The organism is Candidatus Chlorohelix allophototropha (assembly GCF_030389965.1).
Taxonomy (GTDB): domain Bacteria; phylum Chloroflexota; class Chloroflexia; order Chloroheliales; family Chloroheliaceae; genus Chlorohelix; species Chlorohelix allophototropha.
On sequence record NZ_CP128399.1, the window covers coordinates 1,556,621 to 1,787,306 of the forward strand.

Annotated in this window: 228 protein-coding genes, 4 tRNA genes, 1 pseudogene, 2 riboswitches and 1 other annotated feature (2 of these 236 cut by a window edge); of the genes and pseudogenes, 144 read left to right on the plus strand and 89 right to left on the minus strand. The window is 47.1% G+C overall.

The features are described from left to right. Both OZ401_RS06540 and OZ401_RS06545 read left to right on the plus strand, forming a co-directional pair. A protein-coding gene (locus OZ401_RS06540) for a hypothetical protein (protein ID WP_341467421.1) crosses the window boundary here: on the plus strand, positions 1-36 show its end. It extends 417 nt beyond the left edge of the window; the window shows 36 of its 453 coding nt (coding positions 418-453); its start codon lies off the left edge, out of view; the stop codon is at positions 34-36. Positions 37-199: 163 nt separating this feature from the next. Then, positions 200-916 carry a Bax inhibitor-1/YccA family protein gene (locus tag OZ401_RS06545; RefSeq protein WP_341467422.1) on the plus strand — a complete coding sequence of 239 codons (717 nt, stop codon included), beginning with the start codon at positions 200-202 and terminating at the stop codon, positions 914-916. A gap of 62 nt (positions 917-978) precedes the next feature. On the opposite strand, the gene OZ401_RS06550 is transcribed toward OZ401_RS06545, so the two are convergent. After that, positions 979-2,316 carry a hypothetical protein gene (locus tag OZ401_RS06550; RefSeq protein ID WP_341467423.1) on the minus strand — a complete coding sequence of 446 codons (1,338 nt, stop codon included), beginning with the start codon at positions 2,314-2,316 and terminating at the stop codon, positions 979-981. 270 nt (positions 2,317-2,586) lie between these two features. Between OZ401_RS06550 and OZ401_RS06555 the strand changes: the two genes are divergently transcribed. Further along, positions 2,587-3,816, plus strand: a complete 1,230-nt coding sequence (locus OZ401_RS06555; RefSeq protein ID WP_341467424.1) for a hypothetical protein — start codon at positions 2,587-2,589, stop codon at positions 3,814-3,816. A gap of 49 nt (positions 3,817-3,865) precedes the next feature. Here the strand turns inward: OZ401_RS06555 and OZ401_RS06560 are convergent, their stop codons facing one another. Genes OZ401_RS06560 through epsC form a run of 4 tightly spaced genes read right to left on the minus strand, consistent with a single transcriptional unit; the run spans position 3,866 to position 7,105 of the window. Further along, positions 3,866-4,090 carry a hypothetical protein gene (locus OZ401_RS06560; RefSeq protein WP_341467425.1) on the minus strand — a complete coding sequence of 75 codons (225 nt, stop codon included), beginning with the start codon at positions 4,088-4,090 and terminating at the stop codon, positions 3,866-3,868. After that, the gene (rlmB, locus tag OZ401_RS06565; protein ID WP_341467426.1) at positions 4,087-4,842 is read right to left on the minus strand and encodes a 23S rRNA (guanosine(2251)-2'-O)-methyltransferase RlmB; all 756 of its coding nucleotides are present in this window, start codon (positions 4,840-4,842) and stop codon (positions 4,087-4,089) included. The genes OZ401_RS06560 and rlmB overlap by 4 nt, the downstream gene beginning before the upstream one ends. 3 nt (positions 4,843-4,845) lie before the next feature. Further along, positions 4,846-6,273, minus strand: a complete 1,428-nt coding sequence (cysS, locus tag OZ401_RS06570; RefSeq protein WP_341467427.1) for a cysteine--tRNA ligase — start codon at positions 6,271-6,273, stop codon at positions 4,846-4,848. Beyond that, complete coding sequence (gene epsC, locus OZ401_RS06575) at positions 6,254-7,105, minus strand: serine O-acetyltransferase EpsC (protein WP_341469857.1); 852 nt, start codon at positions 7,103-7,105, stop codon at positions 6,254-6,256. The genes cysS and epsC overlap by 20 nt, the downstream gene beginning before the upstream one ends. 115 nt (positions 7,106-7,220) lie before the next feature. Here epsC and OZ401_RS06580 point away from each other — a divergent pair, with 115 nt between their 5' ends. Next, entirely contained in the window at positions 7,221-7,403 is a 183-nt protein-coding gene (locus tag OZ401_RS06580; RefSeq protein ID WP_341467428.1) for a hypothetical protein, read from the plus strand. Positions 7,404-7,419: 16 nt separating this feature from the next. Here the strand turns inward: OZ401_RS06580 and OZ401_RS06585 are convergent, their stop codons facing one another. The 3 genes from OZ401_RS06585 to OZ401_RS06595 all read right to left on the minus strand — a co-directional run bounded on the left by OZ401_RS06585 (position 7,420) and on the right by OZ401_RS06595 (position 9,564). Further along, entirely contained in the window at positions 7,420-7,758 is a 339-nt protein-coding gene (locus OZ401_RS06585; RefSeq protein ID WP_341467429.1) for an FmdB family zinc ribbon protein, read from the minus strand. Between the two features lie 377 nt (positions 7,759-8,135). Further along, complete coding sequence (locus tag OZ401_RS06590; protein WP_341467430.1) at positions 8,136-8,936, minus strand: hypothetical protein; 801 nt, start codon at positions 8,934-8,936, stop codon at positions 8,136-8,138. A 121-nt stretch (positions 8,937-9,057) separates the two neighbouring features. Next, positions 9,058-9,564 carry a CvpA family protein gene (locus OZ401_RS06595; protein ID WP_341467431.1) on the minus strand — a complete coding sequence of 169 codons (507 nt, stop codon included), beginning with the start codon at positions 9,562-9,564 and terminating at the stop codon, positions 9,058-9,060. Positions 9,565-9,734: 170 nt separating this feature from the next. Between OZ401_RS06595 and OZ401_RS06600 the strand changes: the two genes are divergently transcribed. Next, on the plus strand, positions 9,735-10,568 hold the full coding sequence (locus OZ401_RS06600) for a hypothetical protein (RefSeq protein WP_341467432.1): 834 nt from the start codon (positions 9,735-9,737) through the stop codon (positions 10,566-10,568). Between the two features lie 5 nt (positions 10,569-10,573). Here the strand turns inward: OZ401_RS06600 and OZ401_RS06605 are convergent, their stop codons facing one another. Further along, positions 10,574-11,551 (minus strand): SCO1664 family protein, encoded by a 978-nt coding sequence (locus OZ401_RS06605; RefSeq protein WP_341467433.1) that lies wholly within the window; start codon positions 11,549-11,551, stop codon positions 10,574-10,576. Positions 11,552-11,679: 128 nt separating this feature from the next. On the opposite strand from OZ401_RS06605, the gene OZ401_RS06610 reads away from it, so the two are divergent. The 4 genes from OZ401_RS06610 to OZ401_RS06625 all read left to right on the plus strand — a co-directional run bounded on the left by OZ401_RS06610 (position 11,680) and on the right by OZ401_RS06625 (position 15,526). After that, entirely contained in the window at positions 11,680-12,543 is an 864-nt protein-coding gene (locus OZ401_RS06610) for an alpha/beta fold hydrolase (RefSeq protein WP_341467434.1), read from the plus strand. A gap of 389 nt (positions 12,544-12,932) precedes the next feature. Next, positions 12,933-13,157, plus strand: a complete 225-nt coding sequence (locus OZ401_RS06615; protein ID WP_341467435.1) for a hypothetical protein — start codon at positions 12,933-12,935, stop codon at positions 13,155-13,157. A gap of 39 nt (positions 13,158-13,196) precedes the next feature. Further along, positions 13,197-14,030, plus strand: a complete 834-nt coding sequence (locus OZ401_RS06620; RefSeq protein ID WP_341467436.1) for an alpha/beta hydrolase family protein — start codon at positions 13,197-13,199, stop codon at positions 14,028-14,030. A gap of 95 nt (positions 14,031-14,125) precedes the next feature. Next, a complete protein-coding gene (locus OZ401_RS06625; protein WP_341467437.1) occupies positions 14,126-15,526 on the plus strand; it encodes an SGNH/GDSL hydrolase family protein in 1,401 nt (466 codons plus the stop codon). A gap of 57 nt (positions 15,527-15,583) precedes the next feature. On the opposite strand, the gene OZ401_RS06630 is transcribed toward OZ401_RS06625, so the two are convergent. The 3 genes from OZ401_RS06630 to OZ401_RS06640 all read right to left on the minus strand — a co-directional run bounded on the left by OZ401_RS06630 (position 15,584) and on the right by OZ401_RS06640 (position 17,606). Then, positions 15,584-16,177: a response regulator gene (locus tag OZ401_RS06630; protein ID WP_341467438.1), complete on the minus strand. Its 594-nt coding sequence runs from the start codon at positions 16,175-16,177 to the stop codon at positions 15,584-15,586. Next, the gene (locus OZ401_RS06635) at positions 16,158-16,433 is read right to left on the minus strand and encodes a PAS domain S-box protein (protein WP_341467439.1); all 276 of its coding nucleotides are present in this window, start codon (positions 16,431-16,433) and stop codon (positions 16,158-16,160) included. The genes OZ401_RS06630 and OZ401_RS06635 overlap by 20 nt, the downstream gene beginning before the upstream one ends. 537 nt (positions 16,434-16,970) lie before the next feature. Then, positions 16,971-17,606 (minus strand): NADPH-dependent F420 reductase, encoded by a 636-nt coding sequence (locus OZ401_RS06640; protein ID WP_341467440.1) that lies wholly within the window; start codon positions 17,604-17,606, stop codon positions 16,971-16,973. Between the two features lie 127 nt (positions 17,607-17,733). Here OZ401_RS06640 and OZ401_RS06645 point away from each other — a divergent pair, with 127 nt between their 5' ends. The 3 genes from OZ401_RS06645 (at position 17,734) to OZ401_RS06655 (ending at position 20,112) form a co-directional block, all read left to right on the plus strand. After that, positions 17,734-18,324 (plus strand): TetR/AcrR family transcriptional regulator, encoded by a 591-nt coding sequence (locus OZ401_RS06645; protein ID WP_341467441.1) that lies wholly within the window; start codon positions 17,734-17,736, stop codon positions 18,322-18,324. Positions 18,325-18,516: 192 nt separating this feature from the next. Then, positions 18,517-19,371 (plus strand): SDR family oxidoreductase, encoded by an 855-nt coding sequence (locus tag OZ401_RS06650; RefSeq protein WP_341467442.1) that lies wholly within the window; start codon positions 18,517-18,519, stop codon positions 19,369-19,371. Positions 19,372-19,626: 255 nt separating this feature from the next. Continuing rightward, a complete protein-coding gene (locus OZ401_RS06655) occupies positions 19,627-20,112 on the plus strand; it encodes a CoA-binding protein (protein ID WP_341467443.1) in 486 nt (161 codons plus the stop codon). Between the two features lie 66 nt (positions 20,113-20,178). On the opposite strand, the gene OZ401_RS06660 is transcribed toward OZ401_RS06655, so the two are convergent. After that, positions 20,179-21,672 carry a hypothetical protein gene (locus tag OZ401_RS06660; RefSeq protein ID WP_341467444.1) on the minus strand — a complete coding sequence of 498 codons (1,494 nt, stop codon included), beginning with the start codon at positions 21,670-21,672 and terminating at the stop codon, positions 20,179-20,181. Positions 21,673-21,995: 323 nt separating this feature from the next. Beyond that, the gene (locus OZ401_RS06665; protein ID WP_341467445.1) at positions 21,996-23,216 is read right to left on the minus strand and encodes an acyl-CoA dehydrogenase family protein; all 1,221 of its coding nucleotides are present in this window, start codon (positions 23,214-23,216) and stop codon (positions 21,996-21,998) included. A 251-nt stretch (positions 23,217-23,467) separates the two neighbouring features. Here OZ401_RS06665 and surE point away from each other — a divergent pair, with 251 nt between their 5' ends. From surE to OZ401_RS06680, 3 genes are all read left to right on the plus strand, one after another. Further along, positions 23,468-24,235, plus strand: coding sequence for a 5'/3'-nucleotidase SurE (surE, locus tag OZ401_RS06670; protein ID WP_341467446.1), 768 nt, complete (start codon positions 23,468-23,470; stop codon positions 24,233-24,235). A 15-nt stretch (positions 24,236-24,250) separates the two neighbouring features. After that, positions 24,251-25,033 (plus strand): enoyl-CoA hydratase/isomerase family protein, encoded by a 783-nt coding sequence (locus OZ401_RS06675; protein WP_341467447.1) that lies wholly within the window; start codon positions 24,251-24,253, stop codon positions 25,031-25,033. A 386-nt stretch (positions 25,034-25,419) separates the two neighbouring features. Next, positions 25,420-26,796, plus strand: a complete 1,377-nt coding sequence (locus OZ401_RS06680; protein WP_341467448.1) for a tetratricopeptide repeat protein — start codon at positions 25,420-25,422, stop codon at positions 26,794-26,796. Between the two features lie 82 nt (positions 26,797-26,878). Here the strand turns inward: OZ401_RS06680 and OZ401_RS06685 are convergent, their stop codons facing one another. Continuing rightward, on the minus strand, positions 26,879-28,453 hold the full coding sequence (locus tag OZ401_RS06685; protein ID WP_341467449.1) for an AMP-dependent synthetase/ligase: 1,575 nt from the start codon (positions 28,451-28,453) through the stop codon (positions 26,879-26,881). A 352-nt stretch (positions 28,454-28,805) separates the two neighbouring features. On the opposite strand from OZ401_RS06685, the gene OZ401_RS06690 reads away from it, so the two are divergent. From OZ401_RS06690 to OZ401_RS06700, 3 genes are all read left to right on the plus strand, one after another. Then, a complete protein-coding gene (locus tag OZ401_RS06690; protein ID WP_341467450.1) occupies positions 28,806-29,183 on the plus strand; it encodes a hypothetical protein in 378 nt (125 codons plus the stop codon). Between the two features lie 75 nt (positions 29,184-29,258). Beyond that, a complete protein-coding gene (locus tag OZ401_RS06695) occupies positions 29,259-29,456 on the plus strand; it encodes a Trm112 family protein (RefSeq protein WP_341467451.1) in 198 nt (65 codons plus the stop codon). After that, positions 29,456-30,682, plus strand: coding sequence for a glycosyltransferase family 4 protein (locus OZ401_RS06700; protein WP_341467452.1), 1,227 nt, complete (start codon positions 29,456-29,458; stop codon positions 30,680-30,682). Before OZ401_RS06695 ends, OZ401_RS06700 begins: the two co-directional genes overlap by 1 nt. A 49-nt stretch (positions 30,683-30,731) precedes the next feature. Here OZ401_RS06700 and hpf read toward each other — a convergent pair whose 3' ends face one another. From hpf to OZ401_RS06720, 4 genes are all read right to left on the minus strand, one after another. Continuing rightward, complete coding sequence (gene hpf, locus OZ401_RS06705; protein ID WP_341467453.1) at positions 30,732-31,286, minus strand: ribosome hibernation-promoting factor, HPF/YfiA family; 555 nt, start codon at positions 31,284-31,286, stop codon at positions 30,732-30,734. Positions 31,287-31,442: 156 nt separating this feature from the next. Continuing rightward, the gene (locus tag OZ401_RS06710; protein WP_341467454.1) at positions 31,443-31,952 is read right to left on the minus strand and encodes a pyridoxamine 5'-phosphate oxidase family protein; all 510 of its coding nucleotides are present in this window, start codon (positions 31,950-31,952) and stop codon (positions 31,443-31,445) included. Between the two features lie 18 nt (positions 31,953-31,970). Next, entirely contained in the window at positions 31,971-34,097 is a 2,127-nt protein-coding gene (locus OZ401_RS06715; protein ID WP_341467455.1) for an alpha-galactosidase, read from the minus strand. 152 nt (positions 34,098-34,249) lie between these two features. Further along, the gene (locus tag OZ401_RS06720) at positions 34,250-34,597 is read right to left on the minus strand and encodes a hypothetical protein (protein WP_341467456.1); all 348 of its coding nucleotides are present in this window, start codon (positions 34,595-34,597) and stop codon (positions 34,250-34,252) included. A 298-nt stretch (positions 34,598-34,895) separates the two neighbouring features. Between OZ401_RS06720 and OZ401_RS06725 the strand changes: the two genes are divergently transcribed. From OZ401_RS06725 to OZ401_RS06735, 3 genes are all read left to right on the plus strand, one after another. Then, a complete protein-coding gene (locus OZ401_RS06725) occupies positions 34,896-35,633 on the plus strand; it encodes a hypothetical protein (RefSeq protein ID WP_341467457.1) in 738 nt (245 codons plus the stop codon). 130 nt (positions 35,634-35,763) lie between these two features. Continuing rightward, the gene (locus OZ401_RS06730; RefSeq protein ID WP_341467458.1) at positions 35,764-37,266 is read left to right on the plus strand and encodes a hypothetical protein; all 1,503 of its coding nucleotides are present in this window, start codon (positions 35,764-35,766) and stop codon (positions 37,264-37,266) included. 16 nt (positions 37,267-37,282) lie between these two features. After that, complete coding sequence (locus tag OZ401_RS06735; RefSeq protein WP_341467459.1) at positions 37,283-38,593, plus strand: branched-chain amino acid ABC transporter substrate-binding protein; 1,311 nt, start codon at positions 37,283-37,285, stop codon at positions 38,591-38,593. Positions 38,594-38,660: 67 nt separating this feature from the next. On the opposite strand, the gene OZ401_RS06740 is transcribed toward OZ401_RS06735, so the two are convergent. Then, positions 38,661-39,890, minus strand: a complete 1,230-nt coding sequence (locus OZ401_RS06740) for an ROK family transcriptional regulator (RefSeq protein ID WP_341467460.1) — start codon at positions 39,888-39,890, stop codon at positions 38,661-38,663. Between the two features lie 545 nt (positions 39,891-40,435). On the opposite strand from OZ401_RS06740, the gene OZ401_RS06745 reads away from it, so the two are divergent. The 4 genes from OZ401_RS06745 (at position 40,436) to OZ401_RS06760 (ending at position 45,275) form a co-directional block, all read left to right on the plus strand. After that, complete coding sequence (locus OZ401_RS06745; RefSeq protein WP_341467461.1) at positions 40,436-41,641, plus strand: sugar ABC transporter substrate-binding protein; 1,206 nt, start codon at positions 40,436-40,438, stop codon at positions 41,639-41,641. A gap of 355 nt (positions 41,642-41,996) precedes the next feature. Further along, positions 41,997-42,794 carry an ATP-binding cassette domain-containing protein gene (locus tag OZ401_RS06750; protein ID WP_341467462.1) on the plus strand — a complete coding sequence of 266 codons (798 nt, stop codon included), beginning with the start codon at positions 41,997-41,999 and terminating at the stop codon, positions 42,792-42,794. A 2-nt stretch (positions 42,795-42,796) separates the two neighbouring features. Next, positions 42,797-44,029, plus strand: a complete 1,233-nt coding sequence (locus OZ401_RS06755) for a sugar ABC transporter permease (protein ID WP_341467463.1) — start codon at positions 42,797-42,799, stop codon at positions 44,027-44,029. A 220-nt stretch (positions 44,030-44,249) separates the two neighbouring features. Then, a complete protein-coding gene (locus OZ401_RS06760) occupies positions 44,250-45,275 on the plus strand; it encodes a tagatose 1,6-diphosphate aldolase (protein WP_341467464.1) in 1,026 nt (341 codons plus the stop codon). 64 nt (positions 45,276-45,339) lie between these two features. Here the strand turns inward: OZ401_RS06760 and OZ401_RS06765 are convergent, their stop codons facing one another. Next, a complete protein-coding gene (locus tag OZ401_RS06765) occupies positions 45,340-46,563 on the minus strand; it encodes a cation diffusion facilitator family transporter (protein ID WP_341467465.1) in 1,224 nt (407 codons plus the stop codon). A gap of 207 nt (positions 46,564-46,770) precedes the next feature. On the opposite strand from OZ401_RS06765, the gene OZ401_RS06770 reads away from it, so the two are divergent. Together OZ401_RS06770 and OZ401_RS06775 are read left to right on the plus strand one after the other, a co-directional pair. Next, a complete protein-coding gene (locus tag OZ401_RS06770; protein WP_341467466.1) occupies positions 46,771-46,980 on the plus strand; it encodes a hypothetical protein in 210 nt (69 codons plus the stop codon). A 122-nt stretch (positions 46,981-47,102) separates the two neighbouring features. Beyond that, positions 47,103-47,324: an MbtH family protein gene (locus tag OZ401_RS06775; protein WP_341467467.1), complete on the plus strand. Its 222-nt coding sequence runs from the start codon at positions 47,103-47,105 to the stop codon at positions 47,322-47,324. Between the two features lie 62 nt (positions 47,325-47,386). On the opposite strand, the gene OZ401_RS06780 is transcribed toward OZ401_RS06775, so the two are convergent. The 6 genes from OZ401_RS06780 to OZ401_RS06805 form a co-directional block, all read right to left on the minus strand. Next, complete coding sequence (locus OZ401_RS06780) at positions 47,387-47,923, minus strand: peroxiredoxin (protein WP_341467469.1); 537 nt, start codon at positions 47,921-47,923, stop codon at positions 47,387-47,389. Positions 47,924-48,052: 129 nt separating this feature from the next. Then, positions 48,053-48,730 carry a DUF1345 domain-containing protein gene (locus OZ401_RS06785; protein ID WP_341467470.1) on the minus strand — a complete coding sequence of 226 codons (678 nt, stop codon included), beginning with the start codon at positions 48,728-48,730 and terminating at the stop codon, positions 48,053-48,055. Positions 48,731-48,970: 240 nt separating this feature from the next. Continuing rightward, positions 48,971-49,309 (minus strand): Nif11-like leader peptide family natural product precursor, encoded by a 339-nt coding sequence (locus tag OZ401_RS06790; protein WP_341467471.1) that lies wholly within the window; start codon positions 49,307-49,309, stop codon positions 48,971-48,973. Between the two features lie 351 nt (positions 49,310-49,660). Continuing rightward, on the minus strand, positions 49,661-51,610 hold the full coding sequence (locus tag OZ401_RS06795) for a RiPP maturation radical SAM C-methyltransferase (protein ID WP_341467472.1): 1,950 nt from the start codon (positions 51,608-51,610) through the stop codon (positions 49,661-49,663). A gap of 88 nt (positions 51,611-51,698) precedes the next feature. After that, on the minus strand, positions 51,699-52,577 hold the full coding sequence (locus tag OZ401_RS06800; protein ID WP_341467473.1) for a DMT family transporter: 879 nt from the start codon (positions 52,575-52,577) through the stop codon (positions 51,699-51,701). A gap of 135 nt (positions 52,578-52,712) precedes the next feature. Beyond that, on the minus strand, positions 52,713-53,330 hold the full coding sequence (locus OZ401_RS06805) for an acetate uptake transporter (RefSeq protein ID WP_341467474.1): 618 nt from the start codon (positions 53,328-53,330) through the stop codon (positions 52,713-52,715). A 617-nt stretch (positions 53,331-53,947) separates the two neighbouring features. On the opposite strand from OZ401_RS06805, the gene OZ401_RS06810 reads away from it, so the two are divergent. The 8 genes from OZ401_RS06810 to OZ401_RS06845 all read left to right on the plus strand — a co-directional run bounded on the left by OZ401_RS06810 (position 53,948) and on the right by OZ401_RS06845 (position 61,221). After that, positions 53,948-54,349, plus strand: coding sequence for a helix-turn-helix domain-containing protein (locus OZ401_RS06810; protein ID WP_341467475.1), 402 nt, complete (start codon positions 53,948-53,950; stop codon positions 54,347-54,349). A gap of 162 nt (positions 54,350-54,511) precedes the next feature. Next, entirely contained in the window at positions 54,512-55,414 is a 903-nt protein-coding gene (locus OZ401_RS06815; protein ID WP_341467476.1) for a class I SAM-dependent methyltransferase, read from the plus strand. A gap of 83 nt (positions 55,415-55,497) precedes the next feature. Further along, positions 55,498-57,051 carry an ABC transporter ATP-binding protein gene (locus OZ401_RS06820; RefSeq protein ID WP_341467477.1) on the plus strand — a complete coding sequence of 518 codons (1,554 nt, stop codon included), beginning with the start codon at positions 55,498-55,500 and terminating at the stop codon, positions 57,049-57,051. After that, a complete protein-coding gene (locus OZ401_RS06825; protein WP_341467478.1) occupies positions 57,041-57,976 on the plus strand; it encodes a DMT family transporter in 936 nt (311 codons plus the stop codon). The genes OZ401_RS06820 and OZ401_RS06825 overlap by 11 nt, the downstream gene beginning before the upstream one ends. A 103-nt stretch (positions 57,977-58,079) precedes the next feature. Further along, positions 58,080-58,901: a GGDEF domain-containing response regulator gene (locus tag OZ401_RS06830; protein ID WP_341467479.1), complete on the plus strand. Its 822-nt coding sequence runs from the start codon at positions 58,080-58,082 to the stop codon at positions 58,899-58,901. A gap of 140 nt (positions 58,902-59,041) precedes the next feature. Beyond that, positions 59,042-60,178 carry a recombinase RecA gene (recA, locus tag OZ401_RS06835; protein WP_341467480.1) on the plus strand — a complete coding sequence of 379 codons (1,137 nt, stop codon included), beginning with the start codon at positions 59,042-59,044 and terminating at the stop codon, positions 60,176-60,178. Between the two features lie 78 nt (positions 60,179-60,256). Then, complete coding sequence (locus OZ401_RS06840; protein ID WP_341467481.1) at positions 60,257-60,997, plus strand: regulatory protein RecX; 741 nt, start codon at positions 60,257-60,259, stop codon at positions 60,995-60,997. Between the two features lie 17 nt (positions 60,998-61,014). Further along, complete coding sequence (locus OZ401_RS06845) at positions 61,015-61,221, plus strand: hypothetical protein (protein ID WP_341467482.1); 207 nt, start codon at positions 61,015-61,017, stop codon at positions 61,219-61,221. Positions 61,222-61,266: 45 nt separating this feature from the next. On the opposite strand, the gene OZ401_RS06850 is transcribed toward OZ401_RS06845, so the two are convergent. Then, entirely contained in the window at positions 61,267-61,761 is a 495-nt protein-coding gene (locus tag OZ401_RS06850; protein WP_341467483.1) for a hypothetical protein, read from the minus strand. Positions 61,762-61,967: 206 nt separating this feature from the next. Between OZ401_RS06850 and OZ401_RS06855 the strand changes: the two genes are divergently transcribed. From OZ401_RS06855 to OZ401_RS06870, 4 genes are all read left to right on the plus strand, one after another. After that, positions 61,968-62,531, plus strand: coding sequence for an RNA polymerase sigma factor (locus OZ401_RS06855; RefSeq protein WP_341467484.1), 564 nt, complete (start codon positions 61,968-61,970; stop codon positions 62,529-62,531). A gap of 1 nt (position 62,532) precedes the next feature. Beyond that, positions 62,533-63,498 (plus strand): hypothetical protein, encoded by a 966-nt coding sequence (locus tag OZ401_RS06860; RefSeq protein WP_341467485.1) that lies wholly within the window; start codon positions 62,533-62,535, stop codon positions 63,496-63,498. 121 nt (positions 63,499-63,619) lie between these two features. Then, a complete protein-coding gene (locus OZ401_RS06865) occupies positions 63,620-63,886 on the plus strand; it encodes a hypothetical protein (protein WP_341467486.1) in 267 nt (88 codons plus the stop codon). Between the two features lie 75 nt (positions 63,887-63,961). Next, a complete protein-coding gene (locus OZ401_RS06870) occupies positions 63,962-64,954 on the plus strand; it encodes a zinc-dependent alcohol dehydrogenase family protein (protein WP_341467487.1) in 993 nt (330 codons plus the stop codon). 50 nt (positions 64,955-65,004) lie between these two features. Here OZ401_RS06870 and OZ401_RS06875 read toward each other — a convergent pair whose 3' ends face one another. The 4 genes from OZ401_RS06875 to OZ401_RS06890 are packed head-to-tail and all read right to left on the minus strand — an operon-like array spanning position 65,005 to position 67,542. Then, entirely contained in the window at positions 65,005-65,553 is a 549-nt protein-coding gene (locus OZ401_RS06875) for a DUF6174 domain-containing protein (RefSeq protein WP_341467488.1), read from the minus strand. Positions 65,554-65,560: 7 nt separating this feature from the next. Continuing rightward, positions 65,561-66,577: an Ldh family oxidoreductase gene (locus OZ401_RS06880; RefSeq protein WP_341467489.1), complete on the minus strand. Its 1,017-nt coding sequence runs from the start codon at positions 66,575-66,577 to the stop codon at positions 65,561-65,563. Positions 66,578-66,579: 2 nt separating this feature from the next. Further along, on the minus strand, positions 66,580-67,056 hold the full coding sequence (locus OZ401_RS06885) for a WbuC family cupin fold metalloprotein (RefSeq protein WP_341467490.1): 477 nt from the start codon (positions 67,054-67,056) through the stop codon (positions 66,580-66,582). Positions 67,057-67,065: 9 nt separating this feature from the next. Next, positions 67,066-67,542: a phosphoribosyltransferase gene (locus OZ401_RS06890; RefSeq protein WP_341467491.1), complete on the minus strand. Its 477-nt coding sequence runs from the start codon at positions 67,540-67,542 to the stop codon at positions 67,066-67,068. A 161-nt stretch (positions 67,543-67,703) separates the two neighbouring features. Between OZ401_RS06890 and OZ401_RS06895 the strand changes: the two genes are divergently transcribed. The 5 genes from OZ401_RS06895 (at position 67,704) to OZ401_RS06915 (ending at position 71,824) form a co-directional block, all read left to right on the plus strand. Then, on the plus strand, positions 67,704-68,405 hold the full coding sequence (locus OZ401_RS06895; protein ID WP_341467492.1) for a TetR/AcrR family transcriptional regulator: 702 nt from the start codon (positions 67,704-67,706) through the stop codon (positions 68,403-68,405). Between the two features lie 27 nt (positions 68,406-68,432). Continuing rightward, positions 68,433-68,939 (plus strand): DUF4188 domain-containing protein, encoded by a 507-nt coding sequence (locus OZ401_RS06900; protein WP_341467493.1) that lies wholly within the window; start codon positions 68,433-68,435, stop codon positions 68,937-68,939. A gap of 31 nt (positions 68,940-68,970) precedes the next feature. Beyond that, complete coding sequence (locus OZ401_RS06905) at positions 68,971-69,921, plus strand: NAD-dependent epimerase/dehydratase family protein (RefSeq protein WP_341467494.1); 951 nt, start codon at positions 68,971-68,973, stop codon at positions 69,919-69,921. Positions 69,922-70,227: 306 nt separating this feature from the next. Further along, on the plus strand, positions 70,228-70,689 hold the full coding sequence (locus OZ401_RS06910; RefSeq protein WP_341467495.1) for a MarR family winged helix-turn-helix transcriptional regulator: 462 nt from the start codon (positions 70,228-70,230) through the stop codon (positions 70,687-70,689). Positions 70,690-70,702: 13 nt separating this feature from the next. After that, positions 70,703-71,824: a DUF6544 family protein gene (locus OZ401_RS06915; RefSeq protein ID WP_341467496.1), complete on the plus strand. Its 1,122-nt coding sequence runs from the start codon at positions 70,703-70,705 to the stop codon at positions 71,822-71,824. 220 nt (positions 71,825-72,044) lie between these two features. On the opposite strand, the gene OZ401_RS06920 is transcribed toward OZ401_RS06915, so the two are convergent. The 6 genes from OZ401_RS06920 to rpsU form a co-directional block, all read right to left on the minus strand. Next, on the minus strand, positions 72,045-73,433 hold the full coding sequence (locus OZ401_RS06920; RefSeq protein ID WP_341469858.1) for a cystathionine beta-synthase: 1,389 nt from the start codon (positions 73,431-73,433) through the stop codon (positions 72,045-72,047). A 193-nt stretch (positions 73,434-73,626) separates the two neighbouring features. Further along, positions 73,627-74,364 (minus strand): alpha/beta hydrolase, encoded by a 738-nt coding sequence (locus tag OZ401_RS06925; RefSeq protein WP_341467497.1) that lies wholly within the window; start codon positions 74,362-74,364, stop codon positions 73,627-73,629. A gap of 10 nt (positions 74,365-74,374) precedes the next feature. Continuing rightward, the gene (locus OZ401_RS06930) at positions 74,375-75,715 is read right to left on the minus strand and encodes a glycosyltransferase family 39 protein (RefSeq protein WP_341467498.1); all 1,341 of its coding nucleotides are present in this window, start codon (positions 75,713-75,715) and stop codon (positions 74,375-74,377) included. After that, positions 75,712-78,057, minus strand: coding sequence for an ArnT family glycosyltransferase (locus OZ401_RS06935; RefSeq protein WP_341467499.1), 2,346 nt, complete (start codon positions 78,055-78,057; stop codon positions 75,712-75,714). The genes OZ401_RS06930 and OZ401_RS06935 overlap by 4 nt, the downstream gene beginning before the upstream one ends. A gap of 115 nt (positions 78,058-78,172) precedes the next feature. Continuing rightward, positions 78,173-78,244 (minus strand) — tRNA-Asn (locus OZ401_RS06940). Between the two features lie 111 nt (positions 78,245-78,355). Then, complete coding sequence (rpsU, locus tag OZ401_RS06945) at positions 78,356-78,544, minus strand: 30S ribosomal protein S21 (protein WP_341467500.1); 189 nt, start codon at positions 78,542-78,544, stop codon at positions 78,356-78,358. Positions 78,545-78,729: 185 nt separating this feature from the next. Between rpsU and OZ401_RS06950 the strand changes: the two genes are divergently transcribed. The 6 genes from OZ401_RS06950 (at position 78,730) to OZ401_RS06975 (ending at position 81,953) form a co-directional block, all read left to right on the plus strand. Then, on the plus strand, positions 78,730-79,830 hold the full coding sequence (locus OZ401_RS06950; RefSeq protein WP_341467501.1) for a 3-deoxy-7-phosphoheptulonate synthase: 1,101 nt from the start codon (positions 78,730-78,732) through the stop codon (positions 79,828-79,830). Between the two features lie 106 nt (positions 79,831-79,936). Beyond that, positions 79,937-80,008 (plus strand) — tRNA-Thr (locus OZ401_RS06955). Between the two features lie 38 nt (positions 80,009-80,046). Next, positions 80,047-80,134 (plus strand) — tRNA-Tyr (locus OZ401_RS06960). Positions 80,135-80,165: 31 nt separating this feature from the next. Next, positions 80,166-80,238, plus strand: a tRNA-Thr gene (locus OZ401_RS06965). 43 nt (positions 80,239-80,281) lie between these two features. Then, positions 80,282-81,487, plus strand: a complete 1,206-nt coding sequence (gene tuf, locus OZ401_RS06970; protein WP_341467502.1) for an elongation factor Tu — start codon at positions 80,282-80,284, stop codon at positions 81,485-81,487. A gap of 85 nt (positions 81,488-81,572) precedes the next feature. Next, a complete protein-coding gene (locus tag OZ401_RS06975) occupies positions 81,573-81,953 on the plus strand; it encodes a methylglyoxal synthase (RefSeq protein ID WP_341467503.1) in 381 nt (126 codons plus the stop codon). A 78-nt stretch (positions 81,954-82,031) separates the two neighbouring features. Here the strand turns inward: OZ401_RS06975 and OZ401_RS06980 are convergent, their stop codons facing one another. After that, entirely contained in the window at positions 82,032-82,514 is a 483-nt protein-coding gene (locus tag OZ401_RS06980; RefSeq protein ID WP_341467504.1) for an Hsp20/alpha crystallin family protein, read from the minus strand. 200 nt (positions 82,515-82,714) lie between these two features. Here OZ401_RS06980 and OZ401_RS06985 point away from each other — a divergent pair, with 200 nt between their 5' ends. Next, the gene (locus OZ401_RS06985) at positions 82,715-83,671 is read left to right on the plus strand and encodes a tetratricopeptide repeat protein (RefSeq protein WP_341467505.1); all 957 of its coding nucleotides are present in this window, start codon (positions 82,715-82,717) and stop codon (positions 83,669-83,671) included. 72 nt (positions 83,672-83,743) lie between these two features. Here the strand turns inward: OZ401_RS06985 and rffA are convergent, their stop codons facing one another. The 3 genes from rffA to OZ401_RS07000 all read right to left on the minus strand — a co-directional run bounded on the left by rffA (position 83,744) and on the right by OZ401_RS07000 (position 87,813). After that, entirely contained in the window at positions 83,744-84,892 is a 1,149-nt protein-coding gene (gene rffA, locus OZ401_RS06990) for a dTDP-4-amino-4,6-dideoxygalactose transaminase (protein ID WP_341467506.1), read from the minus strand. A gap of 67 nt (positions 84,893-84,959) precedes the next feature. Next, positions 84,960-86,168 (minus strand): glycosyltransferase, encoded by a 1,209-nt coding sequence (locus tag OZ401_RS06995; RefSeq protein WP_341467507.1) that lies wholly within the window; start codon positions 86,166-86,168, stop codon positions 84,960-84,962. Between the two features lie 184 nt (positions 86,169-86,352). Beyond that, positions 86,353-87,813: a leucyl aminopeptidase gene (locus OZ401_RS07000; RefSeq protein ID WP_341467508.1), complete on the minus strand. Its 1,461-nt coding sequence runs from the start codon at positions 87,811-87,813 to the stop codon at positions 86,353-86,355. A gap of 366 nt (positions 87,814-88,179) precedes the next feature. Here OZ401_RS07000 and rpsL point away from each other — a divergent pair, with 366 nt between their 5' ends. The 37 genes and pseudogenes from rpsL to rpsI all read left to right on the plus strand — a co-directional run bounded on the left by rpsL (position 88,180) and on the right by rpsI (position 110,781). After that, positions 88,180-88,641, plus strand: a complete 462-nt coding sequence (rpsL, locus tag OZ401_RS07005) for a 30S ribosomal protein S12 (RefSeq protein WP_341467509.1) — start codon at positions 88,180-88,182, stop codon at positions 88,639-88,641. A 149-nt stretch (positions 88,642-88,790) separates the two neighbouring features. Further along, entirely contained in the window at positions 88,791-89,261 is a 471-nt protein-coding gene (gene rpsG, locus OZ401_RS07010; protein ID WP_341467510.1) for a 30S ribosomal protein S7, read from the plus strand. A 39-nt stretch (positions 89,262-89,300) separates the two neighbouring features. Beyond that, positions 89,301-91,379 carry an elongation factor G gene (fusA, locus tag OZ401_RS07015; RefSeq protein WP_341467511.1) on the plus strand — a complete coding sequence of 693 codons (2,079 nt, stop codon included), beginning with the start codon at positions 89,301-89,303 and terminating at the stop codon, positions 91,377-91,379. A 122-nt stretch (positions 91,380-91,501) separates the two neighbouring features. Next, positions 91,502-92,707: an elongation factor Tu gene (tuf, locus tag OZ401_RS07020; RefSeq protein ID WP_341467502.1), complete on the plus strand. Its 1,206-nt coding sequence runs from the start codon at positions 91,502-91,504 to the stop codon at positions 92,705-92,707. 89 nt (positions 92,708-92,796) lie between these two features. Next, positions 92,797-93,105: a 30S ribosomal protein S10 gene (rpsJ, locus tag OZ401_RS07025; RefSeq protein WP_341467512.1), complete on the plus strand. Its 309-nt coding sequence runs from the start codon at positions 92,797-92,799 to the stop codon at positions 93,103-93,105. Positions 93,106-93,180: 75 nt separating this feature from the next. After that, the gene (rplC, locus tag OZ401_RS07030; protein ID WP_341467513.1) at positions 93,181-93,846 is read left to right on the plus strand and encodes a 50S ribosomal protein L3; all 666 of its coding nucleotides are present in this window, start codon (positions 93,181-93,183) and stop codon (positions 93,844-93,846) included. Positions 93,847-93,856: 10 nt separating this feature from the next. Continuing rightward, positions 93,857-94,504 carry a 50S ribosomal protein L4 gene (gene rplD, locus OZ401_RS07035; protein WP_341467514.1) on the plus strand — a complete coding sequence of 216 codons (648 nt, stop codon included), beginning with the start codon at positions 93,857-93,859 and terminating at the stop codon, positions 94,502-94,504. Between the two features lie 20 nt (positions 94,505-94,524). Beyond that, the gene (gene rplW, locus OZ401_RS07040) at positions 94,525-94,809 is read left to right on the plus strand and encodes a 50S ribosomal protein L23 (protein ID WP_341467515.1); all 285 of its coding nucleotides are present in this window, start codon (positions 94,525-94,527) and stop codon (positions 94,807-94,809) included. A gap of 2 nt (positions 94,810-94,811) precedes the next feature. Next, complete coding sequence (gene rplB / locus OZ401_RS07045) at positions 94,812-95,639, plus strand: 50S ribosomal protein L2 (RefSeq protein WP_341467516.1); 828 nt, start codon at positions 94,812-94,814, stop codon at positions 95,637-95,639. A gap of 77 nt (positions 95,640-95,716) precedes the next feature. Then, entirely contained in the window at positions 95,717-95,998 is a 282-nt protein-coding gene (gene rpsS / locus OZ401_RS07050) for a 30S ribosomal protein S19 (protein ID WP_341467517.1), read from the plus strand. A gap of 8 nt (positions 95,999-96,006) precedes the next feature. Beyond that, on the plus strand, positions 96,007-96,348 hold the full coding sequence (gene rplV, locus OZ401_RS07055; protein WP_341467518.1) for a 50S ribosomal protein L22: 342 nt from the start codon (positions 96,007-96,009) through the stop codon (positions 96,346-96,348). After that, on the plus strand, positions 96,349-97,026 hold the full coding sequence (gene rpsC, locus OZ401_RS07060) for a 30S ribosomal protein S3 (protein ID WP_341467519.1): 678 nt from the start codon (positions 96,349-96,351) through the stop codon (positions 97,024-97,026). It begins immediately after the preceding gene. A gap of 6 nt (positions 97,027-97,032) precedes the next feature. After that, the gene (rplP, locus tag OZ401_RS07065) at positions 97,033-97,521 is read left to right on the plus strand and encodes a 50S ribosomal protein L16 (RefSeq protein ID WP_341467520.1); all 489 of its coding nucleotides are present in this window, start codon (positions 97,033-97,035) and stop codon (positions 97,519-97,521) included. Positions 97,522-97,528: 7 nt separating this feature from the next. Then, positions 97,529-97,735 (plus strand): 50S ribosomal protein L29, encoded by a 207-nt coding sequence (gene rpmC, locus OZ401_RS07070; RefSeq protein ID WP_341467521.1) that lies wholly within the window; start codon positions 97,529-97,531, stop codon positions 97,733-97,735. Positions 97,736-97,765: 30 nt separating this feature from the next. Continuing rightward, entirely contained in the window at positions 97,766-98,077 is a 312-nt protein-coding gene (gene rpsQ / locus OZ401_RS07075; RefSeq protein WP_341467522.1) for a 30S ribosomal protein S17, read from the plus strand. Then, positions 98,074-98,445, plus strand: a complete 372-nt coding sequence (gene rplN / locus OZ401_RS07080; protein ID WP_341467523.1) for a 50S ribosomal protein L14 — start codon at positions 98,074-98,076, stop codon at positions 98,443-98,445. The genes rpsQ and rplN overlap by 4 nt, the downstream gene beginning before the upstream one ends. Positions 98,446-98,476: 31 nt before the next feature. Next, entirely contained in the window at positions 98,477-98,827 is a 351-nt protein-coding gene (gene rplX / locus OZ401_RS07085; protein WP_341467524.1) for a 50S ribosomal protein L24, read from the plus strand. 274 nt (positions 98,828-99,101) lie between these two features. Continuing rightward, positions 99,102-99,662, plus strand: a complete 561-nt coding sequence (rplE, locus tag OZ401_RS07090) for a 50S ribosomal protein L5 (RefSeq protein ID WP_341469859.1) — start codon at positions 99,102-99,104, stop codon at positions 99,660-99,662. 20 nt (positions 99,663-99,682) lie between these two features. Beyond that, positions 99,683-99,868 (plus strand): type Z 30S ribosomal protein S14, encoded by a 186-nt coding sequence (locus OZ401_RS07095; protein ID WP_341467525.1) that lies wholly within the window; start codon positions 99,683-99,685, stop codon positions 99,866-99,868. Between the two features lie 80 nt (positions 99,869-99,948). After that, positions 99,949-100,362: a 30S ribosomal protein S8 gene (gene rpsH, locus OZ401_RS07100; RefSeq protein ID WP_341467526.1), complete on the plus strand. Its 414-nt coding sequence runs from the start codon at positions 99,949-99,951 to the stop codon at positions 100,360-100,362. Positions 100,363-100,382: 20 nt separating this feature from the next. Then, the gene (rplF, locus tag OZ401_RS07105) at positions 100,383-100,934 is read left to right on the plus strand and encodes a 50S ribosomal protein L6 (RefSeq protein WP_341467527.1); all 552 of its coding nucleotides are present in this window, start codon (positions 100,383-100,385) and stop codon (positions 100,932-100,934) included. Between the two features lie 59 nt (positions 100,935-100,993). Next, entirely contained in the window at positions 100,994-101,365 is a 372-nt protein-coding gene (gene rplR / locus OZ401_RS07110; RefSeq protein ID WP_341467528.1) for a 50S ribosomal protein L18, read from the plus strand. A 15-nt stretch (positions 101,366-101,380) separates the two neighbouring features. Beyond that, positions 101,381-101,857: pseudogene (rpsE, locus tag OZ401_RS07115) on the plus strand (30S ribosomal protein S5); the annotation flags it as partial. A gap of 394 nt (positions 101,858-102,251) precedes the next feature. Further along, entirely contained in the window at positions 102,252-102,467 is a 216-nt protein-coding gene (gene rpmD / locus OZ401_RS07120; RefSeq protein ID WP_341467529.1) for a 50S ribosomal protein L30, read from the plus strand. Between the two features lie 18 nt (positions 102,468-102,485). Next, a complete protein-coding gene (gene rplO, locus OZ401_RS07125; RefSeq protein ID WP_341467530.1) occupies positions 102,486-102,971 on the plus strand; it encodes a 50S ribosomal protein L15 in 486 nt (161 codons plus the stop codon). A 134-nt stretch (positions 102,972-103,105) separates the two neighbouring features. Then, positions 103,106-104,470 carry a preprotein translocase subunit SecY gene (gene secY, locus OZ401_RS07130; RefSeq protein WP_341467531.1) on the plus strand — a complete coding sequence of 455 codons (1,365 nt, stop codon included), beginning with the start codon at positions 103,106-103,108 and terminating at the stop codon, positions 104,468-104,470. Positions 104,471-104,660: 190 nt separating this feature from the next. Further along, entirely contained in the window at positions 104,661-105,347 is a 687-nt protein-coding gene (locus OZ401_RS07135) for an adenylate kinase (protein ID WP_341467532.1), read from the plus strand. Between the two features lie 130 nt (positions 105,348-105,477). Beyond that, positions 105,478-105,699 carry a translation initiation factor IF-1 gene (gene infA, locus OZ401_RS07140; protein WP_341467533.1) on the plus strand — a complete coding sequence of 74 codons (222 nt, stop codon included), beginning with the start codon at positions 105,478-105,480 and terminating at the stop codon, positions 105,697-105,699. A gap of 188 nt (positions 105,700-105,887) precedes the next feature. Beyond that, positions 105,888-106,001 (plus strand): 50S ribosomal protein L36, encoded by a 114-nt coding sequence (rpmJ, locus tag OZ401_RS07145; protein ID WP_341467534.1) that lies wholly within the window; start codon positions 105,888-105,890, stop codon positions 105,999-106,001. 24 nt (positions 106,002-106,025) lie between these two features. Beyond that, positions 106,026-106,406 (plus strand): 30S ribosomal protein S13, encoded by a 381-nt coding sequence (rpsM, locus tag OZ401_RS07150; RefSeq protein WP_341467535.1) that lies wholly within the window; start codon positions 106,026-106,028, stop codon positions 106,404-106,406. A 58-nt stretch (positions 106,407-106,464) separates the two neighbouring features. After that, positions 106,465-106,872, plus strand: coding sequence for a 30S ribosomal protein S11 (gene rpsK / locus OZ401_RS07155; protein ID WP_341467536.1), 408 nt, complete (start codon positions 106,465-106,467; stop codon positions 106,870-106,872). A 43-nt stretch (positions 106,873-106,915) separates the two neighbouring features. Beyond that, entirely contained in the window at positions 106,916-107,545 is a 630-nt protein-coding gene (gene rpsD / locus OZ401_RS07160) for a 30S ribosomal protein S4 (protein ID WP_341467537.1), read from the plus strand. 74 nt (positions 107,546-107,619) lie between these two features. Further along, positions 107,620-108,669 (plus strand): DNA-directed RNA polymerase subunit alpha, encoded by a 1,050-nt coding sequence (locus OZ401_RS07165; protein ID WP_341467538.1) that lies wholly within the window; start codon positions 107,620-107,622, stop codon positions 108,667-108,669. A 32-nt stretch (positions 108,670-108,701) separates the two neighbouring features. Continuing rightward, entirely contained in the window at positions 108,702-109,058 is a 357-nt protein-coding gene (gene rplQ, locus OZ401_RS07170; RefSeq protein ID WP_341467540.1) for a 50S ribosomal protein L17, read from the plus strand. Between the two features lie 27 nt (positions 109,059-109,085). Continuing rightward, positions 109,086-109,859, plus strand: coding sequence for a tRNA pseudouridine(38-40) synthase TruA (truA, locus tag OZ401_RS07175; RefSeq protein ID WP_341467541.1), 774 nt, complete (start codon positions 109,086-109,088; stop codon positions 109,857-109,859). Positions 109,860-109,890: 31 nt separating this feature from the next. Then, entirely contained in the window at positions 109,891-110,340 is a 450-nt protein-coding gene (gene rplM, locus OZ401_RS07180) for a 50S ribosomal protein L13 (RefSeq protein WP_341467542.1), read from the plus strand. Positions 110,341-110,376: 36 nt separating this feature from the next. Continuing rightward, positions 110,377-110,781, plus strand: a complete 405-nt coding sequence (rpsI, locus tag OZ401_RS07185) for a 30S ribosomal protein S9 (protein ID WP_425607599.1) — start codon at positions 110,377-110,379, stop codon at positions 110,779-110,781. A gap of 163 nt (positions 110,782-110,944) precedes the next feature. Here the strand turns inward: rpsI and OZ401_RS07190 are convergent, their stop codons facing one another. Then, complete coding sequence (locus tag OZ401_RS07190; protein WP_341467543.1) at positions 110,945-111,772, minus strand: dienelactone hydrolase family protein; 828 nt, start codon at positions 111,770-111,772, stop codon at positions 110,945-110,947. A gap of 386 nt (positions 111,773-112,158) precedes the next feature. On the opposite strand from OZ401_RS07190, the gene OZ401_RS07195 reads away from it, so the two are divergent. Then, positions 112,159-112,497 carry a hypothetical protein gene (locus OZ401_RS07195; RefSeq protein ID WP_341467544.1) on the plus strand — a complete coding sequence of 113 codons (339 nt, stop codon included), beginning with the start codon at positions 112,159-112,161 and terminating at the stop codon, positions 112,495-112,497. 39 nt (positions 112,498-112,536) lie between these two features. Next, entirely contained in the window at positions 112,537-114,180 is a 1,644-nt protein-coding gene (locus OZ401_RS07200; RefSeq protein WP_341467545.1) for an ArnT family glycosyltransferase, read from the plus strand. A gap of 8 nt (positions 114,181-114,188) precedes the next feature. Here the strand turns inward: OZ401_RS07200 and OZ401_RS07205 are convergent, their stop codons facing one another. The 6 genes from OZ401_RS07205 to OZ401_RS07230 form a co-directional block, all read right to left on the minus strand. Next, on the minus strand, positions 114,189-116,021 hold the full coding sequence (locus OZ401_RS07205) for an ABC transporter substrate-binding protein (RefSeq protein ID WP_341467546.1): 1,833 nt from the start codon (positions 116,019-116,021) through the stop codon (positions 114,189-114,191). 5 nt (positions 116,022-116,026) lie between these two features. Continuing rightward, a complete protein-coding gene (locus OZ401_RS07210) occupies positions 116,027-116,341 on the minus strand; it encodes a DUF503 domain-containing protein (protein WP_341467547.1) in 315 nt (104 codons plus the stop codon). A 15-nt stretch (positions 116,342-116,356) separates the two neighbouring features. After that, on the minus strand, positions 116,357-117,220 hold the full coding sequence (locus OZ401_RS07215) for a carbohydrate ABC transporter permease (RefSeq protein ID WP_341467548.1): 864 nt from the start codon (positions 117,218-117,220) through the stop codon (positions 116,357-116,359). Beyond that, positions 117,210-118,193, minus strand: a complete 984-nt coding sequence (locus OZ401_RS07220) for a carbohydrate ABC transporter permease (RefSeq protein ID WP_341467549.1) — start codon at positions 118,191-118,193, stop codon at positions 117,210-117,212. Before OZ401_RS07220 ends, OZ401_RS07215 begins: the two co-directional genes overlap by 11 nt. A gap of 119 nt (positions 118,194-118,312) precedes the next feature. Next, entirely contained in the window at positions 118,313-119,755 is a 1,443-nt protein-coding gene (locus OZ401_RS07225) for an ABC transporter substrate-binding protein (RefSeq protein WP_341467550.1), read from the minus strand. Positions 119,756-119,916: 161 nt separating this feature from the next. Beyond that, the gene (locus tag OZ401_RS07230; RefSeq protein WP_341467551.1) at positions 119,917-120,768 is read right to left on the minus strand and encodes an NUDIX hydrolase; all 852 of its coding nucleotides are present in this window, start codon (positions 120,766-120,768) and stop codon (positions 119,917-119,919) included. Positions 120,769-121,041: 273 nt separating this feature from the next. Here OZ401_RS07230 and OZ401_RS25880 point away from each other — a divergent pair, with 273 nt between their 5' ends. Next, positions 121,042-121,158 (plus strand): hypothetical protein, encoded by a 117-nt coding sequence (locus tag OZ401_RS25880; RefSeq protein WP_425607611.1) that lies wholly within the window; start codon positions 121,042-121,044, stop codon positions 121,156-121,158. A gap of 221 nt (positions 121,159-121,379) precedes the next feature. After that, complete coding sequence (locus OZ401_RS07235) at positions 121,380-123,053, plus strand: subtype B tannase (RefSeq protein WP_341467552.1); 1,674 nt, start codon at positions 121,380-121,382, stop codon at positions 123,051-123,053. Between the two features lie 303 nt (positions 123,054-123,356). Here OZ401_RS07235 and OZ401_RS07240 read toward each other — a convergent pair whose 3' ends face one another. The 6 genes from OZ401_RS07240 to smc all read right to left on the minus strand — a co-directional run bounded on the left by OZ401_RS07240 (position 123,357) and on the right by smc (position 130,985). Next, a complete protein-coding gene (locus tag OZ401_RS07240) occupies positions 123,357-124,262 on the minus strand; it encodes an RluA family pseudouridine synthase (RefSeq protein WP_425607612.1) in 906 nt (301 codons plus the stop codon). 116 nt (positions 124,263-124,378) lie between these two features. Beyond that, positions 124,379-124,939, minus strand: coding sequence for a signal peptidase II (lspA, locus tag OZ401_RS07245; RefSeq protein ID WP_341467554.1), 561 nt, complete (start codon positions 124,937-124,939; stop codon positions 124,379-124,381). 6 nt (positions 124,940-124,945) lie between these two features. Next, a complete protein-coding gene (locus tag OZ401_RS07250; protein WP_341467555.1) occupies positions 124,946-125,293 on the minus strand; it encodes a TraR/DksA family transcriptional regulator in 348 nt (115 codons plus the stop codon). Positions 125,294-125,412: 119 nt separating this feature from the next. Then, entirely contained in the window at positions 125,413-126,600 is a 1,188-nt protein-coding gene (locus OZ401_RS07255; RefSeq protein ID WP_341467556.1) for a cysteine desulfurase family protein, read from the minus strand. Positions 126,601-126,605: 5 nt separating this feature from the next. Then, positions 126,606-127,160, minus strand: a complete 555-nt coding sequence (locus OZ401_RS07260) for a dihydrofolate reductase family protein (RefSeq protein WP_341467557.1) — start codon at positions 127,158-127,160, stop codon at positions 126,606-126,608. Between the two features lie 147 nt (positions 127,161-127,307). Continuing rightward, positions 127,308-130,985, minus strand: coding sequence for a chromosome segregation protein SMC (gene smc / locus OZ401_RS07265; protein WP_341467558.1), 3,678 nt, complete (start codon positions 130,983-130,985; stop codon positions 127,308-127,310). Positions 130,986-131,329: 344 nt separating this feature from the next. On the opposite strand from smc, the gene OZ401_RS07270 reads away from it, so the two are divergent. The 3 genes from OZ401_RS07270 to OZ401_RS07280 all read left to right on the plus strand — a co-directional run bounded on the left by OZ401_RS07270 (position 131,330) and on the right by OZ401_RS07280 (position 134,274). Then, on the plus strand, positions 131,330-132,544 hold the full coding sequence (locus OZ401_RS07270; protein WP_341467559.1) for an acyl-CoA dehydrogenase family protein: 1,215 nt from the start codon (positions 131,330-131,332) through the stop codon (positions 132,542-132,544). A gap of 138 nt (positions 132,545-132,682) precedes the next feature. Continuing rightward, the gene (locus OZ401_RS07275; protein ID WP_341467560.1) at positions 132,683-133,351 is read left to right on the plus strand and encodes a GNAT family N-acetyltransferase; all 669 of its coding nucleotides are present in this window, start codon (positions 132,683-132,685) and stop codon (positions 133,349-133,351) included. Then, complete coding sequence (locus OZ401_RS07280; protein WP_341467561.1) at positions 133,351-134,274, plus strand: tetratricopeptide repeat protein; 924 nt, start codon at positions 133,351-133,353, stop codon at positions 134,272-134,274. Before OZ401_RS07275 ends, OZ401_RS07280 begins: the two co-directional genes overlap by 1 nt. A gap of 2 nt (positions 134,275-134,276) precedes the next feature. Here OZ401_RS07280 and OZ401_RS07285 read toward each other — a convergent pair whose 3' ends face one another. The 8 genes from OZ401_RS07285 to OZ401_RS07320 all read right to left on the minus strand — a co-directional run bounded on the left by OZ401_RS07285 (position 134,277) and on the right by OZ401_RS07320 (position 143,985). Next, a complete protein-coding gene (locus OZ401_RS07285; protein WP_341467562.1) occupies positions 134,277-134,486 on the minus strand; it encodes a hypothetical protein in 210 nt (69 codons plus the stop codon). Between the two features lie 48 nt (positions 134,487-134,534). Next, positions 134,535-135,083, minus strand: coding sequence for a GNAT family N-acetyltransferase (locus OZ401_RS07290; protein WP_341467563.1), 549 nt, complete (start codon positions 135,081-135,083; stop codon positions 134,535-134,537). Between the two features lies 1 nt (position 135,084). Beyond that, complete coding sequence (locus OZ401_RS07295) at positions 135,085-136,038, minus strand: cobalamin biosynthesis protein (RefSeq protein ID WP_341467564.1); 954 nt, start codon at positions 136,036-136,038, stop codon at positions 135,085-135,087. 3 nt (positions 136,039-136,041) lie between these two features. Then, on the minus strand, positions 136,042-136,764 hold the full coding sequence (locus OZ401_RS07300; protein WP_341467565.1) for a lysophospholipid acyltransferase family protein: 723 nt from the start codon (positions 136,762-136,764) through the stop codon (positions 136,042-136,044). Position 136,765: 1 nt separating this feature from the next. Then, positions 136,766-137,896, minus strand: a complete 1,131-nt coding sequence (locus OZ401_RS07305; RefSeq protein WP_341467566.1) for a homoserine dehydrogenase family protein — start codon at positions 137,894-137,896, stop codon at positions 136,766-136,768. Between the two features lie 95 nt (positions 137,897-137,991). Then, positions 137,992-139,839, minus strand: a complete 1,848-nt coding sequence (locus tag OZ401_RS07310) for a S9 family peptidase (protein ID WP_341467567.1) — start codon at positions 139,837-139,839, stop codon at positions 137,992-137,994. Between the two features lie 221 nt (positions 139,840-140,060). Further along, complete coding sequence (locus OZ401_RS07315; RefSeq protein ID WP_341467568.1) at positions 140,061-141,236, minus strand: TolB-like translocation protein; 1,176 nt, start codon at positions 141,234-141,236, stop codon at positions 140,061-140,063. A gap of 79 nt (positions 141,237-141,315) precedes the next feature. Next, positions 141,316-143,985: a valine--tRNA ligase gene (locus tag OZ401_RS07320; protein ID WP_341467569.1), complete on the minus strand. Its 2,670-nt coding sequence runs from the start codon at positions 143,983-143,985 to the stop codon at positions 141,316-141,318. A gap of 102 nt (positions 143,986-144,087) precedes the next feature. Next, positions 144,088-144,322: a binding site (T-box leader), on the minus strand. A 344-nt stretch (positions 144,323-144,666) separates the two neighbouring features. Between OZ401_RS07320 and OZ401_RS07325 the strand changes: the two genes are divergently transcribed. Genes OZ401_RS07325 through OZ401_RS07355 form a run of 7 tightly spaced genes read left to right on the plus strand, consistent with a single transcriptional unit; the run spans position 144,667 to position 150,109 of the window. Beyond that, positions 144,667-145,914, plus strand: a complete 1,248-nt coding sequence (locus OZ401_RS07325) for an acetyl-CoA hydrolase/transferase family protein (RefSeq protein ID WP_341467570.1) — start codon at positions 144,667-144,669, stop codon at positions 145,912-145,914. 11 nt (positions 145,915-145,925) lie between these two features. Further along, complete coding sequence (locus OZ401_RS07330) at positions 145,926-146,414, plus strand: 6-pyruvoyl trahydropterin synthase family protein (RefSeq protein WP_341467571.1); 489 nt, start codon at positions 145,926-145,928, stop codon at positions 146,412-146,414. A gap of 51 nt (positions 146,415-146,465) precedes the next feature. After that, complete coding sequence (locus OZ401_RS07335; protein WP_341467572.1) at positions 146,466-146,834, plus strand: response regulator; 369 nt, start codon at positions 146,466-146,468, stop codon at positions 146,832-146,834. Positions 146,835-146,866: 32 nt separating this feature from the next. After that, positions 146,867-147,772 (plus strand): hypothetical protein, encoded by a 906-nt coding sequence (locus tag OZ401_RS07340; protein ID WP_341467573.1) that lies wholly within the window; start codon positions 146,867-146,869, stop codon positions 147,770-147,772. 10 nt (positions 147,773-147,782) lie between these two features. Then, positions 147,783-148,508, plus strand: coding sequence for a hypothetical protein (locus tag OZ401_RS07345; protein WP_341467574.1), 726 nt, complete (start codon positions 147,783-147,785; stop codon positions 148,506-148,508). A 52-nt stretch (positions 148,509-148,560) separates the two neighbouring features. Beyond that, entirely contained in the window at positions 148,561-148,974 is a 414-nt protein-coding gene (locus OZ401_RS07350; RefSeq protein ID WP_341467575.1) for a thioesterase family protein, read from the plus strand. 28 nt (positions 148,975-149,002) lie between these two features. Next, entirely contained in the window at positions 149,003-150,109 is a 1,107-nt protein-coding gene (locus OZ401_RS07355; protein ID WP_341467576.1) for an aminotransferase-like domain-containing protein, read from the plus strand. Between the two features lie 68 nt (positions 150,110-150,177). Here the strand turns inward: OZ401_RS07355 and OZ401_RS07360 are convergent, their stop codons facing one another. Further along, positions 150,178-151,449: an adenylosuccinate synthase gene (locus tag OZ401_RS07360; protein ID WP_341467577.1), complete on the minus strand. Its 1,272-nt coding sequence runs from the start codon at positions 151,447-151,449 to the stop codon at positions 150,178-150,180. 261 nt (positions 151,450-151,710) lie between these two features. Continuing rightward, a complete protein-coding gene (locus OZ401_RS07365) occupies positions 151,711-152,139 on the minus strand; it encodes an ester cyclase (protein WP_341467578.1) in 429 nt (142 codons plus the stop codon). A 403-nt stretch (positions 152,140-152,542) separates the two neighbouring features. Here OZ401_RS07365 and ftsY point away from each other — a divergent pair, with 403 nt between their 5' ends. The 14 genes from ftsY (at position 152,543) to OZ401_RS07435 (ending at position 167,051) form a co-directional block, all read left to right on the plus strand. Then, a complete protein-coding gene (ftsY, locus tag OZ401_RS07370; protein ID WP_341467579.1) occupies positions 152,543-153,661 on the plus strand; it encodes a signal recognition particle-docking protein FtsY in 1,119 nt (372 codons plus the stop codon). A gap of 44 nt (positions 153,662-153,705) precedes the next feature. Then, complete coding sequence (ffh, locus tag OZ401_RS07375; RefSeq protein ID WP_341467580.1) at positions 153,706-155,175, plus strand: signal recognition particle protein; 1,470 nt, start codon at positions 153,706-153,708, stop codon at positions 155,173-155,175. A 94-nt stretch (positions 155,176-155,269) separates the two neighbouring features. Then, positions 155,270-156,184, plus strand: coding sequence for an AAA family ATPase (locus OZ401_RS07380; protein WP_341469861.1), 915 nt, complete (start codon positions 155,270-155,272; stop codon positions 156,182-156,184). Positions 156,185-156,248: 64 nt separating this feature from the next. Next, positions 156,249-156,515, plus strand: a complete 267-nt coding sequence (locus OZ401_RS07385; RefSeq protein WP_341467581.1) for a hypothetical protein — start codon at positions 156,249-156,251, stop codon at positions 156,513-156,515. Positions 156,516-156,543: 28 nt separating this feature from the next. Beyond that, positions 156,544-157,869 (plus strand): vWA domain-containing protein, encoded by a 1,326-nt coding sequence (locus OZ401_RS07390; protein ID WP_341467582.1) that lies wholly within the window; start codon positions 156,544-156,546, stop codon positions 157,867-157,869. A 10-nt stretch (positions 157,870-157,879) separates the two neighbouring features. After that, positions 157,880-158,851, plus strand: a complete 972-nt coding sequence (locus OZ401_RS07395) for a phosphoribosylaminoimidazolesuccinocarboxamide synthase (protein ID WP_341467583.1) — start codon at positions 157,880-157,882, stop codon at positions 158,849-158,851. A 31-nt stretch (positions 158,852-158,882) separates the two neighbouring features. Next, positions 158,883-159,551 carry a formyltransferase family protein gene (locus tag OZ401_RS07400; protein ID WP_341467584.1) on the plus strand — a complete coding sequence of 223 codons (669 nt, stop codon included), beginning with the start codon at positions 158,883-158,885 and terminating at the stop codon, positions 159,549-159,551. Between the two features lie 298 nt (positions 159,552-159,849). Beyond that, on the plus strand, positions 159,850-160,539 hold the full coding sequence (locus OZ401_RS07405) for a hypothetical protein (protein ID WP_341467585.1): 690 nt from the start codon (positions 159,850-159,852) through the stop codon (positions 160,537-160,539). Then, a complete protein-coding gene (locus OZ401_RS07410) occupies positions 160,540-161,658 on the plus strand; it encodes an aminopeptidase (RefSeq protein WP_341467586.1) in 1,119 nt (372 codons plus the stop codon). 46 nt (positions 161,659-161,704) lie between these two features. Continuing rightward, on the plus strand, positions 161,705-162,910 hold the full coding sequence (locus tag OZ401_RS07415; protein WP_341467587.1) for a C39 family peptidase: 1,206 nt from the start codon (positions 161,705-161,707) through the stop codon (positions 162,908-162,910). A gap of 2 nt (positions 162,911-162,912) precedes the next feature. Then, complete coding sequence (locus OZ401_RS07420; protein WP_341467588.1) at positions 162,913-163,359, plus strand: DUF2231 domain-containing protein; 447 nt, start codon at positions 162,913-162,915, stop codon at positions 163,357-163,359. Positions 163,360-163,473: 114 nt separating this feature from the next. Further along, on the plus strand, positions 163,474-164,952 hold the full coding sequence (gatB, locus tag OZ401_RS07425; RefSeq protein ID WP_341467589.1) for an Asp-tRNA(Asn)/Glu-tRNA(Gln) amidotransferase subunit GatB: 1,479 nt from the start codon (positions 163,474-163,476) through the stop codon (positions 164,950-164,952). A gap of 78 nt (positions 164,953-165,030) precedes the next feature. Further along, the gene (locus OZ401_RS07430; RefSeq protein ID WP_341467590.1) at positions 165,031-166,296 is read left to right on the plus strand and encodes a Glu/Leu/Phe/Val family dehydrogenase; all 1,266 of its coding nucleotides are present in this window, start codon (positions 165,031-165,033) and stop codon (positions 166,294-166,296) included. A 137-nt stretch (positions 166,297-166,433) separates the two neighbouring features. Beyond that, the gene (locus tag OZ401_RS07435; protein WP_341467591.1) at positions 166,434-167,051 is read left to right on the plus strand and encodes an alpha-ketoglutarate-dependent dioxygenase AlkB family protein; all 618 of its coding nucleotides are present in this window, start codon (positions 166,434-166,436) and stop codon (positions 167,049-167,051) included. A gap of 4 nt (positions 167,052-167,055) precedes the next feature. On the opposite strand, the gene OZ401_RS07440 is transcribed toward OZ401_RS07435, so the two are convergent. From OZ401_RS07440 to bchN, 5 genes are all read right to left on the minus strand, one after another. Further along, a complete protein-coding gene (locus tag OZ401_RS07440) occupies positions 167,056-167,715 on the minus strand; it encodes a response regulator (protein WP_341467592.1) in 660 nt (219 codons plus the stop codon). 24 nt (positions 167,716-167,739) lie between these two features. Beyond that, entirely contained in the window at positions 167,740-168,831 is a 1,092-nt protein-coding gene (locus OZ401_RS07445) for a HAMP domain-containing sensor histidine kinase (protein WP_341467593.1), read from the minus strand. Positions 168,832-168,982: 151 nt separating this feature from the next. After that, a complete protein-coding gene (gene bchL, locus OZ401_RS07450; RefSeq protein ID WP_341467594.1) occupies positions 168,983-169,804 on the minus strand; it encodes a ferredoxin:protochlorophyllide reductase (ATP-dependent) iron-sulfur ATP-binding protein in 822 nt (273 codons plus the stop codon). Between the two features lie 95 nt (positions 169,805-169,899). After that, positions 169,900-171,579 (minus strand): ferredoxin:protochlorophyllide reductase (ATP-dependent) subunit B, encoded by a 1,680-nt coding sequence (locus tag OZ401_RS07455; protein ID WP_341467595.1) that lies wholly within the window; start codon positions 171,577-171,579, stop codon positions 169,900-169,902. Between the two features lie 2 nt (positions 171,580-171,581). Further along, complete coding sequence (bchN, locus tag OZ401_RS07460) at positions 171,582-172,862, minus strand: ferredoxin:protochlorophyllide reductase (ATP-dependent) subunit N (RefSeq protein WP_341467596.1); 1,281 nt, start codon at positions 172,860-172,862, stop codon at positions 171,582-171,584. A gap of 334 nt (positions 172,863-173,196) precedes the next feature. Between bchN and OZ401_RS07465 the strand changes: the two genes are divergently transcribed. Beyond that, the gene (locus tag OZ401_RS07465; protein WP_341467597.1) at positions 173,197-173,580 is read left to right on the plus strand and encodes a hypothetical protein; all 384 of its coding nucleotides are present in this window, start codon (positions 173,197-173,199) and stop codon (positions 173,578-173,580) included. A 91-nt stretch (positions 173,581-173,671) separates the two neighbouring features. Here the strand turns inward: OZ401_RS07465 and OZ401_RS07470 are convergent, their stop codons facing one another. The 3 genes from OZ401_RS07470 to OZ401_RS07480 are packed head-to-tail and all read right to left on the minus strand — an operon-like array spanning position 173,672 to position 176,294. Next, positions 173,672-174,730, minus strand: a complete 1,059-nt coding sequence (locus tag OZ401_RS07470) for an ABC transporter substrate-binding protein (RefSeq protein WP_341467598.1) — start codon at positions 174,728-174,730, stop codon at positions 173,672-173,674. A 45-nt stretch (positions 174,731-174,775) separates the two neighbouring features. After that, entirely contained in the window at positions 174,776-175,546 is a 771-nt protein-coding gene (locus tag OZ401_RS07475; RefSeq protein WP_341467599.1) for an ABC transporter permease, read from the minus strand. Continuing rightward, complete coding sequence (locus OZ401_RS07480; protein WP_341467600.1) at positions 175,539-176,294, minus strand: ABC transporter ATP-binding protein; 756 nt, start codon at positions 176,292-176,294, stop codon at positions 175,539-175,541. Before OZ401_RS07480 ends, OZ401_RS07475 begins: the two co-directional genes overlap by 8 nt. Before the next feature lie 101 nt (positions 176,295-176,395). Further along, positions 176,396-176,509: riboswitch (TPP riboswitch) on the minus strand. Positions 176,510-176,664: 155 nt separating this feature from the next. After that, positions 176,665-176,772, plus strand: a riboswitch (SAM riboswitch). Between the two features lie 122 nt (positions 176,773-176,894). Between OZ401_RS07480 and mtnA the strand changes: the two genes are divergently transcribed. From mtnA to metK, 4 genes are all read left to right on the plus strand, one after another. Then, positions 176,895-177,947, plus strand: a complete 1,053-nt coding sequence (mtnA, locus tag OZ401_RS07485) for an S-methyl-5-thioribose-1-phosphate isomerase (RefSeq protein WP_341469862.1) — start codon at positions 176,895-176,897, stop codon at positions 177,945-177,947. A gap of 329 nt (positions 177,948-178,276) precedes the next feature. Then, entirely contained in the window at positions 178,277-179,248 is a 972-nt protein-coding gene (locus tag OZ401_RS07490; protein ID WP_341467601.1) for a carbohydrate kinase family protein, read from the plus strand. A 75-nt stretch (positions 179,249-179,323) separates the two neighbouring features. Then, on the plus strand, positions 179,324-180,586 hold the full coding sequence (gene ahcY, locus OZ401_RS07495) for an adenosylhomocysteinase (protein WP_341467602.1): 1,263 nt from the start codon (positions 179,324-179,326) through the stop codon (positions 180,584-180,586). A gap of 36 nt (positions 180,587-180,622) precedes the next feature. Further along, positions 180,623-181,837 (plus strand): methionine adenosyltransferase, encoded by a 1,215-nt coding sequence (gene metK, locus OZ401_RS07500; RefSeq protein ID WP_341469863.1) that lies wholly within the window; start codon positions 180,623-180,625, stop codon positions 181,835-181,837. An 80-nt stretch (positions 181,838-181,917) separates the two neighbouring features. On the opposite strand, the gene OZ401_RS07505 is transcribed toward metK, so the two are convergent. Further along, positions 181,918-182,691 carry a class I SAM-dependent methyltransferase gene (locus OZ401_RS07505; protein WP_341467603.1) on the minus strand — a complete coding sequence of 258 codons (774 nt, stop codon included), beginning with the start codon at positions 182,689-182,691 and terminating at the stop codon, positions 181,918-181,920. A 238-nt stretch (positions 182,692-182,929) separates the two neighbouring features. On the opposite strand from OZ401_RS07505, the gene OZ401_RS07510 reads away from it, so the two are divergent. Next, positions 182,930-183,301 carry a hypothetical protein gene (locus OZ401_RS07510; RefSeq protein WP_341467604.1) on the plus strand — a complete coding sequence of 124 codons (372 nt, stop codon included), beginning with the start codon at positions 182,930-182,932 and terminating at the stop codon, positions 183,299-183,301. Here OZ401_RS07510 and OZ401_RS07515 read toward each other — a convergent pair. Further along, positions 183,298-184,161, minus strand: coding sequence for a metallophosphoesterase family protein (locus OZ401_RS07515; RefSeq protein ID WP_341467605.1), 864 nt, complete (start codon positions 184,159-184,161; stop codon positions 183,298-183,300). The two genes, OZ401_RS07510 and OZ401_RS07515, sit on opposite strands and share 4 nt — an antisense overlap. 7 nt (positions 184,162-184,168) lie before the next feature. Further along, a complete protein-coding gene (locus OZ401_RS07520; RefSeq protein ID WP_341467606.1) occupies positions 184,169-186,025 on the minus strand; it encodes an ArnT family glycosyltransferase in 1,857 nt (618 codons plus the stop codon). Between the two features lie 315 nt (positions 186,026-186,340). Between OZ401_RS07520 and OZ401_RS07525 the strand changes: the two genes are divergently transcribed. Genes OZ401_RS07525 through OZ401_RS07540 form a run of 4 tightly spaced genes read left to right on the plus strand, consistent with a single transcriptional unit; the run spans position 186,341 to position 191,684 of the window. After that, positions 186,341-187,504, plus strand: a complete 1,164-nt coding sequence (locus OZ401_RS07525; protein ID WP_341467607.1) for an FtsW/RodA/SpoVE family cell cycle protein — start codon at positions 186,341-186,343, stop codon at positions 187,502-187,504. A gap of 45 nt (positions 187,505-187,549) precedes the next feature. Next, positions 187,550-189,508 (plus strand): alkaline phosphatase family protein, encoded by a 1,959-nt coding sequence (locus OZ401_RS07530; RefSeq protein WP_341467608.1) that lies wholly within the window; start codon positions 187,550-187,552, stop codon positions 189,506-189,508. Between the two features lie 23 nt (positions 189,509-189,531). Continuing rightward, entirely contained in the window at positions 189,532-190,305 is a 774-nt protein-coding gene (locus OZ401_RS07535) for an HpcH/HpaI aldolase family protein (protein ID WP_341467609.1), read from the plus strand. Positions 190,306-190,343: 38 nt separating this feature from the next. Continuing rightward, on the plus strand, positions 190,344-191,684 hold the full coding sequence (locus OZ401_RS07540) for an ATP-binding protein (RefSeq protein WP_341467610.1): 1,341 nt from the start codon (positions 190,344-190,346) through the stop codon (positions 191,682-191,684). 55 nt (positions 191,685-191,739) lie between these two features. On the opposite strand, the gene OZ401_RS07545 is transcribed toward OZ401_RS07540, so the two are convergent. Genes OZ401_RS07545 through OZ401_RS07560 form a run of 4 tightly spaced genes read right to left on the minus strand, consistent with a single transcriptional unit; the run spans position 191,740 to position 196,002 of the window. Beyond that, entirely contained in the window at positions 191,740-193,911 is a 2,172-nt protein-coding gene (locus OZ401_RS07545) for a heterodisulfide reductase-related iron-sulfur binding cluster (protein WP_341467611.1), read from the minus strand. A gap of 45 nt (positions 193,912-193,956) precedes the next feature. Next, entirely contained in the window at positions 193,957-194,187 is a 231-nt protein-coding gene (locus OZ401_RS07550; protein ID WP_341467612.1) for a DUF4177 domain-containing protein, read from the minus strand. 55 nt (positions 194,188-194,242) lie between these two features. Further along, complete coding sequence (locus OZ401_RS07555; protein WP_341467613.1) at positions 194,243-195,208, minus strand: electron transfer flavoprotein subunit alpha/FixB family protein; 966 nt, start codon at positions 195,206-195,208, stop codon at positions 194,243-194,245. Between the two features lie 14 nt (positions 195,209-195,222). Continuing rightward, complete coding sequence (locus tag OZ401_RS07560; protein ID WP_341467614.1) at positions 195,223-196,002, minus strand: electron transfer flavoprotein subunit beta/FixA family protein; 780 nt, start codon at positions 196,000-196,002, stop codon at positions 195,223-195,225. 438 nt (positions 196,003-196,440) lie between these two features. Between OZ401_RS07560 and purQ the strand changes: the two genes are divergently transcribed. Genes purQ through OZ401_RS07575 form a run of 3 tightly spaced genes read left to right on the plus strand, consistent with a single transcriptional unit; the run spans position 196,441 to position 198,319 of the window. Beyond that, a complete protein-coding gene (gene purQ / locus OZ401_RS07565; RefSeq protein WP_341467615.1) occupies positions 196,441-197,220 on the plus strand; it encodes a phosphoribosylformylglycinamidine synthase I in 780 nt (259 codons plus the stop codon). 44 nt (positions 197,221-197,264) lie between these two features. After that, the gene (locus tag OZ401_RS07570) at positions 197,265-197,576 is read left to right on the plus strand and encodes an XdhC family protein (protein WP_341467616.1); all 312 of its coding nucleotides are present in this window, start codon (positions 197,265-197,267) and stop codon (positions 197,574-197,576) included. Between the two features lie 5 nt (positions 197,577-197,581). Next, a complete protein-coding gene (locus OZ401_RS07575; protein WP_341467617.1) occupies positions 197,582-198,319 on the plus strand; it encodes an XdhC family protein in 738 nt (245 codons plus the stop codon). 72 nt (positions 198,320-198,391) lie between these two features. Here the strand turns inward: OZ401_RS07575 and OZ401_RS07580 are convergent, their stop codons facing one another. The 3 genes from OZ401_RS07580 to OZ401_RS07590 all read right to left on the minus strand — a co-directional run bounded on the left by OZ401_RS07580 (position 198,392) and on the right by OZ401_RS07590 (position 201,182). Further along, the gene (locus OZ401_RS07580; RefSeq protein WP_341467618.1) at positions 198,392-198,727 is read right to left on the minus strand and encodes an STAS domain-containing protein; all 336 of its coding nucleotides are present in this window, start codon (positions 198,725-198,727) and stop codon (positions 198,392-198,394) included. A gap of 3 nt (positions 198,728-198,730) precedes the next feature. Beyond that, positions 198,731-199,666, minus strand: coding sequence for a hypothetical protein (locus tag OZ401_RS07585; RefSeq protein WP_341467619.1), 936 nt, complete (start codon positions 199,664-199,666; stop codon positions 198,731-198,733). 61 nt (positions 199,667-199,727) lie between these two features. Then, positions 199,728-201,182, minus strand: a complete 1,455-nt coding sequence (locus OZ401_RS07590) for a hypothetical protein (protein ID WP_341467620.1) — start codon at positions 201,180-201,182, stop codon at positions 199,728-199,730. A 157-nt stretch (positions 201,183-201,339) separates the two neighbouring features. Here OZ401_RS07590 and OZ401_RS07595 point away from each other — a divergent pair, with 157 nt between their 5' ends. Next, positions 201,340-201,978: a deoxynucleoside kinase gene (locus OZ401_RS07595; RefSeq protein ID WP_341467621.1), complete on the plus strand. Its 639-nt coding sequence runs from the start codon at positions 201,340-201,342 to the stop codon at positions 201,976-201,978. Between the two features lie 861 nt (positions 201,979-202,839). Further along, the gene (locus OZ401_RS07600; protein ID WP_341467622.1) at positions 202,840-205,917 is read left to right on the plus strand and encodes a PAS domain S-box protein; all 3,078 of its coding nucleotides are present in this window, start codon (positions 202,840-202,842) and stop codon (positions 205,915-205,917) included. A 94-nt stretch (positions 205,918-206,011) separates the two neighbouring features. Here OZ401_RS07600 and OZ401_RS07605 read toward each other — a convergent pair whose 3' ends face one another. Continuing rightward, complete coding sequence (locus OZ401_RS07605; protein ID WP_341467623.1) at positions 206,012-206,608, minus strand: NAD(P)-dependent oxidoreductase; 597 nt, start codon at positions 206,606-206,608, stop codon at positions 206,012-206,014. A 270-nt stretch (positions 206,609-206,878) separates the two neighbouring features. Here OZ401_RS07605 and OZ401_RS07610 point away from each other — a divergent pair, with 270 nt between their 5' ends. The 9 genes from OZ401_RS07610 to OZ401_RS07650 all read left to right on the plus strand — a co-directional run bounded on the left by OZ401_RS07610 (position 206,879) and on the right by OZ401_RS07650 (position 220,155). Then, positions 206,879-208,471 carry an FAD-binding oxidoreductase gene (locus OZ401_RS07610; RefSeq protein ID WP_341467624.1) on the plus strand — a complete coding sequence of 531 codons (1,593 nt, stop codon included), beginning with the start codon at positions 206,879-206,881 and terminating at the stop codon, positions 208,469-208,471. 12 nt (positions 208,472-208,483) lie between these two features. Then, positions 208,484-210,211 carry a glycerol-3-phosphate dehydrogenase/oxidase gene (locus OZ401_RS07615; protein WP_341467625.1) on the plus strand — a complete coding sequence of 576 codons (1,728 nt, stop codon included), beginning with the start codon at positions 208,484-208,486 and terminating at the stop codon, positions 210,209-210,211. Further along, the gene (locus tag OZ401_RS07620) at positions 210,208-211,755 is read left to right on the plus strand and encodes an FGGY-family carbohydrate kinase (RefSeq protein WP_341467626.1); all 1,548 of its coding nucleotides are present in this window, start codon (positions 210,208-210,210) and stop codon (positions 211,753-211,755) included. Before OZ401_RS07615 ends, OZ401_RS07620 begins: the two co-directional genes overlap by 4 nt. A 322-nt stretch (positions 211,756-212,077) precedes the next feature. Next, positions 212,078-214,195: a proton-conducting transporter transmembrane domain-containing protein gene (locus OZ401_RS07625; protein ID WP_341467627.1), complete on the plus strand. Its 2,118-nt coding sequence runs from the start codon at positions 212,078-212,080 to the stop codon at positions 214,193-214,195. 45 nt (positions 214,196-214,240) lie between these two features. Beyond that, positions 214,241-215,194: a respiratory chain complex I subunit 1 family protein gene (locus tag OZ401_RS07630; protein ID WP_341467628.1), complete on the plus strand. Its 954-nt coding sequence runs from the start codon at positions 214,241-214,243 to the stop codon at positions 215,192-215,194. A gap of 18 nt (positions 215,195-215,212) precedes the next feature. Then, positions 215,213-215,860, plus strand: a complete 648-nt coding sequence (locus tag OZ401_RS07635) for a hypothetical protein (protein ID WP_341467629.1) — start codon at positions 215,213-215,215, stop codon at positions 215,858-215,860. Positions 215,861-215,868: 8 nt separating this feature from the next. Then, complete coding sequence (locus tag OZ401_RS07640; RefSeq protein WP_341467630.1) at positions 215,869-217,572, plus strand: proton-conducting transporter transmembrane domain-containing protein; 1,704 nt, start codon at positions 215,869-215,871, stop codon at positions 217,570-217,572. Then, positions 217,569-219,209, plus strand: coding sequence for a hydrogenase large subunit (locus OZ401_RS07645; RefSeq protein WP_341467631.1), 1,641 nt, complete (start codon positions 217,569-217,571; stop codon positions 219,207-219,209). Before OZ401_RS07640 ends, OZ401_RS07645 begins: the two co-directional genes overlap by 4 nt. 55 nt (positions 219,210-219,264) lie before the next feature. After that, positions 219,265-220,155, plus strand: coding sequence for an NADH-quinone oxidoreductase subunit B family protein (locus tag OZ401_RS07650; RefSeq protein WP_341467632.1), 891 nt, complete (start codon positions 219,265-219,267; stop codon positions 220,153-220,155). 23 nt (positions 220,156-220,178) lie between these two features. Here OZ401_RS07650 and OZ401_RS07655 read toward each other — a convergent pair whose 3' ends face one another. Both OZ401_RS07655 and OZ401_RS07660 read right to left on the minus strand, forming a co-directional pair. Then, positions 220,179-220,595, minus strand: a complete 417-nt coding sequence (locus tag OZ401_RS07655) for a NifB/NifX family molybdenum-iron cluster-binding protein (RefSeq protein WP_341467633.1) — start codon at positions 220,593-220,595, stop codon at positions 220,179-220,181. A 36-nt stretch (positions 220,596-220,631) separates the two neighbouring features. Further along, positions 220,632-221,156 carry a DUF6788 family protein gene (locus tag OZ401_RS07660; protein ID WP_341467634.1) on the minus strand — a complete coding sequence of 175 codons (525 nt, stop codon included), beginning with the start codon at positions 221,154-221,156 and terminating at the stop codon, positions 220,632-220,634. Positions 221,157-221,529: 373 nt separating this feature from the next. Here OZ401_RS07660 and OZ401_RS07665 point away from each other — a divergent pair, with 373 nt between their 5' ends. Continuing rightward, on the plus strand, positions 221,530-221,838 hold the full coding sequence (locus OZ401_RS07665) for a hypothetical protein (RefSeq protein WP_341467635.1): 309 nt from the start codon (positions 221,530-221,532) through the stop codon (positions 221,836-221,838). A 209-nt stretch (positions 221,839-222,047) separates the two neighbouring features. Here the strand turns inward: OZ401_RS07665 and OZ401_RS07670 are convergent, their stop codons facing one another. Continuing rightward, positions 222,048-222,662, minus strand: a complete 615-nt coding sequence (locus tag OZ401_RS07670) for a LysE family translocator (RefSeq protein WP_341467636.1) — start codon at positions 222,660-222,662, stop codon at positions 222,048-222,050. 526 nt (positions 222,663-223,188) lie between these two features. Between OZ401_RS07670 and OZ401_RS07675 the strand changes: the two genes are divergently transcribed. The 3 genes from OZ401_RS07675 to OZ401_RS07685 all read left to right on the plus strand — a co-directional run bounded on the left by OZ401_RS07675 (position 223,189) and on the right by OZ401_RS07685 (position 228,743). Then, positions 223,189-223,821 (plus strand): TetR/AcrR family transcriptional regulator, encoded by a 633-nt coding sequence (locus OZ401_RS07675; RefSeq protein ID WP_341467637.1) that lies wholly within the window; start codon positions 223,189-223,191, stop codon positions 223,819-223,821. Positions 223,822-224,006: 185 nt separating this feature from the next. After that, entirely contained in the window at positions 224,007-226,322 is a 2,316-nt protein-coding gene (locus tag OZ401_RS07680) for an MMPL family transporter (RefSeq protein WP_341467638.1), read from the plus strand. Positions 226,323-226,556: 234 nt separating this feature from the next. After that, entirely contained in the window at positions 226,557-228,743 is a 2,187-nt protein-coding gene (locus tag OZ401_RS07685; protein ID WP_341467639.1) for a glycoside hydrolase family 52 protein, read from the plus strand. Between the two features lie 471 nt (positions 228,744-229,214). Here the strand turns inward: OZ401_RS07685 and OZ401_RS07690 are convergent, their stop codons facing one another. Then, on the minus strand, positions 229,215-229,394 hold the full coding sequence (locus tag OZ401_RS07690; RefSeq protein WP_341467640.1) for a hypothetical protein: 180 nt from the start codon (positions 229,392-229,394) through the stop codon (positions 229,215-229,217). A gap of 207 nt (positions 229,395-229,601) precedes the next feature. Beyond that, on the minus strand, positions 229,602-230,686 hold the 3' portion of the coding sequence (locus OZ401_RS07695; protein WP_341467641.1) for an acyltransferase family protein. Its footprint extends 274 nt past the window's final position; 1,085 of the gene's 1,359 nt are visible here — the last part of the coding sequence; its start codon lies beyond the right edge, outside the window; its stop codon occupies positions 229,602-229,604.

Below are 230,686 nucleotides of genomic sequence, written 5' to 3' on the forward strand. Positions count from 1 at the left end.
GTTGTCAGGCTCACTAACGATACCCTTACCCGTTAAAATTCTAACTTCCCATCGTTTGAAACAAAATAACAGCTTATTACGTAGAAAAAGTGAATTGAACGCAGCAAATTTGGAATATTCTTATGCAATTCCAAGCTATATATTGTTATAATAGAGCTTAATTAATTGCAAGCTAGACTAAAATCAGGAGTTAGAAATCATGTGGAATAACCAAAATAACAACTATCAGCCTTCTTGGCGAGGACAACCCGTATATTCGGGCGCTACTACGCTGGATCGCAGTAGCCTAATCCAGAAGGTAATGTGGTTTACCACTACCTCGATAGTAGCGGCAGCCGGGGGCGTATGGCTTGGCGTGAACGGTTTGCACAGCGCCTACAATATGAGCCGGGGTAGCTCGATTTTATGGATTATTGCTGAAATTGGTTTCATGATCGGTGCAATGGTGCTGCGCGAGAGAACGCCCATCAACTTTATTCTATTATACGGTTTTGCTCTTTCGTCCGGTGTGCTGCTTGCCCCTACTATGCAAATTCTGTCAGATGCGGGCTATAGCGGCATCATCGTGCAAGCTTTACTGGTAACAGGTGCGCTTACCTTTGCCCTTGGCATTTACGCTTGGACAACTAAGCGCGATTTCAGCGGGCTTGCACCATACCTTTTCGTAGCCGTTATCGGGCTACTGATCGTAAGTATGCTGAATATTTTCCTGCATAGTACAATGCTGTACAGCATAATAATGTACGCGGGGGTGATGATTTTCAGCTTCTATCTCATCTTCGATGTGCAGCAAGCTAAGAAGAGCCAGAACACCATCGGTAATGCTATCGCGCTTAGCATCGGGATATATTTGGATATTCTGAACCTGTTCCTCTTTATTCTGCAAATCCTGATGTCGCTACAGGGGCGAGATTAATTCCGAATAGAAGTATTAAAAATAGTTTGAGAGTGGCGGCGCTGCCACTCTTTTTTTGCGGTTTAACTTACTACTTTGCTAATCTTTTGTACTTTACCTTGTGCATCCAGCACCACCACCAACTTTAGCGGTAATGATTCTGCCTGCATTTGAACTTTCACCTTATTTGTCGTATCCGCAAGCACCTCATTAGCCTTGTCATAAGTTTGTTTTGCCTCTACTTTTCCATTAGCAGCAAGCGTCTTAAACTGATCTTGAGTTTTAGAGTCGGCAAACCAGCCATCCATTTCAGGGATACGCTTTTCTACTTCCCCATAAAATTTTATTTGCTCATCATACCAAGTTTTAAGATCCGTTTGTACTTCCTCAATTCGGCTAACTGCAAGTTCCCTGCTCTCCGGCAGTGCGCTTCTTACCTGTGCTGCCAACGCTCTGACACTCAAAGCTGCTAGATAAACCTGAGATTGGCGCTGATAGTCAGCTATACTTTTCTTAAATTCGTTGATTTTGTCATCGCTCCGAAAAACGAATAGCATTTTATCAAGCTTTATTTGTTTGAATGCGTCGTAGGAACGGGCTACTTGCGTATGGTAAAAGCTGATCGTTTGCTGAGACTCACGCTCTACCGCTTCAAGTTGGGTGCGAAAACTTTCCAAGTCGGTTGGCGCAATTTTTCGCTGGTTCATAACCGTCTTGATACCATTTAAGTATTTCAGATTTCCATCTATAATGCTGATTTCTTTGTCATCAAGAAATGATTTGATAGCATCCAGCTTTTTATTAACTACTTCGAATTGCTGATTAATCCCTTCCATAAACTGATCCAGCACTATGCTGCTTACCAGTGTAAATACTAGTACAGAAGGTGCTATTGAGGTTGGTTTGAATGGAGAAAACCCAATATGCCCCACTATCTTACCTGTACTTTTCTCAGTTATTACGCTGCTGACTCCTCCAATTTTATAGTTCATTTGCTCGTAATTACCGTTCCTTAGACCTTTGCAAATAGCTGGCTGGCAGATAACCGAATAGGTATTCTGGATTACGTTTGTAGGATTATTGACCGCAACCAGTGAAGGGGCTCCCTGAAAAAATGTACCCATTCCATCAAGGGTACTTTGATTCATGGGCACTTCCTGCAACTGTTCGTTTACACCTTCATATAAACTGATTTCCATCCAGGGGTTATCTTCTCCACCTACTTGCAACATATTCGGTTTTGGTACAGGTGTCGGGGAAGGCATAGGAGTGTTAGTAGTAACCTGCTCTACTGTATTTCCAGTTATTGGGCTTAGTGAAACAGTCCCGCTATTAACGGTTGCCGATGAACCGCCACAGGCAGACAAAATCAATGTGAGTAGTAAGAGGTAAACTACTACGAATCTTAGGCGTGGTTCCATGACTTGTACATATTCCTTTTCTGGTAAATCGTTTAATACTTGATTTATATCCTACCCCCAATTTTACATGCTATTAGTGCCTTTGACTACTATTATCTAATTTTGTTCGAACATAAAAACTCTATATAATTCCAAATCGTACAAATTCTCCACTTGTCATAATCAGGGTCTTTTCTTTTTACATAACATGTATTAAAATAGCCTGTAGTAATCGTGTTATGTTAATTTCCCGCGTTTTCCGGCTCATACCCAAGGGAGGGGCTTTCCAAAATGCGTCTAAACAATGCTTCGGACAGGAATTTTAGGCTAAACAGGCTGCGTCTATTGGGGGTGGTATTCCTTATACTGCTTACTCTCAATATGACCCTTACCGTAGAGGCAGGTTCTTTTGCGGCACCCGCTTTCGAGAATACTTGGCGTCGCCCCGATTTGCCCGTTTTACAGCAAGCGGTCAAGCGCAGTTTTGTATATGGGGTAGAGAGCTTCTATTCCAGCTACGAACCTTATGATGAATCGCCCAACGGGCAACGCCTCGTGCAATATTTTGATAAAGCCCGTATGGAAATTACCCGTCCTGATTTTGACCAGAATAACCTCTACTATGTTACCAACGGGTTGCTGGTTAAGGAGATGGTGCAGGGGAATTTGCAATTAGGCGACCGCCGTTTCCAGGCGCGCTATCCAGCATACGATATTCCGGTGGCTGGCGACCCGATTAATAATAATGCCGCTACTTACGGCAGTTTTACCGATCTTGCCAGTACACAGGTGAATCGTCCTCAAGAACCACACGTGGGATTGCCGATTACGCAGACCATCAACCGCGTTGGCATAGTCGATAACAACCCGGCGTTAGGCGCGTTGACCACTTACGGTTATTACGAACCGGTGCTTGGTCACAATATCGCGAAGCCTTTCTGGGACTATTTTAATCAGAAGGGGCTAGTTTTTGAAGGGCAAAACCCGGCAGTGGGCTTAGTGCTGAACTGGGTTTATACGGCTGGCTATCCCATCACCGAACCGATGTGGACTGTTTCAACGGTCAACGGCGCTAAACGTGATGTATTGGTGCAGCTTTTCGAGCGCCGTGTACTGACATGGACTCCTTCCAACCCGGATGATTTCAAGGTGGAAATGGGCAACGTTGGTCGCCATTACTACACATGGCGCTACGACCCCAAGTACGATGTGCCAGTAACACCCGCCTCGCGTGCCACTATCAACCCGACCGCCGCTTTCCCGGGCGCAACCTTCGTGGTTAAGAGTGACAGCTTCATTCCGAATGAGGCAATCAAAGTTACGTTGGTAACACCCGATGGCAAAACTAACGCATCATTTGATACTTGGGGCGCTAATACCAAAGGTGAGTTGCTCTACGTTTTTACTACTACTGCTGGAGCTACAAAGGGAGTTTATACCCTTATCTTTGATGGACAGGTGAGCGGCAATCGTTCGATAGTGTACTTCAAGCTCATCGGCATACCCGGCGTAACCGAGTAGGCTGTTACAGAACTTCGCCCCTTTTCTGGTTCGCCGGGAAGGGGCTTTTTTATTGGCGCTTGATTCGCTCGACTAGCTTTAGCACAACATAGGTAATGGTAGCTAGATATAGCGCCAACACTCCTTCAATTAGCAGATGTAGCCAGAAATGAGAATCGGTGAGGTAGGGTGAATATTCTTCACCCGCGATATGGGAGAAGTGCCAAATGAGCGCGCCAGCCAACCCGGTCAGTCCGGCAAAAGCCAGTCGCGCCCTTGAAAGTTGCCGTTTCACTTCTGAGCGCGGCGTTGTCGCAAGATTTCGTAGAGCGCCACCGAACCGGCTACCGCCGCATTGAGCGATTCTACTCTGCCAAGCATCGGTAACTTGATAAAGAAATCGCACTTTTCGCGCACGAGGCGGCTCAAGCCCGCGCCTTCGCTGCCCACCACCAGCCCGATTTTGCCAGTATAATCGGCGCGGTCGTAATCTTGCGCGTCCGGTTCATGCTCCAATCCTGCCACCCACACGCCGGATTCTTTCAACTCGTCTAGCGCACGCGGCAAATTCACCACCTGACAAATATGGAGATGCTCAACCGCACCGCTGCTGGCGTTGCGAACCGCCGGAGTAATCCCGGCAGCGCGCCGTTCAGGGATAATAAGCGCGGTTACGTCCGTTGCTTCGGCGCAACGAATAAGCGTACCCAGATTTTGAGGGTCTTGTAGGTAATCCAATATCAGAAAAAGCGCGTTAGGATTATCGGCAGCTTGCGCCAACACCTCATCAAGATTAGCGTAGCGATAATCTGAGACTTCGGCGGCGATGCCCTGATGGTTGGCGTTGGCAGTGCGCTTGTCCAGTTCAGGGCGGGGTAGTTTCTGCAAAGGAATTTTGCGGGTGGTTGCTTCCTTGAGGGCGAAATCCAACGTTCCGCCCGTTTTGGCTTCCGCGCCGTCAGCAAGATAAAGACGCAAAACTTTAGTGCCGGCTTTGGTACTACGCAATGCTTCGGCGACCGCGTTTCGCCCGTAAATTAATTCCATCGGTTAGCTTTCAAACTTCCAGTTTGTACCGTCCGGGCGGTCTTCCACCTTTACCCCCAACGCCTTGAGTTTGTCGCGAATCTGGTCGGCAAGCTGATATTGTTTGGCAGCTTTCAGAGCGGTGCGGGTTTCCACCAGCAACGAAATGAAAGGAGCAGCTTCCAGCCCACGTTTGGGAGAAGTATCACGGTCTAGGCGCAAACCTAGCACATTGCCGAGTTCCAGCAGAAGGGCACGCGCTTGGTGGAGGCTTTGGGGACTCGCGCCTTGTTCACGTCCCCGATTGAGTTCACGAGTCAGGTCGTATAAGGCGGCAATCGCAATGGCGCTGTTGAAATCGCTGTCCATCGCTTCGGTAAAGTTCGCACGCGCCTGTTCGGCGGCAGCATATAGCGTGGCGGTAGTGGCGGGATTGCCTGCGGTATCGTCAGGTTCGCCCCATTTTTCCACCGGGCTAAAAACGGCTTTCAAGCGTTCCAATCCGCGTTGCGCTGCGACAAAGCTTTCCTCGCTGAAACTCAGCGGGTTACGATAGACCGAACCGAGAATAAAAGCGCGTAAGGTATCGGCATCATAGTTTTCGAGGATATCACCGACGGTTACAAAGTTGCCGAGTGATTTACTCATTTTGTCACTGCCCATTTGCAGCAAGCCGTTGTGCATCCAGTAGCGCACGAAAGGACGTTTTCCGGTAGCGGCTTCGCTCTGGGCGATTTCATTTTCATGGTGTGGGAAAATCAGGTCAGCGCCGCCCCCATGAATATCAATCTGTTCGCCTAGATGCTCAACTGCCATCGCGGTGCATTCGATGTGCCAACCGGGGCGCCCATCACCCCACGGGCTTTCCCAACTTGGTTCTCCCGGTTTGGCGGCTTTCCACAAGGCGAAATCCAGCGCGTTTTCTTTGGCTTCGTCCGGTGCAATGCGTGCGCCTACCTGTAACTCGTCAAGGCTCTGGTGTTTCAACTCGCCGTATTCTGGCTTGGCGTTGACTCGGTAATAGACATCTCCATTGCTGGCGGGATAAGCAAAGCCTTTTTCGATGAGGGTTTGAATTGTCGCAAGGATATTGCCTAACTCATTGGTGGCGCGAGGGTAAATGGTAGCACGTTTTACGTTGAGAGCGTCCATCCATTCCAGAAACTGGTTAATGTACTTTTCGGTCATCGGCTGCCAAGGTACGCCCATTTCAGCAGCGCGTCTGATGATTTTGTCATCAATATCGGTGAAGTTCTGGGCGTGAATCACCTTGTAGCCCTTGAACTCCAGATAACGCCGTACAATATCGTAAACGAGCGCGCTCATGGCATGCCCGATGTGGCTGTTATCGTACACGGTAGGTCCGCACACATACATGCGAACCTCTCCCGGTACGATGGTCTCAAATTGCTCGATTTTACTACTCAGTGTGTTATATACCGTAAGCGACACTAGCCGCTGCCTCCTGTTCTAACAATGTTGGGTCGTAGAAACCCCCTTTAGAGTAGTATGCGCCGTTCTTGCTGTGGTTGCCGAGCAATAATTTGCCAAGCCCCTGTTCGATGCGTTCCAACCGCGCTTCCATAGCCTCCAAACGGTTATCCAGTTGCTCAATATTTTCGTGTTCGTGTTCAACTTCATGCGTTTGTTCGGTATGCTCTGCCAGTAATTGGCGCAAGCGTGCTTCCAGTTCTTCCGCTTTCTCCTGTAGCGCGTCTATCATATCACCTTCTGGGTCGGGCAGGTTTTCTACTCTGCGGTTTTCGTCGTTATGTCCGTTTCGCATCGCTACCACCCGCGCTGGTACACCCACTGCTGTAGTGTAAGGCGGCACATCTTTCAAAACTACCGCGCCGCCGCCGATGCGTGAGCCTTTGCCGAGAGTAATTGCGCCTAGCACTTTTGCGCCTACACCCACCAACACATCATCCTCGACAGTGGGGTGACGTTTGCCGCGCTGTTTGCCCGTGCCACCGAGCGTAACGCCTTGATACAAGGTTATGTTGTTGCCAAGCTCGGCGGTTTCACCGATGACTACGCCCGTACCATGATCTATGAACAACCCCTTGCCGATTGTTGCGCCCGGATGTATATCGATGCCGGTCAGGAAGCGTGAAAATTGGTTAATCAAGCGGGGGAAGAAAGGGACATTCATTTTATAGAGACGATGCGCCAACCTATGAAACAGGATGGCATGTAGGCTTGGATAGAGCAGTGCCTCAAACACATTGCGCGCTGCTGGGTCGCGCTCCATTATCGCTTTTATTTCATCTACAATTCCCATGTCTGGTTTTCTCCTTGCGGGAGTCGTTCCCGCTACTCCACAGCGTATCCATTCTCTTTCCAGAAACAAAAAAGCCCGCCTTTCGGTACGGGACATCGAAGCGCATGCTTGAAAAATGGCAACGCTAACGATGTCCCCAGCTACACAGGCAAGGCTCTCCCTCAACGCTTTGAATTGCAGCGATGGGGCTAAAGGCGATTCTGGTTTCCAGAACGGCGCGCTTTACGCTATTCGGATGTATTGGCGCGAATTTTCGCGACTGCCCAGAAAACATGGTTTTATCAAGTTATCTGACTAAAGGTTTCCTTAAACGGTTAAGCCGCAGATTCGGCTTTGCTGGAACTAGTACTGGTACTTTTGGAATCTGTACTCGTGCTGGTACTGGTATCGGTTTTCGCGCTGGTGGTGGTATCGGTCTTTACGCTGCTGCTGGTACTTTTACTGCTACCAGAATCTTCAGAACCGCTGCCTTTGCGACGATTATCATTAATATACCAGCCAGAACCCTTGAACACAATACCTGCCGGTGTAAATATCTTGCGAAGCTGATCCTGACCGCATTCGGGGCAAGTCTTCAACAGTGGTGCGCTGAAGCTTTGCATCTTTTCAAACCGATGCCCACACTCTTCACATTTGTAGTCGTAAGTAGGCATGAGTCTTCTTCCTCCTGAAAAACAATTTTGTTATAAAGATTTTTCTATATGGGCTGAGCCAAACTAAAAGCCGGCAATTTGCCAGCCATTTGAATTTTACAATAAGCGAAGCTATATGGCAATAAAGCTTGGGGAACGCTTGAGTATAGGTTCAGAGAATCTTGCTGTTATTTGAAGAATGGACATAAACTTAGAGAAAGCCTAAAGGGCATCAATAATTCTAAGTCAAAGTCCATGTAAAATCCTGGTTAAGTCCTATCAAAAGACGGTCGCTACCAAGCGTAGGTGCTGAAATTATCAAGGGCTTGCCGGACATAGCTCACCATATTTTGAGGCAAGCGGTTAAAGTTGAACCATATCCTGGCTATCAAATCCAATTATGGAGCTTTTGCAGGTAACTTACCACAGTCGTCAATTAAAAATCCTACGTGAACACAGGAATAGTCATAATCTTTAAAACCCTTCCAAGTCTGAATATATTCATCCCTTATTGGTATCATTAATTTTAAGTCAGCGAGAGTTGGACCGTAAACATCAAATTCCCCCAAAGTAATATTTTCCTCTAAGACTAAAGGCTTTGTGGCTGTTGTTGCTAAGAGAAAACCTTTGTCAGCGAAAATAAATTCCAGACTATAGGTTTGAACATGATCCATTTGGGTATAGGGTATTATATATTGTAGTTCTCCATAGAATGCAATAGCCTCTTTGAGAGTAAAGTTTGTATAATAATTAGGGTTAATAAATCTAATTTTTTTCTCACCATCAGGGTAGGCTAATAGTGTACCTCCCTTTATATCTGCTCCCCAATTCCAGGTTGCAGCTTTTACTTCTTCTTCCCCTTCTTTTCCCTGAGGCCCAAAAACAGGGGAAAAATAAGTGGCAAATTGAATATTTGTTACACGTGGGATTTTTGAGAGTAGGTTAATTGCCTCATCAAAAGTAGTAATACCAGGGGTAATACCTTCCCAGCAAGGTAAGCGGCAGGGGATGCCTTGTAGCCATCTTTTCTGCAAATCCAGAGTGGTCAAGGTAGCAGTCGGAGAATTAGCAATAGGACTATTGACGGGGCTAGTAGCTTTAGCAGCCGTTAGAGGTGTAGTAGTAGCATCTGAACAGGCTACGAGCGTTAATTGCACCAGTATAAAACCACATAATATTATACTTTTTTGTATTTTCACGCTACCCTCCCAACATCTCTATGCTAAAAACCCCTCCGTTATTTTCGTGGAAGGTTCAGCGGAGGAGGTGCAAGTATTTCACCTATCTTGTTCCAGGGAGAATTCCCGGGTTCAGACTTCGCTATTTGGGCATTTTAAGCCGAATTGTATCTTTTAGCTCGTTGGGAGCAACAAGCAACGCCGCATCGGTCATGGGTTTAACCAGTTGGTTGGAGATAACCGAGGTCTTGAGTTGCTGATTTGTCCAATCCGGCTGGATTAGCAAAACCCCCACTAAGAATACACCTACCGCCAACACGCCCTGTATGAAGCCCAGTACCGCGCCTATGAGGTGATCAAGCCAGCCCAGAAAGAGCAAGCCGACTACAAAATAAAGGATGCTGGCAATTACGCTGGCGGTGAGGCTTAGCACTATCACAATTGCCAGAAACGCCGCCCCCCGCGCCGCTTGCGGGTTATCAATAAAGCCAAAAAAGGATTTGGCGACCTGTTCGCTGAAACTACCCGCCAGAATCAAACCCAGAATCAGTCCACCCAGTGCAATTGCCTGCCGCAATACGCCCCAAGCTGCGCTAACTACCGTAAAAGAGATCAGAATTGCAACTACCACTATGTCAAGAAAGCTCATCTTTTTGCTCCGGCTAATCCTTTACGTCATCTTCTGCTATTATAACTCTTATAGAAGGTAATAGTTTCACTGTTAAAATTAATTTAATTCTGAACTATAGTAAGGTGGGTTATAATTGAATCTAGCTAGATGAATTATTTTTTAAAGTGAAAATTCTAGGAAAAATATAGATGTCACAGGAAGAAGCCCAGCAATTTCCCGATAACGAGATGCTGGCTAACGAGATTCTCGATAGGTTTAGGGGTTTGTACCATCTTTTAAGGTTGAGTGCGCCCAGCGAGGCGGTTTCGCTGGAGTTCCATCGCCAATTTGATTTGATGGGTCATTCTCTGCGCGAGTTATGCGCCCGCGCTATCACCACGCCCGGATTTGAACATCTGGTGAACGGTTTAACCGAACTACAAAAGAGTTTTGCGGTATATTTGCCTTCCGAATCGCTCTTCCACGATTCCCCTGTTGCCGATACAGTTGCGCCAAATGTACTTTCACGTCTGCATCACCGCTCTGAAAGCGACCAACCTCCTTTGAAGGTTATGTTGGCAAGCCTTGAAACGCGCGAGGCGGTATTGGAGGAATTGGGCTTTGCTTCGCTCAGTTTCGACCCGGCGCGCTGGCAGATTGTGGATTTGGGTACACGTGTGCCGATTCTGGTGTTGGCTAACCGCGTGGTGGAAGAAAGACCGAACGTGCTGGTGTTGGTCATGTCCACCGGCAGATTAATACCGGAAACCTTGAAATTTATTGAAGAAGTCAAACCACGCTTGGCAGGGTTGCGGTTGGTGGTGGTTGGCTCGGCGCTTACGCGAGTGGAACACCTGACCTCGCGCCTTAGTGGAGTAGCTTACAGCCCCGACCCTTTACAGGCTGCCGAACTTGCCACGCTTTCGCTAGGACCGCTCACAGGTATGAACAATGTGCCACTGCGGTTGGAGTTGAGCCAATCGGAAGAAGATATGGATAGTCCTATCAAATCCGCCGATAGTAAGCCTGAAACTGAAAAGTAGTGCTTTTAGAAAAAGCCCCATGGAACTTGACGGCGCGAGTTGAGTTGGGGAAAGCGCGGGTTTTGCGCTAGGCTCTCCAACCGCTTGAAAAAGATTTCAACCTCGCTAGGGTCAAGCATCTGGTTTAGTTGCGCCTCTAGCTTTTTGGTTTTCACATGGTTGGTGGCAAGTTCCTGTAAATCCTGCGCAATATCTTCCGGTATGTCCATCCCGGCATAATCCCATACTACGGTGCGAAGCTTCGGCACGCTGTTAAAGCACAGCCCATGATCGATGCCCCAAACGAAGCCGTCCATTCCTAGCAGGAAATGACTGGGTTTGCGGTCGGCGTTGTTGGTAATCAGGTCAAATATAGTAATGCGCTGAATTTCAAATTCATGTTCATCGCGAAAATCGTAAAGATTGCGGCTTTCGTCAGTATCGATGAAAAGCTGCATCGTACCTATCCCATGCGGGCCGTCACGAATAACGGTGGGCGGGATAAACGACCAACCTAACGCACGACAAACCACGTAAGCGGCGCACTCACGTTGATAGAGTGTACCGTTCGGAAAATCCCAAAGAGGCGCTTCGCCGCGCACCGGCTTATAAACCGCTGCGTACTCCTTGCCCGTTTCCGGGTTGCACAGCATCGCCATAAAAGTGTAATTCGAGCCGGTAGGCATCAGTTTTAGCCCCCGTACCTCCGCACTTTCTAGCATCGTCATCGCTTCTTCTTCGGTTTGTTTCAGTCTCCATGCTTTGCTGGCTTCAGGGTTAGGTGGGGTATTGCTGCGCTTTGGTCGCATGCGCGCAATTTTAAAAACCGTACCCTGCGGCAAATACACCGGGTGGACGCTATCATCGCCCTGCGGTTGTTCTTGTTCGTCATTATTACTGCGCTTAACCATACGGTAAACCCTCGCCGCTACTCCATCAGTTCCGGTATGGGCGATTGTATTAAGCTTCGGGCTATGTGTCAATGCTACAGAGATGTAGCTCAACTAATTCGTCTCGTTTTGCCTAATTTGACGGGCTATTTTATACTTCCGCTTGAAGGTGATTTCAGTTCTCGAATCGGACAAATCGCGAGAGCAAGGCAATTAATTTTCAAAGGCGAAAGGACACATATATGAGTGAAAACGTTGTCGCTTCTTCGCAGCATGACATCGAGCTTAACGGTATCAATCTGCACTATGCTACGTGGGGTGAGTTTAGCGTCCCTGAGAAAGCGGTGATACTGGTGCATGGTTTGTCGGCAAACGGGCAAAGCATGGCTGAACTGGGAATAAATTTGGCGCAACAAGGCTATTTCGCGATTGCGCCGGATTTGCGTGGACGTGGTTTAAGTGCGAAACCGCCGCACGGTTACGGTGTTCCTTTCCATGCCAACGACCTTCTTTCGCTATGTGATGCGCTAGAACTTCCAAAGGTGAATCTGGTAGGACATTCGTTAGGGGCAGTTATCAGCCTGTTCACGGGCGCAATACACCCAAAGCGGATTGGTAAAGTGGTGCTAATAGATGCAGGCGGCAAAGTACCGCCGGAGACGGTCAATGCCATTCTTGCGGCGATATTCAGAATCGGGCAGGTTTATCCCTCAATGGCTGAATATCTTGACACTATGTTTCAACACGCTATCTACCCCCGCACCCCTTTCTGGGAAAACTATCTGCGCTACGACTCGGAAGTTTATCCGAATGGCACAGTAAGTTCTCGCGTACCAAGAGCAGCGATTGACGAAGAACTCGGCGCAAACAGCACTTTGAACGGAGAGCTTTTGTTGACTTTTCTCAAACAACCCACCCTAATAGCGCATGCTACTGTGGGTATAGTAGGGCCGGATACGGCGTATGTGCTACCGCGGGATGAAGCCTTGCGTATTAGTGAGCTTATCACCGGAAGTCGGGTAGTGGCAATTCCCGATTCAAACCACTACACCATCGCCACTTCTGAAGTGCTGAAACAGGAAATAGCGGCTTTCCTAGCAGAGTAAGCGAGTAGGGGGTTAAGGTTGTACTACAGTTCGTGCATCCGGGCGGTGGTTTCTTGCCCCATTAACCTCAATTATGCGCTGATAATCTACTATGAGGATTTCGCTCATATATGTAAACTTTCTTTTTTAGGGCTTTCTTTTTTAGGCAAGGGGTTTAAGCCCCTTGTTTGTAATCTAGGCTCATTTTTACTGTTCCAAGCGAATGTTCTATTTTTGAAAATATCAGAGGATATAATTAATTTCTATTATTTTGCGCTACTTTGGGCAAAGTATAGCTGCTACTCCGCTTCAATATTTGCATAGCCCACAATATGATTTCATAAAATTTGTTATAATACTTTAAAGGTAGTATTTGCACTACTCAAAGAGTATAGTTTTAAAAGAGAGTAATGATGCGTACCTACTGGAATACTGACCATTTCCGCCAGAGTCTGATGGTGGTGAACCTTGCCACCAAGGGATTTAACCCGGAAGAACTAAAAGTGTTTTTCTACTACTTTTTTGATACTAGCGCTGACCATTGGACATTGAGCGACAAATACACATGGGCGAAACTGCACGTGGATAATTTCCGCGCCGGTACTCTTGAAATGGACGACGACGAAGTACGCTAATACGGGCGCAGTGTAGCCTCGTATTCATGAATGGAAAATATGAATAGCGAACAAATTCTAGATACCACTCCACCGCCGTCTGACTTTCGTCTTAGCTATGGTACTGATGCAAACAATTTTGGCGATTTACGCCTCCCTTCTACCACCGGTCCGCATCCGGTGGTTATTTTCGTGCATGGCGGCTTTTGGAGAGCGCGTTATGGTTTGGAGTACGCCGGGCATTTATGCGCCGCGCTAACCGCTGCCGGGATCGCTACTTGGAATATTGAATATCGTCGTCTCGGAAACGAGGGTGGCGGCTACCCCGGTACATTGCTGGATGTAGCACGCGCCGCCGATTTCCTACGCGAAATTGCTCCCACCTATAACCTTGATCTGTCGCGGGTAGTGGTAACCGGACATTCGGCGGGGGGACATCTCGCCGCATGGTTGGCAGGTCGGCAACATATTCCGGTTGGAGACGAGCTATATACTCGTAATCCGTTACGTTTCAAAGGAGTAGTGCCGTTGGCAGGCGTGTTGAACCTGCGCCGCGCTTGTGAATTACATCTTAGCGACAATGTAACCGAGCAATTTATGGGCGGTACTCCGGCGGATTATCCTGATCGCTACGCCTTTGCCTCGCCGGAAGAAATGTTGGCGTTGGGTGTGCCGCAGATTATTATTCATGGTACTGAGGATAGTTCTGTACCCTACGAAATCAGCCTCACTTATTACGATACCGCCGTTGCACTAGGGGATGAGGCTACCTTGATTACGTTAGAAGGGGCAGGACATTTTGAAATGGTTGATCCAAACTCGTCGGAGTGGCAGCAGGTATTTGCCGCTATCACCGGGCTGTTAGGTAATAAATCGCAGGATATTGAACCTTAATTTGTGGCGAGGGGTTGAAGTGTTATTCCTTATGTCCGAGGGTTCTAATAATAGCGCCTACATATGAAAATTTTAGCAGATTAGTTTGAAATGCTATGAGAACGAAAATAATTCCACTCATTTCTGTGGTTCTGTTACTGTTAACTACAGTTACTACGCTTTTAACCCCGTCTCAAACTGCGTTGGCGGCTCCGGTTTTCGGCTCTTGCCAATTTCGCCAAATGTGGAATTATAGCGATAAGGTGGTGGATGAGGTTCCCGGGTCGGGGCGCGGTTTTACATGGGGTTCAAACACCTTTGGCGTGTTTACCGAACCTTACTTACAAGCGCCACAGGGCAAGCGTATAGTCCAATATTTTGACAAGAACCGAATGGAATGGAACGGTTCGAGCCTTACCAACGGTTTGCTGACCAAAGAACTGGTGACAGGTCAATTGCAGGTTGGCGATTTTTCTTATAGTCAGCGCGGCTCATCTGAAATCCCGGTGGCAGGCGATAATAACGTGAACAACCCTTCGCCTACATACGCCTCCTTCAAGAATTTAGTAAGCCTTTTCCCCGGTGCGTATTCCGCTCCAAATCAAATTGGAAAACAATTAGTCAATGCGCTGGATCGGAACGGGCAGGTTTATCAGTTGGTAGTGTTGCCTGCCTCACTGACCATTGCTGCTTACGACACTGCCTTGAGTCATAATATCCCCTCGGTTTTCGTGGATTACCAGCATCGCAAAGGTCAGATCTGGAACGGCAAGCGTTTCGTGGAAGGAAACATTTTCACCGATAACCCGGTTGCCAACGTTTTTGGTTTGCCGATTAGCGAAGCATACTGGGTGCGGGCTACTGTTGGCGGCAAAGAGAAGGATGTGTTGGTGCAGTTGTTCGAGCGGCGCGTCCTGACTTACACTCCTTCCAACCCGTCCGAATTTCAGGTTGAGATGGGCAATGTGGGGCAGCACTATGTAAACTGGCGGTATGAGGGTAAGCTAGGTATCATGAGTGAATCCTGCCCTGCTAGTGCAATGCCTGTGGTGGTTTCCAATCCGCGCATTTTTGCGGTTGGCGATTCGGTGATGCTTGGCGCTTCCGCCGCATTAGAGAGTACATTTCCCAATATTGTAATAGATGCAGCGGTTAGTCGTCAGGCTTTTGTAGGGATTAATATTCTCAATACACAGCGCGCTCGTGGCGCTTTGGGAGACGTGGTAGTGGTACATCTCGGCAATAACGGCACTTTTAGTCAAGCTGATTTCGATGACTTGATGGATGTGCTATCGGATGTGGGCGAAGTGGTTATCATAAATAACAAAGTGCCGCGTTCGTGGGAAGATTCGAATAATGCTTTGCTTGCTGCCAATGCCAAACGCTATTCCAATGTAGTGCTGATCAACTGGCATGATTTCGGTTACGCCAACCCCCAATTCTTCTGGGATGACGGTATTCACCTGCGCCCGGATGGGGCAAAAGCCTACGCTCAACTTATTGCAAGTAAGATTTAGACCATAACATTATCGCTTTAGGAAGATTTCGGACAAGGGGTTAATATCCCCTTGTCTTTATCCCTTTTCCTGTACACCACCTATTACTTGCTGTAATTCATCGAGGGTAAAGGGTTTTTTGATTATACCTGTAAAACCATAATCACGATAGGTTGCTATTACTAGGTCATTTGAATAACCACTGGATACAATAGCAGTAACCGCAGGATCAATCTCTCGAAGTCTTGCAATAGTTTCTTTGCCGCCCATTCCCCCCGGAATTGTTAAATCTATGATTACCAGCAAGAAAGGAGTTTCTTTCTCCAGAGCTTCGCGATAGAGCTTTATCGCCTCTCGTCCATCACAGGCTAGTGTAACTGTATAACCTAATCTTTCCAGCGCAAAGCGAAGGGTTTTTTGCACCAGTATTTCATTATCCATAACCAGAGCCGACCATTTTGCAAGCGGTAGGGTTGTTTTCTCTTTTTCTTTGGCTTTTTCGATAAATCGGCTTGCCGGAATAACTACATTAAAGGTTGTACCTTTGTACAACTCCGTATCTACAGTAATTGTTCCGCCGTGTTTCTGGATTATAGAGTAGCAAATTGCTAACCCCAAGCCATAACTCTTTTCTTTGGTACTAAAGTAGGGGTCAAATATTTTGACGAGCATAATCACGATATTGTTCTGGAATAAGCTCAAACATGTTCATGCCTATTAGTTCAGCTTGCTGATAACCGAACATACTCTCAAACCCGATATTGGTATCTATCAAAACGCCCTTTTGATGTATTGCGACACCTTCAAAGGTCGTTTCAAGGAGTATTCGGTATATATTCTCCTTTTTTTCCTGCATCAACTGTCGGTCGTGTTCAACTTGGGTACGATGATACGTGCTTGAAATTATTGCGATAGAAACTATAAACACAAAAGGTATCGGATCTACAAAGATTTGCTCATAAGAGATTTGATGGAAAAGTAAGGGGAAAATCAACAGACCGCTAAAGATAGCGATTAGAAAGCCTATTAGTTCCCGAACTGAGAGCAGTATACTACCGATAAAATTGCCAACAAACGTGATTGGCGAATACGATCGAGTTCTTTGATAGAATCAGAAGGCTTTATAAGCAAAGACCAAATTTGTATGAGTGGATTAATCACGTTTGCGATCATTAGTCTGCGCTATGTACAGATTTTTATTTGTCTTTCTTACTCATTTAGCTTTACCCATATAATTATAAAATATATTAAATACAAAAGGAATAGAATTACTTGATGGACTTATGAACTTTTCATCTCAGTTGAAATGCCTAATAAACGATTTGAATCCAGCTAAGTAGAGGTATGGATTGGTCATCTATGAGAGGTGTGCCAACATTATTTGGCTTGAATGGGTGATAAGGGAAGATGACTAGGGCAGTTCAACGGCACTCAACGTGAAGTTAAACTACCCTTCAATAATTCGTTATTTTCGCACCAGTTTGATGCCGTGCTGCCAGTTCTGGGTTTTGACCATATATTTAATCCAGATCATTGCCAGCGGTTCAAGCAAGCGCGATTCCTCGATGCCGCCCAAATCTACCACGCTCCAGCCGAAATCCTTGAGTAATCCGGTGACGGTTTCTTTAGCGGCGGCATCGTTCCCGGCAATGAACATATCAAGCTGTTCGCCCAACAAGTCGGCTTGTATCATAACAGGGGCGGTGATGATGTTAAAGGCTTTTACCACATGCGCATCCGGTATCTGGCGTTGCACAATCTCGCCCGCCGAATCGCTGAAGCCGATGGCTAACGATGGTCCGGTAGCGCCAAAGTTAAGCGGATTGGTAGCATCTATCACCACTTTGCCCGCGAGGTTTTGTGCACCCGCCAGTTGCAGGGCGTGTTCGAGTCCACCCCAGTTGATCGCCACTACCACCAACTCGCCGAATTTTGCCACTTCCTCGAAAGTTCCGGTTTTGCCGCCGGTTTTAGCCGTCCATTCTTGCAACTTTTCGCTGTTGGGTTCGCGTGAGCCGAGCAATACCGCATGTCCTTTTTTGATAAAGCCCTCGCCTAGGGTTTGCCCGACTACGCCCGACCCGATTATACCGATTTTCATGCTTGCCTCCACTGCTTAAAAATCTTGAAATATATCTATTACTATGCTAAAATGATACAGACCTGTCTGTATTTGACTTAATTATATATACAGGTCTGTATAGTGTCAAGGGGGAAATTGATAAATAATGAAAGAGACGACAAGGGGCGCAGGTACTGCCCGACAACAAATTCTGGATACTGCCAGCGTACTGTTCTATCACAACGGCTTCCGGGCGGTGGGTATTGATACCATCGTAGAGCAATCGGGTGTGGCGAAGATGACGCTTTACCGCTATTTCCCCTCCAAAGACGACCTAATCGTGGCTTATCTAGAGCGTTCAAACCTTAGCTTTTGGGAATGGTTCGAGCAAGCGATTGCTCCGGCAGGGGACGATCCGCGCCGCCAGCTTTACGCTCTTTTTGAAGGGGTTGCTGCGCTATGTGCCAGCCCGCAATGTTTGGGTTGCACTTTCCAGCATGCCGCCGCCGATTTTCCCAGCCTAGACCATCCGGGGCATCGCCTCGCCCTTGCTCACAAACGTCAGGTTTTGGAACGCTTGCGCGAGATGGCAGCCAATGCAGGTGCGTCTGACCCCATCGCTTTGGCAGCGCAGTTGCTGTTACTGATGGATGGGGCGTTCGTGGCGAGCCGCATGTTCGGCAAGGATAGCCACGCTCGTCAGGTGACGCAAGCGGCGGCGCTGCTGCTGGATACGCAATTGCCCTCGCTTCACTGAAATTACACCTGTTTCAACCTGCCAATTCACCCTTAAGCGTTACAATCGCTAACGGCGCGCTAAACGGATTTTGTTCGTTTGGTTGTTTTGTTATGATTTATCGTTAAGCGATCAGGAACTAAACAGTCTCGTTTCTTACATTAACACCATTAAAAAAGTGGTGAGATAGGCTTAAAACAGGAGGGCAATAACATGCTTGAAACAAACTTAGCCGGGAAACAGGCTGTATTGATTACCGGTACTTCCAGCGGTATCGGGCGAGGATGTGCCTTATATCTGGATAAAATGGGTTACAGGGTTTTTGCGGGCGTTCGCAATGATGATGACGCCACCGCAATTAAAAAAGAAGCTTCACCCCTTCTAACTCCCGTGTGTCTGGATGTAACCAGCCCAAGTTCTATCGCTTCCGCCAAACAGTGTATTATGGAGAAAGTCGGTGACACTGGCTTGTATGCGCTTATTAACAACGCGGGAATCAGTTCAAACGGTCCGCTGGAGTATTATCCTCTCGAACAGGTTCGCCAGATGTTTGAGGTAAATTTATTTGGACTACTGGCAGTTACTCAGGCATTTTTGCCGTTAATCAAGCTAGGGCATGGACGAATTATTAATATAAGCTCGGTTTCGGCAATGATGGCTTTTCCCTTCTCAGCGCCCTATTGTGCTTCAAAGTATGCGGTGGAGATTTTTAGCGAGTGCTTGGGGATGGAACTTTCCTCAGTTCCGGTTTCGGTGATTGAACCGGCAAATATTGCTTCTGCTATTTGGGACAAATCGGGACAAACCAATCGGCAAATACTTGAAAGTTTCCCGCCCGAAGCTCAAGCTATTTACGGGGCAGCCATAACCAAACTCAACGAGGCAAATTCCCAGCAGGTTAATAAAACCGACTCGCCGGAACGAATTGCGAAATTAGTCGTGAAGATATTAACTGTAAAGAAACCGGGAGCCCTTTATCGGGAAGGGCGGATGGTAAATCTCTTGCGCTTGTTGCGAATTTTACCGCGCGGTCTACGACACAAAATGATATTATCCCAGCTAAAATAGAAAGTTGGCAGTATTCGGTTTTCGATATTTAGCCTGTCAATAGGAATATTTGCCGGAGATAAGGTGGTTTCCTGCAAGCTTATTAGCCACAATATTTTCTATTGTAGAGGTTGTCTCGGCGCAATTACCTGTCGTTCACTGAAAATACACCTGAATCAACCACGCAGTTTACCCTGAAGCGTTATCATATTTAATGACGCGCTAAATGGATTTTCCCGTTTGGTCGTTTTGTTATGATTTAAGGAGGTTGGTATTATGGCAGTTGCAACAGATCGGAAAGGCTCGCTGGCAGTCATCAACGAATTTCTGGCGTGCAAACGGTTGGCGATAGTGGGTATTTCACGCACCGAAACGGATATTAGTCGCGCCCTGTGGAAAGAGTTTCGTACGCGCGGTTATGAGGTTGTTCCGGTGAACCCTGCCCTTAACGAAATCGAGGCTGAAAAGTGCTACGCTAGCCTACGCGATTTGCCGCAAGCGGTGGATTGGGTGCTGTTAGCTACCGCTCCCGCTGTTTCCGAGCAAGTGGTGCGCGAGTGCGCCGAACTGGGCATCAAGCGAGTGTGGTTTCACAAGGGTAGCGGTGCGGGCGCGGTCAGCGAAAACGCGCTTGAATTTTGCGCCGCGCAGGGCATCGAGACCGTACCGGGACAATGCCCTTTCATGTTCCTACCCGAAACCGCGTTCTTCCACCGTCTGCACGGCTTCGGCAAGAAGCTCACGGGCAAGTATCCCAAATAGTTCAGCCACACAACAGCACACGTTAAAATACGGCAAGGGCGGCGCAATGGTCGCCCTTTTTTCTATTTACTTTTTAACTTCGGCTGGCGCTTCAATCTTCAGACTCGGATTATTATATTCCAGAGCCTCCCAATCCAGATAGCTCTTCCCATCACTATAATCTATCCTAACTTTTAAAGGTAGCATACTCGTTTTATCATATCGAATCACCGCTTTTTGGGTTATTGTAGTAGATGTATCGCCATTATTTGGTAGGGGCGCTTCATAAGACAAAACCCCCACAGTGCGTTCGTTCAATTGCTCATCCGGCAAGATTTTGAGCGTTGGCGAACTACTCTGAGCCAGAGACATGGGATTAGCAAACATCGTAACACCCATTCCCCAACCTTCCGCATCTAGTGAGGATATAATACGCCAGCCGTTGGCTTCATTGTAGTCGTAGTAAACTTTATCAAGCGCTACACCACGAGTAATTTTACCTTCCTGTATCATTTCGGCTGAATACGCTTCAGGATTTCCGCTTGGGAGTACCAAAACCACCGCTTTGAAGTTAATATCATTGTCACTTTGTTTACCGATTAACTTGAAACTGATGGAGCTAAATTTTCCAGTTGTATACAACAGCTTATTGTACAGGGCTATTGCTTCCGGGCTGGAGGTATTTACACCCATCGGAGCTTCGACCTTTAGAGTGGTGCTATTATAATCATAGGCTCTCCACTCGGTAGCACTATTACCAGAGTCTTTGATGAACTCCCTAACCATTTTTACCGGGCGCATATTAGCCTTGTCAAAGTAAAGCCGGGCAAGCTTTAAAGGCTTATAAGTGGTAGTAGTTCTATCAACCAGCACAACTCCAACTTTTATCCCATCTAATTGCTCATCCGGCATACGTTTGACCCCAATATTGCCCATATTTTCAACCTCACTGACTTGGTAGTCCGGCAGATCATAAGAGAGGTTATCCCAGACAGTATCTACCCAACTATTGGTGATTTCAGTCACCCAGCCTTTCCCGTATTCATCTCGATACACTACCCCATCAACCAGAACAGTTCGGCTTGTTGTACTGCCAGTTTTATGTTCCTCATAAAAAGCTTCTGGAGGCGAGGTAATCACTACCGCTTTATAGTAATCACCATTTACCTTACCCTCTGTAAGGTAAGTTGCCTCAACCCTGACCGAGTCAAAATTGCTTGCTGCCTGCCGCAACTTTCGGTAAAGATAGGTTGCCTCCTGCGCTGTTAATACCACTTCGGAGCCGTATGCAGTTGTTAGCTCGTTCATTTCAGAAATAGCAATCGTAGCTTCAGGCGTACCACCCAGATAAGGTTGGTTACCAGTATTGATAATGGGACGTTTAGTGGCTACAGTCGTAGTAGGAGTAGCAGTACTGGTGGTTGTTATAGCGGCGGTAGTTACTGTAGGAACAGTAGTAGATATGGATGTGGTAGGAATGTCAGTAGCAGGTACAACCGTAGCAGTATTATTACCACAAGCTGTCAAAAGCGCACCCAGCGCCAGTAATACGATACAAATACCACTAATCTTGTTTTTCATATAGCCTCCTTTCACTTGGCAATCCCAACATACAATTTTGAGGACTGTATATCATAGGGTTTTTACTGCCAACTACTGTAAGGCTTCCTGCCTTGATACCTGTAAATGAAGGCTTTTAGAAAAGGTATCAAGCAAGATTGCGGTGGTGGAGTGTGTGAGTGACGTAACCATTTCCACCGCAGAGACGGCGAAATAATAAAGGTAGTTTACTCACCCTTACTACTTATATTATACGATGTTGATAAAAGTAGTTTTATGAGGCGAACATTAAAAAAGCGGTTCGTCCCCTCTCATAAGGTTGCACGAACCGCCTTTTATAAAAATTACTCCGCCTTTGCCAGCGAGGCTTGCTTGATGAGCGAACGCGCCAACGCCCGGATGTGAACCTCGTCCGGACCGTCCACCAAATGCATCATGCGTCCGGTAGCCCACATGTGCGCCAACGGCGTATCTTGGCTGATGCCCTCGCCCCCGTACACTTGAATAGCGCGGTTGACCACGTTGGTATGCACTCGCGGCGCGACCACCTTAATCATGGCAATCTGGTTCATAGCAGCTTTCTTGCCGATGGTATCCATCGTCCAAGCGGCTTTGAAGGTTAGCAGACGCGCTTGCTCGATTTCGATGGCGGATTCGGCGATGTAATTCTGGATAACGCCGTGTTCGGCAAGTCGGCTACCGTAGGTGGAACGCTCGGTGGCGCGTTTAATCATCAGTTCCAACGCAAACGAAGCCGCCCCGATAGAGCGCATGCAATGGTGGATACGTCCGGGACCAAGACGTGCCTGCGAAATGGCAAAAGCGGCGTTCTCATCGCCCAGACGGTTGCTGACAGGCACGCGCACATTCTCAAAAACCAGTTCGGCATGCCCGTCATTGTGGGTATAGCCCATCACGCTCAAGTTGCGCAGCACCGTCAGACCGGGAGTATTGCGCGGAACTAGCACCATCGTGTGGCGTTGATGCTTAATCGGGTTGTCCGGGTTCGTTAGCCCCATCACGATGAATATTTGGCAACGCTCACGGCTTGCTCCGGTAGTCCACCACTTGCGCCCGTTCAGCACATACTCATCGCCCTCGCGCTTGATGGTAAATTGCAGGTTGATAGGGTCAGAACTAGAAACGCCCGGTTCGGTCATGGCGTAACCTGAGCGAATTTTGCCTTCCAGCAAAGGCTCAAGCCACTGCTTTTTTTGTTCCTCTGTGCCAAACTGCGCGAAAATCTCCATATTGCCCGTATCGGGCGCATTGCAGTTAAATATCTCCGAAGACCATTCCACCCGCCCCATAATTTCAGCCAGCGGGGCATATTCGAGGTTCGTTAGTCCTGCCCCGTACTCATCATCGGGCAAGAACAGGTTCCACAAGCCCTCGGCGCGTGCTTTCGCTTTTAATTCTTCCAAAATAGGCGGGTAAAAATGGGGGTCGCCCGATTCGGCGATTTGCTGCTCGAAAGTCTCCCGGTTGGGAATGACATACGCATCCATAAACGCCTGCAATTTGCGGCGCAACTCATTCACTTTGTCTGAATACTCAAAATCCATTGCGGTTCACCCTTGAACGACTGCTAAACTTGCCCTGTTGTCGATTAAAAACGCCTGTAGCCCCGGCGCAAAGGGTTGGTGAGGAAAAGGTGATGCAGTACAAATAACTCGTCAATAATACAACAAAATAAACCGCCCTCAAAACCAATTCTCCAATTAGTGATTTCGCCCTGCACGGTTGAATTCGCTTCCCGTGCGTGCTATCATCTCTACCCCTGATGAATAAACATAAACTGTAGAAAGAATCATTAATGCACATATTACTAACCAATGATGATGGTATTGATAGTCCGGGCTTGCGCGCTAACTATGATGCGCTGGTGAAAATCCCCGGTGTACAGGTTTCGGTGATTGCGCCCGACCGCAATTGGAGCGTGAGCGGGCATAATAAAACGATGGATCGCCCCCTGCGAGTACGTGAGGTGAAATGGTGGGGCGGCGAGGGTGTGGCTTTCTCTACCGATGGCACGCCTGCCGACTGTGTGAGCATTGCCAGCCTCGGCTTTCTCGAAACTCCGCCCGATTTGTTGGTCAGTGGCATCAATACCGGACCAAACTTGGGCGATGATGTTACCTACAGTGGCACGGTGGCGGCAGCGATGGAAGCGCATATTGCCGGATTTGCCGCGATTGCCGTTTCGCTGGATGCCTATTCCAACTGGCATTTTGAAACCGCTTCAAATTTCATTGCCGATCTGGTAAGGCGTTTTCAGAGCGGCGCGCTAAAGCTACAACCGGATAACTTCTGGAATATTAACGTACCGAATTTGCTGCCCGAACAAATAAAAGGCGTGACGCTAACCCGGCAAGGGCGGCGCATCTATACCGATGAACTGCACAAGCGCACAGATCCACGTGGCAGCGCTTACTACTGGATTGGGGGAGAGCGTCCAGGTGGCATTCCCGGCGAAGGTACTGATATTGAAGCGATAACGCAGGGCAAAATCTCAATTACCCCTTTGATGCTGGATTTGACCAACTATAAATTGTTGGAAGAAATGCAAGGCTGGGAATTTTAAGAGAGGAGCGGAGCAATGGAGTACCAGAATGTGCTGCTGCAAATCGAAGGGGCGCGCGCCGATGTAATCATCAACCGTCCAGAGCGGCGCAACGCCCTTAATTCTGCCACTATCTCCGAACTGGTGGCAGCATTTGAAGAATGTCGCGATAATCCGGCGGTACGGGTGGTAGTGTTGAGCGGCGTGGGCGACAAGGCATTTTGTGCGGGCGCAGATTTGGCAGAAACTCAGCAAAGCATGAGTGAATACGCTCGTTGGAAAGGGCGCGAACCTTTCGTGTACCTGTGGGAGTTACTAGGCAAACTCGGCAAGCCTATCATCGCACAGGTACAGGGCGCAGCGTTGGCGGGTGGCATGGGTTTGGCGCTCAACTGTGATTTTGTAATTGCGGGAGAGCAAGCGCGTTTTGGTACGCCCGAAATCAACGTGGGCATGTTCCCCATGATGATTTCGGCGATTCTCATTCGCAATCTAGGGCGCAAGAAAGCCATCGACCTGATGCTGACCGGACGACAGATTGACGCACACGAAGCGGAACGCATCGGGGTGGCAACGCGCGTGGTGGCGCAGGTGCAGTTAAAACAGGAAGTGGACACTTTAGCAGCCGAACTGGCAGCAAAAAGCCCTGCTATCATGAAGTTGGGCAAGGACGCGCTCTACAACGCCACCGACTTACCTTTTGAGCAAGCGCTAGATTATTTGAGTTCGATGCTCTCATTGTGCATCCTCACCGAAGACTCCAGAGAAGGATTAACCGCTTTCCTTGAGAAGCGCAAACCCATCTGGAAAGGGCAATAACTGGCAAAGAGCGGCATCCTCGCCGCTCTGTTTAAACCCCCCGCATCTTATAAAACAATAGTTCTACAACTTAATGTGAAATTATTAACGCTAACCAAATTGAGCTTGTACATTATAATTTGACAGAAATGAACCACATATAATTATATCTGTTGCGCTAATTAATTGTGATAGATTCAGCATGGATTGACTATTAGGTTCAAATATATAAATACTATTGTCACAATTATATTTATAAAGATTTATAAAATAGTATAAAAGAAAGCTCTATATTTCTGAAATACTATGGTAATTTTGTAAAATTTGGGTTATTATATTAATCAGCATAGTCGTTTTAGAAACGGCTAATAATTTCAATAGCAGTGTATAATAAAGGGAGTGGGTTTATGGTTGCGGAAAGAAGCCTGAGTATTCTTGAAGGGCTGGCGCCGATAATCGGTTTACGCATTCGCGAGTCACGTACCGATAAAGGGATGAGCCAGAAAGAACTGGTCGGTGAGCGGTTTTCCAAAAGTTACATAAGTTCAATTGAGCGTGGGAAAATTACCCCCTCCCTTAAAGCGCTTGAGTATATTGCTAAACAATTGGGAGTGACCGTTTCTTACCTCCTTACCGGAATACAGCCCGGTCAACTGGCATCAACTATCACTCCGATGGATGACGAGCAAGAATCACCCGCCCGCTGGGATTTGCTGATTACCGAAGCTAAAATTTTAAGAGAGCAGCGCCGCTACGAACAAGCCCGGAACTTGCTTGCTACTAAAGTGCGTATCCGCCAGCTAAACGTTGAGCAACTTAAGAATTATCATTTCACGCTTGCTACTATACTGGTCGATCTGGATAATTCATCGCTGGCTTTGCCCGAACTTGATGCTGCTCGTGAACTGGCTGAAAAAACCGTTGACTTCGAGATGCAGGCGAAGGTACGCCAGCTTACCGGAATCGTTTACATGCTCCAATCCAAGCCCGTGTTGGCAATCGAGCAATTGCGGGCAGCAATTCAATCAGTTGAAAGTGGGCAAATCAAGGACATTCAGTTCCAGTTGAGCATCTATAGTAATCTCGGAATCCTGCACTACCAGCTTGGCGACCTGAAAGAAGCAATTTCGATGTACCGTGAGGCGTTGCGTTTGGCAGAAAACGCCGCCAGTCCCGACAAACTAGCTAATCTTTATGCGGGTCTCGGCGCACTTCATCGCGAAAATGGCAACCTGAACGCTGCCCGTAACTTTGCTAACAAGGCGTTGGCATTATACGAATGTGCCAGCAATCAGCGCGTTCTTGCCCAACTTCGCGCCGGGTTCGGGGTGTTGATGCGAGAAACCGAGCAATTTGATGAAGCCGAAACTCAGTTTGAGGAAGCATTGCGGATTGCTTCATTCCAGCGCAATGAAGAAGCAGTCACTCATGCCCATATGAATCTGAGCGATCTGTTTCTGGAGAAGGGTGAACTGGAGAAAGCGCGGGCGCATAGCGATGCCATGCTTGCTACTATCGACAGTGTGGATATTACCGCTAAAGGTCAGGCATTTGCCAGCCGCGCCGGGTTACTTTCTTCCCAGCAAGATTTAGATAGCGCGATTCGTTTCTTCGAGCAAGCGGTGGAATTGCTAGAACAGGCTAATGCGCGTGATTTGCTTAGTAAAATCTATTTTCGTTACGCCGGAACGCTACGCCAGAAAGGTGATACTGCTCGTGCTGCCGAGATGTACGAACGCGCCTATCGCCAGTTGAATCGCGCCGGTCTAGCAGTCGAACGTTAGAATGAATTGAAAACAAGGGGCGTAAGCCCCTTGCCTGAAACGCTAGTTCTTCTAATAACCTCGCCCCATCTGAGTATTTAATTTATGTTATATTCATAGGCGCATTTTTCAGGGCTTCCAATTCCTTGATAACTTCGCGCTTCTTGATTTTCAACGTGTGAGTCTGTGGAAATTCCGGTTCGTGCCATACGGTAAAGCCCTTGATATATTGGTAAGGGGCAAGCATCTTGTTAGCTTCTTTTACCAACGCTGCCGGATTACCTGTTTCAGGTTCACAAATCAGCACCGCGTGTACTTGCGGTTCGGGCTTCTCAGGGTATGCTACCACCACCGCTTCTTTGATGCCGGGAACTTGCTTTAGCGCATGCTCTACATCTTCAGGATAGACGTTTTTACCGTTGGAGAGTACAATCATATCCTTCTTGCGACCGCGCAGATATAAATAGCCATCTTTATCGAGATATCCCAAATCGCCGGTTCTAAACCAACCCTCTTCGAAAGCGTCACCAGTGGCTTTCTCATTGTGCCAATAGCCGCCTGTAATGTTTGCGCCTCTTAGCAGGATTTCACTATCCTCGTTGAATTTTATCTCTATTCCCGGCAACACTTTCCCAACCGAAGTTGGGTCTTTCTGGTATAGAGGAGTGCCGGTGACAATCGGTGCGGCTTCGGTCAAGCCGTAGCCTTGCAACACCTGAATACCCAACAAATTCCACTTGCGTGCCAGTCCGGGGTCGAGGTATGCGCCCCCGGCTACGAAATAGCGCAAATGTCCGCCCAGCCGTTTGTGTACGGTTTTGAAAACAAGTCGGCGTGCCTTGAGCGGCAAAAACTTTGCTATAGCCAGCATACGCTGCCAAATTTTCTGCCTGCCCTGCTTTTTAACTTCGCGCTCCATCCCGTCCATAAAAAGCTGCAAAACTTGTGGCACTAGAATTATGATAGTTATATGCTGTTGCTGCATTGCGCTAAACAGCGTATTTGGCTGCAAACTGGCAGGATAATAAACGCTTGCGCCTTGATATAGTGGCTGTAAAAGACCAAGCGTTTGCTCCAGCATATGACTTAACGGCAGTAGCGACATAAGGCGATAGTTCGGCAGAAATGGCACAATCCCGTTGGTGGCTTCCACGTTTGAAAGCACATTGCGGTGGGTCAGGATAACCCCTTTAGGGTCTCCGGTTGTGCCGGAAGTAAACATTAGCAAAGCGATGTCATCGGCTTGGGTGGGGCATTGCGGCAAGGGTTTACCTGTATCCGGTAGCTTTTCCAGAGCTTCAAGCAGGGTTGACGGTATATTTGCATTCCAACTTTCCTGAGTCTGCGTTGAGAGTATCGCTAGGGTGGCTTCGGAATGTGCCAACACCTTGTTTACAAAATCCTTGCTGCTGCGAATATCAATAGGAACTAGAATTGCGCCGACCTGATGGCAGGCGAAGTAAGTTGCTACCCACCAAGGGCTATTCGGCGCCCAGATTATAACTCGATCCCGGTTTTTAACACCCTGTTCTGTTAGCCAGTTTGCGATGATTCTGACTTTATCCAACAACTCCTGATAGCTCCACTGCTCTACCTTTGCGCCCTGCCCGGTCAACAGGGCGGGGCGGGCGCTATAACGCTCAACCCTGTTCATTAGAAACGAACTCAACGTTTGCATACTACTAACCTCCCTGTTACATACTTGCGCGAGTTGAAGGGCGTTTCCCCTTTGTTTCGCAAATGGCGCTAATCCTGTAGGTTTACTATTTGGCAGGTACATTGGCAGGAATTTTTTTCAAATTACAGGTGTTCTTTATTTACTTTCAATTTTATTGTATCCCTAAAATAGCTTCCAAAACCAGTATTTTTACTGCCAATTACTGTACTTCTGGTAGCTCTCCCACGAAATAAAGTAGCTGCTAATCTTCAAAAGTTCTTATCTGAGCTTAATCCTCTAAAATAAAGCATAGGTTACAATGTGTCATGAAAAGTTGGGTTAGTTATATATATCCCCTAATAAGGCTAATATTATGGATCTCACTCTTTTGATAATTGTGGTTCTAGCAGTGGCAGCAGTATTTATCGTAGGGCGTATCCTGTTGCCGGTAGATAGTGAGTCGGTGACAACCGATCAAGCGCATAAAATATTTCAGAGTGCGTCTGCACTTGTGACCAACATTATCGTAACCGGGCATCACTACGGGACAACCGCATTGCTGCTTGAGGTGGAAGTATTTCCGCAAAAACAGCAGCCGTTCAAAGCGGAACTGCACGAAGAATTTTCAGCGCCGCAAGCCGCCAAACTTGTTCCGGGCGTAATGATAGAGGTAAAATACGATCCTGCTAACCATTCTAAAGTTCTATTTGTCAAATTTGTCCATTCCAATAACATATACTCCACGCTATAAAACGCCCGCCTGAAAATATGGTAAAATTCTCCCGATAACAGACTAAATTATGCTTTATATACCGGAGGATAAACTATGTCGCAGGATAGCACAAAAGAAAGCCCCATTAGCGAAGATTTGTTGGCAATTCTGGTGTGCCCTCGTAGCAAGAAAAAAGTGGTATTGAGCGAAGATAAAACCAAACTCGTTTGCACCGATAAGTGCGATGACCCGAAATGCCCACGTGAATATCGCATTGAGAACGGTATCCCCGTTATGTTGATCGAGGACTAGTGCATTTCGTCTTTTTGTACCCGCAACTGAAAAACTTAACCGGCGCGCAGCGGCTAATCCTTGAATTGGCAGGGGCAATTGCTGCTACGCCCGGAGACCGCCATCGTGTGACTCTTCTGACCCATACCGTCAGCCCGGCATGTCGTGCTGCCATACCCGCGGGGGTGGGTCTGTGCGAAGGCGGCTTTAACCTCAACCGCACTCCTAACCATTATCTTAATTCGCTGTTGGAATATTTTTCCACGCCTTTTTTGTTGAAACAACTATCGCAGCTTGAACGAGAAAGCGGCGAAAAGATAAGTGCGTTGTGCTTTTTCGGACCGCCAAGTTTACCGGGATTGTGGTGGGGTAAGCATTTGCGCCGCCTAAAAACACCCCTTTTCTATTTTTGTTACGAACCACCCCGCGCTGCCTATACCGATATTAGCGAAGTCAGTCGGGCGTGGGCAGGGCGAGTTAATGGGCTGGTGAAACCGCTCTTTCGGCTGTATCGCCCGGTAGATCGCTATCTGACTCGGCAAGCTTCGGCGGTGTTAGTGAATGGGCGCTACGGGCAGAGCTTGATTCGCGAAACTTACGGCTTACCTTCAATAGTTATCACACACGGGGCAGAGCTACCCCAACCACCAGACCCTATAACAGCCGCTAACCAGATTCGCGCCCGTTTCGGGCTGGCAGGCAAGCGCATTATCCTAACCGTCAACCACCTTCACCCACGCAAACGAGTCAACTTGCAATTGGAGGCGTTGTCACTGTTGCTGCCAAAATATCCTGATGTAGGTTTATTGGTTGTTGGTTCGGGACCGGAAGCGCAAAATCTCAGAGATTTGGCAGCACAGCTTGGTATCGGTGATAGCGTGGTATTTGCCGGATTTGTGTCGGATGAAGAACTTGCCGCCTGTTATGCCGTTGCCTCTGTTTATTTACACTCCGGGCGCGCCGAGAGTTTTGGGTTGTCGGTGCTGGAAGCTAGCGCGGCGGGTTTACCGATAGTGGCAGCGGACGAAGGTGGTCCTCGCGATATTATTGTGGAAGGGCAAACCGGATTTCTAGTACAGGCAAACCCGGCAGCGTTCGCAGCAAAGCTGGAATGGCTGTTAACCCATCCTACCGAGGCGCATGAAATCGGGCGGAAAGGGGCGGTACGAGTGGTGCAGCATTTCACATGGCAACAGGGCGCACAGGATTTCCTCTCTGCTTTATCATCGCTTTCGCCGGAGAAATAAAAACCCCCTACCGAAATTTGCGGCAGGGGGCAAAGACTATCTATAAGAACTATACTTCCGGCTTAAGCAAGCCGTAACCGCCCTCCTTCCGGCGGTAAACCACATTTATCTGCTTGGATTCTGAATCCATATACATGTAGAAATCGTGACCAACATACTCGAGTTCTTCTATCGCCTCCTCGGCTACCATTGGAATGATCGGGAAGGTTTTAACCTTGACCGGAGAGATAAATTCTACTGACGCGCTTGGTTCTTCGGCAGGCTCCAGCGGTGTGGCAACATCACTCAATTTGGTTCTACCACGCCGGGCGACTTGTCGCTCTTTGTAGCGCACCATCTGTCGTTGCATCTTGTCATGCACCTTGTCAAGGGCGGTAGCCAAGTCGCTATCTTGTTCTTCCGCTCGTAGAATTGTGCCGTTTACCCGTAAGGTCAATTCTACGCCCAGCCGTTCAGCCAATTTGTGAGAGTGTTGTGCGGTTAGTTCGACCGTGGCATCGTGTACTGCTTCAAGGTAATGATTAAGTTTGCCCAGCTTAGTTTCGATAAGCTCTCTGCGCTCATCACTGACCTTTACATTTTTACCCCGGATAGTTAGTTCCATAGTCTTCCTCCGTCTAGATAGCTGCTGGAAAATACTCCGTTGTTTATAATTTTGTCAAAACGGAGTTCCCCTTACCCTAATTATACCATTGTCAGCAAGAAGAAAGGTAATGTCATATACAATGTTTTACTAAAATCTTGTTAAAATTTCAGCTTGTTAGGCGAGTTGCCAGCGAGTAGCGCTGTTTACGAAATCCTTTTCTAACCAGCCGAACGCCACTCGCGGGATAAGCTTTAAATATAGGTTAGCCGGGTCGTAAGTGGGTTTGAAGCCGTTGTATTTTTGCCCGTAAGCTTCGGCGAAACGCTCGAACAGTGCCGGGTCGGTGAATTCTTCCACTCTGCCCTCAAAAATTACCACCTCGTCTCCGCTCTCCAAATGTACCACCACTTCCGGGTTTTGCAGCAGGTTGCGCCCTTTCCGAGAAGAGCGCCCGGTGGCAAAATAAAACGCGTCCTCCAACCACAAGCCCCATACCGGCATGGCGTGCGGTTTTCCATCCGGGCGGGTGCTGCCAATCCAGTAGTTATGCGAAAGGGTCATTTTTTCAATGACCCACTCCCATTCCAACAGCTTGACCTCATTCGCTTGATCCAACCCGTAATCAGGCGCGAAACTGGGTCGTCCTGCTATCGGACGGATTATTACTTCTTGCTCATCAGCCATCTATACACCTCATACTACTTATATTTTGTGTAAGGTAATCAACGCGCTGTTCAAGGCGCGTTCTAATTTGGGGACAAGACCACGCCGCATCAACGCTTTGCCGCTCAGCAAGTGTGGTTCGCCTTCCATCAAATCCCCCTCTAATTGGTAAAGCGCCTCCGTTTCCAGTCCGTAAAGACGCAAGCGGTTCAGGAACTTCCAGAAGTGATAGCGTTGCCCGAATGCCAGTATCACTCCTTCGCCTTCGCGTTGGTACTGATAAGCCAGCACCTCCTCTTCGCCTAGCGGGGTAAGGCGGTAGAAATTGCCTTGCTGGATTATTGGGCGTAACTGTTTATATTGTGCTACCAGTGCAGCGGCTTCTGCTAAATCCTGTTCACTCATGCTGTTGAGATCGGTGCCGATTCCCAGCGCGCCCATAAAAGAGGAGTGAAAGCGGTAGCGTATGGGGTAATTCCCCCGATTCCAGTCGGTGGAAGTAACCCAGCAATACATGGTTTTGGGGGGATACACCAGCGAATAACCCTGTTGGATGAGCAAGCGGTCGAGCGGGTCGGTGTTATCGCTCGTCCAAACGTGGTCGAAGTGCGCCAACATCCCCATATCGGCGCGACCCCCACCGCCCGAACAGGCTTCAAACAGCACTTGAGGATGTTTCGCCCGCAATTGTGCCACGATACGGTAGAGCGCATGTACATGGCGCACCGGAATTTCGCTTTGCGCTCCTTCAACCCAGCCCATTTCACTGATCGCGCGATTGTAGTCCCACTTGACATAACGTATATTATGTTCGGAAAGTAGCGCATCTAGCCAACCCAACATCCATAGCTGCACATCTTCGCGGCACAGGTTTAGCATTAGCTGATTGCGCCCGGTGATTGGTTCACGGTTGGGATAGTGATATGCCCATTCCGGGTGCGCTCGGTACAAATCGCTGTCCGGGTTTACCATCTCTGGCTCAACCCACAATCCGAAATCCATCCCAAGCTCGTTTACCTTTGCGATCAGGGGCTTCAAGCCGTTGGGGAATTTAACCGGATTGGGCTGCCAGTCGCCAAGTGCGGCGTGATCGCTATGTCGTTCCCCAAACCAACCGTCATCCACCACAAACACTTCTGCGCCTAGTTTTGCCGCTTTCTCCGCCAGCGAAATTTGGGCTGCCTCGTTTACCTCGAAGAACACCGCCTCCCAACTGTTGTACAGTACCGGGCGTAACTCATGGGCGAATTGCGGCGGTAATAGCTGTTCGCTAACGTAACGGTGCAGGTTGCGGCTCATTTTCCCAAAACCGGCATCGCTATAGCCTAACACCAGCCACGGAGTCTCGAAACTTTCGCTTGCGCCCAACTGCCAAGAAAACTCGAAATCGTTTATACCACCCGCTACTCGCGTTCTTTTTCCGGCAGCGCGTTCTTGCTCTATCACGATTTTCCAGTTTCCGCTCCATTGCAACGCCCCGAAATACACTTCGCCTATGTTCTCCCCCGCGCCTTGCCCGGCGCTATCTACCAAATCTAGCGCGAAAAAGGGGTTGGCAGCATGTCCCGAATAGTTCAGGCGACCTTCCAGCACTTTGCGCCCCGGCGTGATGGCGCATCTTTCCAGCAGCGTTTCGCAAGCCCATGCTCCCGCCAGATGAGTGAGGCGATACTCGCCCCGGTCGAGCGCAAGCGGCAGGCTCGCGCTCAACACTTGTTCCAATGTGAAAGGCGCTTGTCCGGCGTTATAGACCGTGACACGCCGCGCCAGCATGTCGCATTCCGGTATAACCCGGTATTCCAACGTCAGTTCTAGCGTATAGTAAATATCCGCCAACTTGACGCTAAGGCTTTCCCCCTCAATCCGATGCGAAAGGTATTTCAGGCGTATATCGCGAGTGCCATCTGCGAAGGTAACGCGCAATGCCGGTTCATATTCGGCAATACTGTTACGGCATAAATACTCGCTCATATTCTGGTGTAGGGTAGCGTTAAAGCTGGAATGCTGGCGGTCAGGTGGGGCAAGCGGGTAATCCTCAATACGTGGCAATTTTGCACCCCAATAGAGGTGTAGCGGCTGCTCGTTTGGGCTAATTTGAAACAGGTACGCGGTAGTGGCGGTGGTCAGGCAAAACAAGCGGGTTTCTTCAAAATATTGTATAGGCATGGCTCATTCCTCTCCAAAATATTTCTGGTGCTGTATTATAGCGCATGTATTTTTAGAGAGGAAAGATCGAAAATGAAAAAGAGCGGCTCGAAAGCCACTCTCTTAGCGTTTTTCTTCAGACTAGCAAAAGCGAATGATAATCAGCGTAAGAACTACTCGGCTGCTTTATCTTTCTCAAGGCTGCTAACGACAATCTCTTCGAGGTCGTCAGTTACTCTGTCGGTGAAAGACCGGATAGTGTTGAAGAAATCAACCGTGGTCTGCTTGGCAAGCACGCGGGTTTTCTTAGGGAAAAGGGCGAGCGGCGCAGTAATCAGGTTGTATTCCAATCTTACTAGATTGATCACGGTTTTGCCGACATTGAGGTTAGCCAAGTTCACGGTAGGAAGGCTTGGAAGGGTGATACCAAAGAGACTGAGGGAACGACCACCATCTACATCGAGGTCTTCCAAAGCATCAATTTCGGCATCTTTTACTTTTACTTTAATGTCATCCGCCATAGCATTGTCTCCTTCTAGATAAAAATTTGTTGGTTGGAGCAGAAGCGCCTCTATGACGCACTGCGTCATAACTTCATTATAGGGCTACCTGTTCCGGCTGTCAAGATGATTAATCTGCTTTATTTGAAAATTGATATATAAATTTTTTTAAGAGCCAAATCATAAAGAGTGTAGAGTTGTCTTTTGTCGGTGTGACCTGTTTAACATACGCTTGGGTTGTTTAGCGTTATGATTTAGCAAGTGTGCTTGTATTCTCGTAACGTTGTGTCACCTATTCTCAACTTAGGAGTATTGATTTATGGGCAATAATATCGGCATAATTATCGCGCTTTCCGTTGCGCTACCGATTGCTATTATCTTGATTGTATTTATCCCTATTTTACGCCGTAGCATGCGTAGTCGGCAGCTTTTAAATACTGGCATGTCTGCTAACGGTACGATTGTTAAAGTTTGGCAAACCGGGCTATATGTGAATGAGCAACCCGAAATCGGAATGACTATTCAGGTTATGCCGCCAGATCGTCCCCCTTTTCAGGCGGAAGCACGCAAGATTGTGCCGATGATTCAGTTAGCGCAGGTGCAACCGGGGCAAATGGTCGAAGTAAAATATGACCCGAACGATACCAGCAAGGTCGCTTTGAGCGCGATTTTAAGCGGTGGTATGCCGGGTGGTATGGGCGGTATGCAAATGGCTGGTATGCAGATGAACGCACAGATGGCTGCTCTTAGTCAGATTCCACCTGAACTTCAGCAGATTGTGATGCAGCAGAATACCCTCAGCGCTATGCTGTTTCAGAGCGGGCAGCCCGCTACCGCTCGTATTTTGGGCGTGCGCGATTACGGTGCGCCTTTGCCGGACGGCACCTCTCCCAAGATTTTTTCGTTGGAAGTGCAACCGTTTGGACAGCCTCCTTTCCAATCCGAGTCCTTTGCGCTCGTTTCTTACGCTTCACAGGCGAAATATAGCAGCGGTGCAATTATTCAAGTCAAGTTTGACCCCTCTAACTATAGCCGAGTCGCCATCGTTCCCTCCTGAAATGCTTTATAATAGGGGCTAATCTGGAGTAAGTTTGAGAATCGGGCTTTCGCTTAAGATTAAGTGCGGAAGCCCTGAAAACTTTTCCCGCTTTCGTGTTTATTACCCCTCGAATTCAGGAGGACAGAGCTTGGCTGTCATTGCACCTCAGGCATCCGGAGCGCCTGCACCCGTAAAACCAGCCCGGACTGTAAAAAAGCGAAATCGAACACTGCGTCGCCAGATTTTATGGTTTCTGGGAGCTTGTGCGGCGCTGGCAGTTATCGCTTTTCTGGCAGTAATCAGCGCGACCACCGCCCGTATCTCTACTTTCAACGAAATAGCCTCAATTGCAGTGCCTAGTATCAATGCCACCAACGATGCAACTCAGTTGCTTGCGGGTGAAGTTGAGAATACGGGCGAATATATTCTGGCGGATCAAGGCAAAGCTACTAGTTCCGCTCCCGGTGCGTCGGCTCCGGCTACTAACAAACAGTCCATTCTTGCCAAAATCGAAGAGCAACGCGCCGCTTTTGATCTTGCCTTACAGCGCGGCTACAGCGCTCTGAGCAATTACAGCGGTTCGATTAAGCCCGATGCTTCTAAAGCATTGCTCTATATCAGCACTCGCTATGGGCGCTTACAGGATGCATTGGCGCAGGCGCGCGCCCTAACCGATAAAGGCGACCTTACCACTGCCATTCAAGCTTTTCTGAACGGGCAAAATGATAACTACGAGCCGCTTTTTGCCAGTCTCTACTTCCTGCGTAGTGTTCACCAATCGCGCCTTGAAGAAGCCGAAAGCAGCGCGGTCTATTCTGCCGAGTTGCAGCAATATTTGGCGGTGGCGGCTACCATCATTTTTGGAGTCGGGCTGGTAGTAACTAACCTGTGGGTTACCTTCCGGGTGAAGCGTGTATTTGTGCCGCTGCTCAATCTGGCGCTGCTAATCGTGTTGATCTATTCGATTTTCCTATGGTCGGTGCTGTCCAATAGTCGCCGCGACCTGACGCAAGTGGTAGCTACCTATAACCGCACTGCCCTGCTCAGCGATTCCTTGACTTATATTACCGACGCTTCATCAGATCAGGTGCAATGGGTCATCAGCGGCAAGCAATTAGCGGGACAAACCGGGCTTGGTACGGGTGCACGAGACGAGATTTACAATCAAGATTTGAAAACACGGCTAGAGTTGCTGCTATCCTTGCGCGCAAAAGACGGTACGTTATCGGTTGACCCTACGCAATTGGTAGATTGCCCCGCTTCTGCCACTTCACGTGCCAATTATAATTTCGAGGGAAATATTGCTCAGTTGTGCCGCGAATTGCCTGCTTCATATAGCTCCAACAACCTGAACCAGTTTATCAAGGCGTACCGCGATTGGCTGACCATGCAGAGTCGCTTTAGCCCCTTAGTCACCTCTGGCAAAATTGATGAGGCGCTCACGCTTCGTTCTGGCGATGGGGCGAAAGCCTATACCCTCATGGCTGATAGTCTGAACAAGGAACGCAACCTCAATATTCAAGATTACCGCAATCGTAGTCAGCAAGGCACGGACGGTTTGAGTTTCGCCACTCAACTTGCCTGGATTATCTATCCGGCGGCGTTGGCATTAGTGGCGGGTGGTTTGCTGGTTTGGCGCAGGGAATTTTAAGGGAGCGGAGGAATTTATGGCAATGAAAAATCTGAAAAAACTTTCTCTGCTGTTTTTGCTATTACTGGTATTGCCGGGTTGCGGTGCGGCGGTTGGTAACGATATAACCCCCTCGAAGCGAGTTGAGGCTGTGGTTGCGCCTGACGTTGCGGTAAATTACGCGCCTGTCCAGCAAAACAGCGGGACTATTCGCATTTATTCCAGCTTACCTCTTACGGGCAGCAGTAAAGACCAGAGCCTGACTCTGACTAATGCTATGCAAATGGCGTTGGAAGATGTTGGGGGACCTGATAAAACTATTAACGGGTTTAAGATTGACTTTGTAAGCCTCGATGATGCTACCGCGCAACGCGGGCAATGGGACGAAACCACCGAGAAAGCCAATGCTACACAAGCCGCCAATGACCCAGATGCGATGGTATATCTTGGACCTTACAATAGTGGCGCGGCGCAGGTGTCAATTCCGATTCTTAACCGCGCCGGGTTGCCGATTATTAGCCCTTCCAATACCTACCCCGGTTTGACGTTGGCAGTTGACGGTATCACCAAAGCAGGCGAGCCTGATAGCTTTTATCCCACCAAAACCCGCAACTATTTTCGAGTGGTAGCGCGGGACGATTGGCAGGGACCTGCAATTGTGCTGTTCGCCAGCGAAGTGCTAAAGGTAAAACGATTGTATCTGGTCAGCGAACCAGACCTCTTTGTTTACGGCAAGGGGCTAACCGATTCGGTAGAACGAGAAGCTCCCAAACATGGTATCTCTATCGTGGGACGCTCTACCGTTCAGGAACGTGCTGCGGATTATCGCGACCTCGCCCGCAAGATTCGCGATACCAACCCCGATATGGTTTTCTTTGGTGGAACTGCCCAGAACCAACCCGGTCGGTTACTGGCAGATGTGCGTGCTGCCGGAGTGACTGTCCCCTTTATGGGTGGCGATGGTCTCAATAACCCCGCTTTCCTGAAAAGCGCCGGTGTTGCCGGTGAGGTGGAAACCTATAGCTCTATCAGCGGCGTGCCGGAAAACCTATTACCCGCCAAAGGTCAGGATTTTCTTAAACGCTATCGCGCTCGTTTCGGTGCCCCCACCAACTACACCTTGCACGGCTACGAGGTGATGTCGGTGGCGTTGAATGCTATCAAGAAAGCAGGGAAAAAAGATCGGAAGGCGATTCTGGACGCTATTGCCACTACTAAAAACTTTGATGGGGTGTTGGGGCGTTGGAGTTTTGATGCAAACGGCGATACCGACTTAACCGATTTCGCCATCTATCAGATTAAGGACGGGCTTTTCGTTTACCAACGGCAGATCAAGCCGGGCAAATAGACAAGGGGCTTTTAAGTTCCTTGCCTGAAATAAATAGGTTCAAAGTAAAGTAATTTGTAAAAATTTCTCAGGAGGATTGTCCCAATCCTGCCAAACGAGGGGTGTAGATTTCGTGCAACACCAGCGCCGCTGCGCCCACTGCTCCGGCAAATTCGCCAGCCATCGAGAGTTCAACCGTTACCGGCTTTACATTGCGGGTGATTAACCGTTCGTTCAAGGCTTTGTCGACTTCGCTTTGGTAGATGTGGCGTAAAGGGTGCAACTTATTGCCGCCCAAAATCACCAGCCGAATATCCAGCAAGTTTACCAGACTGACGATGCCAGCCGCCAGAATACGCGCCGATTCTTTTACTACTGAGAGCGCCAGTGCATCGCCTTCCAGCGCCGCTTTACTCACTGCCTCAAAATCAATTTTACCCCTGCCTTTGCTCAACAAACTGGGCTTGTTTTCCTCCAGCAGCGCTTTAACTTTTGTGACCATTGCTACGGGGGAGCAATAAGTTTCTAGACAACCCCGATTGCCGCAAAAGCATGGCGGACCCTCAAAGTTTATAGTAATATGCCCGAACTCCCCGGCGTTGGTAGTATCGCCCCGGTAAATCTGATCCTGTAGAAAAATACCCGCGCCGATGCCCGCGCCCATAAAAATGTAGGCGTAATTTGTGGCGTTTTGTGCACCGCCCACCCAATGTTCGCCAATGGCGGCGGCGGTAGCATCGTTATCTACCAGTACACGCAAACCTGTGCGATCTTCTAGCGCTTTTTTCAGGTTTAGTTCTTTCCAATTTTGCCCGAATAAATCCAGCGGTTCATACACAATACCCCGTTCGTGATCCATTGGACCGGGCCAGCCCACTCCTACTCCCAATATTTTATGCTCAGGTATCTGAGAATTTTCGATCATTTCGCCGATGCAGCGTGCTACCATATCAATAATCGCACCGGTTTCATGCGCGGGAACAGTTAGCGGCTGTGAAGAACTCGCCACCACGCTGCCATCCAGCGCCAGCAACGCCAGCGAAATCCCGTCACGATCCATCAATACGCCCACGGCATAGCGCGTTTCAGGATTGATGCGTAACTTAACACGAGGTTTGCGTCCAGAAGGGTCAACGCCCGCTTCAACTACCAACCCTTCTTCCAGAAGGCGGCGCACGATATTAGAAACGGTCTGCGCAGTTAGTCCGGTATCCTCCGCGATTTTAACCCGGCTGATTCCATCACCAATCCGAATCGCTTCTAACACTACCCCTTGATTGTAGTCGCGAATGCGCGGTAGATTTGTACCTCCCGGCATGCTGCCTCCGATTAATCTAATGCGTTTACTATTTACACTTCGTGTTGTACAGGTTATAATCAGTTATTAATTAACCAATCTTGAGAGCAATTTGCCGTATTAATTTTACTTATTTGGTGGGAAAGTTTCTGTCTTATCAAGGATAGAATCTTTTTACAAAATATGCAATAGGTTTCCAATTTAATAAATCAAATTGATTTATAGAAAAAACCTATTGACAAATAAATCAAAATGATTTATGATTTTTCTAGTTAACTATAATTAAGTTAAACAACTACACCTTTCAGCAGACCAATCTCTCGCAAATCGCATAGGTTATAACAAAAGCTGCAATGATAAAATCCCATGTTTTAAGCATGGTTAGCAGTTCAGATTAGTTCAATTCCCAGTTTTTTTGGGAATAAATGAGCGGGTATGACTTTGCCCGGAAATTTAATGACTTTTCCAAATCATCGGCTGAAGTCTGCAAATTTCTGGCTTTGTAATGTGCCCCCGTCCTTAAGAAGCGTAACATTGCTGTTCACTTACCTACCAAGGAGGCAAGGATGAATCTTACCAAGTCCCTGTACAAAAAGTTCGGTCTTGGATTGGCGGTTGTGATGGGTTCTGCCATGATGCTAGGCGCTTGTGGCGACAACACTGCCACTCCTGTCCCGGCTGCTACCACTGCCGCTGCTACCACTGCCGCAGTCGCTACTACTGCTTCTGGCGCTACCGGAGCAAAAGCCGACCTCTCTGCGGCTAAAGGCTGCAAGAACGTTGCAATTCTGCTGCCTGAGACCGATTCTTCATTCCGCTGGGAAGCCTTAGACCGCCCACTGCTTCAGCAGGAAATTGCTGCCGCTATCCCCGGCGCTACCATTCAATATTCCAATGCCAGTAACAATGCTGATACTCAGCAGAACCAAGCTGAAGCTGCACTAACCAAAGGCGCTTGCATTTTGGTAGTAGGCGCAAAAGACGGTGACAAAGCTTCCGCCATCGTGCAGAAAGCTAAAGCCGCCAAAGTGCCGGTTATCGCTTACGACCGCTTGATTCAAGACAATGACCTCGCTTACTACGTCTCCTTCGACAATGTGAAGGTGGGCGAGTTGCAGGGTCAGTGGCTGGCTGACCAATACAAAGCCGGTAACTACGGTCTGAAAAAGGGCGCGAAACTGGCGATGATCAACGGTGGTCAGACCGACAACAACGCGCTGCTTTTCCGCCAAGGCGCTCTCAATAAGCTGAAACCTCTGGTTGACAGCGGCGACTTGACCTTGGTTTACGATCAGTACACCCCGGATTGGGACAATGCCAAAGCCCAAACCTTGATGGAAGGCGTTTTGACTGCTCAGAAGAATGACCTCCAGATCGCTTACGTTGCTAACGACGGTATGGCTAACACTGTTATCGCCGCGCTACGTGCCCAGAAGTTGAACGGTAAAGTACCTGTTACCGGTCAGGATGCTTCTGATGATGGTATCAAGAATATCATCACCGGCGATCAGGGTATGACTGTTTACAAAGCCATCCCGCTAGAAGCCAAAGCGACAGGTCAATTGGTAGCCGCTCTTGCCGCTGGTACAGACCCCGGTAGCATTATAAATGGCAAGACCAAGACCAAAGGTGGCGTAGATGTTCCGTCCGTGCTAGCGGTTCCTGTAACCGTAACTAAAGACAACATCGTCTCCACTGTGTTCAAAGACGGTTTCGTCAAGAAAGAAAATGCCTGCAAAGGTCTTCCCGCTGGTACCGGTGGTATCTGCTAATTCCGGTAAACAAATGCCCCCATTCCCACAAGAGTGGGGGCAATTTTATCCGAGTCTGTTCACACCTATGCCATCCTGAGTAAAACAGCGTGAGTATCCTGATTGCAGGGGTGTTTCATGTCTGCTCCGTGTAGCAAACCAACGTACTACAGAACTTCAGAGATATTTCACCTCATCAGGTTGGCATAATTTCTCAACGTAATGTTGAGGAAAACCAGAGTGTATAAGTCTTAACGCTAAACCATTCATATAAAATATAGTGGTATATTTCGAAAGTAAGCCTGACTGCTTGCAGATTTGTCTATAACCAACCGCCCAGAAACACTCCTCTAGGGGTAGAAGATGAGAAACAGGAATGAGTGAGAAAGTAACTGCTACAACTGCCGGTATGGGGGTACCGCGCTTGCAGCTAAAAGGCATAAATAAAACCTTCGGTGCGGTGCGCGCGCTGATGAATGTAGATTTTGAAGCCTATGCCGGGGAGGTGGTGGGGCTTGTTGGTGACAACGGCGCGGGCAAATCCACCCTCATTAAAGTAATTTCAGGTGTCTATATCCCGGATTCCGGCGACTATTTTATAGAAGGAGAAAGTGTTCATATAACTTCTCCTCAAGATGCCAACCACCATGGGATTGAAACGGTGTACCAAGACCTAGCGCTTTGCGATAATCTCGACGTGGTGGCTAATCTCTGGCTTGGTCGCGAAGAGCTACTGATGGGTACTCTTAATGAAGTAGAGATGGAACGGCTCACCCTTAATGTATTGCGCACACTGGATGTGAAAATCCCTTCGGTGCGAGTGCCGGTTGCGGCACTCTCCGGTGGGCAGCGTCAATCTATCGCTGTTGCCAAGACCATCCTGCGCAAGCCCAAAGTGGTTTTGCTGGATGAGCCTACCGCTGCGCTCGGTGTCGCTCAAACCAAACAGGTTTTGAACCTGATCCGTCGCTTGCGTGAGCAAGGTCTGGCGGTAGTGGTTATCTCCCACAACCTCCATGATGTATTTGAGGTAGTGGATCGGGCGATTGTGATGCGCTTAGGACGGCGCTCTGCCACCTTTGATATTAAGAACACAACCCCTGAAAAAGTGGTGGGAGCAATTACCGGAGCCGAATTCGGTGATATTCCGGCGGGTACGGAGGCAGAGGTATAACTATGAGTAATGAACTCAAAACCGAAAGTGCGGTAGTAGAAAAATTACCCGGTCTTGCCGGAACAGTGCCACCGCCACCGGCGGAAAAATTTAGCATAAAAGCGTTGTTGCGCCAAGATTTAGGTTTTCTACCGGTGCTGTTTACCTTACTGATTATCATAATCTACTTCCAGATTTCTACCAACGGTATCTTCCTCGATCCACGTAATATCTCGAACCTGATTCAACAGGTGGTCTCGGTCGGTATTATTGGTATCGCCGCGATTCTGGTACTGTTACTCGGTGAAATCGACCTAAGCCTTGCGGCGGTTTCACAGGCTTGTGCGGCAGTAACGGCAGTGCTGTCGGTTTATCAAGACTGGAATCCTTGGCTGGCAATTCTCGCTGGCTTGGTGGCGGGCGCTGTTATCGGGTTAGTCAACGGCTTCTTTATCGCAGTGCTGCGCGTCCCCTCCTTCATTGTCACTCTTGCCGGTTCTATTTTCTACGCCGGTATCCTGTTGCTGGTAATGGGTCGCCAAACTACCCTAACGGTGCGCGATCCGGTTATTCGTGACCTCGCTCCTAACTATATGGATACTATCGCCGGTTGGTTGGTTCCTTTAGTTGGTATTGGCTTGTATATCGGGTTTGTCCTTTTGGAACAACGCCGCCGCGCTACAATTGGTTTAAAAACCAAAGCCCCCATACGGTTAGGCATTCAGTTTGGGGTGGCTATAGTAATACCGGTAGGTATTATCTGGCTACTTCAGTCTTATAATGGTGTACCGATTGCCGGTTTAATCTGGATTGGGCTGGTTGTTGCTATCTGGGTATTACTAACTAGAACTACCTATGGGCGACACCTTTATGCGGTGGGTGGTAATAGTGAAGCGGCTCGCCGCGCCGGTATCAATACCACTATGATGAAGCTTTCCATTTTCGCGTTGGCTTCTACGCTGGCGGCGTTCGCTGGAATTATGCTGTTGTCGCGTAGCACCGCTGCTGCCACCCAGATAGACTCTACTTTGTTGTTGCGCGCTATTGCGGCGGCAGTAATCGGGGGGGTTAGTTTGTTCGGTGGACGCGGCTCAATCTGGGCAGTTGTATTGGGCGCGTTGGTAATCGGCAGCCTTGAAAATGGTTTGACTTTGCAAGATCAAGAACAAAGCATAAAGAACGTTGTAGAGGGCACAGTCTTGATCTTGGCGGTAACTGCCGATGCGTTGGCACGGCGTTCTTCCAATCGTCGCTAACCTCAAGAATCTAATCAGCTTCAGGCAAGGGGTTTAAGCCCCTTGCTTTTTTAATACTAACTAAAAATGAACTGAACTTTTGTGCATTTAATACTAATAAATTGGCATTCTTGGTTTCAAAGTGCTAAAATATACGCATGTGAAAGAAGCTTTAACCCAAAAGCTTAATACTCTGCACCAACCACTTGAACTAACCAAATAATTTGTGAAGAGGGGTTTCATGAGTAAAGTAAAAATGACAAAGGGTAAATTTACCCGTATCCAGAATTGCAGTGATAGTAATGGTATCATCGCTGCTGCTGCTATGGATCAGCGCGGTTCGCTGAAAAAGAGCATTGAAAAGGCGCGTGGTACTGCTGTTGCTGACGATGTTCTTACCGAGTTTAAAACTATCGTTACCAAGGTATTAACTCCCTATTCTAGCGCCATCCTGATGGATCCCGAATACGGCTTGCCTTCGCTGGAAGCGCGCGCTCCCGGCACCGGCGTTTTGCTGGCTTATGAAAAAACTGGCTACGATGTTGGTGTAAAGGGTCGCTTGCCCGACCTGTTGCCTGAGTGGAGCGCCCGTCGTTTGCTCGAATCTGGCGCAGATGCGGTCAAAATCCTGCTGTATTACAATCCTTTTGACGATAAGGCTATTAATTCCGTAAAAACCGCTTTTATCGAGCGTATCGGCGCGGAATGTGCGGCAGTAGATGTTCCTTTCTTCCTCGAACCCCTTGCTTATGACGACAATTATGACGAGAAGGGTCTGGAATTTGCCAAGATAAAACCGAAATATGTCACTGCCTATATGGAAGAATTTTCCAAAGACCGCTATGGCGTGGACATTTTGAAGGTAGAAATTCCTTTCAATGTGGAATTTTTGGCGGGTAGCCGAGCCTTCAAAGGTGGCGAAGCCGCTTACGACAAGCAAGCCGCGCTGGGATTCTTCCATTCCTCCGCCGCAGTTGCCAAAAGACCTTTCATTTACCTGAGCGCAGGTGTGGACGATGATGTGTTCCGCGAGAGCCTCGAACTCGCTGCCGAAGCGGGCGTGGGCTATAGCGGTGTGTTGTGTGGACGCGCAACTTGGAAAGAGGGCGTTCCAGTTTTCGGTGAGAAGGGTGGCGCTGCTCTGGAAGAATGGTTGCTAGATCGAGGCGTTAAGAACATCCAGGCGCTCAATGAAGTGCTTGCAAAGGGCGGCAAGCCTTGGTATTCTGCTTACGGTGGACTGGATAATATCGAAGTAGTGGGTTAATTTCCCTGTCATTTGAACAAATTGTGGTGGGTTACTTCTTTAGCTTGAAGTAACCCACCTTTTTTTATTTGCTTGCGTTGTTGGCGCGTAGATGATGTGCGGTTGAGTCGTGGTGGCTATTTGAGCCATCAATATAAGGGTCGACATGTACCACTGCATCTTCCAGTGTGGTTACGCTATGCCACAGACGATGGCGCACTTCCTCACCAATATCATGACTGGCGGAGGTGGTCAATGCCCCGTCCACCTCAATCGAAAGCTCGGCGAAAATCTTATGACCATGCCAGCGCGCCCGTAGATTATCCACCAAACGCACTCCTTCTACCGCTTTTGCCTCGCGCTCGATTTTATCCAGAATGGCGGGATCAATCGCATCCATTACCCGATGGTACATTGCCTTAGCCGAATCTTTCAAAATCAAGATGATTGCACCCGTAATCAACAAACCTACTATCGGGTCTGCCAACGGGAAGCCCAACAAAACGCCCACTGCTCCTGCCAATACCGCGAGGCTGGTTAAACCATCGGCACGCGCATGTTGCCCATCCGCGATTAATGCCGCGCTATTGATTTCGCGTCCAACAGTGATGCGGAAGAATGCCACTGCCTCATTGCCTATAAAGCCGATAATTGCTGCCGCCATCACCCAACCGATATTGGTGATAGGTTGCGGGTTAACTATCCGATCTATTGATTCGTAAAGCGCCACTACTACGCTGATAAAGATTATCAACACCACAAACAGACCAGCAATATCCTCGGCGCGTCCGTAGCCGTAAGTATAGCGACGGTTCGCAGCCCTCCGACCTATCACGAAGGCAATCCACAGCGGAATAGCGGTAAGCGCATCGGCAAAATTGTGAATTGTATCTGCTAACAAACCCGCGCTACCACTTATAATGACTATTACTACCTGAAAAAGAGCGGTTAGTGCCAACCCACCCAACGAGATTTTGATAGCCCAAATGCCGCGCGCGCTTTCCTGCATATAACGCGCCGGACCACCTTCGCCTTCATGCGCGTGGCTGTGTATTAGTCCTCCAAAAATGCGTCCGAAAAAGCCCTTGTTATGGTCGTGGTCATGCCCATGTTCGTGATCATGGTCGTCGTGGTCATGTTCGTGATCATCGTGATTGTGTTCCAGATTCAGCGTATGGGCGCGCGAATGCTCATCTTCGTGGTCATGCTCGTGATCGTCGTGGCTATGTTCGTGATCATCGTGATCATGCTCGTGGGGTTCAACCACTTCGTTTTTCAAACTTGCTAATGTTTTGGGCTTCTCGGACATTTTTTACCTCCATAAATTAACTACACTAATGTTTTATATGATAACATGATTATACAACTATTTGAATACTTGTTCAAATAAACATATAGATATATAAAATGCTGTGATGTATAGCACCCTGACGATGTGAAATGGTTTATAAAAAATAAGCAAGGGGACAGATATTATGTACTTATCAACAATTAGACTTTAAAAAGGAGAAATAAAATGGATAAAGCGCAGAAAACCGAACACGAAGAAGTTCTCTCAGATGAAGCTCTGGATAATGTGAGCGGCGGTAGAGTGAATATTGCATACAAGCCAAACAATTTTGAAATTCAGGACTGTATGTCGCAGTATAACCAAGCGCAACATCTGGCTTCGCGCGTTTTGAAAAATAGAGATGATACCACTAACTCTATAATCGGCAAATTTTAGGCTGCCTTGCGCTGTTTGATTTGCTCCAAGTTCTGGTAAGATATATTCAGCGTGCTACTATCGTTGTTTTGTAGTACCAAAATATATTTTGAATGATTCAAGCTCGAACGAAGGAGTTTACGATGAGTTGGGATGACCGTGAAGATAACACTATATATAAAGTAGTAATGAACCATGAAGAGCAGTATTCAATTTGGCCTGCCTACCGCGAAAATGCTTTAGGCTGGAGCGATGTTGGGAAATCGGGTACTAAACAGGAGTGCCTTGATTATATCAAGGAGGTGTGGACGGATATGCGTCCGCTTTCATTGCTTCAGAAGATGGAAGAACAAACCGAGGGCTGATAAGCCCATAAACAGATATAAATATAAAAGAGGGGCGCTACAAACGCCCCTTTTTGGTTGCTTTAATTAATGGTTTTTTGACCGGGCTTCCAGTTTGCGCCGCAGCGTTCGCCGGTTTGTAGGGCTTCCAGTACGCGCAGGATTTCATCCACATTGCGCCCCACGCTCAGGTTATGTACCACTTCGTATTGCACTGTGCCATCCGGGTCAATCAGGAACAAACCGCGTAACGATACTCCCTGATCCTCAATCAATACGCCGTAATCGCGGCTGACACGTAAGGTTTGGTCGGCGGCGAGCGGATAGTTGATCAAGCCGATGCCGTTGTTAGCTGGCGCGGTTTCAATCCATGCTTTGTGGGTGTATTTGCTATCGGTGCTGACACCTACTACTTCTGCATTAAGGGCTTTGAAATCGGCAATTCTTTCGCTGAAAGCGGTCACCTCAGTAGGGCATACATAGGTAAAATCCATCGGATAGTAGAACAATACCAACCATTTTCCGCGATAATCGGATAGTTTCACATTTTCGTCAAGGGTATCAAGATTTTTGGTGCTGGGCATATTAAAATCGGGCGCTGCTTTACCTACCAGTGACATTTTTATAACCTCCCATAAATATTAACCCCCAATTGGGGATAGTTTTAATTTTTATCTTACAGAGGCTATTATAGCAAATATTAAATCGTTGTCAATAGTAATTAGTAATCATTATTAGTTAAGATTGTGTCAAAGTATATTTACAGCTCTCGAAGCCAACACTGCCAGTACCACTAGCGAAATGGAAGCCTGCGCCATCACCAGTATTTTAGCCTTTGCGCTCAATACCGCCGTATCGGTGGGACTGAAAGCCGTACTGTGGTTGAAGGCTAGAAAGATGTAATCTATAAACATCGGTACCCAGTTATCCCAATCATCCTCATGCATATTCATTTGAGGGAACAGAAAATCTGGGCGTGTGTCGCAGTGGGTGTGACGCGCTACCGGCCCGCCTCGGTCTATTTCCCAGTACCAAACCGAGAACGTCATTACATTCGCGGTCCAAATCAAACCAGCATCTCGCAACAAGTTGGCTGCTTCAATACTTTTGGTTAAAAGCGAGGTGATTAGTAACACCACACTACTGGCAAGTGCTAACGTTACGACTCCGGTAATTATCAAACCGAGGATGCGGGTAAGCCGCTGATGCCCACGCAACCGTGACATAGTGAGTGGAATCATTAACATCACGATAGCCAAGAAGGGCAACCAGTTTGGGCCAATTGACAACCTATCCGAAATTACAAGAAATATTCCACTGGTGAACAGCAGCGCAAGAATTACGGGCCAGCGTCGGATGCTAATCCACTGCTCATGTGGAATAGGCACATGTTTTTTGCCGGGTTTATTCTCAGTAGTTGCGGGCATATTTTATCCCTTTGTGAAAAACAGTTTTATCTACCCTGTTCTATTTAACACAAAACGCGGGAATTTACCAGATTCTTTCGGCTGAATCGGGAAAGAAGGCTATAGATTTCCATTTTCTGGGTGTGTTTGCAATGAGGGGAATGTGGATTTGCAAATAAGAGGGGAATAACCTCAAACTCATCTAGGGCTATGGTTATTCCCCTGCGAGAAACAAAAGCCTATTAGCGTAATAGCGCCGAATTAATGACCGCCAATACCTCCCATACTTCCTGGATTCAGATTGCCGGGGTTTATTGCTGAGTTGCCCCTAATGTTCCTGGAACCCCACGATATTGTAACACTCCCGCCGCCGGCAACTTGGTCGAGTGCCTCATCGGGAAGTTCACCGCTTGCGCCGGGAGCAATACGTGTGGACCCAGCAGCGATGAGTTCTTCGGAAGTGAAGGAATAGCCGTTTTCGGCAGCTAAAGCGACAACAACGTCCGCTGAAATGTTATTACCCAGAGAGACAACCTTGCTTCTCAATGCATCATCCTTGTCCATGTTTTCCAGAAACTCGCTTGCAGCTTGTTCAGACATAATAGGTCTCCTTTCAAGTTGGTATAACGATTGATGTTACAACAATAACTTTAATGCTCTATTAAATTAGGGTTATTGCCCTAGAAAGCTACAATTTGCAGACGATATTAGAAAACGAACAATTATTGTAAAAAAGCGAAGGGACTAAGCGATGTGATTTAAGTTAATAGAATTACTCAAAAAAACGCCAGAAAAGTTGGATATGACTGTTTTGATATAAAGCTTGAAATATTACTATAAGATGTCGAGATTACACCTACAAACCTCTTGTAGTGTAGCAAAGAATCTAGAACTTAAAGGTTAAGAATTTGTAAAAAAACTCTTGGTTGATCAGCTATATTAGGTGTTTGCTTAAGCTTTCTGCCGCAACCCTATCGGAAGAATTTTATCCAGCAGCATGTCAGATGTTTCGGCTACCGGAAGCGCGAGACTTAGGAAAAAACTCCCATCTTGCATCATCAGTCCTTTTTCACAGAATTCCAGCAACTTTGCTCTAACTTGAGAATCTGTTTCTTTAAGGTTCAGGCTCGTTTTCAAGGCTAGAGAAGAATGGGGCTTTTCGCTGCATGCATGATATAGCAGGGCATAGGACTCATCAAAATTATACTCAATTGGGTTGGAGCGGTCTCGCCTGTCAAAAATTTGCAACTCCCCAGAGTTTATGCGAAACCGCAAACTGGGCAATTCCTGCGGATTTTGCCAAGCTGTATTCCACTGTTCCACCTGATTGTTTAATTCCTCATAGGCTTTTAAGGGAAGGGATTGCTCAAACTCGTAATCAAAAAAGTAAGCTATCCGGTTCAGGTCTATGGTTTCGGGATAAGCCAATGCATAACTGGCATCCGGGCGCATGAATCGGGTTGGGAAATTCTCCCGTTCAGTGTAACTGGGGCTAAAACGCTGCAGCCACATCCGGGTTGCTATTGTAGGCGGTTCTAAATGAAACAGCTTTGACATCAGCGCAGCTTGCTGCCGGTAATCTTCCTCCGTCTCTCCGGGGAAGCCCCAGATAATTTGCCATGCCACATGTATCCGGTAGTATTTCGCCCAACGCAGCGTGTTTACATTCTGGATTCCGGTAATCCCTTTCCTCATCAGTTGCAGCACATGGCTGTTAAGGGATTCGATTCCGGGTTGGATTTGATTTATACCCGCATCCTTAAATTTTTTGATTTGACCCCTTGATTGATTGGCTTTTACCTCATAAAATAAATTAAATTTGGTAGGCAATGCAGCAAGTCGGCTCAGGTATGTGTCAGCTTCCTTGTAATCTAGGATACTGTCGGTTGCTCCCAAACAGAAATGGGGGTAACCGGATAACTCAGATAATTCTTCCAGCACCCGATCAATAGATTTCTTGCGATAATCAATTCCCATTCCATTTAACCCGCAGAAGGAGCAATGGCGCTTATGCCCCCACCAACATCCCCGCGAACTTTCAAACGGTAGCGAAATCTCGCCCAAAAATTTATCGGTGAGCAATTCAAGGGCATGGGCGCGTTCAAAATACTCGGTAAAATCGGGGGTGGGCAACTCATCTAGTTCCCGTAGAAGGGGGCGGTTTCTAGGAGTGGTAATTTGCCCGTTGCGTTTGCAGACCACACTTGGAATGTTTGCCGGGTCTTTGCCTTCCTGCAATGCCTGTAAAAATTCTGGGAATGCTTTATCTCCCTCTCCTATCACGGCATAATCTATAAAGTCTAGGGCACGTACTAGTTCAATGCCCATTTCCCCTTCAAAATTCGCCCCTCCAAAAATCAGGGTGATGTTAGGGTAGCGACTTTTTAGGGCGCGCGCGAGGGCAAAGGAGGCACAGTTTTGTTGAAAAGTGGTGGTAAAGCCGACCACTTGGAAATTATGCCAAGCTATATTTTCAACCAACTTCTCGATATAGAGGGGGGCTTCTATGCGCCGAATTTCCACCAACCGCTCCACCGTTATGTTTGCTTCCGCGGTTACTGCGCCAACAATGGCTGAATATATTTCGGGGAAAGTGTCATTCTGGTCAGGGCTGGCATCCCCAAATGCGGCAAGTGAAAACAACCACTCTCCCAATACGGGGATGATGGTTTGACTGAGACAGTAATAAGGCTCTAAACCGATTTGTTTGGCGAAGTCTAGGTTTAAATGAAAGGTGGTGGTTGGAAAGCCGTGTGCTTCTGCAATTGACTTTAGCAAGCCGATTTGCAGCGAAGGTCTTTTAAACTGTGCAAAAGGCATGGTTACCAACGCTACTGAGAGCTTTTTGCTTTCTGCCGATTCTACAACGTTATCTTCAATTTGAGTGAAATCTTGGTTCATATAACCTCCTGAACAGATTCTACAAAGAAAATGCGATTGGTTTGAAAGGTTTAAGCCAACTTTGCCAGAAAAATATTATCTGGCAGCCTCATAAAGATTTCGGTTGCCGGAATTTCAGTTCTGTTACCAGCACTACGCTTGCCAGCACTATCCCAAAGCCAAGTAGCATGCCAAGACTCACCGATTCGTTTAGGAAGAGCATACCCCATACGATGCTAAAAACCGGTACTAGAAAGGTGACGGTGCTGGTGCGAGTCGGACCGACGCTTTGGATGAGCCGGAAGAAAAGCAGATACCCTATTGAGGTGGAGAGAAACGCCAGCCCTAACACGCTCACCACTACTTCCCATGAGGGAAAGGTGGCAGGCACTCCGGTGGCTGCCAGCGGAAGCAGCAGCAGACTCGCCGTTAGCTGTTGCCAAGTGGCAAGCGTTAGTGAGGTAGTATTTCTTAAAGCCAACTTGATGTAAACGCCGGAAATCCCGAAGCAAAGGCTTGCAACCAGCGCAAACACAATTGAGAGGATCACTTCCCCGCTAAGCGGTAAGGGGCTAAGCCCTACCAACACTACTACCCCAATTAATCCCATCAAAAGCCCTGCGCCCCTACGCCAAGATAAAGAGTCTTTCAGCCAGATTGCTGCCACCAATGCAGTAAATAGTGGAGTGGTGGAGTTGATGACTGCGCCATAAGAGGCGGTCAAATGAATTGTGGCGGTGGAGATTAGGGTGAAAGGGATGGCGGAATTGAGCGCACCTACGATAAAAAAGGGAAGAATTCTGCCATCGCTCTTGAAATGCTTACGTGCTACTAGCGCGTATAGAACCAGCGCAATACCCGCTAACCCAACCCGAAGCTCAATCAGAAAGGCAGGGGCGAGTACTGGTGAAGCGATTCTGAGAAAGATGTAAGAAGCACCCCAGATAGCAGCAAGCAGGATTAGTCTCAGGAAATCCGGGAATTTCAATTGGTGGTAACTCCGGTTGACGAATTTTAAGCGCACATGAAGAAAGAACTTGGTTATTATAGCACACCGGATTGCTGTGGAAATTACAAAAGCAAGGGGCTTAAACCCCTTGCCTGATAGTATCCTTGAGGATGGCTAATTGCGTGGACCTAGGGGTAAGAGAATGCGCTTGTACAGCGGGTTTAGTACACCTGCTGCTGATACATACCATGCGCCCGCCGCTGTTGCCAGCCCTACGTAACCGCCCGCCTCACTGGTAATAAAGCCGAGGTCGGCGAGAATGAGCAGCACGAAAGCTATCTCTAGCAAGGTGAACACGGTGAACAGCGCCCAGTTAATGCGGAAAGTTGCTACCCACATGTAGAGGGTAAAGATAGCAAAAGCGATTAGGAATACGCCCACGCCGGTTTTGCCGGACGAGCCGTAGGTTACTATCTTTAGGTTTTCCATAACTTTTAATGCACCCAACGCCAACCAGAACGCGCCATAGGTCGAAAAAGCGGTTGCGCCAAAGGTGTTATTCTTCTTAAATTCCCACATACCCGCCAGCAATTGTGTCAACCCGCCGTAGAATAGAGCCAGCGGTACAAATAATTGTGCTAACTCTGGGGCGGTAATTTTGGCGTTGTTCAGGCTTAAAATGAAGGTGGTGACGGCAAATGCTGCCAATCCCAACGGACCGGGGTCGGCAATTGGGCTTTCAATTACAATAGGGCTGGATTGGGTTTGGGGTTTTTCCATACTCGTAAGCATAAAATATAATAGCTCCTCTCTGAATTCAACTGATCTTGATTATCAAAACTGTTCTCCGTCGAAACGGTGGCAAGGCAAACTCTAATAAGCCGGGGCAAAATCCCGTTGCAAAAAATCCCGATTCTTGATGAAGGCTCCTGGAAAAACTGATTCAGGCGGATCTCAAGATATTTCGTAAGGTTACTGAAGACTTAAGTTTGTAAATTTTATCACAAACAAAACAAATTTGCAAAATATTCGTTCGAGAATACTTCGAAGCTCGATTTGTACAGGCACACCTTTCTTTTCAAATTATTTGGGCTATTATGCTTGCACGCACCCTATTATTCACAACTTATCGTTTTGATTCTAACCGACTTGCATTTTTGAAAGCACAAATTTGTGAGGACTGGAAATAGCGCAAAGCTGTTAAAGTTTAGCTATCTACCTACATTTGTGGATTCTATTACAGCTATTAATTTCACCTCTAAAATTCTAATTAGTACCATTCAATACAGGGTATAGTAGAGTAAAAAGGTATTGAACGAAATTTACAAACGCCTCGAATTCTGCTAAACTTTAGGAAATGCTCTTTGTACTATCAATTCACCTGACATATAGCTACTTTGGAGATTTGTGTGGGAAGAAAACCTAAAGATGATTCTTACGGGAAGAGAAATAGCCAATCTCCTCTTGCTCTTTATCTAGACCGCCTCTGCCGCGAACGCAATATATCCTTAAGAGCCGCAAGCCTTGCAGCAGGGCTTGGCGAAGCTACTCTAGGTAATATTGTGCGCGGATACCGTCATCCTGACCCCGCAACACTGCGGAAGATAGCCATTTACTTTGGGTTGAGTGAAGATGCGTTGTTGGAGATGGCGGGTCATCGTACCACTAATAACAATACTAGTCGTCCGGAAATCAATGACCCTGAACTGCGGGTGTATCTGCTTCCAGACCGCATCAATAATTTGCCGCGCCGTGATTTAAACCTTCTTAAAGATGTCTTACGCCATTTGATGGAAGAAAACAAATCCTGATATAGGGCATATAGACGGTCAGAAAATATATATAATCTGACAGCTATTTAACCTTTTCTTAAGTTGTAAATCTGTTATAATTATCCACATCAAAGCGTGCTGCCATGCAGAATTACGTTGAAGCGAGTACAGCAATTTCAGTTTTGCTGCGGGAAGTTAAGCATGAGTTCTGAAGAAGTTCCTACCCACGTTGAAAAAAACGAAATAAATGCCAGTTTTGTACGTCATACTCCCAGCAGGCATCCCAGCGCCGATAGCGGTAATGTAAGTAATCGGTTAACCGACTTGCCGCGCGATCTGGAACCGATTCGCCATCACTGGGAACAGCGTGGTCGCAAGTATGGCTTGTCCCCAAGCGCAAGTTGGGTAGATGAGACAATGCTGCAACGTGAAGGTTTGGTACTGGCGCGCTATATCAATGATGACGATACGGTGCTGGATGCCGGATGCGCCAATGGCTATACTACCTTGCAACTGGCACGGATGCGCCAGATTCGGATTACCGGCATTGATTATGCGCCCAGTATGATTGAACATGCCAATGTAAACCTCAGTCGGGCAGGGCATATTAAAGGGGCGGCTTTTTTCAAGGTAAACAATTTCCTGAAATTGGATTTTGCCGATAATACTTTTGATAAGGTTTATACCAAACGCACCTTAATCAATCTAGGTAGCCCGATTTATCAAAAGGCGGCGATTTTAGAAGCGCACCGGGTGTTAAAACCGGGCGGACTTTTCATGGTCTCAGAAGTTACAGTACAAAGCTCTGAGAAACTAAATAGATTGCGCCAGAAATTAGGTCTGGAAGCGATGTCCCCACTCTGGCATAACTGTTATCTGGATGAGCCGGAAATTCTACGTTTTATAGAGCCTTATTTCGAAGTTAAACGCATCAAACATTTTAGCAGTACCTACTATGTGCTTACTTGGGCAATTTACCCCTTCTTTGTGCGCAATGGGCAACGTAATTATCGTGGCTTCTTGCATCGCGTCAGCGCACTTCTTCCCCAAATTGGCGATTATGGTCTACAAAAGTTGTACGTGCTGAAAAAGCGAAGTCGGTAATTTAATGTTAGACGGGTAGCAGTAGTTCTGCTAAAATATCTGCAAGTTCGCCGAAATTTTTTACCTGATTGTGAGGATTATAATTGGCTCAGCTTGATCAAAGTGGAGAAGCCCCTGTACTTGAAGTGCGCGGAATTACCAAACGCTTTCCGGGCGTTTTGGCAAATGATAATATAAATTTCAGACTACAGCGGGGCGAGGTTCTGGCTTTTCTGGGTGAAAATGGAGCGGGCAAATCCACTCTGATGAATATTCTGTACGGGCTATACCACCCTGATGAAGGGGAAGTATTACTGAACGGCAAACCGCTAAAATTCAGTGGACCTAACGAGGCAATTCGCGCCGGAATCGGCATGGTACATCAGCATTTTATGTTAGTTCCCACCCTCACCGTCACCGAGAATATTATACTGGGCAACGAAATAGCCAAAGGGGGCGGGCGTTTAGACCTCAAGACGGCTTCTAAAAATATTTCTGAGTTGAGCGCCCGCTACGGCTTAGCTTTAGACCCTAATGTGTTGGTAGGCGATCTGACGGTAGGGATGCAACAACGGGTTGAGATTGTCAAGGCTTTTTACCGCAATGCCAATATCCTTATTCTTGATGAACCCACTTCGGTGCTTACTCCGCAGGAAGCGGATGATCTGGCAAACATTATTCGCAATTTCACCGCGCAGGGCAAATCGGTTATCTTTATCAGCCACAAACTTAGAGAGGTATTGCAAATAGCTGACCGGGTAGTGGTATTACGGGGCGGCAAGGTGGTGGGTAGCGTGGATGATCTTTCCAAAGCGACTGAAGCCAGTTTAGCTTCTTTGATGGTTGGGCGCGAAGTGGTATTACAGGTTAATAAAGGTCCCTCACATCCCGGTGAAGAAGTGCTGGTGGTGCATGATGTGAAAGCGCTGGATGATCGCGGCGTGGCAATTTTGCAAGGTGCAAGCCTTAGTGTTAGAACTGGTGAAATATTGGGAGTAGCCGGAGTTGAGGGGAACGGTCAAATTGAATTGGTGGAAGTGCTGACTCATCTGCGACATGCCACCGGAGGAAGCGCAACTCTAAACGGTATGGATTTGCTACATTCTAGCACTCGCAAAATTACGGAAGCAGGCGTGGGCTATATACCGCAAGATCGGCAACGTTTCGCAATGGTGCTTTCGTTTGGCGTGGATTACAACATGGTGCTGAGTTCGTATTATCGCGAACCTTTCTCAAACGGACTAACTATCAATGAAAAAAAGGTAGATGAATACGCGCTAGAGTTGGTGAAACGGTTTGATGTGCGTACTCCTACGGTACAAACTCCCAGTGGCTCACTTAGCGGGGGCAATCAGCAGAAATGCGTGGTAGGGCGTGAATTCAGTCGCAAGAATAAGTTGATGATTGCGGTACAGCCTACTCGTGGCTTGGATGTCGGCTCAATCGAATTTATCCATAATGGCTTGGTGGAACAGCGCGATGCGGGGGTGGCAGTGTTATTGGTCAGCAGCGAATTGGACGAGGTTATGTCTCTTTCTGACCGCATCGCCGTGATGTACAAAGGACGTGTTGTAGCAATTGTTGAGGCGGATAAGGTAACTCGCGAGGAACTCGGCTTGCTGATGGCGGGTGCGGGAACAACGGCAGGTGCGGTCTAAAATAGCCGTGGCGCATGAAACGGAGGCGCTTGTCCAAGAGGTAGCGCAGCATGGCGAAGCCCAGAAAGAAAAGCGGCTTGGATTAATCTATTCGCTGGTAGCGGTTGGGTTCTTTGGAACCAGCGCAGTGATGGTATTATATGCCAATCCTGTTCCCCCGGTGGAGAAATCCTTCTGGCGACTTATTATCGCTACTCTGTTTATTTTTACTCTGCTCAAAATTACGCATGAGCCACTGGGAATCAAGCGGAAAAGTCTGCCACGTTTCGCGCTTTACGGGCTGATAACCGCCGCACATTTTGTACTTTATATTGCTAGCTTGAGCTTTACCACTGCTGCGCATACACTAACACTGGTTTATACTTCGCCCGCTTTTGTGGCAATTTTCTCAGCCATTTTCCTGAAGGAACATATCAGTAAACGGCGTTGGGGGGGGGTGGCTATAGCAGCGTTGGGAGTGGGGATACTTGCGGGGTTTGAGCCAAAGCTAACGCCTGAAATGCTGCTAGGAGATTCGATGGCGCTGGCTTCGGCAGTTGCCTATGGTTTATACTCAATTGCGGGTAGGCGTGAAAGGAATAACTATTCGCTCTTATCCTACGCTTTTGGGTTGTACGGTTTTGCCATGCTATGGATGTTTCCGGCGGCTTTGCTCAGTTTTTCATTAGGAGAGGGGTTTAAGTTATACTCGTGGGGACCGGCGCTGGCGCTGCTAGGGCTAGGGATTGTGCCGTTAGGCTTAGGTCATACGCTTTACAATGCCGGGTTGCGCCGCTTGAATGCTACCTATGTGAATGTAATTGCGACACAAGAAGTAACGTTGGGGGTATTTTTTGCTTGGGCATTCTACGGTCAGGTTCCATCCATTAGTTCGCTATTTGGAGCCTTAGTTACTCTTTTAGGGGTGTTGGTAGTTCTGATATAGTGTATTGCAAACCGGGCGATTTAATTTATAATATTAGGGACTGATGGGACACTGTTTTATCTTCAAGGAAAACCTGCAAATCATAGAATGAGAGAACATTCCCATGACTAAAATTCTGGTTGTTGACGACGAGCCTTTTATAACCGATATGGTGGAGGCAACCCTTGTAGCGGAAGGCTATGAGGTAAATAAAGCCTATAGTGGCGAAGATGCACTTACCTCTATTCAAACTGACCCACCCGACCTCGTTTTACTTGATTTAATGCTTCCCGGGATGAGTGGCTATGATGTCAGTCGTTTTATGCAGCGCGAAGCTCAGTATAGCCATATACCAATAATCATGGTAACCGCCCGTAGCGCTACTCACGACCGTAGTTCTGGTTATGAAACTGGTGCGGATGATTACATTACCAAGCCTTTTAACCCGGATGAATTGTTGATTCGGGTGCGCGCCCAGTTGCATCATGCCAACCAAACGGATTTTTCTAAGCTAACCGGGCTTCCGGGAAGTCGTGCGGTGCAAATGGCTATTCAGAAGCACACAAAATCAAATAAACCTTGGTCAATCATCTATGCTGATATTGAAAACTTCACTTCTTACAATGAAGTTTATTCTTTTCAGAAAGGCGATCAAGTCCTGCGGAAAATTGCCGGCATTTTGAAGCAAGCAGTGGACGATAAAGGTAACAAGGATGCTTTCGTAGGTTACGCCGGGCGCGATGACTTTGTAATAATCACAACCCCAAACCATACCGATGCTATTATCAAACGTGCTGAAAAGCTGTTCAAGGAAATTGCAGACGATTTTTTCAATTCTGCTGACCGGAAAAACGGCTATTTCTCTTATGTTAATCATGCCGGTTTAAGTTTAAAATTACCCCTGATGTCTCTCTCTTTCGATATAGTGGACAACGGCGGAGATTAAAGAACAATTGACTAATTGGCACAAATGGGCTAAAATCCTGATGTAATAATAGAACAAATCTTCCGATTTGATGCATATTCAGGTTGAACCGTGTCAAATAAAAAGCCTTAACCGGCAGAAAGTGAAAAAGCGAGAAAAATATGGCTAAAGGTAGCTCTAAAAACTCGGTAGAGAAGGAAGAAAAAACAGTTACTGAAAAAGGGACAGATCGCGAGCGCGATAAAGCTATCGATACTGCCATAACTCAAATAGAGCGAGCCTTTGGTAAAGGCTCAATTATGAAAATGGGCGATGCTAGCGCAAAAATGGCGGTTGAGGCTATTTCTTCCGGCTCAATTTCGCTGGATATTGCGCTAGGTGTAGGTGGAATACCGCGCGGACGTATCATCGAAATTTACGGTCCTGAATCTTCTGGTAAAACTACGCTAGCTTATCACATTGTTGCCGAAGCTCAAAAAACGGGTGGAATTGGCGCATATATAGACGTAGAACATGCGGTTGACCCGATTTATGCCGGTAACTGTGGTGTTGACCTTGACAACCTCTATATTTCTCAACCGGACACGGGTGAGCAAGCGTTGGAAATTGCCGAAACCTTGGTACGTAGTGGCGCAATTGATGTGGTAGTGATTGATAGTGTGGCTGCGCTTACTCCTCGCGCCGAAATTGAAGGCGACATGGGCGATTCGCATGTCGGTTTGCAGGCACGTTTGATGTCGCAAGCACTGCGCAAATTGACGGCTGCCGTCAGTAAAAGCAGCACCTGCCTTATCTTTATCAACCAATTACGTAGCAAAATCGGGGTGATGTTTGGCAATCCCGAAACCACTACCGGCGGTAATGCTCTCAAATTCTATGCTTCGGTGCGCTTGGATATTCGCAAGGTGGAAGCGATTAAGAATGGACAGGAAGAAACCGGAAACCACGTGCGGGTTAAGGTAGTAAAAAACAAGGTTGCGCCTCCTTTCCGCAAAGCTGAATTTGATATTATGTTTGGGACTGGTATCAGCAAAGAAGGCGATTTGATTGATGTCGGTGTCCAAATGAACATTATCCGCAAGAGTGGGGCTTTCTTCTATCTTGGCGATGCTCGTCTTGGGCAAGGTCGTGAAAATGCCAAAGAATATCTCAAGCAAAACCCTGATGTAGCGGAAGAGATAGAAAGCCAGATTCGGCAGCAATCTAACCCTGACCGTGCTTTGCCTTCGGGTAATGGCTATGGTGTAGCGGTTATTGAGCCTGAACCGGAAGATGAAGCCGAAGACCTCGAATTTTAAACTGCCTTTGGGTTTTAGGCTACGGGCTTCAACAGCTTGTAGCTTGAAACCCGATTTATTTTATAAAGCCGGAAATACATGTTCAGATCAAATAAACCGCCACAACCACAGTTTCACGGGAGTGGTATTATCACTTCGGTTGATACCCAGAAAACCGACCATGAGCGAGTCAATATATTTCTGGATGGGCAATATGCCTTTAGCCTAACCGCTATATTGGCGGCAGAGCAGCGCCTTATCGCCGGGAAATATCTGGACGCTGAAGCGGTGGCAGAACTACAAAGCGCCGATCTTTACCATCGGGCATTGTCGGCAGCGTTAAATATGCTTTCCCGCCGCGCTCATACCGAGGCGGAAATCCGCAACAAACTTAAGCGTGCTTACCCCGATATCGCTACTTCCACCGTTTCGCGCGTATTGGCTCGTTTGAAAGAGCTAAAATATCTGGATGATGAAGAGTTTGCGCGTATGTGGGTGCAAAGCCGCACTAGTTATGCGCCGCGCGGAAGCTTGTTAATCAAGCGCGAGTTATCGGCTAAGGGGGTAAAAGAGGAACAGATTGATGAAGCAGTCAATGCTGTACTGGCTACTCCGCAAGAAAGCGAGGATGGCGAAGAGCGCACGTTGGAGGAGCAGCAGGCTCTAGAACTGGCGCGGCGCAAGGCACATAGCTTGGCTGGCGAAGATTGGGCAGGCTTTTACCGCAAAATGGGCGGCTTTCTGGCACGGCGTGGTTATAACTTTTCGATAATCAATGAGGTAGTACGGGAAGCTTGGAAAGAACTTAAAGAAGAGTCTCCGGGCGAGGATTTGGAGTAATAGAAGGAAGCGGAACAATGAAGAAAACCTTTACAGCTATGTGTGTTTACGAAGATGGTAGTAAGGATGAAGCGGTGGTGATCGTTACCAGCGAAGGTACGATTTTTCAGGTAGCGTGGGAAATTTCTAACGGCGAGAAAGACCGGGCGGTAATCGAAGCGGAAAGCGCCGAAGAAGCGTTTGCGATCTGGTGTGAGGATAACGGCTTTGTAGCCGTATCCTAAAATATGCCCGCTTGTAAAAAGCAGGCAAACTATCCTTCAGGAAGCTTAACGAGTGCGAAAGAGCTTTTCAAGCCATTGTCCGGCAACCCCCGCCAGATAAATGAGTGTTTCATTATCGCTGTTAGTGAAACCGCCCAACTTATCGTACATACCGAGTCCGGCAACTATTACCTCATTAATCCGCACCGGCGCAAATAAAAGTTGGGGGGTATTTTTTCTGCCCGGTTGCTCATAACCACCCGGTATTTCAAGTCCTGTATCGCGGGTAAATTCCAATAGTTTCAGGATATGCCCTTCCGAGAAATGCGCCTCTGGATAGGAAGCAAGGCACGGTTTTTGCTCAGCTAAGGCGAGAATAGCGAAGGCAGACCGCGCTTTTAGCAACAGGCTGGTTGCTTTCGCCAATTCATAAATAACTTGCTCAGGATTTGTACATCGGTTCAAGCGCCGCGCTATTGCTTTATCAATGTGTTCTAGGCTATTCAGGTTTGTAGCTTGCGGTAACGTTGAATACATGGTTGGGGTAGCGTAATTGTACATATAGCACTCCTGAAACTGATAGCCTAATTAAACCAAAATGAATTGTATAAGTTAATGTTACAGGTTGGATATTACGAGAAACATTAAATCAACACAGTACCTTTTTCTCAATTGTAAGTACTATAAACCGCTGTTAGAGGCTGTAATTTTGACTAATTGCTTTGCGTTATATATAGTGAAAGCAGAGTTAACCGTGAGCAAAAGGAGTGCGGAAAATCTCTGTTGAAGCTGAACTGGTTGCAAAAGCAAAAGCCGGAGAGGTAGCAGCATTTGAGCGGATTGTAATGGAATTTGAACCGAAGCTTTCGCGTTTTATTTACGGGTTAGTAAATGAGCGTGAGCTTTCGGAGGACTTGGTACAGGAGACTTTTGTCTCGGCATACCGCGCCCTGCCTTCCATGCCTGCTGACCTTAAATTATCGGCTTGGTTGTATAAAATAGCTTTAAATAAAGTCAGGAGCGAGAAGCGCAAGAAACGCCCCGTTCCATGGCTTCCATTGCCCTTTTTTGGGCAGAATAATGACGAGGAAGCCCCTGCGCTGGAATTGCCCGACCCTTCGGCTGATACGGCAGAGTCGATAGCAAAGCGCGATGCTATTATCGGGGTCTTGAAAAAGCTTCCGTCCGATCAATCGGCGGCGCTATTGATGGATGCGCAGGGCTTTGATGATGACGAAATTGCAGAAGCGCTAGATTGTAGCACCGGAGCGGTGAGGCAAAAGTTGTTCCGGGCGCGCAAAGCTTTTAAAGCGCTTTATGAGGATAATTAAATTGGCTAAAGAATTTAAGCCACAATTTAATAACGAGGAAGAATTCCACTTTCGTGTGCGTGAGGATATTAATTCTACCCTAGAATCGGTAGAACTGGAATCACGGCGTACCCGGATTATGGCGCAAATCAGACGAGAGCAGTTATCTCGCGTTGCCCCGTTAAAAGTGCGATCCACGGGTTTTCGCTTATCGCCTTATATGGTAGGGGGGTTCGCAACGTTGGTGCTGGCGGTTGGGCTGCTATTCTTCATTGTGCTTTCTAACGAATCCAAAACTTTCAGCACTACGAAGGGCATTGGCGTAGCTCAGCAGTTACCTACTGCTGGTCTCGCCGCTTCTTCTAATGAGAGTAGCGTTAGTGATAGCGCTGTCGGTGCGCCTAAAGCGGCTCTTCCCAATACAACCGCAGCGGCAACGACAATAGCGGCGGTAGCGGCAAGACAACCCACCAATGCGGCAGCAACTACCGTTGTGGCTGCTGCTACTACCGCGGCTGCTACTACTGCGGCGGCAGGTGCGATACCACCACAACCAACAGCCGCACCAAACTTTTTCATACCGAGCGAGTTGTGGTTGCAATATCCCGCTTCTCAGTTTATAACAATAGATAATGAAGTGGAGCTGGCTTATCTACGCAAATTGACAACCACACTTACTGAGAATGACAAGCTAAGAGTTGGATTAATAGAGCCGCTTGGTTTCAACCAATACCGGGCATTGCGTGTTAGCGGGGTAAGCGTCGATTCGGTCGCTCAATATTACCGAACCGCCGCAATCCAGCACACTTTGAAGCTTGAGGCTATATCCGCCAGCGATGCAGGAAATATTTCGTGGCAATGGTTATACTTGAACGGCGCGAATGAGCATTATGGCGTTCTGGTAGTGGCATTCAAAGAGGATGCTCCCAATCCCTTTGGCAATGGCAATATTAATCGTGGTGAAATTCTGATACTTATAGCATCATAAGAATTGGTGCTAAACATTTCAGGCTAGCTAGTTGCTTTTACTAAATATTAACTTTTTTTAATACTGGCTTTTACCAATTTGAGCTAGGATGAAATAAGTCACGTTGAAAAGAGGTGCCGTTATGTCGGATTTCTCTAAATTTATAGTTCAGCTCAAGCAACTGTCAAAATACCAACATGATATTTCGAATTACCTTACCACGGTTTCGATAACCATTGATTTTTGCGATTCGATTCCGGGTTTGAGTGCTGAAGAATTGATGGAGTTGAAAGAACTGGTTTCAAAAACAATTGAGAAGGCAAATCTTAGTAAAACTCTTTTGAGAACCTTGCAAGAAACCGTCGGCAAAGAAGAATTCATGGTCGCTTCGACCGACTCAAATAATTAGTACCATAAATTTGGTTGGTGTATAATCAAGGGCGTTTAAGTGTGTGCGCCTTTTTTGATTCTAGGGAGTGAATCCATGAAAGCCATGATTTTACGCCAACCGAGTGACATTGATACTAAACCTCTGGTATTGGAAGATTTACCCATCCCTGAACCTGCTCCGAATCAGCTTCGCCTTAAAGTGCATGTGTGTGCCTTGTGCCATACCGATTTGCATATTGTAGAGGGCGAAATTGCGCCCCATCTGAGTCCAGTAGTGCCGGGTCATCAGATTGTGGGGGTGGTGGACAAGCTTGGCGAAGGCGCAACCCGTTTCAGTATCGGTCAGCGATTGGGCGTGCCATGGTTGTATCGCACCGACCAGACCTGCTGCTATTGCCAAAAGGGGCTGGAAAATCTGTGTGAACACGGCAAATTCACCGGATATGATGCCAATGGTGGTTATGCCGAATATCATGTGGTGGATGAAGCTTTCGCTTATCCCATTCCCGAACGTTTCAGCGATATTGAAGCCGCTCCGCTGCTTTGCGCCGGAGTAATCGGCTACCGCGCCTTGCGCCTGTCCGAAATCAAACCGGGCGGGAGATTAGGGTTGTACGGATTTGGCGCATCGGCGCATATCTCCCTCCAAATTGTCCAACACTGGGGTTGCGAGGTGTATGTATATACGCGCGGCGAAAACCACAAGCAATTGGCGCGAGAATTAGGCGCAAAATGGGTGGGCGGGGTGGGCGAGGAAACGCCGCCGCTGGATAGCGCGATAATTTTTGCCCCTGCTGGCGGCTTGGTGGTGGAGGCGTTAAAGAGGCTGGATAAGGGCGGCACGCTGGCGTTGGCGGGTATTTACATGACTCCCATTCCGCAGTTTGATTATCCTTTGCTATACGGAGAACGCACCATCCGCAGTGTGGCGAACAGCACCCGCCAAGATGCGCTTGATCTGCTGAGGGTGGCGGCAGAGATTCCGGTACGCACCGAAACGCAGCTTTTCGATTTGGACGGGTTAAATCAGGCGTTGGCAGACCTCAAATACGGCAAGATTAAAGGTTCAGGTGTGGTAAAGATTTAACGGCACATATCCCCAAGCTAGGTATGATGAAAGGGAGCAGGAAGTAGGGGCTAAAATTTCTCGAAAGATTTTACAATTATGTGTCTTTCATCATCGGTAGAGAAAATTAATGTCGGGTCGTAATATATTCTAGACGGGTAACTATAGACCGGGTCAAACTCAATCTCTACTTTGGTTTTCTCGTTGTTTTTTCCATGCCAAGTTCCATTTTGCGGGGCATATTCTTTTGCCAAACCAAAAATCACCGGGATGGTAAATTCTTCAAGATTATAAGGAGGGGGCGGACATACAGGGTTAAGCGCGCCTCGTTTACAGGTAGCAGTATAATCTGTGACAACTCCTCCTCTAACGGTCATATTGTAGGTAAACTCCCAATTCCCACTGTAAAAAGTTAACACGCTGATACGGTAATCGGTGATGCCGTGCGCGTTCCAACGCTGCTCTGCTTCCGTTACTTGCTGCGCTAGTCCTGTATCAGGTCCGGGCGGTATGTTTGACAAGATTAACCAAATAATGAGAAAAGGTAGTGGGGTAAGCAGCAGCGCTACTACCTTTAAGAAATCGCCCAGCCTGATTTTATCTTCATGCCTATAGTACATTTATAAATTAACTCAGCAAAAACTCATAGGTATGGTCTTCAAGCTCGATTTCGCCCTTTGCCAGAATTTCGGCTTTGCGCCGCTGGCTTTCTTCTCCCGGCAAGCGAATCTCGGTAACGCCCGGCGCTTTATCGCTGGCTTTAATATCGTGGATTAGCTGCTCGGCTTGTGCTTCGAACACTTCCTCATCTACGAACAAATCGGGGCGAATTGCCAAATACAGACCATTGAAATGGGCGGGTTGATGAATTATCGGGTCGATTTTGTCATTGCCCGTTTGAGTACCAAGCATCGAGTTGCACATAAGCTCAAACATAAATGCCAAGCCATAGCCTTTATATCCTGCAAAGGGCAACAGGCGCGGGCGGTTGGTGGCATCCATCGTGGCGAAGGGGTCGGTGGTAGGTTTACCTTGTAAATCAACTGCCATGCCTTCTGGCAAAGACTTTTTATCGCGCTGCGCTACTAGAATCTGGTTGAAAGTTCCGGCGCTGGTTGCCATATCCAAAACCACCGGGGGCTTATTCTTGCGCGGAACGCCGATGGTGAGTGGGTTGGTGCTGAGCATGGGTATTATCCCGCCGGGCGGCACAACCACTGAAGGGGCGGTGTTTATCACAATTCCGATTAAACCTGCTTCTGCCATCATTTGGCTGTAATAGCCTAGTAACCCGCTCGCCCCGCCGTTGCGCATGCCCACCAACGCCACACCGTTTAGCTGCGCTTTGGCAATTGCTAGTTTGTTGGCGTAGTGGTGAATGTAATAGGGAAAGTGGAAACCGCCATCCACCAGCGCGGACACGGGTGTTTCGCGCTGTACCGTCAGTTCGGTGCGGCGACTAGCCCCCTCTTGATACTGAATCAAGTTATTGTACAGGTGGCGAAAGCCATGTGTGCGCTTGCCCCAAAGTTCCGCCTCCAGATAAATCGGCGCGGCGATTTCCGCCTCAACCTGCGGCACACCGTTGCGGGTCATTTTGGAGATGCCCAATTCCAACAATTTCTCAATTTTAAGGGTTACCATCTTTAGCCTATTCCAAAATGTTCTTTTAAACGCTGCACCCATGCCAACCCCGCTTCAAAATCATCGGCGGGAGGCGCCCAAACGGCAAAAGTTTTATGGGTTTCCTCTAAATATGGACCTTCCAGCACCTCATACAACACTGTACCGGATTCGAGAGCGGCGAGGCTGTGCCAAGTGCGAGGTGGTACTTCTACCCCAAGCCGGGTTGTTCCTTCTTCCAGCAAAACGCAACCGGTAGGCGTACCGCTTTCATCGAAACTGAACAGGGCGGCGCGTCCTTTCAGAATGATAAACGCCTCGACTTTATCAGGATTCTCATGTTTATGCGGCATTACATAGCTGTCAGGTTCTACCGCATTCAGCATACGCTGTATCGGGTCGGGATGTGCGTGGAAGCGATGGATGGCGCGGCGGCGGGGCGAAACTTGCGCTTGCTGCCGCACCTGCTCAATCAAAGTCTCATTTATGGGAATTAACAAGAAGGGCTATTACCTTTCAGGGTCCCAAGGATACACAATCCAGGCATCTGTCTCTTCCGCATAGAAATCCGGTTTCTCAGTAGGTGGAAATTGGCTGTTGCTTGGCTTGAAGTGCAAAACTGCCACATCTACTTTTGCTCCGGCGCGAAGAAGCCTTTCACGCACCACCATTACCGTTTGTCCGGTATCCCACACATCATCTACTACCAGCACTTTGTGTCCATATACCTGTGAATCTTCTGGGAATTGCAGGAAGATGGGTTCGTCACGCCGCTTTTGTCCTTCATAGAACATAACTGCCGCTACCAGTATGTTGCGGATATTGGTTTTTTCGCTGATTAGGCAAGCCGGAACCATACCCCCGCGAGTTATTACCAGAATGTTGTCGTAGTCATTGGGTAGATCGCGCAAAATCTGGTTTACCATCCGTTGAATATCTGCCCAATTGATGTACTGCTTGCTCAGAATGTTCTCCTTCCTGCTCAATTATTACCGTAACATCGTGAATATTAGCACAGCCCTCAAAGGCGGGCAAATTTTCCAAAATAATCCCATAAACCTCTTGACAATTGATTAACACCACCATATAATATTAACAGCGTTAATAAAACTTACATAGTAAATAAAACTAACACCGTCTATAGAAAATGATTAAACAAAGCCGACGAGAAAAACTGCGAGAAGCGACCCACGAAGAAATTAAGCGGGTGGCGCAACAACAAATGGCAGAGCAAGGCGCGGCAGGCTTGTCTTTGCGGGCGATTGCAGCACAAATGGGTATGTCCGCTCCTGCTCTCTACAACTATTACGCCAGTCGCGATGAACTGGTAACAGCTTTGCTTGTGGATGCTTACACTTCTTTAGCCGAAAAAATAGAGGCTGAAGCCGCGAAGCATCCCGAAGCCGAATACGGGGCGCGTTTTTTGGCAGCTACGCTGGCATATCGCGAATGGGCGTTGGCTAACCCAACCCTTTACGCACTGATTTTTGGCACTCCCATACCGGGTTACAAAGCGCCGAAAGAAATAACTGTGCCTGCCGCTATTCGCTCAACCGCCACCTTTATCATTATTTTGGCACAGGCATGGGGTGCGGGTAAGGTCAAGATACCGGAAGGTTATGCGCTATTGCCAGAAAAGCTGGAACAGCATTTGAAAATATGGGCAGAGAGCATTGGGCTGGATATTTCCACCTCGTTGTTGGCATATAGCCTATCCGGTTGGGGAGTAATCCAAGGACTGGTAACGCTCGAATTGTTCAACCATCTCCAACCCACTACCGGAGACCCCGCAGACCTTTATCTGTTGCAGGCAAAAGCCTACTTGCACCAACTTGGGCTGGAAGTTTGAATTAAGCCTTAATGTAAGGAGTTATAAATGTCAAAGATATTTGCGGGGCGCTATACCGCCGCCTCGGATGAGCCTGTCGTTGTTTTTATGGTCGGAATGCGTATCAACCGCTTCTGGCAAGTCACTAAATGGTTACCAGTTGCCAAAGCGATGACTCCTATGCTCAAGACGCTTTATCAAAACCCGGAGAAGGGTTTTATGGGAGGGCAATTTTTCCTATCTTGGCGAGGGCTAATGCTAGTGCAATACTGGCGTTCTTTTGAAGAACTAGAGGAGTTTGCCCGAAACCCTTCTGACCCACATTTACCAGCTTGGCGACAGTTCAACAAAAATGTAGGTAAGGATGGTTCGGTGGGGATTTGGCACGAAACCTATATAGTGCAACCCGGTAAATATGAATCGGTTTATGGCAATATGCCAAAATTTGGGCTTGCCGCTGTGACAAATCATGTTCCGGCAGTGGGGAATCGTGAGACTGCCCGCCATCGGTTGGGTAGGGAAGCTGTGTCTGTTAACGGTAATGATAATAAATAAGTTAAAACCCAAATATAACGGGAGTAATGAAATGAGTATCACAAATGAATTGCATCTGGTTCTGGGAACCGGACCCCTCGGTAAAGCTACTATGCAGGCGTTGGTGGCACAGGGCAAGCGTGTGAGAATGGTAAACCGCAGCGGAAAAGCCAATGTACCCAATGGTGTTGAAGTCGTGGCAGGGGATGTAACCAAACTCGATAGTGCAAAATCTTTATGCCGTGAGGCTTCGGTAATATATTTATGCGCCCAACCCGCCTATCATCGCTGGCAGGAAGAATTTGAACCTTATATGACTTGTGCAATTGAAGCGGCTTCCGCTTCCGGCGCAAAGCTTATCTTTGGCGATAACCTGTATATGTATGGTGAAGTAGCCGGCGAAATAAACGAAAACCTACCCTATAAAGCTCAAACCAAAAAGGGAAAAGTACGCGCTCAAATCGCTACTACGCTGCTGGAGGCACATCGCGCCGGAAAGGTACGCGCCGCTATTGGTCGCGCTTCCGATTTCTTTGGACCGGAAGTGCTTGATTCGGCATTAGGCAATCGAATCTTTTATCCCGCGTTGGCGGGTAAGTCCGCTGGTGCGGCAGGAGATCTAGATGCGCTGCATACCTATACCTATATCAAGGATTTTGGGGTAGGTCTGGCGACATTGGGTTTGCGGGACGAGGCGTTAGGGCAGGTTTGGCATGTACCTAATTCCGAGACCATCACCACCCGCCAATTCCTTAATCTGGTATTCGAGGAAATCAAACTCCCGCCAAAAATGAGCGGAATAAGTAAAACAATGATGCGGATGGCAGGGTTGTTTATTCCCGGCGCACGCGAGACGGTAGAAATGATGTATGAGTTTGAAAAGCCCTTTGTAGTGGACAGTCGTAAGTTTGAAAACACCTTTGGTATAAAAGCTACTCCGGTGCGTGCGGCAATCCACGAAACAGTGGAATGGTACAAGAGCAATCCCCAGAAGAAGCATTAAAGATATTTGCTACAGGCAAGGGGTTAAAACCTCTTGTCTTTATTTCCTCAATTACCACTCTACACAGCCCTAGTTTCCAGAAAGATAGCAGACAACTCCCGAAAACGACAATGCGCGGCAGAAAAAAGCTCAGAAACCACGCCCAATTGATAAAACTTCTCCTCTAGCATGCTTATCTTGATATAATTCTGAACGGCAAAAACCCAATTTGGTGGGAAGTCTTGACAAAATGAAAATAGGTAATATACTACCTATATAAGAAAGGTAATATATTACCTATATAACAAGAGGCGGTATATTGTAAATATGACAAAGGCACATGAATTCAAACCGGAGATGGCACAATTATTTTTTGATTTTTTTGTTATCGAAAAAGCTTTGGCTAATGTTTTTGATAGCGTTTACGCTGAACAGCAGGTGACGACGAAACAATGGCTAGTTCTTGCGATAGCGTCCAATATAGAAGACCCTTCTATTTCAACTATAGCCAAAATTCTCAGCACTTCACATCAAAATGTGAAAGTAATTGCCCAAAATCTTGAAAAAAATGGCTTCGTGGAACTTGTACCTTCCAAGTCAGACAAACGCACTACGGTAGTACGAACTACCGAAAAACTTGATAGGCTCAATGAAGCTAGGGGCAATAGGGATAATGATAATTTGGTTCTGCTTTTTGACGAGTTTGATCAAACTGAACTGAACAACCTTTTGGGTTATTTGGAGAGATTTAAATTACATTTAGAAAAAGTCAAGGGAGAATTAACTTAAAATTGGAGGTTTTATGCTTAAAATATTTTTCGCTTTCATCGTTATAGTACATGGTCTGATACACTTGATGGGCTTTGTGAAGGCTTTTAATTTTGCGGAAATGAGCCAACTGACACAACCTATTTCTAAAGTATCTGGAATAATCTGGTTGCTAACTACGCTACTGTTTTTGGCTACGCTGGTGTTATTTTTCACCAAATTTGATTATTGGTGGCTAATAGGGGTAGTAGCGCTTGTGCTATCCCAAATATTAATTATTCAAAATTGGGACGATGCAAAGTTTGGCACTGTGGCTAATATTTTAATATTAATTCCGGTTTTCATCGCATCATTGAACGTTCTGCCCACTAGCTTTCAAAACATGTACAAAGCAGCGGTGCAAGAAAGAATCCGCCCTATTTCAGATAATTCGATTGTCAGCGAGAACGACATTGCGCATCTTCCTGCGCCTGTACAGAACTATTTACGCTATACCGGCGTAATCGGAAAGCCCAGAGTCTATAATTTCTGGGCGATAAATTCCGGTAATATGAAACAGTCACCCAAAAGCGATTGGATAACCGTCAAAGCCCAACAGTATGATTTCTTTGATGAGCCTGCCCGCTTGTTCTATATCCAATCCGATTTATTCGGTGTTCCGTTTGATGGCTTGCATGCTTATACTGGTAACAGCGCTACCATGCAGATAAAAGTAGCCTCGTTGCTTCAGGTTGCAGATGCGAAAGGCGCAAAAATGAACCAGAGTGAGAATGTAACCATATTTAACGAAATGTGTATGTTTGCGCCAGCCACGCTTATTGACAAAAACATTAAGTGGGAAGCTCTAGACTCCCTGACAGCAAAGGCTTGGTTTACTCACAACAATATCACTATTAGCGCAACCCTCTATTTCAACGAAAAAGGGGAGTTGATTGATTTTTCCTCGGACGACAGATTTTTGTCACTGGATGGGAAAGATTACGCCAGCTATAGATGGTCAACCCCGGTAAAAGATTACAGAGATTTTGAGGGAAGGAAAGTACCAGTATATGGAGATGCCATCTGGCATATGCCCGAAGGTGATTACACCTATGCCAAGTACCAACTCGAAAACATAGTATTTAACTCTAAAGAATTTACCTTGCTTGCGAATTAAAGATGAAGTTACGTAACTATTCACCCCCTACCCCCTCAAGGGGGAAGAGGAGAGAGGAGCCCAAGGGGACACCCCTTGCCACCCCGCACAGGGGTTGCACCCCTGAGAACCCCGCTCGGATTCCTTTAGCTACATAGGTCTATTTTCTATCTGGCTGAAAGTTACTAATAAATGGGCTTTCGCGACAGGCAAGGGGCTTACGCCCCTTGTCTCTTTTTTTCTACTGATTTTTGCGTTGTTGTGCAATAAATTCTAGCAGGTCGCTACGGCTGATAATGCCTACCGGTTCGCCCTCATGCTCAATTACCAGTGCGGGGGTGGATGGCGTAAAAAGACTGATAATGGCTTCGATCTCTTCGCTTTCATCTACCGTGGGCAAGGGTGTATCCATTATTTGCTCAACGGTTTGGATTACGATTTCAGGATTCTTGAAGATTTTCTCAAGCAGGGTTCTTTCCTGAAGGCTTCCCACGATCACATGCTTACCGGTTAAGCTCAATTCTCCGGTAACGGGCAATTGGCTGATTCCGTGTTGGTGCAGCAGCGAAATCGCTTCCGCCACCGTCTCATCGGCTCGAACGGTAAAGAAAGGTGGCTCGTTTTGTCCGGGTTTATGGCTGTGAATAAGGTCAAATACGCGGGGATGAGAAGGAAAACGCTCGGTAAAGCCCTGATCGTGCATCCAGGCATCATTGTAAATTTTGCTGAGGTAACTGCGTCCACTGTCCGGCAGCAATACTACCACAACCTTTGACTCATCCAGATTTTTAGCGACTTCCAGAGCGCCGACCAACGCTGCACCGCACGAACCGCCCACCAATATGCCTTCTTCACGTACCGCTTTACGCGCCATCAGGAAAGCATCACGGTCACTGACCGTCACCCATTCGTCAATTAGGTTCAGGTCAACCGTACCGGGGATGAAATCCTCGCCGATACCTTCAATCTTGTAAGGACGCGCTACCGACTGGGTATAAAGCGAACCTTCGGGGTCAACTCCAACAATGCGTATTGCCGGGTTTTGTTCTTTCAGGTATTTGGCAACGCCGCTGATAGTGCCGCCCGTCCCTACGCCCGCCACGAAATAATCGATTTTCCCGGCGGTTTGTTGCCAGAGTTCTGGACCGGTGGTTTCGTAATGGGTTTGAGGGTTCATCGGGTTAAAATATTGGTTGGGCTGGAATCCGCCCGGTATCTCGCGTGCCAGCCGATCCGCTACGCTGTAGTAGCTCTCAGGGGATTCGCGTGCTACAGAGGTGGGGGTTATAACCACTTCTGCGCCATAAGCTTTGAGCAGCGAAATTTTCTCTTGGCTCATCTTATCGGGCATTATAAAGATGGCTTTGTAGCCCTTGATGGCGGCAGCAATCGCTAGACCAACCCCAGTGTTGCCGCTGGTCGGTTCAATAATCGTCCCACCCTTCCTCAGCAACCCGCGCTTTTCTGCTTCTTCAATCATGCGAATACCGATGCGGTCTTTCACGCTCCCGCCGGGATTGAGCATTTCAAGTTTGGCAAGTACGGTAGGTTTTAAACCTCTGGTCAGTTTGGGCAAGCGCACCAATGGGGTATTGCCAATTAATTGCAACACATTGTCGTAAGCCTGTATTTCGCCAACGCCAAATTGGTCAGTTTGGCTTGAGGCTTTTATTTCGGTGGTCATATCTTTCCCCTTTAAGCCCAAGAAAATGAGACCTTATTTCCACAGTAAGTAATAGCAGACTCGGATTTTAACCTTATAGCAACCCGGTGTCAATGAATTATCCGATTAAAATGTTGAATAAGTTGATAGAATTAGTGGATTATTCGGGAATATTCACCGGCTTAATTCCAAGCACCTGTGAATGCTGCACTATTGCCTCTTGTACATACTTATCCCAATATTTCCAATCGTGTTTGCCGGGATGCTCGACATATTGATGCGGTAATCCCAACTTTTGCAAATGGGCATGAAATTCGCGATTATCTTTGATTAAGCTATCGAAAGTGCCACAATCAAAGCTGACTACCGGGAAATTCTCGGCAGTTAATTTTGAGGATATCTGGAAAAGATCGAGATCGTCCAGAATGGTTTTGTCCGGTAAGCCCCATTTCTTTAAGCCGTCCGCATTGGGGATGACGCTAGAGTGCGCAAAAACTGAGCTAAATTTATCAGGATACTTCAAGCCCAGTCGCAACGCACCGAAGCCGCCCATCGAAAGTCCACCGATAACCCATTTACCCTTGCGAGTATTGAAAAGGCTATTAACCTGCTCGTACAAATCTTGAATGACCATATCCTCGTAACGAAGTTTGGCATGTAGATTTGCCCACATGTTATTATTTCCGGTGGGCATTACCACCAGTAGCGGTAAATCGCGCACATATTCACTCAGCCTAGATTTTTGCACCCAGGAGGAATGGTTATCGTACATGCCATGTAGCTGTAAAAGAACCGAATAAGGACCAGAGCCTACTCTATCCGGTTCAGGTAGTATAGCGGTGTAATCTATCGAGTGCCCCAGAGCGCGACTCTGAAGTTGTATAGTAGCAATTGTCATATATTTTCCCCTAAAAAATACGTCTGATAAATACTGAACCAAGAATCGCAACCAGCGTCAACCCTAAACTCAGGGCGCTACCTGCCCAGCGATGCTGTTCATCTCTAGCATTAAAGTAGCGCTGGAGAGACTCCCCCGCCACTGCTATTGGTAGTGTGGCGACAATTGCCAGTGCAGGGGTTATTAAGGCGAGGCGTTCAATTTTATAAGAGCCGATGAAATTAAGCAAGATAGCATAGGTTAAAGGGAAGGCTATTAGAATCCGGCTTATCCGCGCCTTTTCACCGCGTAAATAGAAGCTAAGCGCAAAACTAAATCCAGCCAAAACAAATAGCCCTGAGTCATTTTGCAATGCCGTTTTCAGGAATTCTCCGGCTGTTCCTGCCGAGGCGTTGGGAATTGCTGCCAAGCCTTCCAGAAAATATTGCCAGCCAAAAAGCCAGCCGGGACAAAGCACGCTAAATCCGGCAACAAACCCGCCAAGCGCAATGCCGCTGAATTTAAAGCGGGCTGAAACTGTTTTCCCCTGCACTAGCGCAATTGCGAGCAAGGGGAGAAGCAGCAAGATTGCGCCATACGAGGAGGTGGTAGTCGCGCCCACCAATGCCCCTGCCCCAACCAGAAAGAGTAAGTTAGGCTTGTGGTAGGCTCTGGCGATAAAGTAGAGGCTGCTAGCTACCAGCGCTACGCTTAAATTTTGCGAAACCAGCGCCGGGGTAATCTGGTAGGAGAGCCAGCAAGCCGCAAACAATAGGGCAGCAATAACCGCATCTCGCCTAGATTGCCAGAATAGCCCTGCCGCTCCATAGACGGCGAAGATGGCAAATATCCCTAAGCCTAGATTGAGCAGACGCAACAAATCTGCCACAGGTTCAGGGGTAAGACCGGTCGGTGAGGCGATATTTCCCGCGCTGACCTGTTGAGCAAAGTTCAGTTCGGCGGCAACTGCGCCCAAATAAAGATAAAAAGGTGGGTTTACATAACTAAAAGGTTTCCAATCGCTTTCGGCAATGACTCTGATACTGCTTTTGGCAAAATCAAGCTCGGCGTTGGTATAGGCGGGCGCGTTTTTCAAGGTTTGGTAACGCAATATTCCGCCCAACGCCAGCGCCGCTATTAACGCCAAAATAACCCAATTAGCGGAGAGCCAGCCAAATCCACGTTTAAGGCTAAAACTACCCACCGCATACAGCCTGTACGCCCCCGCTAACGCCATTAGTCCAATTGTCATTGCCAACCAGAGTGGGCTTTTGAAGGGTACGAAATAATCCCCGGTTAGCGCCAGCGTGTAAGCCAGCACGCCCAGTCCTACAATCAGTGTATCGAGATAGCGAAGGCGAGTTTGTCTCATTTTACGATTCGCACCTTGCCGATTGTTACGGAGTTGCTGCCGTCTGTTAGAGGCAGCGGGGTAAACTTGCCGTCATTCAGGTACAAGCCTAACACCAAATTATACTCGCCCGGCGCAAGGTTGCCGGGTAGCGGTAGATTGGGGTTATCGGTCAGGATTTCGCCCACTTTCCACTTTGAGGTGGGATATTCCCCTAACAACGGTTGGGTATCGCGGTTTACCACGTTTGTTTCGGGCTTGTCGGTAGGGCGCAAATGCACATAAATTACGTAATCTTTTTGAAGCGGTTGTATGACTTGCCAATAAACGCTCAAGCCGATGATGTCCCCTGCCTTGTAATCGTCCCATTTGTCCTGTGTTCGCGCCTGACCGGGCGGGGGCAAATACAACCCGTTGGCAGAATCGATTTTGCCGGAGTTCACACCTAGCAATTTAAGCTTACCAAAATCGGCGCTAACCGGATGCTGAAGTGCCAGCGTATCAGGCGTTACTCCGGTGCGAATAATGGTATAGGGTGGACCGGGCATATCAATGGTCTTGGTTGGGATTTCTTCGGCAATCAGAGAAGGTTGCAACAGTTCGGAGTAACTCCCCTTATTGCCTAAACTTGTCGCTCGGTCACGGTTTATTGCCACAAACTGGATGCCACGTTCGCGATAATATGACAGCGGGTATTCATCCGCGCCTTTGTCGTCAAAAACCGTAATAGTGTTTGGATATGCGCCCCATTGTTGCTGGCGCATCTCCAACAATTTCAACGCACCGGGACCCGCATTGGTTTTAATCCAATCCTCAGCGCGTTTGAAACTGTAGGGTTGGTCGTTGAAATTATCACCATAAAAGATGGAGTTGAGAGGCAACCACATTACCACTACCACCAATAGACCGGGCAAAACCAGTCTTGCGGAATTTTTAAATAGCTTATTTAGTTTGAACTCAGGCAAGCGCTTGACCAGCCAATCAAATGCCCAGACGATAAACAACGCCGCAAAAATAGCAAAATATACCAACAAGGGCAACATATTCCGGCGGTAAATCAGGCGATAACTATTACTGACCAGCAAGTAGGCGAAAGGAAAGGACAATACCAGCCAATCTGCCCATTTGCGCCGGAATAATAGCAGCAAAATACCGCCCATCCCTAGCAAAAACAGGCTAAAGCTGTCGTCTGATATGACCTGAAGGTTGCCGAGCCAGGCATAATCAGTAGAATAGCCCACCTGCGAGAAACGATATTTGAGGATATTAGCAGCTTGATTATCATCAATGGTGCGAATATGGGCAAAAATCAGGGGGGTGGTTACTAGCAGCACTATACCGATAGAAATTAGGCTTGCCAACAGCTTGCGATTTATATATTGGCGATAAATATTTACTAATATTGAACCGTTTTCGGGAGTAGTTTGGATGAGCCTGAGCAGGTGTGCCACGAACGGGATTACTACTAAAACTGCGCCGTTCCATTTGGTGCTGATAGATAGCCCTACCACTGTCCCGCAAAGGATATAATCTCGCCAACGCCCCTTTTTAACGATATTGCCAGCCGGAAGCAGCAGGGCAATGGCAAGCGTTGCCAGCGGCATATCCACCGCCACATAATGAGAATGCTCAACTGCCAGCGCGGAAAAACAGATAAATCCGGCGGCAAGCAAGGCGGCGCGCCTATCTTGCCAGAGGCTTTTAACCGCATAATAAGCCAGCGGTATAGCAGCCGTTCCGGCTATTGCGCTTAGGGTACGCGCCCAAATATAAGCTTCGGGGGCAGTGGTGATGGCGTAGGTGCGGTCGGGCAGGTCGTTGAGCGAGTGGTAAAGCCCGGTAAAGCTGCCCCACAGATATTGCAGCCCCGCTACCAGCGCGTTTAAATATATAAAAAAGGTGGGGTAGTAAAAATTGGTGGGTTCTAGCGTGCCGGTTTTAATTATTTTGGTGGCGGAATCCACCAGCAAGCTTTCGTCCGCACCCGAAATATACGGCAACCCGCTACGCTGTCCCCAAACTCGCAACCAGAAGCCAAAAAGGGTCAATAGGGCGATTGTGACCCCGTAAAACGAAATACGTTTTTGCAGAAGCCGAATCCAGCCAAACTCGCTCTCTTGCCAATAAGTCGCGATTGTTAGCACAAGCGTTAAAGCCAGTAGCGCCCATACGCCGGATTCGCCTACTAACCAAAGTTTGCCGCGTACCAGTTGCACTGCCAACGCCAACAAAAATAGACCCGCTGCAATGGCAGAAGAAAGGCGTAATAGCTTGCCCGCAGGATTTGTTGAATTGGGTCGGTTGTCTGTAGCGGAGATAGCTTCTTCTCGCTCGGCGACACGATTATCAGGCTTTAGTTCCATCTATGAAAGCGCTACTTTACTGTTTAAGTTAACCATATGAGCGCTTATTTTAGCAGATTTTCAGGGACTTTACTAAAAGGTGGGTGAAGCAGCAGAATTTTATAAAATAAAAAGGCTCCGCAACTAGGATTCGAACCTAGAACCTACCGGTTAACAGCCGGTTGCTCTACCGTTGAGCTATTGCGGAACGGTTTAATTACCGAGGGAATTATATCTATTGTGAGCCTGCTTGTCAAGCTTTACAGGCTATCATTTTTGAGGGGGAAACAAGAACTGCTTTCCCCCTCCCACAAACTTCCTAACCGCGTTGTTGCTTGCGGCGTTGACGTTGTTGGCTCTTTTTCATTTTCTCCCGGCGTTCTACGCCTTTGGAAACGAAGAATCGCTTTCGTTTAAATTCGCTCAGCACGCCGGCTTTCTTAACCTGCTGGGTAAATCTTCGCAGCAAATTCTCAAAGCTTTCGCCATCTTCTTGCACTACTTGCACGCTTTATCACCCCTTCCTGACACAGTATTTATATGGGAAGACTCTTAATATAGAGAGTCATAATTGCAATTTTATTCTCTGGCGAAACGTTCATGTATTATATCACATTCCGCATTTATTTATGCTGTGCTATTATAGTACAAATTTTGTCAAAGAACCATAATTTGGCGTTCAGGAGAATTCAGGTGACCCACGACCACAAACTTTACGAAGAAAAAGTTTATAACATTAACGTAGAATCCTCGGAAATTCTTATATCACCCGCCGAGATAAAAGAAATGTTGCCGCTGACCGCAGTTTCAGAAAGAACCGTGTTGCGGGGTAGGCAGGCTTTAAATAATATATTGGATCGTAAAGACCACCGTATCTTTATGGTGGTGGGACCTTGCTCGATTCATGACCCTAAAGCGGCTGAGGAATATGCTCATCGCTTGTGCAAACTTGCGGCTGAGGTTAGCGACACGATATTTGTGATTATGCGGGTCTATTTCGAAAAGCCGCGTACTACTGTCGGTTGGAAGGGTTTTATCAATGACCCGCAAATGGACGATTCGTTCAAGATGCAAGAAGGGCTGATTTCGGCACGCCGTATCATGCTGCAAATAGCAGAGATGGGTTTGCCCATCGGCACTGAGGCACTAGACCCTATTGCAATCCAGTATTTCTCCGAATTGATTACTTGGGCGGCAATTGGCGCGCGTACTACCGAATCACAAACTCATCGCGAAATGGCAAGCGGTCTTTCTATGCCGGTAGGTTTCAAGAATGGCACTGATGGCAGCGTGCAGGTGGCGATTGATGCGCTGCTCTCCACTTTGCGTCCGCATCACTTTTTGGGGGTGGAACAAAACGGACGGGTAGCAGTATTCGGTACGCGAGGGAATCGCTACGGTCATTTGGTTTTACGCGGCGGGGGTGGTCGCCCGAATTATGACTCGGTAAGTATTTGGATGTGCGAACAGAGCCTTGAAAAAGCCAAACTCCCCTTAAACATCGTGGTAGATTGCAGCCACGCCAACTCGTTTAAAGATCATAATCTGCAACCGTTGGTGGTCAAAAATGTGGTGAACCAGATTCTGGAGGGCAACAAATCTATTGTGGGTATGATGATGGAGAGTCATCTTTTTGAAGGTAGTCAGCCAATCCCTAAAGACCTTTCTATGTTAAAATATGGAGTGTCAGTAACCGATAGTTGTTTGGATTGGGAAGCTACCGAAGAAATAGTTCGATATGCGCACCAAAAATTACGCGATTATCTACCGGGTAGATTTAAGAAAGTCAGATAATCGAATGGACGGCAAATTAGGGCAAATAAAGGGCTAAAAAAATTTGACAAACAGGCATGTCATGTCTATAATATAAAACTGTTTTGAGGGGTAGTACCCGTGACATGCCGACGTAGCTCAACGGCAGAGCAACTGTTTTGTAAACAGTCGGTTGGGGGTTCGATTCCCTTCGTCGGCTTCCTTTAGAAAATTAAATAAGATTTAGCATTTTTACGTGGACAGATGGCCGAGTGGTTAATGGCAACGGACTGTAAATCCGTCGAGCGGAAGCTCTTCACAGGTTCGAATCCTGTTCTGTCCACCATTTTTATTGGTGCTAAATCTATTGACGGTAAGCCCATGTAGCTCAGTCGGTAGAGCACATTCTTGGTAAGAATGAGGTCATCAGTTCGATCCTGATCATGGGCTTCTTATTTTGTCCAATCTTTACAAAGATTAGAGAGGTAAAAAAGTGGCAAAGCAGAAGTTTGAGCGCACAAAACCGCACGTGAACGTAGGAACAATCGGACACGTTGACCACGGCAAAACCACCCTGACCGCCGCAATCACCAAAACCTTGGCGATGCGCGGCAAAGCCAAGTTTCGCGCCTTCGATAGCATCGACAACGCGCCGGAAGAACGCGAACGCGGTATCACCATCGCCATCGCGCACGTGGAGTATGAGACCGACAATCGGCACTATGCTCACGTGGATTGCCCCGGTCACGCCGACTACATCAAAAACATGATCACCGGTGCAGCCCAAATGGACGGCGCAATTCTGGTAGTGAGCGCGCCGGACGGCCCGATGCCGCAGACCCGCGAGCACATCTTGTTGGCACGTCAGGTGCAAGTACCTTCGATGGTAGTTTTCTTGAACAAATGCGACGTAATGGAAGACGAAGAGTTGCTGGAACTGGTGGAGATGGAAGTACGGGAACTGTTGTCGAAGTACAACTTCCCCGGTGATGACATACCGGTGGTACGTGGCAGCGCCTTGAAAGCGTTGGAATGCCAGTCCACAGACTTGAACGCCCCAGAACTGAAGTGCATCTTTGACCTGATGAAAGCAGTAGACGACTACGTACCGACCCCGGTACGTGCGATAGACAAACCGTTTCTGATGCCAATCGAAGACGTCTTCGCGATCAAGGGACGTGGTACGGTAGTAACAGGACGGATCGAACGCGGTACGGTGAAGGTCGGGGAAGAAATCGAGATCGTAGGAATGTCGGAAGAACTGCCGCGCAAGAGCGTAGTAACGGGCGTGGAAATGTTCCAGAAGACGTTGGACAGCGGGCAAGCAGGGGACAACGTAGGCTGCTTGTTACGAGGTATAGAGCGGACGGACGTACAACGCGGGCAAGTGTTGGCGAAACCGGGATCGATCAAGCCACACACCAAGGTGAAAGCGGAAGTGTACGTATTGTCGAAGGAAGAGGGTGGGAGACACACCCCCTTCTTCAACGGGTATCGACCGCAGTTTTACATACGAACAACGGACGTAACGGGATCGATCAAGTTACCGGACGGGATGGAAATGGTAATGCCTGGAGACAACGTGCAGATGACGGTAGAGTTGATCGTACCGGTAGCAATCGAGCTAGGGTTACGGTTTGCGATCCGAGAGGGTGGACGAACGGTAGGAGCGGGTAGCGTTACCAGCATCATCGAATAATCCATCGCAATAAAACTTGTAAAGGAGCGGGCATTTTGTTCGCTCCTTTTCTGTTTCCGTTCAAGTGTTATTGTGGGAGTAAAATATGCGAACTATAGCATTGATAGCACATGACAACATGAAAAGTGAAATCGTAGAGTGGGTGCGAACCTACCGCGAAGAGTTAAGCCATTATAAATTATGCGCAACCGGCACGACCGGGCAGCGCGTGATGGATGCCACTGGGTTGGAAGTAACGCGCTATCTAAGTGGCCCACTAGGTGGTGATGCTCAGATTGGTTCTTTGGTTGCTACCGGAGAAGTACATGCCGTTATTTTTTTCGTAGACCCACTTACCTCAATGCCCCATGACCCTGATATAAGAATGCTCCTCAGGATTTGCAATGTGCATAATGTGCCGCTGGCTACCAATCGCGCTACCGCTGACCTGCTAATTTCTTCAGCGCATTTGATTCCTGAAGGATAGAAATAACTAGATTTAAAACAAAAAAAACCCGGAACAACCGGGTTTGTATTTACGGATTAAATAAGTCGAGATGGAATTCTAGTTTACAGCAACTGTCTGCGGGTTAACGGTCTGAATGGAAATACGTTTTACCTGCGCCTGTTCGGATTTAGGGAGGGTCAGTCGCAATAGTCCATTTTCGTAAACCGCTTCAATTTTTTCTGATTCGATTGCAATCGGCAACTTCACTTGGCGGAAAAACTTGCCCTTACCCAATTCGGAAAGATGCGTCTTGAAGTTGTCGTTTTCACCATGTGGGAAGGCATTTGTATAATCATATTCGCCGCTGATAGTCAGCACTTTGTCTTTGACGTTAAGTTCAATCTCTTTTGGATCGATACCGGGCAATGAAGCCAATAGGTAAAAATTGCCGTTGTCCTCATACACATTCAAAGTAACGCTTTTGGTACTGTACCCGTAACGGTAGGGTGCAGTGGGAGTATTGTCAAAAAGCTCATTAACTATATTATTAAGGGATGCTACTTCGTCAAAGAGCGAAGGGCGAATAATCATTCTGGTCATCTAAAGTTACCTCCAAACTAATAATTATTTTCAAATCTATTGTGTTCGTACTTACATAATGAATTATAGCCTAGTAGTATTAGAGCAAAGTATGACGGGTATAAGAGCAGTGTTTGAAAACAGTTTGAGAAGTGTTAGAGCGCATTGCTGTTGTATAATATGATAGTTGGTTATCATTAATCTTGTAGAGAGGAATCGGCATGAGCGATGAGCAGAAGGCTGAAGGGTTGCCTCAGAAGGTAGAAGGTGAAGTAGTGCCTGCCCAGTTGGATGAGGACTTTGACGAAATATCTGAAGAGGATTTCGAGGATGACGAGGAATTTAGTGATGAAGAGGATTTCGAGGACGATGACGACTTCGAAGAAGAAGAGTTTGATGAAGATGACGACTATGATGATAACGAGGAAGTAGATCTTCAACTTCAGGCACGCCAATTGGCTGATGCGCTTTCCAATAGTGGGCTGCTATCGCAAGTTTCCGCTATGTTTGGTGGCGGTGGTGGTGTTATACCGGGGGAGGCCGCTTTTGCGCGTGGACGCGGTTTACAGACGCTTGGCGACCTTGAGGGCGCTGCTGAGTCCTATCTAGATGCTATTGAGCAAAATCCTCTGCATTTACGGGCTTATACTGCTTTAGGTCAGATTTTGTTGGCGATGGACAAACCCAATGATGCGATTCCTTTCCTCGAAAAAGCTATGGAGCTTGACCCTTATGATGCCGGGAGTTATCTATATCTTGGCTATGCTTATTATGCCAAACAAGATTATGCTGTCTGTGTCGATTATTTTGGGAAAGTTGTCAAATTAGAACCAACACACCATCTTGCGCTGAATAATAAAGGTTTCTGCCAGTATCTTATCGGCGACCTTGAAGGTGCGGCTGTATCTTTCAGTAAGGCAGGGGACGTGGGAAGCGACCGCTCGTACTATAACTTGGGAATGGTGCAATTATTGCGGGGTAAAGAGAAAGAGGGTTGGCAAGCCTATGATGATGCTGCTGATCTAGATCCGTATGGTTCCCAAATTGCTGATCATTTCAGTGATCTGAAAACTGCTATTGACCGTTATCCGAAAGCCGCAAGTTTGGTGGCTGAGGCTCAGCGCAAATTGATTGAGCGCGCCGAATCGATGGGCATAGCTTCGGAAAATGATGGGTAAGTTCCAAAGCCTTAACTATAAAAGTTAACCCTCTTCTGTTTGAGAAGAAGGGGGTTAACTTAGAGCGACTAACTAATTAAAGACCTCGTTCAATTGGGTAAGGATGTACTCAACATCTAGCAGGGAAAGGTGTGCAAACATAGGCAGGCGTAGCAGCGACTCGCTCACATAATCAGTCACCGGCAAATTTGCTACGTTACCATTGAAATAATCCACCATAAAGGGCGAAGAATGTAACGGCACATAGTGGAATGTGCAGCTAATACCGCGTTTCTTCATGGCTGACATTATCTCGTCCCGCCGCCCGTTGTTGATAAGCAAAGCAAAGATATGCCCATTGTTAGTGGCATTTTGATGGAACACTGGTCGTTTGACCAATCCCTTAGCTTCAAGTTCGGCAGTACCGGAATAGTAAGTATTCCAAATAGCTTTGCGGTTTCCGATTAATTCAGCGGTTCTTTCAAGCTGAACCTTGAGTAAAGCCGCTAACATATCGGTCAATACGAAACTGCTACCAAGACTAACCCAAGTATATTTATCAACTTCACCCCGTAGGAAGGCAGCGCGATTGGTGCCCTTCTCACGAATAATTTCGGCTTTGTGGGCAAGCTTGGTATTGTTGGTAAGGAATGCGCCCCCTTCGCCACAACTGATGTTTTTTGTAGCGTGGAAGCTGAAGCAGCCGATATCACCGATGGTACCAAGCGCCCGCCCATTCCAGTTTGCACCTACACCTTGTGCCGCATCCTCGACCACGTAAAGATTATGACGTTTGGCGATGTCCATAATCGCATCCATATCGCAACCTTGCCCGGCATAGTGTACAGGCATAATTACGCGGGTGTTAGGGGTGATGGCAGCTTCAATTTTCGAAGCGTCAATATTGAAGGTATCAGGGTCTATATCGACAAATACCGGAACTGCACCTTGCCGAATAATGACATTGGCGGTAGAAGTAAAAGTGAAACTTGGCAATATGACTTCATCGCCGGGTTTTAACTCAAGGGTCATCATTGCCAATTCCAAAGCGTGGGTGCAACTGGTTGTAAGCAATGCATGTTTGACATTAAACATTTCGCATATCAACTTTTCAGTTTCGCGGCAGAATTTACCATCGCCTCCCAGTGATTTCATCTGTATGGCGCGTTGCACTGCCAAGTATTCTGCTTCACCTACAGTTGGTTCTGAGAATTGAATGGTTCTTTGTATAGTCTCCATCATATTGCTTACCTGCTTGTTTTGCTGATATATTTATTAATGTTCAAGATAATCACCGATTTTGTATTTATTAAACACTTACCGGTATTTTGGCTTGTTCTACTGGAGCATAAGTCTTAATACCCAGAGTTGAGTCGTACAAATCCATCATGTCTTTTATCAAACGATCGAGGCTAAACTCAGCACGCACTCGCGCCAAGGCATTATTAGCGAGTTGATTTGCCAGTACCGGGTTACCAAGTAGTTTTAGGATGCCTTGTGCAAGTGCTTCACCACTTTCAAGTTCTACCAGTAATCCACATTTTTCATTAACTATCGCTTCTTGAAAACTTGGATGGTTGGTAAAAACACAGGGTTTGCCCATTGCCATAAATTCAAGCATCATGAGCGAAAAACCCTCGTGAATTGATGACATCACTGTAATATCCATCGCTTCTACATAGGGAAGGTAGTTAGCTTGGAACCCGGCAAAATGAAAATATTGACCGATACCCAAGCGGGAGACTTGTTCTTTTAGCTCTTTTTCAAGATTACCATTGCCTACAATGACGAAATTAACTGCACCTATTTCTTTAATGACTCTTGCGGCGGCATCGACAAAGTATTTATGCCCCTTTTGTTCTACCAAACGCCCTACAGCCCCAATTAATGGTAATTCGGGATCAAACCCTAACAACTCTTTAGCTCTTCGAGGATTGTGTTTAGGGATAAATTTTTCAAGCTCAATTCCACAATAGGAACGATATACTTTTTGGGGGTCTCGTCCCAGCAAATTAATTTGTTCGTTCCGGTTAGAATTTGAATCGGTAATAATATAATTCGTTACCAGATCAAACGGTTTCATCAAATAACGAGAATATTTTTTAAAATTTGAGGACGGTGGCACATGTTCTGTTCTTAAAATAACTTCTATACCTGCCAGTTTCGCCGCTAGAATAGGTCGCTTGCCACCGTCATAATTCGAAGTCTGAATATGGATAATGTCTATATTGTTTTTCTTAAAAATTTGCGCTAAATTCCACACATCTTTAGCGAAGCTAATGCCTCTCGAATTGCCGGGAAAAGGCGCGACCAGTAATTCTAAGCCGGACTTTTGCACCTCTTCAATGAAGCGTGGAGGGCTAAAGCCCCGATTATATCCTGAGATAACTACACACGGAAGATAGCGAGTGCGGTCAATATGTTTTAATAAATTAAGCACATAAATCTCAACACCACCGAATTCTGTTCCATCGTAAATATAGGCAACTTTTTTGATCTTGTTGTACGACTGTTTCATTGCTATGACCCTGTTTCATTGCTTTTAGGTTTATTGGTGTATCAAGTATTACTACTTAAAATTTAAACCAATCTCTTAACTATATGATTACCTTTGTAATATAGGCTGGTTTCATTTCTGTAATTTCTAATCTATTGAAGGATTGAGGCAAGGGACGGGTGGTAACCCGTCCACTTTAAATTTCTTAGGCGTGGGCTAATACGAAATCGACAAGGCTGCGAATAATGTAACCGCTGGAACCCTTTGCGAGGTAAGGTTTTTCGCCCTCAGTGTAGGCAATTCCAGCAATGTCGATGTGAATCCATGGCAAATCACCGGTAAATTCCTTTAGGAAGGCGGCAGCGGTGCAAGAACCACCAGCCCGACCACCTGTATTCATTATATCGGCGATACTGCTCTTGATTTGTTCGCTATATTCGGGAAAGAGTGGCAATTGCCAAGCTTTTTCCCCTGCTTTCTCGGTGGTGTCGAGAAACTTCCTACTAAACTCATCGTTTGTACCGAATATTCCCGGTGCTGCATATCCCAGCGCAATTACCATTGCCCCGGTCAGGGTTGCCAAATCCACCAGTTTGGTAGCGCCGAGTTGCCGGGCATAAGTCAAACCATCGGCAAGAACAATGCGACCTTCTGCATCGGTATTGATTACTTCGATGGTTTTTCCTTCAAGGCTGCCGATTACATCGCCGGGGCGATAGGCATTGCTACTAGGCATATTTTCGGCGGCTGGTACAATACCAAGCACATTTATTTTTGGTTTGAGTTGTGCCAGAATACGCATTGCGCCGATTACCCACGCGCCGCCGCTCATATCCATTTTCATATCGCCCATGCCATCAGCAGGTTTAATGCTGATACCGCCGCTATCGAATGTAATACCTTTGCCTACCAGACCGAAATAGGGTTCATTCTCACCAGCGCCCTTATATTTGAGGACGATCATGCGAGGTTCGTGGGCGCTGCCCTGACCTACCGCTAGAATGGCTTTGAAACCGCCTTCTTCCAACCTTTTTTTGTCGAGTGCATCAAACTCCAAACCGTAGGTTTCTGCCATCTTGCGGGCTTCTTCTGCCAGCAATTCCGGGTACATATTATTGCCGGGTTCGTGCGCCAGTGAGCGGCTGAAATTAGCGGCTTCGCCAAAAACAACTCCGCGCTCAAGTGCATCTTTGATAACCTTTTGATCGCTTAAAAACACTACGTCTTCTAGAATTTTTTCTTCTTTGCCTTCTCCGGTACGGTAAGTGCCGGGGTCAAAGGTGCTTAAAACAATTCCTTCGGCGTAAACCTGTGCCACCGCCGCCGCATCTAGTTCTCCGAATGGAAGGGCGAAAGCAATTTTTTTAGCGCCTTTTTTACGGAGTTGGCGGGCGGCTGTTCCGGCGAGATTGCGAGCGAAGCTTAGTTTGAAATCGGTTTTTTTCCCTGCCCCGATGACCAGTAATCTATTTGCAGGACCGCCTTCCGGGTAGATTGAATTATCACTATCTAATGGTTTGGCAGCGCTGCCCAATTCCCGAAATTTATTAACCAATTCTTTAGTTTTATCATCAAGTAGCTCTGGCAAGTTGATATCATCACTGAAAATACCCACTACCAGTGCGTCAAAGTCCCCTGATACTTTAGAATCAATTCTAATACGCATTAGTTTCTCCCCTTTTTATGTTGATAGAAGCGTTTAAATGGTACAATAAAAAAAGACTGTATGCAATTGTGTACCCCAATTGTTTAGCAAATACTAAGCCTAAACACATGCAAAAGTTTGTGTTTTAGGCTATAATATATAGGTTGCTCAAGTGCTTTGAATGGTTCCCAAATAGCTCAATAAATTGGGAAGTTTCTAAGTTTGACAAAGACATCCGGCTCATAGTATAATGACCACCCATTGCAACAAAAGGCAATGCTCAACTGCGGGCTACCCCCCGACTATCGGTTGAAAAGATAACATCTAGTTTGGGAGCCTTGTAAGGCTCAGTTTTTTGTGAAGGCGTAAAGCCACGGAGGAACTCAGTTGCCGACGATTAACCAATTGGTGCGCAAAGGGCGCAAACGTATTATAAAAAAGACCAAAGCCCCGGCGCTCCGCTTTAACCTGAATTCGTTAAAACAACGCGTGACTCGCGGGCGAGGCTCTCCCCAGAAGCGTGGTGTATGTACGATAGTACGTACCATGACCCCAAAGAAACCGAACTCAGCGCTTCGTAAAGTAGCTCGTGTGCGTCTTTCCAACGGTATGGAAGTTACCGCTTACATTCCGGGCGAGGGTCACAATTTACAGGAACACTCGGTAGTGTTGATTCGTGGTGGTCGTGTAAAAGACCTCCCCGGTGTGCGTTATCACATTGTACGTGGTGCGTTAGATACACAGGGTGTAAAAGACCGCAAAAAAGCCCGCTCAAAATATGGCACTAAAGTTGCCAAGGGCAAAGGCAAAGGCGCACCAGTTAAGGGCGCACCAGCCAAAAAGAAGTAAAATAAAGAGAATGCTCAATTCGCCCCGTTGATGGGCACAGAGAATATACAAAACTCGGTAGGGTCGTTAATTCAGCGACGTGGTTCGCTAGAAAACGCTACTCTACCAATTTTTGCGCGTAATGCAGGAATTTTTAAGGGAGAAACAGAATGCCGCGAAGAGCTAGAGTTACCCGGCGGGAAATATTGCCCGACCCTGTTTACAAAAGCCGGACAATCCAGAAAATCATCAATAAGATAATGTACGGCGGTAAAAAGGGATTGTCAGAGCGGATCGTGTATACCGCGCTCGAAATTATGGGAACCCAGACCGGGCGCGAACCAATGGAAGTTTTTGAGCAAGCGATGCGAAACGCTACCCCTCGTCTTGAAGTAAAACCAAAACGAGTAGGTGGTGCGACTTTGCAAGTGCCAGTAGATGTCAAAGGTGAACGCGGTACTTCGCTTGCAATACGTTGGATACTAAACTCTGCTAGAAACCGTTCCGGGAAAAGCATGGCTGAGAAACTCGCTGCCGAGTTTTTAGATGCTTCTAATAATACTGGAACAACTATCAAGAAGCGTGAAGACACCCACAAAATGGCTGAGGCTAACAAAGCTTTTGCTCATTATAAGTGGTAGGCGATTAAAGAGTAGTATTAAAGCTTAGGAGGTAATCCTGTGGCAGTTGACGCTGCACTGGAAAGAACCCGTAATATCGGCATTATCGCCCATATTGATGCGGGTAAAACAACTACAACAGAACGTATCTTGTATTACACAGGGCGCGTATATAAAGTCGGCGAAGTGCATGAAGGCGCGGCTACAATGGACTACATGGCTCAGGAACGTGAGCGTGGTATTACCATTACAGCAGCCGCAACTACTTGTTTTTGGGCGGATCACCGCATCAATATAATTGATACCCCCGGTCACGTAGACTTCACCGTTGAGGTGCAGCGCTCTCTGCGTGTACTTGATGGTGGTGTGGTTGTATTTGACGGTGTGGCAGGGGTTGAGCCTCAATCCGAAACCGTGTGGCGGCAAGCTGACCAGTATGGTGTGCCACGTATTTGTTTCGTTAATAAGATGGATCGCACTGGCGCCAGCTTCTATCGCTGCTTCGATATGATTATCGAACGGTTAGGGGCTAATCCGGTGGCAATCCAACTGCCCATCGGTCTCGAACAGAATTTCAAGGGCATTATTGACCTTATTGAGAATAAGGCAATCATTTACACCGATGATATGGGTAAAACCATGGAATCGGCTGAAATTCCCGCCGATATGATTGAAGAAGTCCAAAAGATGCGGGAAAAGATGATTGAGAAGATTGCCGAAACCGATGATGAATTGACCCTCAAGTTTTTGGAGGGTGAGGAAATCACCGTTGACGAATTGCACATTGCTATTCGAAAGGCAACTATTGCCCGTAAACTCGTTCCGGTAATATGTGGGGCGGCTCTACGTAACAAGGGTGTTCAGCCTTTGCTGGATGCAATTGTGAGTTATTTGCCTTCTCCGCTGGACAAAGACGAAATTACTGGTATTAACCCGGATACGGAAGAACCAGAAACCCGCTCTTTGGACAGCAATGCACCTTTCTCTGCGCTAGCTTTCAAGATTGTAGCCGATCCTTACGGGCGGTTAGCCTTCTTCCGGGTATATAGCGGTAAGGTGAAGAGTGGTTCATACATTCTGAACAGCACCAAAGGCAGAAAAGAGCGTGTAGGGCGCATTGTCCGGCTTCACGCAGACAAGCGAGAAGATGTAGAAGAGGTCACAGCCGGTGATATTGCAGCCATCGTAGGTTTGAAGGATACCTTTACCGGTGATACGCTTTGCGATCCTGAAAATCCGATTGTGCTGGAGCGCATCAAGTTCCCTGAACCGGTTATCGAGCTTTCGCTGGAGCCAAAGACCAAAGCCGACCAGGATAAGATGGGCATTGCTCTTTCCAAGCTTGCTGAAGAAGACCCTACTTTCCGGGTGAAAACCGATGAGGAAAGTGGTCAGACCATTATTAGTGGTATGGGCGAGTTGCACCTCGAAATCATCGTTGATCGTATGAAGCGCGAGTTCCGGGTTGAAGCTAATGTAGGTCGTCCGCAGGTAGCTTACCGCGAGACTATTACTAGCAAGACTAAGGCTGAAGGTCGCTTCGTAAGACAATCGGGTGGTAAAGGTCAGTACGGTCATTGCTGGATTGAAGTTGAACCGTCCGAACGCGGAGTTGGGTTTGAGTTCGTCAACAAAATCGTGGGTGGCTCTATTCCGAGAGAATATATTCCGGGTATTGAACACGGTGTTAAAGAAGCCTTGCAGAATGGTATTGTTGCCGGTTATCCGGTAATCGATGTCAAGGTCACTCTCATCGACGGTAGCTATCACGAAGTTGACTCTTCGGTAGATGCCTTCAAGATTGCCGGTTCGATAGCTATCAAAGAAGGTGTACGCAAAGCGCACCCCGCTATCCTTGAGCCGATTATGAAGGTTGAGGTCGTTACCCCTGAAGAGTTCCTCGGTTCAATTCTGGGTGACTTGAACTCACGCCGTGGTCAGATAATGGGTTCTGATACTCGTGGTGGTAATACTCAGGTAATTATGGCGCACGTGCCGCTTTCCGAGATGTTCGGCTACGTTAATGACCTGCGCAGTAGTACTCAGGGTCGTGCCGTATATTCTATGGAGTTTGACCACTACGAGGCATTGCCTAGAACACTGCAAGAAGAATTGGTTGCTAAAGTCCGCGGGCAGTAGTTATTTGAGGCGAGGGTGATATTATTGCCCTTGCCGTATCTTTAGAACTTATCAGTAGTTAGGCTAGAACTTCCGGTTGGTGTTCCGGAAGCGATTTACACAGATTTTAAGGAGGAAAACAGGTGGCAAAGCAGAAGTTTGAGCGCACAAAACCGCACGTGAACGTAGGAACAATCGGACACGTTGACCACGGCAAAACCACCCTAACCGCCGCAATCACCAAAACCTTGGCGATGCGCGGCAAAGCCAAGTTTCGCGCCTTCGATAGCATCGACAACGCGCCGGAAGAACGCGAACGCGGTATCACCATTGCCATCGCGCACGTGGAATATGAGACCGACAATCGGCACTATGCTCACGTGGATTGCCCCGGTCACGCCGACTACATCAAAAACATGATCACCGGTGCAGCCCAAATGGACGGCGCAATTTTGGTAGTGAGCGCGCCAGACGGTCCGATGCCGCAGACCCGCGAGCACATCTTGTTGGCACGTCAGGTGCAAGTACCTTCGATGGTAGTTTTCTTGAACAAATGTGACGTAATGGAAGACGAAGAGTTGCTGGAACTGGTGGAGATGGAAGTACGGGAACTGTTGTCGAAGTACAACTTCCCAGGTGATGACATACCGGTGGTACGTGGCAGCGCCTTGAAAGCACTGGAATGCCAGTCCACAGACTTGAATGCCCCAGAACTGAAGTGCATCTTTGACCTGATGAAGGCAGTAGACGACTACGTACCGACCCCGGTACGTGCGATAGACAAACCGTTTCTGATGCCGATCGAAGACGTATTCGCGATCAAGGGACGTGGCACGGTGGTAACAGGACGGATCGAACGCGGTACGGTGAAGGTCGGGGAAGAAATCGAGATCGTAGGAATGTCGGAAGAACTGCCGCGCAAGAGCGTAGTAACGGGCGTGGAAATGTTCCAGAAGACGTTGGACAGCGGGCAAGCAGGGGACAACGTAGGTTGCTTGTTACGAGGTATAGAGCGGACGGACGTACAACGCGGGCAAGTGTTGGCGAAACCGGGATCGATCAAGCCACACACCAAGGTGAAAGCGGAAGTGTACGTATTGTCGAAGGAAGAGGGTGGGAGACACACCCCCTTCTTCAACGGGTATCGACCGCAGTTTTACATACGAACAACGGACGTAACGGGGTCGATCAAGTTACCGGACGGGATGGAAATGGTAATGCCTGGAGACAACGTGCAGATGACGGTAGAGTTGATCGTACCGGTAGCAATCGAGCTAGGGTTGCGGTTTGCGATCCGAGAGGGTGGACGAACGGTAGGAGCAGGTAGCGTTACCAGCATCATCGAGTAGTTTCACCGAAAAATTCAGGAGTAGGGGGCGGGTAGAAACTCGCCCTCCTGCGGCGCAAAAGTACGCGCCCCTAGGGAGGATTTTAGTAAATGGCTGAACAAAAGATAAGAATACGCCTGAAAGCCTACGACCATAAAATTCTGGATCAGTCGGCGCAGCAGATCGTAGATGCCGCCGAGCGAACCGGGGCAGTGGTAGCGGGTCCCGTTCCTTTACCAACTAGGATTGAGAAGTTTACTGTAACTCGCTCACCTTTTGTTGATAAGGATTCGCAGGAACACTTTGAAGTCAGGACTCATAAGCGCCTGATTGACGTTATCAAGCCCAGCCAAAAGACCATCAATGCGTTAATGCGCTTGAACCTTCCAGCGGGCGTAGAGATCGAAATTAAACTGTAGAGGTTTTTGCAAAGGGCGTATTTCTCTGTCAGGTTGACAGAGTGCAGGCGCTCCAAGTCGTAAGGACAACGAGAAATGGTAAATGCAATACTGGGCAAAAAGCTCGGCATGACCCAGATCTTCAATGAGAAGGGCGAAGCAATCCCGGTAACCGTAGTGCAAGCAGGCCCCTGCAAAGTGGTCGATATACGCACTCAAGATAAGAACGGTTACGAAGCTGTGCAAATCGGCTTCGAAGAGAGCGCTCGTCTGAAAAAACCTCAAAGAGGTCATCAGAAGGAACTCCTTCGCATTGAAGGAGAGGGTATCAGCGCCAAGACCTATGGTCTAAAATTTTTGCGCGAAGTAGAAGCCACTAATCCTATCGCGGATTATAAGGTGGGAGACGAGATCGGTCCGGATGTGTTCAAGGAAAACGAACTAGTGGATGTCACCGGAACCAGCAAAGGCAAGGGTTTCGCCGGTGTGATGAAACGTCACAACTTCCACGGTGGTCCTAAAACTCACGGTCAGAGCGATAGACGACGTGCCCCCGGTAGTATCGGTGCGGGTACAACTCCAGGTCGTGTGGTAAAAGGAATGCGTATGGCGGGACACATGGGTCAGGATCGCGTAACCGTCCACAACCTTAAAGTGGTAAAAATAGATACCGAGAACAGTCTGATTTTAATCAGAGGTGCGGTACCCGGTGCGGATGGCGGCCTGTTGGTTATTCGCAAAGCGGTTAAACCCGTCAAGTAGGAGGACAGCAGTGCAGGCAACAGTTTATAACATCAAAGGCGCCGAGGTAACAACCGTAGAACTAGACGATAATATCTTCGGGATTGAGCCTAACGCCGCGGTTATGCACCAGGCATTAGTGCGCCAGCATGCCAATGCCCGTCAGGGTACAGCAAGCACCAAAACCCGCCAAGAAGTACGGGGTGGTGGTAAAAAGCCCTATCGCCAAAAAGGTACCGGCAACGCCCGTCAGGGTAGCCGCCGAGCGCCGCAATATACTGGTGGTGCGGTAATTTTTGGACCTAGACCACGCAGTTATGAGAAGGATATGCCACGCAAAATGCGTCGTTTGGCAGTTCGCTCAGCACTTTCGGTTAAAGTCATAGAAGACAATTTGCTTTTCATTGATGGCTTTGAAGGGCTTGAACCACGTACCAAATCAATGGCTGAAGCACTTACTGCTTTGAAATTGAACGACCAGAAAGTGCTAATTCTGGTAGCCGAAAGAGATGAAACAGTGTATAGAGCAGCCGGTAACTTGGCAAATGTCAAAACACTGGTGGCAGGCTATCTGAATCTGGACGACATGTTTAAGTACACCAAAGTAATTGTACCGCTGGGTGCATTGGATGTGATAAATCGCATTCTAGGCAGTAGCACAGCAGCAGAACAAGAATAGAGGGCGGCGGAGATAAAGCTATGGATATGTATGGAATTATCAAGCGCCCTCTGATTACCGAACGCGCCAATGATAAGGCCGCAGAGGGCATCTACACATTTGAGGTAGATATTCGCGCTAACAAGGTGCAGATCAAAGACGCAGTTGAAAAGATTTTCAGCGTGGAAGTGATCAGCGTGAACACGATGCACATGCACCGAAAACAGCGCCAGCGCGGGCGCATCCAGGGCTACACCAACACGGGCAAGAAGGCAATCGTGCGCTTGAAGCCCGGCGACAGGATAGAAGTTTTTGAGGTAGCGTAAAAATGCCAATAAAAAAGTTTAAGCCTACATCGCCCGGTAGCCGGGGTCGCGCAATCAGCGATTACTCGGATATTACCAAGCATAAGCCCGAAAAGAAGCTCACAATAATTCTTAAGAGTAAGGCTGGGCGCAATAACCAAGGTCGTATTACAGTTCGCCACCAAGGTGGTGGACACAAACGCCGCTACCGCTTAATAGATTTCAAGCGTGACAAGTTTGGGGTGGCTGCAAAGGTAATAGCAATAGAGTACGATCCAAACCGCTCATGCCGAATTGCATTGCTGCGCTACTCTGACGGTGAGGTGCGCTATATACTTGCACCCCATGGCTTGAAAGTGGGCGATAATGTAAAGAGTGGTCCTGAAGCCGAAATTCGCGTAGGGAACTCCCTACCGCTAAAAAATATACCGCTCGGTACTCAGATCCACAACGTTGAATTGTACGCCGGGCACGGCGGTCAAGTAGTGCGTTCAGCCGGTACGGTGGCGCAACTTATGGCAAAAGAGGGCAAATATGCCACTCTGCGCATGCCGAGTGGTGAATTCCGAATGGTGCGGGTCGAATGTATGGCAACCATCGGACAGGTCGGCAACCTTGACCACGAAAACGAGCGTTGGGCTAAGGCAGGTAAATCTCGCTGGAAGGGCATCCGTCCTACCGTGCGCGGTTCGGTAATGAACCCGAGAGACCATCCCCATGGTGGTGGTGAGGGTCGTGCCCCAGTTGGTTTGAAACATCCCAAGACTCCTTGGGGTAAACCAGCAATGGGTTATCGTACCCGCAACAACAAGCGCACAAACCGCTTTATTGTACGGCGCAGAACTAAGTAGGGTAAGGATTAACCTAATCCCCGTCCCCCCTTTTCCAATAGGGGAAGGGGGGAAACAAGTGATTTGGTGGAGGAAAGATGTCGAGGTCATTAAAAAAGGGACCGTTTATCCAAGAGCGGTTGCTGGCTAAGATAGAAGGATTGAACGCTGCCGGGCAGAAAAAAGTGCTGAAGACTTGGTCGCGAAGTAGCACAATCTTCCCTCAGATGGTAGGACATACCATCGGCGTGTATGATGGTCGTCGCCATGTGCCGGTCTATGTAACCGAAAATATGGTGGGTCACAAGCTGGGCGAATTTTCGCCAACCCGCAATTTCCGGGGTCACGCCGGTGACGAGAAGAAAGCGAAAGGGCGGTAGGTGAGGAAATGGAAGTAAGCGCTACAGTAAAATCCGTTCATCACTCGCCTCGCAAAGTACGCTTGGTGGTGAATCTTATTAGGGGTAAGAAGGTAGATGATGCGCTGGCAATATTAAAGCATTTACCGCAGCATTCGGCACGTGATGTAGCCGCGGTACTGCAAAGCGCCAGAGCTAATGCCGAAAATAACCTTCTTATGTCGCCAGAGAAATTGTATATCAAAGCCATCATGGCGAACGAAGGCTCCCGTCTCAAGCGGATTCATGCCAGAGCGCGTGGGCGCGCTGACCGAGTCGTAAAGCGGTTAAGCCACATTACAGTTACGGTAGAAGAGCGAGAGGAGGAGTAATTGGGACGCAAAGTTAATCCTATCGGCTTCCGGCTGGGCGTAACGAAAGACTGGCAGAGCCGCTGGTTCGCCGAAAAGGAATATACCAACTTACTGCATGAAGATATCAAGCTGCGCAAGATTATTTTCGGTCGTCTAAAGGCTGCGGCTTTGAGCAAAATCGAAATTCAACGCAGTTCGAATAACCTCGAAATCACGTTGCATACTGCCAAGCCCGGCATTGTTATCGGAAAGAGCGGGCAAGCGGTAGATCAGCTTAAGAAAGAAATCGAGGATATGACGGGTAAGAAGGTGAAGCTCAATATCGAAGAGATTCGCCAGCCTGAACTCGATGCCTATCTGGTAGCAGAAAGTATCGCTGAACAGATCGAAAAGCGCGTGAATTACAAACGTGCCATGAAACAATCGGTTACCCGCGCTATGCGCTTGGGTGCTAAAGGCATCAAAATCAAGTGCAGCGGTCGTCTGGCAGGCGCTGAAATGGCGCGAAACGCAATGGAAAAGGATGGGCGAATCCCGCTTCAAACTATCCGTGCCGATATTGATTACGGCTTGGTACACGCTTTTACCACTTACGGACGCATCGGCGTAAAAGTGTGGATTTACAAGGGTGATGTACTACCCGGCCAGATGAAGAAAGTGAACCTAATGCCGGTTCAAGCCAGCGCTGAGGAGTAATTTACCATGTTAATGCCTAAACGAACCAAATACCGCAAGCAGCATCGCGGGAGAATGACAGGCAAAGCAACCCGCGGTAATTTCATAGCCTTCGGCGAGTTTGGCTTGATGGCTCTTGAACCGGGCTGGGTTGACAGCCGCCAAATCGAGGCGACACGCCGTGCCATTACTCGTTATGTGAAGCGCGGTGGTCAAATCTGGATACGTATTTTCCCGGATAAACCGGTAACCGCCAAACCTGCCGAAACCCGCATGGGTAGCGGTAAGGGCGCGCCCGATCATTGGGTGGCAGTAGTTAAACCGGGTAGAGTTTTGTTTGAAATTGGCGGCGTTCGCCGTGAACTGGCGGAAGAGGCTATGCGCCTTGCCGGTCATAAGTTGTCGATACGAACCAAATTCGTAGACCGCCTAACTGCTCCCAAACCCGGCATTGCCGAGAAAGAAGAAGCGGAATTGGTGGATGATAGTGCTGAAGCCGGAGAGGGCGAGGAGTAGTTAAAAAATGAGAATTAATGAACTACGCGCCTTGAATGATGAGCAGCTTGCAGAACAAGTGCGAAATCTGAATATAGAACTCTTTAACCTGCGCTTTCAGTTGGCTGCTTACAAGAATCCCAGCCCGGCGCGTTTTGGTCAGGTTAAGAAGGAAATCGCCCGCATCAAAACCATTCAGCGGGAACGCGAGTTGCATAATCTGGTGGCGCAATAACAGGCTGGTAGTTGAATTTTAAGGAACGAAATGATGGCTGAAAATCTGGAACAAATTAAAGAGACAGCTTCTGCCGCTACCGAGCCGAAAAAAGTGCGTACCGCTAAGGTCGGCAAGGTAGTGAGTACCAAGATGGATAAAACCATCGTGGTGGAAGTGGAATATCTTAAAAAACATAAGTTGTATAAGAAAGCTATTCGTCGTCATACCAAATTTAAGGCGCACGACGAAGAGAACACTGCAAAGTTGGGCGATGTGGTACGAATTGAAGAGTGCCGACCTATCAGCAAGGAAAAACGTTTCCGGCTGGTGGAGATAATCGAAAGAGGAGTTGCCCTGTGATACAGCCTACTACTCGTCTCAAGGTCGCCGACAACACCGGGGCAAAAGAAGTTATGTGTATCCGGGTGATGGGTGGGAGCAGCCGCCGCTATGCGGGTATAGGCGACATTATAGTGTGCGCGATAAAATCGGCTTCACCTGGTGGTCAGGTCAAAAAAGGTCAGGTGGTAACTGCTGTAGTGGTGCGCACTAGAAAAGAATACCGCCGCCCAGATGGCAGCTATATCCGCTTCGATGATAACGCAGCGGTACTTATAAACCCTGCTACCAATAACCCGACTGGAACTCGTATATTCGGACCTGTCGCACGTGAGTTGCGCGAGAAACAATTTATGCGAATAGTCTCCCTGGCGCCGGAAGTATTATAAAGCGTATCGAGGGATAAACGGAGTAACGGAAATGGCAAAAGTGCGCAAGGGTGATACGGTACAGGTGATCACCGGGAAATATAAACAGAAACGAGGCACGGTAAAACGCGTATTGCCTGAAAGTAATAAGGTGATCGTGGAAGGCGTTAACATAGTTAAACGCCATATCAAAGCCCGCTCCCAGATACGTCAAACCGGTATCGTGGAAGTAGAAGCGCCTCTGCAAGTTAGTAATGTAATGCTGGTTTGCCCACGTTGCAATGAAGCAGTACGAATCGGCTTCCGAGAAGAGAACAACGAGAAAGTTCGTTTCTGCAAAAACTCTGCTTGCGGAGCAACTATCCCGGATGCAACTGGGTGGGTCAGACATACTGCCGACTAGGCGGGGAACTAACTTAAAAATTAAACTGGAACAATTAATTAACCCGCACAAAGACCGCTGCCCTTCACTGCCCGGTACGGGTAAGGTGGCAGGTCAACGGGGGCCGACAAGGTTACCCGAATAGGTTTGGAGTGGGAAGGAGCGTACAGTTAAAGTGGCAGATAAAGGCAAAGCAGGGGGTAAGCAACCGCCAAAGGGAGGAAAGCCGCAACAGCAGCAATCCCAGGGGTCAGCTTCCAAAGGAGCACCGAAAGGTGTTACCGTAGAAAAATCAATCGGGCATGCAGCGCAAGTACCAAATCTCAAGACTAAGTATCTCGCTGAGGTTGTACCGGCATTGATGAAGGAATTTAACTTCCAGAATGCAATGCAAGTTCCCAGAGTCAATAAAGTAATAATCAACATGGGTTTGGGTGAAGCCATTGCCAATGCCAAAGCATTGGATGCCGCAGTAAGTGACCTTACCGCGATAGTTGGGCAGAAACCAGTTGTAAACCGCGCCAAGAAAAGCATTGCCGCCTTTAAGTTAAGAGAAGGAATGCCTATCGGCGTAAGCGTGACATTACGTGGGGATCGGATGTACGAGTTCCTCGATCGCCTTATGAATATAGCACTTGCCCGTGTTCGTGACTTTACTGGAGTACCGACCAAGTCATTTGATGGGCACGGAAATTATACTCTGGGTCTGAAGGAACAAATCATCTTCCCGGAGATTGATTACGATAAAGTTGATAAACTGCGCGGTATGGAGGTGACGATTGTTACCTCTGCCACGAACGACGAAGAAGGTCAGAAGCTGCTCGGGCTTCTGGGTATGCCGTTCCGCAGATCATAAGCAGAAGGAAACCGGACAAGATGGCAAAAGAATCAATGGTTGTTAAGTCTCAACGCAAGCCGAAGTTCAAGGTCCAGGGTTATAATCGCTGCAAGATTTGCGGACGTTCCCGCGCCTATATGCGAAAATTCGGGATGTGCCGCATTTGCTTCCGCGAAAACGCTTTGAAAGGCGTTTTACCCGGTGTCAAGAAATCAAGCTGGTAGCGTAAGAGCAAAGACCGCCTCGAGAAACAGTGCCGGGCAGGAAGCCCCGCTGAGAGAAGGCTTTTAAGGGGAGTTTATAGATGAACGTAACCGATCCGATTGCGGACATGTTGACCCGAATCAGGAACGCATCCTCGGCTCGCCACTCGGAAGTAATAATGCCGAGCAGCAAGCTGAAGGTATCTATTGCAAAGATTCTGCAGGATGAAGGCTATGTCCTGAATTTTTCCGAAGAGCAGACTGAAGCAATGAAGTTGCTGAAAATACAATTGAAATACGTCGGCAGTGCCAGTGGCGGCTCCAAGCGAGCAGTTATTACTGGCATAAAGCGCGTCAGCCGTCCCGGTTTGCGCATATACGCCAAGCGTAGCGAAATCCCAAAGGTAATGAATGGCTATGGCATTGCTATAGTTAGTACTCCGCAAGGTGTAATGACCGGGCGACAGGCATGGCGCGCCGGCGTAGGCGGCGAAGTGCTGGCGTACGTCTGGTAGTTAAATAGGAGGACGGAAAAGTGTCGCGTATTGGACGCAAGCCGATAACCCTTCCCAAGGGCGTAGAGGTAAAGATTGAGGAAGGCAACCTCGTTCATGTCAAGGGGCCAAAAGGCGAATTATCCCGCCAACTGGATCCCACGATTGTCTTTGAGCGAAACGATGCCACCATCGAGGTAAAACGTCCGGATGATAGCAACAGAAGTCGCGCTATGCATGGTTTGACCCGTACTTTGCTTGACAACATGATTGTCGGAGTGAGTGCTGGCTACCGTCGTGACCTGGAAATCGCCGGCGTAGGTTACCGTGCTGTTAAAGATGGCAATGACTTGGTGCTATTACTGGGCTTCAGTCATGCTACTAAGTTGCAGCCCCCCGAGGGTATTACATACGTGGTAGAAAGTGCCACTAAAGTCTCGGTGCAGGGCATAGATAAAGAAATTGTAGGCGCTCAAGCCGCTCGTATTAGGGCGCTGCGTCCGCCGGAACCATACAAAGGCAAAGGCATTCGCTTAGCCGGTGAAGTAATTCGCCGCAAGGCTGGTAAAGCCGGTAAAGCTGGTAAGAAATAAGACTACAGGTGCAGGGTATTTGATACTCTGCCCTAATATTAGGGAGCTTGTAAAAGATTATGCGCAGAATTAGACGAGATTTGAGTCCGCGACAGCGGCGGCAGATTCGGGTGCGCAGCAAGATAAGTGGTACACCCGAAAGACCGCGCCTCAACGTCTTCCGTAGCGCCAACCACATCTACGCGCAGGTGATCGATGATTCTATCGGTCATACCCTTGTCTCAGCGAGTACGATGGATAAGGAGGCCCGCCCTGATTTTAAGGACGGTATCAACAAGACTGATGAGGCGAAACTGGTAGGAAAGATTGTAGCAGAGCGCGCCAAAGAGAAAGGCATTACCAAAGTGGTCTTTGACCGTGGCGGTTATCTTTATCACGGGCGTATTAAGGCACTGGCTGACGCCGCCCGCGAAGCCGGTTTGGACTTTTAAGGAGCGCGAATTCAGATGGCAAGAATTGATGCAAGCAAATTGAATTTGGAAGAGCGCGTGGTCCAAATCAACCGCGTGGCTAAAGTGGTAAAAGGTGGTCGCCGCTTCAGCTTTAGCTCTATGGTAGTGGTTGGCGATGGTCAAGGTTTTGTAGGCGCTGGTATCGGTAAAGCCGGTGAAGTGCCGGATAGCATTCGCAAAGGTGCTGAAGATGCTAAGAAGAACCTGATCAGAGTGCCTCTTGAGGGTTCCACCATACCACACGAAATTACCGTGAAGTTCGGCGCTAGCAAAGTAATGCTGCGACCCGCTTCTCCCGGTACTGGTGTGATTGCAGGTGGTGGGGTACGTGCCGTTCTTGAAGCCGCAGGTATCAAAGATATTCTCTCAAAGTCGCTAGGTAACAACAACCCAGTTAACACCGTGCGCGCCACTTTACTGGCACTTTCTCAATTGAAAGTGCGCAATGACGAAGAAATCAAGCGTAGCAAACCGTTCCGTACCTTCGGGCTTGGTCCTACCGATGAGAAGGTGGCAGTACCTGAGCGCAAGTTCGGTATCCTTGTGCCAGTCTCCAGCGGTAGTGATCGTGGGCCTCGCCGTGACAGAAAAGATCGTGATGGCGGTGGTCGTGGTAAACCCGGTGGTGGTGGCGGTCAACGCCGTGATGATCGTCGAGGTGGTGGAAACCGCCCTGCAGGTAGAGGCGCTCCGAGAAGTGAGAATGGGGTTAGACCTGAGTCTGAAGCTCCAAAACCTGAGACGAGTGGCGGCGAGTCTTCCGCTAATTAACAGGAATTTCGTTTTGAGGGGGTAAACATTTTGAATGTTGCCCCTTATAAACCGGAAATTACACTTGAGATAAGTTGTAAGAAATAGGTAAGCGATGGCTGATAATAAAGTGAACAATCAAGCGGAAACTACGGGTAAGACTGTTACCTTTACACTGGTAAGAAGCACTATTCGTTCGCGCGCTGATCACAAGCAAACTATTGCTTCGTTGGGTTTGCACCACTTGCGCCAGTCCAACACGCTGCCGGATAACCCGGCGGTGCGAGGCATGATTAAGTACGTGCGCCATTGGGTGAAGGTCGAAGAGTAGGTTAAGGAGTATAAACTAATGCAACAGCATGACTTAAAACCGGCTCCTGGTAGCACCTCGGCTCCCAAGCGCGTAGGTCGTGGTCACGGTTCTGGTTTGGTAAAAACCAGCGGCTTTGGTCAGAAAGGTCAAAAAGCTCGTACCGGACATCACAAAGTACCGGTCTGGTTTGAAGGCGCACCTTCTAAGGTTAACACCTTTAAGCGTACCGGTTACAAACGTGGTACTGGATTCAACAACCCAAACCGGGTTGAATATGAAGTGGTAAACCTTTCACAATTGGAAGATTGGGAAGGTGGCGAGGTCACAGTTGAAACTTTGATAGCGCGCCGCTACATACGTACTAACAAACCGGTAAAGGTGTTGGGTAGAGGCGAGATTAGCAAAGCTCTGACCGTGAGAGTTCATCGCCTGAGCGAAAGCGCAAAGCAGAAGATAACGGCTGCCGGTGGCAACTATGAGGAATTGACTCCCGCGGAGAGCGGTGAGGAAAACGCCGATTAGGTGATAAAGCATCAGGTTAAAGGATATAAAATTGCTATTAGGCAAAATCTTGTATAATAGCAAAGTTGCCTGTAGCAGACTAAATTCTGCAATCTGATGCTAAACCTAAATCCTGCGGAGGAAAATCACCAACAATGCTAAAAGCTGTTATCAAAGCATTTGGAATACCTGACCTTCGGCGGCGCATATTTTTTACGCTGGGTATTCTCGTAATCTTTAGAGTTATCGCCCACGTACCGCTGCCCGGTATTTCAAGTGAGATTAAATCTAGGCTTACAAACCTGATAAGTGGCGTTGATGCGCCGGCAGGTAGCAGCCAGGGTATCGGTAGTGTGCTGGGCTTCTTGAATATATTTTCGGGTGGTAGTCTCAGTAACTTCTCGATTGTGGCAACCGGGGTATATCCCTATATTACCGCTACAATTATTATGCAGTTGTTACAGCCGATTATACCTGCACTTGAAAACCTTTCAAAAGAAGGTGAGCGAGGGCGCGCTGTAATTAATCGCTGGCAGCATATCATTACTGTGCCGATTGCGGCAGTTACCGCCTACGGTCAAATAGTATTGCTGAAAAGCCAGAATGTAATTACCGGAACGGACGCTCAGAAACTCTCATTATTCGGTGCAAGCTCTGACTTCGGGCTAACCGTTACCGTTGTTATCTCGATGACAGCCGGAACGATGATACTAGTCTGGATGGGTGAGCTAATAACCGAATTTGGTATCGGTCAAGGTGTCTCGGTGCTTATTTTTGGAGGTATCGTCTCGAACCTACCTTCAACCCTTGTGCGTACCAGCCAGACAGGTGTTGCTCAAAACATCATCTCTATACTGATTATAGTAGTTGTAGCTTTACTATCAATTGTAGGGATTGTACTGGTTCAAGAAGGGCAGCGCAAAATACCGGTCAAGTTTCCGCGTCAAACGCAGGGCAACCGGGTTTATGGCGGTCAAAGCACCTATATACCTTTAAAGGTGAACTCAGCCGGTATGATTCCGCTGATTTTTGCCAGTAGTATTATCATATTTCCAACTACAGTGGCGGGCTTCTTCGTTCGTCCCAACCAGCCCGATGATGTGATTAGCCAAGCGGCAAACTGGGTAGTTGTGAACTTTGGTCCTAGCAGTATTCTGTATCAAGTAGTGTATTTTGGAATGGTGGTAGGTTTCACCTATTTCTATACACTCGTGCTCTTTAACCAACAAAATATTACGGAAAGTCTCCGGGACAGAGGTGGCTTCATACCGGGTTACCGACCGGGCAAACCGACCAATGACTTTTTAATGAAGGTTTTGAATCGCATAACTTTGCTGGGCGCTTTGTTCCTAGGCACAATTGCGGTGCTACCCTTCTTGCTGGGCGCTATAGTCCAGTCTCAGGTCAATACATTCTTGAGCAGCACTTCGCTCTTGATTGTGGTAGGTGTAGCTGTAGATACCATGAAACAGCTTGAAGCCCAGTTAACTATGCGCGAATATCAAGGCATACTCCGCTAGTTGTAGTGATCTTGTATAAAGGCCTGATAAAGTAGAGCTATATAAACGATAAACAGAATTTATATGTTCTTCTCTACTTTTCAGTTGTCGCCTTTCTTAAGCCTATGTTATAATAAGTGTAGCATTTCACAAAGTGCGCTTATTTAGGTTAGGCTAGCTTGCAAAGATGGAAGTTTAGGAAGGGAGCCGCATGTATATAATTTTACTTGGAGCACCAGGGGCAGGAAAAGGCACACAAGCCAAATTGTTATCGGAACGATTGGATATAGCACATGTATCCAGTGGAGACTTGTTACGCGATAACATTAAACGCGGTACAGATTTAGGCTTGCAAGCCAAAGGTTTTATGGATCGTGGCGAGTTGGTACCGGATGGAACGGTTATCAATATGATAGTAGAGCATCTGTCAACGCCTAGTTGCGTTCACGGTGCTATGTTGGATGGTTTCCCGCGTACTATCCCGCAAGCCGATGCTTTGAATGTGGCGTTGCAAAATGGCTTTAGGCAGGGCGTGACCGCAGTATTGTACATAAAGGTGGAAAACGAAGAACTGTTAAGCCGCCTTAGTGGTCGCTGGATTTGTAGGTCATGCCAAACTCCCTATCACGAAGTCTACAACGCGCCTCGCGTAAAAGGGGTGTGCGATAGTTGTGGGGGCGAGTTATACCAGCGGGAAGATGATACCCGTGCCACCGCTGAGCGCCGTTTGCAGGTTTATTTTAACCAGACGTTGCCATTGATTGACTACTATAACAAACGCGATTTGCTCATCGAGATAGACGGGCAACGTGAAGTAGAAGAAGTCAATCGAGACCTGATCACTGCTCTAAAGAAAGTGGAACAGCCGGGGGGGGTCACTGAGTCGTTGTTGGCGTAACGACTCATTGCAAGCGTCAGGCATCTGTTAAATAAAGACGATTCCGAGTTGGCGGTCTCTCTGCAAGGTGAGTAGGTGGGCCGCTATTCTTACCTGTAAAAGTAGAAATACATAAAACAGGAAAAAACAGGTGAGCAAGAAAAGAGACGTAATAGAAGTAGAAGGAAGAGTGATTGAAGCCTTACCCAACGCTATGTTCCAGGTAGAACTGGAAAAAGGTCACAAAGTGCTGGCAACGGTAAACGGAAAAATCCGTTTAAACTTCATTCGTATTTTGCCGGGTGATCGCGTTCTGGTAGAGCTATCGCCTTATGACCTAACAAGAGGGCGAATCACCTATCGCTACAAATAACAAAAATAGCAAGGGCACATGGCAACCTCGCTATGATAATAATATTGAAAATGCCATTTTGGGAATTTGCCAAGCCTACACGGGTTGTGGTATAATTTCCACTTGTCTGTATCAATAGGAAAAAATCAAAACGATATAAAGCGCTTTAAATTAGGGTGCTGTAATCGTGAAATTGAGGGAATTGAGCGATGAAGGTACGAGCATCGGTGAAGCCGCGCTGCGAAAAATGCAAAATAATCCGGCGTAAGGGAGTAGTAATGGTGATTTGTTCTACTCCTAAACATAAACAGCGGCAAGGCTAGTAAGATTTCTGGAGGATAGACCGCATGGCGAGAATTGCCGGGGTTGATTTGCCCCGCGATAAAAGAGTTGAAATAGGTCTCACCTATATTTTCGGTATCGGGCTAAAAACGAGTCAGAAAATTCTCGAAACGGCTAATATAAGCCCCGATACTAGGGTTCATACACTTACCGATGATGAAATTCATCGGTTGCGTGAGATAATCGATCGCGAGTACCGTGTAGAAGGTGACTTGCGTCGAGAAGTAAACCTGAATATTAAACGCCTGGTAGAGATTGGTTGCTATCGCGGCAAGCGCCACCGCGCCGGATTACCGGTTCGCGGACAGCGCACCCGTACTAACGCGCGTACTCGCCGTGGTGGACCTCGCCGTACCGTTGCCGGTAAGAAGAAAGCGACGAAGTAATCTAGTTTTAATAGCCAGGTGGGCTTTCCCACTGGTAGGCTGAGCTAAAGGAGCAAGGATGGCTGAGAAAAGTGGCGGTAAAAAGCGCGTTGCCAAGGTAAAACGCCGGGAACGGAAGAATGTTCCGAAGGGGCAGGCGCATATTCAATCTACTTTTAACAATACAATTGTTACTTTGACCGACCCCAAGGGAAATGTATTAGCCTGGGGTAGTGCAGGCGCAAGCGACTTTAAGGGTTCTCGGAAAAGCACCCCTTATGCCGCGCAAGTAGCCGCGGAAGGTGCTGCACGCCGGGCGATGGATCATGGCTTGCGTCAGGTAGAGGTATTTGTGAAAGGTCCGGGCTCCGGGCGTGAAGCCGCAATCCGCTCCTTGCAGGCGAGTGGTATTTCGGTGGTATCTATTACTGATGTCACCCCGATCCCACACAACGGTTGCCGCCCTCCCAAGCGCCGTCGTGTATAAGGTTGATCTGAAGCGTCTAACGAATATAAATTAGTGAGGAATAATGGCTAGATATACTGGTCCGGTCTGCAGGCTCTGCCGGCGCGAGGGTGTAAAGTTAATGCTCAAAGGGGAACGCTGCATGACTCCCAAGTGCGCCTTCGAGAATCGACAGGAAACACCCGGTGTGCACGGTGCAAAACGCCAGCGCAAACTCAGCGATTATGGCACGCAGTTGCGCGAGAAACAAAAGGCACGCCGCATTTATGGAGTGCTGGAAAAGCAATTCCGCAAACACTATGATGAAGCGCGGCGACAAACCGGCGCTACTGGTGAACGATTGCTCCAAATTTTGGAATTGCGAATGGATAACCTGATTTACCGGATGGGGTTTGCCGATTCCCGTAAGCAGGCGCGACAACTGGTTAGACATGGTCATTTTGCTATAAACGGGCACAAAACTGATATACCTTCCTATATTGCCAAAATCGGTGATACGGTTACCCTTGTCGAAAGAAGCAAGGAAAAAACCTATTTCAAGGTTGTGGCGGATAGTATTGGAAAGCATGATGCTCCGTCTTGGCTTACTCTTGACGCTAAGGGTTTAACGGGTCGAGTAGTACGGTTGCCTGAGCATGCCGAGATTGATTCGTTACTTGAGACTAACCTTATAGTTGAATATTATAGCCGCTAGTAGTCAATTGTCGGCAACCGGATTGGATATTATTTAACCCGGTTCCCCAACTAAGGAAGAGGAGGCTGGAGACCTTGTTCGATGTAGCGTTGAAGGTCGAGAATGTGGCTACTGCGGAGAATTACGGCAGGTTTAAAATTGAACCGCTGGAGCCCGGATACGGTATAACCTTGGGTAACGCCTTGCGTCGCATCCTGCTATCATCTATTCCTGGCGCGGCGATTACTTCAATCAAGATAGATGGCGTGTCTCATGAGTTTACATCGCTTCCCAATATCAAGGAAGATGTAACTGAGATTATCTTGAATGCTAAACGTATCCGTTTGCGCAGTTTTAGTGAGCGCCCGGTACGCATGAACCTGTCATTGCGGGGCGAACGGGTCGCTTGTGCTGGCGATATTGAAGCGCCGGGTCAGTTGGTTGAAATTATCAATATTGACCAACCGATTGCTACACTTGATAGCTCAGATGCCCGTTTGGATATGGAACTGACGGTTGAAAGAGGCGTAGGTTATATACCTGCGGAAAACCGTGACAATATGCCTATCGGTGTGATTCCGGTGGATGCAATTTTCACGCCTATACCGCGCGTAAATTATGTGGTCGAACACACCCGTGTTGGTCAGATGACTGATTATGACCGCCTGTTGCTGGAAGTCTGGACCGATGGTTCAATCGAACCGGGCGAGGCACTTAGCCAGGCTGCCACTATCCTGAGGCAACATAGTGAAATTATAGCCAACTTTAACCGCACCGCTGAACCGGAACGGGAACAGTTGCCCGGCGCTGGAACTATTGAACCTAAACTTTATGAAACGCCGATCGAAGACCTGAATTTGTCGGTGCGTACTTATAACTGCTTAAAGCGCAGCAATATTACTAAGGTCGGTCAAATTCTGGCGATGGACGAAAAAGATCTGTTGAGTGTTCGCAATTTCGGGCGGAAATCTTACGACGAGTTGCGAGAACAACTGATTCGACATGGCTTTATGAGTACTGCCACTCCCATTGGACCTTTTTCCGGCACTGGATTGTATGAGGACTCCGATGAAGATGGAGCACTTTTATCTGCTGACGGTGGAGATGGTTTATACGGCGGCAACGGTGGCTTGGACGACGAATAGTTAGAAAAGATATAATCGCGAGGATTTAGATCATGAGACACGGAGTAGCCGGTCGTAAATTTGACCGACCTACAGGGCAACGCCTCTCAATGTTCCGCAATTTGCTGATATCAGTTATTGCTCACGAACGCATTCGGACCACCGAGGCTAAAGCTAAAGAAATCCAGCCTATGATTGAACATCTGGTTAGAATCTCCGTTGAGGATAATATCCCCAATCGCCGTATTGTAACCAGTAAATTGTCCAACTCTGCGGCGGTAAATAAGCTCTTTACAGTTATCGGTCCGCGCTATACTGACCGCAGAGGCGGCTATACCCGTATTATTAAATTGGGTACTCGCTTGGGCGATAATGCGGAGATGGTAATTATAGAGTTCGTACCTGCTTAATCCATATCTGTTCGGTAGGGTTGGTTTGTGCGTAATATCAAGCTTGTTTTGGAATATGACGGCACAAACTTTGCAGGCAGTCAGTTACAAGCTAACGGGCGTACTGTACAGGGTGAGCTTGAAAGGGCAATTGCAGAATTAACCGGATTATCATCCGGGGCGCATTGCCGGGTACAATTGGCAGGAAGAACCGATTCGGGGGTTCATGCGGAAGGGCAGGTTGCTAATTTTAAAACGGATAGCAACCATTCGACTGAAATTTTCAGGAGAGGTTTAAATGCTCTCCTCCCCGTCGATCTGGTGGTTACAATAGCGGAAGAAGTGAGCAAGGATTTCCACGCCCGCTTCAGTGCCACAGAGCGCGAATACCGCTATGAAATACTTAACCGGAGAAGTCGCTCTCCACTAAGTCGGCATTATGTTCACTGGGTTAAAACCCCGCTTGATGTGAACAATATGGCAGAAGCAGGCAAAGTTCTGGTAGGCAGGCATGATTTTGCCAGTTTTGCCGGAGCAGGAATGGGTGTCCCGGACACCGAGAGCGAAGGTAAACCGGGTACAGTACGCGAGTTGCGCCGTCTTGAATGGCGTAGCGGTAAGGGTAGCCTGATTGAGTTCTGGGTTGCTGCTAACGCTTTTTTGCCGCATATGGTGCGGAATATTGTTGGAACTTTGCTGGAAGTGGGCGCAGGAAAAATAAACTTGCGCGAGTTTGAAGAAATCTTTGCGGCATGCGATCGCCGCCGGGCAGGGCCAACCGCCCCACCGAGCGGATTGTATCTTGTATCGGTAAAATATTAACCGAGGTTTTAAAATCAGGAGTTATTCAGGAATGGCTAAGACATACTCGCCCAAAGCAGCTGACATCAAGCGCGAATGGCATATAATCGATGCTAAAGGGCAAACTCTGGGTAGAGTCGCCACCGAGGTTGCTACCTTGTTACGTGGCAAGCATAAAGCTATGTACTCTCCCCATATGGATACTGGTGACTTTGTAGTGGTAATAAATGCCGCAGAAATTGTGGTTTCAGGTAATAAACTGAATGATAAAATTTATTATCATCACACCATGTGGCCTGATGGTTTCCGGCAAGAAAACCTCAGTGACCGCATAAACAGGCACCCAACTTGGCCGCTGTTTGATGCGATCAAGGGGATGATACCCCACAGTAAGCTTGGGCGGGCTATGATCAAGAAGTTGAAGATTTATGCCGGGGCAGAACATCCGCACTCTGCACAGCAGCCTAAAGAATATGAGTTTAAATATCTGAAGGAAAGCTAATCGAGCGTTTGCTCGTAGCTTTGGTTAAGGAGAAAGATGGCTACGCTGAATAAGAACTATTTCTACGGAACCGGGCGACGCAAAACTGCCGTGGCGCGTGTGCGTCTTTATCCCGGCACCGGTCAGATTACGGTAAATAATAAAACTATTGTGGAGCATTTCGGTGCTCGGCAACTCTTTGAAATTATAATTACCCAGCCCTTGCGGGCTACCAACAACTTGGGTCGCTATAATGTTTCGGTCAAGGTTGTCGGTGGCGGAGTAAGCGGTCAAGCTGGAGCGGTGAGGCACGGTATTGCCCGCGCTTTGCTACAGGCTGACGATACCCTGCGCCCAACCCTCAAAAAGAGTGGTTACCTGACTCGCGATCCACGTATGAAGGAGCGCAAGAAACCCGGTCTCAAACGCGCCCGCAAAGCGCCGCAGTACACCAAGCGGTAAAATTTCTCCGCTTCGTTCTACTATTAGAAAATTTTCAGGGAAGAGAGGTTATGCCTCTTCTTCCCTTTTATTTTTCTATGAGTATACAAAAATTAAAGAGCACACCTTTAGGTTGGTGTGCTCTTACTTTAAACCAAGCGGTTTATGAATCTCTACGTTGTCCTTAAATACGTGATCCAGATGTTGCCCTGAACTTTGGCGCTGCCGTCGCGGCACTTTTCAAATTACGGCTCAAGAAAGTGGTTGTAATTTCGAAAGCTTCTTTAGCCGCCGCTGCATTATAAACAGTGGGGCGACTGTCATTGAAAAAGCCGTTGGGTACATTGGGATAGGTCTTCAACTGGTAAATTTTGTTGCGCGAACGAAGCTCATTTTCTAGTGCCCGCACGTCCTGCAGCGAAATGTCTTCTTCCGGCGCTCCGTAGAATGCTAGGTAAGGAGCTTGGATGAAAGGAACATAATTGATAGGAGATTCTGGCTTAACTCGGTTAATCAGATATTTTGAATAAATTAAATCTCCGTAGAAGTTAACCGCTGCTGCGAAGTTCGAGGTTTGTCCTGCTGCCAGCGTGGCTATAGTGCCACCAAAGCCAAATCCAACAATTGCAATACGACCAGGATCGGCATAGCCTTCTCTGGTGACGTATTCAAAACCGCGTGTAATGTCACTGACTGCAATTAAATCGGAAGTTTTCCTACGAATATCTCGGCGTTGCTCATAGGTGGTAGTAGGACCGGGACCATTGTGACCTCTTTCCCCCATACCGCTTTTGTTTGAATAGAAATCGGGAACCAACACCGAATATCCAAGTTTAGCAAAACGAATTGCTACATCCTGAATGTGGTCATCAAGACCAAAAATATCATGCGCAATTATTATACCGGGCAAGGGACCGGGGAAGTTTGGTACTGCCAGAAAAGCGTTGGTTTCCTTGTGACCGGTACGATAGCGCAGAAAAGTTACATCCACGTAATTTTGGCTCGTACTCATAGCGGTTTCCTTCTTTTAACTTAAAAAGCTCTAAACCCTTCGTCTCTCAACTACAAAATTGTGGAGAAAGGCAAACATATCCACAAGATAAACAGTAGTCCTAAAATAACAGAAAGTCAAGATTATATATTGTTGCGGTATGGTTTAGATTAAGCAGAAACCTTCGGAATGTTGATTTTGTAATCTATTTTGTTAGGTAGGCATGCTAAAATAATTTAATATTATAAGAAACGTGGCTATCTAAAGATTCTGTTAATGATTTTAAGGTGGCTGTGGGTATCTATATGGTTGTTGCGAGCAGCACTCAAATTCGGATGCTGAACTTGTAAAGGCGATAGGTAGAAGGTATAATGATAAAGGGAATAACTTTCATGGAGAATTATGAAATGTCTGATATAGTAGCTTTTTCGTTGGATTATATAGAACCTGAACCGGTTGATGATACTCAAGCAAAGTTGTTGAATAATGCCCTTCGCCGCTTTTGTGACGAAGTTGTCATAGACGAAATTTCGGTAGATGAGGAAAAGAATGTCGCTACTCGAAAGGTAGTCTGGAAATACGGTTCGTACCAGTTTCGTGCCAAACTAATAACATTTGATGGGCAGGTTAGCATCGGGCAATTTGATTACTCCCCCAGAAGAGATTGGGCTGAATGGAATCGTCTAACTACTCCGCGTGCATTGGCTGAGAAACTTACCGAGGCAAAAGTAGTTAACCAAAAGTAAATATTTCTAATCGGATATCTGGAATAAATTACTAATCACTTGCTGAAAAACGCACAGAATAATAATTTAAATTCTTCTTCCCGGCGGCTGCCCTTTTATCTGGGCAGCCGTTTTGCGCTTCTATATCTCGTTTTAATCCTGCTTGGCTTCATAGCCTTTGTAATAGCGTTGCTTCCCCGCTTGGAATTTTTTAGCCAACAGGTACAGCGCTGGTTGAATTTCCAATATTTTCAAACCGGCTCAGAAGGCTTGATACTTAACGAGGTCACGCTTATTCGGGGTGGTGGTTCAATTTATGTTCCTCTAAGCGGTGACCAGTTTATCAGCGCGCCCTATCCGCCGCTTTATTACTACTTAGTTAACTGGTTATGGGCATCCGGCACTAACTATTCGACGGGCTTTGCTACCGGGCGCTTTGTATCTTTGCTTTCTGCCTTGCTGGTTGCCATAGGGATTGTACTACTGGTGGTTGCCGAAAATCGCACTTCGGGCGAGCGTGGTTATATGGTCGGTGCAATAGGTGGTACGGTGGGCGGTTTGGTTTTTCTAAGTTTGCCTGCTGTGGCTATTTGGGCGGTCAGGGTACGCGCCGATATGCTGATGACCGCGTTTGGAATAGTGGCGTTGGCATTGGTGGCATGGAAGCCAAGCGGTTGGGGTGCGTTTGTAGCAATACTCCCGCTTACCCTGGCGTTTTATACTAAACAGACTGCTTTGGCTGCTCCCGCTGCCAGTTTAGTTTACATAATATTATGCAATTGGCACAAACGCCGCTTGATTTTCTTTTGGATAGTCGGTTTTGCGGCAGCCTTGGGTATTCCTTTTGTTGTCTTAAATTTTGCTACCGGACTGCAATTATATCGCCGCTTGTTCGAATACCACAATCTGCCTTGGAAGTTCGATAATTTTAAAACCTACTTTGATTTATTTACCAGTGAAACCACCGCTTTGCTGATTACCGCGCTATGTTTGCTGGCGTTGGTGCTTGTTGGTTTGATAATAGATTGGCGCAATCATACTGGTCGCCGCTTTGAAAAAATGATTTATTCTGCCAGAAATATCCCTTTGGTTGGCTGGTATCTACTTTTTTCAGCACCTTTATTGTTGGGAATGGGCGTTTCGGGGGCAGACCATAACCACTTTTTACCGGCTGAGGCAGCTCTTGCCGCTGGCGCCGGTCTCTTGCTGGCACGCTTGTTCGTCGCGCCGCTTGGTTTTGCACCGCGCTTAAAAACAATGATGCGCTGGCTGGCTTTACCTGCAATCGGGTTGCTTATATGGCAGGTGGGGGTGTTCTCTATCCCCTCTCAGCGTTATGAAATTGAGCTGCGCTACCGCCCTGACGAAATTGCTGCGCTTGGTCGTGTCATTAATAATGCTACTGCTAACCCTAACCCTAATATTTTAACCAGTGAAGCAGGCTTTTTTGTGGTAACCGGAAAGCCTACTACCTATAACGATTTGTTTACCCTCTCCGCGCTAACAAAGCAGAATCTATATGATGAATCGCATCTACTACAGCGGGTAAAAAATAAAGAGTTTGGCTTAATTCTCGCAAAAGACGATTTCTTTTCGCCCAGTTTTCGCACCGATGTTTGGTCAAAGGAATTGGCGGATGTGATTCGCCAGAATTATTATTTAAAATTCCGCGACATTTGGTACACTTACGAACCCAAACCCTAGAATCAAAGTTACCTGATATACCAATCGGCGTAGTGGTTGGCAGCAATACCCAACGGGCTTTCGGTTACACCCCCTACAAAGGCAGCAACGCCCGCATAATCTTGATTAGCGTATAGATACAGGTAAGGCAACTCTTTTGCTTCCAATTGCTGAATTTGGTTGAGAAGTTCCATTCGCAAGGTTTTATCCACCACGCTATTCGCATTGCTGTAAAGGCTGATCAATTGCTGGTTGCGGTAACCTCCCGGTGGGTTGTTCCAAATTGTCCCGAATTGCTCTGGGTTAAACGTGTTGGATTTCCAAGCTGAAAGATATAGGTCAAAATCTGCTTTTGGGTCTTGCAGAGTGTTTAGAAAGGTTTGGTATTCGAGTGGTGTTAACTTTACCTTGAAACCCAACTTCTCAAATTGACTTGCGAGGTAGGAGGCAAGCCTCGTCCGAAACTCGCTTTCGTTGTTGTAAATCAGGTTAATTTCTGGCAAGTCTTTCCCGTTAGGATCACCTAATCTATATCCGTTAAGGCGATAACCGGCTGAGAGTAGCAACGCTTGGGCGGATTCGAGGCTATAAACAGGTTTTTCTACATTATCGGTATAGGCAGGGTTGCCGGGTGCTATATCGCTGTAAAGAGGCACAGCGAGATTATCGGCAATGTCTTTCACCATGTCAGCGCGGTTCACGGCACTACTCAAAGCTTTGCGGACGTTCGAATTTTGCCATAGGGAATTCCTGAAATTAAACCCCAGATATTGCCATGTTGGGGAGGCAGGATTCCAGTGATAGGGTACGATCTTAGCCATTTGTTTGACCGTTTCAAAATCGGCGGGTGTGGGCGGTGTGTAAAAATCAATGTCGCCCTTTTGCAACAGTTCGAGTGCATTTTTGGAGTCGGCGCGTAGGAAGGTCAGACTGTTGATGTTTGGCACAGGCGAACAGGCGCTAAGCTCATTTCTTACAAATATGATACGGTCGTCTTTGCGCCATTCTTTCAATTTCCATGCTCCGCTCACTGCCGTTGGTCGATTAATCTCGCGGTTTATCTCCGGTTCTGACCAGCTTTGCCCATCCCAGCGATGTTTAGGGAGCGGTTCTACCAGATTGGCAATTTCCAGCGGGTTTGAGTAGCGGTCGCGCAATTTTACTTGCAAGGTATATTTGTCCGGCGCGAAATAGCTCTCGATTTTCCCGGCATAAAGCGGCAAATCGATCCAGCCTCTGTCAGGGTCGGTAATATACTGGTATGTCCAGATAAAATCATCGGTGGTGATGGGTGCACCGTCACTCCAGCGCATGTTGCGGCGCAACATAAAAGATACGGTTAGCGCCTTATCATCATATTTGAAGGCGCTGGCGGCATAAGATTCCCATTCAAGGGTTTGGGAATTGCGCTTTAGCAGCTTCGCATCGTATAGCAACGAGCGGTATTCCTTGCTAACCGCATCGTTTAAACCGTAAGGGTGCAAAGTAGTAGGGTCGCGGTCACGCGCCGAAACGAGATCACCGCCAATAGCCCGTGATGGTCGGGGAGTTATACTGGGGGCGGGTGTCAGCACAATTGGGGTAGCAGAAGGATTTGGCGAGGGGCTAGGGGTTACACGCGGGTTAAGGGTTGGAGTGGCTGTAGGACGGATACGGGGGTTTGTGGTGGGCGTAGGAATGGCTGTAGGAGTAATCTCCGGTGTGACCGGAGCGGTGGGCGTAGGCGTGTTCAGTACAAAAGCCGGGCGCGGTGTTACAGTTGGTGTAATGGTTGCATCATCTGGGGCACTACTGCAAGCCGTAAGAAGTATTCCCATTATCATAAACAGCAAGCATAAGATGATCGATTTCTGAGTTGACATAACTGCTAAAACACCCTGACAATTTCGGTCTTGTAGTTGCCCAGAATACCATCTTTTAGATTTGCCTCAATCCAGTTGACTGCTTTGGCGATAACCTCATCGGCATGTTTTGCGCTATTGCTAACATACGCTAGACCGATTTCGGCGTAATCCCATTCATCCAAACCGCCTACCTCTGCCACGCTCAGGTGCAACTCACGCTTGGCGCGTTCTATAATGGATTTAATCACATGGCGCTTATCTTTGAGTGATTCACAGTCAGGAATCTCAACTGAAAGCAGACATGTGCCTATATACATGCTGGTATTGTCTTTACCCATGTTCAGGATTATAAACTATTTCATCCCGCTACGCAGGAAGCTATTGATAAACTGTCGCTGGAATATAATAAAAAGTAGCAATAAAGGGGTGACTACAATTAGAGTGCCTGCCCCTATCAAACCGTATTGTGCCCCAGACTCACTTCTCAAGATTTGTCCCAGACCAACCGTTAAAACCCGGTTATCGTCGCTACGAGTAATGATGAGGGGCCACAAGAACTCGTTCCAGTGTGCGCTGACTGAAGCAAGGCTAAAAGCGATATAGCCTGATATAGAGGAAGGGATGTAAACGTGGCGCAATAAACCCAACCAGTTGCAACCGTCAATCCGCGCTGCATCTTCCAATTCGCGTGGAATTTGCCGGAAAGTTTGGCGCATTAGAAAAGTGCCGAAAGCTGACCCGATATAGGGCAGCATCAACGCCAGTTTGGTGTCGTAGAGGTTCAGAAAGCGAACAGTAGCAAAATTTGGTACCAACAATACGGCAGATGGTATCATTATTTGTACCAATATGAGGATAAAGATGAAATCTCGCCCGAAAAAATCGAGGCGGGCGAAGGCGTAACCCGATAGTGTAATAGTAATCAGTTGTAGGGCGAGCAACCCGAATACGAATATAATAGTGGTAAGGTAATATGTACCCCATGGTTGGGAATCAAATGCACTTTGAAACCACTCAAGGCTAAAACCCGAACCAAAGAAAATATTGCCAGTGCCAAGCGTATCCTTTTTGGGGCGCACACTCAAAAGTACAGTCATTATCAAAGGCATTAGCCAGATAATGCTAACCACTATCAAAATAACGTTTGTAATCAGCAAGTTCCAACGTGTTTTCTGGCGGTTCAGGGTAAAGGTTACAGGTGTTGCATCAGTCTTCATAGTTCGCTCTCCGCTCTATAAATATGAAATTGAAGACGGTGAAGACCAATAGTAATGTCAGAAGCAGAATTGTCATGGCATACACATAACCCCGGTCACGCGGTTCATTTAAATGCTGATAGATGAAATAAAGAATCAGGTTGCTGCGGTTAGCCGGATTACCTTCGCCCAGCGCGTAAAGCGGGTCGGCAGTTTGGAATGCGCCTACCCCTGCAATGACCAGTACAAAGAGCGTTGTACCGTTCAAAAGCGGAATAGTAAGGTTAAACATACGCTTGAGTGCACTTGCGCCATCAAGTTGGGCTGCCTCATAAATATCCTGCGGCAGATTCTGTAAACCTGCGAGGTAGAAAATCATGTAAAAGCCGGTTTGTTTCCAGATTACCACCAGCATAATCGAAATAAGCGCCCAATTAGCATCGCGGTTCCAACCCTGTGCAGGCAAACCGATCGCTTTGAGGGTGGTGTTTAGCATACCGAAACTGTCCGCAAAGAAAAAAGCCCAGATACTGGCTGCGCTCAATAGCGGCAATAATACGGGATAAAAAATGCCGGTGCGGTAAATGGAGGTCAGCTTCAATTTTTGGTTCAGCAACAGCGCCAGCAAAAAAGCCAGAATGACACAAACTGGAACAGTTACGGCTACAAATACCAAAGTGTTGACAAATACCCGTTGGAAGTTATCTTCCTGCCCGATGACGGTATTATTGTCGAATAGGTCGAGATAATTCTTTAAGCCTACAAATTCCGCTTCCTGTTGTACAGTGCGGGGAGGCTTAACGGTACTTTGGATGGCAGAGTTGATAGTTGGAATGAAGGTGAACAGGGTTATTAAAGCTAAGGTCGGCAAAATGAGCAGATAGGGGAAAATAGCGCGTCCTAGCGATTTTCGTTTGGCATTTGCTTTAAAGGCAACTGCTATTGAGTCCGTATTTTTGGCTTCTATTAATGCTTGCTTTGATTCTTGTTCCATTAGTTTTATTTCGAGAAGAGTACATTTAAAATGGTAAAAATGCATTTACCTTAGAGGCAAGGGGTTTATGCCCCTTGCCTGAAATCACCTCTAAAACGAAAACCCTTCTCAGCTAAAGGTTAATCTTTGTAGTCAGCCAGAAGCTTATCGGCTTCTTTTTGAGCATCATCCAGCGCTTTAGCAGGGTCTTTATCGCCGGTTACTGCCGATTGTACTGCTTTACCCAGAATTTGCTGTACGGTAGCGCCTTCATGAGTAGCCAGTTCTTTAGCGGCGTATTGCAATTGATCACGGGCTACCGCATATTGAGGTTTATCTGCAACCAGCTTTTTCAATACGTCAGTATCCCATGCAGCTTTGCGCGGTGCAACATAGCCAGTAACAGTAGTCCAGTCCGCCAAACGAGCAGGTTCGGTCAGGAACTTAATGAACTGATAAGCCGCTTTTTGCTTTTCGGGTGAGCTTTTCTTCATAATGTAAAGGTTGCCGCCGCCGGTAGGAGCGCCGTAACCTTTAGAACCAGCAGGTAAGAAAGATACGCCCACATCGAACTTCGCTCCACCTAAGATGGTGGTAAGGCTACCGGTGGTGTGGTAGATCATCGCGGCGTTGCCGGAGATAAAGTCTTTAGGCGTGTCGCTCCAGACTATTACACCCTTTGGCATAGCTTTGTAATCGTTTACAAGGCTTACAAAATTCTTCAAACCCTCGGTAGCGGCAGGGGTGTTAAAGAATACTTTGTTAGCAGCCTCGCCCACTACGTTTTGCCCGTTAGAAATGGCAAAGCCCTGATACAGCCAATAGGGGAAACCATCGGAAGGAATCTTGATACCCCAGCGGCTACCGTCAGCTTTGGTCAATTTCTGAGCCATGTCAGCCATTTCCTTGAAGGTTGTAGGTGGCTTGTTTGGGTCTAATCCAACTTCTTTGAAAAGGTCTTTGTTGTAATAAAGTACCGGGGTACTGCGTTGGAAAGGAATACCCCAAGTTTTGCCGTTGGCTTGGCTATTAGCCATAAAACCGGGATAGAAATCCTTGACCCAAGCATCTCCGGTGGTGTCACCCTTGATTAAATCGTCAAAAGAAACAACCAGCCCATTATCGGCGAGGGTATAAAGGTCAGTGCTGAGCATAATTGCTACATCAGCAGTAGAGCCACCGCCGCCAACTTCGGTCTGGATTTTCTTCAAAACATCGGCATAACCACCCGCATAGACGGTATTGATTTTAATGTTGGGATTAGCCTTAGTAAAATCATCCGCATATTTCTTGAAGGTTTGGGGGATAGGACCATCTACTGCTGTTGGGAAGTAGAAGGTCAGTTCAATTGCTTGTGCGCTTGCCGCAGCAGTAGTAGCCGCCGCAGCGGTGGTAGTAGCTGCGGTAGTCGCGGCAGCCGCCGTAGTGGTAGTGGCCGCCGCTGTAGTCGCTGCTGCGGTAGTGGTAGTAGCGGCCGTTGTGGTAGCGGGTACAGGAGTGGCAGTGTTATCACCGCAGGCAACCATTATAGCAGCCAGCATCAGTAGAGCAACAAAAGCTCCTAAACGTTTAAAGGATTTCAATACTCTCTCTCCTTTCACACAATAAAGACAGCTTGAATACTGTCATTTGGGGTTCTATCATCCAATTTCCAGAGCTATGGTTTTGGAAGATACTTATAAGGGTATCAAGTTCCTATTAATAAATATTTAATCAATGGTTAAAGGGATGTTAAGCACATTATTTACCAACGGTCTGCAATTGCACCGGGTAACTTGAAATCCAGCCCAACCTCGGAGGGGATTGCATCCGGTGAGACGGGAATGACGGTTTTGTTACGGGCAACCTCCAACATATCAGCAATATTATCATGGATGGCAAGTCGGCGCAGATGTAATATCGTTGGGAAAATCAGGTTAAAATCACCCGCTTCGTAGCGCGCGAGAGCGGTTCTTGGGCTAATCCAGAGACCATGCGTTGTTTCCAGATAATCTGACTCGGCAATTTGGTCGGGTTGTGCCAATGTCACGAAAAAGCGCGTATCGTAGCGGATAGGCTCAACAAAAGGGGTTATCCAGTGTGAATAATATACCAAACGGCTGGCATCCAGCAATAAGTTTTCCTGTGTCAGAATATCCCGGAAGCTGATTTCATGGACATGCAATTGATCGCGGTAACGGGCATATTTGTGATGTTCTGCCGAGCCTTCCAAAAGCTCGAACGATTCGCCCGTTTCTTTGTGTATTGCTAGCAATACGCCCGCTTCTTCAAAAAGCTCACGGAAGGTCGTTACAAAAAGACCTTTTTCCTGTGTAGCGGTCAGTGGTGTGCCTTGATCGTAGGCACCTTCGCCCGGTAAATCCCGAAAAAGCGTGCCTTCCGGAGAATCTAACTTGAGCAATGCCAGCGTTTCAGGTTCATAATCATGCGTTTCCAGACCACCGCCCGGAAAAACATAGCGATCGGGCATAAATTTGCTGCGGGAGTGCCTCCGCAACATAAAAACTTCCATCACGTCATCCGGGTTGGCAGTAGGGCGTACCACCATTACGGTTGCGCTAGGTTTGGGTGTCACCGGTTGGCTAGAATTGCTCATAGCTTTATTACCAATTGCTCATATGAAAATTGAAAATGCTCTTGAACTGAAATTTGAGATAAAGGATTATACCATTAAATCAATCTGAACTGTAACAGCCCTGATAGGCTCAGTTGACAAGACTGGTTGAAGTTGTCAAAGCTAACCGACAAAGAGCAGGGCGCGCTACGAGCAACTTTACTGGCTCTTGATTAGGTATAGGGTTTGGCAGCTAATCCTTCTACCCAAGAGGGTTGGAAACGGGCTAAGCCCAAGTAGAGCAAGCCTAAAAAACTGTTGGATTGGCTTGAAAGGCAGCACCAGCAAGTGTTGCTGTTCGCCTATCGTTTTGAGGCGCCACTTGATACCAACTTTGCAGAGCGCGCTATTCGAACGGTGAAAATTTGCTGATAGCACTCCTTGATACTATTAGAGGACAACCTCCGCTTCCCAATCTACTCGCCTGCACTTTTGCGATTGGGAAAATAGCCCGCTAATTAAGAATTTTCTCAGTATTCTCTCAGGATTAGCTAAGCATACTTGGATATACTAATGCCTGTTGGATTGCTCACGAAAATTTTCACGAACACTCATCATTTTATTCAAAATTGTAAAAAAAAGGAAGCCAGTTTATGAGAAAGAATTTCAATTCGGGTACACTCCGAAAATGGCGGTTGTTTCTGTCACTGACGGGGCTTTTTACCCTAGTCCTGACGGCTTGTGGCGACTCCACTAGTACTGCCGTACCCCCCACATCTACGGTAGCCGCCAGTACTACTGCGGCGGCAACCACCGCTCAGACTACCGCAACTTCAACCAAAGCTTCTACCACTGCGGCGGCAACTACTGCGGCATCAACCAACGGCGCTGATCCTTTATTATTTCCTGTGAATAACTTTACTGAGCAAACAGTGACTGTGACTACCTCTACAGGTACGAAGGAGGTTACTTACCGTCTATATCAGCACATCACTTATGTCGCAAAACCTGTAGATGCTAACTATCAGAGCATGGATGTCAAGGTTCCGGTTAAGGTTGATGGAAAGGCTGTAGATGCCACGAACGCTCCTATCTTGTTCGGAAATTCAGTTGGCGGCTATATGTCATCGAGTAACACGAGCAGTGGCACGAACCCGGGTGGTATGGGCGGCACCGGTATGAATGGCGCACCACCTATGGGAAGTAAAGGCGGCGCTCCGGGTGGAAACAGTAGCGGTGTGAGTCGGAATACAGACCTTGCGCTTGCAGCGGGTTATGTGGTGGTAGCTCCCGGCGCACGTGGTCGGGATAATCAAGCAGCAGATGGCACTTACTATGGCAAAGCGCCTGCTGCCATTGTAGATTTGAAGTCCGCCATTCGCTACATTCGCCATAACAAAGGTATCATCCCCGGCAATACAGACTGGATTGTCTCGACCGGCGTTAGTGCGGGTGGCGCTCTTTCCGCGCTTCTTGGCGCTTCCGGTAACAGTCATTTATATGACAGCTATTTCAAGGAGATTGGCGCGGCTGACGAGGATGATACTATTTTTGCTAGCGCGGACTTCTGCCCTATTATGGATCTGGAAAATGCCGATATGGCTTATGAGTGGATGTTCGGAACAATACCGCTTAACGGTAAATTGGTCGACCAGACCCTTTCTCAACAGTTAAAAAATGCCTTTGCTACTTACCAGACATCTCTTAACCTAAAAGGTGCAAATAATTTTGGCACTATCACTGCAGATAACTACGGTAACTATCTTGTGCAGACCTATTTGATTCCTTCGGCAAACAAGTACCTGAGCGCGTTAACTGATGAAAAACGTGCCACATACCTAGCAACTAATAGCTGGATTACATGGTCTAACAATTCGGCTACATTTACCTTTGACGACTATGTCAAACATGTTGGCAGAATGAAGAGCCTCACGGCTTTTGACGCTCTTGACCTGACACAGGCTGAGAACATTTTGTTCGGGAATAAAACTACCAACGCACGTCATTTTACTAATTTCAGCTTGCAACAATCCAGCGGTAACACAACTGCCGAGGTTGCCAGCGACCTGAAAACGGTGGTAAATCTGATGAATCCTATGTATTTCATCTCTCAAAATTCCAGCGGAGTCGCCAAATACTGGTGGATTCGCTACGGTTCCTCTGATAACAATACTGCGCTTAGCGTCATCATCAATCTTGCTACTAGCTTGGAAAATAAGGGCAAGGATGTGAATACCTTACTTTATTGGGACGCAGGACACGGAGCAGATGAAGATCCTGAAGCTTTCATCGCTTGGATTGGTAAGATAACTGGTTTTACTAAATAAGCTTTTGTTGTAATTACTCAGGTAATGGAAACAGGGATAAGAGGGCAACCCAAGAAGGCTTGTTGCAAAACATAAAAGGCACTCTTACCCTGCTTCCGCAGTGTGGAAAAATGTCTGCGGCTGCAACTGAAAAGTTGCTCCCTGCTTTCTTCGAAAATAGGTGGAAACCTTTAGTACACCTTAACCATTCGTAAGTCCAGTTCTGCCTGATTGTTGGTAAAAGACATCTTAAAATCATAGGCAAATTGCTTGTGCTACCTACTTCTTTTCACCCCGTGAACAGAGTTACTACGAGCTAAAAGTTCAGTCGAAATTTTGAGCTTCGAGGAGGGCTTTTTCAAGCTCAGGCGGTAGGGGAGCTTGAAACTCGCGATATTCGCCAGTAGAGGGTAAAGCCAAACCAAGCAAAGCAGCATGCAAAAACTGGCGTTTGAGATTCAGGGTAGGTTTGCGCCTCCCGTAAACCGGATCGCCTGTAACGGGATGCCCCATATAAGCGAAATGGACGCGAATCTGGTGGGTGCGTCCGGTGTGTAAACGCGCCATTAGCAGGGTATGGCGGGCGAAATAAGCGAGCACTTTGTATTCGGTGCGGGCGGGTTTACCGTTACGCACTACCGCCATTTGTTTGCGAGCTTTGGGGTCGCGTCCAATTGGAGCGTCGATAATCCCGGCAGGGGGTTGCACATTTCCTTCGACTAGCACCGTATATTCTTTGAGGGTGCTTTGTTCTTTCATTTGACCGATGAGGCTGTTCAGGGCTTTATCGGTTTTTGCTACTACCAGCAAACCACTGGTGTCCTTATCCAGCCTGTGAACTATGCCAGGACGAATATTGCCGTTGATATTCAGGTTAGGGACATGATAAAGCAAGGCGTTAACCAGCGTGCCGCTGTAGTGGCCCGGTGCGGGGTGTACTACCAGTCCTGCCGGTTTATTGATAACCATAATATCGTCGTCCGAATAAACCACATCAAGTGGGATAGCTTCGGGCGCGAGATGCGCCAACGGGGCGGGTGGCGGCACTATCAAATGAATCAGGTCGGCTTCGCGCAGTTTGTAACCCGATTTGACAATAGTGCCGTTGATCGTCAGGTTTCCTTCTTCTATCAAGCGTTGCACATGCCCACGCGACAGGTCGGGGCGCATATTTGAAACGAGCTTATCCAGTCGCTCACCTTTGTCGGTGGCTGTAACGGTGTAACTCATTTCAGCGGGTAAAGTTGGATCAATAGTGATTGCATCCAGATTCTCGCCAATTAGGTCGATATCCAGATCATCCTGAAATAATTCCAAATCGTCAAGGGACAGGGGTTCGAAAGACATTATATGTTATCGCTCTTTGTAGAATTGTCGCGGTTTTCGCGTAATGACCTGAAGATGGTTACCAGCAAAAGGGTAGCTACTCCAACATTCAGGCTGACATCTGCCACATTAAAATTTTTGAAAATTTCAGCCCAAGGTAGGTTTATCATGTCGGTGACTGCCCCATTTTTAAAAAGGCGATCAGAGAGGTTGCCCACTGCCCCGGCAAGCAGCAAAGCTACACAGAATTGATACCAGCAGTCAGTAGTGCCTCTCGTTACGTACCAGATAATAATTCCGATACTGGCAAGGCTGGCGACCAGCGCAAAAAACCACGGCGAGTTTTGTAGTATGCTGAAAGAAGCCCCGGTGTTTTTTACGTAACGGAAAATTACCAGCCCCCCTAATATTTCCGCCTGATTGCCGCTACCATAGGGACCTAGGTTATTTTCGGTCAACCATTTAGTGAATTGATCGAGAGCGAATATACCCACAGCAAAACCAAAGGGCCAGTAATATCCCAGCCCTCGTTTTTTCTGGGTTTTATTTTCAGTAAGGCTATCGGTTTCGTCTGTAATCAATAACTTTTACTTCTCTTCACCTACAAGTTTACTTGCCCACGGTAACGCCTCTAGCCGCTCAAAGGGTATGGGCTTGCCGGATACGACCGAAAGACCATAAGTGCCGTTCTCGAAACGCAGAAGCGCCTTATCAATTTCATTTAGAAGTGAGCGCACTTCCTCACGTTCTGACATAATACGCTCTTGCTCGGTTACATCCGAGGCAATATCCGCCATTTCGCTAGGCGAACCTTCGGCGGACTGATCTGCGGCGTTTTCACGGGTATCAATCATTAAACGGTCGAGTTCTTCTTCCAAACGTGCTTTTTCAGCCAGCAATGTGGCTTTCAGGGCTGTCAGTTGTGCATTATCCATAGTTAGGTTCTCTTTCCCGCAAATTACAGGTTCATCTTTAGTTAATCTGTTAAAACGCGACACTGCGTAGCCAGTCCTGTAAGTTGTCTAACAAGCGTCTTATTAATATTTTACCACATTCAGGCAAAAGAGCTTTGCTTTAATGCCCGCATACGGCTAACCACTAACGGCAATTTTTCCAGAACGTACTCAATATCCTCATCTGAGGTATCTTTGCCAAGAGTCAGACGTAATGTTCCGGCGGCTGAATTTTCAACTCCACCGATCGCTCGAATAACATGGCTTGGTTCGATGCTGCCCACATTACAGGCAGAACCGTTGCTGGCGGCAATGCCCTGTAAATCAAGCGCTTGTAACAACCCCTCGCTATCGATTCCCTCAAAAGAAACATTAAGATTATTGACTAATCGCCGCGTGGGGTCAAGCGTACCATTTACGGTGGTTCCCGGTATTTGTGACATTATTCCTTGCAATAGCCTGTCGCGCAAACCGACAAGACGCAAGGTTTCTTGCGGTCGTTTTTCTTCGGCAAGCGTCAAGGCTTTTGCCATTCCCACTATACCCGGCACATTTTCTGTTCCGGCGCGGCGTTTGCGTTCCTGACTACCGCCTAGTTGTTGCCATGCCAGTTGTAAGCCCTGTCTGAGATAAAGCAACCCAACCCCTTTTGGTCCGTAAAACTTGTGGGCGGAAAGCGAGAGCATATCCACGCCAAGTTCGCGCACCTTTAACGGTAGCTGTCCAGCTGCTTGTACTGCATCAGTATGAAAAGGCACATTATATTGATGCGCGATTCGGGAAATTTCACCAAGCGGCTGAATTGTGCCGATTTCGTTGTTGGCATACATAACACTGAGCAGGCTTGTTTTGCGGGGTATGATGGCTCTTTGCACTTCGGCAGGGTCAATCAGTCCGTCCTGATTTACGGGAAGAAAGGTTATTTCAAAGCCTTTTTCCTTGAGATATGCGGCAGTGTGCAGTACAGCATGATGTTCAAACGCGCTGACAATAAGATGGTTGCCCAAACCTTTTTTCAGACCATATTCGGCTGCGCCCTTTAACGCCAGATTATCGCTTTCAGTGCCGCCGCCGGTAAAGATAAGTTCGCCCGGTGTACAGCCGAGAATAAGGGCAATTTGCTCCCGCGCTTCGGTGATACGCTGGTTTGCAACACGTCCTTTGTGGTAGAGCGCGCTGGCATTGCCCCAATCTGTGCTAAAAATCGGCAGCATGGCTTCTACTACCGCCGGGTCAACCGGGGTGGTAGCGGCATAATCAAGATAAACTTCTCGTTTATTGCCCGCCATTTTTATTATTTTTCTTCTTTTCTGACGGGCTGGTAGGAAAGTATGATAACGCCTGAACTTAATGTTTTTGTTTCTACAAGGCTCAAGCTCGTATTGATTCCGTCTCTAAAGAGCTTCTTTCCGTTACCCACTACCACAGGATAAATCATCAACCAGTATTCATCAATGAGGTCATGTTCCATCAGGGTTTGAACAAGAGTGGCGCTGCCGAAAACCAATATATTCTGACCGGATTGTTGCTTCAGTTTGGAAACTTCTTCCACGATATTTTCTTTAAGCACCGTTGAATTGTTCCATTCCCCTTTTGTCATAGTGGTGGAAACGACATACTTGGGAAGGCTGTTCATTCTATCCGCATAGCCTTGTTCATCGGTCATAGAGGGCCACGCTTTGGCAAACCCTTCATAAGTCACCCGCCCCAATAGAAGCGCGTCACTGGCAAATAGCTCAGCGAACTTAAACTCTCCTGCTTCTACAGTCCAGAATTGGAAAGACCACTTGTCGGGCGCTTCCATGACTCCATCCAGTGTTAGGAACTCGGATACAACTACTTTTCTCATTTTATTTTTTACTCCCTGTTCAATTCAAAATAGAAAACCCTGCATTAATAACTGTTTTTATCAAATTACTTCCGGCTTTGCAAAAAAACATACAAAGCTGCTAGCAGGAGCGATTTTAAACCGCTCCGCCGGGCTTTGTATTTTACCCTAATTTTTACTAATAAGGGAGGGGTCAGTCGTTGTTTCGGCGCTGCGTAGAGATTTATCGTATTTCTGGCGGAACTTTGAGACTTCATCTATCCTGAGCGAGATTGTTTTGGAGACGCTATCCGAACCCATTGAGATTCCGTAAATTGTGCGTGCCGCTTCGATAGTACCTCGGTTGTGCGTGACTACAATAAATTGGGTGCGTGCTGCCAGAACCTTTAGGGTTTCACAGAAGCGTCGCACATTTGCCTCGTCCAAAGCCGCATCCACCTCATCGAGAATACAGAAAGGTGTAGGGTTTACTTCCAGTAAGGCAAAAAGCAAGGCAACCGCCGTTAAAGCGCGTTCACCCCCGCTCAGTAATACCAGATTTTGCTGTTTTTTACCGGGAGGCTGTGCCACAATTTCTATGCCTGTATCCGCTAGATTATCCGGTGTGGTTAGAAAGAGCTTGGCGCTACCTCCGTTAAAAAGCTGTGCGAAATATTTGCTGAAAGCTTCGGCAACCTTTGTAAAGGTTTCGGAGAAACGTAGTTGGGTAAGCTGATTTAGTTCTTTTATCAGTTCGCGCAGAGAGCGGGTAGCTTCTTCTAAATCCTCAAGCTGGCGGCTTAGGAAGCTGTGACGTGTGCTGGTTTCGTTATATTCCTGCATCGCCAGCGGATTGACTACCCCGATTCGGCGCAAGCGCACACGGCTTTGTTCAATGCGCTCATGTAACTGACGCGCTTCATCCTCGCCTAATTCTAGCAACTCTATCCAATCTGCCGGATTAACCTGTGCCTGTTCGCCCTGCTCGCCCACCATTGATGGGGCGAGATCGGCGTTAGCTTGTACTTGCAAAGTTTCAAGCTCGGCTTCAAGTCGTTGCACTTCCAGCGTAGCCCTACTATGCGATGCTTCAAGTTGTAGCATATGGGTACTCATCTCGCGCCAACGCTTATCGCTTTGTACCTGCTCTAGTTCTAGCGCTTCTAGCTGCCGCTCGTATGGCGCAATTTCGGCGCGTAGGGCTTCCAGTTGTTCGCTTAACTTCGCTAGTTCCCCTTGGGCTGTTTCGAGAGAGTGTTGTAAAGCGTTGTTCTGGTTTTCAAGTTCTTTTATCTGCTCTTCACGCGCTTTTACCTGCCCAATAACCCTATCTCGTTCGGTGCGGGCGAATTGGAGGTTTGACTCGGCGCTCTTGATACGTTGCTCGAAAAGGGCGTTAGCGGTACGCAAAGCGGTTAACTTATCGCGCTCTTTCTGCTCGGCTTCTTTGGCAGAATGCAAAGATTTTTCAAGACTCGCCACTTCTGCCTGTGTTTGTTCGCGTTGTTTGAGCGCGGTTTCTTTTCCGGTATTAATGGTGGTTTCCTGCTCGTCCAGTACGGCGCTTTCTCTTGCCAGATTTTGGCTGGTTTCTTCCCGCACCTTCAACTCGTGCGCTAATCTCTCCGCTTGCCCTGACAGGTTGCTCAACTTCCCCTGCGCTTTCTGGAGGGTGTCGTTCATTTGACGGGTTTCGCGCTCGGTATTGGCAATTTGCTGTTTGCGGGTGGACAATTGCACCTGTAATTTCGAAAGCTCTTGTGCGCCTTCAGCAATTTGTTTTTCAAGGGCGGCAAGTTTGACGGGTAACTCGCGCAACTCGCGCTCGCGCATAAGCATGCCGCTCTCTGCCCGTTCCCTGCCAAGCGTACCACCTGTAACTGCGCCGCCTCCGCGTACCGTTTCGCCACCAAGCGTAACTGCATTCCAGCCTATCGGTAAATCGGGCAGGATGCGGCGTGCAACCTTTAAATCATCTACCACCAGCCACCGCCCTAGTAGCTGTTCATAGACCGAACGATATTTTTCGGCGAAGCGAATCAGTCCGGTGGCAAGTCCGCGCACCCCTTCGGTTCTGAAAATTCTATCTTCGAGCCGACCCGAATTTTGGGATTTGAGACTATCGAGCGGTAAGAAAGTAGCGCGCCCCTGTCCGCCTTCTTTCAGGAAACGGATTGCATCCTCTGCATCTGCCCAACGGTCTACCACGATGTCCTGTAGATGCCCCCCTAATGCGGTTTCAATCGCCAGTTCCAATTCAACCGGAGCTTCTAGCAAATTTGCCGCCAAGCCCAATATTCCCCCCAATGGGTTTTTATTCCGCTTTGTCGCTTGCATCACCGCTTTAACGCCGCTATGCAATCCGGCAAAGCTGTTTTGTAAATCCTGCAATAGATTCAGGCGACTGCGGGTTGAGTCAAGATTGTTGCGTAAATCTTGCGCTTGTCGTTCTTTTAAGCGAATCGCTTCGGTGGTGGAGTTTAGCTCAACCTCTTCGCTTTTTCGCCGAACTGTTAGCGCGTTTACTTCTTTTTCAAAAGCGTTAAGCGAATTTCGGGCAACATCTATTTCCTGCTGTAATTCTTTCTGGCGTGCCAGCGTGTTATCCCGCACCTCGTAATAATGAGCTTGTTGCCGTGCCAGTTCTTCACGCCGTTTGACCTGTTGTGCCGTCTGTTGTTGGAGGCTGTCCAGACGGTTGAGAATCTTTAAAACTTCGTCTCTTTTTTGCGCCCATGCGGTTTCAATACGGCTGGTTCCAAGCGTTTTTTCTTTCAACGCTGTTTCTTGTGTTGCTACTTTGGTATCTGCTTCGCTTATTTCGCTTTTAACCGCTTTGAACTCAAGTTCCAGATTAGCATAGCGGCGAGTGTTTTCTTCAGCCAGCATTCGCAAGCTAACCAGTTCCTGTTGGTGTGAATCGCGCTGGCGACTCAAGCCGTTTAGCTTTTCGCGCTCTACCGCCACCTGTTGCTGAAGTTGCTGGGCGCGTGTGTGGAGTGTACTGCTATCTTGATGTAAGCCCGCAAGCTTAACCCGCAATTCATTTTGCCGAGTGCGGGCGGCGTTGCTTTGTAGCTTAAGCGACTCCATATCGAGGTTACACTTTTCAAGCTCGCTTTGGGCTTGCTGCTCGGTTCGTTTTGCGGCTACCAACGTTCGATTTGTACCACGCCAACGATACCCATACCAGCGTCGGAATAAGGTTTGAAGTTCTTCCTGAAGAGCGTAATATTCTTCGGCAAGACGGGCATGCTTTTCCATGCCTTTCATACGCGGCCCGATTTCTGCCAATAGGTCAGAAATGCGTCGCATGTTCTCCTGAGTTTTGTTCAAGCGTTCTTCGGCTTCAATGCGGCGAGTGTTATAATGTCCGATTGCGGCGGCATCTTCAAAAAGGCTACGGCGCTCTTCGGGTTTCTGGCTCAGGGCAGCATCTACCATACCCTGCGTGATGACGGTATAGTTCGAGGAAATCTGATTTACCACTTCATGTATATCTTTAAGGCGCACCCGCGCTTTGTTGATGTAATATTCGTTCTCGCCGGTGCGGTAAGCGCGTCGGGTGATGATGACTTCGCTGAAATCAATCGGCAACTTGCGTTCGGTATTATCGAAGGTAATAGAGGCTTCGGCAAAACCCATTCCGGGTCTGCCGCTACTGCCCGCGAAAATCACATCTTCGGTTTTTTTGCCCCGCATGAGGCTATAACGCTGTTCCCCTAGAACCCAGCGCACCGCATCTGCAATATTACTTTTCCCGCTTCCGTTGGGACCTACTATGGCGGTGATACCGCTGTCGTAAAAAAACTCGGTTTTATTGGCAAAGGTTTTGAAGCCGTGTAATTGAAGCTTTTTTAAGTACATGGATTACATCTTTCGCTAAAAAGTAGTCTGCTTGTCGGGTGGTTAGACACTTTTCGCGCTTACGCTTTGCGCGTTAGCCGATATTTTACCATGAATCGGCGATATGGTTTTAAGGGTACTGCGTTTTAGCGTATAATGTTTCTTGCTTCCCTTTCTTTAATCTATACGTGGTAATGACTTGCGCTATTCCTCTACACCCTCAATTTTGGCTTTGTTTTGCTAAAGGGGCATGGATTATTTACACATAATTGTGGTAATAGTAGAAGTATGTTGCTGAATTCACCTCAGAAACCAGTTGGGTTATATAAAATAAGCTTGTGAATTTTTGTTGACAGGAGAATGCTATGGATTTTGGATTCAGCCAAAAATCATTAGATTTACAAGAACGCCTGAAAGCGTTCATGAATAAATATGTGTATCCAAACGAAAAAATCCATCATGAGCAAATTAAAGCTTCGGGAAATCCTCACCATCATGCTGAAATTGTTGATGTATTAAAGGAGAAGGCAAAAGAAGAAGGGCTGTGGAATCTCTTTTTGCCTGATACTAACTATGGCGCGGGTTTAACCAATCTCGAATATGCGCCAATGGCAGAGATTATGGGGCGAGTAATATGGGCATCTGAAGTTTTTAATTGTTCTGCGCCCGATACCGGAAATATGGAAATTCTGACACAGTTTGGCACTGAGGAGCAAAAAGAAACTTGGCTTAAGCCTTTGCTGGAAGGTAAAATCCGTTCTGCTTTTTCAATGACCGAACCGGATATCGCCAGTTCAGATGCAACCAATATACAGATGTATATTCGGCGTGATGGCGATGAATACGTGGTGAACGGGCGCAAATGGTTCATTTCTGGGGCAGCCCGTGAACGTTGCAAATTGCTTATCACCATGGGAAAAACTGACCCGCTAAACCCTGAAAAACATCACCAGCAAAGCATGGTAATTATTCCGGTGAATACACCGGGTGTCACCATCAAGCGGGCTATCCCGGTTTTTGGAAACGTTGGCAATGAAGGGCATTGTGAAATAATTTATGAAGATGCACGTGTGCCTATTACCAATATATTAGGCGAAGAAGGGGGCGGTTTTGCAATAGCACAGGCGCGGCTTGGTCCCGGTCGTATTCATCATTGCATGCGTTCGATAGGGGCAGCGCAGCGTGCGCTCGAAATGATGTGCCAACGCGCTACTCGTCGGGTAGCTTTCGGCAAAGCTCTGGCAGAACAGGGCGTGGTACAAGACTGGATTGCACAATCGCGGGTGGAAATCGAAATGACACGTCTCCTGACTCTCAAGGCTGCTTGGATGATGGATACGGTTGGAAAAAAGGCGGCGCAGGACGAAATTGCTATGATTAAAATTATTGCACCCGAATTGCATACTACCGTTTTGAATCGTGCCATCCAACTTTTTGGTGCGGCAGGTGTGAGCGATGATTTTCCCTTAGCCGAGCAGTGGGTTTATGGGCGCACTTTGCATCTGGCAGATGGTCCTGATGAAGTGCATAAACGCTCTCTTGCTCGTTCTTGTCTGCGTCAGTGGGGTAATATCAAGTAAAGGTAGTTGCAAAAAGGCTTGACGTAAACATTTTGCCCGTTTACAATTTGTAGAAGTTTAGCCTTGTAGAGATAGCACTTGAGGCTGGTTATGGGTTTTTTATCGACGCTAAATCTATGGCGAAAAAAAAGAAGTAGTATGATTTCAGGACAGCGAGGAATGGTATTAGATAACAGGGTTTTAGCCAGAGGACATAAAACACTAGTACATCAGTTCACGCGGGAAGATGTGGATAAGTGGATGGCGTGGCCTATGCACCCAGACCCACTGTATTCATCAAGTTATCCGCGCACGATGAGCCGTTTTGAACGAGATGACTGGTTTCAAGATCGTTCATCTCGCAACGATTATATGATGTTTGCGGCTGATGATTTACAGGGAAATCTGATCGGCTTGATTACCCTTCGCAATATTGAGCGTAATCACACCCATGCGGTGTTAGGCATCACTGTTCGCCCCGAAATATTGGGCAGTGGCTTTGGCACCGATTGTCTATGGACATTCCTGAATTACTATTTTGAGGCGCTGAACTTCGATGCTTTGATTCTGGATGTGGCAGCGTATAATCATCGCGCCCAAAAGGTTTACGAGAAGTGTGGCTTTGTTCAAACCGGAGAACACTGGGGTCATTATGATGATTATTCAGTTTTTTATAACGATTATTACAAAAATATCCGCAACTATTTTCGCCAGCATGGTGCGTGGATTGAAACCCTTTACTATGATATGATTTTACGTCGCTATGATTACTTGCATCTTCGGAAGCAGGGTTACGATCCTACTCAAATAAGGACTCAGAAAAAGTAATGAGTGATAAAGAGGAATTTTCTTCTAAATCTTCCCATCCACATTTCACCGATGAAATTATCTTCATAGAATTAAAACATGAAGTGGCTGCCCGGATGGAGTTGCCCCCGTTAGTGCCACTATTCCAGAAAGACTACGAAAACGAAATAGCACACGGTCAATTGCCCCCTGCCGCAATTGCAGCAGCGATTGAAGCTTTCAAACTGGTTAAACCTGCTCTAACAGAATATGATCGTTTCCTAGCCCGTTATTATCTACTGGAAGCCCATCGCTCTCTTGAGCAAAAGCCCCCTGATGCATATCAGGCACAGCGTTATTTTCAGAAAGCTTTGGATTTGGATGTAGGCGAGCCTTCGGCAGAAGCAGCTTTTTATCTTGGTAATATGCTCTCGGCTGCGGATACTCTTGAAGCGGAGCGAATGTATCGGCTATCGCTGGATATAAAACCGGGAATAGCGACGGTACATTATGAGCTTGGGTTACTATTACGAACTAGGCGCGACCTGCCTAATGCGCTGGAAGAATTTGAAAAGGCATTTCGGCTTGAGCCTGATAATGCTATCCTGCTAAATGAAGTGGCTGAAACCCAACTAATGGCTGAAAATTATGAACAAGCCAGAGCCGCTTTTGCGCGGGCTGCAGAAATTGAACCGGAGAACTGGTTTTACCCGGTTAAACTGGGTCTAACTGAATATCGTTTAGGTGAATATGCCGTTGCTATGAAGCATCTTCGCGCCGGTCTAGATGATTCACCGGACGAATTATCGGATGGCGACACTCAATCGCTTTATATTGACGGGCTATTCTGTCTAGGGCTGGCTTATCGCGATACCGGCGATCCGGTTAGAGCGCGCAAGCTATTTAAAGCAGTGCTTAATATTGCACCCGGCTTTGAACCGGCTATACAGGCATTAAACGGTTAGCATTATTTCGCCGGGTCTTTATAAGGATTAAACATCAGGAAGGCATCACCTTTGTAGTTAGCTGCTTGTATTTTGAAAACCAGCCCGTCCTCAAAGGTAATCACCAAACTGTTGAGGTCGTTCCAAACTCCTGCGATTTTGCGTCCCTCTAGCCAACTCCAGTCCACGCTACAGCCTTGCTGCGCGGGGTTTGTGTTTTGGGAATCGGACATTTTTATATATCTCCTAGTTTCAGTTCTAGATTAATCTATGAAGGGTAATTAGATTCTTTTAGCCATGTAAATATCGGGCTTACCACGTCCGTTAGCATCGGGCAGTACCCCAATAATTGAAAAGCCCATCTTCTGATAAAATTCATAAGGATGGCGGCGCAAATTCTTGATAGCGGCGATATGAGTCCACACATTGGGCTGATAAAGGTTAACACCGGAGAGTGTTGTCATATTATTTTCGTCATCTGTCCCTAGATATATCGTCAAACCGCCTTTTAGCCTGACTTGTTCCTCAAAATCCAGTACTAGCGCCCGTCCGATACCATGTGCCTGTTTAACGGGTTTCACTACTAGCGGGTGTAATTCCCAAGCATTGCCGTCATACATCCGGATTCCGCCAATCCATCCCAGCACTTCGCCATTGTCGCCAACCGCTATTCGGCTGATACGTTCCTCACTAAAAGACTCGCGCACTTCTGCAAGCGCGGATTCCAAATCAGGCCACGCCTCCGGCCAATTGTCGCGGAATGCTTCCACCAACATTTCAGCGATGGATAAGATGCTTCCTTCATCAGGGGTAAGATTTATAATTTGCATATTAACTTAACATAATAATAGTAAATATTGCGGAAACTACTGCGAAGAGTATCACCATTTCCATCCCTACCAGATACAGTGCCGCCACTGCTTGGTTAATGTTATTCAACGTTATGGGCTTTTCCGAGTCACCTAGAGTATAATGCCCGCTTTTTTCAAGCTGTACTTTCAATGCCCCTGCCATTGCTGCCATTGTCCATCCCGCGTTAGGGCTGGCAGTTTTGCTATGGTCGCGCAACGCTATTCTCCAAGCGTTTGCCGGGCTGGCCTTGTACCAGCGGGCATTGATTATCAACAACAAAGCGGTGAGGCGCGCTGGAAGGTAGTTTAGCAAATCGTCAAAACGAGCGGCGGCTTTGCCAACGTATTCGTATTTACCCCGGTAGCCGATCATTGAGTCGAAGGTGTTAGCGAGGCGATAAGCCAACGCACCCGGCACACCTAGCAACGCAAAAAATATCAGGGGTGAAACGAAACTATCGGTGGTATTTTCCGCGACCGATTCGATGGTTGCGGCGATAATTAACGGTTCGCTGAGTTGCGTAGTATTGCGGCTGACCAAATCACGCATTTCAAAACGCGCCTCATCCAGGGTTTTTGCGCTCAGGATTTGCCTGATTTTCAAGCCGCTATCACCCAACATTTTTAGGCTGAAACAACTCTTTAGTAGGTAAGCTTCGAGAATTATAGTGGGGACAGGCAAGGTGGTTCGCAGCCAATCAAAGCCCCACCAGCTAAAGGCGAATAATCCTCCTATGCTGATTATAACTGCCAATAGCCCGAAAAGAAATTGAAGCACCGGGTTTTGACGCGGCGCGATTCTTTCCCAAAGGCTGACCAATTTGCCCATCCCTACTACCGGATGAACCTGCGCGGGCGGTTCACCGATAGTTAGGTCGTAAGCTACTGCAATAAGCGACGCTATCAAATATTCAAGCGGGAGTGGGAATAGCATTGTTTAATCCGGAATCGGATGTTCCTTTACTTCCTGAGTAAAAAGCTCGGTTAGGAATTTCCGCAAAATTTTCGGTCCGTCCGGTATGTGCGGCGGCGGGGTGAGCATCGCCGCGATCGCTTTAGCGGTGATTTCCGTTTGTTTGTTGGTTATATCCTTGCCGCCTTTTTCACCCGGTATTGGTACGCCGATGGTCATGCGGAGGCGTTTGCCTAGCCATAATTCTTTAGTACCACTAAAACCAACCGGAACAATCGGCACACCGCTCATACCTGCGAACATGCCCATGCCTCTTTTCAATGGCAAGATGCGCCCGGTTTCAATTGCCGAAACATCGCCTTCGGGGAAGATGCCAAGCACTCCTCCCCCTTCTAGCGTTTCCCTAACCTTCTCGATTAATTCGCGGCTCAAGCCTTTATCCCGGTCTATCGCGATAACGCCACCCACCTTTTCGGTGAATATGCGCCGCCAACGCGGAAAATATACTTCCTCACGGGCGGCAATAAAAAAGATACGCGGCTCTGAGGGGCAAAATGCCAGAATTAGGAAAGAATCAATCCAGCTAAGGTGATTTCCGGCAATTATATAGCCTCCCTCGTGGGGTAAGTTATGCCGCCCTTCTACCTTGATGCGGAACATCAGCCGAAAGAGTATTCGCCCGAAAAAGCGCAACGCCTTGAACGGAAGAGAGGCTTTGTAGAATTTGCCACTATGAACCGCGCTCATATTATCTCCCGAAACTGATAATATCTGCCAATACGCCGGAAGCAGTTACTTCTGGTCCTGCGCCGCGCCCTTGAATTACCATCGGGTTTGGGTCATAGCGTCGGGTTTTGAAGACTACTATATTATCGGTACCGCGTAACCGCCCGATTTGCGAATCTTTGGGGACACTCTGCAAGCCAACCGTTAGCCCTTTGCCGCTTACAATGGCAATGTAGCGCAGAGTTTCGCCCTTTTCGGCGGCTTTGGCAGCGAGTCCGGCATAGTATTCATCTACTTCGGGTAAGCGTGCCATAAATTCTGGTACGCTCAAACTTGAGAGTGAATCAGGATATAACGCTTCCACGGTTACTTCACTTAACTCGATTCCCATGCCAAGGCTTCGCGCTAGGATAAGGGCTTTGCGCGCCACATCCACCCCACCCAAATCATCGCGAGGGTCAGGTTCGGTGTAGCCCTGCGCTTTGGCATCCGCCACAATTTCGCTGTATTTACGCCCGTTTTCAAGTTCGGTAGCCAGATAACCAAGCGTTCCGCTAAAGCACCCCGATATTTCATTAATCTGGTCAAAGCTGTCCAGCAGCATACGCAAGGTGCTAACCACCGGCAACGCTGCGCCTGCTGTTGTTTCATAGCGTAGGCGCGCCATTCCCAAACCGGAGGCACTCGCCATCTGTCGGAAATCTTCAATAGGTCCGCAGAGAGGACGTTTGTTTGCCAGTACCGCACAATGTCCTTGTCGCAAAGCAGAAGTAAGCACCGGGGTCATCGCGCTATCAGAAGCCCCGCTTGTATCTACCACCACCAGTTTAGCGGCGCTATCTTCGCTGCGTATTCGGTCGAGTTCGGTGGCGAGAATAGATAATTCAGAGGGTTTTTGAACCGCTCCGGTTTGCTCGGAAATTCTCTCGCCCACTTCCGGTTTGAGTCGTGCCCACAGATACTGCATATACTGCTGGTTCATTGCTGAGTTCAAATCAATGTGGAGGGCGTGGGTACTATCAACAATCGCTCGGTATCGCAAGTTAATACCCAACCGTTCTTTGATTTCGGGGGCATGTTGTACCACCAGTCCGAATAAGGCGCGTCCCACCCCGCCCATCCCATATTGCACAATCTCATAGAATTTAGACATTTTGCTTTCCTGACCTATCGTTTCTACGCTGGTACTATTTAAGGTTTGTTGTAAGCAAGGGGTTTATGCCCCTTGCCTAGATTTCGGGTTAATCTTTACTCCTCGTACCTTCCACCCAAATGTTTTGCTAGGAATTTCTCGGCAGCTGCATAAAACTTGAGGCGATTGTCAGGCTTGGCAAAACCATGTCCCTCATCGGGAAAGAGCATATATTCATAGTCAATGCCCTTGCTTTTCATTGCCTCCACTACTTGTTCGGCTTCTGCTTGCTTGACACGGGGGTCGTTTGCGCCCTGCGCAATCAGCATCGGAATCTTGATATTGTCCACTTTGTAGAGCGGTGAGCGTGATTTCAAAAATTCTTCATCGGTATCAGGATTGCCGACCCGTTTCAACAATACGTTGAGGAAGGTAGCCCAATAAGGTGGAATTGATTTAATCAGGGTAATAAGGCTGCTAGGGCCAACTATATCAACGGCGCAGGAGAAAAGGTCGGGTGTAAAGGTCGCGCCCACCAGTGCGGCATATCCCCCATACGAACCACCGTAGATAGCTACTCGTTTAGGGTCGGCGTAACCCTGCTCTACTGCCCATTCCACCGCATCAACCAAATCGTTGTGCATATTTCCTGCCCACTCTCGGTCTCCGGCATTTACAAAATTCTTGCCATACCCGGTAGAACCTCGGAAATTGACTTGCAAACAGGCATATCCCCGATTGGCAAACCACTGCACTTCTGGATTATAACCCCAAGTGTCACGCCCCCATGGCCCGCCGTGCACATTAAGCACCATTGGCAAGTTTTTATGCTCGCTCAAGGGCGGGAAGGTAATATAGCCATGTACGGTCAAGCCATCTCGAGCGGTGAAGGATATAGGGGAGATTTCAGCCAACTTATAGTTCGAAAGTGCCGGGTAATTTACAAATAGAAAAGTAGCCTGTTTGGTATCCCGATTATAGCTGTAGTAGGAAACGGGTCCGTTATCTGCCATGTAAGCCACCAACCAAGTTTTATCAGCATGGTCGCGGCTGGTAACGGCAAAATCGCCGGGATGAATCCCACGGAGTACGGCAAAATCCTGCTCTACCTTAGGGCTGATTACCTGCCACTCGTTGCGGGCGCGGGTAAAGGATACCGCTTCAAGTTCATACGTATCAGGATTCAGCATCACACTACCGACATCGTACTGGGAGTCTTCGGCTAATATTTTGCTTTCTCCGGTCTCAAGGTTAAATAGCGTCAACTTTCCGGCGTTGGAATCGCGAGAATCGGTAAGGTACAAGCTTTTGCCGTCCAGCGTGAAAGAAACAGGTCCACTGGTTAGCGCATCATCGGAGTCCCAAGCTGCCACTTTACGCCACTCGGAATTTGCGCTGTTGCGTATCATTAAATCGAAACCGCCTTCTTTAGTAGCTGCCAGTGCCCCTCGAACATTAAGCTCGTGGTCAGCCAGCCATCCGGCGACATTACCGGGGTTTTTAACTACTAGAGTTAGCTCGCCGCTATTAAGATTCAGATTGTAAACATCGTGAACCTGTGGATTTTCTTTGTTTAATCCAATCAATAATTGGTCTGGGAAGTGTTTATCCTGCTGAACCAGTTGAACCTGAACATTTTCAAAGGGGGTAAGGTCATTTACTACGCCTGTATCAAGATCAACTCCGTAAAAACGCCAGTTCTCATTTCCGCCAACGTCTTGCAAATAAATCAGGTGGCGGCTGTCATCTGCCCAAAAATAGGCGCGGATACCTCGCTCGGTATCATTGGTAACGGGTTTGTAGTCGCCCGCTTCCACATTACCCACCCATACATTCAGCACATTATTTACGGGCGCAATATAAGCCAGCCGTTTTGCATCTGGGGAGAGACGTGGCATGGACTTTTCAGGATTACCGAATAAAACCTGTCGAGGTATTACATCATAAGCTTGCTCGATAGTCATTATTTTTCACTCCTTTGAGCTATAGTTTATATTTTATCTCGCCTAATGCAAACAAAATACACTAATCTAGAGTTGTTTAATCGCTTGATAATGCTACTTTCCACATGTGAATGTGCATAACCTGTTGACAAAATCTGGAAATGGTGTTAATATAATTTCGTCGGGAGGAGGGCAGTCAGCAAACCTTAGGTTTCTGAGTGCTCTTCTTTTTTCATACACTTTTACTCTCGGTAATCAAATCCTCCATGTGCGCCTTCATCCGATTTCTTGGATAATTTTCCGGTATCAACTTCTACTGTGTAAAACCCCTGCCCTGCTAGAAATATTATCTGCTTACCATCTTTAGACCAGCTTGCCATCGGTTGATCTTCAAAAAGGACAGTCAACCGCCGCAAATTAGTGCCGTCTGTCTTTATAAGCCATAGATCATAGGGCATTCCATGCAAAGCCAACCCTTGTACTGAACCTATGCTGGGCGTAGCGGTAGGCGAGTTCGCGGAATACTCTGGACCTCCCACGCCCGCAAATACAACCCATTGACCGTCTGGAGAGATACGCGGGAAATAATAGCTGAGAAAATTTAGCTCGGGCTTGATAAGCTCCCTTTCCTGTTTGGTCGCAAGGTCAAGCACTTTAAAGGAGTAATCGAAGGTCATGGTGGAAGCGGCGACTCCTATAAACACTAACGATTTACCATCGGGAGTGGGAACAGGCTCACGCGCATCCTGCACGAGTGTCTCCCGATTTCCGGTAGCCAGTTCCAGCCTTTGTATTCCTACTTTTTGTCCAATCACTGCCCCTGTTTTATCGCGTTCAGGAGAGCGATAACTGGCATAAAGATATTTACCGTCCGGTGACCATGCCGGGTCTTCGAGAAACATGTCCGGCTCTTGCCGTTCCATCAGCACCTTTGCAGCCTTGGTTTTTAGGTCTAAGGTCATTATATCCTGACCGATAATGGTTCGCCCATTTTTGATTTCAGGGTCAGGAGAATAGGCATAAGCCAGCGTTTGACCATCGGGAGAGAGCGCGGGAGTTTTAGTTATGGCTAAAGCAGAAACATTGGTTAGGGCAATTCCGCCTAACTTGGTAGTAGAGACAGGCGGGATACCGGGCAAGCCGATGCCCCCTTGCCAAATGTTGTTGTTTTTGACGTAGAAGAAAGAACCTTTAAAGTTACCGACGGTTGCGGTTGGCGCTACTACCGTAATTTGACCATCAGGTCCAACCAGTGGGGTTAAGGCGTTGGCGGGGCTGCTCTGGGTGGTTTGGCTTGGGCGCGTGCTGATGGTTGAAAAGGTAGTCGAGGGCGCTGCTGTGGTTGAGGAGTCGCCACATGCACTCAAAATCAGGGTCAAAACAAATAAAGTTGTTGCTATATATGGAAATTTATTCATACTAAACCGGCTTTGAAACTTGTTAAAATCAGGACTTTCCCCCTCAGAAGGTCAAAGGGGGAAAGCATTTTCAAAGTCATTATAGCAGAGAATTTAAACGTTCCTGTAATTTAACCGCACGTTCCTGAGCGGCGGCAAGTTTTTCACGCTCTTTCTCGACCACCGGAGCGGGAGCGCGATCTACAAAGTTAGAATTTGAAAGCATTGCAATGCTTTTCTCCGCTTCGCGCTGAGCATCTTCGATTTCTTTGGAGAGCCGCGCCCGTTCTTGTTCAAGATCAAGCAACCCACTCAACGGCAAATACACAGTAGCGGCAGTGGTGACAAGCGCCATTGCTTGAGCAGGCGCTTCCGCTAGTTGATCAACAATTTGCAGTCCGGTTGCTTCTATACCCGCAAGGCGAATCAGCGTGTCTTTTTCAGATTCGAACAATGCCAGTTCTTCCGGCTTAGTTAGCACGATTGCAGGCACACGCTTGCTCTCAACCTTTGCTTCCACTTTAGCATTACGCACTGCGCGGATAACTTCCTGCAATTCTTCAAACGAGCGTACCGCGTCAGGGTCTTCACCGAGTGGAGCGGGCCAGTCGGCAATTATCAACGCCTCACCGGAATGCGGTAGGTTTTGCCACAATTCTTCGGTCACAAAAGGCATAAAGGGATGTAGCAGACGCAATGAGCGTTCCAGCACGCCCACCAACACCTTTTGCACCGCCAGTTTTTCTTCTGGGTTGCCGCTGCTTAGACGAATTTTGCAACTTTCGATATACCAGTCGCAAAACTCACTCCACAAGAAATCATAGATTAATCTGCCAGCCTCGCCCAACTGGTAGGTTTCCATTAGGCGACTCACATCTTGCGCCAGAAGGCTGTAGCGACTAATCACCCAACGATCAGCCAGCGGCATACCCGGCGTAAACTGCAAATCTTCATCCTTCACCGGAGGCATTTCAGCCTCTAGGTTCATAGTAATGAAGCGGGTAGCGTTCCAGATTTTATTGGCAAAGTTGCGACTATCCACAATTCTGCTAAAGGAAAGTTTGGTATCAACCCCCGGTGTACTGCTGGTAAGCAAGGTAAAGCGCAGCGCGTCCGAGCCGTATTTATCAATGGTTTCGAGCGGGTCAATGGTATTGCCTTTGCTCTTGCTCATCTTCTCGCCTTTTTCATCGCGCACCAAGCCATGCAAATAGACGGTGTGGAAAGGCGGTTCGCCCATGGCATAGATTCCCAACATTATCATACGCGCTACCCAGAAGAAGATAATGTCGTAGCCGGTTTCCATGACCGCACCGGGATAAAAATAGGCTAAATCTTCGGTTTGATCGGGCCAACCAAGCGTGCTGAATGTCCACAACCCGCTGCTGAACCACGTATCCAACACATCGGCATCTTGGGTTACTTTGTCGCTACCGCAATGCTCGCAAGCCTTTAACGAATCGTCAGCAGTACAGGTTTGCTTACCGCAATTTCCACAGTACCAAACCGGAATACGATGTCCCCAGAAAAGTTGGCGCGAGATATTCCAATCGTGGATATTTTCAAGCCATTGGGTATAGACTTTGGTGAAACGCTCCGGCACAAACTTAACACGACCATCCAGCGCTGCCTGTAGGGCGGGTTCGGAGAGGGGTTGAATTTTTAGCCACCACTGCATCCGCACTAACGGCTCAATCGGCACACCCGCTTTTTCGCTGTAAGGCACAGAATGGCGATAGGGTTCGGTTTTCACCAGATAGCCCTGTTCTTCAAGGTCTTTCACCACTTGCTTGCGAGCCGCGAAACGCTCTAACCCTTGATATTGTCCGCCATTCTCATTGATAGTAGCATCCAGATTCAGTATGGTGATGACTGGCAGATTATGACGCTGCCCAATTTCAAAGTCGAGCGGGTCATGACCGGGCGTAACTTTCACCGCACCTGTGCCGAACTCCTTATCCACGCCTGCGTCTGCCACAATTGGGATTTTACGATTCATGAGTGGTAGGATGAGCATTTTGCCGTGCAAGTCTTTATAGCGTTCGTCTTCGGGATGCACCGCCACCGATGTATCACCTAGCATGGTTTCAGGGCGAGTGGTTGCCACAATCACATAACGCTCAGGCTCACCCTTCACCGGATAACGGATGTGCCACAGAAAGCCTTCTTCCTCGACCATGTTCACTTCAAGGTCGCTGACCACCGTTTGCGAACCGGGACACCAATTCACGATACGTTCTGCTTGATAGATTAAGCCCTCGTCATACATTTTCTTGAAGATGGTACGCACCGCTCGTTGAGGACCTTCATCCATCGTAAAGCATTTGCGAGTCCAATCGCAGCTTGCCCCTAACACACGCAATTGGTTGACAATCACATCGCGATATTCATCCATCCATTGCCACATGCGCTTTAGGAAAGCATCTCTACCGATTTCATTTTTGCTCTTTTTAAATTCTTTCCGCACCTGTTTTTCCAGCACCGTTTCAGCGCTGATACCGGCATGGTCGCTTCCGGGCAGCCACAGCACAGAATCTCCGTTCATGCGCCGCCACCGCACCAGCGCATCTTCCACACCCACAAACATAGCGTGTCCCTGATGTAACGCGCCTGTCACGTTGGGAGGGGGCATAATTATTACGTAGGGTTTACGCTTGGAATCAATTTTAGGAGTAAACCAGCCGTTTTCTTCCCAGAATTTATAAAGCCGTTCTTCGGTAGTTTTTGGATCATAGGCTTTTGGCATTTCTTTTCTGTTAGTATCCGTCATTATAATTTCCTCTCATCGCTGTTTATCTAAAGCGTATTCCACGATTGCACACATTTAATGATTTCCAAAAATTCCTATAAAATAAAAATACCCATCCGTCTCCGTAAGGACGAAAGGGCAAAAGCCTCGCGTGGTACCACCCTACCTTCAGCAAGCCGAAAAGGCTGCTCTCAGCGCGGATATAACGGTCCTTACCCGCCACCCCCTATTGTGGATTGTTCAGGGGCAGAACTCCCAGGCTACGTTCGGTTCTCCTGTTGCCTGCAAGGGCTTTCAGCCGCTGACCCTCGCTCTCTAAAGGTAGTTAGAACTTACTCTTCCTGTTCCCAGTTTATAATATATACAGCTAACCGAATAAAATTGTACCAATAAATGCTAAAAATGTCAAGCGAGTTGAAAGTTTATTCTAGAGTTTAATTATTCTTAATAAAAAAAACTAAATATCGTTGTAATTTGTTTTGTAATGTTGGAGTGTAATAATTCAATTGGAAAGTACATAAGCAATAAAAAACCCGGTTGAGCCAGCCGGTATCTCCGTACTAATCCTTAGAATATATCCCTCAATATTTGTTAAATCTCCTTTCGTTGTTCGTTTCGCAACAACGCCGAGCTGTTTCCCTCGGCGTTGTGTTATTTTATACGCACAGGTATAATGCCCCTAAAAAAGAGGAAACCTGACTATTGAAACTGCTCAAATCTGCTAACGAATGTCTAGAGCTATTGCCTGCCGCCCCTATAATCGCGCTTCATTCCGCTTGTGCTGAGCCTCAATCTTTATTGGAAGCTCTTTTGGCTGCCATTCGCTCTGGCGCTTCACCCCTCAGCGGCGCGACTCTATACGCCCTAACCTATCGCGGGGCTGGTTCGCCTCCACCTCTCTATGCCGATGTCGAGCTTTTGGCAGAATGCAAGCTGCATTTGAAAAGCTTTTTCCCGCATCCTTCATTGCGACAAGCAGCGCATGCAGGGTTGGTGGATTACGTACCTGCCAGCTTTTCAACAGTGCCGGGGCTGATTAGACGGGGTTTCTTGAAATTGGATGCGGCTTTTTTACAAGTATCTGTACCGGATGCGGAAGGCTATTGCTCACTTGGTCCTAGCGCAGATTATGCTGAAGCGTTGGTAGATAGCGTTCCCTTGCTCATAGCCGAAATGAATCGCCAAATGCCGCGTATTAATGGGCTACGGGTGCATATTGATAGGTTTGCCGCCGTTATCGAAACTGACCGACCTTTGTTGGAAGTGCCTCCGTTGGAAGCAGGTGAACTGGAACGCCGTGTGGCAGCGAATGTAGCCAACCTGATTGGAGATGGCGCAACGGTGCAACTAGGGGTGGGCACAGTGCCGGAACAGGTGGCACGCTTGCTTAAATCCCATCGAAATTTGGGTATTCACGGCGGCGCAATTACCGACCCGTTAATCGAGTTGCTGGAATCGGGGGCGGTAACAAACCAGAATAAACCTTTTGACAAAGGCAAGAGCGTCACTGCCCTATTAATCGGCACGCAACGTTTGTTCGACTATGCCCATGAGCATCCCGCGATTGAGTTGCAGGGGATTGATGTCGCTAACAACCCTGCGCATATCTCACAATTACCGAATTTTGTTTCGGTTAATTCGGCGATTGAGGTCGATTACTGGGGGCAGGTTAATGCCGAAGCTATCGGCGACTGGCAATTGGCGGGAGTCGGTGGGCAACTTGACTATGTTATTGGGGCATGGGGAGCGGAAAACGGTCTTTCCATAATAGCTTTGCCAAGTGTGACAGTTAAGGGGCATCCCCGCATCGTGCCGCACTTAAAGGCTAGTACGCCGGTGAGTACCCCACGCCATCTGGCACAAGTTATCGTGACCGAGAATGGCGTAGCCGATTTGCGTGGGAAATCGCTTTCGGAACGCAAAAAATTACTGACTCAACTAATTTCTTAAAGTAGGGTTCAATGGGATATCGGGTTAGGGTTTACAAAGAAAATTTCGATTTTAGCGCAGGTCACTTTATTACTATGAGTGGGCGCTGCGAATCCTTGCATGGACATAATTACCGGGTGGAGGTTATGCTGGAAGGCGAGAACGGAGCAGATGCTTTTCTCTATAATTTCAGTGAATTGAAACCACTGGTGCGGCTAGAATGCAACGTCTTAAATCACAAAATGTTATTGGCACTCAATAACCCGCATATGCGTTATAATATGAGCGGAGAAGAAATAGAGGTGCTTTACCAAAATCGCCGCTATGTCTTTCCATTGGCGGAAGTAGTTTTGCTGCCGGTAATTAACACTACCGCCGAAGAACTGGCGCGTTATTTAACTGGTTGCCTCCGTAAGCGGATTCTGGAATTAAACCACCCTGAAACAAAACTGCTTCATGCTATTGAAGTGGGAGTAGAAGAACAGCCGGGTCAGGCTGCTTACTACTTTGAGCCGTTTTAAAATGCTTCGCAATGCCCTGAGTTGGCTGGAAAGGCGATTTGCCAAGCGCAAATGAAAAAGAAACCCAAAATACTTATAGCTGAAGATGAAGATGCTTTGCGTCTTTTGACTCGCGAAACTCTAGCCTCACAGGACGCAGAGTTGTTCGAAGCGTCCGATGGTCTGGAAGCGCTGGAAATAGCTCGCCGTGAAATGCCCGAACTCCTGTTGCTGGATGTGGCAATGCCGGGTCTAACCGGCTTCGAAGTTTGCGAGAAGCTAAAATCCGATCCTGATACTGCTGGAATAGTAATTGTAATGCTTACTGCGCATGGTCAGGGTAGCGACCGCGCGCGTGCGGTAGCAGTGGGAGCCGACCATTTTATGACCAAGCCCTTCAGCCCTGTACAACTCATCCGGTTGGTGGGGCAGATTCTATAGGGGCTAGAATTTCAAGGCTTATGCTGCCGGTAATGTCAGGCTCTAAGCGAGGTTTTGCGCCGGGTAAGGCGAAAAAAAGGCTGGTTGTCTCTGTCTTTGCTTTGTGGTTAAATTTATTTTTGGTTGGCGCGTGTGGGGATGAATCTGCCACCCGTCCGGCTTATATACCACCGACTCCGCCGCCGACTCCCGCCAATTTTGATAATGTTTCGCCTGCCGCTACCCTTGCAATTGGCGCACGCACTACCACCACCGCTCCGCTTATTTACTATACGCCGCTTCCTATACCCTCGTCTACGAGTGATGATGACGCTAACCGAGGCTTTATTAATGCCGACCCTACTTTGCTGGCTCAAATTTTCGGTACTCCCGGTCCGGGTAACTCAACCCCAAGCGGTGGGAGCGGTAAGCCTAGCGGTATTCGCCCTACCCCCACCCTTAATACCAGTTCTGGACAAACTACAATAGGTTCATTGCGTACCAGCCGGGTTTCGTTCCAGTTTGCTTATCGACAAGCGTTGGCGCGTGTCCAACTTTTGCAGCGACAGGCGGTGATTGTTTTCGCCTCTGCCCAGAATCTCAAGCCGGAACATACCACTTGGACTTTCTTTTTCTCATGGGCGGAGGGGCGTAAAACATGGCGGGTGATTTTCGATGCGCGTTCGGATCAAGCCCAACCGGATTTACAGCTTGAAGAAGTGGCTTCCACTATGCTATCGGATGTGGGGCAAATTGATATGACGCGGGTACTGGATGGGGATGAACTGGTCAGTCGGATTGAAGCGGCGGGTTTACGAGTCAATATTCCGGTAGATGTAGTAAATTTCCAATTGGACGGGACTACCCGCCAACCCAGTTTTATAATGACCAATGTGCCGCAGGGTAAGCAGCTAGTGATTAACGCTTATAATGGACAAATTCTCCGCAATGATTTCTAGGAAATGAGCAATGCGTTATTCAAGGTTACTTTTTGCCATCACTTTTTGTCTTATGTTGCTGGCTGCTTGCGGGGAAACCGTTAATACGCCTGTTCCTACTCCACCCCCTACCCAAACTCCAATGCCTATCCCCACCGAAGTTTTCCCGACCCCAACCCCCGTTACTCCGCTGCCAACCTTTACGCCTTTTCGTCCGCCGCCAACCGCCACCAGTACCCCCTATATTTTGCCCACTTATACGCCCGTTCCGGTTAATTCAAGTTTGGGAATTTTAAGTCAGGCACGAGGCGCATTCAAAGAGGCTTATGCCAAAGCGTTTTCTAGAATAGAACAACCCGGCGCTGCGTTAGTTTTGGCGCAGACCAATCAATTTGGGACAGACCACATCACTTGGAATCTCTATTTTGTAAAGTCAGATACCGAGCAAATGTGGGTAGTGGCTTACGACTCGGTGCGAGGAATACTGCGCGTTGATGATACTCAGAAACCGATTCTGCTCAGTGATGTCGGGCAAATTGACATAACTAAAACACTCGATAGCAATATAGCGGCGCAACGGTTAGTGGCGCGTGGTTTCTCGGCGCAAACCCCGGTTGACACCTTTATTTTGCAGCTATACCAGACTCAGGATAATAAAAGGATACCGGCATGGTTTGCAGTAAGCTCAGCTTACAATCGTCAGGTTGTGTTGAACGCCTATAGCGGTGATATAATGGAAAACAACTTTAACCGTTAAAATTAACTGGTGCAAGATTCATTTGAAATTACATTCAGGAGGATATAAAGCCGTGTCACCGGAGCAAGCTTTGAAGGTGGGAATGAAAGCTAGTGTTGAGGTTGAGGTAGTTGATGCCAACACTGCCGCTACTTTTGGCAGCGGATTGGCAAGGGTTTATTCTACTCCGCACATGATAGGGCTAATGGAAACCGCTTCATGGCACTCGGTGCAAAATGCTATGCCGGAGGGTTTTAGTACAGTCGGGATACTGGTCGAAATTAAGCATCTGGCGGCATCTCCACTCGGTTTCAAGGTACGGGCGGAGGCAGAACTGGCGGAAATTGATGGTCGCCGCTTGGTTTTTAAGGTGGTAGCCTACGACGATGTAGAAAAAGTGGGCGAAGGAATACACGAACGCTTTATAATTGATAATGCCAAATTTATGGGTAGGGTTGAACAGAAAGCAAAAAAACAAGGGGCTTAAACCCCTTGCCTGAAAAGGAGGATTTAGCATGTCAGGCACCGTTGAGACCGAGCAAATATTGTTTACACGGGGCGTTCCTGCCGCGGAAGCCTTGCCCGCAAAGCTTATAGGCGATTGCTTGCATACCGTTTTGAGTGGTCCGGATGCAAAAGTAGTTTTGCAATATGGGCATAATGGCGGTTACTTACCGCTTCGCAAGTTAATCGGTGAGCAATACGGCTTAACCGAAAATGAAGTTATAATCGGCAACGGTTCGTTGCATTTACAGGATTTGCTGGCAGCTTTATTTCTCAAGCCGGGTGATACTGTGCTGGTGGAACAGCCCAGCTACGACCGCGCGATTCGCACTTTCCGAAGACGTGGTGCAACTGTAATCGGCATTCCGCTCGATTTAGACGGGGTAAACCTTGAAAAACTGGAACTGGCGTTGGAGCAATATAAACCGGCTTTTATGTACGTCATCCCCGATTTCCAGAACCCGGCAGGGGTTACGATGTCGGAGGCGAAGCGCCGGAAACTGGTGGAATTGGCAGAAAAGCACGATTTCTGGTTGCTTGAAGATGTGCCGTATCGTACCCTGCGCTACGGAGGTGAGTCTGTGCCGTTGCTGCGCGATATTAGCCCGAAGCGGGTTGTAACCTTGAGTTCCTTTAGTAAGCTCATCAGTCCAGCACTGCGGGTCGGATATGCGATTGCTCCGGCAGATTTAGTTACACGCTTGCGCGATTTAATGGAAGAAACAATTCTTGCGCCGGTGCTACCCACTCAAGCGGCAGTGGTGGAGTTTTTTAAGAGCGGCTATTTCGATACCAACCTTGCCTATTTGAAAGAGCTTTATGCCCCGCGTCTTGCTGCTACCATCGCGGCTATCAAGAAATATTTGCCGGGCGTGCCTTTTGCCGAACCGGAAGGCGGCTTCTTTGTTAGCGTGAATCTGCCCGGTAAAGGCAATATGGTTGAATTGCTGAAACAGGCAAAGGATAAGGGTTTAGTATTGACCGATGGGCGCAGTTTCTTTGCCGATGTGTTAGAGGAAGGAACTGATACGGGCGAGCGTTTTGTGCGCTTACCCTTCTGTGCGCTTACTCCGGCGCAGATTGACGAAGGAATTAAGCGGTTGGCAAGCCCGATTTAAGAGGCAATTTCGTTTTAATAAGGATTTCAGACAAGGGGTAAAAGCCCCTTGTCTTTGATTCGAGTTATTTAGCGAATAATGGTTTCGCGTCGATCAGGTCCTGTCCCGATCATGCTCACAGGTACGCCTGTTACCTGCTCGATGCGCTCGATATAGTTGACTGCGCCCCGCGGCAAATCACTCCAGCGATTGACTCCCCGAATATCCTTTTCCCAACCCGGCAGACTTTCGTAAACAGGTTGACATTCTTCGAGGAATACTGCATCGCCATCGAAATAGTGCGCTTTTTGACCGCCCCACTCGTAGCCGGTAGCGATTTTCACTTCGTGGAAAGTATCCAGCACATCCAGCAAACTTAACGCCAGTTCGGTGAAGCCGTTAAGGGCGGCAGTGAAGCGCACCAGTTCGGCATCTAGCCAACCGCATCGGCGAGGTCGTCCGGTGCTGGTTCCGTATTCGCGCCCAATCTTGCGAATACGATCTCCCGTTTCATCGGTCAATTCGGTAGGCATTGGTCCGTTACCTACCCGGGTGGTATAGGCTTTACATACTCCCACGATACGGTCAATAGCGCGGGGCGGGATGCCTAATCCGGGAGTCGCGGCGGATACCAATGTGCTGCTGCCGGTGACGAAGGGGTAAGTACCCCAGTCGGTATCGAGCAAAGTTGCTTGCGCTCCTTCGAGCAGTACATTCTGGTTACTTTTAACCGCGTCCTGTAGCAGCCCGAAAGTCTCTTTAATAAAGGGTTGGAGGATGCGGAAATATTCGAAATATTCGTCCGCAATCTTGTCGGCATCCATCGGTTCGCCCCCCAATGCACCGATTAGGCGGTTTTTGATGGAAACTTGGGTCGAGAGCTTTTCGATGAAAAGGGTACGACGTTGCAAATCGGCGAGGCGCAAACCGTTGTAGCCCGCTTTATCGGCATAAGTAGGTCCGATACCTCTGCCGGTTGTTCCGGTGCTAAGGTGTCCTTTTGCGCTTTCGTAAAGTCGATCCAGCACTCGATGATAGGGCATTACCAAATGACAACGCGGCGAGATAAATAGCCGCCCTTTGAGTGGGACTCCGGCTTTATCAAGGGTATTGATTTCTTCGGCTATACCGGCAAGGTCTAGCACAACACCGGGTCCGATAATGCAGGTAGCCTTGGGGTTGAAAACGCCGCTGGGGAGCAAATGTAGCTTGAATGTACCCAGTTCGTTGATAACGGTATGTCCGGCATTATTACCGCCGTTAAAGCGAGCTACAACATGGGCATCTTGCGCCAGAATATCAACGTATTTGCCTTTGCCTTCGTCGCCCCACTGAGCGCCGATTACTGCTGTTACAGGCATAGGTGAAATCTCCTTCTGCTATTGGTTGGTTAATAGTAGAAGAAGTATTCCAAAACTCCTTTTTCAAGCCAGCGGGCAAGACTTTTTCCGCTTGAGATCCGAGCTTTGAAAGTACCTCAAATAAAAAAGGCGAAACCCTACCAACGTGGGCTCACCTTAAAATTAGCCTACTTAAGTTTAACATTTTCAAAGCTGAAGGGCAAGTTAATTTTTAAAGCAGGCTTGGGACAGAAAAGCCCTATCCCCTAACCCCTTTTTAATTTATTGTCCAAGCGCGGGAATAACGCCTAGTTGCTGCAACATACCCAGAGTGTCCCAATTGTTCCAAGCTTCCGCTATTTTGCCGTCAACGAAGCGATCTATATTGAGACCAGTGACAATGGAAGCCTTGCCACTGGCAGGCATCCCCATTAATGGTCCGGTGTTCGTACCACGCGCTGTCCAACGTGTAGCTACAAGGTCGCCTTCAGCCAACTGCGCTTCAATCGTAAACTTGATGTCGGGAAAAGCAGCCCGGTAGCCCAGAATTAGCTGTGTTGCTCCTTCAACTCCGACTATCGGAACTGGACTAGCCGGGTCATGATCAACGTAACCGGGTGCATATAGCTCTGCCAAAATAGCTACATTTCCGGTACTAAAAGCTTCTAGGAAAAATCGACGGACGGCTGCCTTATTTTGTTCGGTTGACATAGTATTTGCTCCTTTGTTTAATAAAGCCCAAAGTTCAAAATCTATAGGGTCAAAGCCGAGTTACAAGAAACAGATGTATTGGATATCTACTCTAGACCACGCTATCTATCTCCTTCCCGCGAGAGATGGTTGTAGTTGGAGAGTAATGCCTAGCGTTTTATTCTTACCGCTGTAAGATTGGTTGAGTAGGGACAAGTTAAATGGAGAGTAATGTTACGATGTGATTGGAAGTGATATTAGCATTTCCAGTGATTATATTATAGCAAAATAGCTAAAAGTGCTAGATGTACAAAGCAACTTGAGCGGTAAGCAAATTTGGGCGCACCTATATTAAATGCCTAAAAGCTACCTTTATGTTAAAATACTGTGGTTAAGCTTATTTAATGACTGAAGGAATATTGCTGTGTTCAATTTTTTCCGACGTAAGAAACAAGAAGAAGCCGAGATTCAGGAACGCACCCGTGAAGCGCTCGAAAAAACCAGAACGAGCGGGGGAGGGTTTCTCTCGCGTCTTTTCGAGCTTGACGATATAACCGACCAGTTCTGGGAAGACCTCAAGGAAACCTTGATAAAAGCCGATCTTGGTTATAACCTAACTGAGAAGCTTATCCAGCAGTCGCAAAAGCGCACCCTCGATGAGGATACCACTCGCAGTAAAGATGTAGAGCGGATTTTTCGCGGTGAGATGGTGAGGACGCTGGAAGAGGCGCAAAACAAGGCGCAAGCCAGTGTATTGGCGAATGCGGAGAAAGAGAAGCAACGCCGCGAGATAGAACGCCGCAACGCCGAGATGGAGCGCCGTCGCAAGGATAAGGTGCAGGTGAAAAAAGGCACTTTTCAATCGCCTGATGCACCACCTGCTGCCGCCGTTATACCAAGCGCTGGCGTTGGGGCGCAGGGCGAGAAACGTCCTTATGTCATTATGGTGGTGGGCGTAAACGGGAGCGGCAAGACTACCTCGATTGCCAAACTGGCGCAATATTACCGCAACGGAGGTGGTTCGGTGGTGTTAGGTGCAGCCGATACCTTCCGGGCAGGGGCGATTGACCAGCTAAAAATCTGGGGTGGACGGGTAGGTGTGCCGGTTATTGCGCGTGCGGAAGGTTCTGACCCGGCTTCGGTGGCATTCGATACCGTAAAATATGCCAACGATAACGGCATAGATATTGTAATTATTGATACCGCCGGGCGTTTGCAAACCAACTTCAACTTGATGGAAGAAATGAAGCGGGTAGAGCGTGTTATCGAGAAAGCGCAACCGGGTGCGCCCCACGAAATTGTGTTGGTGCTGGATGCGGTGACCGGACAAAACGGCTTGAGCCAAGCAAAGCATTTTTCCAATGCGGTTGGAATTGATGGCGTTATTCTGACTAAATTGGATGGGACGGCAAAGGGTGGAGTAGCCTTCGCCATTGCTAATGATATGAAGATTCCGATTAAATATATCGGTACAGGGGAAAAAGTGGGCGATTTCGCTGAGTTTGAAGCGCTCGCTTATGTGAATGCGCTTTTTGAAAAATAGGCTATTCTTGCTGCGGGAACTAAAATCTGCATACGGAGTGAAAAATGTTCGATACACTGAGCGATAAATTAGAGGGCGTATTTAGAGGGCTGACCGGGCGTGGTAGCATTTCGCCTGAAGACATCAAAAAGGCGATGAATGAGGTGGAACGCGCCCTCATCGAAGCGGACGTAAACTTGCGGGTCACTCGCTCCTTTATTGCTGCCATCGAAGAAGAGGCGGTAGGTGAGAAGGTTCTTAAAGGCTTAAATCCGGGTCAGCAGGTCGTTAAAATTGTAAACGACAAACTGATTGAGGTTTTAGGTGGTGAGAACGAAAAGCTTATAACTTCACCGCAAGCTCCTACTATTATTATGATGGTAGGCTTACAGGGTAGTGGTAAAACTACCCATGTGGCAAAACTGGCGCGTATGTTGCGAAAGGGCGGCAAACGCCCCTTGATGGTAGCTTGCGATACCCAACGCCCTGCCGCCGTTGATCAGCTTCAAACACTCGGTAAGCAACTCAATATACCCGTTTATAGCGAAGGTACTGAACCGCGTCCGCCCGAAATCGCCAAACGCGCGCTTGACGCTGCCCGTAAGGGTGGTAATGACGTAATCATTCTTGATACCGCCGGACGTTTGCAGATTGATGATGCCCTGATGACCGAATTGGAAGAGGTAAAGGGCAATACCAAACCGCACGAAATTCTGCTAGTGGTAGATGCCATGACCGGGCAGGAATCGGTTAATGTGGCGGAGGAATTTAATCGGCGCGTGGGCTTGACAGGTGTTATCCTCACCAAAATGGACGGCGATGCACGCGGTGGTGCGGCTCTTTCGGTAAGGGCAGTTACCGGCGTACCGATCAAGTTTATGGGTACGGGCGAAAAAACCGATGCTATCGAGCCGTTCTATCCCGATCGTATTGCCAGCCGTATTCTCGGCATGGGCGACATCTTAACCCTCATTGAGAAGGCGCAGCAACAATTTGACGAAGCAGAAGCCCAAAAACTTCAGGATAAAATGAAGAAGGGCAGCTTTGACCTTGAAGATTTTGTAGACCAATTGCGCAAAATCCGCAAAATGGGTTCTTTGAGCGGATTGCTAGGCTTATTACCCGGTGTTGGCAAGCAAATGAAAGAATTGCGGAATGCGTTGGAAACACCCGAAGCTGAACGCGAACTAAGCCGCACCGAAGCCATCGTTATGTCCATGACTAAAAATGAGCGGCATAACCCTGACTTGATTGATTCTAGCCGCCGAAAGCGTATTGCTAAAGGTAGTGGTGTACAGGTATCGGATGTCAATAACCTGTTGCAACAGTTCCGCACTATGCGTCAGATGATGCGCAGCATGGGTAAAGGCGAAATGCCAAACATGGGTGCGATGATGGGCGGCGGGGGTGGTGCTGGCGGCGGTTTTGGTGGCGTGAACTCGCGCAAGAGCAATCAACCCAAGCAGGTTGATCCGTTGGCTGCTTACAAGAGTGGAAAACCCGGTGGTCCGCGCCCTACCAAAAAGAAGAAGTAAATTTTTGCGAAGTGAGAGTATTTCAGGCAGGGGGTTAAACCCCTTGTCTTTACAGCGAGAGAGGTAATAGACGTTGACCGCGACTGATAACAATATGACTCCGGTGACTGAGTGGGTCTCTGTTGATCAAGTAGTTACTGAATTAAGTAACCGCCGTTATGTGATTGAGCGAAGCCTTGCCACTGCGTTATTTCTTGCTTTGAAATTAGGAAAACCGCTATTGCTGGAAGGTGAAGCAGGAGTCGGTAAAACCGAGGTTGCTAAAGTCCTTACCGAAGCGATGGGAGCGCGTTTGATACGCCTCCAATGCTATGAAGGTTTGGATGTGAATAGCGCGGTGTACGAGTGGAACTATTCTCGGCAAATGCTGCATATCCGCATGCTGGAACTGGAAGCTGATGAAACCTTACGCAAGGAAGGCGCGAAAGAGCTTTTCAGCGAGGAGTTTTTGATAAAACGCCCCCTGTTACAAGCGTTGGATAGCGTAGATGGTAAGCCCACCGTTTTATTGATAGATGAGCTAGACCGCGCCGATGAAGAATTCGAAGCATTTTTGCTGGAAATTCTCTCCGATTTTCAGGTAACCGTACCGGAAATAGGCACAATTAAAGCGGAACGCCCGCCGGTGGTGATTATTACTAGCAACCGCACTCGCGAAATTCATGATGCTTTGAAACGCCGTTGCCTCTATCACTGGATTGATTACCCCTCTCTCGAAAAAGAATACCGGATTTTGCTGGCGAAAGTGCCGAATGCCCCCGAAACGCTGGCGGAACAGGTAGTTTCATTTGTTCAGGAGTTGCGAAAAATCGAATTGTACAAACTACCGGGCGTGGCAGAAACGCTGGATTGGGCAACCGCGCTTACAGCTTTGGATCAGCGCGACCTTGAGGAGAAGGTAGTTGAGGAAACCCTCGGCGTTATCCTGAAATATCAAGAAGATGTTGACAAGCTCAAGGGCGAAAAAGTACGCGCTCTTGTGCAGCGGGCAAAACAGACTCGCAAGTAAACATGGACGAGCTTATCGTTCGGTTGGTGCGAACCGTCAATATTATGAACGGGGATAACATAGCATGCGAGCCAAGAGAAAAGCCGATAGAGGGCATCATCTCAGAGATGTAACGCATAAAGTCGAAGATACTACCGAGAGTGGCGTTATTCCAGCATCGCTAATGCAAGGCTTAAAGGGAATAGATGAAGGCAATATTCCACTGCTGATTCCGCGTCTGCTTGAGCATTTCCTAACCGAACAGGGTATTTACAGATCGAGCATGACACCGTTGGAAGCGTGGATAGCGTTGAAAGTTTACCACGATAATATGGAGAAACAAGGGGCTTAAGCCTCTTGCCTGAAGTTCAAGGTTATAGATGCTGAACGATGAAGTAAGACAATTTAGAGCGCAGTATGTCAATAGGGGTCATGGACACCTTTTTCATAATCTGCTGCTTTTTTGTAGAATTTTGCGCGAGATGGGTCTGGATGTAAACCCGACTCGCACCATTGATTTGCTGCGAAGCCTTGAATTTATCAACCTGAAGAACAAACAGGATTTCTATGAGGTAGGCAAAGCCATTATGCTGCGCCATAACGATGAGCAGCCGATTTATGATTATGTTTTCCAGATGTTCTGGCGTAAGTGGCCCACCAAAGAAGAGCTTGAAAACCCGCTGAACGATTTGCCACCCGAATATTGGGGCGATAAAAAAGAACCGGGGCAATTGCCAAAGAATCCAAACCCTGAGCGGGAAGATGCCAATAAAAATAAAGAAGGGCAGGAAATCGATCAGGGCAAAATGAGTCGCAAAGTCAGCGAAGATGAAGCGGACGAAAACGCGCCTGAAGATGAGCAATTGCTGGATAGAGAACAAACTTACAGCGCCAGCGAAATTCTCCAATCGAAAGATTTCCAGGATTTTTCGCAGGAAGAGTTACAAGAAGCCAAAAGACTTTTGAGCGAATTGCGCTGGAAACTCAGTTTGCGCGTGTGCCGCCGCTATGCTCCTTCGCGAAATGGAAATCGCTTTGACGGACGACGTACCGTGCGAAAAGCCTTGCGCTTTGGGGGCGTGCCACTAGAACTCGCTCGCAAGGAACGTAAGCAAAAACCGCGCCAACTGGTTTTAATCTGTGACGTTAGCGGCTCAATGGATTTGTATTCGCGCTTGTTGCTCCAATTCATGCACTCGCTGGAAAACGGCTTGCGCTATGTGGAAACCTTCGTTTTTGGGACGCGCCTAACCCGCATTACCCACGAGTTGCGCAACAAAAATGTAGATGAAGCTTTGCTTAACGTTTCAAAAGTGGTCAAGGATTGGGCAGGTGGTACTAAAATCGGCGAGTCGCTGGAAACGTTTAATGTGCATTGGGCGCGGCGGGTATTAGGACACGGCGCAATCGTGATAATTATCAGTGATGGCTGGGACAGAGGCGGTGTGGATATCTTGCGGCGCGAGATGGCACGCTTGCAACGCTTGAGCTATCGTCTAATCTGGCTGAATCCTTTGCTGGGTTTGCCGGATTACCAACCGCTAACCGTGGGCATCCAAGCGGCTTTAGACTATGTGGATGATTTCCTACCTGCCCATAATTTCAAAAGCATGCGTGAACTGGGTATGTTGCTAGAGAGCCTTTCTACCGCGCAACGCCCTGAGCGCAAACAACATTTCGCCAAGCCTTTGATGGCAAAACGTTAGGGATTCTAAAATGTATTCAGCCGAGATAATTCTGGAACAGCGTACACGCGCACTAAGTGAAATCAACCTTAACGGGTTTGGGCAACGCCATCAAGGAAAAGTACGCGATTTCTATAGCTTGCCGGGTAACCGCCGCTTGTTGGTGACCACCGATCGCCAATCGGCTTTTGACCGGATTCTGGGGCAAATTCCTTTCAAGGGGCAGGTATTAAACCAGTTAAGCCAATTCTGGTTTGAGCAAAGTAGCGATATTCTACCAAACCACATGCTTTCCGTGCCCGACCCGAATGTAATGTTGGCGCGAGAAGCGCAAATGTTCCCGGTGGAAATTGTGGTGCGCGGTTATATGACAGGCGTAACCGATACCAGTATCTGGACGATGTACCAGAAAGGTTCGCGCCAGATGTACGGTTACAATTTCAAGGATGGAATGTACAAAAACCAACCATTAGCTACTCCAATTATAACTCCCACCACCCATGCCGAATTGGGCGGACATGACAAACCGCTTTCTCGCACTGAAATTATCGAATCTGGTTTGGTGGCAGAAGAAATATATACCCAAATTGAAGAAAAGGCGCTGGCATTATTCGCTCGTGGGCAAGAACTTTGTGGCAAAGGTGGCTTGATTCTGGTAGATACAAAATACGAATTCGGCTTGATTGATGGTCAGGTAGCAATTACCGATGAGGTGCATACCCCCGATAGCTCGCGCTTCTGGATAGCGAGCACTTACGAGTCGCGTTTGGGGCAAGGACAAGAGCCGGAAAACTTTGATAAAGAGCTTTTACGACTGTGGATGCGTAGTAAAGGTTTTGGGGGTGATGGCGCACCGCCTGCGCTGGACGAAGATATTATCGCTCGTTTGAGTCAGCGTTACATCGGTTGCTACGAGCGGATTACCGGACGCGAATTTGAAAGCGACCTGACACAGCCTGTAGCCGAACGTATCAAGGCTAATTTAGAAGGGTTGGCGTTATAGGTGAGAGTTATAAAACGACAGGGGGCTGCCTGTGACTAAGCGCGTAAAAATCGGCGCGCTCATTGGAAATGGCGGGCGCTTAAACGCAATCTGGGAAGGCACACGGCAAGCGGATTCGCTGGCAGAATTAGCGACGGTTATCACTTTCAAGAAAAACTCGCCGGGGGCGCAGTGGGCTAGAACCCAAAATATTCCGACTTATACCGTACGTTGGCCCGAGTTCAGAGATGCTGGCAAGCAACGGGCTGATTATGATCTTTATATTGCCGAATTGCTTAAATATTGCGGGGTGGAACTGGTAGCTATTGCTGGCTGGGGCTTGATGCTTACCAAAGAATTTCTGAACGAGTTTCCGAATAGAATTATCAATGTACATCCTGCCCTTTTATCAGACTCGCTTGAGGCATCTATTCGCACCCATAGCGGAGTTTCGATTCCGGTATTTCGCGGCAATCACGCGCTGGAACTAGCGTTGGCGGCAGGGGTAGAAACAACTGGTTGTACCGTCCATTATGTCACCGAAGAAATGGATTGTGGTCCCGTTATTTTGAGGCGTGAAGTAGCGATTCGTGGCGGCGATACCCTCGAAACTCTGGCAGACCGCGTACACCAAGCCGAAGATGCAATTTTGCCACAGGCTATTAATATTGCTTGTGCGCGGATTCTGGATGATAAGAACCAATCCGGTGCATTGGGTTAAAACCGATTTTTCATACTTTGTTGTAACTGTGCTCTTTTTAAGAGCGTGGGGCTTTCCTGCGAAATTTCACCAGTTAGTTTCTGATTCTTGACCCCCTTAAATTAGTATTGCTATGATAGCATCTTCGAACTCATTCCAACGTTTTAATTAATAGCTTAACCTTGCGGGTTTAGCTTTTTACCCCGCAAATTGAATACTAATGTGAATTTGGACATATCTATAAGGCAAACGTCTTGGTATTATAATTAATAATAATTATAATTTGTTAGATTCGTTGGAGAGTGAGTGACGGGTTTAAATGCCAAAAGTCGGTGATTATCATATATGTATAACCGGGCTAGATGATAATTTTTACCCTTCAATTGAAAAATCGGTTCAACTGATAGATTTTCTTGATTTTGGTATGTATCTGGACGGCCCGGATAATGAAACTTCAGCTTTTGTACGTATCCCTTACCGCGATACCAAGCAATGGGCGGAGTATGTGCGTGTAAGTTCTGAACATCCTGTCAAGCGTTTGCGCCGTCGCTATGTTTATTTACTCCATTCCCCTATCGCTCTAGATCAACCTTATAAATATTATAATGATTTACTTCAAATCATTGAAGGTATTACTCCCCGCGATGCCGGATTTATTGCCTCACTGGGGAAAGGCACTAGACGATTACTAGATATTTTACATTGTCCGATTCCCGGTGAAAACCGACGTTGGATTCAACAGGTAACAGTTCACCTAATTCGGGGATACCATCCGGTTTGGCGTAGGGTCTGGAACTCGGAAGAAGGGCGCAAAGAGTGGGAACTATCGGCTGTAAAGGGCTTCAATCTGATGCTGGTTTGTAAACTTGACCCCCGGATCGATGCATTTACCCTCGAAGAATACCTAGAAGTGCTGCGCTTAAAACATGAATTCCGCGAATTTCTGGTAAAAATTGGCAAGACTATTGGCTATCTTGATTTCGAATTGCTAGGAGAGGTTTCAAACTAGGTGGATTTAATCCAACCGGACTATAGGGTAATTGCCCGTCAATTAATCCGTGTTTCTGCCAGAGTACAACCCGGTGAGGCAGTTACAATTTTGGGGCGTGCCGATAGCTTGGAATTTTGTGAGGCTCTAGAATTGGAATGCCGGAGAGTCGGAGCGCTGCCCTTTGTGGTGGTAGGCAGCGATTCGGCGTTACTCGCGGCGCTTTCCGACCCTGATGTAACATTGGAACAGCTTGCTACTTCTAGCCCACCGCTTTTAGCCGCTTTAAAAGCTTCTGATCTGGTTATTACAACCTTTTTTGAGCGTGCAAATCCTCTTGCTTTTCACCCACCCCATATATTACCTGAACGAATCGAGGCGCAGCGTCGAAGTGAAGTAGCGCCTAGCGATATTATATTTGACGGTAAGCGGCGTTGGTTAGGCACAGAAATACCCACCCCGGCTCAAGCTGAAGCTTTGGATTGTCGGTGGGAAACTTTACACAATAATTTTTGGAGAGCTATGCAAGCCGATTATGTAGCAATCGGCGCACAAGCAGAGCGGGTGAAAGCGCGTCTAAATGGGGCACAGGAAATCAGGATTTTTGCCGATAACGGCACTGCATTGACTCTCAAAATCGGTGGTCGTCCACTCGAATGTGATGACGGTATTATTTCAGAGCAAGATATTCTGGATGGGGCGTTGTATTTGAATATGCCTTCGGGTGAGGTGTGCTTTGCCCCTCCGGAGTATTCGGCGCAGGGTAGGGCAGTGGTGGAAGTGGCTTTTTGGCAAGGTAGAGTGGTACGCGAACTGGTGCTTGATTTTGAAGATGGTTGGGCAAGCGCGATTTCTGCCGCAGAAGGGCTGGAACTTTTTCGGGAGGTTGTGGCTGGAGGTGGTAAGGATGGGGCGCGGTTGGGCGAGTTTGGAATTGGGCTAAATCCTGCAATTGAGCGGGTGATAGGGTTTACCCTTTTAGACGAAAAAATTTATGGGACGATTCACCTCGCTCTGGGTGAAAACCGCCCGTTGGGAGGCACAAATAACAGCCAAATACATTGGGATTTGGTATTACCGAAGGTAACAGTATTGGTGGATGGGCTTCCCCTGTTGCAAGATGGCAAACTGCTGGTATAATTCTTTGCGCTACTGTTACTCAAAGAAACTATCAGGGGAAGTGATATTGGTTCATAAAAATTATAGAAGTTTATTATTTTTCGGGTTACTGGCGCTGTTAGCCGGGTTGTTTGCGGCTTGTGGCGATGAATCTCCTGTGGCTACTCTTACGGTTGCAGCCTCGCCAACTTCCGCTCCTACGATTACTCTAGCTCCTTCTATGGCAACGGCTACCGCGATTGTGCTGCCTACTATTACCCCATCGCCTTTACCTACCGCAACGCAAGTTCCTCCAACTGCCACCCCTACTATTGCGCCAAGTCCAACCCCTGCAGTTCCGGTCAAGCCGATAGCGCAAAAGGCGCTGCTTGAGCCGATGAGTTGGGAATCGCAGAAGTGGAATAATTGCGGTCCGGTGTCGGCGATGATGGTTTTGAGCTATTACGGTATTAAAAAGACTCAGGACGAGTGTGCTACTGCGCTCAAACCGGCAGAGGCTGATAAAAAAGTACGACCTGCCGAATTAGTGGATTTTTTGACCACTAACGGGGTGAAAACTCTGATTGTAGAGAACGGGAATCTTGATACTTTGCGAAAACTATTATCAAATGGGATTCCGGTTATCACTCAATCATGGCTTAAGCCTGATGATGATATAGCGCATTACCGGGTGATACGTGGCTTTGATACGACAAAGGGTACCTTTATTGTAAATGATTCGATGTTTGACAAAGCTTCGGTGTCGGTTGAAAATGCGCTAGAAGATACGCTTTGGAAAGCCTTTGACCATCGCTTCTTGCCTGTGTACACTGCCAAGAGCGAACCGTTGGTGAAAGCTATACTAGGGGTAGATTTCGACAGTAAAACAAACCTGACCCGCGCTTTAGCGGCAGCCGAGAGTTTTCTCGATAAGAACCCGCGCGACTTGGACGGACTGCGTAATGCGGGCTACCTTAGGGCTACCAGTGGAAATTACGAAGGGGCGTTACAAATCTGGGATAGGATTGTGGCGCTTGGACCTTACGGGCGATTCCTGTGGTATCAGATGTGGCCTTTGGAGAGTTTGAACAAGTTGGGGAAATACCAGCAGGCGTTGAAAATGACGGATGAAATATTGCAGCAAGCGCCGGTCTATTCCGAGGCGCATTATGAACGAGCCGTTGCGCTGGTAGCTTTGAATCGGAAAGATGAAGCTAAAAAAGAACTTAAGCTCTCGCTGTTAGACGGGTATTACCAACCCAGTCGCGATTTGTTGGATAAATTGGGCGGCTAACGGTGGTTATACATCCGCTATTAACCCACTTTCCGATTGCGCTATTGCTGGCAGGCAGCCTTACACTGGTTTGGCAAACCGTGACTCATAAAGAAAATAGCGCAATCGTGCCTTTTGTAGATGGGGCGCTAGGCTTGGGTTATGCCGGATTGTTAATGACGGTTGCCACCGGCTTGTTCGATATGCAGAACAGCCCGAAAACAAATGCAAAGGAAGGCTGGCTATTATTTGCGGTGCTGCACATAATCGCGGGAGTTTCGCTGGTACTGGTGTACGGTATAATGCTTTTCCGACGCTTTGTATCGCTGGCAGCCGATTCGAAAGATGAGGAAATCAGGAAAGTTGATCAGCTTGCGCTGGTATTAAATATTGTTGGTATAATTTTGCTGGTAGCGGTAGGCTGGCTTGGCGGTCACATTGTATATGAATACAGGGTGGGAATAGGCTAAAGCGGTTCCCCTGATTAATCTTATTCTAACATTGTGCAAATTGCGGATTGTACAGGCTTTTAGCCGGTGCTATAATTATAAATGGTACATAAACTAGAAAAGAAGGCTGGATAAATGCTTACTGTTGATAAAAACGCACTTGAGACCGAATTCGATGTAATTATAGGCTTAGAAACACATATTCAGCTAAGCACCGCCAGTAAAATGTTTTGTTCATGCAGCGCCGATTATGCCAACGCTGCTCCAAACAGCCATACCTGCCCCATTTGTCTTGGAATGCCGGGTGTATTACCGGTAATAAATTCCAAAGCTATCGAATATATCGTAAGATTCGGATTAGCCTTGAATTGCACTATTCCAGAATACAGCAAGTTTGACCGCAAAAATTATTTTTACCCTGATTTGGTAAAGGGCTATCAAATCAGTCAGTTTGATTTGCCCGTATGTGTCAACGGTTGGGTTGATATTGAGGTAAACGGAGAGATAAAGCGCATCGGGATTACCCGCGTACATCAGGAAGAAGACACTGGTAAATTGGTGCATATGGATACCACTGAAGGCGAAAACTACTCGCTGGTGGATTACAACCGTTGTGGTGTACCTTTAATGGAGTGTGTAAGCGAACCTGATATTCGAAGCGCAGAGGAAGCGCGAGAGTACCTTACCAAATTGCGCCAAATTGTGCGTTGGCTTGGCATCGGCACCGGCAATATGGAAGAAGGTGCAATGCGCTGTGATGCCAATATTTCGATTATGCCCAAAGGCTCGAAGCACTGGGGTACTAAAGTCGAAATAAAGAACATGAATAGCATCAACAACGTGTATGAAGCTATTAAATTTGAGCTTAAGCGGCAGGCGCATGAATTAAAATCAGGTCGCGTAATTACGCAGCACACACGGGGTTGGGACGAAGAAACCGCCGAGACTGTTTTCCAACGCAGTAAGGAAAACAGCAATGATTACCGCTATTTCCCAGAACCCGATTTACCGCCGTTGCAATTGGTACACACGTATATTGAAAATATTCGCGCCAGCATGCCTGAAATGCCAGACGTGCGTGGTGCAAGATTTATACGCGATTATAGCCTGAGTCCGTATGATGCCACTTTACTCACCAGTGACCGCAAGTTGGCAGATTGGTTTGAAGAGGCGTTGGGCGCGTCAAAAACAGCTTCCAGAGCCAAGCTTACCAGCAACTGGATTCTCAACGAGTTATTCGCTCGCTTGAAAGAAACCGGAACCGAATTGGCGGAGACTAAAGTTAAGCCGTCTCAATTAGCCGATTTAATCGGTTTGGTAGAGCAAGGTACTATAAACAATACTTCTGCCAAGGTAGTTTTCGAAGAGATGTTTGCCACCGGAAAAGAAGCGGAGGCAATCGTCAAAGAGAAAAACTTGGCACAAATATCAGATGAGGGAACAATTACGGCAGTCGTAGGAGAGGTTATCCAGAATAACCCTAAAGCCGTAGCCGATTATAAAGCAGGCAATCCCAACACGCTGAACTTCCTTATCGGTCAGGTAATGAAAGCTACTCGCGGCACAGCTAATAAAGATGTGGTGCGGAGGCTATTAGAAGATAGGTTAACGTAGGAACTTTATAAACGCTTGTACCATTGGGGCGCAACGTGGCGTTCCTACTAGTTCACACTCAATGGAGAGGTGAAATCTATGACGACTGAATATTCGGCGAAAGTACAAAACCCCTATGAGATAGCCAAAAAGCAATTAGAAATTGCTGCTGACTATCTCGGCTTGGAATCAGGCATCCGCAAGGTTTTGATGCACCCCGCTCGCGAGTTAACCGTTAGTTTTCCTGTTCAGATGGACGACGGGAGCATCGAAGTTTACACCGGTTTCCGAATCCAACATAACCTCGCTCGTGGTCCTGCAAAAGGCGGTATCCGCTATCACTCACAAGTTTCACTTGATGAAGTACGCGCGCTATCTATGTGGATGACTTGGAAGTGTGCGGTCGTTAATATTCCTTTCGGTGGGGCTAAGGGCGGTGTCATAGTGGATCCTAAGAAACTGAGCAAGCGGGAACTGGAACACCTCACCCGTCGCTACACCACCGAAATATCTCTGTTGATCGGTCCTGAAACCGACATCCCCGCCCCGGATGTTAATACCAATTCACAAACGATGGCATGGATTATGGATACTTATTCCATGCATAAAGGCTATAGTGTAACGGCTGTAGTTACCGGCAAACCCCTGAATATCGGTGGCGCAGAAGGGCGCAACGAGGCAACAGCACGCGGCTGCCAGTATATTATCCGTGAAGCCACTAAATTGAAGGGCATGGATTTGGCTAAATCCACAGTTGTAGTGCAGGGCTTTGGCAATGCTGGAGCAATTGTAGCACGCCTACTATCCGAAGATAGTGCAACTATAGTGGGAGTGAGTGACTCACAAGGCGGTATTTACAATCCAAAGGGATTGGATGTACGCGCGGTGATGTCTTTTAAAGGCGAACATGGTACGGTGGTGGGTTTCCCCGGTGCCCAAGTAGTATCGAATGAAGCCTTGCTGGAACTGCCCTGCGATATTCTGATACCAGCAGCGTTAGAAAATCAGCTAAACGGCGATAATGCCAAACGTGTAAAGGCGAAAATTATTGCTGAAGCTGCAAACGGACCAACTAATCCCGATGCCGATAAGGTCTTTTTTGAACGAGGCATTATGGTATTGCCGGATATTTTGGCAAACGCGGGTGGCGTAACGGTCAGTTACTTTGAATGGGTACAGGACTTGCAGAGCTTTTTCTGGACTGAAGCAGAAACCAATAATCGCTTGCAACAGATTATGGTACGCTCTTTCAATGATGTACTGCGGCTGGCTGAACTGCACAAGGTAGATATGCGCACTGCCGCATACATTCTGGCAGTTGGTCGGGTGGCTGAAGCTACCAAGACGCGGGGAATTTATCCTTAATCCAGTTATATCTTGGGGAAGGCGCGGGGGTAACCCCACACCTGCATACAGGTTTTAGTTAGATTAATCCGACATTGCCGGGCAACACCAGTAATTTTACCGGTTTGCTCGGCATTTTTATTTCAAGAGGTGAGGCAATGCACTTACAGGGTCACTTTGGGCTTTTTGATGACCAGCCGTTGTATCTTCCATTACAAGATGCTTCGGTAATTTATTATGAAAGTTTTTTCCAAGAGGTTGCTTGCACCCGTTATTTCCGTGAATTGCGCGAAGGCATTGAATGGAAACAGGAGGTATTACGGATGCCTTCGGGAAATGTGCTTCAACCGCGCCTAACTGCTTGGTATGGAGAGGAAGGCAAAAGCTACACCTATTCCAGTTTAACCCTAAATCCAAATAAATGGACAACGGCGTTACTCGAAATAAAAGAGAAAGTAGAGAGTGTAGCGGGCATGAGTTTTAACAGTGCCCTTTTGAACCTGTACCGGAACGAAAAAGATAGCGTTGCTTGGCACAGCGATGATGAGCGTGAATTGGGAATAAATCCGGTGATTGCTTCGGTTAGTTTTGGGGCTATCAGACGTTTTCGGCTAAAGCATAAAAGTAATCCCGCACTGACTTATCAGTTGGAGTTGAAAAATGGCAGCTTGTTGCTAATGCAAGGTACAACCCAGCACTATTGGAAACATTGTGTGCCAAAAGAAACCTTCTCTTGTGGGGAGAGGCTAAATATCACTTTTAGAGTGATTGTTTAAGGTCTTATTCTTCGAAGCTAGGTTCGAGCAATCCATGTTTGAGCGCATATCGTACCAACTCGGAACGATGATGCAGCCCCAACTTTTCCATTATACGGCTGCGATAGGTATCCACAGTTTTTGAGCTGATAACTAGCTTTTCGCCGATTTCTTGGCTGGTATAGCCTTCGGCGGTAAGTCGCAAAACTTCTTCTTCTCGATCGCTCAATACCGCTGTTTTTTCTTCTTCATCGCGGCGGCTTAGATAGCCTCTTAACAGTAATTTGGTGGCTGCCGGATAAAGATATACATTTCCGGTCTGTACAGTGCGGATTGCTTCCAGCAAATCGGTATCGGCTGAGCTTTTTAGCACATAGCCAGAGCCACCCTGTTGTAAGACCTGATAGAGATAACGTTCTTCACTGTACATGGTGAGAACCAGCACTTTAGAGGGCGAGTTAGTCCCCCTGATTTTTTTCAACGCGCCTAAACCGCCAAGACCCGGCATGTTTAAATCCAGTACTAGTACATCCGGCTTTAGCTCATAGGTAAGCTTAACGGCTTCTTCTCCATTGCCTGCCTCGCCGATAACCTCAATATCAGGTTCTGCGTTAAGAAGGGCGCGCAAACCGCTGCGCAATACCGCGTGATCGTCTGCTAGCAATACCCTTATTTTATCTGGCATAGTTCTCCGAGCTTTTAGTAATATTTATTGCAAGTAACTGGTATCTTTCCCGTGTTTAAGTGGAATTTCAAGTCGTACTTCTGTACCCTTACCCGGCTTGCTGTTTATATACAGATTACCGGAAACCAACTGAGCACGCTCACGCATCCCAACCAGCCCTAGCCCAGTTTTTTCATATGCTGTGTCTGGATTAAAGCCTATTCCATCATCTGTAACGCTAAGGGTTATTTTATCAGCGGTAGCCAAATGCACCTCTATTTTTGTTGCCTGTGAATATTTTATCGCATTGGTTAACGCTTCCTGCGCCACTCTGTAACAGACTAATTCTACCATTTCCGGGAGTCGTATGGCTTGTTCGGCTTCCTCTTGCTGGAAGGTTATTTTGCGTGGCAAACGCTCGCTTATAGCTTGAATATAACTTTCTAAGGCGGCAACCAAACCTTGATCATCCAATAGGCTAGGGCGCAGATTCCGGCTTAATTCGCGCACCTCGTCCATAGTGTTGCTCAGGATGGTGCGCATTTCACTCAATCCTTTTTTCAAATCTTCTACGCTTGATGATTTTTCCAGCAATTTCAGGCGTACCATAACAGCGGTCAGCGATTGCGCAGTTTCATCGTGAAGTTCCCGTGCGATACGGGTACGCTCATCTTCTTGCGCTTTTATAATTTGAGTAGCGGTAGAGTGTAGTTGGTCGTTACGCTCTTCTAAGGTATCAAGCATGGTGTTAAAAGTGTTGGCGAGTTCTTCCATTTGAGGGTCGGTAACAAGGCTACTCTTAGCTCGGGCTTTTAAATCGCCACCACGAACTGCTGCAGATGTTTGCACAAGCTCGGTGAGGGGATGAAAAGCTGCCCGTAGGACAACGAAATTTACTACCCCACTAAATGACAGACCTATAAAAGTGAGTAGCAAGGCAAGTTCAATGGTAAAATGATCCTCGCCCCCAGATACAAAGGTGGTTAACCAAGTACCCACGAAAGCGCCCCCCCCTACAATAATAGAGTTTGCAATCAAAACCTTCAGCAGCAAAGGCAACTGGAGTAATTTCAGTATAAAATTTGAGTTTTTAGTTCGTGGTGGAGGTTGCTTCAATTTTCCCAGAACTTTTGCCATAAATTCCTTTAATTATTTTTATACTCTGACTTGCTACATTTTACCAATATTCCGATATTTATGTAAGCTACCAATAAGGTGGGTAAATAAAAAAACCGAACCATTGCGGGTTCGGTCTGATGCCAAATTTATTTAATTTCAACCGTTCAGGCTAAATGCGATTCCCAATGACCTGAAATACTGCTCTATCACCCATTGGTTTTGGAATTACGGTTTCAGGTTCGCATAACAGCGCGTTTGCTAGGTTCTCGTAAGGAGAGGTATCTATGCCTTCAAGCTCAAAAAGGGTTTTACCGCTTATACGACTGCGTCGAATGTGGTCTTCCGCGGGAACATAGCCCAACACTTGCGTGCCAACTTCACTGGCAAAGAGATCAATTAGCTCATGACCGCTCTCGCCGTTTCCGTTTGGATTTGCTAAAATGCGGTTACCAACCACGCCCGCCAGCCTAACTCTGTATTTGGCAGCTTTGGCTTTAACTGCTACGCAGATACGATTGGCGGCAAAGAGGCTATCAAAGTCATTGGCGGTTACAATAACGGCGTATTCTGCCCATTGCAAAGGGGTAGCGAAACCACCACAAACGACATCACCTAACACGTCAAACAGGATGCAGTCGTAATTATCGTAAACACCCATGCGGTTGAGCATTTTCATGGTTTCGCCCACTACATACCCGCCACAACCTACCCCGGCTGGCGGGCCTCCGGTTTCGACGGCAGCCACACCAAGATAGCCAGTTTTAATAATGTCGTCCGGCTCGACTTCCTCGGCGTGATAGTTTTTCTTCTCTAGGATGTCAATCACCGTATCAATCATGTGTCCGGTAATGGTGAAGGTGGAATCATGTTTGGGGTCACAGCCTATCAGCAAGACTTTCGCCCCCATTTTTGCCATTGCAACTGCCACATTTGATGAGGTAGTGCTTTTGCCGATGCCACCCTTTCCATAAAAAGCGTAAGCATGGTTCATATCTATGTAAATCTCCTTTTTATAATACTGGTTTTTTGAGTTACCGGGTTCAAGCTTTTTAGAGCGCTTGCGATAATTTTGAAGCCGGTTTCCTCTTATTGCTGGGCTTTTTCTCTGACTTCATATACAAGGTCTAGTGTGATAAGGCTGTAACCGTGCGAACGTGCATACTCCTCGACTCGTTTCTGGACTTTTGGTCTTACAAAGAAAGGTATTTGTTTCAAAGCTTTTTGAGCTTCGTCTGTCCAAACCAACTCAGCCGTGATTGCAGCAACTGGTGGCGCTTTGACCGCAACTGCTGCGCCGCTTTCTACCGCTAACTGGGTTGCTTTAGCGCGAAGTTCTTCCGCGATTTTATATGCTTCCAATTCCTGTTCGCGGGCTTCCGGTTCGGGGGCGACCTGAATTTTGCCCCGTTCATTCGCTTTGAGCCGGGCTTCTTCCACTCCAAGACCGGCATCGCCGAACATTTCAATCATGTGTTTTTCAAGACCTAACGTACAGGTGTGATACACTCGATCGGTGATGAAGTTTGAGCCGTCATAGCCAAGGAAAGGCTGGTAACTCAGAGAGAAATCTTCTATATGAGTGGGATTGCTGATAGTGGCGCATGGTATATCAAATTCGGCGGAGGTATGCCGTTCCATCTGGGTTCCCATCACTATATCGGGCAGCGTTTCCCCAATTGCTTTGCGTACTTCGGCAAATTCACTGCTACAGATGATGTTATCTGTATAAGGTTTTACTAGCTCTCGAAATTCGTTGGCGAGTTTGCGATTATAGGTGCCTGCGCCGACTATTTGCATGTCTAGTTCGGTTGCCAGCATCCGGGTAATGGCGACTGCGTGCGTAAAGTCTCCAAAGACAAAAGCCTTCTTTGAACTGTAGCCCTGTACGTCGGCGGTGATGGTGAACCAAGGCAGCCCGCTGGGCGCGCTTTTCTGATCCATGGAAAAGGCGGCAATCGCCGGTTCTTTAAGGTCAAAAGTCAGCCCATTGCCGGAAGCGAATTTGTTCAAGCTTTCTAGCACTTCGCGTACCCATTTGCGGGTGGCAACCACTCCGATAGGGGCACTAGTTACAGCGGGGATGTTGTGCATCTTTTCCAGCACAATTGCTGCATCTGCGCCCATCTCACGATAGGGTGCAATGGTTGCCCATGCCTGTGGCAGTTTCTTGATATCTGCTACGGTTGCGCCAAGTGGGAAGACTACATTAACCGCAATTCCCATAGTTTCCAGCATGCGTTGGAGGCTAAGTAAGTCGTGTTTATGGTGGAAGCCCAACGAGATAGGTCCGATGATATTGACGCTTGGTTTGGAAGTGGGCGGTAATTTCATAGCGGCAAATTGCTCAACCATTACGGTTAGCAAGCCGTTTGCCGATTCATCTTCCTCAACCCGGAAAGGGTTAGGGGCATATATCAAGACTTCGTTCGGAATATTCGCTTGGCGTGCCAATGACCCGTAATCTTCTTGTAGCAGGCTAGAAGAGCAGGTTTGTGTGACTACTATGAGGTCAGGGTTGTGGTCGTGACTAACTTCCCGCAAGGATTCGGGCAGGCGGTTTATACCCATGCCCATTGTCTTAAGGTCGAGTACGCTGGTGTGAACAGGAGGGAAGCGTTTTTCACGCTCCATCATGGTAAACATCGAATTTATATAGCAATCGCCTACCGGAGAATAGGCTACGGCATGCACCCCGTTCATACTGCTTGCCACTCGCGCTACACCAGTGTGGGCGGTTCCCTGATATTCCCAAAAGCTCATTCGCATAGCTAATTCTCCTGGTTATTAGGCAAGAATTCTTTCCAATCCAGCACATCGAGTTTGCGGTGCCGGTTCAACGCGCGAGCAAACAGGTTGGCGAGGTCACTTGCACCCGTAAAGCCGTAGATTGGGGTAAAGATAATCTCGGTTGACCATTTGGTGGCAATGCCTTCGGCTTCAAAGGGGTTAGCCTCCCAGAAATTTGTAACAACGAGATCGGGTTTTAGCTCTCGGATGTCGCGAATCTGGCGATGCATGTTGGGCATTTCAACCACTCTTAAGCCATTCAATGCTTGCAATTCGCGTTTATGGAATTTGCGATTTACATAAGGTGTGCCAACTTCGATCAGTTCCGCACCACACTTGCGTAAAAACCGCGCGATGGGCAATTCCAGCATGTTATCTCCGGTAATGAAGATGCGTTTGCCTCGAATTGCTGAAACTTTGCTTTCCAAGTTGCGCCAGATTTCCGCTTCGCGCTCGGCAAGGTTGATTTCCTTACCAAAGTGGCGTGCCAAATCTTCAAAGAAAACGCGAGTGCCATCAGGTCCAATCGGAAATTGGCTTTGCAGCACTTTTGCTCCCCGTAAGCGGCTGAACTGTGTAATAGATTTAGCTACATAGGGATGTAGCGGGGCTAAGATGGTATCCGGTCCTATTGCCGGAAGCTCGCCGATAGTGTTGGCAGGTACGAAGCCGGCAACCGGCAGCCCCAATTTTTCGGCTTCTCGTTTTAGGTCAGTGGTGTTTACATCGTTGACTGCGCCCATAAAAACGATGCGTTTATCTCCCGCAGGGGCTACAGGGCAGAATTGCAGCAGGCTTTCGATGACGCAATCTTCGGATTGGGTCATGGTGTATTCAAGCCCATCAGCTCGTACCGGTAAGACCGGGACGTTGTTAAATTGCTGGTTCAGGCGGCGCGCCATCGACTCGAAATCCACTTTCATGATTTCGGGTGTGCAACTATTTAACAGAAATATGATGGAAGGGTTATGTTCTTCCACAATATTTTTAACAATGTCGGTAATGTCAATTTGGGGCGCGCTCAAATCGCCTTCTTCCACCATAGCCACGCCGAAGCGCGGTTTTGCGAAAATCATAACCCCAAGCGCGTTTTGCATCAGGTGTGCGCAGGTATGTGTTCCCAATATCAGAAAAAAGCTATCTTTCATCTTCTGGTACAGCCAACCGGTGCAGGTTAGCCCACAAAAGGCGTGATAGCCGTTATCTTCGCGCAGAACTTCTGCTTCTGGAATTTCGGGAAGGGTATCGGGTGCTATTGTCATTGCACTGCTCCCTCTAGGTGTTTGGAACGCGCTCAGAGCGTCCCGATCATTATTTATCTATGTTATAAACCAATGTGGCACAAAATTTCTAAATGTTAGATTAGGTGCATGGGCAAGCAATACGGGTGAGCAAACCTTGCCCGTCAAGGCTAAATGTTACTAAAACGCGGCATGGTAGTCAGTAGTTGTTACTACATTTTTTGGCTTAATGGCATCTGCCCTGCAATAGTTGGAAAATTCGTTCTATAAACTGTTGACTCTAAATAAAAAACGGGCTAAAATTAGAACAAATAGACAAAAATATATTGAGAATTAATATAAGGAGTAGGTAGCTATGGCAATGCCACTGAGGGATCTCCAAGAACTGGATGAAAGATACGGAACAACTCAGGAAGCTGCAAAAGCTGGAAATAAAGCTCCGGTTAAAAGAGAACGATCTGGAACGACACGCAGTCGCACTCGCGCTAATACTGTTTCTACTCAAACTGAGGTTGAAGAAGCAAGAGTAAAACACGAAAAAGAAGAGCTTATTGCGGCATTGGAAATGAAAAGAGATGAATTGATTGAGCGGCTTGATCGTGGGGCAGCGGCAATTGAAGAGGCGCGCGCTGCCGGGCGTAACCCTCGCCAAATTGCGGATTGGGAAGATTACTGGATTCAGCTTTTACGCAATTATGAGAAGATTTGCGATCAATTAGTAGAACTTGGAATCAACTAATTCCTGACTCCGCGTAGTATAGAACACTTTTATCAGAATTTTATTTCAGGCAAGGGGCTTAAGCCCCTTGTCTTTATTCCTCGTAAAAATCCTAATTCTTGGGTAGAAACTCGTTGCTGAATAGCTTGTTGTAGTCTAATTCTTTGGTGAGCGGCTTATTGTCGGCATCTTTCAGAATACCGGCTTGGAACATAAACCGGGGATAATCAGTCCACATCTTAAGAGTTTGGCTACCCCACTGAGTGGCACCTTCCTTGTATTTCGGGCTGAGATAATCTTGGCTCTTATATACTAGCTCTTTATTGCTAAAAGTGCCTGCAGGGTTCGAGTTTATCAAGAGGTCTGCCGCATCTTTGGGATTGGTAATTGAGTACTCATACCCGCGAACTGTTGCTTTCATAAAACGCTTGAGGGCATCGCTTTTTTTGGAAATTACATCTGCGCTGGTTTCAATTAGCGGGGTATAACGATCTGGCACGCCGTATTTGGTAATAGGGATTACATTCAGGTCAATCCCTCGCAATTTAGCCTCGATTTCGTCCCAACCTTCGAAAATCCATACAAAATCGGCTTGCTTGTTAAGCACAGCTTCGTAACCAAAGACATTGGCGGTGATATTCTCAAAAGTGCCATTGCCTCCATCAAACTTGATCATGGAGTTGATGACAGGCTCTTCGTATGATGCGCCAAAGCCGGCATACTTTTTGCCAACTAGCATTTTTGGTGAAGTAAGACCTGAATTTTTTAGCGTAACCAGTGCGCTGGTATCCTTTTGGATGATTGCGGCGATTGAGACAAGTGATTGTCCTGCGGCGGCGGCGCTTACAATGCCCTCAGCCGCGCCGATGCCTAGCTCAGCTTTGCCGCTGGCAATCAGGCTTTCGGGAGTAGCGGCTTCGCTGTAGGGCAGGATCTTCAAATCAATCCCTTCTTCGGCGTACCATCCTTTGGCGAGGGCAACGTAGATTCCGGTGTGATTGGTATTAGGAACCCAATCTAAAGCCAATGAAAGGGTTTCAACAGGAACTTTGGTAGCAGCTTCTCCGCTTTTTGCGGGGGTGGCGGTGCTATCGCTACAAGCCGCCAGCAACAGGCTTGTCAGCAATACCAGCGCCATAAAGATAGCGCTTTTCTTGAACTTAGCAGTCATATTTATCCTCCTTATAGTCAACCAGCCTATCTAGTTGACATAACACTACTTCTTAAACTGGCGCATCTGGTAATACCAAGGCATAATGCGCCATTGCACCAGCGAAACAAGCCCAAATAGTAGCAGGCTGAATACTGCGGTTACGAATACTACTGCGAACACCAACTCGCGATTGAAGGAACGAGCGTATAGCGAAATCAAACGCCCCAAACCTTTTTGCGCTCCGGCGTACTCGCCTAGAATTGCGCCCGCTACGCTGTAAGTTATGGCAATACGAATGCCGGAAAACAGGCTAGGTAGTGCGGTGGGCAATCGCAATTTCCAGAAAATTTGGCGTTTGCTTGCACCCAAAGCTCTGAAGATTTTTGCTGCATCGGGGTCTACCCCGGCGAATCCATCTACTCCACCAACGGTAATTGGAAAGAAACACACCAACCACACAATAATAATCTTGGGTAGCAGGTCAAAGCCGAACCACACAATCAGTAGGGGGGCAATTGCGACCAATGGAATAGTTTGGCTTGCTACCAGCAGGGGGTATATCGCTCTCTTAGCCAGCAGCGAATTATCCAGCAACATGGCAAAGAGAAAACCAAGTATCAACGCTACGGTAAAGCCAATCAACGTTTCGAGCAATGTTACCAGCGTGTTATCCCAGATTTCGGGTAAGGCATTTACCAGCGCCCTCGCTATTTTGGTGGGAGAAGGCAGTACGCTGGATGAAATAGCCGACACATCCACGTATATTTGCCAGATAGCGAATAATGCTATAACCAGTAGCACGGGCGGAAGGTAAATTTTCAAAAACTTAGGCATATTCCGCCTCCGGTTTTAGGATTGACAACAGGCGGGCTTTTAGTTCCACTAACCCTGAGTCGGAAACCGAACGTGGCTTTGGAATCAGGACTTCCTGTACCTCGCGGATGGCGGCGGGGCGATGGCTGAATATGTAGATTCGTTCGCTGAGTAGTAACGCTTCCTCAATATCGTGGGTGATGAACAGGATGGTGCGGCGAAGCTTTGCTTGCATCTCTGCCAGCCATTCCTGAAGCCCGGCTCTGGTTAGGGCATCTAACGCTCCGAATGGCTCATCCAGCAGCATAACCTCGCGTTCGGTCAGAAAGGTGCGCAAGAGGGCAAGCCGCTGGCGCATACCGCCTGACATTTGCCACGGAAAGCTCTTTTCAAAACCCTTCAAGCCGAAAATTTCAAAGTAAGTGTGCGCATGTTCGCGGGCTATCTTGCGGGGTGTTCCGGCAAGTTCAAGTCCTAGCGCGGCATTATCCAGCGCGGAACGCCACGGTAAAAGCGCATCACGTTGGAGCATGTAAGCTATTTTGCCCGGTTGCGGTTGGAAGGGCTGATTGTCATAGCGAAATTCTCCGGAATCGGCTGTTTCAAGTCCTGCCAAAATATTAAAAAGAGTGCTTTTACCACAGCCACTCGGTCCAACCAGAGAAACAAACTCGCCCCGATTTGCCACGATGCTAATATTATCGAGTATGGGCAGTGTGCCATAGGATTTATTAAGACTATTTATTTGAATTTTGGATATTGTTTCCATATTTCGATAGCTAGAATCAAAAGAGCCACAGGAATACTGGAGAAAAATCCTGCGGCTCGCCCGTTTATTCCACTTAATTAGTTACGAAATATATAAATAAATCGAAATAAGTGGAATTTCCCTTCGCCGGTATTACCCGGATCAGGTTCAAACGGTCGAAGATACTTTCAATCTTCCTCTCAGCCTGGAAAGTCCAAGCTCCCGTTGGTATTTTTTTTAAAAGGTGCAAAAGCAGTCAGACTATAGAATAATGATATTTGGCAGTATCATAATACTTTTTGTTTTGTAGCACAAGTCATTTGCAATGTACTTTTTGCCATGTTATATTTCGTTTAGATGCATATTAAGCATTCATAACAACTGAATATTGCTCTCATCAAGAGAGGTGGAGGGACTGGCCCTATGAAGCCCGGCAACCGCCCGAATTTTCGGGAGTGGTGCCAATTCCGGCAGGCGATTATAGCCTGAAAGATGAGAGGCGTTAACTTTGGCAAGTTACGTCTATTCTCGGATTGATGCGAGCAAATGCGAAACCGAGGATTTTTTTTGCCTTGCCAAAGGGGTGTTCAATTGAGCGAGAATGCGACTTCAACGCCTACACTGAAAGTTAAAACGATAGAATGGCGAGATTCCGACCTCACCCTATTGTTAATTGACCAAATCAAATTGCCCCATCATTTTGAGAATGTTGAGTGCCGTAACTTCCATGAAGCCGGCGAAGCGATTCGCACCATGATTGTGCGTGGCGCACCTGCTATCGGAGTAACTGCCGCTTACGCTATGGCGCTGGCGGCGCTGGAATACCGTAACCTCCCTCGTGACGAATTTATCGAAAAGCTGGACGAAGCGGGCGCATGGCTTAATGAAACCCGTCCCACCGCTGTTAACCTCAAATGGGCGATTGACCAATCCTTGTCACTCGCGCACCGTCTGCACGATGCTTATATCCAAGTGGTCAGCATCCCGTGGGAACTCCTAAGACTGGCAAAGCAAATACAAGCGGATGACTTGGCTTTTTGCAAGGCGATAGGCGCGTTCGGCGGAGAACTTATCAAAGACGGCGATAATATCCTAACCCATTGTAATGCGGGTGGTTTGGCTACCGCTGGTTATGGTACAGCCGTGGGTGTGATTACCGCTGCGCATGAAGCCGGTAAGAAGATTCACGTTTGGGTGGATGAAACTCGCCCTTATCTGCAAGGGGCGCGTCTTACTGCTTGGGAAATGCAGCAACTCGGTATTCCGCACACTCTGATAACCGACAATATGTCGGGACATTTGATGCAACGGGGTAAGGTTCAATTCATTGTGACCGGAGCTGACCGCATAGCGGCAAACGGCGATACTGCCAACAAAATCGGCACCTATATGGTGGCGGTACTGGCAAAGGAAAATAACATTCCCTTCTATATAGCCGCTCCGCTAACCACTATTGATTTAAAGATTAAATCCGGTGAAGAAATCCCAATCGAGGAACGCAGCGCGGACGAAGTTGTTTTCATCGGCGGTAAGCGAATTGCACCAGAAGGAGTTCATGCTGCCCACTTTGGTTTCGATGTGACTCCGGCGAGATATATTCACGGGATTATCACTGAAAAGGGTATTGCGCGCCCACCTTATGAGCAAAGTATCCCGGCGTTGTTTGAAAAATAAGCGCTGGTTTTCAAGATTTTGCTCAAGCAAGTTGATTAGTAGTATTGAGTCTAGACTTTTGTAGTTTAAACACTTGAAATTGAACTTAAGACTGACAAAATATACATTGAAATTCTAGGTATCATGATTCTACACCTGAGTTGCTACGGATTATTACGCTTCTAAAAATACTCAGGTGTCCGGCGCTATAAATACTAATGGGGATATTAGCGTTTGACTAGCGGGGAAAATAATTCTAACTCCCGGAATACTCTCTACTACTGAAGATGGTTTTGGAGAGTAATGTGAGGGTATTTACCAATACTTGAAGTTACGCAGCAGGAGGAGTAATGTCAATAATCGTAACAGGCTCTATCGCCTATGACCACATTATGGATTTTCCGGGTTATTTCAAAGATCATATTTTACCTGAGAAAATTCATATTCTTAATGTCTCTTTCCTGGTTTCATCGTTGAAAAAGATGCATGGCGGTTGCGCACCCAATATTTCGTATACGTTGGCTTTACTGGGTGAGCGTTCTAGCATTCTCGGCACGGTGGGACACGATTTTCAGGCTTATCGCGCTGCGCTTGAAGAAGTAGGGGTGGATACCAGCCTCGTCAAAGTTGTACATGATAAGGTAACTGCCTCGTGCTTTATTACAACCGACAAATCTGGAAGTCAAATAACCGGGTTTTATCCGGGCGCGATGGAACACGCCAGCGAAGTACGGATTGAAGATGCTAAACCGGAAGATATCGAAATCTGCATAGTCTCACCTGATGACCCCCGCGCAATGATAGAGCATGTGCGTGAGTGCCAGCAGTTGAAAGTTCCTTACGTCTATGATATTGGCTGGCAGGTAATCGCTTTCGATGGTGGCGCGTTGCTGGATGGGGTTAACGGCGCGAAATTGGTTATCGGTAACGACTATGAGCTAGAAATTCTGCGTGAGAAGACCGGTCTAACCCCTGAAAAAATGCTTGAAACCTCCGAATATGTGGTTGTTACTAAAGGTGAGAATGGTTCTACTATCTATAGCCGTTCTGGTATTGCTCAAATACCAACTGTTCCTGCCAAAGTAGTACGTGACCCAACCGGTGCAGGTGATGCATTTAGGGGTGGTCTCTTAAAAGGTCTCAGACGAGGATATGACCTTGACCAACTAGGTCGCGTGGCAGCATTGGCGGCAACATTCTGTGTTGAATCCAGTGGCACACAAGGTCAGAAATATACTATGACTGAGTTTGAATCTCGTTATCACGAGCATTTTGGTACTCCTGCAATGCCACTATGGGAAGCGGAAGTTCTCGCAAAATAAATCAATGATTTAACCGGGTTTTCTGGAAACAGGCGTGTTTTAACGCCGGATAATTACAAGGAGATAATTAAAGGAATGACGCAAGTCAACAATTACGATGTTAAAGATATGACCCTTGCCGGAAAAGGGCGCGACCGTATAGCTTGGGCTGCTCTTGAAATGCCCGTTTTGAAGCAGGTTAGAGACCGCTTTGAAAAAGAACAACCGCTGGCAGGACAAAGACTCGGTTGCTGTCTTCATATTACGACTGAAACCGCCAACCTGTTAATTACTTTGAAAGCGGGCGGCGCTTCGGTGGTAGCCTGTGCTTCCAATCCGCTCAGCACCCAAGATGATGTTGCGGCTGCGTTGGTGGAATACGGTATTCCGGTTTATGCTATCAAGGGCGAAGATAACGAAACTTATTACCGCCATCTGGATGCAGTGCTGGATAGCCATCCCACCCAAACTATGGATGACGGTTGCGACCTTGTTTCTCGCTTGCATCAGGATCGCCCTTCCCAAATTGCCGATATTATCGGCGGCACTGAAGAAACAACCACCGGCGTTATTCGCTTGAAGGCAATGGAGAAGGACGGCGCATTGCGCTTCCCTATCGTGGCGGTTAATGAAGCGGACACCAAGCATATGTTCGACAATCGCTATGGTACCGGACAAAGCACCCTTGACGGGTTGCTGCGTGCTACCAATGTTTTGTTGGCAGGCAAGAATTTTGTAGTGGCTGGCTACGGTTGGTGTGGTCGTGGTTTGGCTTCACGCGCTAGAGGGATGGGAGCGCAGGTTATTGTAACCGAGATTGACCCTATCCGTGCGCTTGAAGCGGTAATGGACGGCTTCCGGGTTATGACAATGGAACAGGCTGCCCCTATTGCCGATATTATCATCACCGTTACCGGAAACCTGAACGTAGTTGACCGCCAATTGCGGAAGATTAAAGATGGCTGCCTTATTGGCAATAGCGGTCACTTTAATGATGAAATCAATATTGGATTTCTGGATGAGCTATCCGAAACCCGCCGCGTAGTACGCGAATTTGTAGAAGAGTTCAAATTCTTTGACGGACGAAAGGTGTACTTGCTGGCAGACGGACGGTTGCTAAATCTTGCAGCGGCAGAAGGACATCCCGCCAGCGTAATGGACATGAGCTTTGCTAACCAAGCGCTTGCCGCTGAATGGGTGTTCAAAAAACTTGGCACGTTGGAGAACAAAGTATATGTAGTTCCACGCGAAATTGATGAAAATATTGCCGCCCTTAAATTAAAAGCTATGGGTGTGGATATAGATGTTCTTACTGACGCGCAACAGGCTTATCTTTCCAGTTGGCAGAGTGGCACTTAATTTGAGAGAGGAGACAGCAGTACAATGAATACTTTTATGAGTTCACCCCAGTTCTTTCTTACCAGTGAGAGCGTAACTGAGGGGCATCCTGACAAGATGTGTGATCAAATTAGCGATGCGGTTTTGGACGCTATTTTCGAACAGGATCCCCTTGCCCGCGTAGCCTGTGAAACCAGCACTACCACTGGCTTAATTCTGGTGGCAGGTGAAATCACCACTTCTGCTTACGTCAATATTGATCAAATCGCACGTAATGCGGTTCTCGATATTGGTTATAACAGCAGCGAAATGGGCTTTGATGGCAATAGCTGCGGTATCATTGTGTCTATCAAAGAACAGAGCAGTGATATTGCTATGGGCGTAGATAAGGCTCTCGAAGCCAAGCGCGGCGAAATGACCGAAGAGCAAATTGATGCTATCGGTGCAGGCGATCAGGGTATGATGATTGGTTATGCTTGCAATGAAACTCATGAATTAATGCCTCTCTCCATTGCATTAGCCCATCGTATCACCCGCCGACTTGCCGCTACTCGCAAGAGTGGTCAGTTAGGCTATCTGCGCCCAGACGGCAAGAGCCAAGTAACAGTTGAATATAGCTATGGCAAGCCCAAACGTATCGATGCCATAGTTGTTAGCACCCAGCACTCGCCCGATGTTTCGAGCGAACAGATTGAAACAGACGTTATCGAGCAGGTTATTAAACAGGTTGTACCGCTCGAACTGCTGGATGCCAATACCCGCTTCTACATTAACCCCACCGGGCGGTTTGTAATCGGCGGGCCTATGGGCGATGCTGGTTTGACCGGACGCAAAATCATCGTGGATACCTACGGCGGTATTGCCCGTCACGGCGGCGGCGCGTTCAGTGGCAAAGACCCAACCAAAGTAGACCGCTCTGCTGCATACGCAGTTCGCTACGTTGCTAAGAACATCATTGCTGCCGGGTTAGCCGATCGCGTAGAGTTGCAGGTTTCTTATGCAATTGGCGTGGCGCGTCCCATCTCGTTGATGGTTGAAACCTATGGAACTGGCAAGGTTGCGGATGAGGTTATTCTTAATCTCGTTAACAAGTATTTTGACCTCCGCCCTGCCGGAATCATCAAAATGCTAGACCTTCGCCGACCTATCTACCGCCAGACTGCGGCTTACGGTCACTTCGGACGCACCGATATTGACCTTCCTTGGGAACGTACCGACAAGGCTGAGATTCTGCGGCAAGAAGCGGGTCTCGCTGCGGCAGTAGCGATCTAAATCGGGAACTTTTTCGTTAATTCAAAAGGGGTCTTGCTTTTTATGGCAAGACCCCTGAATATTTTATATCTTAGTTGGTTTTACTTATGGCACAAAGCCAGCAAGATTGGCGCTTCTTCCAAATGCTGCTCGCTAAAGACGAAATCATCCTCACTAAGATAGGCATGCCCTTGCCGGAATGATTTCTTTGAACACTTCTTCATATCTCCAGTATTTAAACCTTCAGTTATGGTCGGGATATAAGAAGAAACGCCGCTTGTAGTCAGTTGTCCTATTTCAAACTGCCCGTAAATTCGGTAAGGTGGTTTGAAACGATGCGATAGAATTTCGATCAACTCAGCGGGAGTAAACCCTCGTCGCAAGTACAGGCTATGGTCGTATCCCTCTGAAAAATATTGTCGGTTGTGGCTGGAGATTATCAAAGTGCCACCACTACGTAAAACGCGATGAAATTCTTTGAGAAGCTTCTCTGGGTCAGTTACTTGTTCAATAATATCGAAAGCTACTATAACATCAAAACTGGCTTTGGAGTAAGGCAATTTCTGGAGATCGGCTAACTGGTAATGTAGATTGGAAGCGGCGTAATGTCGGCGGGCGCTTTCGATTGCGTCAGGAGAAGTATCCACGCTGGTCACGCTGCGTGCTCCGCTTTTAAGAAGAGTAACACTTCCGTGACCACTTCCGCACCCTATTTCAAGGACATCATTACCTCGCATTAATTCGCGAGCAAATCTGTAACGGGCGCGTTGCTGACCTTCACTATTGAGCCAACTATCCGAAACCTCAACAGTGGGTTGTTCCGGGGAGGAGAACTGGCTTCCCTGCCAGCGGGTTTGCTCAATTTTTGTAAACATCCATTATCCTAAAGCACTAAATGGTGAAAATCTCAAGTTACTCCTAAAAGAATATTAACATGCTACAATCGGGTAGTAAGTTTGTCAATGGATATTTGTTATTATTTTTTAACCAGATATTTACAAGCAATGATGTTTACGATTGTAGTCTAGGCTATATTCTGAGTGTAGTTCCACATGCTACAATCTTTTAGATAGTACCCGGTTGAGTAAGCCTGATACGAGGAGATATAATTTTATGATCGTACTTGACACTGCTATAGTGACTGATCCTACCGCTGTAAGTTCAATAAGCAGCCTTACTGTGATTGGCGCGTGGGTAGGTGGTCTAGGCATTATTTTTGCGGCGCTTTCCTTCAGCTTTGGAATGATTAACCCGCGTTTGTTTCGTGTTGGGTTGACTTGGCTAATTGCCGCCGATGCCGGAATTCTCACAATGTTGGCAACTCTAATCTTGTTAATTGAGAGCGCCACACTCTGGATATTTACTGTGGCAGGGGTAATTATACTAATTGCGCTCACCGTGTTTGTGGTGATGGTATTACGCTTGTATGCTAGTAAGGGTGCGCCTGCCTCTTTAGAGGATGCAAGACGCCGTATCGAGTTCTAGGAATTGTTGTAATATTGCCTCAGGTAGTCAATGACTGCCATTTCGAGATGTTCCATATCGTCAGGTGGTGTGGGGTGATCACCTGATTTGATGTATCGATTTACAAATTCGCTCATCCCGGCGGTTGTACCAGTCTCTACTAGATATTGGATGAACCGCATGATTGGACCAGCCTCTTGTAGGCTGGCATTTTTTTTGATTGCTTTCAGGGCAGCATTCCGGTTATATTCCACTCTTCTATGTTGTACCAGCCAATCCTCCCCATTCCACTCCGCTATGGCATAGCATGCGCGAGTATCTCCATCAATTGGGTATCCCACCGAGCCGCAATTAACTAGGGTCATTCCTCTCCAGCGTATAAGAGCAGGACGATGCGTATGACCTGCTATTACCAATCGGCGAGGTCGCACTTCGCCTTCAAACATTTCTTCAAGCAATCCATCCGGCATATTCGGATATATCGGTTCGTTATCTCGGCGCGGTGAGCCATGCACTACCAGCACATTAACATCTGCTCCGTAATTTAATTCTGCACGGGTGGGTAGGCTGGCTAACCAATCTTTTTCTTCAGTGGTAAGACATGTTGCCGCCCATTTACCCGGTGCATAGAGCGCGCGAAAGGGAGGATGTTCGAATTTATCACTGAAAATATTGTCCAATATGTAGCCCTCGTGATTGCCTCTAATCATCACAGGCATGAGGGCGCGCAACTTGCGGATTGTTTCCACTGGAAAAGGACCGCAATCGATGAAATCTCCCGCCACTACCAACACATCACAGTTCTGCTTGGAAATATCTTCAAGCACTGCATCCAACGCATGCAAGTTAGCGTGAATATCGGAAATAGCAGCAATTTTCATAAAACTGTTACTGATATGGAATTTCTGGCTTATTTTCAGGCTCTACGAAGTGATAAATAGTTATACTCGATTCTCCGCTCGGCTTGGGAAATGATTTTATAGGCTTAAGGTATGGGCGCAATACCTCATCGGGTTGTACGGTGGTAATGTAGTAAGTATCGCGTTCGCCTCTGAAATTGCGGGTCATCCAATTAACCTCGGCAGTACGCCCGAAGAAAACCCAGCCTTTAAGTTGGCTTAATTTGGTCATGTAATAAATTTCAGGAGTTACGTTATCCTGATCTATGTAGATCAAAATGGGGTCGGTGGCAGCTAGGTCGCGCAGGGTATTTAGCGATTCTTCTAGTCCATAACCACTGGGCCAGCCTTCGATATATTGCCAGCGATCGCGTGTGGCTAATTGCGCTTCAGCCGGGTGATTAATAATTTGGTCGTCCAGTTTGACCCAAGGCGCGATAGTTATTAGAACCAAACATATCCCAAAGGCTACTCCAACTGCCCCAGACCATCCCATTCTCTCACGGCTCACCCGAATCAAATATCGTCCTAATCGATAAATTGCGAAGGCTGCCAATAATAGCATAGGGGGACCAAATGGGGTAATGTACCGCGAAAACCAATGTTGCCTCGCCAGAATCATTTGCGCAATAATCGGTAGAATTGCCCAGCAAACCAATACCAGTTCGGCATGTCCGAAGCGTGGGCGTAAAATCGCGTAACCAAAGGCAGCTAGCGCCAGCACTAATAGCGGTACATTGTAGTAGGTTAGCCACCACTCCCAAGTTTGGCTAAAGTTTGAATGCCATAAATCCAAAGGGAAAGCTAAAATCTCTTTAAATGTAAGGGCATAACTGGTATCGGTGCTGCTCAAGTAGGCGGCATCTTTGCCGGTTTGGAGCGGTAAATAAGCTGCTCCCGCTATAGCAATACCTAGAAATCCAACCACAGCCATATACAGGAAACCGCGTAAATTTTGCGATCGCGTTTTAAAAAGGCGTATTTTGTATAGGCGCGAAACCTTTAAGAAGAGTGTGCTTTTCCTTTCATTAATAAGTTGGGATGACTGTATAGCAGAATTGCGCGCTAATTGGGGAAGATGCCGCACCCGCATTTGATACCACCATAGCGAAAACTTTCTCAAGAAGCTTGGCTGAGGGTTTTTTAATCGCTCCCATATATCCGGTCGGCGATGCAAAATAAAGGCTACCAGTGGGGTGAGACCAATAGCAAACAATGCCGTTTGTTTTACAAACATTCCCAGCCCTAACGCTGCTCCTAATCCAAGCGCATAAAGGGCGCGTGGTTGCATTGCAATGGCGCAGGCAAAGTATAGCGCTGCCATCCCTGCTGCCGATTCCCAACTGCTATGTACGGCTAGTCGGTTATGCAACACCATGAGAGGGCACAAGATGTAAAATAGGGTAGCCAGAAATCCCGCTACCGACGATAAGACCCTTTTTCCTATTAGATATATAAAGATACAGGTTACACCCCCGCCTATTACCGAGAGCATCCTAGCTCCGGTCAAGGGTTCATCAAACCAGTTCCATGCCCAGCTTAAAGCCCACACAAACAGAGGCGGTTTTCCATCTCGTTCGGCGGAAATCAGCAAATTTCGCTGTGGGTCGAGCATATACTCACGGGCATAGGACAGGTAGATGGTTTCATCGTAGAAGACGGGAAGCGCCATCAGATTTGGCAAGCGCATCCACAGGTAAAGGGGTATCAGCAGCAGCACTCCTAGCGTATCGCGGGCAGCCCAAAATAGAGGAATAGCTTTTTTCAGAGCATACATTCGCCCAGATTTGCTTGATAATTTACGTCCCTCCAAGACGCTGGCAGGGTTTATAAAGTGCTGTTGCATGCTGACTATTATATTTGGCAAGTTACCAAAACGCAAAGTATTATGAAATGAAAGAACGCTGTCTGCTCTACAGCGTTCTTTGAGGAGGATTGAGAAGATTCTAGTGAGAGGACTTTTGAAGATGTTTGCAAGTATTATTACTCACATCTCTATTAACGTATATAAAGCTGTTTTTCTCTATGGCATTATTCACTTTCTCGGAGTGTTGCTCACCACAGGTTTAAGATGATATATCCCTAATTATATTGCAATCTATTTTCAATCTGCTATACTAAGTTTTGAGAAGTATTTTGTATTATGTAAATCAGGAATTGCATGGAAAAATCTATTTGGCGTTTTTTTGATATTCCTCTGCTCATCGGTGTACTTATCACAGCCCTTTTCGGTGTATTGATGGTGTATAGCGCCACTCACACCGACCCTGCCCTTTCTCCTCTCAATATGCACATCAAGCAATTAACCGTAGGGGTTGGTCTCGGTATGATTCTGCTGTTTTTGATGGCAAGGATGGATTATCACTTTTTTGAATATGTGACTTTTATAGTTTATATACTTTGCGTTGGTTTGCTATTTTTGGTGCGTGTAATTGGGCAAACTACCTCCGGTTCTACTCGCTGGATTGATTTAGGCTTTACCGATATACAGCCTTCAGAACCTGCTAAGTTGCTAATGGTGATTGTGCTGGCACGTTTTTATGCCACCAACGAACATCGTATCCAACGCTTTCCGGTATTTGCAACCTCTCTTTTGGTGGCTGCGCCCGCCGTGATTCTGGTATTTATCCAGCCAGATCTTGGTACTACTATGGTTTTGATCGCTATTTGGTTTGGGATGGCGTGGGCGGGTGGCACTAATCTGGTGCATCTATTTGGTTTAATTTTTATAGCTGTGCCGATTGTTTTACTTATTTGGTTTGCACCCGACCTTACCGGCGGGAAAGTTCAAATCTTCTCCGACTATCAGTATGAACGTTTTCATAGTTTCTGGGACCCGAATTATTCCGACCCAAGCCAGCGCCGAAACCTCGAAGTATCTAATAAAGCGGTAGTAGGCGGCGGTTTATTGGGGCAAGGTTATGCCAGTGGTGTTCAGAATACTATGAATTATCTGAGTATTCGTCACACTGACTTTATCTTTTCAGTAATAGCGGAGGAATTTGGTTTTGTGGGTTCAATCGCCTTGCTGGTATTGCTGGCTCTCATTCTGACAAGGATTTTGCATATTGCTCAGAAAAGTAATGATAGTTACGGGCGTATGATTTGTGCTGGTGTGTTTACTATGCTCTTTTTCCAGGTATTTATTAATGTGGGAATGAATTTGGGACTATTTCCGGTGACCGGTATTCCATTGCCCTTGATTAGTAATGGCAATAGCGCGATGTGGACGATGTTTATCTCACTTGGAATAGTCGAAAGCGTTTCTATGCGTCACCAACGCGACACAACTTGGTATTATCGTAGTGGCGCAATCGCAGATTAAAACTCCCCGGCTTATATAAGTTTAAGTAGTTGAGGTAAATGACATATGCGACGTCGGTTCCTCAAAACGCGAGCTTTAATTATTTACCTTGCGGTGGTTGGCATATTGCTGCTAGGCGCATATTATTCGCCTATCCTATTGCGCTCATCGCTTGAAAGTTATCTGCCTCTGGATATACAGGTAACTGCCCCACATTCTCTTACCGGAACGGATGTCGGTCCTGATGCGCGTTCGGCGGGAACAACTAAGCCTCAGAGTGGGCGAGTTGTGCTGATTGTGGTCAACGGTTTGGGGGATGATGATTTCAGAGGCTTACCCGCGCTAAAACGACTGAAAGAAGGCGAGAATGGCGCAACTATCAGCGCCGGGGCGCGCCTTTTCTCCGGTTCTGTTCCGGCTGTAACGCCGGGTTTGGTAACGTTACTTACGGGAGCATCCCCTGAAATCACGGGTGGCTACAATCTGGATTATCCCTCTCCCACTACAACTTCACCTTCGCCAGCATATCAGCTTGAGCAGGTGGATAATCTTTTTGCCGCCTCCTTGCGTAGCAACAATACCACTGCCTTTTTCGGTTCAGCGCAGTGGCAAAGTGCTCTCAAGCCTGAATGGGGCTATCAAGCTGCTTTTCCGGTTGAACAGCCCTCAAATGATGTAGCTGACGCAGTTTTGAATTTTCTCAAAAAGAAATCGGCGAACTTTACGCTGGTGCAATTGAGCGCGATGGGTTACGCTGCCAATGCTTTTAGCTCAAATTCTCCAGAATTTTCACAAGCACGCGAAAGTTTAAATACCGCTCTTATCCGCCTAACCAGCGATGACCAGATTGACCTTAGCCGTACTACTGTGCTTATTACAGGCGATTGGGATACGCTTATTAAAGCCGGAGATCGTTGGGCGATACCGCTACTGATGGTCGGTCAGGCAGTACAACCCGGCGATTGGATTTGGGGCAAGCAGGAAGATGTAACCTCAACAATTGCGGCTCTACTCGGTATTGAGATGCCTCGTCAAAATATGGGGCGTATCCTGACCGGGATGCTGTCTATTCCGCCTGTAGATATGGCGGAGAAATTGCTGGCGTTAGTCGATCAACGTCAGAACCTGAGCCGAGCATATCGCGCTAGATTAGGTTTGCCGCTGCCGATTGCGGTAAATGAACCTTTGGCGGTTGATGCGGAAAAGAGCGTTAAGGTAGCCTCTCAGGATTATCGGTTAGGTTTATATGATGATATTGAGGGCGTGATTGACCCGGTTTTGCGCTATACCCGCAACGATATGGGGCAAGCGCGTGAGGAATGGTATGCGCAGGCACGTTTACAACGGGGTGTGCTCTCGCTGGTATTGGTGCTAATACCGCTGGGTTACTTTTTCTACAGACGCAGCCTATTGTTGTGGCTTGCTTTTGGCGCAGCGCTGGCAGCCAGTGCTTTACCCTATCTTTTTTACGCTTTTCAAGGTCGTTCCTTTAGCTTTAATACGGCGCGGTTGGAGGCTTTACGTGATAGCAGCATCTGGAGAGCCGGATTTAGTTTATTGGTGGCGCTGGTGTTGCTGGCGCTTGCGTTCGATTGGGTGGAAAGACGGCAGCAAAAACTGGTAGGGCGGGTCGATTTGGATTATACGGTTATAACCGGTTTGCGAAAAGCGCCTTTCCCGGTAGCTCGGCTTTTCATGGCGTGTGTCTATTTGCTAGGCGGATTGCTCTACTTTAGTGCATGGGTTTGGTGGGCATGGTATTATTGGCGCACCGGAATTTTCGGACCTTTTGGTCAGACTAACCCGCCTTTGCCGCCGGATTTATCCAGCAGTTTTCTACAATTTATGTCCTTGAACCATACTACCGGGTTTTTGATATGGATGTTGTTTGCTCCTGCAATCTTCATTGTGATATTCTGGCTCAAGCGACGTTTGTTGGGTGAAGGTAGCAGCGAAGAGGAATCCCATGATATTCTGGCGAAATCACGCGCTAGAAGCACCGGCAAAGATATTATCAAAACCTAATTGGAAAAATATAAGGGGGAGAAATGCGCTCCAATTTTGTCAAAGCAAAGTTGAAAAATGGCGAGCCTGCAATTGGTCTGTGGCATAATTTACCGGGTCTTAACAATGCTCGTTTGCTGGCGTATGTCGGTTTTGATTGGGTGGTGGTGGATTTTGAACATGCTCCGCAGAACCCGGCTTTGCTGACAGAAACGGTTGCCGCAATCGCAGGGGCGGGAGTCAGTGCGCCGTTAGTTCGCCTACCCTTCAATAGCGTTGAGTGGTTTAAATGGTCGCTGGATGCCGGAGCATGGGGCGTAATTGTGCCTATGGTAGAAACTCGGCAGGAAGCAGAACAGGCAGTTAGTTGGAGTAAATATCCACCACTGGGTACGCGCAGTTTTGGTGGTTCAATGGCATGCCTTAGCTTTAGTACAACTGATCGTCAGGAGTATCTCACCAAAGCCAATGATGAAATCCTAGTAGCGTTGCAGATTGAGAGCGCGAAAGGTTTGGCGAACGTGGAAGAGATTTTGAGCGTTCCCGGTGTAGATGTAGCTTTTGTAGGACCAAATGATTTGCATGGTTCGCTTGGTTTGCCGCCTAGCAACGAAGGCGCAGAGCCTGAGTTTGTGGCAGCGTTGGAAAAAATCAAAGCGGCAGCCCGCAAGTATAATGTAGCCTTAGGTATGTTTTGCAGTAACGGTGATACAGCGGCGCAGCGTATTCGGGAAGGCTTTCAGATGGTTAACGCTACCAGCGATGCTTCCAGCTTGCTAACTGCGGCGACTCAGAATCTTCAAAAAGCGCGAGGCTAAGCTAACTATCCCTTTTTTCAAGTAGGCGGGAGAGAGAGATGCCACTTTATAACCGACTGGCAGCACAGGCGGAGCAGTTATTGTTGTACCGCGATGTTTTAAATGATGTAATCGGGCAAAACTTTCTTAAACTATTGCGGCTCTACTCTTATGCCGGCGCTCAGCCGGATGAGGTTGGTACGGTTTATACCGAACTTTTCGGACTCCTGACCAATGAAGCCGAGTTTTATGAGGGTGAGATTGTCGGAGATGTGTGGCAGAACCATCTGTTGGATCGAATACTGGACTCCAAAAACCCCTTCAGCCTTAAAGCGGGACGTGAAATAGCGCCTAGCACCCGCCAAGCTACTTTGCGAGACATGGCTTTGCTTCGCAAGTTTTTTATTCTCAGTTCTGCCGTTATTGCGGACGAAGCGCGTCGTATTCTGGATGAACCTTTGTTACCATCGTGGGATCACTTTAACCCGGCAAGCGCCAGCCCTACCCCCCAAGACTCCCCGCGCTTGGCTTTCAAGAAGAAGTTTGCGGTTAGTCACGATTGGAGCGCGTTAGCGATCGAACTAGAACAGCATTATGTTCATCAGGGCGTGGATGATTTGGCGCGTTATTATGGCTTTCGCTGGCAACGTCCTCAAGCAATGCTTGAACCTGTGCCGGACATTGACCCTATTCGCCTTGAGGAATTGGTAGGCTATTCAAATGAGCAAGCGGTGATTGTGCAAAACACGGCGCAATTTTTAGCAGGGCTTCCCGCTAACAATGTGCTACTTTACGGGGCGCGTGGGACGGGAAAAAGCTCAACGGTAAAAGGCTTACTCAATCGCTACGGTTCGCAAGGTTTGCGCTTAATCGAGGTTCATAAGGATTGGTTGAGCGACTACCCACAAATTGCCAAGATGGTGAGAGGTAGGCGCGAGAAATTCATCCTGTTTGTGGATGATTTGTCCTTTGAGGAAGACGAGGTTTCCTACAAAGACCTTAAAGCCTTATTGGAAGGCACAATAGAGGCGCGTCCTTCTAACTTGCTGATATATGCTACCTCCAATCGTCGCCATCTTATCCGCGAGCAATTCAGCGATAACCCCGGTGCAGGGCAGCAGGAAGAAATAGCTGCATGGGATACGGTGGAAGAAAAGCTCTCTTTGAGCGATCGCTTCGGCTTGATTGTCACTTTCGTAACGCCAAGCCAGCAAAAATATATCGAAATTGTTTTTTCGCTGGCAGCTAACACCGGGATTGAGATGGAAAGAGAGGATTTGCGCCGCCGCGCTTTGCAATGGGAGTTGAGCCATAGCGGACGAAGTGGGCGCGTAGCTCGTCAGTTTATAGATCATCTCAACGGGCAAATCGTGCTATCACGTCAAAATTTGAAGCAATAAAAAAAAGCCCCCTCAAATATTACCGTAGGGGGCTGAAAAACTTCTTAGAAAAAGCTTATTCCGGTTTAGCCATTGGAAGGGCTTTTTTGTTTTTGCTGAGCATTACCAGTTCGGTAATATCCTGCACTTTGATCTTTTCCTCCAATTGGCGACCCTTGATACCGTCCTCAAACATCGAGATGCAGAATGGGCAAGATGCTGCCACTACTTCTGCGCCGGTATCGGCGGCTTCCTGTACTCGAGTCTGGTTTACGCGGGTGCCGATTTTCTCTTCCATCCAAGCTTGACCACCACCCGCTCCGCAACAGAAACTTTTGTCGCGGTTACGCGGCATTTCAGAGAGCTCCAACTTTTTCACACCGTTACCGAGGCTGTTCAAGGTATAACGCGGTGCATCATAAATATCGTTGTAGCGTCCGAGGTAGCAAGGGTCATGGTAGGTCACTTTATCGGTGTCCAATCCATCTCCTGCCTTGATGCGGCCTTCTTCGATGAGTTGTGCCACCAACTTGGAGTGATGTACCACTTCAAAATTGCCACCAAATTCAGGATACTCGTTTTTGATAGTGTTGAAGCAGTGCGGGCAGCCTGTCACAATCTTTTTGAATTTATGGCTTTCTTTGTAGGCGTTCAATATTTCGATATTTTGCTGGGCGAGGGTTGCAAATAGATACTCGTTGCCCATACGGCGCGCTGCGTCTCCGGTGCAACTTTCTTCCTTGCCCAAAATACCCCACTTGATGCCTGCTTCGTCCATCAACAACGCCAAGTTAACCGAAATCTTCTTGTTGCGGTTGTCGAAACTGCCCATACAACCGACCCAGAACAACACCTCGATTCCCTCATCCTCATCAATTTCAGCCATTTGGCGGTGTTGTAGGTGTTCGGGCAAGCTCTTAAGCCAATCGGCGCGTTCTTTGTTATTAATTTGCCATGGGTTACTGTTACGCTCTAGGTTGTTAAACACTGGCGTAATCTCTTTCGGGAAATCGCTTTCCTGCATAACCAAATATCGGCGCATATCTACGATTTTTGGCACATGTTCTATAAACACCGGGCACTCGGTCATACAGGCGCGGCAGGTAGTGCAAGCCCATAATTCCTCATGGCTGGTAAGCCCACCTACCAGCGGCGGCAATTCCCCATGTCCGCTCTTGCCTGATTCACCACCGCTATCTGCTGCTCCGGTGGTTTCTTCGGCAGGCATTTTATGACCAACAAACCCTAACCCACTTTGCATAAAGAGTTCGGTTTTCAGATCAATGATGATTTTCTTAGGGTTTAGCGGCTTTCCGGTCAGATTAGCCGGACATACGGAGGTACAACGTCCACACTCGGTACAGCTATAGGTATCCAGCAAGTCTCTCCAAGTAAAATCTTCTATCTTAGAAGCGCCGATGGGTTTTTCTTCTTCCATGCGCTTTTCTAGCTCATCGGTATTTCCATAGCTACGGAGTTTACCTTTTGCGCCGAGATTCTGAAAATAAGTGGTGAAGAAACTGCCGAGCAAGTGCAAATGTTTGGAGGAAGGTAGATACGCTAGGAACGAGAAAAATACTGCCATATGCGCCCACCATGTGACAGACCAAAGTATGCCTGCAAAATCCCGCACACTTTGGGTTGCTTCGGTAGGAGTGGGCCAATTACCGGAGGATGGGATTAATAGCTCACCCAAACGCCTTCCTATAGGCGCGTAACCGTGTTCGGCTATGGGGTTGGCTCGCCATGCAAAGGCTTCGGCAAATAACAACGTAAGCACAACTCCGGCGATAAGACCTAGAATAATCCACGCATCAGTAGTTGTGGTCAATACCTTTGGTTTTACAAAGGCACGGCGAATGGCAAAATAAACTAGCGAAATAATTACCAACGCTAGAAATATATCCAGCAAGATGGCAAAGGGGCGTGAGTCGAGCAGCGGAATTGCGATTCCGGTTAGACCCTGAAAAATAAACTCAATCAACCCGAACTGAATTATTAAAAAGCCCCAAAAAGTGAGGGTATGCGCCAAGCCGGGCCAGAACCTGCGCCAGAGCCTTTCCTGAAGTAATACGCCCTTGACGAATAACCAGATTCGTTTGCCGGGTTGGTCAAAGCGATTCTCATTTTGACCCTGTTTTAGTACGTTTACCAGCTTTATCACACGGGCAACGAAGAAATATATCGCTGCGCCTGCCAGTAAAACAAAGATTATACGACCTATCCAACTCTCGTTAGGAGCGTTCATCGCTCAAGTCCTCTCTATGGGCATCCCTGCTTGTGTAGAATTAATCTACTGCTTTGGGCGCTTAAAAATAAGGTATATACCGGCGGTAATACCATCTATAAGACTGACCGGGCTGGCGGATACCAGTTCCCAGCCTAATTCTCCCAGTTTGGTTGTATATGAATTATGCTCGGCGACCAGCTTGTTAGGTCCTCCGGCAATTGCGGAGTCAAAGCTTTTGGGACCGTCGGGTGATTGGATTTTTGCCGGTAGAAAAGCGTGAAAGTATTCCCACATAAGCAATCCAATTATTTGAGGCGCGGGACAAAAACGCCCCGCGCTTGAATGAAGTTTAGCCCCTGCGCTTTTTCAGTTCTTCGGTTAGCGCCGGGAGAATTTTCAGGCTATCCCCTACAATGCCGAGGTCTGACACCTTAAAGATAGGGGCTTCCTCGTCTGTATTGATAGCAATAATGTTTTTGGAGCCTTTCATACCAACGGTATGTTGAATCGCTCCGCTGATGCCGACCGCAATATACACGTTGGGTTTAACGGTTTTGCCCGTCTGCCCCACCTGCATACTGTACGATACCCAACCGCTATCCACTACGGCGCGAGTAGCGCCCACCGCTGCGTTAAGAGGCTCGGCAAGTTTGTGAAGTAGCTCGAAGTTCTTCGCATCTTTCAAACCACGTCCGCCACTGATAACCACGTTGGCTTCTTCGAGGCTTGGACCTTCGCTCTTTTCCATGACGGTTTCAAGAATACGGGCGCGCTTGCTTTTATCGGAAGGAGTGAAGCTTATTTTTTCCACCGTTGGCACAGCCGCACCTTCCAACTTTTCGGCAGCAAAGGTTTTGGGTTTTACCATTACCAATGGAGCGTTGCTAGGGGAGGTAACATCAACAATAGTTGTGGCACTATACCATGGAACGGTAACTTTAAGTGCGCCCCCCTCAAAGCTGATTTCACCCGCATCGGTTATCACGCCACTACCCAGTTTTGCGTTTACCCGTCCTGCTATATCACGCCCATCATATGTTCCGCCGATTAAAACCAGCGAAGGAGCGATTTGCTCAATCAGATAAGCCAGTGTTTCCGCGCCGGGTTCAGCAAGATAGGTTGTATAGGCGGCATCCTCGCTGATCAGCACAGTTTGCGCCCCATACTCGCCCAATATTGCTGCTTGCGCCCCTGCGCCGGTTCCCAATACTACTGCTGTCACTTCGCCCAGAGTACGGGCTTTAGAGACCAATTCCAGCGCGACTTTCTGTACCACGCCTTCTTTGAGTTCTGCAAGTACCAGAATCTTTGCCATTTTTGCCCGCTCCTCTAAATAACTTTAAGCTTTTGCAGATAATCGGCAATTGCTACCGCTGCGTTTCCATCATCTTTGATAAGAACACCGGCTTGACGCTGTGGAGCAGGATTCCAACCCAATACCCGCTCTTTTGCGCCCGCAGAACCAACTTCAGAGGTGGCAAAGCCAAGATCGGCGGCGGTTAGGGTTTCTACCGGCTTCTTTTTAGCTTGCATAATACCTTTTAAAGCGGGATAGCGCGGTTCGTTGATGCTGCCGGTTACGGTTACTAACGCTGGCAAACTGGCTTCAACCGTCTGGTAACCGCCCTCAATCTGGCGCTGAATTGTCGCTTTGCCGTTTTCCACCGTCAGTTTCTTGGCAAAAGTGAGTTGAGGAATATCCAATAATTGCGCAATACCGGCGGGGACTATGCCGGTGTAGGCATCACTACTTTCAGTAGCGCAAATAACCAGATCAGGATTTACTCGTTTTATTGCGGCTGCCAGAATACGAGCGGTAGTTAGTGCATCGCTACCTGACAACGCCGGGTCGCTGATATGAATTGCTTTATCTGCGCCCATCGCCAAGCCGCGCCTGATGGCTTCAATAGCTCGGTCAGGTCCCATCGAAACGAGCGTGATTTCTCCACCCTGCGCTTCAATCAGTTGGAGAGCTGCTTCGATACCATATTCATCTGCCGGGTCGAGTTCGGCATCTACACCTTCACGTACGATTCGGAGGGTGTTTGGGTCAATTTTGTTGGTTCCGGTGGTAATGGGAACCTGTTTTACACAGACAACGATTTTCAACTTATTCCTCCAGCTTTTAGAACCTCAAACTCGCAATTTGTAGCTTGAGCATGGCAACTTTGCCGAAAGCTAATTCAATTATTATATCAGGGGTTTAAGCAAATGGGTACATTAAAAAGACCTTGAAGAAATGAGGCTCGGAGAATTCAGATAGAACATACTTTTGATTGTGCAAAAGGATACTAGCATAATCTATAGGTAAAGTCAATTTAAAAGAGCCTACTTTCTATATTTGGCAACTGTATAACAGCCGAATCTACTCATTTAAGCCTATGCTATAGCTCTCGAAAGCTGTGTCAAAGGCTGGTTTAAACCAAAGGACACTATAGCAAAAGATGAGAAACCGCCTTGAAAGCTATTTTCTGTTATAATCAATCCCGAATATTGCTGAGATTTCAAGAATTTAGAGGGCAATTTACGCCTGCTGAGGAGAGAAACGTGCAGTCTCAAAAAGTTCGGGTGTTGGTGTTACGTACCGCCGGAATTAACTGCGATCAGGAAATGGTTGAAGCCTGGCGCTATGTGGGCGCACAGGTTGACCTGAAACATATCAATGAAGTTGCCGATAAAGATTCGATCAAAACCCTCGAACGATACCAGATAATGGCTATACCCGGTGGCTTTTCCTACGGAGATGATCTGGGAGCCGGTAAACTGATGGCGAACGAGCTGATGTTTCGGATGAGAGAAGCCTTTTTAGCATTTGTAGCGGCTGGAAAGCCTTTGATTGGTATTTGTAACGGGTTTCAGATTTTGGCAAAAGCTGGTTTGTTTGGAGATCTAACGCTGACTAACAACGCCTCCGGCAAATTCGAGTGTCGTTGGGTGCATTTGAAGGTTGAACCTGACAGCAATTGCATTTTTACCAAAGGTTTGGACAAGCTTTATCTGCCGGTAGCACATGGCGAAGGGCGGGTAGTGGTAAAAGATAATTCAACTTTGTCGGAAATTGAAAAGAACCGCCAAATTGCTCTACGCTACACCGATGAATTTGGCAACGCACCGGAATATCCCGACAACCCGAACGGGTCGGTAGCGCATATCGCAGGCACTAGCAATAGCAAAGGCACCGTCTTTGGCTTGATGCCGCACCCCGAACGTTTTATTTCCCCTGTCAATCACCCGCGTTGGTCTCGCATCAAGGGCAGCGAAGGCGAAATCCAAGAGGGAGATGGCGCGAAAATATTCCGCAACGCGATTGAATACGTTGCCGGATAAAGGTTTCCTCATTTCAATGAAGCAGTAAAAGAGGTAGTAAAGCAATGCAAGATATACTCAAAACCATAGAAGAATGGCGCGAAGCGGGCGAAGATATTGCCCTCGCTACAGTGGTTAAAACCACCGGACCAGCGCCGCGCTTTGAAGGCTCAAAAATGGCGATCACCCGCAGCGGCAAGCTAGTTGGTTCGGTTAGCGGCGGTTGCGTGGAAGGGGCAGTTTTTGAAGAAGCTCAGAAAGTGCTGAAATCCCGCAAACCGAAATTGCTGAAGTACGGTATTAGTAAGGAAACGGCGTGGGATGTAGGGCTTGCCTGTGGCGGTGGAATTGAAGTTTATCTTACACCGCTGGAGTAAACGCAATGTCTTTCTATCAGAAAATACGTGACCATATTCAGCGTGAGGAAATGGTCAGCCGCGCTACGGTGGTACATGCTCCCGATGGAACAAATATCGGGGCGGAAATGTTGGTTTATCCTGACGGTGTAACCGACGGTTCGCTTGGTAATGCCCTCCTTGATGCCGAAACGATTAAAAACGCGGTCCCCCTGATGCAGCGCACTGGCTCGAAAACTTTCCCGATTACTACAGATTTGGGCGACTTTGAAGTATTTGTCGATGTTTTCCCACCTCCGCCTACTTTGCTGGTTTTTGGGGCGGTACATATCTCCATTCCGTTGGTAAAAATGGCTAAAGAACTCGGTTTTCGGGTAAAAGTTATTGACGGACGCGAGAAGTTTCTGACCAAAGAGCGTTTCCCCGAAGCAGATGAGCTTATCTTTGCATGGCCCGATGAAGCGGTCGAGCAACTCAAGATTGACCACAACACCTATATTGTAATCCTGAGCCATGACGAAAAGTTTGACGAACCGGCACTTCAATCTACCTTGCCCAGTCAGGCGCGTTATATCGGGGCTATCGGCAGTCGTACCACCGTTGCCAAGCGGGTTGATAGGCTCAAAAAGTTGGGTATTACCGAGGAGCAGATGTCCAAAATCCACGGACCAGTGGGCATTGAAATCGGTGCCAAAGAGCCAGCCGAAATTGCAGTCAGTATTTTAGCCGAGATTATCGGCGTTAAGTACGGGGTGGTTAAATAAACGCTTTGGATTGAAGTGGATTACGAGCTTAAAAAGGGGCAGGGTTTAACTGAACCTTTTTGGAGGAAATTTCTATAGACCGAGCAACGCTTCGGCTTCGGTCTCGAAAATGGTGAATACTTTATCCAGCGCCATCAGTTCAAAAATCGAGCGAGGACCGGGTTGTAAGCCTATCAAACGCAAATCGCCACCCTTTGCTCGTAATTGCTTCATTCCGCCCACTAACACTGCTACGCCGGTGCTATTAATAAAGTTCACTCGATGTAAATCTACCAACAGGCTATTAACACCCCGTTCGCTTTGTTGCTCAAGCGCCTTTGCCAGTTGGTCTGCGCCTTCTTCATCCAACCGCCCCTGCAAAGAAATAATCCCAATTCTTATAATTATTTCGCGCTGTTCAATGTACACGCATTATCTCAACTTCAATTCGCGCTTGCGAAGGTCATCCACGCGCTGTTTGACGGCGTTGATATAGCCGTTCACATCGTTATTATCTTCTTGGGGAGCATATACCGGAATGATTTGGTCAAGCGTCCGCGCCCCATTGTCTCTGTATTGTTTTAGGAGACGCGCCCAATCGACCACTCCTTCAGCCCAGTTTGCATATAGCCGAAACGAGCCGTTTGTGCTAGTCTGATAACAATTATAACCGGGAGTACAACGGATATTGCCCACCGAACGGGTTATTGCTGCCACACCTTGATTACCGCCAGAAGATTCGTGTTCAAAAAAAGCCAGCATTAACGCCGGGTCGCAACCTTCTTTCAGGCAGGCATCATACATCTGATCTGCTTCAGATAATGCAGGGCTGTTCATTTCTTTGAGAAACGCTTTGAAATTTGTACGGGTAACGGTGGGGTCAGCGATAGGGTTATAGCTTCCGGTCGAAACAATAGTTACATCCCCAACTCCAGCGATGCTGACATTACTTTCGTTGCTGGTATAGGGACGCAAAAGCATATACAATGCCAACAATCCGATAATAAATCCTATCAGTAAAGCAAGGCTAGCGAGAATGCCCCGTTCTTGTTTGCTTCCATACGATAAGGTTGCCAGCACTGTTAAATATTGACGTTGCTGCTGCTGGATAAGTTGCTGGTAAGCCTCTTCAAGGTTAACAACTCGCATCGGTTGTGAAGGTAAATTTAAAACGCGAGTTTTTACTAACGCCGAACCCTGAATCGCTACTCCGTAAGGGCTACCAACCTCATCGAACCAGATTACTTCTCCACGCCGGGAAATGGCAAAACACGAAAAAAGCCCTTCCCGGCGGTCGCCCTTTTCCAGTTCTTGCAGGATGTGGAGCGCCTTCTCATATTCATTATTGGGAATCGGACGTTGCAACATTTTGGCTGATACGCAGTTCAGGACACGCCTATACGTGTCCGGTATTATTTATAAAATCTGGTTATTGGGCAAAAGCCGGAGGTACAGGAATTTGACCGGAGTTAGTGCCTTCCGAAAAGTGCTTACGCCAATACCGATAATACCATTGCAATTCTAGCTCATCGAAAATCTGGTAAATATCTGCTCCAGATGAGGGCATATATTCGTTCCCATGCACATGGGGGAATACGGTTTTTGCCAGATACGCGCCGAACAGCGCTTTTTCTTTGGGGCTAATTGTGCTAAGGAAATCTCCTCCGGTTACAATATGCGACACTGGCGCATTAATTGTTCGGATTTGCTGGGTTGCAGCGCTATTTAGCATGGTGGGCTGTTTGCCCTGCGCTAATTGGTTCTGTTCATCAACGATACCTAGCGCGGAAAGTTCCAACGGGCGGGTCAGATATTTTGGCGCATCCGGTTCGGTAATATCTACAAAGCGGGGTTTGCCGTAAGTCTCTAAATTATAGCTAATCATCTCGGCAATCGCGCTAGGCGGCAGTTTCCACAACAACTGGTTTTCGTCCTGTTCAGATTGTGGCTTCTTAACCGTTCTATCAATGCGGTTTCCTGCTGGTAAACTGCGAGTGGTGTTTGAGGCACGATACCGATTTTGCAACAGCGCCATATGTACATCCGGCGGTAACACTGCAAAAGTATTGCCACTGAAATCATAAGCCCATGCATCACCACCCAAATCAGGTGGTACAAGTTCAGGATGATTCTGTGAAATAAGGTTAATTACTGAATCGTGTATTGGTACAAAGCGTTGCGGGTTAACTGAAAGTTGCTTCCACACTTTCGCGGTTTTCGAACGCGCACTATCTCCTGCGTCTATTAGCATTTCCTCGGCGATAGCGTGTAGCCGTTCTTCTACCTCACGCCGAATCTCTTCACTAGTGCTGGTGCGCATCACCGAAGCACAGCGCAATAAAGTAAGGAAGTTGAGTATCGAAAGAAGCAAAATAGTCAGCCCAGTTACCTGATCGCGTGCAAGGTAGTGCAAGGCTGAGTCGAGGTTGGTTTGTTCGGTAACACTCAGAAATAGCAGCATGAAGTCAATTGCAATAGATGGTAGCAACGTAACCAGCATTATCCACCACCAGATTGAACCCTTCATAAGTCTCACTTTGAGGCGATCGGGATGGCGTAACCACACTACCTGAGCCATTTCAGCTATAATCAAGCCTTGAATGACAATAGCAATAACAATCACTCCGATTGTGCCGATTATCTGCAAAAATTGATCACCTTTTAGCAGACTATCAAAAATCGGGATGTTGCGCAGACCTTTCATAGCAATGAACACTGCTACGAAAGCCTGATATGCCAAAGATAGAAGAAGAACAAGGCTAAAATTAAGTCCGAGTTTATGAGTATACATCCACAGCCCTCGACGTACCGCACCCATATCGGAGGCTGGACGATCATCCACATCTTTAGGTACGTAGGCTATTACTCGCTGCTCGTTATTCATTTGCTACCTTCTTAAAAACGCTATCTAGAAAAGGGTACACTTCGGATTTTAGAAATGCTATACATAACTTAACAAAATTATATCAAACAAAGAATCTTATGACAAGTAAACTTTACTCCCATTTTTATATTTTAATATATGGAAGGAAAATTCATTCGTGGGAATTTATATTACCTTATGTGGCAACATCGGCGTTGGCAAAACCACCCTTGCTAAAATAATCGCTACCCGCTGGCGTTGGAAATTATACGAAGAAACGGTTCAAGATCATCCTTATCTGGCAGATTATTATGCTGATCGAACTCGCTGGGCGTTGGTTTCGCAACTAGTTTTTCTTGAGCGTACCTTTCGCCAGCAAATTGAGATTACCCGCGGAGATTCTAATGCGGTGCAGGAGCGCAGCGCCGCTGAAAACTTGAAGGTATTCGCTCATAGCCTTAACTCGCAAGGCATTTTGCCAGATCGAGAATTTGCTACCCTCAATGACTTTTACACTATGCTGGAAGGGTTGGTACGCCCTGCCAATTTGTTGGTATATCTACGCGCCAATGAAGCCACTTTGATGCAGCGTATTGCCAAACGTGGTCGCTCATTTGAAGCTTCCGGGGTTGATCACGTTTACCTTGCTTCACTGAACGAAAGTTACGAACGCTTTTATAATGAATACCATGTTGGTCCCAAAATAGAAATTGATATGAACCGCTATGATGTGGAGACGCAACCAGACGATGCTAATGAAGTTCTCTGGAAAATATCGGAGGCATGCGGTTACGACCCAACGCTGGTATTATTTTAGTACAAGCGTTCGTATTTGTAAAGAGGTTATTTCAAATCTATGGCGTTTCTATGCTAACAAAGTAGTTAGGGAATAGAAAAGAAAAAAGCATCTTAAGGAATTAGTATAATCTCCTTCTGGAATAAGAATTATATTTGCTTTGAATAAACATAGAATATAAATCCTACCGAATCCCTTTTTCTTTTTATAGTATGCGCAAACTGCACAAACTCCGGCATTTATTACTGCTAGAATATTTATAGATTTTAAACTTGAAAGAGAAAACTATTAAAATAATATTAAAATCTCGCTGGTTAGCTTAATCTTAGAGGCTAATTTTGTAGTATCTTTCTTCTTTGGTATTAGGTTTTTTGAATATTAGTAGTGCGGTACAACCAATGTTTGTACTGCACCTGTATACCAGAGAATATTGGAAATGCAATTACACTAATGATTAGTGCACAAAAACAATTTTGGTCACTAGTTCTCCTGATAAATCCAATAGCTAGCTTCGGATAGCCACATGCAAAAGGTTAAATGAGCAAAATCCGCATAGGAATGGCGGTATAGCCGAAGATATCGATGCTTAATTTAAGCTGTTGTCTCAAAACCCTCTGCTACTTATAGTTTGATAATAAATAATCAGTTGCCGTAACACCATATAAAACCTTATTTAAGGACAAAGCGTATGCTTAATTGATTCGCATTTCAACTGAAGCTTGCTCGTAATTTTAAATTAGGGTTAGGTTTTATTTTTAAAATAAAATGATCAAATGTTACAAATGTACCATGTAATTATACTGACAATTACTAAACAATAATGCTATAATTAGTTGCATAATAAAAAAATGAGGGTATCTTTAAATAGGGAATAGTCTCACTATGGATTCGCTGAGAATCAATCAATTAGCTACTATTCTGGATAGAGTCAAAGGCACTTTCTTTGCCCTTGATACTCGCGATGAGTTTGTTTTCGTAAATCAAAATGCCGCGAATCTATTCAGACGAACTACAGTTGATTTAATTGGGAAAAATATTTGGCAAGAACTCCCCGAATTACAACATCTGAAATTTCATCCCTATTATCGGCAGGCAGTATTTGGGCAAAAGGAACTTTTTTTTGAAGAATTTTATCCTTCTCTCAATTTTTGGTTCGAAGTAAGGATTTCCCCCTCCCCTGAAGGCACACTGGTTTATTTGCAGGATATTACTGAATATAAACTTGCTCAGCTAAAATTAAAAGATGTCTTACAATATCCCTCTTTTAATGATGCGCAAGCAAAAAATACAAATTATCATTTAGAACCTGATTTTTATCAAAATCTAGTGTCTATTATTGCACGTAACATGGCTGAGGGGGTAATGTTAGTTCGCCATGCAGACTCAAAAATACTTTATGCCAATCCCAGATTTGAGCAAATGTTTGGTTATGGTACTGGTGAACTAATCGGGCAATCGACAACTATTCTTAATTATGGTGATGAGAATACTGACGCTGCTCAAGTTGACAGCGAGATACGATCTTCCATACAACAAGAAGAAGTAACAACATTCGAAGTACATAATGTCAAAAAAGACGGCTCAACATTCTGGTCAAAAGCAACGATTTCGCTATACGAACATCTAGAATATGGTCTTATTGGAATTGCAGTTCACGAAGATATAACCGAGCAAAAAAAGGCGGAACAAGCGCTGCGCGAAAATGAAGAACGTTATCGTTTGCTGGCAGATACATCACTTGACCTGATTTTTACCAACACCGTGGACGGCACCATCACTTACCTATCGCCAAGTTGTAAAAGCCTATTGGGTTATGAACCGGAAGAATTGCTTGGTAAGTCCAGTTTTATTCTTTTTCACCCTGATGATATTAAATTGATAATGGAAAAGATAAAACAAACTACACCTGAATCCAACACAATTCAAGTTACATATAGATGTCGGCGGAAAGATGGGAGTTATATCTGGGTAGAAACATACACTCGTTCTGTTTATGATCCGGTTACAGGTAAACCGCTCTTCGCCTCTGGGGTAGCAAGGGACATAACCGAGCGAAAAAAGGCTGAACTAGCTTTGCTTGAGAGTGAAGCTCGCTATCGGACTCTGGCTAAAAACTTCCCGAATGGCGCAGTATTACTGTTTGATAAAGATTTGCGCTATACCATTGCTGAGGGCAAAGGACTCGAAGTAATAGGTCTCACCGGTAAGCAGTTGGTAGGAAAAACTATTTACGAAATATTAACAGCTAAAACTGTTGCTTGTTTGGAAACGCCCTATCGTGCAGCACTTGCGGGTAATGAAACCATCTTCGAGATGCCCTATACCGATGAACTGCTATATCAAGTTTATGTATTGCCTGTACGTAATGAGAATAATGAAATTACAGGTGGTATGGTTGTAACACAGGATATAACCGAACAAAGACAAATGCAAAATGCACTAGCTGCCGAAACCGAGCGATTGGCTATAACCTTACGCTCGATTGGAGATGGCGTTGTCGTAACTGATAACGCCGGAAACATCGTTCTTTTTAACCGGGCAGCGGCGGAATTAACCGGATGGTCAATCCAGAATGCCACGGGAAAGCAAGCCGAACAAGTGCTGCATTTGCAGGATAGTAGGAAAGATTCTAGCCGTGTATATCCGATTGTCGATATTCTTGAAGGTAACCGTGTTAACGAAATAACAGGCGATATTGTGCTTCTAACTCTCCAAAAGCAGAAGCGGAATATTTCTTTTACCGGAACGCCCCTATATAACAAAGAAAGTAAGTTGATAGGCGCGGTTTTAACTTTTCTGGATGTCACTGAAAAGATTTATCAGATGGACGAAAGAATGAAAATCCGGAATCTAGAATCGCTCGGAACGTTAGCGGGTGGGCTTGCGCATAATTTCAATAATGTTTTAACGGCTATAATGGGCAACATTTCACTGGTAAAGCTAAATTTGGCTGATGGCGATGAAAACCAGGAATATTTGGAAGCGGCTGAAAAAGCCACTTTTCGCGCCAAAGATTTGGCACAGCAACTCCTTACTTTTGCTAAAGGTGGCTCTCCTATCAAGGAAAAGACGATCATAAAGGTTCTATTGGAAGATACAGTTCCTTATATGTTGCGTAACACCGGGATCAGATGTGAGTTTAATTTTGATGCCAATACATGGTCTGTAGTTATTGATCAAGCGCAGATAACTCAGGCTGTCCAAAGCTTGGTTCAAAACGCCATTGACTCTATGCCACATGGCGGTCTATTGCAAATTGCGACTACTAACGTTAGCGTGGATTCTGAACAACAACCAATGCTAAAAGTCGGTAATTATGTGCTTTTAACTATTACCGATCAAGGTTCTGGCATTAAACCTGAAGAGTTGCCTAAAATTTTCGACCCTTACTACACCACCAAGTTTTTTGGTAAGGGATTGGGCTTGCCTATTTGCTATTCGATTATTAAAAAACATGAGGGGCATATTTCTATAGAAAGTGAACTTGGTAAAGGCACTCGAATTAATATTTATCTTCCAGCCGCCCTTGAACCAATCAATCGTAAAGCTAATAAAGAAGATATTTCTCGAACTGGCTTAGGACGGATTCTTATAGTGGATGATGAAGTGATGGTGAGTGAAATGCTAGCCAAAATTTTACAGAAATTAGGCTACCAAACCTATAAAACGACCTCAGGCGAGGAAGCACTCGAAACATATCGACTTGCCCACGAAGATAATTTTCATTTTAATGCAGTAATTGCGGATTTAAGTATAAAAAATGGTATGGGAGCTAGAGAACTTATCCCAAAATTGCTACAACTTGATCCAAAAGCAAAAGTAATTGTTTCTAGCGGTTACTTGAACGATCCTGTAATGACCAATTATCGGGATTATGGCTTTGCCGGTTGTATAAACAAGCCCTTTTCAATCGAGATGCTTGATCGGATATTACGAGAAATCACTCAACGTTGGTTCTAAAGATTAAATTGTTATACACGCTTAATAGTTTTCTGTAAAAGCCGGAGCATATGCACAAGTTCAAAAGTAACCTGCGCGTTGCTCCGGTTCGTAACTAATAGGCTATTCCCACCGTTTCGCCAAGATAAAAATCTTGCTTAAGCTGTGCAATCATAAACCTAGCAACATCTTCCTTTGAGATATTTGTAGCCCCTAACGGCAATGAACCCATCGCTACCCGAAAGGGCTGATCTCCAGGATCATCCGTTATTTGTGGTGGACAAACTGCCACCCACTCCAACCCACTCTTTTTCAATATTTCCAACTGGCGGGCATGTTCTTCGGTGATATTTTTAAATATCGGTGGATAAGTCGGATAAAAGAGCCAGCCCGATAATAGACAAACTATTCGTTTTACCCTATGTGCTTGCATTGCCTCGACAATATTGCGAGTACCATTGGATAAAACAGTAGTAGGGCTTAAATCCAGACCAGTTCCAAGGGTGCAAAACACAACATCTTGCCCGGAAATAGCGGTTTGTACTGCTACTTTATCCAACACATCACCTTGTATCACCTTCAGATTGGAGGTAATTATATTGATTTTTGAAACATCTCGAACCAGCGCAGTTACTTGATGTCCCTGTGATAGTGTTTTGCTAAGAAGCGCATTGCCGGTTTTACCGGTGGCGCCGAATATAACTATTCGCATTTTTATCCCAAATAATTAATAAAATTGAATCAACCAAGACGTTGCGAATTATACTTGATTAAGGTTCAATTATCTACTTACCTCCCATTACAAAGAAATCTGACTCAGCCTTTCCTTGCTTAGAACTGCACAAATCTACTTTACTTGACAGAAAATAAGGGTTTCATATGATTAAGGAGAATACCGTGCAAATTTTAATTGAAGCTCTTTTTGTATAAGTAGCCGAGTAAAACCTGAAATCAGCTTTGACACTACCAGAGGATATAATTTATGAGACGTTGGAACGGTTGGGGAGATGATTCTACCGAGTCCCATCTAGGTAAGGATACTCTGGAATATTTACAACAGCGTCTCGGTTCCGGTATAGTGCCTCAAGATGCCAAACTAACCTCTGTTCTAGCTTCGATTCCACCATCAAGCTTACCCCCAAATCCCTTGATAAAGACTGACGAATTGACAAGGTTACGCTATTCACGCGGGCAGAGTATGTCCGACTGGATTGAACTGCGGGGCGGTACAGGCATAACTTTCACGGATGGCGTAGCTTTTCCTGAAAATGAAGCCGAAATAAGCGATTTATATGAATATGCACGTCACACTGGCGCAAGTCTGATTCCGTATGGGGGTGGGACGAGTGTAGCCGGGCATATAAACCCGCTGTTGGGTGGAGAGCCAGTGCTGACCGTAGCGATGGAGCGTATGAGTCGCCTTTTGTGTCTTGATCATGACAGTCGGCTTGCTACTTTTGGAGCGGGGATTGCTGGTCCTGACCTAGAAGCGGAATTGAGAGCGCATGGTTATACGCTTGGTCATTATCCTCAATCGTTTGAGTATTCGACTCTGGGAGGTTGGATTGCGACTCGTTCGAGTGGGCAACAATCGTTAGGCTATGGGCGTATTGAAAGGCTATTTGCCGGCGGTAATGTAGAAACTCCTGCCGGGTCGCTTGAGTTGCCGTCCTTTCCCGCTTCTGCTGCCGGTCCCGATTTGCGTGAAATTGTGCTTGGCTCTGAGGGTAGAATCGGGATTATTACCAAAGCGACTGTTCGGGTTGTGCCTGTCCCTCCGGTTGAGACTTTTCTGGCGGTTTTTTTCAAAGAGTGGGAGCGAGGCTTTGAAGCAGTGCGGAAGATTGTTCAAGCGGGTTTGCCGCTTACAATGCTACGTTATAGCACCCCCGTTGAAACCGAAACCACTCTAGCATTGGCAGGGCGACGCAATATAATCGCGCCTATTGAGCGTTATTTGGATTTACGGGGGGCGGGTGCGCAAAAATGCATGCTGATAATGGGGTTCAAGGGTAGCCGGGCGTTGGTGCAAATCGGCAAAAGAGAGGCGCTTGCACTGGCGCATCGCAATGGTGGGGTATATCTAGGTACATTATTTGGCAAGCAATGGCACAAGAATCGTTTCAAGACCCCTTATCTGCGGAATAGCCTTTGGGAAGCAGGTTATGCGGTGGATACGGTTGAAACCGCAACGGTTTGGGAGAAAATCCCGCAAATGGTTGACTCGATTGAATGTGCTTTGAAAGAAGCTGCTATGGTGGAAGGCGAAAAACTGCACGTGTTTACCCACCTTTCGCATCTTTACCCCTACGGCTCTAGCGTTTATACCACTTACGTTTTCCGGGTAGCAAATACACCTGAAAAAACTCTCGAACGTTGGCAAAGGATGAAAAAAGCTGCTAGCTTAGCAATTGTTAATGGTGGTGGTACTATCAGCCATCAACACGGCGTAGGGGCAGATCATTTGCCCTATCTGGAAGCGGAAAAGGGCAAACTTGGTTTGGAAGGTATACGGGCTATTATCCGGCAATTCGATCCGGAAGGGCTATTAAATCCCGGTAAATTGGTTCTATAGAGGTGTTTTAAGATGTGGGAAAGAGGTTGGCGAGAAAAAGCCCTGGCGAGTTTGAACAGCGAGTTTGATATTTTGGTAATTGGCGGAGGCGTTACGGGAGCGGGTATTTTTCATGAAGCAGCTAAGTCCGGCGTTAAGGTTGCGCTGGTGGAGCAACGTGATTTTGCATGGGGGACTTCGAGCCGCTCTTCCAAGCTGGTGCATGGTGGTTTGCGCTATTTGAAAGAAGGGAAAATCGGCTTAACCCTTGAGTCGGTGCGGGAGCGCAAACGCTTGCTCTCGGAAGTTCCCGGTTTGATTCAGCCCCTAGGCTTTTTACTACCCTTGTTCAAAGGCGATAAACCGGGGCGTTGGCTTACTTCAGCCGGGCTAGAATTTTACGAACTGCTCGGCATGAATTTTAGGCGACACAAAATCCCTTCTGAAAAGTTCAAGCTGATGGCTCCGCATCTGCCCACTCATGAATTGAAAGCCGGGTTTCAATATGCTGATGCCCAAACAGACGATGCGCGTTTGGTATTACGCCTTATTCGGGAAGGTGTGTCACTGGGAGGGGTAGCGATTAATTATGCTCGTGCCGAAGAGCTAAAGTGGGAAAATGAAAAGGTAGCGGGTGTCAGGGTAGCGGATAAAGCCGGAAGCGACAATATAATTGTGCGGGCGCGGGTGGTGATAAATGCAACCGGTGTATGGGCTGACCGTCTACGGGTTTTGACAGGCGCAAATGCTAGATTAAGACCGTTGCGTGGTAGTCATCTATTGCTACCCGGTTGGCGTGCCCCCGTATCCCAGGCAATTAGTTTTCGACACCCTATGGATCACAGACCTGTATTTGCTTTCCCATGGGAAGGGGTTACACTGGTCGGCACTACCGACCTAGATCACGACCATCCACTAGATGCTGAACCCTCTATCTTACCTAATGAGGTGGCATATCTGTTGGCAGCACTGAATTTTGCTTTCCCCGCTTTGAATTTGACAGCGCAAGACGTTATATCCACTTTTGCAGGGGTACGCCCGGTAGTTGGCAGCGGCAAGGAAGACCCGTCTAAAGAATCGCGGGATTACGTAATCTGGCAAGAGAAAGGCTTATTGACGGTTACGGGCGGCAAGCTAACCACTTTTCGCTCAACCGCTCGCCATGCGCTACAAGTGGCTTTTGCGCATTTCCCGAATTTTGCGCTTACGCCCGATTCTAATCCCGCGCTTAACCCGATCAGTATGAAAGTACCCGGTCTTAATGATTCGCAACAAGCTACTCGTCTTGCCGGACGCTATGGTTCTGATGCGTCTGCGCTGGTACAAGCGGCTAAACTCGGCGAATTGGAGCTAATACCGGGGACAGCTTACCACTGGGCGGAATTGCGTTGGGCGGCAAGGTGTGAAGCGGTAGTGCATTTGGACGACCTGTTGTTGCGGCGTGTTCGATTAGGCTTGCTACTACCGGAGGGCGGGGTGCAGCATCTAGCGCGTATTCGTGACATTTGCCAACCCGAATTAGGTTGGGATGATTCCCGTTGGCAGCAAGAAGAAGCCGCTTACCTGAAATTATGGCGTGAGTGCTACAGCTTACCCGATCCTCAATCTATACCGGATTGGCGAGAGCAATTGCAGCATAAGGCAGAAGAAGCTGAAATCAAACACAAGGGTGTCAAATTTCTTGAGAAAATCTTGTTGGTTGCTTTCTTAGGATTGGGCATGTGGCGCTTACTGCGTAGAAAGAAGGTAAAGACGGCTTGAAATCGGAAACTTTACTGGCGCTTGATACTGGCACGCAAAGCGTTCGCGCTCTATTGTTTGACCTTCGCGGGAATCTACTCGCAAAAGCGCGAGTTCCGTTAGAAGCTTATTTCTCCGCTAAACCGGGTTGGGCAGAGCAAGAGCCAGAATATTATTGGAAAGCTCTTTGCCAAGCTTGTCAAGAATTATGGCTGCAACCGGGGGTAGATAAAACGGCGATTGTAGGAGTAACGGTAACAACGCAACGCAGCACGGTCATAAACCTTGATAAAGACGGCAAGCCTTTGCGTCCAGCGATTGTTTGGCTCGATCAACGCCGCACCCCCCTTTTCGACCCAATCAAAGGTAAATGGGGACTGCTCTTTAAAGTGGCAGGGATACGCCCTACCATCGAATATTTTCAGCAGGAAGCCGAAAGTAACTGGCTGCGCTATTATCAGCCTGAAATTTGGGAAAAGACCCACAAATACCTTTTTTTATCCGGCTACCAGATTTTCCGACTTACCGGACGTTTCGCCGATTCGGTTGCCTCTCAGGTTGGCTACGTGCCGTTAGATTATAAGAACTTACGCTGGGCGAGTAATGGTGATTGGAAATGGGCTGGCTTGCGGATTCCGCCTGAGAAATTGCCTGAACTGGTAAGTCCCACTGCTATAATTGGTCAGATAAGCCCCGGAGCAGCAGCCGAAACCGGAATCCCCATTGGCTTGCCCCTCATTGCTTCTGCCGCCGACAAAGCCTGCGAAGTGCTTGGTGCGGGTGGTATTGCGTCGCATATCGGCTGTTTGAGCTACGGCACTGCCGCCACATTCAATGTAACCAGCCCTAAATATGTTGAGGCTATCCCTTTTATCCCGCCCTATCCTTCTGCTATTCCGGGAGCATATAATCTTGAGATTCTTATTTCAAGGGGCTATTGGATGGTAAGCTGGTTCAAGCAAGAATTCGGGCAGCGTGAACTGCAATTGGCAGAAGAACGCGGCATTGCACCAGAATTATTATTTGACGAATTGTTGCAACAGGTTTCGCCCGGTTCTAACGGTCTATTGCTACAGCCCTACTGGTCACCGGGTTTGAAAGTGCCAGGACCGGAGGCGCGAGGCTCAATTATAGGTTTTTCGGATGTGCATACCCGCGCCCATCTCTACCGAGCAATTTTGGAAGGGTTGGCTTACGCTTTGCGCGAAGGTCGTGACCGGGTGGAGAAAAAAACTAAACTGGCAGTAACCGAATTGCGGGTGGCGGGTGGCGGTTCTCAGAGTGCTGGTGCAATGCAATTGACTGCCGATATTTTCGGACTACCTGCCTCGCGCCCGCATGTTTATGAAGCATCCGGTTTGGGTGCAGCGATTGATACTGCGGTTGGCTTAAAGCTTCATCCTTCCTTCGAGGTTGCGGTAAAGGAAATGACCAGAACCGCCCAAACCTTTGAACCAAACCCGCGAACCCGCGAAATCTATGACGGGTTGTTTTACGAGGTATATTCTAAAATGTACCAACGGTTGAACCCCTTGTATCACAAGATTCACAAGATCATCCGCTGAGTAGCGCCTATTTCTCCTTCCCCTTTAAATCTGTACCGTAGCAAAAATGCGGTTAAAGAATCTGAAGAAGTGTCACTGTGCTGTAAAATATTCTAGAGGTTGAGCAAAGCCTAATAAGCCAACCACTTGGGATTTGTGCAACAAGGGCTTATTGCTAACTCGTAAAGATGGCATTATCGTGTTACAGTATGCAGGAACCATTACTTTTCGACTTATTGGATTTAGCTAGAATTATTTTTAATAATCACCTTGTGAGTAGTCGCGCTTTGCTGAACCAATTGGAAAATGAAACAATGAGACCCTTGAAAAAGGAAGTGGAATAATGATTCCTGCACTTGAATTGGTTTATGCCTCCTTTTCCCTCTATATTATTGCCGCGATACTGGCGCTGGTACTTATCCGCCTACCTCACCAAGTTATATTATTGGGTTATGGCTTAGCCACACTAGCTTCTATTCTAGGTTTAGCGGCTGCCATCTTGTTTCTTTTAGAGCCACAGCCTCAACGTGTGGTGTTTTTTACAATAATTGATTTTACCGCAGCGCGTTTTGAGATTTTATTGGATCCATTAGCGGCTTTCTTCCTCCTAATAATAAGTTTGGGTGGTCTGTTGGTTTCAGTATATGCAATTGGTTACAGCCAACAATATATTGAGCAGGGCAAAAATGTAGCCCTATTAGTAGCAGGCTATAACCTTTTCTTTCCTGCAATGCTCGCCGTGGTGATGGCAAATAACGGAATGATGTTTTTGATTGCTTGGGAGCTAATGTCACTGCTCAGTTATTTCTTGGTTAGCTTTGAACATGAGGAAAAGGAAGTACGCAAAGCCGGGATAATCTATATTGTTACTACTCATTTTGGCACTGCTTTTATCACAGGCGCATTTTTAATTTTATTTCTGGCAGCGGGGCAAAGCTTCTCTTTTGACGCTTTTCGAGGAGGCGTGCGAACAAATCTGGCGGAATCCGCCCGCAATTGGGTTTTTCTATTTGCGCTAGTGGGCTTTGGCACTAAAGCGGGTCTTATGCCTATGCATTTTTGGCTACCACGAGCACATCCGGTGGCGCCTAGCCCTATTTCTGCATTAATGTCCGGGGTTATGATCAAGACGGCAATTTATGGTCTGGTACGAGTGAGTTTTGATTTCCTTTCAGGTCAGGGTATAGCGTTGACCAACGGAGGATTACCCGAAACCCTAAGATTTATCCCCCCGGTTTGGTGGGGAACCGTTTTGATAGTCATCGGTTTGGTTTCCTCAGTTTTAGGGATTTTGTATGCAATGGTGGAAATCGACCTTAAAAAACTTCTGGCTTTCAGCAGTATTGAAAACATGGGTATTATCAGCGTAGGACTCGGTGCCGCTCTGTTGTTCCACTCTCTTCAAATTCCTCACGGGGAAGAACTGGCAACATTGAGCCTATTTGCCTCCTTTTTCCATCTTCTCAACCATACAGTGTTCAAAGGAATATTGTTTATGGGGGCGGGGGCAGTAATACATGCGACTCATACTCGTAATCTGGAACTGATGGGCGGGCTTATAAAGCGAATGAAATGGACTGCACTCTTTTTTCTGGTCGGGTCGCTGGCTATCTCCGGTTTGCCTCCTTTTAATGGTTTTGTGAGCGAGTGGCTAACCTATCAATCGTTATTGGGTTTGGTTGCCTATTCTCCTGAAATCTGGCAAAAAACGCTTGGCACGCTGGCATTGAGCGGTCTGGCGCTTACCGGAGCGTTGGCGGCTACTACATTCATCAAAATTTTCGGAACCGGCTTTTTGGGTCAACCCCGTAGTGTGCCCGCTTCAGAGTCTCATGAGGTTGGTCGTAGTATGAGGTTTGGGATGGGCTTGGGCGCTTTTCTGGCAATTACTTTAGGTTTGGGAGCTAACGGAGTTTTGGCGCTGCTAAAACCTGTTCTGGAACAATGGACGGGAGTGGGTAGCACCCACCCGCTCAGTTCAAATCTGTATTGGAGTCTTCAGAGTGCGATTCCTAATAACCAAACTTCAAATGAGGGAGTGGTTCCCTTCTTACTTTTGTTATCACTGCTCTTGGCTATAGTAAGTTGGCTAGTGATACGTTGGTTGCTTGGGCGTTCCAGACGCACTGTAGATGAGACTTGGGCTTGTGGAATCGAGTTAAAGCCCACTATGGGATACAACTCTATATCCTTTGTTAGCCCGCTTCGTCGCGTTTTCCAATTAGTGTTGCAACCCTTCCGCGAGATTAAAGTAACTTATATAGTTGAACCTTATTTTGTTGAAAAAATTGAGTACCGGAGTGGGATTAATTCGCTATTGCAATCAGATGTTGTAAAACTGATACGCAAGGGTTTTTCTGTGGTTACCACTCAGATAAAAACCATTCAGAATGGCAGCATTCGTTTGTATTTAAGCTACATTTTGATAACTCTGGTCATTTTATTAATCTTTGCACGCTAATTGTATTTGCTCAAGCTAGATTAGAAAGGTTCTCTTTCTACTGATATGATTGTAAACTTGCTGTTTTCGCTGGTCGGGGCTTTAGTACAACTGGCTTTCGTATTATTGTTTGCTCCGCTGGTACAAGGGTTCATCAAAAAGATTAAGGCACGTCTACAGGGTCGGCGTGGTCCAGTTTTGCTCCAGCAGTATTACGATATTGGTAAGTATCTGAATAAAACTGAAATCCTCTCAGAGCATTCCAGTTGGATTACCAGAGTTACCCCTTATCTAGTATTTGGCTGCATGGCAGCGGCGGCTATGATGTTGCCCCTAGTTGGTCTTTCTCCGTTACGCTCTGCTGACGATATTATCCTATTGATCTATATTTTTGGTCTGGCTAGAGTGTTTACGGTGCTAGGAGGGTTGGACGCAGGAAGCGCTTTTGGTGGGATGGGTAGCAGCCGCGAAATGATGGTTTCAATGTTAGTAGAACCGGGTTTATTACTGGTTTTGTTTGCCTCTGCTCTAAGAGCCGGGTCTACCGGGCTTTCAGGTATAGTTACTCACTTATCCAACGGTGGTATTAGCACTATTACGCCCTCTCACTTAATGTGCGCTTTTGCCTTGTTTGTATTGATAATCGCTGAAACCGGTCGCCTTCCGGTGGATAACCCCGACACTCACCTAGAACTTACTATGATCCACGAAGGAATGCTCCTAGAATATTCCGGTCGTTTGCTGGGGCTGATGTTATGGGCAACTTCCATTAAACAACTGTTGTTTATAAGCCTTTTTGTAAATCTTTTCTTACCATGGGGCATAGCCACTACCGCTGATATTTCTTCTTTATTGGTGGGTGGCTTGGTTTATATCTTGAAAATAGGGCTGGTTGCGGTGGGGCTTGGGGTGGTTGAAATGCTGACTCCTAAAATGCGTTTATTCAGATTACCTCAGTTCATGCTCACTCCTTTCTTGGTAGCTTTTCTGGGGATCATTTCAGATTATGTGGTGCGGTAACGTGGGGAGATGTAATAGATGAGTTCAGAAAGAATATTAGATTTCAGCACCCTAGTTCTTTTATTCAGTACCGGTCTGCTTGTGATCAACCGACGGCTTAACCTAGCAATCATGCTGGTAGCTTTTCAATCTTTAATATTGGCTTTCATTTCCTTCTTGGTTGAGCAAGCCAGCGGTTTGGTCGAACTCTATTTTGTAGTGGCATTAACGCTGGTAGTGAAGGTAATAGGCGCTACCATAATATTGAAATTTGTCTTGCGCCGAGTTAAAAACCAGACAGAAAGAGGAATAATTGGTAGAGGACTATCTACAGCTATAGTCGTTGGACTGATAATGGTTAGCTATAACGCGGTGCGTCCCTTGAAACTTCCTATCGCTATTTATTCTCCTAATAGTTTGCCGGTAGCCCTCAGTATGTTGCTGATCGGGCTTTTTATTATGATCAGCCGTAAGAAAGCGCTTATGGAAGTGATCGGAATAATAACTATCGAGAACGGACTTTTTTTGGTGGCGCTTTCCACTACTTACGGAATGCCCCTATTTATTGAATTTGGCATTTTCTTTGATGTAATGGTAGGCGTTATAATGATGGGCTTTTTTGCCTTTCAGATTAACGCGATCTTCGATACGCTTAATATCGACGAATTGAGCAAGTTAAAAGGTTAAAATTATAAATGCCCATATCCCTGTATTTGATACCGATAGTGGCGTTACCTGCCGCAGTGCTGGCGTTGGTTTTGAGCCGATTACCCGGAACGGTTTTTGCTGTTACCTTAGTGGGTGTAGCCGGGCAAGTGCTAGCGGCTTTTGCTGCCCTAATCACCGCTCTATACGCTTTCAACTCTGGTCCATTAACCGGAGGATTCGGGTTGTTATATGTCGATGCCTTGAGTGGGTTAATCCTAATAGTAATTGCCCTAGTTTCACTATTGGCAATAACCTACTCAGTACCTTATATGGGCAGAGAGCTATTGGAAGATCATATTACTCTGACCAAGTTGGGTTGGTATTATTTTTGGTTTAATATCTTAACTACTGCAATCTATGCCACAGTAATTTTTAATAGCCTTGGCATAACATGGGTGTTATTAGAAAGCACTACTCTAGCCGCTGCTCCACTGGTTGGTTTTTACGGCAAACATCAAAGTCTTGAAGCAGCTTGGAAATATATCGTCATTGCAACGGTAGGTATTAGTTTTGCTCTTTTAGGAACCCTCCTCACTTATATGGCTTCGGTAAGCAATTTGCCTGAAAGTGGCTCTTCCCTTGACTGGACTTTCTTATTAAAGAATGCTGCTAATCTTAACCCCGACCTGATGAAATTGGCTTTTATTTTTATCCTCATCGGGTTTGGCACCAAAACCGGACTTGCCCCCATGCATACCTGGTTACCGGATGCGCATAGTCAAGCCCCTTCTCCAATTAGTGCGCTACTCTCAGGGGCTTTGCTCAATTGCGGTCTGTATGGAATTATGCGGTTTAATACCATAACGAAAATCACATTGGGACCAGAGTATTCTTCTACCTTGCTGATAATATTCGGGCTTATCTCTATCGGGATAGTAATACCGTTCATTTTAGAGCAGGATGATTTTAAACGCTTACTGGCTTATTCTAGTATTGAGCATATGGGTATTATTGTACTGGCAATAGGGATTGGGGGCGAAATAGGCGGTTTTGCTGCCGCTTTGCATATTTTAAATCATGCCATAGCCAAATCCCTAATGTTTTGTGTAGCAGGCGAGGTTACAGAGCGTTACCATACTCGTGAGATTCCAAAAATAAAAGGTGTGATAAATGCAAACCCTTTATTAGGAACGTTGCTTTTTGTGGGAACTTTAGCCATAACCGGAGTTCCTCCCCTCAATGTTTTTGTTAGTGAGGCACTGGTAGGGGCGGCTGCTTTTGCCAACAATAATCCTCTAGTGGGCTGTTTGTACCTTATTCTTTTAGCCTGCATCTTCGCCAGTTTGATACATCATGTGGTAGGCATGGCATTTGGTCGAGGCGAAAAGGCACATTATTTACCCAAGGTTGATTTATCCAACCATCCATTGATAAACAAAGGGGTCGGAAACAGCCTAATAATGGCAGGGATAACCGTATTTTCCGGTAGTCTTTCACCTTTTAAGCGCAAAGGGTTGCCCAACTGGCAATTTGCTGCCGCCGAAAAAAGGGAACCGAAAGCTACCCAAGCTCCTGAGTTAGAAACTGACCCTCTGACAAACTCAGATTCTCTTGACGAGAGACTTAAACTGGCAAACCGCTTTGCTAGTTTTATTCTTTTGGCTCCGGCTATAACATTGTTAGTACTGGGTTTGTGGCTGCCACCCTTTGCCCAAGAATGGTTTCATATGGTAGGAACAATATTAAAATGACAATTTTGCCAGCAGATAACCAAACTTCGAATTGGTCTTTGCCAACATTATTAGAGTTTGTGACAAATCTTACTGCCAGTTCCGAGGCTAATGTACAACTGCTCGGTGTTATCCATGACCGTGAAATTCATCTAAAAGTAAACCCCGCTGAGCTTGCCAACGTATGCGCGCAACTATTAAAAACCCTTCCACTTTATCTGGTGACAATGGTAGCGCTGGATGATCGGCAACGCAGCGGGTTTTACCAGATAAGATATATATTTGGTTTGGATGGTTGCGCCTATTTTCTCAGCGTAGAAGCACAACTGTCCAATGAGAGCCCCATGTATCAATCTATCAGCTTTTTAATGCCAGCCGCCAATTGGTACGAACGGGAAGCCCGTGACATGTTTGGTCTAATTCCGCAAGGGCATCCAGATCCGCGTCGGCTAGTTTTGCATCGGCATTGGCCGGATGGAATGAGAGCGCTTCGTAAAGATTTTGATGGCAATTACTTTCCACCTTTTGCACCGGATGATGAGGAATTTCGCAATCGCACGCAAGGCGAAGGAATTCTGGAAATCCCGGTTGGACCAATCCATGCCGGAATTATCGAACCGGGTCATTTTCGTTTTAGCTCGGTAGGAGAGCAAATTGTAAACCTTGAAGCACGGCTATTCTATACCCACCGGGGCGTAGAAAAACAGCTTGAGGGTTTGCCAGTTGGACGCGCGCTTTATTTGGTTGAACGCAACTGTGCTGCTTGTACGGTTTCTAGCACTTTAGCTTACTGTCAGGCGTTAGAACAATTAGCGGGCATTGAAATCCCTGAACGAGCAAGTATATTACGTTTAATCTATGCAGAGCTTGAGCGGCTTTACAACCATATAGGTGATATAGGTAATCTCTGCGCGGGTGTAGGTTTTCATGCCGGTATACAGGGTGGCGCGCTTCTAAAAGAAAAACTGATGCGGCTGAATGAAAAGGAATTGGGGAGTCGTTATCTATTCGGGCTGATCAAACCCGGTGGTGTGCAACGTGGTCTGAGCAATACCTCCGGCTTTTTTGTAAAGGAAAAGCTATGGGATTATCAAAACGAAGCTTACAAATTGCTACAGCTTGTCATGAACAAAGAAAGTGTCATGGAGCGTTTTGAAGGCGCGGGTATCCTCAAAAATAGCAGCGCTAGAGACCTCGGAGCGGTTGGTGTTGCTGCTAGAGCTAGCGGTGTAAATCGGGACGAACGACGCGATCATCCCTATGCCGCCTATAGTCTCCCTTACTTTCAGCCGGATCATATCCCGGTACTTGAGTCTGGAGATGTTAAGGCGCGGTTCATAATTCGAGCAGAAGAGATCACAGTATCATTTAAGCTGATTCTGGAAGCTTTGGATAGATTAACAGAAGGTCCTTTGTCAATACCGTTGGGAGAATTGCCGGCTTATGAAAGTGCTTTCAGCCTTACCGAATCTCCCCGAGGTTCCAATTGCCACTGGGTTATGACCGGTCCTAATAATACTATCTATCGTTACCGGATACGCACAGCCAGCTATTCTAACTGGGCAGTAGTACCTAGAGCTGTTTTGGATAATATTGTGCCTGACTTTCCGTTAATAAATAAAAGTTTTGAGCTATGTTATAGCTGCCTTGATCGTTAAGATTAACCAGATAATTGGATAGATTCATGCGGAAAAGGTTAGAAGGAACGGTTAAATGTTTATAAAATTAGGTGAAACAATTTTAAGCCGGGTAGCCACGGTTAACTATCCAAAAGAAAAACAGGTGTCGCCTGAGAACTTACGTGGTCGCCCCGATATAAATTTACAAAGCTGTACAGGAGAAGGCAACTGTAGCCTCGTTTGTCCCTCCCGCGCAATTTCGCTGGAACCATGGCGCGTGGATTTGGGCAAGTGCATTTTTTGCGGACTTTGTGCCGAGTCCTGTCCCTCAAATGCTATCAGAATGACCGGGGATTTTGAACTTGCCTCCCATCAGCGTTCTGCTTTGGTAGTAGCACAGGATGGTATCCCGGTAGAGGCAGCTATTACTGAGAAAACAATACAGCAACCGGGCGGAGCAGCACCCACAACCCAAACCAATGCTTCAGGGCGACCGCCATTACCGATGAGTTTAATCAGTCCTAGCGGCGATCTTGAAGTAATGAGCCAAGAGTTAAAAAACCGTATAACGCGACATTTGCAACGCTCTCTACATATACGACATTTAGACTGCGGGTCATGCAATGGGTGTGACTGGGAGTTAAATGCCTTACTAAATCCGGTACACGATATACAACGCCTTGGCTTTGATTTTGTGGCTTCTCCTCGGCATGCTGACGTTCTACTGGTAACAGGGGTAATGAATCGTAACCTGACAACCGCCGCGCTACGTACTTACAGGGCAATGCCAGAGCCTAGGTTGGTGGTGGCGGTTGGCGCGTGTGGTTGTAGCGGTGGGATATTTTCTTCTAACTATGCTGGTGGTGGCGGAATCAATACAGTCTTGCCCGTTGACGTATATATACCCGGATGTCCCCCTCGTCCGCAAGCTTTGATTTATGGGCTATTGCTAGCTGTCGGGCGTATTGCAGAGAGGGAGCAATAAAATACGGAAGACCCTATAACTAGTCAGTGTACTAGGTCAGGATGATGGGATAATTTCCCTTCTAAATAAGCTTCGACCGCTTCATCAATGCTCATTACATCGGTTAGAATAGCCCGGATGTTAGCCTGTTCCAACCTTTGCAGCATACCACTACCCATACCCCTCGATAGCACTACTTCGCAACCTGCAATTGACTCGATATTGTGTCGTTTGACCTCACCTGTAGGCGATTTGTTCTCTTGCCGGTTGATAACATTAAGGACACGACCGCTGTTACCGCTTGTGGCACTCAGCGAAGGAGTTTCGTCTATCGTTTCTCTATCTATAACTTCACGCTTAATAATTTTGCCTTCTTCAAGCGTTAGTACAACAAAATAGCGCGCTTTTCCGAAATGGGCACTGATTGAGTTCCCATTATTTGACACTGCTGCAATTTTCATAAATACCTTTCTGTTTCGTAGCTTTTGACACGATGTTTAGTTTTCGCTATGTTCATTACGGCAGCATGGTTCTTTCAATTCGCCATCTTCAAGTTGGCATTGCGGGTGGCATGGAACCGTAGCAAGGGGTATTGCATAGCGCACATTCGCTCTATCAACCGTTATATCCTCTGGAAGCTTCAAGCCGATATAACGCTTACGGCTTTGCCCACCGGTAAAGTTGTAGGAATACCAATAAGGTCCGTGTCCTTGGCGGTTGGCGCACTTGGTACAGTTTGTTTTACCACAGCGCACATACTCTTGTTTATAAATTGTTTTTACGTTTGAAACAGCCACAGGAGCACTGGTTATAGTCTGAGGTTGTACCAACCCATCCAACTTTTCCTGCAGCTTAAGCATTTCGTTGGCTAGCATTTCACACAAGCCTTCAAGTTTATAATTATTAGAGCAAATTTCCGCCAGAATCTCCAGTTGCCCAATTAATCGGGATAATGTGAGCGGGTTATCTTCCCTAGCGCCTTTCTCTGCAATATCGCAAAACCGCTTCATAAAATCGTACATAGCCTGCTCCCAATAAATTTAACGACTTCATTCAATTTCAAGAATAGCAGGTATTTAAATCTTAGTCAAGATAAACTTACTAAGAACTACTTATCAAACCCATAATATTGCATTTCAATGTATAAATAATGCGAGTCTTAGATTTTTACCGAATTTACATTGACTAAGATAAGCTAAATTTGCTACTATCTTATTTGTGATAACTATAATTATTTTACTAAGATAGAAGAATCACGGCACTCCTCAAGCAGCCAAGTAGTTACGAAATAAAAAATAGAAATGGTGCGGTAATGAAAACTGGCTTTCAACCTTTTGCGGTTTAAGCATAACCCCACCCGACCGTCTTTATTGGCGGAAGAAAGCGAGAAGTTTTATGGATACAATTATGATTACAATTGATTCGGTCAAAGAACGCTTTTACCAACAATGGGATAACAATAAGGAACTTGGTCCTGCTTGTTCTGCTACTCTATTCCAACTGGTCAACCAAGATGAAGTAGATAATATCGATTTGTTTTGCTATTACTTGTTCGGTCGTACCATGTCCTCCCAGAACATAAATGAAGCCTGGGAAACGGTAAAACCAGAAGTTGAAAAATGTATAGATAACATGCGCAACAACGGTATCCCGGAAGCCGATGAGGCTTTAAAGTTTTATCGTAGCGTAGTTAAGGAAAACTAAGCCTGCTTATTCTGCAAACACAACCGCGTTGGTTTGACTGGGAGTGGGTTTTTGCACTGCTAATCGTTTTCTGGTTGATTGTAGCAGTGCCTACCCATAATAGGAATATGTATCGGAAGGGTCAAGAAATCTTAGAATAACGCTAAAAATTCAAAATGAATAGGAATATAGCCTTAGCCATCTTGGTAGCCTTTATCCCTATTCCAACCCTAAAAGAGGGTTAGCAAAGCTACGACCCCAAAAGCGCAAATGATGAACCCAGAAATCCAGTTAATCCAGCGCATTATTTGAGGTGTAATCTTTTTGTGCAACAAGCCTAGCAAGGTTGTCATGACCACCCACCACAGCGAAGAACCGCTAAAAACCCCAACTATAAGTATTAATGTTGCTACGTAATCTCCGTTGGTACTACCTGCGCCTAGTCCTGCCAGTATTACCGCAAAAGAAATGATGGTCATGGGGTTTGTTAAAGTTAGTAAAAATGTGGAAAGGTATAGTCTAGATAGCTTTCCACCGCTATCCTTAGCTTCTCGCGCTACAGGGGCAGCAAGTGCTATTTTTATACCAAGATAGCACATAAATCCCCCTCCAATAAGGCGAAGCCAAAGGCTTTGCTCTACCAGCAGGCTTGATACAAAAGTAAGCCCGAATCCGCCAATTGCTCCATAAAGTCCATCCGCAGTTGCAACCCCTAGACCCGAAACCAATCCGGGCAGACTACCATAAGCCAGCGTTCGGCGCATTACTAACACCCAAATTGGTCCTACTGAGGCAGCTATCGAGAACCCAATTAAAAGTCCTCGCAAGAAAAATCCCAAATCCATAAAATTTCCTCCCGATAGTTTAAAAACAAAAACGCCAGACCTCACCTGAGATCTGACGCAACTTAGCTTTTTATCAAAGACAAAGCAAGCTAACCAGACCTCTTTTTCGGTTGGCTTTGCTGCTGGGTGCTAGTTCTTTTTTCAGTTGAAATTTCTAAACTACAAAAGCACATAATATTCCTGTCAAATTTTACAAATTATTTCGATGTTAGATTATCATACCATTAGTGATTAATCAATGTATAGAAACTAAAGAAATTGAATATATTTCTTGTATTTTTAAACAAATCCCACTCCTACTCAAGCTTTGTCACCCAATGAACTTTTCAAAATAACGTTTGTTTGAGCGCTTACTATGTGCCTATTTTAGATTTTGTTTTTCAGTACGGCGTTATAAGCAAACCATGCAATTTTAGGTTAAAATTATAAAAAGGGGCTTGACAAACTCTGTAAAGTGTTGTAAAAAGAGAATGAAGTTCATTCATTATTATGAATAAGGCTTCTATGGATAGTAAAACAGAAAAAAATGGACGTCACACAACTTAAACCAGAAGTGCCGCTTAGCGTGGCACAAAAAAAACTAGAGAAAAAACAGTCAATAATCGAGGCTGCCAGAGAGCTTTTTACTACTACCGGCTATGAATCAACTACTATTGCAGATGTAGCTCGTAAAGCGGGAGTGGCGGTCGGTACGGTTTATTTGTACTTTAAGAATAAATCTGAATTGCTCTATGCAGTCAAGGGTGATTGGGAGTACGAGTTTCTAGCCTTTTTACAGGATCCGGCTTTGCAGCAAATACCGCATTACATGCGGGCACGTCCTTTAATGGAAGCCTGTTTCGAACTGTGTAATCGGCAATCCGATATGATACAGATGATGGGTTTGCAGCCACAGGAAATCGGTGGTTGGGAGAAAACTATTTCTGATCCTATCCAAATAGGTATAAAAACGTTTTTTGATGAAGCAATTGCACTCGGTTATATGCGACCTATTGACTCACAGGCAGCTTCAGTTTTGGCTTTTGGAATGGTTAGCGATGCTCTTTACCAATGCTTCAATGTCGAAGGTGGCAAATCCGTATCGCGTTATATTGATGCGTTGGTGGATTTGCTGGATCATTGGCTTTTGATGCCACCATATCTGAACAAAGAAATTTAGCAACAGTTTTGCCCCGCTTAAAGGGGCTAATTTTTAGGCTTGTTTTTACTGAATGAAGCTCATTCACATCCGAAGAGCTTTAGTTGTGGTTTATTCGACCTTTTTTTTGCCCTGAATTCTCTGAATGAACTTCATTCGGATATTTTAACAACAACTAATTTACATAACTTATTACGAGGTGAGAGATGTACGCAGCTTTAGGAAAATTTATATATCGTTATCGTTGGTTTGTGTTAATAGCAGGCATTGCTTTTATGGTAGCGGCGGGTGTCTTTGGCACGAGTCTTTTTGGAATGTTAAAGGGCGGCGGCTATGATAACCCGGCTTCTGAATCTTTCAAGGCGGTTGGGACAATTCATGATCAATTGGGACAGGAAGACGCTTCGCTGGTGGTACTTTTCACTTCCAAAGACAATACTACTGTTGTGGATAGTCCAGCCTTTGCTCAAGGGGTTTCAGAAGTGCTTTCCAAATTGGATGGTAAACCTTACGTAGGTAAAATTACCAATTACTACAATTCAGGCGCTACTCAACTGGTTTCTAACAACAAGCTCAGCACCTATGCGATCATTACGTTGGCAGGTGATACTGAAGAACAGCAAAAGCATGCTAAAGAATTGCTTCCACTGCTAACTAGCGCTACTTTAAAAGTGCAGGTTGGTGGGCAAGCGATGGTGTATGAACAGATTAGCGAACAGGTTAGCAAAGACCTTGAAACGGCTGAAATGGCTACTTTCCCCATCCTTGCAATACTGTTAGTGCTGATTTTTGGTAGCCTGATTGCGGCGGCGTTGCCGCTGGCAATCGGTGGTATTGCCATCCTAGGCGCCTTTCTACTGCTGCGCGTTGCCGTTAATTTCACCGATGTCTCTATCTTCGCGATAAATATAATCACAATGCTTGGTTTGGGTTTAGCGATTGACTACAGCTTGTTTGTAGTGAGTCGCTTCCGGGATGAGCTAAAACGTTACAATGGTGATACTCGCGCCGCTTTGGTAAAAACCATGCAAACTGCTGGACGCACCGTAACTTTTAGCGGCTTGACGGTGGCTATCAGCTTGTTGAGCCTACAGGTATTTCCTCAAATGTTCCTGCAAAGTATGGGCTTGGGCGGCGCGGCAGCGGTACTAGTAGCGGTCATTGCTTCTATAACCATATTACCGGCTATGCTGGCGTTGCTTTCTCATCGGGTAAATGCCCTTTCGATTTGGTCAATCATTCACATTCGGCGTAATTCCGAGAAAAAGCTGGAGAATCGCGGCTTCTGGTATAACCTTAGCACCTTTGTAATGCGCCGCCCTGTCGTAGTGCTACTGTTCACTGTGCTTCCACTGATGTGGGTTGGTTTGCCATTCCTTCGGGTAAATCTGGCAACACCGGACGCGCGTAGCCTTCCTGCTACAGCCGAAAGCCGGATAGTAAGCGAGTATTTGAGCAATGAATTTCCGCGCAATGAAACCGTACCGATTCAGCTTGTCCTTAAAAGCAATAGCCCTATGTTGAATGCAGCTAATATTACAACGCTTTATGACTATACTCGTAAAATAGAAGCGGTTCCGGGCGTGCGTCGGGTTGATAGTCTGGTAACACTCGATTCTAGTCTCGATAAAAACGCTTATGTCGGTTTTTATTCGGATGCAGGTTTAGCGCAAAACCCACAAGCACAGATAGCGGCAACACATTACGCCAAGGGCAACTATGCCTTAGTATCGGTACTTTACGATAGCGACCAACATTCAGGTCAAGCGCAAGAACTGGTAAAAACAATACGTGGGCTAGGTGCGCCTGCCGGAATGACTCTTGAAGTGGGTGGCGAAACTGCCTATCTGGTAGATTTTCTTGCCAGCTTGGAAGAAAGCGTGCCCTTCGCCGTAGCGTTCATCGTGGCAACTATCTTCATCCTTTTGTTCTTGATGCTTGGCAGCGTGGTAATACCGCTCAAGGCAGTAATTCTGAATACATTATCGCTGTCGGTCAGTTTCGGGGCATTGGTTTGGGTCTTTCAGGACGGTAATCTCGCCAATGTGTTAGGCTTCACTCCGTTGGGCAGCATTGATGGCACACAGCCAATCCTAATTTTTGCCATCGCTTTTGGTCTTTCGATGGACTATGAAGTCTTTCTCTTGAGCCGGGTGAAAGAGCATTATGACCGCTTCGGCGATACCACTGCCGCCGTAGCGCACGGTATCCAGAAGACCGGCGGAATTATAACCAGTGCGGCAATACTATTGGTAGTGGTAATTGGCGGGTTTGCCGCCGGTGAAGTGGTGTTCATCAAGCAAGTGGGCGTGGGTTTGGCGCTGGCAATTTTGGTGGATGCCACTATAGTGCGGGCGTTATTGGTTCCGGCAGCGATGCGCTTGATGGGAAAATACAATTGGTGGGCACCTGCCCCTCTGGCAGCCCTCTACCGCCGCGCGGGACTCAGCGAAGTGGAACACGAAGACGAGTCCACCCCGCCAACTTCAGTGCAACCCTCGTTGTTTGGTTCACGCAGTTAAGCTTACAAATACATCTTTTTCAAGCGGGTAGCTCAGAGGCTACCCGTTTTTTATTTTGGTTATCCTGAATCAGTTTAAGCGAAAGTTTTAATAATTCGTCCTGATTTCTTGCTTTTTGTATCCTACAAAACTCACTTTTGCTCTATACTGTAAGCAGATTTTTCAAGAAAGCGAAGTATATACCAACCTTTTAAGACCTTTTGGATTCGGAAAAGCACAGGAGGATCGGGTAATATGCTGCCGATTGAAACAATGCTGGGGCGGCTCGGCAGTCGCTTCACCCTCCACTTTCCGCGTGTTTCAGAGCGTGGCTTCCTGATGGGACCGTTGGGCAAATATTATGATCGCGCCTGGGATTTCAAGCTGGGAGTGCGGCTACAAAATACTGAAGATGGAAATATTTTAGAGAATTATTTGCCTTATACTTCATCTGGAACGGTTTTTAGTGAGGTAGAGCAGGAAATCACCTTTAACTCAATTAAGTGGACAGCACGAGATCGCGCTTACAACCTCAGTGCAGTATTTAAAGTTACTGCGCCTTTCTATCCCCGTGATACTATGCTCTGCACCGCTCCCTTCTTTTATATTGATGCGGAAATTTATGCCCCGCCTGATTCTGAGCCTGAATTGCTGGTAGGTTTGGCAGACCCGACCAGAGGTGTAAAAACTGAAGGGTATGCTGATGGTCTGCAATATACAGCTTCTTACCGTATGATTCCGGGTCATTGGGGACCGCGCCAACCGCAGGATAGCCTCAGTGACAAGCGTATTTTTGAAGCTCCCATCACCCTTTCTCTGTTACAGACCCCGGATGGCGCTATTTCAATAGATACGCAAAATGGGACAATTGGAGTTAAGGGTAACGGGGGAGTTGTAAAAGCCTCTTTTATACTTGCGACTTTTCTGGCTGAACCTGTACTTGAAGTGGGAGGTGAGCCTTACCGCTTTAAATACCTCGACTTTTTCAAGAATATTGAGGAAGTGTGGTTTTACGCCCGTAGTAATGAGGCAGAAATTCGCCGTAAAACTGCCCTGTTCGACAGTTTGCTAGCGGATAGTTCGCTGGATGCCGGCACTCGAAACCTCATAGCTTTCAGTTTTCAAAGCTATATTCCTAATAGTTGGTGGGCTATTCCGGGGCAAAATGCACAGCCGGAATGGTATAGCGTCTGGGAGGGCAATTGTACTTTCCATTCGACAGTGGATGTTGAGTATAATCTCGCTTGGTTCTACCTATTATTGTGGGATGAACTACTCGAAATGACGCTGGCGGAGTGGCGCAAGCATCTCAAGCCTGTATCGGAAGAAGCTGCTTTTATGAGTCACGATATTGGGGCATTACTCGGCTCAAATTGCCAAGCTTATCCGCATGAAATGGAAGTGGAGGAGAGCGCAAATTTTATTCTACTTGCCTATGCCTTATGGCGATATTCTGCCCGCCAAACGGTACTACTCGATAATCGGGAGGCGATTGTTCGGTTGTCGCGCTATATCCTAAAAAGTGCTACCACTACCAGCGGCTTTCCTACCACCGGCACTGCCAACACCGTAGATGATGCTTCTCCTGCCGTTCAATTCGGACGCGAGCAAATTTATTTGGGCGTTAAAGCGTTGTCGGCTTTGCATGTTGCCGCCCTGATGCTGGAAGAAAGTGACAAAAAGCTGGCGAGGGAATGCCGCGCTAGAGTTAGGCTTATCTGCCAAACTTTGGAGGAACAGGCATGGCTAGGCGACCATTTTGCAGTATGTCTCGATCGCACCACAACGGGTCTTATAAATCCTTGGAACGGGCAATCACTAGAGGAGGGCGAGTTGGAGGGTTGGAACGCTTACTCGCTTTATACTTCAAATGGCTTGCTGTATTTGCTGGCAAGCGGCGCACCCCTACCGCCGCTTAATCTTGATTTGTTCCGCCGCGATATTTTGGAAGCGCGCCGTGCCAGTCTTATTGAATATGGCTGTACTCATAGCAGTTCCGATCATTCGCATATCTGGATCAGCCAGAATCTACATCGTGACCTAACCGGGGCTTATTTGGGTATTGACCCTGCCGATTTACCCTCACGTTATTGGGCGTTTGAACAATTTGAAAATAGTATGGGGCGAGGTGGCTGTTTCGTGGATACCTATGGCTCAAATCATTTACATTATTACCCACGTGGTGTTACTTCGTTGGGTTTACTTGCGGCATTTTCCGGCGCAAAATTTGACCGTGTTGTCGGTAAGCTAGAATTTGAGCCGGTACGAGTACCCTTGAAAGTACCTTTATTAGCGCTTGCAGACTGGGAAAAGGGACATATCCCGTTTGTTGGGTATAAACTTAAAAAAAATAAATTTAGACGTTCGATAACTTTTCCTGAACTGGTAGAGCCTTATTTGAAAAAGGCAAATAATAGCCGGAAAAGGAAAAAGAGTAATTGATAAGATAAATTTGCCACCGTACAGATTTAAATTTGTCCCAAGGAAAAAGGGATAAAAGCAACGGAAATAGGCATAGAATGATTGGTAAAATGGTCTAGCAAGGCTAAACCGAGTGAAAATAAGCTCAAATCACAGCGCTCAGTGCGATGGATTATACTGACCCAGAGAAACTGGTTCAGACGCAGGTTTAGTGCTAAAAGGAATGGAACAGGCTTAAGCTGATAAAGCGAAGTATGTTTGGTTGTGGGAAATTGAAGCAACGGGTATTAGCGTAGGCTTTCCAGATGCAATGTCTGGTTGGGGTGGTACAGCGAGGTTGCCGAAGATATTGCTCGAATCGAAGCTTTTGCTTGTTTTTGTTATTCTCTGAAAAGCCTTGTATCCCTAGCTGGATGCCTTGAAAAACTGAGTCACTTCACTTTCCAGTGAATTCCAGCGAAGAGCAGGTGTGAAGTTGGGGTAACGGGATGTTTAGGGGCAGTAGAAAGGCTGCGCAGCACCACCTGATCGGTGGACGCAAACGCTTGCGCCACTTTTTGACCTAGGAGATGGAGCGGTGGAGCGAATGGGCGAGAGTAGGGTGAGACCACTCAGGATGTTGCTGCTGCTGCTACCGGAGTTGGATTCGGTCAGCTTGCCAGTGCATTTCATTTTGCAGTGTTTTAATCCTTTCACCTACTTCTGGACAGCGAGCAATCGATGTCATAAAACTGACTATCAATACTGTTACTTGTGTAGCTGATGCATATGCCGCGGTAAATGCCAACGCCGAGGGCTCGTGTGCTAGAGTTCCAGTCTAACAAAGGTTCTTTCAAGGGTTACGGGTAAAATCTTCATCTCTGTTAATTTTCCTAACAGTTAATGATTATTCTCGAAATAAGTTCCTACAATATTTATATGTGATTCTTGAGGCATGCTGGATAATTGTACCGGGGCAGCATCCATTACTACTGGTTGTTTGCTATTCTTTCTCGCGCTGAGCATAAAAGGTTTTTCTATAGCCAGATAAAATATGGTGCCAAGCAGGAAAACTCCAACGGATGTATAAAGCAAGACTTGTAGGAAACGCTGCTCCACTGGGAGTGCTTCAATTTCAGGATAACTTTTAATCAGATATATCAAAGGCATGTGCCATAAATAAACCGAATAGCCGATAATGCCTATTATGCGCAAAGGGGTTATGCTGAATATATAGCGCCAAAAATTACTGCCGAACAATACACCCATTATGAACAAGGTTATCCCTATACCATAAAGTATCCTTCCAGCATAATACTGGATAATTAAGCTACTATCGTTTCTAAGTTCAAACAAAAGCGATAAAATCAGGGCTAATCCGATTATGAAGTAAAAGTTTCCAGCTATTTTTCCGGTAGCTATTTTAAATATTTTCCCAGAAGGGATATTTAAGCGATACCGTGTATATACATTTGCAACTGCTATTCCAAGTGCAAAAAAGGAGATATAGCCGAAAAATTGATTTGATAGAAAATAACGTATGGTTTCACTATCAACTGAGAACCTAGCAACAGAACTTTGATATATAGCAACAACAGGGTCGAGCGAATATTTACATAAATATAACCACAGGATGTTTGCAATAATAGCAAAAGGTACCGCTATTATCCAGCGATTACGAAGAAATAGTGGTATAGCCCAAGGTAATACTAAATAAAATATCATCTCAATTGTTAGTGTCCATAATGACCCGTTAATAGTGTAATCGCCAGACGATATAGGAAACAAATATTGAGTAAAGGTTAGGTGCGCTCCTAAGGCAAAAAATCCATCGCCACTGAAAACATAGGCAGAAGGTATATATTTTGGGGTAAAGAACAGCAACATAAAAAAAAGACAGCTATAATAAGCAGGCATAATTCTGAAGAAGCGCAATCTAAAATATTTTCTAACACTGGGTCGAGGTTTATTATTGTAATCAGCAG

What these genes read in the sequence shown, in the direction of transcription:
- OZ401_RS06545 (WP_341467422.1), top strand. Translation starts at nt 200, where the DNA reads ATGTGGAATAACCAAAATAACAACTATCAGCCTTCTTGGCGAGGACAA.
- OZ401_RS06550 (WP_341467423.1), bottom strand. Translation starts at nt 2,316, where the DNA reads ATGGAACCACGCCTAAGATTCGTAGTAGTTTACCTCTTACTACTCACA.
- OZ401_RS06555 (WP_341467424.1), top strand. Translation starts at nt 2,587, where the DNA reads ATGCGTCTAAACAATGCTTCGGACAGGAATTTTAGGCTAAACAGGCTG.
- rlmB (WP_341467426.1), bottom strand. Translation starts at nt 4,842, where the DNA reads ATGGAATTAATTTACGGGCGAAACGCGGTCGCCGAAGCATTGCGTAGT.
- epsC (WP_341469857.1), bottom strand. Translation starts at nt 7,105, where the DNA reads ATGGGAATTGTAGATGAAATAAAAGCGATAATGGAGCGCGACCCAGCA.
- OZ401_RS06580 (WP_341467428.1), top strand. Translation starts at nt 7,221, where the DNA reads ATGGCAACGCTAACGATGTCCCCAGCTACACAGGCAAGGCTCTCCCTC.
- OZ401_RS06585 (WP_341467429.1), bottom strand. Translation starts at nt 7,758, where the DNA reads ATGCCTACTTACGACTACAAATGTGAAGAGTGTGGGCATCGGTTTGAA.
- OZ401_RS06595 (WP_341467431.1), bottom strand. Translation starts at nt 9,564, where the DNA reads ATGAGCTTTCTTGACATAGTGGTAGTTGCAATTCTGATCTCTTTTACG.
- OZ401_RS06600 (WP_341467432.1), top strand. Translation starts at nt 9,735, where the DNA reads ATGTCACAGGAAGAAGCCCAGCAATTTCCCGATAACGAGATGCTGGCT.
- OZ401_RS06610 (WP_341467434.1), top strand. Translation starts at nt 11,680, where the DNA reads ATGAGTGAAAACGTTGTCGCTTCTTCGCAGCATGACATCGAGCTTAAC.
- OZ401_RS06615 (WP_341467435.1), top strand. Translation starts at nt 12,933, where the DNA reads ATGATGCGTACCTACTGGAATACTGACCATTTCCGCCAGAGTCTGATG.
- OZ401_RS06620 (WP_341467436.1), top strand. Translation starts at nt 13,197, where the DNA reads ATGAATAGCGAACAAATTCTAGATACCACTCCACCGCCGTCTGACTTT.
- OZ401_RS06625 (WP_341467437.1), top strand. Translation starts at nt 14,126, where the DNA reads ATGAGAACGAAAATAATTCCACTCATTTCTGTGGTTCTGTTACTGTTA.
- OZ401_RS06630 (WP_341467438.1), bottom strand. Translation starts at nt 16,177, where the DNA reads ATGCTCGTCAAAATATTTGACCCCTACTTTAGTACCAAAGAAAAGAGT.
- OZ401_RS06640 (WP_341467440.1), bottom strand. Translation starts at nt 17,606, where the DNA reads ATGAAAATCGGTATAATCGGGTCGGGCGTAGTCGGGCAAACCCTAGGC.
- OZ401_RS06645 (WP_341467441.1), top strand. Translation starts at nt 17,734, where the DNA reads ATGAAAGAGACGACAAGGGGCGCAGGTACTGCCCGACAACAAATTCTG.
- OZ401_RS06650 (WP_341467442.1), top strand. Translation starts at nt 18,517, where the DNA reads ATGCTTGAAACAAACTTAGCCGGGAAACAGGCTGTATTGATTACCGGT.
- OZ401_RS06655 (WP_341467443.1), top strand. Translation starts at nt 19,627, where the DNA reads ATGGCAGTTGCAACAGATCGGAAAGGCTCGCTGGCAGTCATCAACGAA.
- OZ401_RS06660 (WP_341467444.1), bottom strand. Translation starts at nt 21,672, where the DNA reads ATGAAAAACAAGATTAGTGGTATTTGTATCGTATTACTGGCGCTGGGT.
- OZ401_RS06665 (WP_341467445.1), bottom strand. Translation starts at nt 23,216, where the DNA reads ATGGATTTTGAGTATTCAGACAAAGTGAATGAGTTGCGCCGCAAATTG.
- surE (WP_341467446.1), top strand. Translation starts at nt 23,468, where the DNA reads ATGCACATATTACTAACCAATGATGATGGTATTGATAGTCCGGGCTTG.
- OZ401_RS06675 (WP_341467447.1), top strand. Translation starts at nt 24,251, where the DNA reads ATGGAGTACCAGAATGTGCTGCTGCAAATCGAAGGGGCGCGCGCCGAT.
- OZ401_RS06680 (WP_341467448.1), top strand. Translation starts at nt 25,420, where the DNA reads ATGGTTGCGGAAAGAAGCCTGAGTATTCTTGAAGGGCTGGCGCCGATA.
- OZ401_RS06685 (WP_341467449.1), bottom strand. Translation starts at nt 28,453, where the DNA reads ATGCAAACGTTGAGTTCGTTTCTAATGAACAGGGTTGAGCGTTATAGC.
- OZ401_RS06690 (WP_341467450.1), top strand. Translation starts at nt 28,806, where the DNA reads ATGGATCTCACTCTTTTGATAATTGTGGTTCTAGCAGTGGCAGCAGTA.
- OZ401_RS06695 (WP_341467451.1), top strand. Translation starts at nt 29,259, where the DNA reads ATGTCGCAGGATAGCACAAAAGAAAGCCCCATTAGCGAAGATTTGTTG.
- hpf (WP_341467453.1), bottom strand. Translation starts at nt 31,286, where the DNA reads ATGGAACTAACTATCCGGGGTAAAAATGTAAAGGTCAGTGATGAGCGC.
- OZ401_RS06710 (WP_341467454.1), bottom strand. Translation starts at nt 31,952, where the DNA reads ATGGCTGATGAGCAAGAAGTAATAATCCGTCCGATAGCAGGACGACCC.
- OZ401_RS06715 (WP_341467455.1), bottom strand. Translation starts at nt 34,097, where the DNA reads ATGCCTATACAATATTTTGAAGAAACCCGCTTGTTTTGCCTGACCACC.
- OZ401_RS06720 (WP_341467456.1), bottom strand. Translation starts at nt 34,597, where the DNA reads ATGGCGGATGACATTAAAGTAAAAGTAAAAGATGCCGAAATTGATGCT.
- OZ401_RS06725 (WP_341467457.1), top strand. Translation starts at nt 34,896, where the DNA reads ATGGGCAATAATATCGGCATAATTATCGCGCTTTCCGTTGCGCTACCG.
- OZ401_RS06735 (WP_341467459.1), top strand. Translation starts at nt 37,283, where the DNA reads ATGGCAATGAAAAATCTGAAAAAACTTTCTCTGCTGTTTTTGCTATTA.
- OZ401_RS06740 (WP_341467460.1), bottom strand. Translation starts at nt 39,890, where the DNA reads ATGCCGGGAGGTACAAATCTACCGCGCATTCGCGACTACAATCAAGGG.
- OZ401_RS06745 (WP_341467461.1), top strand. Translation starts at nt 40,436, where the DNA reads ATGAATCTTACCAAGTCCCTGTACAAAAAGTTCGGTCTTGGATTGGCG.
- OZ401_RS06750 (WP_341467462.1), top strand. Translation starts at nt 41,997, where the DNA reads ATGAGTGAGAAAGTAACTGCTACAACTGCCGGTATGGGGGTACCGCGC.
- OZ401_RS06755 (WP_341467463.1), top strand. Translation starts at nt 42,797, where the DNA reads ATGAGTAATGAACTCAAAACCGAAAGTGCGGTAGTAGAAAAATTACCC.
- OZ401_RS06760 (WP_341467464.1), top strand. Translation starts at nt 44,250, where the DNA reads ATGAGTAAAGTAAAAATGACAAAGGGTAAATTTACCCGTATCCAGAAT.
- OZ401_RS06765 (WP_341467465.1), bottom strand. Translation starts at nt 46,563, where the DNA reads ATGTCCGAGAAGCCCAAAACATTAGCAAGTTTGAAAAACGAAGTGGTT.
- OZ401_RS06770 (WP_341467466.1), top strand. Translation starts at nt 46,771, where the DNA reads ATGGATAAAGCGCAGAAAACCGAACACGAAGAAGTTCTCTCAGATGAA.
- OZ401_RS06775 (WP_341467467.1), top strand. Translation starts at nt 47,103, where the DNA reads ATGAGTTGGGATGACCGTGAAGATAACACTATATATAAAGTAGTAATG.
- OZ401_RS06780 (WP_341467469.1), bottom strand. Translation starts at nt 47,923, where the DNA reads ATGTCACTGGTAGGTAAAGCAGCGCCCGATTTTAATATGCCCAGCACC.
- OZ401_RS06785 (WP_341467470.1), bottom strand. Translation starts at nt 48,730, where the DNA reads ATGCCCGCAACTACTGAGAATAAACCCGGCAAAAAACATGTGCCTATT.
- OZ401_RS06790 (WP_341467471.1), bottom strand. Translation starts at nt 49,309, where the DNA reads ATGTCTGAACAAGCTGCAAGCGAGTTTCTGGAAAACATGGACAAGGAT.
- OZ401_RS06795 (WP_341467472.1), bottom strand. Translation starts at nt 51,610, where the DNA reads ATGAACCAAGATTTCACTCAAATTGAAGATAACGTTGTAGAATCGGCA.
- OZ401_RS06805 (WP_341467474.1), bottom strand. Translation starts at nt 53,330, where the DNA reads ATGCTTACGAGTATGGAAAAACCCCAAACCCAATCCAGCCCTATTGTA.
- OZ401_RS06815 (WP_341467476.1), top strand. Translation starts at nt 54,512, where the DNA reads ATGAGTTCTGAAGAAGTTCCTACCCACGTTGAAAAAAACGAAATAAAT.
- OZ401_RS06830 (WP_341467479.1), top strand. Translation starts at nt 58,080, where the DNA reads ATGACTAAAATTCTGGTTGTTGACGACGAGCCTTTTATAACCGATATG.
- recA (WP_341467480.1), top strand. Translation starts at nt 59,042, where the DNA reads ATGGCTAAAGGTAGCTCTAAAAACTCGGTAGAGAAGGAAGAAAAAACA.
- OZ401_RS06840 (WP_341467481.1), top strand. Translation starts at nt 60,257, where the DNA reads ATGTTCAGATCAAATAAACCGCCACAACCACAGTTTCACGGGAGTGGT.
- OZ401_RS06845 (WP_341467482.1), top strand. Translation starts at nt 61,015, where the DNA reads ATGAAGAAAACCTTTACAGCTATGTGTGTTTACGAAGATGGTAGTAAG.
- OZ401_RS06850 (WP_341467483.1), bottom strand. Translation starts at nt 61,761, where the DNA reads ATGTACAATTACGCTACCCCAACCATGTATTCAACGTTACCGCAAGCT.
- OZ401_RS06865 (WP_341467486.1), top strand. Translation starts at nt 63,620, where the DNA reads ATGTCGGATTTCTCTAAATTTATAGTTCAGCTCAAGCAACTGTCAAAA.
- OZ401_RS06870 (WP_341467487.1), top strand. Translation starts at nt 63,962, where the DNA reads ATGAAAGCCATGATTTTACGCCAACCGAGTGACATTGATACTAAACCT.
- OZ401_RS06875 (WP_341467488.1), bottom strand. Translation starts at nt 65,553, where the DNA reads ATGTACTATAGGCATGAAGATAAAATCAGGCTGGGCGATTTCTTAAAG.
- OZ401_RS06880 (WP_341467489.1), bottom strand. Translation starts at nt 66,577, where the DNA reads ATGGTAACCCTTAAAATTGAGAAATTGTTGGAATTGGGCATCTCCAAA.
- OZ401_RS06895 (WP_341467492.1), top strand. Translation starts at nt 67,704, where the DNA reads ATGATTAAACAAAGCCGACGAGAAAAACTGCGAGAAGCGACCCACGAA.
- OZ401_RS06900 (WP_341467493.1), top strand. Translation starts at nt 68,433, where the DNA reads ATGTCAAAGATATTTGCGGGGCGCTATACCGCCGCCTCGGATGAGCCT.
- OZ401_RS06905 (WP_341467494.1), top strand. Translation starts at nt 68,971, where the DNA reads ATGAGTATCACAAATGAATTGCATCTGGTTCTGGGAACCGGACCCCTC.
- OZ401_RS06910 (WP_341467495.1), top strand. Translation starts at nt 70,228, where the DNA reads ATGACAAAGGCACATGAATTCAAACCGGAGATGGCACAATTATTTTTT.
- OZ401_RS06915 (WP_341467496.1), top strand. Translation starts at nt 70,703, where the DNA reads ATGCTTAAAATATTTTTCGCTTTCATCGTTATAGTACATGGTCTGATA.
- OZ401_RS06925 (WP_341467497.1), bottom strand. Translation starts at nt 74,364, where the DNA reads ATGACAATTGCTACTATACAACTTCAGAGTCGCGCTCTGGGGCACTCG.
- OZ401_RS06930 (WP_341467498.1), bottom strand. Translation starts at nt 75,715, where the DNA reads ATGAGACAAACTCGCCTTCGCTATCTCGATACACTGATTGTAGGACTG.
- OZ401_RS06935 (WP_341467499.1), bottom strand. Translation starts at nt 78,057, where the DNA reads ATGGAACTAAAGCCTGATAATCGTGTCGCCGAGCGAGAAGAAGCTATC.
- OZ401_RS06975 (WP_341467503.1), top strand. Translation starts at nt 81,573, where the DNA reads ATGCGAACTATAGCATTGATAGCACATGACAACATGAAAAGTGAAATC.
- OZ401_RS06980 (WP_341467504.1), bottom strand. Translation starts at nt 82,514, where the DNA reads ATGACCAGAATGATTATTCGCCCTTCGCTCTTTGACGAAGTAGCATCC.
- OZ401_RS06985 (WP_341467505.1), top strand. Translation starts at nt 82,715, where the DNA reads ATGAGCGATGAGCAGAAGGCTGAAGGGTTGCCTCAGAAGGTAGAAGGT.
- rffA (WP_341467506.1), bottom strand. Translation starts at nt 84,892, where the DNA reads ATGATGGAGACTATACAAAGAACCATTCAATTCTCAGAACCAACTGTA.
- OZ401_RS06995 (WP_341467507.1), bottom strand. Translation starts at nt 86,168, where the DNA reads ATGAAACAGTCGTACAACAAGATCAAAAAAGTTGCCTATATTTACGAT.
- OZ401_RS07000 (WP_341467508.1), bottom strand. Translation starts at nt 87,813, where the DNA reads ATGCGTATTAGAATTGATTCTAAAGTATCAGGGGACTTTGACGCACTG.
- rpsG (WP_341467510.1), top strand. Translation starts at nt 88,791, where the DNA reads ATGCCGCGAAGAGCTAGAGTTACCCGGCGGGAAATATTGCCCGACCCT.
- rpsJ (WP_341467512.1), top strand. Translation starts at nt 92,797, where the DNA reads ATGGCTGAACAAAAGATAAGAATACGCCTGAAAGCCTACGACCATAAA.
- rplC (WP_341467513.1), top strand. Translation starts at nt 93,181, where the DNA reads ATGGTAAATGCAATACTGGGCAAAAAGCTCGGCATGACCCAGATCTTC.
- rplW (WP_341467515.1), top strand. Translation starts at nt 94,525, where the DNA reads ATGGATATGTATGGAATTATCAAGCGCCCTCTGATTACCGAACGCGCC.
- rplB (WP_341467516.1), top strand. Translation starts at nt 94,812, where the DNA reads ATGCCAATAAAAAAGTTTAAGCCTACATCGCCCGGTAGCCGGGGTCGC.
- rpsS (WP_341467517.1), top strand. Translation starts at nt 95,717, where the DNA reads ATGTCGAGGTCATTAAAAAAGGGACCGTTTATCCAAGAGCGGTTGCTG.
- rplV (WP_341467518.1), top strand. Translation starts at nt 96,007, where the DNA reads ATGGAAGTAAGCGCTACAGTAAAATCCGTTCATCACTCGCCTCGCAAA.
- rplP (WP_341467520.1), top strand. Translation starts at nt 97,033, where the DNA reads ATGTTAATGCCTAAACGAACCAAATACCGCAAGCAGCATCGCGGGAGA.
- rpmC (WP_341467521.1), top strand. Translation starts at nt 97,529, where the DNA reads ATGAGAATTAATGAACTACGCGCCTTGAATGATGAGCAGCTTGCAGAA.
- rpsQ (WP_341467522.1), top strand. Translation starts at nt 97,766, where the DNA reads ATGATGGCTGAAAATCTGGAACAAATTAAAGAGACAGCTTCTGCCGCT.
- rplX (WP_341467524.1), top strand. Translation starts at nt 98,477, where the DNA reads ATGGCAAAAGTGCGCAAGGGTGATACGGTACAGGTGATCACCGGGAAA.
- OZ401_RS07095 (WP_341467525.1), top strand. Translation starts at nt 99,683, where the DNA reads ATGGCAAAAGAATCAATGGTTGTTAAGTCTCAACGCAAGCCGAAGTTC.
- rpsH (WP_341467526.1), top strand. Translation starts at nt 99,949, where the DNA reads ATGAACGTAACCGATCCGATTGCGGACATGTTGACCCGAATCAGGAAC.
- rplR (WP_341467528.1), top strand. Translation starts at nt 100,994, where the DNA reads ATGCGCAGAATTAGACGAGATTTGAGTCCGCGACAGCGGCGGCAGATT.
- rpmD (WP_341467529.1), top strand. Translation starts at nt 102,252, where the DNA reads ATGGCTGATAATAAAGTGAACAATCAAGCGGAAACTACGGGTAAGACT.
- rplO (WP_341467530.1), top strand. Translation starts at nt 102,486, where the DNA reads ATGCAACAGCATGACTTAAAACCGGCTCCTGGTAGCACCTCGGCTCCC.
- secY (WP_341467531.1), top strand. Translation starts at nt 103,106, where the DNA reads ATGCTAAAAGCTGTTATCAAAGCATTTGGAATACCTGACCTTCGGCGG.
- OZ401_RS07135 (WP_341467532.1), top strand. Translation starts at nt 104,661, where the DNA reads ATGTATATAATTTTACTTGGAGCACCAGGGGCAGGAAAAGGCACACAA.
- rpmJ (WP_341467534.1), top strand. Translation starts at nt 105,888, where the DNA reads ATGAAGGTACGAGCATCGGTGAAGCCGCGCTGCGAAAAATGCAAAATA.
- rpsM (WP_341467535.1), top strand. Translation starts at nt 106,026, where the DNA reads ATGGCGAGAATTGCCGGGGTTGATTTGCCCCGCGATAAAAGAGTTGAA.
- rpsK (WP_341467536.1), top strand. Translation starts at nt 106,465, where the DNA reads ATGGCTGAGAAAAGTGGCGGTAAAAAGCGCGTTGCCAAGGTAAAACGC.
- rpsD (WP_341467537.1), top strand. Translation starts at nt 106,916, where the DNA reads ATGGCTAGATATACTGGTCCGGTCTGCAGGCTCTGCCGGCGCGAGGGT.
- rplQ (WP_341467540.1), top strand. Translation starts at nt 108,702, where the DNA reads ATGAGACACGGAGTAGCCGGTCGTAAATTTGACCGACCTACAGGGCAA.
- rplM (WP_341467542.1), top strand. Translation starts at nt 109,891, where the DNA reads ATGGCTAAGACATACTCGCCCAAAGCAGCTGACATCAAGCGCGAATGG.
- rpsI (WP_425607599.1), top strand. Translation starts at nt 110,377, where the DNA reads ATGGCTACGCTGAATAAGAACTATTTCTACGGAACCGGGCGACGCAAA.
- OZ401_RS07190 (WP_341467543.1), bottom strand. Translation starts at nt 111,772, where the DNA reads ATGAGTACGAGCCAAAATTACGTGGATGTAACTTTTCTGCGCTATCGT.
- OZ401_RS07195 (WP_341467544.1), top strand. Translation starts at nt 112,159, where the DNA reads ATGTCTGATATAGTAGCTTTTTCGTTGGATTATATAGAACCTGAACCG.
- OZ401_RS07205 (WP_341467546.1), bottom strand. Translation starts at nt 116,021, where the DNA reads ATGTCAACTCAGAAATCGATCATCTTATGCTTGCTGTTTATGATAATG.
- OZ401_RS07210 (WP_341467547.1), bottom strand. Translation starts at nt 116,341, where the DNA reads ATGGGTAAAGACAATACCAGCATGTATATAGGCACATGTCTGCTTTCA.
- OZ401_RS07215 (WP_341467548.1), bottom strand. Translation starts at nt 117,220, where the DNA reads ATGAAGACTGATGCAACACCTGTAACCTTTACCCTGAACCGCCAGAAA.
- OZ401_RS07220 (WP_341467549.1), bottom strand. Translation starts at nt 118,193, where the DNA reads ATGGAACAAGAATCAAAGCAAGCATTAATAGAAGCCAAAAATACGGAC.
- OZ401_RS07230 (WP_341467551.1), bottom strand. Translation starts at nt 120,768, where the DNA reads ATGAGCAATTCTAGCCAACCGGTGACACCCAAACCTAGCGCAACCGTA.
- OZ401_RS07235 (WP_341467552.1), top strand. Translation starts at nt 121,380, where the DNA reads ATGAGAAAGAATTTCAATTCGGGTACACTCCGAAAATGGCGGTTGTTT.
- OZ401_RS07240 (WP_425607612.1), bottom strand. Translation starts at nt 124,262, where the DNA reads ATGAGTTACACCGTTACAGCCACCGACAAAGGTGAGCGACTGGATAAG.
- OZ401_RS07250 (WP_341467555.1), bottom strand. Translation starts at nt 125,293, where the DNA reads ATGGATAATGCACAACTGACAGCCCTGAAAGCCACATTGCTGGCTGAA.
- OZ401_RS07255 (WP_341467556.1), bottom strand. Translation starts at nt 126,600, where the DNA reads ATGGCGGGCAATAAACGAGAAGTTTATCTTGATTATGCCGCTACCACC.
- OZ401_RS07260 (WP_341467557.1), bottom strand. Translation starts at nt 127,160, where the DNA reads ATGAGAAAAGTAGTTGTATCCGAGTTCCTAACACTGGATGGAGTCATG.
- smc (WP_341467558.1), bottom strand. Translation starts at nt 130,985, where the DNA reads ATGTACTTAAAAAAGCTTCAATTACACGGCTTCAAAACCTTTGCCAAT.
- OZ401_RS07270 (WP_341467559.1), top strand. Translation starts at nt 131,330, where the DNA reads ATGGATTTTGGATTCAGCCAAAAATCATTAGATTTACAAGAACGCCTG.
- OZ401_RS07275 (WP_341467560.1), top strand. Translation starts at nt 132,683, where the DNA reads ATGATTTCAGGACAGCGAGGAATGGTATTAGATAACAGGGTTTTAGCC.
- OZ401_RS07280 (WP_341467561.1), top strand. Translation starts at nt 133,351, where the DNA reads ATGAGTGATAAAGAGGAATTTTCTTCTAAATCTTCCCATCCACATTTC.
- OZ401_RS07285 (WP_341467562.1), bottom strand. Translation starts at nt 134,486, where the DNA reads ATGTCCGATTCCCAAAACACAAACCCCGCGCAGCAAGGCTGTAGCGTG.
- OZ401_RS07290 (WP_341467563.1), bottom strand. Translation starts at nt 135,083, where the DNA reads ATGCAAATTATAAATCTTACCCCTGATGAAGGAAGCATCTTATCCATC.
- OZ401_RS07295 (WP_341467564.1), bottom strand. Translation starts at nt 136,038, where the DNA reads ATGCTATTCCCACTCCCGCTTGAATATTTGATAGCGTCGCTTATTGCA.
- OZ401_RS07300 (WP_341467565.1), bottom strand. Translation starts at nt 136,764, where the DNA reads ATGAGCGCGGTTCATAGTGGCAAATTCTACAAAGCCTCTCTTCCGTTC.
- OZ401_RS07305 (WP_341467566.1), bottom strand. Translation starts at nt 137,896, where the DNA reads ATGTCTAAATTCTATGAGATTGTGCAATATGGGATGGGCGGGGTGGGA.
- OZ401_RS07310 (WP_341467567.1), bottom strand. Translation starts at nt 139,839, where the DNA reads ATGACTATCGAGCAAGCTTATGATGTAATACCTCGACAGGTTTTATTC.
- OZ401_RS07315 (WP_341467568.1), bottom strand. Translation starts at nt 141,236, where the DNA reads ATGAATAAATTTCCATATATAGCAACAACTTTATTTGTTTTGACCCTG.
- OZ401_RS07320 (WP_341467569.1), bottom strand. Translation starts at nt 143,985, where the DNA reads ATGACGGATACTAACAGAAAAGAAATGCCAAAAGCCTATGATCCAAAA.
- OZ401_RS07330 (WP_341467571.1), top strand. Translation starts at nt 145,926, where the DNA reads ATGGGATATCGGGTTAGGGTTTACAAAGAAAATTTCGATTTTAGCGCA.
- OZ401_RS07335 (WP_341467572.1), top strand. Translation starts at nt 146,466, where the DNA reads ATGAAAAAGAAACCCAAAATACTTATAGCTGAAGATGAAGATGCTTTG.
- OZ401_RS07340 (WP_341467573.1), top strand. Translation starts at nt 146,867, where the DNA reads ATGTCAGGCTCTAAGCGAGGTTTTGCGCCGGGTAAGGCGAAAAAAAGG.
- OZ401_RS07345 (WP_341467574.1), top strand. Translation starts at nt 147,783, where the DNA reads ATGCGTTATTCAAGGTTACTTTTTGCCATCACTTTTTGTCTTATGTTG.
- OZ401_RS07355 (WP_341467576.1), top strand. Translation starts at nt 149,003, where the DNA reads ATGTCAGGCACCGTTGAGACCGAGCAAATATTGTTTACACGGGGCGTT.
- OZ401_RS07360 (WP_341467577.1), bottom strand. Translation starts at nt 151,449, where the DNA reads ATGCCTGTAACAGCAGTAATCGGCGCTCAGTGGGGCGACGAAGGCAAA.
- OZ401_RS07365 (WP_341467578.1), bottom strand. Translation starts at nt 152,139, where the DNA reads ATGTCAACCGAACAAAATAAGGCAGCCGTCCGTCGATTTTTCCTAGAA.
- ffh (WP_341467580.1), top strand. Translation starts at nt 153,706, where the DNA reads ATGTTCGATACACTGAGCGATAAATTAGAGGGCGTATTTAGAGGGCTG.
- OZ401_RS07380 (WP_341469861.1), top strand. Translation starts at nt 155,270, where the DNA reads ATGACTCCGGTGACTGAGTGGGTCTCTGTTGATCAAGTAGTTACTGAA.
- OZ401_RS07385 (WP_341467581.1), top strand. Translation starts at nt 156,249, where the DNA reads ATGCGAGCCAAGAGAAAAGCCGATAGAGGGCATCATCTCAGAGATGTA.
- OZ401_RS07390 (WP_341467582.1), top strand. Translation starts at nt 156,544, where the DNA reads ATGCTGAACGATGAAGTAAGACAATTTAGAGCGCAGTATGTCAATAGG.
- OZ401_RS07395 (WP_341467583.1), top strand. Translation starts at nt 157,880, where the DNA reads ATGTATTCAGCCGAGATAATTCTGGAACAGCGTACACGCGCACTAAGT.
- OZ401_RS07405 (WP_341467585.1), top strand. Translation starts at nt 159,850, where the DNA reads ATGCCAAAAGTCGGTGATTATCATATATGTATAACCGGGCTAGATGAT.
- gatB (WP_341467589.1), top strand. Translation starts at nt 163,474, where the DNA reads ATGCTTACTGTTGATAAAAACGCACTTGAGACCGAATTCGATGTAATT.
- OZ401_RS07430 (WP_341467590.1), top strand. Translation starts at nt 165,031, where the DNA reads ATGACGACTGAATATTCGGCGAAAGTACAAAACCCCTATGAGATAGCC.
- OZ401_RS07435 (WP_341467591.1), top strand. Translation starts at nt 166,434, where the DNA reads ATGCACTTACAGGGTCACTTTGGGCTTTTTGATGACCAGCCGTTGTAT.
- OZ401_RS07440 (WP_341467592.1), bottom strand. Translation starts at nt 167,715, where the DNA reads ATGCCAGATAAAATAAGGGTATTGCTAGCAGACGATCACGCGGTATTG.
- OZ401_RS07445 (WP_341467593.1), bottom strand. Translation starts at nt 168,831, where the DNA reads ATGGCAAAAGTTCTGGGAAAATTGAAGCAACCTCCACCACGAACTAAA.
- bchL (WP_341467594.1), bottom strand. Translation starts at nt 169,804, where the DNA reads ATGAACCATGCTTACGCTTTTTATGGAAAGGGTGGCATCGGCAAAAGC.
- OZ401_RS07455 (WP_341467595.1), bottom strand. Translation starts at nt 171,579, where the DNA reads ATGCGAATGAGCTTTTGGGAATATCAGGGAACCGCCCACACTGGTGTA.
- bchN (WP_341467596.1), bottom strand. Translation starts at nt 172,862, where the DNA reads ATGACAATAGCACCCGATACCCTTCCCGAAATTCCAGAAGCAGAAGTT.
- OZ401_RS07465 (WP_341467597.1), top strand. Translation starts at nt 173,197, where the DNA reads ATGGCAATGCCACTGAGGGATCTCCAAGAACTGGATGAAAGATACGGA.
- OZ401_RS07470 (WP_341467598.1), bottom strand. Translation starts at nt 174,730, where the DNA reads ATGACTGCTAAGTTCAAGAAAAGCGCTATCTTTATGGCGCTGGTATTG.
- OZ401_RS07475 (WP_341467599.1), bottom strand. Translation starts at nt 175,546, where the DNA reads ATGCCTAAGTTTTTGAAAATTTACCTTCCGCCCGTGCTACTGGTTATA.
- OZ401_RS07480 (WP_341467600.1), bottom strand. Translation starts at nt 176,294, where the DNA reads ATGGAAACAATATCCAAAATTCAAATAAATAGTCTTAATAAATCCTAT.
- OZ401_RS07490 (WP_341467601.1), top strand. Translation starts at nt 178,277, where the DNA reads ATGTCAATAATCGTAACAGGCTCTATCGCCTATGACCACATTATGGAT.
- ahcY (WP_341467602.1), top strand. Translation starts at nt 179,324, where the DNA reads ATGACGCAAGTCAACAATTACGATGTTAAAGATATGACCCTTGCCGGA.
- metK (WP_341469863.1), top strand. Translation starts at nt 180,623, where the DNA reads ATGAGTTCACCCCAGTTCTTTCTTACCAGTGAGAGCGTAACTGAGGGG.
- OZ401_RS07505 (WP_341467603.1), bottom strand. Translation starts at nt 182,691, where the DNA reads ATGTTTACAAAAATTGAGCAAACCCGCTGGCAGGGAAGCCAGTTCTCC.
- OZ401_RS07510 (WP_341467604.1), top strand. Translation starts at nt 182,930, where the DNA reads ATGATCGTACTTGACACTGCTATAGTGACTGATCCTACCGCTGTAAGT.
- OZ401_RS07515 (WP_341467605.1), bottom strand. Translation starts at nt 184,161, where the DNA reads ATGAAAATTGCTGCTATTTCCGATATTCACGCTAACTTGCATGCGTTG.
- OZ401_RS07520 (WP_341467606.1), bottom strand. Translation starts at nt 186,025, where the DNA reads ATGCAACAGCACTTTATAAACCCTGCCAGCGTCTTGGAGGGACGTAAA.
- OZ401_RS07525 (WP_341467607.1), top strand. Translation starts at nt 186,341, where the DNA reads ATGGAAAAATCTATTTGGCGTTTTTTTGATATTCCTCTGCTCATCGGT.
- OZ401_RS07530 (WP_341467608.1), top strand. Translation starts at nt 187,550, where the DNA reads ATGCGACGTCGGTTCCTCAAAACGCGAGCTTTAATTATTTACCTTGCG.
- OZ401_RS07535 (WP_341467609.1), top strand. Translation starts at nt 189,532, where the DNA reads ATGCGCTCCAATTTTGTCAAAGCAAAGTTGAAAAATGGCGAGCCTGCA.
- OZ401_RS07540 (WP_341467610.1), top strand. Translation starts at nt 190,344, where the DNA reads ATGCCACTTTATAACCGACTGGCAGCACAGGCGGAGCAGTTATTGTTG.
- OZ401_RS07545 (WP_341467611.1), bottom strand. Translation starts at nt 193,911, where the DNA reads ATGAACGCTCCTAACGAGAGTTGGATAGGTCGTATAATCTTTGTTTTA.
- OZ401_RS07550 (WP_341467612.1), bottom strand. Translation starts at nt 194,187, where the DNA reads ATGTGGGAATACTTTCACGCTTTTCTACCGGCAAAAATCCAATCACCC.
- OZ401_RS07555 (WP_341467613.1), bottom strand. Translation starts at nt 195,208, where the DNA reads ATGGCAAAGATTCTGGTACTTGCAGAACTCAAAGAAGGCGTGGTACAG.
- OZ401_RS07570 (WP_341467616.1), top strand. Translation starts at nt 197,265, where the DNA reads ATGCAAGATATACTCAAAACCATAGAAGAATGGCGCGAAGCGGGCGAA.
- OZ401_RS07575 (WP_341467617.1), top strand. Translation starts at nt 197,582, where the DNA reads ATGTCTTTCTATCAGAAAATACGTGACCATATTCAGCGTGAGGAAATG.
- OZ401_RS07585 (WP_341467619.1), bottom strand. Translation starts at nt 199,666, where the DNA reads ATGTTGCAACGTCCGATTCCCAATAATGAATATGAGAAGGCGCTCCAC.
- OZ401_RS07590 (WP_341467620.1), bottom strand. Translation starts at nt 201,182, where the DNA reads ATGAATAACGAGCAGCGAGTAATAGCCTACGTACCTAAAGATGTGGAT.
- OZ401_RS07600 (WP_341467622.1), top strand. Translation starts at nt 202,840, where the DNA reads ATGGATTCGCTGAGAATCAATCAATTAGCTACTATTCTGGATAGAGTC.
- OZ401_RS07605 (WP_341467623.1), bottom strand. Translation starts at nt 206,608, where the DNA reads ATGCGAATAGTTATATTCGGCGCCACCGGTAAAACCGGCAATGCGCTT.
- OZ401_RS07610 (WP_341467624.1), top strand. Translation starts at nt 206,879, where the DNA reads ATGAGACGTTGGAACGGTTGGGGAGATGATTCTACCGAGTCCCATCTA.
- OZ401_RS07615 (WP_341467625.1), top strand. Translation starts at nt 208,484, where the DNA reads ATGTGGGAAAGAGGTTGGCGAGAAAAAGCCCTGGCGAGTTTGAACAGC.
- OZ401_RS07625 (WP_341467627.1), top strand. Translation starts at nt 212,078, where the DNA reads ATGATTCCTGCACTTGAATTGGTTTATGCCTCCTTTTCCCTCTATATT.
- OZ401_RS07630 (WP_341467628.1), top strand. Translation starts at nt 214,241, where the DNA reads ATGATTGTAAACTTGCTGTTTTCGCTGGTCGGGGCTTTAGTACAACTG.
- OZ401_RS07635 (WP_341467629.1), top strand. Translation starts at nt 215,213, where the DNA reads ATGAGTTCAGAAAGAATATTAGATTTCAGCACCCTAGTTCTTTTATTC.
- OZ401_RS07640 (WP_341467630.1), top strand. Translation starts at nt 215,869, where the DNA reads ATGCCCATATCCCTGTATTTGATACCGATAGTGGCGTTACCTGCCGCA.
- OZ401_RS07645 (WP_341467631.1), top strand. Translation starts at nt 217,569, where the DNA reads ATGACAATTTTGCCAGCAGATAACCAAACTTCGAATTGGTCTTTGCCA.
- OZ401_RS07650 (WP_341467632.1), top strand. Translation starts at nt 219,265, where the DNA reads ATGTTTATAAAATTAGGTGAAACAATTTTAAGCCGGGTAGCCACGGTT.
- OZ401_RS07655 (WP_341467633.1), bottom strand. Translation starts at nt 220,595, where the DNA reads ATGAAAATTGCAGCAGTGTCAAATAATGGGAACTCAATCAGTGCCCAT.
- OZ401_RS07660 (WP_341467634.1), bottom strand. Translation starts at nt 221,156, where the DNA reads ATGTACGATTTTATGAAGCGGTTTTGCGATATTGCAGAGAAAGGCGCT.
- OZ401_RS07665 (WP_341467635.1), top strand. Translation starts at nt 221,530, where the DNA reads ATGGATACAATTATGATTACAATTGATTCGGTCAAAGAACGCTTTTAC.
- OZ401_RS07670 (WP_341467636.1), bottom strand. Translation starts at nt 222,662, where the DNA reads ATGGATTTGGGATTTTTCTTGCGAGGACTTTTAATTGGGTTCTCGATA.
- OZ401_RS07675 (WP_341467637.1), top strand. Translation starts at nt 223,189, where the DNA reads ATGGACGTCACACAACTTAAACCAGAAGTGCCGCTTAGCGTGGCACAA.
- OZ401_RS07680 (WP_341467638.1), top strand. Translation starts at nt 224,007, where the DNA reads ATGTACGCAGCTTTAGGAAAATTTATATATCGTTATCGTTGGTTTGTG.
- OZ401_RS07685 (WP_341467639.1), top strand. Translation starts at nt 226,557, where the DNA reads ATGCTGCCGATTGAAACAATGCTGGGGCGGCTCGGCAGTCGCTTCACC.
- OZ401_RS07690 (WP_341467640.1), bottom strand. Translation starts at nt 229,394, where the DNA reads ATGAAATGCACTGGCAAGCTGACCGAATCCAACTCCGGTAGCAGCAGC.